Below are 230,686 nucleotides of genomic sequence, written 5' to 3'. Positions count from 1 at the left end.
GCCGTAACCACGGACCTCGCTGACCGTCATGCCCAGCACACCCAGCTGCTCAAGGGCGGCTTTGACGTCGTCAAGGGTGAATGGCTTGATGATCGCGGTTACGAGTTTCATGCTTTCGTCTCCTCAAGGGAAGCCGCGGAGTGTGCACCGGTGGGCTTGGCCGAGTTGCTCAGGCCACTACCACCGCCCAAGCCACCGAAGTCGTAGGCGCTCTCAGCGTGCAGCGCCTCGTCGACACCGGTGACCTCGTCCTCCTTGGACACCCGGAATCCGATGGTGACCTTGATCAGGAACCCGAGGATAAGGGTGATCACGAAGGAGTACGCCAGAACCGCGCCGGCCGCCACGGCCTGCTTGCCCAACTGGGCGAGCCCGCCGCCGTAGAACAGGCCGTCGGCGCCGGCCGAGTTCACCGAGGTGGTCGCGAAGAAGCCGATCAGCAGCGTGCCGGTCAGACCACCGACCAGGTGAACGCCGACCACGTCGAGCGAGTCGTCGAAGCCGAAGCGGAACTTCAGGCTCACCGCCAGTGCGCAGAGGATGCCGGCGATCACGCCGATGGCAAGCGCGCCAAGCGGGTTGACGAAGCCGGCGGCCGGAGTGATCGCGACCAGACCGGCCACCGCACCGGACGCGGCGCCCAGAGTCGTCGGCTTGCCGTACTTGATCTGCTCCACCAGCAGCCAGCCGAGCACCGCGGCGGCAGTGGCGACCGTGGTCGTCATGAACGCGACAGCAGCGGTCTGGTTGGCGCCCAGCGCGGAACCGGCGTTGAAGCCGTACCAGCCGAACCACAGCAGGCTCGCACCCAGCAGCACGAACGGCACGTTGTGCGGGCGACCGGTGTCCCGCGGCCAGCCCTTGCGCTTACCGAGCACAAACGCCAGCGCCAGGCCCGCGGCACCAGCGTTGATGTGCACCGCCGTACCGCCGGCGAAGTCCAGTGCCTTCAACTGGTTGGCGATCCAGCCGCCGATGACCGAGCCGTCCGACGAGGAGAACGCGAACACCCAGTGCGCCACCGGGAAGTAGACGATCGTGGACCACAGCACGGTGAACAGCGTCCACGCCCAGAACTTGGTCCGGTCGGCGATGGCGCCGGAGATCAGGGCGACGGTGATGATCGCGAACATCAGCTGGAACATCACGAACGCCAGCACCGGGTACTGGTGCCCAGCCGGATCCTCGGCGGTCGCCGCGGTGCCCGCGACGGCTCCGACCGTGCCCTTGAGCCCGACATTGTCGAAGTTGCCGAGCAGGCCGCCGAACGCGTCGTTGCCGAACGCGAGCGAGTAGCCGTAGAGAACCCAGAGAACCCCGACCACGCCGAGCGCGATGAAGTTCATCATGAGCATGTTCAGCACGCTCTTCGAGCGGACCATGCCGCCGTAGAAGAACGCGAGCCCTGGGGTCATCAGCATGACCAGGGCGGCACTAGCCAGGATCCAGGCTGTGTCTCCTGCGTTCACATCGTCCTCCCGTGCTGTGTTTTGCACGGGCAGCATCGGGAAGTGGTGTTTCCTGGGATCGCACGCCAGGTTTCGCCGCTGTGAACTGTGTGACATTCGTTGTTACGTCCGCGTTTCCTGCCTGGTCAATGTCGAATCGTTACCAATCGGACATCCCGCTTTGTCGCACCGGGCGGCGCTCGCTAGCGTCGTAGCGACATGAGCCGAGGTAGAAGCGACGAGAAGGCGACCCAGCAGGTGAGTTTTCCACCGGTGGCGCTGGGCGCTCTGCGCTGCCCGCACTGCCTTTCGCCGTTCACCCAGCCGGGTCGTTCGCTGAAATGCGAAACAGGTCACAGTTTCGACCTCGCCCGGCAGGGCTACGTGAACCTGCTCGGCTCCGGCGTGGGCGACACCAAGGAGATGGTCGCGGCCCGGTTCGACTTCCTGGCGGCCGGCCACTACGCCCCCTTGGCCCGTCTCGTCGCGCACGAGGCCGCCCGCGACCTACGCCGAGACGGCCTCGTCGTCGACGCAGGCACCGGTACGGGTTACTACCTTGGGGCGGTTCTCGCGCGTGCGCACGCGTCCACCGGCCTCGGCATGGACACATCCACCGCCGCCCTGCGCCGCGCCGCCCGCGCACACCCCGCGATCGGCGCCGTCGTGTGGGACCTATGGCGCCCCTGGCCCCTGCAGGACCAGTCCGCAGACGTGATCATGAACATCTTCGCGCCCAGGAACCTGGCGGAATCCCACCGCGTACTGCGCCCCGAAGGAACGCTGCTGGTGGTGACGCCCGACTCCACGCACCTGGCGGAACTACGCGACCACCTCGAGATGCTGAACGTGGACGCCGACAAACTGACCCGCCTGGACTCGTCCCTGCAATCCCAGTTCTCCCTGACCGGACGGCACGACTGCGAGATCGAGCTGACACTCACCCCGCAGGACGTGCACCGAATCGTCCACATGGGACCGAACGCGTACCACGTGCCGCCCACGGCGCTGGACGCGATCCAGTCCTCGCTCACGGTCACCGCGGCGTTCGTGGTTTCGGTGTACCGGAGGGAAGCGTGATCGAGGTTCCGGCGACGGCCGTGACGGATCCTTCGTGGCTTTCCGCGCAGCTCTCCTTGTCGTCCCGGCGGTATCCACTGGGTGACCAGGCCACGCTCGGGGTGCTGTGGTGGTACTCGGCCAGCACCGTGTTGCTTGGGCCGTTCGTGGACGGGAAAGATCCTTCGCTTGAGGCCATCACGCTGTTATTGGAGACCGATGGGCGTGTGCTGGATGCTCGGTCTCGCGCGTTCACCGGCTCCCCGGCTTCGAGCGTGCGGGAGATGTTGATCGCTGCGATCTCCTCCGTGGCGAAGGTGAGCGGGGCGCGGTCACGGCAGTTGTGGGCGATCACCACGGATTCCCTGGCCAACCGGCTGCTCTGGGCGGGCCGTACTTCCTCAGCCGTCGAGGTCGCCGCCGAAATCGGGCCTGAGCTGCCACAGCCCAGGTATGTCGAGGTCAACGGCCGGCAGTTCGTGCGGCGGGTGTCGTGCTGCCTGATCTACCAGGGCACGACAACCACCAAGTGCACAAGCTGCCCACGCCAGACCCCTGGGGCCCGCTTGGAACGACTCAAGGCTATTATCTGAAGGTCTGAATCAGATAGTATGAAGACATGAGAGAGATGAGTGCATCCGAGGCATCCCGCAACTTCTCCGCATTACTCGACGAAGCGGAGCACGGCGAGACCATCGTGGTGACCCGCAATGGTCGCCGGGTCGCACTCATCGTTCCCGCGCCGCGAGCCAACGGCCGCGCACTACGCGACGTCTTTCGCCGCTGGAACAAACACGAGGCATTCGACGACGCCTTCGCCGAGAACGTCGCCGGGGTCCGGGGCACTGCGACAGCGGAATTGGACACGGACCCATGGCGCGACTGATTCTCGATACCGGCGTGCTGGTCGAGGGCGTGCGCGGACGCCTGGACCTGGCCGACCTCACCGACGAGGACGATGTCTCGATACCCGCCGTGGTCATCGCCGAGTACCTGACAGGGGTATTGCTGGACAAGGACCACAGCCGCCGAGCCGCCCAGAAGGCATTCCTGGACGACATCCTTTCGATTGCCCCGGTTGAGAACTACGACCCCGCCATTGCAGAGCACCATGCCGAACTGCTGGCGTACGTCCGGCAGGCGGGCCAGGCTCGCGGTGCCCACGACTTGATCATCGCGGCGACCGCCCGGGCGACCGGACGGATCCTGGTCACCACGGACGCCGCGGCTGAGTTCGGCAAACTGCCGGATGTCGAAACAAGACTGATCGCGCCCGGCGAGTAAGCCGGCTCGGCTCAGGCTAATACCGGAGTGTCCGGTCCAGGCCTGCGTTGAGAGTGACGGTCGCACCGGTCAGTGCTCTGCTTACCGGGCAGGTCAGGGCGGCGAAGGTGGCCAGTTCGCGGAAGCGGGCGGCGCTGACCGCGGGCACGTCCGCGCGCAGCACGAGAGCGATGTCCCTGATCTCGATTCCACCGCCCTGGGCCCGGCCGAGGCTGACCCCGGCGCTGACGTCTATCGAGGTGGCGATCAGCTTTTTCGTCGCGAGCACCCGGGACATGTTCATCGCCAGGCATGCCGAGTGCGCGGCCGCGATGAGTTCCTCGGGACTGGTGGTAGCGCGCGAGTCGCCGATCCGGCTGCCGAAACTCATGTCGAAGTCGGCCGCACCGGATGTCTGGAGCACGACGTTTCCCTTGCCGCTCATCAGGTCGCCTTCCCAGTGCGTGGTGGCGTCGCGTTTCAGCATGGTGTCCTCCTACGCGGGACGTGAGTGACACGGTGTTTCTGATGGATGCCCGACGCTCGTCATCACCGGATGACGACACCAGAAGAGTAGCCCTCAATTAAGTTGTGCACAACATTATCTTTCCGTGACCTTCGGCTACGGTGAGCGTGTGAGTGAGCGGCGTTGGGGTTTTCGCACGCGGGCGTTGCATGCTGGTGGAGCGCCTGATCCGACGACGGGCGCGCGGGCCGTGCCGATCTATCAGTCGACGAGCTTTGTGTTCGAGGACAGCGCGGATGCCGCGAACCTGTTCGCGTTGCAGAAGTACGGCAACATCTACAGCCGGATCGGCAATCCGACGGTGGCCGCCTTCGAAGAGCGGATGGCCAGCCTTGAGGGTGGGATCGGCGCGGTGGCGACCGCGAGCGGGCAGGCCGCCGAGTTCCTCACGTTCGCTGCGCTGGCTGAGGCCGGAGAGCACATCGTGTCCGCGAGCGGGCTGTACGGCGGCACAGTCATGCAGATGGATAGCACGTTGAGGCGGCTCGGTGTGCAGACGACGTTCGTCGACGGCGATGTGGACGCGTATGCCGCGGCGATCACGGACAAGACGAAGCTGATCTGGCGGGGTTCGACACCGGCGTCATTTCCTCACGCCGCAACAAGTTCCGCTGATCAGCCCTTGTGGGCGCGGGCCGCGGCGAAGGAGTAGACGCCGTACGCGGCGAAGCCGAGCGCGACCAGGAACAGCAGGACCGAGCCGAATGTCTGCGCCTGCAACGTCTTCAGCGCACCGTCAAGTCCGGCTGCCTGACCAGGCTCGGCGTTGATGGCGGCAATACCGACAAGAATGCCGATGATTCCGTACGCCACGCCTTTCACGCTGTGCCCCGCAACGCCCAGTGGTTTGGCGGCGTTCGGCAGTTGTGCTTCGTTCAGGTCCTCAAGGAACTTCTTCTTGACGCCCCGGCGGATGGCCGCCACCGCGACCCCGAGGATCACCAGCGCGACAATTCCGACCAGCCACGGCCCGAACGGCTGAGCCATCAGTTTCGCGGTCCACTCCTGGGTGGCCTGGTTGCTGGAACCGCCACCGCCACTGCCTGTGGCGATCTGGATCGCGGTGATGCCGAGACCCGCGGCGACAAAAGCACGTGATCCGGCCCCGAACTTACGCAGGAACCGTTTCTTGCCTTTCTCGACCCACGTATAGCCATTGACGATCATCAGGATCTGCCATACGGCATAGGCCAGCAGCCCGATCGCCAATGCCCATAACAGGACCGGGCCCAACGGCGTCTCCGCGAGGGACCCGACCGCGCCCTTCTGGTCCGCCTGCTCCGATTCGCCGAAGACCACCTGCAGCGCCAGCCACGCGACAAGCAGATGCACGACCCCGTAACAGGTCATGCCGAACCGGCCGAGCCACTGAGTGGCCTTGTGGGTGCGAACGTCGGTCATCGTCATCAACTCCCTCGGCCAAGGGGGTTGCCGCCGACACCCGCCCGCAAACTAGGGCAGCCGGTCCTCCCAGCGGGAGACGAACAGTTCGCGGCCGCCCTCGGTCAGTTCGCCCCAGAGCCGGAGCCGGGCCATCCCGCCGTCCGGGTAGACGTCCAGCCGGGCCTGCGTAGCCTCGTGCGGCTCGGCGACGCGGAACAGATGCCTGGTGTCGGGCTGCAGGCGTTCGCGGCTGAGCAACTGCGACCAGTCACCTGACGGACCCGCGACGCTGACTGACGCCCAGCCGGGCGCGTTTCCCTTGAAATGACTGGTATCCAGCTCGATCAGATGCACGATTCCCTGCGCTGCCAGGCGGATCTGCACCCAGTCGTTGCCGTCGTCCCGGCGCCGCGCGGTTTCCCAGCCTTCGCCCATCACCGCGGCCGGGCCGGGCGCGATCAGGTTGTTGGGCGAGGAATAGAACATGTTGCTGCAGCCGGCGACTTCGGCGCCGTTCTCCAGCGCGGCGAGATCGAGGTGTTCGAGGTTGAGGAAACGCGGGTCGGCGACCGGCGATCCGTGCACCCGCAGCCGCGCGACACCGCCGTCCGGGTAGATCGTCAGCCGGACATGTGTGTAACGGCGCGTATCGGTGACTTCGAACGGGTTCTTCGTGTCGCCTTGGAGCGTGGACTTCGGCAACACCGTTACCCAGTCGGCCGCGACCAGTTCCCCGGCAGAGGGATAACCCTCGACGCTGCAGCCCTCGACCGAGGCGAACGGTGGGTAGTTGCCGGTGAAGAAGGCCGTGTCGACGACCACGCCCTTGATCACACCGGGCATCCCGAGCCGGATGATCGCCTGGTCGACGCCCTGTTCCCGGCGCCGCCGGGTCTCCCAGCCGTCGTAGACCTGTCCTTTGTGGCCGAAGGTGTACGTCTGGTAGACCGGCTCGGCCGGCTTGATCAGGTTCTCGCGTTCGGCGAAGAACTCGTCGTTTGCCCAGACCACGGCACCGCCGAACCGCCGCGAGGCCAGGTCAGGGCTTTGCTCGAAACTCACGCGTCCTCCCGGCCCAGCAGATCGCCGTGCAACTCTTCACCAGTGACCTTGATACCGCGCAGCCACGTCGACACGACCCGGCCCGCGAGCGGCAGGCCGTGATACGCGGTCACAGGGTTGCGGTGATGCAACTGCTCAGCCTGCACGACGAACGCCTCGTCCGGGGCGAACACGCAGAAGTCGGCGTCGAAACCGGGCGCGATCTGGCCCTTGTGCCGCATTCCGGCGAGCTTGGCCGGCCGGTGCGCCATCCACTCGGCCACGTCGAACATCTTGTGGCCCCGGCGGCGCGCCTGCGTCCACACCGCGGGCAGGCCGATCTGCAGACCGGCGATCCCGCCCCACGCGTCCCCGAAATCGCCGGTGTCGAAGCGCTTCAAGGCGATCGTGGACGGTGAGTGGTCGCTGACGATGAAGTCGATCAGGCCGTCGGCCAGGCCCTGCCAGAGCGCCTCCCGGTTGGCGGCCTCCCGGATCGGCGGGCAGCACTTGAACTGGGTCGCGCCGTCGGGGATCTCCTCGGCGACGAACGTCAGGTAGTGCGGGCACGTCTCCACAGTCAGCTCGACGCCCTCGGCCCGCGCCTCGGCGATCATCGGCAGCGCGTCCGAAGAGGACAGATGCAGGATGTGCGCCCGGGCCCCGGTCTTGCGGGCCAGCGCGATCACCCTGGAGATCGCGCCGTTCTCGGCCGCCCGTGGCCGGGAGGCCAGGAAGTCGGCGTAACGCCTGCCGCGCGACGACGTGATCGACTGCTCGTCCTCGGCGTGCACGATCATCAGGCCGTTGAAGCGGTTGAGCTCACGCAGCGCGGCCTCGAACTCGGCGAACGACAGGTGGCCGAACTCGTCGACGCCCGAGTGCAGCAGGAAGCTCTTGAAGCCGAACACCCCGGCCTCGTGCATCGGCCGCAACTGCTTGAGGTTGCCCGGCACAGCGCCGCCCCAGAACCCGACGTCGACGTGTAAACGGCCTTCGGCGGTCTTGCGCTTCACGTCGAGGGCGTCCACGTCGATGGTCGGTGGCAGGCTGTTGAGCGGCATGTCCAGCAGGGTCGTGATACCGCCCGCCGCGGCCGCGCGGGTGGCGGTCTTGAAGCCCTCCCACTCGGTCCGGCCGGGATCGTTGACGTGTACGTGGGTGTCCACAAGGCCCGGCAGCAGCACCTGGTTCGCACCGAGTTCGATCACCCGGTCCGCGTCCAGGGCGCTGTTCAACGGCTCGACGGCGACGATGCGCCCTTCCCGCACTCCGACTGTCCCCTCGACCTCACCGGCCGTGGTGATCATCCTGCGGGCCCGGAACACCAGGTCCAGCACCTGCCACCCTCTTTCCGCGTTTCTGGCTAGTGTGGGGAGTGCCCGCCGTCACCCTGAACCGATTCAATTCGGCACCGGCCGACGACCTGCGTCCCTTGCTGGGAGATTGTCTCTCGGTCCCCCGATGGGCCGACGAGGTGCTCGCCCTGCGGCCGTTCGCCGATCGTGCGACCTTACTGTCCGTGGCCACCTCCCGAGCGCGTGAACTGACCAACGACGAGCTTCACCTGGCCATGGCCGCTCATCCCCGGATCGGCGAGCGTAAGGACGGCGACGCTTGGTCACAAGCCGAGCAGTCCGGCGTCGATGGTTCCGTCGCCACGCGGCTGCTTGACGCCAACGTCCGTTACGAAGACCGTTTCGGCCACATCTACCTCGTGTTCGCCTCCGGGCGCAGCGGCGAGGAGCTGCTCACGATCCTGGAGTCGCGCCTGGGCAACGACCCCGCGACCGAGCTGCGGATCGTCAACGAGGAACTGGCCAAGATCGCCATCCGCCGCCTGGAACAGCTGGTGACGACATGACGAGCGCCGTGACCACCCATGTCCTGGACTCTGCCTCGGGTCGTCCGGCGGCAGGCGTGCCTGTCTCGCTTTCGGCGGCTGACGGCTCGTTGCTTGCCTCAGGCGTGACCGACAGTGACGGCCGTCTGCGTTCGCTGGGACCCGCGTCGCTGGAAGCCGGCGTCTACCGGCTTGTGTTCGACATCGAGGCGTACCACGGGCCGGACGCGTTCTACCCGAAGATCACTGTGGACTTCCGGATCTTCGAAGCCGGGGTGCACCATCATGTGCCGGTCCTGTTGAGCCCATTCGCCTATTCGACCTACCGAGGGAGCTGACGTTGTCGTACAGCCTGGGCCCGAACCAGTACGGCAAAGCCGAGGTCCGCCTCGTGACGGTGTCACGATCGTCCTCAGTGCACTCACTGCGCGATCTGACCGTCAGCACCTCACTGCGCGGCTCCCTCGCAGCGACCCACCTGACCGGCGACAACTCCGACGTCGTCGCCACGGACACGCAGAAGAACACGGTCTACGCCTTCGCCAAGGACGGTGGCGTCGACGAGATCGAGGACTTCGCGCTACGCCTCGGCAGGCACTTCGTCACGTCCTTCGAGCAGATCTCCGGCGCCCGGATCCTGATCGACGAACACAGCTGGGACCGGATTTCCGACCACGCCTTCTCCGGTGGCTCCCGCGAGGTCCGCACCACGGCGGTGACAGTGTCCGGTTCGGACCACTGGGTCGTGTCCGGCCTGCGTGACCTGGTGGTCCTGAAGACAACCGGCTCGGAGTTCCACGGCTACCCCAAGGACAAGTACACAACGCTGCCCGAGACATCCGACCGAATCCTGGCCACGGCAGTGACCGCCCGCTGGCGCTACCAGGGCACGGTCTCCTACACGGAGAGCTTCGCGGCAATCCGATCGCTGCTGGTCTCCACATTCGCCGCCAAGCACAGCTTGTCGCTGCAGCAGACGCTGTACGCGATGGGCTCAGCCGTGTTGGAGGCCCGGCCTGAGGTGGCGGAGATCCGGCTGTCCATGCCGAACAAGCACCACTTCGTGGTCGATTTGTCACCTTTTGGGCTGGAGAACAACAACGAGGTCTTCTACGCGGCCGACCGTCCATACGGGCTGATCGAGGGCAGTGTGGTCCGCGACGACGCCGAGGACGCCGGCCTGGCCTGGTATTCGCTCCCGGAGTTCTAACGCGGCCAGGTGGTCGACCCCGTCGATCACGGTGAGCAGGTTCGGTACAGGCGAAGTGATCTTCGCGCCTCTTGTTCTCCTTGCCGCCCAGGAACTTCACCGCGTCCGCGTAGCTGAGGATGCCCATCCGGCCATCCTGCCGGGCCAGGTACAGGATCTGGCGTCACACGGCTATGTCGTGGTGACGATCGATCACACCTACGAGACCGCTGTGGAATTTCCGGGCGGACGGGTCGAACCACCGATCGCGCAAACCCCGACGCCGGAATACCTGAAAGCCGCGATCGATGCCCGGGTCGCGGACACACGATTTGTTCTCGACCGCCTGCCGCAGGTCAACCGCGACCTCAACAACGTCATGAACCTCAGCAGAGTGGGGATGTTCGGCCATTCCTACGGTGGATTCACCGCAGGCGAGACGATGGTCGACGACCGGCGCATCAAAGCCGGCATCAACCTCGACGGGCAGATGGGCTGGGGATTCGGCCGCGACGGCGTTCCCTACCTTCCCGGCGAGGTGGTCAAACGCGGCCTGGACCGGCCGTTCAAACTGATGGGCAGCCAGATTCGGCTGCCCGACGGCACTATCGTCCACCATTCCCCGCGCAACGACTGGGACCGATCGTGGTTCGAGTTCTGGGCCAACCAACGCGGCTGGAAGCAGGACGTACTCATCAAGGGTTCCGCCCACAACAGCTACAGCGACCTGCAGGTGATCCTGCCCCAGCTCACCGGCCCGTTGGGCTTCCCAGCCGACAAGTGGATCCCGCTCATCGGAACCATTGACCCGGCACGCTCCATCGCCATCCAGAACACCAATATCCGGACCTTCTTCGACCGCTTTCTCGCGTAATCCACCCAATCCGGGTGTGACAGCCAGGTCCACGACAAGAGGCCCCCGGTCGCACCGGGGGCTTCTTGTCGACTAGTGGCCAAGCGATCGAAGTAACGAGACCACCGCTGCTTGGGGAACCACCAGCGTCACGCTGCGATTCTTCGAGTCGCGGATCTCGTCGAGCGTGTGTGGCAGCTCGACGCAGTTGTTCTCGCCTTCAGTTCGCGTCGACTTCTTCCAGCGTTTCGCCTCCATCGTGCTCCTCCGTTGTGTTGTGCCTACGGAGGATCGTCGCAGACTCCTCATCGGCGGCGGCCAACTCCCAGAGCTCCTCGAATCCACGCCTGTACGTCTCGGTCTCGTCTGGCTCGTGGATGTAGGTCGCGTCGGTCAGACCCTCGATGTACACGCGGGTGATCTTGGGGGAAGCGATCTCCAGGACCGTGAATCCAACACCCAACGCACGATGAGCGCCGACCGCGAACGGCAGGATCCGGATAGCGACGTTCGGCAACTGCGCCATGTCCAACAGGTGGGCGATCTGTTCCCTCATTACATCGGGCCCACCGACGGCCCGGTGCAGCATCGCTTCACCAAGCACCACCCTGATCAGCGGAGGGGTCTCTCTGGTGACGATCTTCCCGCGAGAAAGCCGGTCAGTCAGACGGTCCTCGACTGTGCCGGACCCATGTTCCAGTACCGCACGGGCATATGCCTTGGTCTGCAGAAACGACGGCAGCAGCTCCGCGTCGTAATACTGCACCACGGAAGCTTGTCTCAAAAGCGTGACGTAGGTCTGCGCGAAGTCCGCGACCCGAGCGGCTGATTCGCGTTTACGTGCGGCGTCCGCCAGCAGATGCAGGGTGCGCCGCTCCTCGTCATCGATCCCATAGATGGTTGCCAGCCGGTCCATCTCAGCGAACGTCGGGACTCGAGCGCCCGACTCGACCCGGCTCACCTTCCCGGCATACCAGCGCAAGTCCTGCTCGACCTCGGCAGGCTTCTTTTCAGCCCTCGTCCGGAGATTGCGGAGCGTTTCGCCGAGTTCGATCCTCTGTGGATTCCTGGTAGCCATATCCCCTTGTGTCCATCCATCTGTCTGTCGATTGGCACATCCTGCTACGTCTCTGCCGCTCCGGACATCCCTCGATCGAGGCATGGATAACTGGACATGTCTAGTTGTACTGTGCTGATAGACATCAAACAGGTGGGCGTATGACCGCGTTCGATCGAGGTACATCCCCATGACGCACGTTCTTGCCGCAGTCCTACGGGACGCGATGATCAATCGCTTGGCAAGCCTGGACAGCCTGTCCCGCAAAGCATCTGCCAGTACCGAACTTGGGAATCTGACCTCGGCGATGCGGGAGATTCTGGACTTGCATCAGCCTGACAGCAGCGGCCGGTGCCGTGGCTGCCCCGGATGGCGGCGCAACCGCAGGTTTCCCTGTCCTGTCTGGCTGATCGCGCACCGCCATCTGCTGGTCCCAGCCGACCCCCTCGGCAACTCGAACTGATCTTTCAACAATCATTGACTACACTAGGAGCTCAGCCATGTGTGATGCCACGGAACTCGACGACCACGCAGCCTCAATCGTCGCGGCGCAGGCACCTCGTCTGTTCGCCACTGTCATGACGAACCATCGCGACAACGACATCGAGATCATCGGGTGGGGTATGGAGTTCGCCGACAGTGCGTACATGATCACCGCCGATGGCAGGAACCAATACTTTCTTGCCGAAGCTGAGAACGCTCTGATGTACGTCCGCAGCGAGCCCGACACTACTTACGATCTCGTATGGGTTGCTCCTGCCAGCCCGTGCACCGACAGGTAGCCGCCGCACGGTCCTGTCACGAACCTTCGGGCGAACTACTCAGTAGTCGATGCGATCTGTGTTGGCGCTCCAGGCTTTGAATGGGGCGTCGTATGCGTCGGCGCGGATGCAGTGGACTGGGACTGGCCAGGTTTCCCGGGGTTGGGCGAAAAGGTCGTAGAAGGCTCTGTCGTCGAAGCCGGCGGCGGCAGCGTCGTGTCTGTCGGCGGCGTAGATGACGCGGTCGAGGCGTGCCCAGAGTGCTGCGGAAAGGCACAGTGGGCATGGCTCGCAGGATGAGACGAGTACGCAACCGGTCAGGCGGAAGTCGCCGATTGCCTGGCAGGCGTTGCGGATCGCCACGATTTCGGCGTGCGCGGTCGGGTCCAGGGTCGGCGTGACCTGGTTGGTGCCGGTCGCGATGACCGAACCATCCCGGACCACGATCGCGCCGAAGGGCCCGCCGCCTGCCGCGACATTCTCCGTGGCCAGGCGCAGGGCCTGGGCCAGCCATTCGTGCTCCATCAGCCTGTCCCTGTGATGTGTTCGGGCCGGACGGGTACGCGGGGCAACGCCAAGCCGGTCGCGGCGCGGATCGCGGCCACGATCGCCGGGGTCGCCGAGATTGTGGGCGGTTCGCCGACGCCGCGCAGGCCGTACGGGGCGTGTGGATCTGGTCGTTCGAGCACGTCGATGACCATCGGCGGCATGTCCAGCACTGTCGGGATCAGGTAGTCCGTGAAGGACGGGTTGCGGATCTTTCCGTCCTGCAGCTGGATCTCCTCCATCACGGCCAGGCCGAGGCCCTGCGCGGTGCCGCCCTGGATCTGGCCGAGGACCGCCTGCGGGTTGATCGACTTGCCGACGTCCTGCGCGCACGCCAGCTCGACCACCTTGATCAGGCCCAGCTCGGTGTCGACGTCCACGACCGCGCGGTGCGCCGCGAAGGCGTACTGCACGTGCGCGTTGCCTTGGCCTGTCTCGGGGTCGATCCGTTCGGTGGGCCTGTGCCGCCATTCGACGACTTCGTCGATCACGTCCGAGCCGAGCACCTCGGCGAGATCGAGCATGCCCCCGTCCTCGCCGATGATCTTCCCGCCCACCAGTGAGATGTCGTCACGGCCAAGGCGCTTGAACAGTTTCTCTTGCACGGCACGGCAAGCGGCCTGAACAGCGCCACCGGTGACGTACGTCTGGCGGGACGCGGAGGTCGAGCCGCCATCGCCAATGGATGTGTCCATCGGCTGGACGGTCACGACCTCGACCCCCAGCTCGGTGCGGACGATCTGCTGGAGGACCGTGACCAGGCCCTGCCCGACCTCGGCGGCAGCGGTGTGCACCAGCGCGACCGCTTCCCCGCCCACCACGGACAACCGGACCCGCGCGGTGGAGAAATCGTCGAAGCTGTCGGAGAAACAGACGTTCTTGATGCCGATGGCATAGCCGACACCGCGCACGACACCTTCACCGTGAGTGGTGTTGGAAACGCCACCGGGCATGTCTGTCAGGTGAGAACCCTGTGGGGGCAACAGTTTGTCACGGACCAGGGTCATCAGTTCGGCCACCGGCGCCGGTGAGTCGACGACCTGGCCGGTCGGCATGATGCTGCCTTCGCTCATCGCGTTGCGGATCCGGATCTCGACCGGGTCGATCCCCAACTCCAAAGCCAGCTTGTCCATCTGGGACTCGTAAGCGAAAGCCGCTTGCACAGCACCGAATCCACGCATCGCGCCGCATGGCGGGTTGTTCGTGTAGACGCCCCAGCAGTCCACAGTCACACCGGGAACGTCGTACGGGCCGAGCCCGAGCGTGGCCGCGTTGGCCACAACCGCACCCGTGCTGGACGCGTAAGCACCGCCGTCGAGGTAGATCCGCGCCTTGACGTAGACGAGCTTTCCGGAGCGGGTGGCGCCGTGTTCGTAGTACATCCGAGCCGGATGCCGGTGCACGTGCCCGTAGAACGACTCTTCACGGTTGTAGACCATCTTGACCGGTTTGCCGGTGTGCAGCGCGAGCATGCACGCGTGCACCTGCATCGACAGGTCCTCACGCCCACCGAACGCGCCACCGACGCCCGACAGCGTCAGGCGCACGTTCTCCAGCGGCAACCCCAGCGCGACCGCGATCTGCCGCTGGTCGACGTGCAGCCACTGCGTCGCCACATACAGATCGATCGACCCGTCGGGCGCGGGCACGGCCAAGCCGGACTCCGGCCCGAGAAAGGCCTGGTCCTGCATGCCGACCTCGTACTCGCCGGTCACCACGACGTCAGCCGTGGCGTCCTGCGGGCCACGCCGGATCTTCACATGTCGCACCACGTTGCCGTGCGGGTGCAGATCCGGGGCACGGCCGTGCGCGGCGTCCTCGGTGTTCACGACCGGCGGCAACACCTCGTAGGACACAGCGATCCGCTTGATCGCGCGGCGGGCGGTCTCCGGGTGATCGGCGGCCACCACGGCCACGGGTTCGCCCTCGTACCGGACCACGTCGACCGCAAGTACGGGCTGGTCGGAGTGTTCCAGGCCGTAGATGTTGGTGCCCGGGACGTCGTCGTGCGTCAGCACGGCGTAGACACCCGGAACCTTCAGCGCTCCGGTGATGTCGATCGACACGATCCGGGCATGCGGATGCGGGCTGCGCAAAGTCGCGCCCCACAGCATGTCCTCGTGCCAGAGGTCTGAGGCGTAGGCGAACTCGCCACGCACCTTCAACGCGCCGTCGGGGCGTTGCGCGCTGGCGCCGATTCCACCTTGTGTCGTAACAGCAACCGGGGAGGTCATGACTGCGCCGCCGATCGGACCGCGTCCAGGATCTTCTCGTAACCCGTGCAACGACACAGGTTTCCGGCCAGCGCCTCGCGGATCTCCGGATCGGACGGATTGGGCGTGCGGTTCAACAAGTCATGTGCGGCCACCACAAGCCCAGGAGTACAGAATCCACACTGGACCGCGCCAGCGTCCACAAAGGCCTGCTGGATCCGGTCAAGTCCTTCGCCCGGCGCCAGACCCTCGACCGTCTGGACGGTACGCCCTTCAGCCTGACCTGCGGCAACCAGGCACGCACACACCGGCGTGCCGTCCATGTAGACCGTGCAGGAGCCGCATTCGCCCTGTTCGCAGGCGTTCTTCGAGCCTGGCAGGCCGAGGCGTTCCCGCAAGACGTACAGCAGGCTCTCGCCTGGCCACACGTCGTCGACCTCGCGCGATTCACCGTTGACGTTCATGGTCACGCGCATGACCGCTCCCCTCCGCGATACGCATCCCACGCCCAGCCCAGCGTGCGTCTTGCCAGTACTGCCAAGGCGTGCTTGCGGTACGCCGCAGTGCCTCGGACATCATCGATCGGTGACGCCGCGGCGGCAACCAGCTCGCCGAAACGTTGCTTGACCGAGTCGGCCAACGGCCGCGGTGATTCCCAGTCCAGTTCCCTGGCGAGAAAATCCTCCGCCCCGGGAGCGTGCCGCGGCGTCGGCGCGGCAGAACCGATCGCCACGCCGGCCCGCTGCGTGTTCGGATGCAGGCTGATCGCGAACGAGCACACCGCGATCACCATCGCGTTGCGTGTGCCGACCTTGGCGAACTGCTGTGGACCCGTGGCGCTGGGCACGTGCACCGCGGTTATGAGCTCGTCCGGCGCGAGCGCGTTGCGTTTCACGCCAAGGTAGAACTCGCTGGCCGGGATCCGCCGGCTGCCTCGGACAGACGCCACCTCGACATGAGCGTCACACGCCAGCAGCACGGGATGCGTGTCCCCGGCCGGCGAGGCGGCGCCGAGATTGCCACCAACCGTGCCACGGTTACGAATCTGCGGCGACCCCACAGTCCGGGAGGCGATCGCCAGACCTGGCAGGGACGAACCCAGCTCGTCGATCACGCGCGTGTACGGCAGCCCCGCACCGAACGTCACCGTGCCATTGTCGGCTGACCACTCGCTCAGTGAATCGATCCGGGTCAAGTCCAGCAGTGCGGGCGGCCTGCGGTGGTCGAAGTTGAGCTCGACCATCACGTCCGTGCCACCCGCGATCGGCACAGCCTCCGGTACGGCCGCCTTCATCTCCAGAGCTTCGCTCAGGCTCCCGGGACGCAGAAACTCCACGTCTCACCTCCAAACCTCCAGCATGCCCTACTGGATGGCACGCTCGTAGAACGCTCGCAACACGTCCAAGTGAAGTCCAGTCGCCTGGGTGATCTCTTCGGCCGTCGCGGCGCCACAGTCGACGCTACGCAACAATGAGGCCGAAAGCGCTTGCGCGGTGGCCGGTTCATCCAGAAGACCACTCTCGGCCCGCGTGGCGTAGGCGGCCAGTCGCCGAGCGTCACCTGCCAGGCTCTCCCGGTAGTACCCGAAGACAGCGGCATATCGGGTGACCAGTTGGGCAGGATGCATGTCCCACCCCTGAAAGAAACCGTGCTCCAAGGACCGGCGCACCAGTCCGTAGTGGACGCGCCACGCGGCGAGCACAGCCGGGGTCTCCCCCACAGGCAGCACGTTGCTCGACCCGTCCGACAGCCGGATGCCGGTTCCGGCCGCCGACACCTGCATCACATGTCGCGCGAAGTCACACGCGTGATGCCCGAGATGCTGCTGACCGGCGCCGAGGCCACACGCCGCCGTGTAGTCGTACGTGCCGAAATGCAGGCCGGTCACGCGTGGACCACCGGCCGCGATGAACCGCGGGATCGCCAGCCGGCCGTCGCTGTCCACAATGGATTGGGTGGTCTCCACCTGGATCTCGAACTTCAGCGACCCGTCGGGCCGGCCCAGGCGCTGCTCGAAGACCGCCAGCAACTCGGCGAAGACCTCGACCTGCTCGGCCGCGGTGACCTTGGGAAACGTGATCACGAAGCCGGGCGGCGGGTCGCCGAGCGTCTCCAGGAAGATGTCCAGCGTCCGGATACCGCGATCACGCAGGCCAGGCGTGTCGAACGACTTGATCCGCAGGCCCGAGGTGAACGGCGCGATGCCTTCGGCGTGCCATCGGACCAGGCAGCCTGCCGCGTACCGGGCATCGTCGTCCTCCGAGACCGGCGCGCCATAGCCGTCCTCGAAGTCGATCCGCAGGTCCTCGACCGGCTCCCGGGCCAGTTTGGCCTTCACCCGTCCGGTGAGATCCTCCGAAAGGTCGAAACCGTGTTCGTCCATCGCGGCAAGGGCCTGCTCGCCCCAGTCCCGCGGCGTCGTCGGCCCGACCTTGGAGGCGGGCACGTAACAGGTGTGCACCGGCTGCCGGCCGCCCAGCCCGCCCGGATACCGCGCCACCCGCCGCTCGTCCACTTCGGACAATCGAGCGGTGAGCGACGCGATCGTCGGGCCGTCGATGATCATCAGTTCGCACCATTCTGGTAGAGGCCTCTCGCCCGCGACCGCCGAAGGGACGCGCGTCTGCACCTGGTTACAACGAGCAGGCCCGTCAGTTGACCGAAGCCAGAGCTGCATTCGCATGGCTGCGAGCGGGAAGCGTAACGGTTCAGCAGCAGGCGTTGCGAGACTTCGCCCAGGCAATGTCCAGCTTCTTTGGCGGCACGCATGGGCGACCTACGTGGCGTAAGGCAGGAAGGAACGAGGGGTTTCGGCAGGTCGCGGTCCGTCCGGACCATGTCCGGCGGGTCAACCGCCGTCACGGTCAAGTCTGGGTACCGAAGATCGGATGGGTTCGTTTTCGTTGGTCCCGCCAGGTTCCAGAGGGCGTGAAGTCCTATCGCGTCACGTGCGACCGAGCTGGCCGGTGGCATATTGCCTTTGCCGCGATCCCGCCTTCGATCCCCAGCCCTGGCAACGGGCAGACAGTGGGAGTGGACCGCGGCGTCGCCGTGTCCGCTGCACTGTCGACCGGGCAACTGTTGCGCGTGCCTGCATTGACACCTGGCGAGCAGCAACGTCTTCGGCGATTGCATCGTCGGTTGGCGCGAGGCAAGCGCGGGTCGAACCGGCGCGCCAAGGTCAAGAAGGCGATCGCGAGGCTGAAGGCAAGGGAAGGCGATAGGCGCAGAGACTGGGTTGAAAAGACGTCCACCGACCTCGCTCGCAGGTTCGACTTGATTCGAGTGGAGGATCTGAACATCCGTGGCATGACCCGTTCCGCCAAAGGAACCGTGGACCGACCAGGGCACAACGTGCGCCGGAAGGCTGTCTTGAACCGCGGCATCCTGGCCAATGGATGGGGTCGCCTGGTCGCCCGCCTTGAACACAAGGCTCCAGGAAGAGTGGAGAGAGTCAACGCCGCATATACATCGCAGCGATGCTCGGCTTGTGGGCACATCGCACCGGACAACCGCAAGAGCCAAGCGGGATTCCAGTGTGTCGTCTGCAGGTTCGTGGGCCACGCTGACGTCAACGCAGCATGCAACATCGCCGCCGGACGGGTGGTGACAGCCCGGGGAGCCCTCCAGCCACCAGGCGGGGCCGTGAGCCGGGAACCTCAACTCGCTACCTCCACTCCATAGTCGGTGGTCGTGGGCTGGAATCCCCGGGCTTCACCATGGGGAGGACGTCAACAGTCGATCTTCGCGTAGGCGGGCAGGGTCAGGAAGTCGACGAAGTCGTCGGCCAGGGCGACCTGGTCGAACAGTTCGGCGGCCTCGTCGAGGTGGGCCAGCCCGTCCAGTGCCGCACGAGTCTCGGCGAGCACAGAACGCACGAGTGAAGCCGTGACGGTCACGCCGTTGTCGAGCACGACCTCGTTGCGGACCCACTGCCAGACCTGGGCTCGGGAGATCTCGGCGGTTGCCGCGTCCTCCATCAGGTTGTGGATGGCTGCCGCGCCGTTGCCGCTCAGCCAGGACGCGATGTAGCGGACACCCACGTCGACGGCCGCACGAAGACCGGCTTCTGTTGCGCTGCCTGGGGTCGCGGCGACGTTGAGCAGTTCCTCGGCCGACACCTTGACCTCGTCGCGGGTCCGGTCGAGCTGGTTGGGTTTGGTGCCGAGCACGCCGTCGAAGATCTCCTGGCACACCGGTACCAGGTCCGGGTGGGCGACCCAGGAGCCGTCGAAACCGTCGCCGGCCTCCCGGCTCTTGTCGTCGCGCACCTTGTCCAGGGCCTTCGCGGTGACCTCGGGATCACGGCGGTTCGGGATGAACGCGGCCATCCCGCCCATCGCGAACGCGCCGCGTTTGTGGCACGTACGCACGAGAAGCTCGGTGTACGAACGCATGAACGGCGCGGTCATGGTGACGGCGTTGCGGTCCGGCAGCACGAAGTCCGAGCCGGCGTCGCGGAAGTACTTGATAACACTGAACAAGTAGTCCCACCGGCCCGCGTTGAGCCCCGAGGCGTGGTCACGCAGCTCGTAGAGGATCTCCTCCATCTCGAACGCGGCCGGGATGGTCTCGATCAGCACCGTCGCACGGACCGTGCCGTGCGGAATACCGAGTTCGGCCTGCGCGTGCGTGAACACGTCGTTCCACAGCCGTGCCTCGAGGTGGCTTTCCATCTTCGGCAGGTAGAAGTACGGCCCGCTGCCGCGATCCAGCAACGCCTGGGCGTTGTGGAAGAAGTACAGGCCGAAGTCCACCAGCGCGCCGACCGCGGGCTTGTCGTCGAAGGTGAGGTGCCGTTCGTCGAGGTGCCAGCCGCGCGGGCGCATCACGATCACCGCGGGCGTGACGTCGTCCTTCAGCCGGTACTGCTTGCCTTCCGGCGTGGTCAGCTCGATCGTGCCGCGCACCGCGTCATAGAGGTTGGCCTGGCCGCCGATCACGTTGTCCCAGTGCGGGGTGTTGGCGTCCTCCAGGTCGGCCAGCCAGACCTTGGCGCCCGAGTTCAGGGCGTTGATGGCCATCTTGCGCTCGGTCGGGCCGGTGATCTCCACGCGGCGGTCTCGCAGGTCGGCGGGTGCCTGCGCGACCTGCCAGATCGCCTCGCGGATCTCGAGCGTCTCGCCGAGGAAGTCCAGGCGTCCGGTTCTGGCGGCCTGAGCACGCCGATCGGCTCGCTTGGCCAGCAGTTCGTCTCGCCGGGCACCGAACGCGCGGTGCAGGCCGGCCAGGAACGCCACGGCCTCCGGCGTCAGGATCCGATCAACATCGGACAAGGGACGACTCCTTTCTTTCTGCGCTCCGGACTATAATTTTTGGATAGCGGAACTTCAACGTGACGGGAGACGGCAGTGGCGGCCACGGCCAACGGCGGCGTGCAGTCTCTGCAGCGCGCCTTCGACCTGCTTGAAGGGCTCGCGGACGCGGGCGGCGAGGCGAGCCTCTCGGAGCTCGCGGCCACCTCGGGCCTGCCGATGCCCACGATCCACCGGCTGATCCGGACCCTGGTGTCCCTGGGGTACGTCCGTCAGCACCCCAACCGGCGCTACGCGCTGGGCTCCCGGCTGATCCGGCTCGGCGAGAACGCCGGCCGCCAGTTCGGCACGTGGGCCCGGCCGTTGCTGGCCGAACTGGTCGACGAGGTCGGCGAGACGGCGAACCTGGCCGTGCTGGAGCACGACGAGGTCGTGTACGTCGCCCAGGCCCCGTCCCGGCACTCGATGCGGATGTTCACCGAGGTCGGTCGCAGGCTGCTGCCGCACGGCACCGGCGTGGGCAAGGCGATGCTGTCGCAGATGCCGCCCAACGACGTCCGCGAGTTGCTCAAGCGCACCGGTATGCCCGCCTACACGCCGAACACTTTCCGCGATCCGGATTTGTTGCTGGTGCACCTGGCCGAGATCGCGGCGCGCGGCTACGCGCTGGACGAAAGCGAGCAGGAGATCGGCGTGCGGTGTGTCGCGGTGCCTGTCAGGGGCACGCCGAGCCCGGCCGCGATCTCGATCTCGGGACCGGAGGGGCGGCTGACCGACGACATCGTCGGGCGGGTCGCGCCGATCGTGCGCCGTGTCGCGGAGGCCATTTCGGACACTCTGCGGACGCACACCACGGCGTGACCCCGGGGTGATTTTCGGCGGTGCTGTCAGCGGGCTGCGCCGATCAGCGTAATCACCAGGTAAAATCGGGATAAAGCACAATTTGCCCCGCAGCGAAAGACTTACGTGCCGGGCTTCTTCTCGTGTACCCAGGTTCTACAGGCATGGCAATCATTGTCGGATTGCCATGCCTAATTGGTGAACCATGCACGTTCTGGAGGGCTCTGCATGTTTCGAAGATCACAACGATGGCTGGGTGGGGCGATCGCGTTCGCGGTCGTCTCGACACTCGCCGTCGTCACCCCGGCCGAGGCCGGGGCCGATCCAGGCAAACCGTGGACAGCACAATCGGAGAAGTCCACACCTGTCCGCAACGCCACCGCGGAACCGGCCCCGCCGGACGCCGCGGAAGAGAAGGCTCTCAAAGGATCCCCGTCGGTCACCTGGCCCGCCGCGTCGGTGAGCGAGGTGTCGTCGTCCGGCACCCAGCAGCGCGCGGCCGCGCAAGGCCCGATCCGGGTCAAGCGAGCGGCAGGCGCCGCGGCCCGGGCGGCGGACGCCGCACCGATCCGGGTGGAGGTACTCGACCGCAGGCTCGACGGGCCGATGTTCCGGGTGGCCGGCGCGGCGAACGAGAAGCTCGCAGTCGAGGTGGACTATTCCGGTTTCCGCGACGCGTACGGCGGTGACTGGGCCGGCCGCCTCAAGCTGGCCGTCCTGCCGGAATGCTCGCTCAAGACCCCGGAACTCCAAGAATGCCAGGCAAAGCCGCTCAGCACCCGCAACGACGGTTCGGGCACACTGACCGCGGAAGTACAGCCTGAGCAGAACCAGTTGTTCGCGGTCACCGCGGCGGCCTCGTCGGGTGCCGGCGACTACCAGGCCACGTCGCTGTCACCCGGTTCGACCTGGACGAGCGGTACCTCGTCGGGTGACTTCAACTGGCAGTACGAGATGGACACCCCGCCCGCGCTGCAGGGTCCCGACCCTGATCTGCAGCTGTCCTACTCGTCCGGCAATGTCGACGCCCGCACCTCGGCGACGAACAACCAGCCGAGCTGGGTGGGTGAGGGCTTCGACTTCAACCCCGGCGGGTACATCGAACGCCGGTACGCCAGCTGTTCCACCGATACCAAGGACAGCACCAACACCAAGAAGACCGGTGACCTGTGCTGGCGCACGGACAACGCCACCCTGCAGCTCAACGGCAGCGGCGGTGAGCTGGTCCGCGATGACGCGAGCGGCGCGTGGAAGCTGCGCAACGACGACGGGTCGAAGATCGAGCGTGTGTCCGGAAAGGACAACGGCGACAACGACGGCGAGTCGTGGAAGATCACCAGCAAGGACGGCACGCAGTACTTCTTCGGCCTGCACAAGCTGCCCGGCTGGACCACGGGCAAGCAGGCGACGAACTCGGTGTGGACCGCTCCGGTGTTCGGCAACCACAAGGACGAACCGTGCTACAAGAGCACGTTCGACACCGCGTGGTGCCAGCAGGCGTGGCGCTGGAACCTCGACTACGTGGTCGACGTGCACGGCAACACGATGAGCTACTTCTACAAGACCGAGACCAACAACTACTCCCGCAACATGACCGCCACCAAGGTCAGCAACTACGTGCGGGACGGTTACCTGGAGCGCATCGACTACGGTCAGCGCGACGGCGAGGTCTACACCAAGCCGGCCGTGGCACAGGTCTTCATGACCGTGGCCGACCGGTGCATCCCGGGCACGGACTGTGTCACCAGCAAGCCGGCGAACTGGCCGGACACCCCGTTGGACCAGCAGTGCACCAGCACCACGAACTGCGGCACGAAGTACACGCCGACGTTCTGGACGCAGAAGCGGCTGGCCAAGGTCACCACGAAGGTGTGGAACTCCACCGCCTTCAAGGATGTCAACTCCTGGACGCTGACCCACAGCTTCCCCGCGCCCGGTGACGGCACGCGGGCGGGCATGTGGCTGGCATCCATCCAGCGCACCGGTCTGGTGGGCGGCAGCATGAGCCTGCCCGCGGTGAACTTCGACGGCATCCAGATGGCCAACCGGGTCGACGGGATCGACGGCATCCCGCCGATGAACTGGTGGCGGATGAAGGCGGTCCGCACCGAGACCGGCGGCGAGATCGCGGTCAACTACATGCCCAAGGACTGTGCGGCGCCGGCGAACCTCCCCGCGGAGGACACCAACGCCAAGCGGTGCCATCCGCTGAAGTGGACCCCGGACTCGCTCGACGACCTGGCCAAGGAGCGCAAGGACTGGTTCCACAAGTACGTCGTGGCCGACGTGACCGAGAAGGACCTGACCACCGGTCTGGTCCCCGAGGTCACGCAGATGAACTACGTCGGCACGCCGGCGTGGCACCACGACGACGAGGACGGCCTGATCCCGGCCGAGCGCAAGACCTGGTCGCAGTGGCGTGGTTTCGACCGCGTCCAGACGCGTTCCGGCGCTGCGGGCGGTGAGCAGGAGCAGACCGAGGTCCTCTACTACCGCGGCATGGACGAGGACAAGACGGCCACCGGCGGTGTGAAGGACGTCAAGGTCGTCGACTCCAACGGAGTCGCGGTCGAGGACAGCAACGACCTCGCAGGTGCCGAGCGCGAGCGGATCACCTTCGACAAGGCCGGCGGCAAGGTCACCGAACGGTCCATCACGGACCCGTGGGTGTCGGCGGCGACGGCCACACGCGTGCGCAGCTGGGGTACGACCAAGGCGTACAAGACCGGCGAGTCGGCGGTGCGGCAGACCGAGATCCACCCCGACGGCGGACAGCTGAAGTCGGGGTCGAACAACGTCTACGACGCCAACGGCCTGCTGCTGCGCACAGAGCAGCTACACGACCTCAACAACCCGAACGACGACACGTGCACCCGGTACAGCTACACGCACAACCCGACCACTCACGTCCTGGATGTGGAGTACCAGGAGGAGACGGTCCGGGTCGCGTGTGACAAGACGCCGAACCTTCCGGCGGACCTGGTCGACGTGGAGCGCACCTACTACGACGACAACGAAACCCTTGGCGCCGCACCGACAAAGGGTGACCCGACCCGCCGCGACGAGCTCAGCGGGTGGGCCGACGGCGCTCCGACGTTCAAGACGGTCGGCCGGTCGAAGTACGACGCCCTTGGCCGGCACACCGAGGCCTCCGACGTCTTCGGCGAGACCGCCACGACGAAGTACGAGTCCACTGTGGGCGGTCCGCTCACGAAGATCACGACGACGAACCCGCTGGGCCAGTCGTCGAGCACCGAGTTCGAACCCGCGTGGGGCGATCCGGTGGCGACGGTGGACACCAACGGCAAGCGGTCCGAGTCGGCTTACGACCCGCTCGGCCGCGTCACCAAGACGTGGCAGCCGGGCCGGGCCCGTGCGGAGAGCCCGACCACCGAGCACAGCTATCTGGTCCGCACGAACGGGCCGAACACCGTCACGAACCGCACGTTGCAGCCCGACGGCAGTTACGTCACGGACATCGACCTGTTCGACGGCCAGATGCGGCAGCGCCAGACCCAGGATCCCGCGCCGGGAGGCGGTCGTGTCGTCACCGACACGATCTACGACTCGCGTGGCCTGGAGATCAAGACGAACGGTCCTTACTACAACGATGCCCCGCCCGGCACGGATGTGGTGATCCCGGACGAGGCGATGCTGCCCGCGCAGACCGTGTTCGAGTACGACGGCAACGACCGCCTGACAGCCGAGATCTTCAAGGTCGAAGGGGTCGAGAAGTGGCGGACCACGCACGGCTACTCGGGCAACCGCGTCGACATCGATCCGCCGGCCGGGGCCACCCCGACCAGCAAGTTCATGGACGCGGAGGGCAGGCTGACCGAACTGCGCCAGTACAAGGGCGCAGGTCCCACCGGGGAGTACGACAGCACCAAGTACACGTACACCCCGCACGGTCAACTGGAGACTGTCACCGACCCGGCCGGGAACGTGTGGAAGCACCACTACGACCTGCTGGGCCGTGAGATCAAGACCGAGGACCCGGACCGCGGCACCACCGAGATCACCTACAACGACGGTGACCAGGTGGCGACGCGCAAGAACGCCAAGGGAGAGATCCTGGCGTTCGCCTACGACGCCATCGGCCGGCAGACCGCCGTGCACGAAGGGTCGCTCGCCGGGCCGAAGCGTCTCGAGTGGACGTTCGACAAGCTGCCGGACGGCACCCCGGTGCCCGGTGTGTCGGTTTCGTCCACCCGGTACATCAACGGCAACGCCTACACCCAGTCGATCACCGGTGTCGACGCGGGCAACCGGCCGACCGGGATGAGCATCACGATCCCGGCGTCCGAGGGCAAGCTGGCCGGCACGTACAAGTTCGCGTCCAGCTACCGGCCGGACGGTGACCTCGCTGAGGCGACCATGCCCGCCGCGGGTGGGCTGGCCGAGGAGAAGCTGACCTACGGCTACAACAGCCTTGGTCTGCCGACCACGTTGTCCGGCAAGACGTCCTACGTCACCAACACCACCTACACGCCGTACTCGGAACCGCAGCAGGTCACGCTGTCCGCGGGCGGCAAGTGGGTCAAGCGGGGCGCCGAGTACGAGATCGGCACGCGGCGGCTCGCCCGCACGGTCACCGAGCGGGAGACACCGGGCCGCATGGTGTCCAATGTGTCCTACGGCTACGACCAGGCCGGCAACATCACCCGGATCCACAACCAGCCGGGTGCCGACACTGGCGAGCAGGCCGACACGCAGTGTTTCCAGCAGGACTACCTGCGCCGGATGACCGCCGCGTGGACACCGCGCGACGGAAACTGTGCCACGGCCCCAAGTTCGGCAGGACTTGGCGGCCCGGCGCCGTACTGGAGTGGCTGGACCTACGACAAGGTCGGCAACCGGACCAGCGAGACCAAGATCGGGCCGGACGGCAAAACGACGTCCAGCACGTACAAGTACCCCGACACCGGCCAGGCCCGTCCGCACGCTGTGCAGTCGGTGACCACGACCGGCCCGGCGGGTACGAAGGTCGACGAGTTCGGCTACGACGCGACGGGCAACACCACCGGCCGCAAGCTCGGCACCGCGCCGGGCCAGGTGCTGGAGTGGGACCTCGAGGGTCAGCTGACCAAGGTCACCGAGGGCACGAAGGTCACGTCCTACGTCTACGACGGTGACGGAGAACGCCTGATGCGGCGTGATTCCACCGGAACGACGTTGTACCTCGGCACCACCGAGGTGCTGCTCACGCCGAACGGCGTCGCGCAGGGCACACGGCACTACGTGCACGACGACGAGACCATCGCCGTGCGGACCTCGGACGACAAGCTGCACTGGTTGGACCCCAACCACGTCGGCACGGCCGAACTGTCCATCGACGCGGAGACCCAGGAAGTCACGCGCCGCCGGACCGACCCGTTTGGCAACACCCGTGGTGCGGCACCGGCGTCATGGCCGGGCCAGCAGGGATTCGTCGGCGGCACGATCGACGGGGACACCGGCCTGACCCAGCTCGGTGAACGGGCGTACGACCCGGCCACCGGCCGGTTCATCTCGACCGACCCGGAGATCGACTTCACCGAGCCGCAGCAGATGAACGCCTACTCCTACGCCAACAACAACCCGATCACCTACTCCGACCCGGACGGCCGGTTCTGGGTGATCGTGGCGCGGGTCGTCGCGACCAAGGTCCTGGTACCGGTGGCCAAGAAGATCGTGGTGCCGGTGGCCAAGAAGGTCGGCAGCTGGGTCGGCAAGAAGATCTGGTCCGGGCTCGGCTGGCTGGGCAAAAAGCTCGGCATCGCCTGGACCTGGGTGGTCAAGACCGTCCGGACCCTGGTGGTCAAGACGATCCGGGTCTGGATCCCGAAACTGATCAAGAAGATCCAGAAGTCCAGGATCTGGAAGGAAGCCAAGAAAAAGATCGCCAAGATCATCGGCAAGAAGAATGTCGAGCGGATCAAGAAGGTGGTCAAGAAGGTCAAACAGATCTGGAAGAAGATCAAGGAGCGCAAGAAAGAGCAGAAGAAACCGCGCAAGAAGCAGAAAGAGCCGAAGAAAAAGGAGCCGACCCCGGAACTTGTCGCGATCGGCAAGGCCAAGACACCGCCGTCACCGAGATTCGGTAAACACGACGCCGAACACGACGGCGACGATGTCCTGCCGCAGAACGGGAAGAAGGAACCCGTCGGGATGTCCTCCTACGACACCGAGGAGAACCTGCGCAAGAATGTCAGTGGCCAGATGTGGCGACTGCCCAAGGGAACGAACCTGCCGGACGGCCTGGACTGGGTCAAGGACAACAAGCCCGAAGGCCACATCACGATCTACGCGACCCGGCGGATGCCTTTCAGCGAGTACCAGCGCCTGGTGGAAGGCCTGCCGTGGCAGTATGTGAAAAAGGTCAGCAGGACAGGGGGAGGCGACTGATGAGTGACGATGCGTGGCAGTCCCTGCAAGACGCCAACGACCAGTACCTCAGCGCGGGTGAAGCGGCGCTGGCGGACGACGCGGCTGGGACGCTGCGGGCCGTGTTCGCGTCGGGCCGGGGCCACTACGCCGCGCTGCGCCTGCTCGGCGATCGGGCCTCGGACTCGCCCGAGCTGGCGCAGGAACTGATGCCGGAGTTGTTCTCCGCAGCGCTCGGCATCAACCCGTACGCGGCCCGTGCGAGGTTCATCCTGGCCGGGCTGCCACCTCACCTGCGCGACTCGCGACTGGAAGCGCTGGCGAGACAGGAGATCGCCAACCCCGACCCGGACCCGGACCGGTGGGCCGACCTTCGGGGCCTGGCGATGCTGCTGGAGCATGTCGGCCGGCTGGACCTGCTGGAGGTGTTGAAGGACGCGGTCCGCGATTCCCCGGATGAAGATCTCAGGGATATCGCGGAGGACTTCCCCGAGTTCAGCTAGCCGGTAAGAACCCTTGACGGGAGTGGCCATCGCGGCCACTCCCCTCAAGCGTTTCTACGGTTCGATTCTCAATGTGTACCGCTGGTTCGCGGCTCCTGAGCAGGTCAGCTGCACGATGGCCGCGTTGTTGGCTGTGCTGGCGCCGGTCACGGTCACGCACTTGTCGCTGTGCACGATCCGCGGCTGGACCACCACGTCCATGCCGGTGCCGCTGACGTAATCCAGCCGGAACTGCTGGTTGGCCTGGGGCACACCGGACTGGTCACAGGTGAACTGGTGGATCGGCGTGTTGTCGTCGTGTTTGAACCCGCCGATGTCCAGGCACTTGGCCGAAGCCGCGTTCTTTATCTTGAAGTACGGCGTGCTGCCGATCCGCTCCAGCTCGAACTGCTGGTTGCTCCCACCCGAGACGCAATCCTGCTGCTGCATCGGGGCACTGTCGGCCACGTTGCCCGCCGGGACACCCGAACACTTGTCGGTGTGGGTGGGGTGCAGGCGGTACCGACGGCCGGGTTCGATGTAGACGGACTCCGCAGTGTCGGCCACCTTGCCCTGCCAGTCGACTCGCTTGTCGGTGAAGGCCGATCCCGTCGAGATGAAGGTGTACATCTGACGGTTGCCGCTGCCTGTGTCGTACAGCGTCGCGATGTCGCCCTTACCGTCACCGTTGAAGTCACCCGCAGCAAGCACGGTCTTCTTGGCGTCAAAGGTGTTCGCCGCACCGCTGTCCCAGCCGACGGAGGTCGTCCAGGTACCGGTCCCAGCAGTAAACACAGTCACCTGCGTGGACGCGTTGCCGCGGTCGTACTCGGCGATGATCTCGTCCTTGCCACTCGCGTCACCGTTGAGGTTCGTGGCCACGAAAGTCGCCTTCGCGCGGTCGAACGCGACCGTGCCGCTGTCCCACTGCATTACCGGGGCAGCGAAACTGGTTCGGTTGGACACGTGCATCCAGAGCTTGGTCTGGGTGGCGCCTGCCACGCCCCGGAATGCCGCGATGTCGTCGTCACCGTCGCCGTCGAAGTCGCCTGTGACCGGAGACAGCTGGTTGACGTCCAGACCGTTGGCTCCGCTGTCCCACTGCAGCACCGGCGCGGTGAACCTGCCCGCATTGGTGCTGTGCACGAACAGTTTGGTCTGCGCGCCGGTAAGGCCTTGGAACACAGCCAGATCGTCGTCACCGTCGCCGTCGAAGTCGCCTGCGACCGGCCTCAGGTGCGACAGACGGTAGTCGCCGACCCACGCCGGCTCGCTCTCGGCGTCGAACCGGTTGCTGTCCGAACGCAGCAGATACAGCCGGACTTTGCGGTCCGGGTCCTCGCGCAGGACCGCGATGTCGCTGCGGCCGTCGCCGTCGAAGTCCCCGTTCGCGCTCTTGATCCGGTACATCGGGAAACCGCCGCTGACATCGGTGTCCCAGCCGACGTAACCGGAGGAGAACCCGTTGCCGGTGGACAGGAAGTTCCACGCCGCTGTCCGGCCGTTGCCCTGGTCGAACAGGGTGGCGAAGTCCGCCTTACGGTCACCGTTGGTGTCGGCCCGCACTGCTGTTCCCGGCACTTGCCGGGAGTTCGCCGTCAATGTCCACACCGGACCTGCCGGGCTGATGTTGCCGGCCCGGTCGACCGCACGGACATAGAGCGGCCGGGTGGAGTTGTCGTCCCAGAGGGTGACCGGGACGGTCGCTGAGCCGTTCGCGTCCGCGGCCACCCACATCGTGGTCTTGTCCTGCTGGAATCCGTACCGGAACCCGGCGATGTCGGTATCCACCGCCGCGCGGGTGAACGTCACCGTGCCGAGCTCGCCGACCGACCGGACCGCTGAATAGTCCGGGAAATCAGCCGAGGTGATGACCGGCAGGCCCGGGCGCGTCCGGTCGACGGTGAAGTAGCAGCGTGCCGAATCCGGGCTGGCCAGGCCGTCGTCCCTGATCCGGGAGCGGTAGTTGAACACCTTCGCCGGCTGGTCCTCGGGCAGTACCCCGGTGGGCACCGGAGACCAGGAGAACGCTCCGCCGGACCGGATCGTCGGGCCGTCCATGGTCTTGATCACCGTGTTGCCGTCGAGAATCTCCAGCTGGCCACGCACGTTGTCGTTGTCGGGGTCAGAGGCGATCGACGAGAACGTCGGGTTCGCGGTGTTCAACGCCGTCGGTGCGGTCGCCGTGCCGCAGGGCGTCGGCGGCACGGTGTTGAAGTTCAGTGGCGCGCGTGGCGCGATGTTGTACTCGACCGTCAGCTTCGCGGTCGCCGGGTGGAACTTCTTCCACTGGCCGCCGTCGCTCTCGTTGGGCGCACGCAGGCCGAACGTGAGCGTCCCCGTCTTGTTGGTCGCGGTGGTCTGCACCAACGTCGTGAACGCCGTCGAGCCGAACTCCATCGGCTTGTCCGGCTGCGTGGTACCGCAACCGCCGCCCTCGTTGGCGTTGCCGGACCGGGTGTCCAGTTTGGTCAGCCAGTAGCTCGGTGTCGTGGTGTTCCACGTCGTGGTGACGGCCGGGTCGATCGCCTTGGTGTGCCAGAGATCCACCGGTGTGGCCCCGCAGGAACCGGAGTGATCCAGCGTGATCCCGAGGTAGGTCTTGAGGATCCGGCCGCCGGCGAACGGCGCCGTGTTGAACTGCATGAACGTCCGGTACCGCGAGGTCGGCGACTCGTAGGGCTGGTAGCCCACGCGCATGACGTCACGCTGCTTGGTCCAGTAGTCCTCGTTCGCGTCCAGCCCGTTCACCGAGGTCCAGCGGTACTGCGTGGCGGTGTAGGACGGGTCGATGTAGACCGGGAAGTTGGTGTCCGGGGACGCCAGCATCTGCGCGTCGGGAACGACTGTCAGCTCGTTCTCGCCGACCCGCAGGTCCATCGGCCGGTGGTCGATCTCCTGTTGCCACTCCTGCGAGGGCACAGCCGATCGCGCGGTCGCTTCCGGGCTCTGCCACATGGTCGGCCGGCCCGAGACGAACATCGCGGCGCCGTCCTTGTCGACGGCCGTTGTGGTCCCGCCTTCGCCCGCCTTGATCTGCAGGCCGGTGCCCGACGTCCGGTAGGTGATCTCCTTGAGTGCCGGGTTGGCCGCAGCTTCGGCGTTGTGCACCACCAGGACCTGGGCGAACCCGTCCACATCGGCCTTGACCCGCAGGTCCACTCCTGGCAGGACTTCCGGGTAGGTGGCCGTGTCACCGTCCAGTTCGGGCTGTGGCAACGCGTTGGGCCAGGCCAGGGACAGCTCCTTGCCGTCCCGTTTCAGCGTGGCCAGCGCGCCGGTGCCACCGCCGGACAACTGAACCGTCACCGGTGTGACGCGGGGCCGGACGGTGCCGTCCGCGTCCCGCACCAGCGTTGTGTCCACTGGTTTCCAGCCGTCCGCGGTCCGTGCCCGGAATGGCCGCGCGAATTCCTCGACCGTCCTGGTGCCGGACGGGTTCTGGAACACACGCGTGGTTTCCGAGCCCAATTCCGTCAACTCGACGGGCTGGGCGGGTTCGGCCTGCTCAGGCTCCGCGTGCGCCGGTAAACCCGGCAGCACGGAGACAAGCGTGATCGCGCACGCCCAAAAGCGTGCCGTTCTTCGTGATCGCATTTTCTCGTCCCCTCCAGAAGACGGCGAGGACAAGGCAGACGTGGTCACCCCCCAAAGGAACCGCTGCGGCCCCCACACCAAACCGTCCCCGCGCGGGAATTTTCGCACGATTCGGGCAAAGTCGGAATGCCTTCCATCCGGGTCAGGCCCGGGCGGGGTCAGCCCAGCAGAGCGTCCACAAAGGCACCCGGCTCGAACGGCGCCAGATCGTCCGGGCCCTCGCCAAGGCCGACCAGCTTGACCGGCACGCCGAGCTCACGCTGGACCTGGAAGACGATGCCGCCCTTGGCGGTGCCGTCGAGTTTCGTCAGCACGATGCCGGTGACGTCGACGACCTCACGGAAAACCCGGGCCTGCGTCAGGCCGTTCTGGCCCGTTGTGGCGTCGAGCACGAGCAGGACCTCGTCGATCTCGGCCTGCTTTTCCACGACGCGCTTGACCTTGCCCAGCTCGTCCATCAGGCCGGTCTTGGTGTGCAGGCGCCCGGCGGTGTCCACGAGCACGGCGTCAACGCTCGTCTCGGCACCACGCTTGACGGCGTCGAACGCGACAGCTGCGGGGTCGGCACCTTCCTTGCCACGGACGACCTCGGCGCCGACGCGGCTTGCCCACGTGGCGAGCTGCTCGGCTGCGGCGGCACGGAATGTGTCCGCGGCGCCCAGCAGGACCGTCCGGCCGTCAGCGACAAGGACACGCGCGAGCTTGCCTGTCGTCGTGGTCTTACCGGTGCCGTTGACGCCCGCGACAAGCACGACAGCAGGCTTCTTGGCGTCTCCGTTGACGTGCGGCAGTGCGCGCACCGCACGGTCCATCTCCGGGTGCAACGCGCCCACAAGGACCTCACGCAGCACCGCGCGGGCCTGTTCCGGCGTACGCACACCGCGGGCCGTCAGCTCGGAGCGCAGCTTCTCGATGATGTCGTTGGTGGTCGCCGAGCCCAGGTCCGCGAGCAGCAAGGTGTCCTCGACCTCGGTCCACGAGTCCTCGTCCAGGTCACCCGCGCCCAGCAGGCCCAGCAGCCCCTGGCCGAAGCCGGACCGCGACCGGGCCAGCTTGCCGCGCAACCGCTCCAGCCGTCCGCTGGTCGGCTCGATCTCGTCGAGCTCGGGCTCAGGTTCCGCGGCTGGTTCGGGCGCCGTTTCGACCGCGTCCGGCAGCGGGATGTCGACGATCTCGCGCTTCTCGGAGTCCCTCGGTACGGAGGCGTCATCGCCGACACCCGGCTGGCCGTCGACCTCTGTGCGGTCGGCGACCGGATGCTCGGGCAGGGCCGGTTTGGCCGGTGCCAGGCTGATTGCGCCGCCCGCCTGGTACTTCGGCCGGTCCTCGACGGCCTTCTTCTCCGTGTCGGTCAGGCTCACCCGGCGACGCTTGGCCAAGATCACCCCGGTGACCAGGGCCAAGGCGAGCAGGACCAGGACAACCGCGATGATCACGATGACTGTGGTGGACACTGCGTCATCCTCGCATCCATAGCGTTGACAACGTTCAACCGCATAAAACTCGGTTAGGTCAAGAATTAACCGCAAGGCTTGCGCGAAGCGTCAGTGTGGAATAGACCACACGGTCATGGACGCGTGCCGGGTCATCGGCCTGATCTCGGGCACGTCGGTGGACGCCATCGACGTCGCCCTGGCTGACCTGCGTCTTCGCGGTGACACCGTCGAGCTTGTGCCGGTCGGGCACATCGAGGCCGGCTATCCCGCGGACGTGCGCGAAGAGTTACTGGCCGCGTTGCCGCCCGCAGGGTGCACCGCGGAGCAGCTGTGCAAACTCGACACGAAGATCGGACAGGCATTCGCCCAGGCAGCAGGCCGCGCACTGGCCGAACTCGGCCAGGCCGACGTGATCGCCTCGCTGGGGCAGACCGTCTATCACTGGGTCGAGGACGGCGACTGCCTCGGCACTCTGCAACTGGGCCAACCGGCCTGGATTGCCGAGTCGACCGGCTTGCCCGTGATCGCCGACCTGCGCGCGCGGGACGTCGCCGCGGGCGGGCACGGCGCGCCGCTCGCCGGCCTGTTCGACCAGCTGTGGCTCAAGGACGAAATCGCGCTGAACATCGGCGGGATCGCCAACATCACGCGTGGGTCCGTCGCGTTCGACACGGGACCCGGCAACGCACTGCTTGATCTGGCCGCGCAGATGGTCGCCGGCCAGAGCTACGACAAGGACGGCGCCCTCGCGCCGGCAGGCAAGGTCCGCCACGACTTGCTGGACGTGCTGCTGGCCGACCCTTACTACCGGCTCGACCCGCCGAAGTCGACCGGCAAGGAGTACTTCCACCTGAGCTATCTGCAGGCGGCGCTGGACGAGGTCCCCGCCGTGGACGGCCCGGACCTGCTGGCGACGTTGGTCGAGCTGACCGCCGTCACGATTGCCGAGGCTTGCAAGGGACATCGTGTGGTCGCCTCTGGCGGCGGGGTGCGTAACCCGGCACTGATGGCCGCGCTGTCCGAGCGGCTCGACGTCGTGACAAGCGATTCCCTGGGGATACCGAGCGACGCCAAAGAGGCGTACCTGACCGCACTGCTGGGCTTCCTGACATGGCACGGCATCCCCGCTGACCCACCCACCGGCGCGGCCGGTCCACGACTGCTCGGCAGCATCACGCCGGGCCGTGGACCGCTGCGCATGCCCGCCCCGGCGGCCATTGATGTGAGGCAGTTGCGAGTTACACCACTGGGAGGGTCTCTTGCGTGTTCTTGACCTCGCCATCATCGTGATCTTCCTGGTCGGCATGCCGCTGTTGGGCGTGCTGATCGGCGGTAGACAGAAATCCTCCGACGACTACTTCGTCGGGGAGTCCAAGATCTCCTGGTGGGTGGTGTGCCTCTCGGTGGTCTCCGCCGAGACGTCCACACTCACCGTGCTCAGCATCCCGACGGTCGCGTACCTCGCCACACCCGGCGCGGGCGGGATGACCTTCCTGTCGCTCGCGTTGGGTTATCTGATCGGCCGCATCGTCGTGTCGTACGTGCTGCTGCCCAAGTACATCGCCGGTGATCTCGTGACCGCGTACGCCTTCCTGGGCAAGCGGTTCGGCACCGGTGTGCAGAGCACGGCATCGGTGACATTCCTGTTCACCCGGTTGCTCGCCGACGGTCTGCGGCTGTTCGCCACCGCCATCCCGGTGAAAGTGGTGCTCGCCAGCTTCGGCGTGACCGCGAACTACTGGGTGATCGTGATCGCGCTCGGCGTCGCGATGGTCGTGTACAGCTACTTCGGCGGTGTGCGCGCGGTGGTCTGGGTCGACGCGATCCAGATGCTCTGGTACATCCTGGGCGCGTTCGCCGTGATCATCGTCCTGGCCGGCAAGCTGCCCGACGGGTGGCTCGGCAAGGCCGCCGACGCCAACAAGTTCCAGCTCTTCGATGTGTCCTCGCCGGTGCTGACCAGCCCGTACGCGATCCTCACCGCGGTGCTCGGCGGCGCGGTGCTGTCGATGTCCTCGCACGGCGCCGACCAGCTGATCGTGCAGCGGCTGATGGCCACCCGGGACGTGAAGGCCAGCCAGAAGGCGCTGATCGGCAGCGGCATCGTGGTGTTCCTGCAGTTCGCGCTGTTCCTGTTCATCGGCACCATGCTGTGGGCGTTCTACAACGGCGCCGCGCCGGTGAAGGACCTGAAGCTGAACAACAACGACGAGCTGTTCGCGAGTTTCATCGTCAACGAACTGCCGAACGGGCTGTCCGGCTTCGTGATCGCGGGAATCCTGGCCGCGGCGCTGAGCTCGTCGCTGGGCGCGCTGGCGTCGTCGACAGTCACGGATGTCTATCAGAAGATCGTCCGCCGGAAGCTGACCGACAGCGAGATCTTCCGTCAGGGTCGCATTTGGACAGTGGTCTGGGCGGCCATCCTGGTGGTGTTCGCCGGACTGTTCGCCCAGTTCACCACCCGTGGCGACCCCATCGTGGAGCAGGGCCTGTCGATCGCGGGCTTCACCTCCGGCGCCCTGCTCGGCGCGTTCTTGCTCGGCCTGATCTTCCGCAAGGCCAGGCAGTTCGACGCGATCGTGGCGTTCGTGACGACAGTGGTCGTGATGGCGTTCGTCATCCTCGGCCTGAAGTTCAACAAGGCCGAAGGAAGCTTCCTCGCGGTGGACTTCTCCAAGGCCGCAGGCAACTCCGTGAGCCTGGCCTACCCGTGGTACCCGGTGATCGGCGTGCTGATCACGTTGCTCGTGGGAGGCCTGCTTTCGTTGCGCCACAAGACACCCGCGACCCCACCCGAAGAAGAGCCCGCCGCAGCCGCCAAGGCTGCTTGATGAAAAGGCGCCTCCAGACCCCCTCTGGAGGCGCCTTTCTCTAACGCCCGTCGACCTTTGTCGCGGCGTCACCGAACGCGAACGGGTGCGGCTCACATTCGGCGATGAAGTCTGCCGGGAATCCGAGCTCGAACTCCACCGCGCCCTCCAGCTGTTCGATCAGTTCGCCCGGCAGCGTGAGCTCTGCCAGATTCTCCGTCAGTTGCTCGACGCTGCTGACGCCGACCAACGGCAACACCTTTGTGGATTTGCTGCGCAACCACGCGAGCGCCACTTGCGCGGGCGTCGCCCCCAGTTCGTCCGCGACCTTCCTCACGGCTCTTGTCGCCGCGTGATCCCGCTCGGTGAGCGTCTTCGGGTCAACCCGCTTCGAACCTCCCGAGAGCACACCACCCGCCAACGGAGCCCAAGTGGCGACACTCATGCCGAGCCCTTCGGCCATCGGCAGCAACTCCCGCTCAATGTCCCGCTTGAGCAGGTTGTACGGCACCTGTAACCCGGCGAAAGGCGTCCATCCACGCCACTCCGCGAGCGTGTTCGCACGGGCAATCACCCAGGCCGGAGCGTCCGATATGCCTATATAGAGCACTTTTCCCGCACGGATCACGTCATCCAAGGCCCGCATCGTCTCTTCGACCGGGGTGTGCCGATCCCACAGGTGCACCCAGTAGATGTCGATGTAGTCGGTGCGCAGCCGTTTCAGACTCTGCTCCAACGACAGCACCAGATTCTTGCGATGATTACCCGCCGCATTGGGATCCTTGGCATCGCGTGACAATGTGTACTTCGTCGCGATGACAAACCGGTCACGCCGCTCGACAACCTCCCCCAGCACAGCTTCGCCGTTCCCATACGCCGACGCAGTGTCGAGCACATTCCCGCCCGCATCGGCATACGCGTCCACAACCCGCCGACACTGCCGGGCGTCCTCCCCCAGCCCCATCGTGCCCAGCAGAATCTCCGAAACCCTCAGCCCAGTCTGCCCAAACAGCCGATACCTCATGCCACAAAGCCTGACCTGCCCAATCACCCATAGGGAGACCGCGCCAGGGCCCCTCTGAGCAGGGCACAGTGGACGGTACGGCTGCCACCCCGTCCGGCAGGCCATCGGCTATGTGGGCTATTCACGTCCACATCCGGCCCGCGGAAGCCTATTGTGGGAACACCATTGGGAGGGGACGGCGATGACCGGCACCACGCGGGCGCCACGACGGCATTACGGCGGCAGGTCGGACGCGGAACGACGAGCTGAACGGCATGAGCGTCTGATGGAGGCCGGGCTGGAGTTGTTCGGGTCGGAGGGGTACGCGGGTACGTCAATCGAACGATTGTGTGCCACGGCGAGTGTGTCCACGCGCAACTTCTACGAGGAGTTTCCCAGCCGGGAGGCGTTGCTGGTCGCGTTGCACGACCGGATCACCCAGCGGGCCATGCAGAACGCGCTCACGGCGCTCACCGGATTCGAGGACGAGCCGCTGGCCGAGCGGGTCGGCCGGATGGTGCGGGCCTACATCACCACCACGTCGAGTGATCCGAAGTGGACCCGGCTGGCCTATGTCGAGGTGGTCGGGGTCAGCGCGGCGGTCGAGGAGCATCGGCTGATGTGGCGGGAACGTATTGTCAAGTTCCTTGTCGATGAGGCGAACCGGGCTGTGGAGCGCGGCGAGGCCGCGCCCCGGAACTTCCTGCTGACATCAGTCGCCTTCATCGGCGCGGTGAACGAACTCGTCTACTACTGGTCGATGCACGACCGGACGCCGCCGTTGGACGACCTGTGCGCCGAGCTCACGCGTCTGGCCGTCGCCGCGATCACGGCGTCTTCTTGAGCATCAGCAGTACTTCGACCACGCCGTGGTCCTCGGTGCTGATGCCGGGGATGCTGGGGTCGGGGATGCCGTAGTCGGCGAACGCCACCGGGATGCTGGTCTGTACCTGGATGGTGGCCGCGTTGCGCACCACGCTCAGTTCGACGTTCACGGGTTTCTGCTGGCCGCGCAAGGTGAGCTGGCCGGCCGCCTTGACGGTCGCCTTCTGACCGGCGGCGGGTACGGAACCGAAGTCGACCGGCGCGGTGAACGCGAAGGTCGCCGCCGGGAACTGGGATACCGACATGATCCGGTTGCGGAACTGCTCGTCCCGGCCGCTCTTGTCGGTCGCCACGGATCCCATGTCCACCGTGACCGTGCCGCTGGTGATCTTCGTGCCGGCGATCGCGACCGTGCCAGTCACCTTGCTTGTCCGGCCGACGGCAGTGGTGTCCTGGCCGAACAGGATCTCCTTGACCCGGTACCCCGCCTGTGATCCGTCCGACACGGTCCACGACCCGTCGACCGGTACGGCGTCCCCGCCGGCCTGTCCTTGCCCGAGGGCCAGTTCCTGGGCGGGAGGGTCACTGAAAACGTTGATGTAGAGCCACGGCCCGCCGACGAACCCCAGCAATGCCAAGGCGATCGCGCCGATCAGCCACGCTTTCCAGTGACGCCTGAATTTACCCATGCGGTTACTACGCCGCTGCCCGTGGATCGGTTCATTGTGTCCCGGCGACAGTGCGGGGCCGGGGTGTTGGCGGGCGCGACATTGGCCTCGATCTTCCATGAAAACAGACTTATCAGAAAAACATTAAAGAGTTTTCAGCGAGAGGAGACTCGATGAGCGCCAAGCGACTGGCAGGCATCGTCGCCGGCACGGTCGCCGCTCTCAGCCTCGTGGCCACACCGGCCGCGCAGGCGCAGCAGCTGCGAGACGTGGTCCTGATCGGCAACGCCCAAGCCGGCACCGTCAGTTTCCTGGACGGCCGCACCTTCCAGGTGCTGGGCACCCTCGATGCCATTCCCGATCTGGAACAGCGGCTGGCCGCGATGAACCCGATCGAGCGGATCGGGTACGAGATCGTGAACTCCATCCAGGGGTACAAGAAGTTCGTCGACGACATCGCGCTCTCCCCCGACGGCACGAAACTGTATGTCTCCCGCGGCAACCTGGCCGACGTCGTCGCCTACGACGTGGCGAGCAAACGCCAGCTTTGGCGGACCAAGGTCGAGGGCTTCAAGGCCGACCACGCCGCGATCTCACCGGACGGCAGCAAGTTCATCGTCTCGGCGCTGAGCGTGGAGAAGGCACACGTCTTCGACACCGCGACCGGCGCCATCCTCACCAGCTTCCCGACCGGCGCGTACCCGCACGGCAACGACTACTCGCCGGACAACCAGACCCTCTACAACTCCAGCATCGGCAACGTGTCACTGCTCAAGGCCTTCAATGGCATCAAGGGCAAGCGCCAGCTGACCGCGGTCGACCCGGACACGTGGACGGTCAAGCGGACCTACCAGTTCGAATACGGCATCCGCCCGGCGTTGTTCATGCCGGACAACAAGACGATGTATGCACAGCTGTCATACCTCAACGGCCTCGTCGAGTACGACTTGGCCGCGGGCCGGATCGTGCGGACCGTGCAACTGCCGTACAGCACGAAGGCCGCGGCGATGAGCCCGGACTCCTACCCGCAGAACTCCGCGCACCACGGCATGGCGTACTCCGGTGACCGGATCTGCGCGGCCGGCACGATCGACGACTACACCGTGATCCTGGACCGGCCTGGGCTTGCCGCGAAGGGATACGTCAACTACGCGACCGACAGCCTGCCGTACTGGACGACCACAAGTGTTGACGGAAAGTACTGCCTGGTGTCACTGAGTAAGCGCAACGCCATCTCGGTGATCGACTACGCGACAGCAAAAGAGGTGGCCACCGTCCCGGTCGGGAACTTCCCGCAGCGCGAACGGCTGGGCAAGCTGAGCGAGGCCGCTGTCCGGTCACTTGGTTAACGGCGACTGCTCGCAATACCGTCACAGCTGAAGGTATTGCGAGGAGGCGAAGATGCCGGGTCGGACGGGACTACGTCGGCTGCTGGAACAAATGCGTGCCGACCCGGGCACTGTCGAAGGCGCCACGGCGGCGGCCAGAGGGAAATCGGCTCTGGTCGCCGCCTTGCCCACACAGGATGTGCAGCGCCATATCGCCGCGCTGCTCGCCGCGGTCTCGGCGGCCTACATCGACGACGTGGACCTCGGCGAGAGTGTCCACGTGGCCGACCGGCTGGCCGAGGACCGTGCCCTGCAGGGCATCCCTCTCGCGGCATTGCTGGAGGGCTTCCAGGCCGGCCGGCACTTCGTGATGAGCCAGGTCTTCGAGCGCTCGGCCAAGGACGGCCTGGAAGGCGAGGAGGTCTTCACCGGTCTGATGGAACTGGACTGTCTGGCCAACGAGATGCAGAACCGGCTTGTCCACGTCTACCGGGAAACCGAGTTGAGCCTGACCCGCACGACCCACGCCGTCCGGCTGCAGGCATTGCGAACCTTGTTGCACAACAGGGAATCCCGTGTGCGGCCAGGCGGTCCCGCGGCGAGCGTCGCGGCGGCGGGGCTGGACACGCGCAAGCTCTACCACTGCGTGATCGCGGATGTCAGCGCACCGCGGGAAGCCCGGCAGTTCGAGGCCGCACTCACCACCTCGGATGGCTTGTGCGGCATGGTGGACGGTTATCTGTGCGCGGTCAGCCCACGGCTGCCCGAGGCACCGTTCGAGATCCTGCTCGTCGCCGCGCCCGCGGTGCCGGCCACGGAACTGGCTGGGGCGTACCGGCTTTGCCAGACCGCACTGGCCTCCGCACGGCGCCGCCGGTTACGTGGCCTGCAGCACCTGACTTCGCTCGCGTTGCCGCTGAGCGTGGACACGCATCCCGCGCTAGGGCGGATGCTCGCCTCGGAACACCTCACCGGGCTGGACCGGTCCGACGAGTTCCACCAGTTGCTCGCGCAGACCGCGTTGGCCTATCTGGAACATGGCGGCCGCACTGATCTGGTGGCCAGTGCACTGCATGTGCACCCGAACACTGTCAAACACCGCCTTCGCCGGATGGCCGAGCTGACGTCGTTCGATCCGGCGCCCAGCGGCAACGGATCGCTGGCGCATTCCTTGCGGTGGTGGTGGGCTTTGCAGTCATGGCTTTCGCCGGTAGCTCACGAGCTCTAGTTCGACGCCGAATCCCAGCCTGGTGAACATGCCGGCCGACGCCTGGTTGTCGACCGCGACCACCGCGGCGGCCTGCCTGCGCGCGCCGTTCTCGGCGTCGAGCCGGCTGATCAGGCCGCGGACGACCTGTCTGCCCACGCCGACACAGCGCATGTCGGGTTCGACCGCGACATAGTCGACGTAGTGTTCGATTTCCTGCGAATAGCCGGCGGCAAAGCCCGCCAGCCTGCCGTCGGCCTGCCTCAGTACGGCTATCGAATGCTTGCCGTTGAGCAGCTGCTCGGCGGTGCTGGTGCGGTTGGGAAAACATCGCTCCAGCAGGACAGTGAACTGTTCGTTGAGACTGCCGTCCGCGGGCAGCGCCTCGACTTTCTCGGTGTCCTGCGCGAGCAATGAACGCAACTGCGCGCCCGCGAGAGTGAATATCCGGGTCGGTTTGTCCTTGGTGAAGCCGTGCCGGTCGGCGAACTCACCGAGTTGCCGGTGCTCGACATGGCCGTAGAGGTTGAGATCTGTGATGCCGGTCATGTGCGGAAACTTCAAGGCGGCGTGGAAAAGCGCGTCGGCGGTCGTGTGCCATGCCTGTGGCGCGGCCGGGTGGCCGCTCGGAACATCCACATGTGGCCCGTACAGCCAGGCGCGGCCTAACTCGGGGTTCACGTCAGTACTCAGCACGCCACGCAGGCCGCCGCTGGACGCGACGGCCACGACGGCGCCTTCGTGCCAATCAGGTTCGACACCGGCCAGCTCGTCGGCGATTTCCTCCTCGGTGTACCCGAAGAAGCCGATGTGGTGCGCGGGGTCGGCCTGCAGGCGGGCGATGAGCGACACGACTGCCGGCAGATCGGCCCGCGTAGCCGGACGGATCTTTGTCATGTCCGAAATCCTGAACTTCCGGACGCCCGCGCGCACCTGGTTTAACCCCGGCCGACCCTGCCGGCCGGGGTTCGCCCAGCTAGAAGGCGATTTCAGGCGGTCAGCCCCAGGCGGACGTCCTCTTCCGGTTCGGCCTCAAGCGCGTGCCGGACGGTCTCGGCCGCTTCGTCCGGCAGCCGGCCCCGGGGCCACGACCTGAGCACGTGGACAGCGGCGGTCCGATGCCGAACCTTTCCACGCAGCGGATGCGGCCCCCACGCCCGCACACGTCGTGTCCGTTCGAATACCGCCATATCCCGATCGGACTGCATACGCACCACGGCATACAACGTGAGTTTTCCCGTGGAACCCGGTAGCAGCAACATATCCCGGTCACGCCCACCCAGGGCATCAGCGATCCTGAGCGCGTCACAGCCCGCGAACAGATCATGAAGCTGGTGCAGCGCTTGGGTTTCCGATGGCGACTCGGTGACGTGTCCAGCAGCTTGCGCGGCACTCAAGGCCAGCGCGTGAACAAAAAACGAAACCCGGTCATCGGCTGCCACTGGTAGCCCCCACGGGCTCATGCGATGGGGCGGAAGCCGCCCTTCAAGTTGGTCACGACACAGATGATGGCGCACATACGGACTCGACGTCAACCACACATCCGAGTCAGTCCACAAACGACTTGAACCCTGGACTACCGGACAGGCAGCGTGTACACGTCCTCGTAAACACCTTGCAGTTCAGTCGTTTCCACGATCCCGGCGAGCCGTTCAAGGGCGTCCGGGCGCGTCAGAACCGCCCGGCGTTCCTCGAACTGCGCCATCGACATGTCCAGCTCCAGGATCGTGATGACCTGCCGGTCGTCGGCGACATTGCGCGCGACGCTGACCTTGGCCGGGTAGTCACCGTCCAGGTCCTGCGGAACCCAGGCCTGCATGAACTGCTCGTAGGTCACGCCCGCTTTCAACGTCCGGGCGAACACTGCACGCAACATCGCACACCCCAGTGAGAAGATCGGCTGCCGCCAGCCTAGTCCTTCTTCTGGTTGAGGCGCTGGGAGATGACCTGGGTGACACCGTCGCCGCGCATGCTGACGCCGTAGAGGGCGTCGGCGATCTCCATGGTCGGTTTCTGGTGGGTGATGATGATCAGCTGGGAGGTGGCTTTCAGCTCTTTCATCAGGCCGATCAGGCGACGCATGTTGGTGTCGTCCAGTGCGGCCTCGACCTCGTCCATCACGTAGAAGGGCGAAGGGCGGGCGCGGAAGATCGCGACCAGCATGGCGACCGCGACCAGGGACTTCTCGCCACCGGACAGCAGCGACAGGCGCTTGATCTTCTTGCCGGGCGGGCGGGCCTCCACGTCCACGCCGGTGGTGAGCATGTCGTCGGGGTCGGTCAGGATCATCCGGCCCTCGCCACCCGGGAACAGGGTGTGGAAGACGATCTCGAACTCGCGGGCGACGTCCTCGTAGGCCGAGGCGAAGACCTCGAGGATCTTGTCGTCCACCTCTTTCACCACAGTCAGCAGGTCGCGGCGGGTGTCCTTGAGGTCTTCCAGCTGGGTGGAGAGGAACTTGTAGCGCTCCTCCAGCGCCGCGAACTCCTCCAGCGCCAACGGGTTCACCTTGCCCAGCAGGGAAAGGTCCCGCTCGGCCTTCTTGGCGCGGCGCTGCTGGGCGTCGCGGTCGTAGGCCGAGGACGGCGGGCGGGTCACGTCCTCGCCGCGTTCCTTCGCCGCCTCGTACTCGGCGATCTCGTTGGGCGGTGGCGGAACCGGGCGATCCGGGCCGTACTCGGCGACCAGGTCGTCCAGGCCCATGCCGAAGTCCTCGGCGATCTTGGTTTCCAGCTGTTCGATCCGCAGCCGCTGCTCGGCTCGGAGAACCTCGTCCCGGTGCACGGCGTCGGTCAGCTTCTCCAGCTGCGTCGACAGCTCACGCACGCGCATCCGGACCTCGGTCAACGCCGCCTCACGCTGGGTGCGCCGCGACGCGACCTGATCCCGCTGCTCGGCGGCGCGCTGCAACGACAAGTCGATGCGTTCGATGGCGAGCTCACCGCCGCGGACAACAGCATCGGCCACGCGCTTGCCGCGTTGACGCGCCTGCCGCGCACGCTCGTGCCGCTCGCGGGCCTCGCGCTCCTGACGGGCGGCACGGCGAAGACCTTCGGCCTTACCGGCGACGGCACGCGCACGTTCCTCAGCCGTGCGCAACGCCAACCGCGAGTCCATTTCCTGCTGGCGCGCGGTGTTCAGCGACGCGACGGCCTCGTCACGCACCCGCGAGTCGGGCTCGTCGTCGAGTGGCTGCTCCTGGGCACCGAGCAGGCGCTCCTCCAGCTCGGCCAGCTTGGTGAGCTGCTCCTCACGGGCCTGCTCGACCTTGGCACGCTGGTTGCGGACGCGCTCGACCTCGGCCATCGCGGTGTTCGCGGCCTGACGCATCCGCGCGATCCGCTCACCCGAGCGGGCCTTACGGACCTTCGCCTCGCCCAGCGCTTCCTTGGCCGCGTTGACCTCGTCACGCCGTGCGTCCTGCTCTGCACGAGCACCCTCAAGCGCCCCAACGGCTTCCGCGAGCCCACGCTCCACAGTGGCCAGTTTGTCGTTGGCCTCGTCAACGGCCGCCTGCACTTCGATAACGCTCTCGGCACGTCCGGAACCACCGACGGCCCAGTCCGCACCGAGCAGGTCGCCCTCGGTCGTGACCGCGCGCAGCGACGGCTGCGAAGCGACGACCTGCCTTGCGGTCACCAGATTCTCAACGACCACAACACGATCGAGCGCACGTTCCAAAGCGGGCCGCAGACCGTCCGGGCACCGCACAAGATCGATCGCCCACCGGGCCCCGCCCGGCAGCATCGGCCAGACCGATCGATCCACAGTGGACCCACCACCGCCGATGACGATCCCGGCGCGGCCGGCGTCGTTGTCCCGCAACAGAGACAACGCCGTCATCGCGTCTTCGCCACCGGCAACCGCGACCGCATCCGCGATCGGGCCCAGCGCCGCGGCCAGCGCGACCTCAGCACCAGGCTGCACCGTCAGCAAAGCGGCGATCGACCCGAGCAGACCCGGCAACCGGTGCCCGGCAGCAAGCAGCGCACCCGCGCCGTCTTTACGGCTCAGCCCCAGCGAAAGCGCGTCGACACGGGCACGCCACGAAGCGATCTCCCGCTCAGCCGCACGCTCGGCGGCGACCAGCTCGTTGACCCGGGCCTTGGCGTGTTCGGACGCCTCGACCGCTTGCTGGTGCCTGCGCTGCAGGCCTTCGTCGTCAGAGTCCTCGACGCCGGTCTCGAGCTCGGTCTCGGCCAGTTCGCCGGCGGCGACCTCGGCACGTTCCTCGGCTTCGGCGAGGGTGGTGGACAGCCGCTCGATCTCCTCGGCCGTCGCACTGTTCTTACTGCGCAGCGCCTCGACCTGACCGGCGAGCCGCGCCAGGCCTTCCCGCCGGTCGGCGATCGCCCGTACCGCGGCGATATGCGCCTTTTCGGCAGCCGCGACCGCGTTCTCCAGCTCGGACCGGCGCCCCAACGCCTCCGAGAGGGCCTCGCGGGCCACCTCGACGCCTTCGGCGAGCTCGACCTCCAGCTCAGCGGCCTCTTCGGCTTCGGCTTCAAGCACTTCGGGGTCGCGGCCCTGGTCCTGGCGTTCGCCGCCGTCCGCGAGATGCCGGGCACGCTCGGCGGCCAGCCGCACCGTGCCACGCAGCCTTTCAGCCAGCGCGGACAGCCGGTACCAGGCATCTTGCGCGGCCTGCAACGCCGGCGCGTCCTCAGCCAGCGAGGCTTCCAGCTCGTTCTGCTCGGCCTGCGCGAACTGCAGCGCACGCTCGACCTCACCGCGTTTGGCCCGCGCGCTGGCCTCGTCGGCCTCTTCCTTGGCCAGTTCGTAGCGCTGGGTCACCAAATCGTCCGCGATCAGGCGAAGCCTCGCGTCCCGCAGCTCCATCTGCACGACCTGGGCGCGGCGAGCGATCTCGGCCTGCTTGCCCAGCGGCTTGAGCTGACGGCGCAGCTCGGCGGTCAGGTCCGTCAGGCGGGTGAGGTTGGCCTGCATCGCGTCGAGCTTGCGCAGCGCCTTCTCTTTGCGCTTGCGGTGCTTGAGGACACCGGCCGCTTCCTCGATGAAGGCCCGGCGGCCCTCCGGCTTGGACTCCAGGATCGCGCCCAGCTGGCCCTGGCCGACGATGACGTGCATCTCCCGGCCGATACCGGAGTCCGACAGCAGTTCCTGCACGTCCATCAGCCGGCAGGACGAGCCGTTGATCTCGTACTCGCTCGCGCCGTCCCGGAAGATCCGGCGGGTGATCGAGACCTCGGTGTAGTCGATCGGCAGCGCGCCGTCGGTGTTGTCGATCGTGAGCGTCACCTCGGCGCGGCCGAGCGGCTGGCGCTGGCCTGCGCCCGCGAAGATGACGTCCTCCATCTTGCCGCCGCGCAGCGACTTGGCGCCCTGCTCACCCATCACCCAGCTCAGCGCGTCGAGCACGTTCGACTTGCCGGACCCGTTGGGGCCGACGACACAGGTGATCCCTGGTTCGAAGCGCAGCGTCGTCGCTGAGGCGAAGGACTTGAAGCCCTTCAGCGTCAGGCTCTTGAGGTGCACGAAACGGTTGACCTCTCCGGTGCGACTGGGACGTCGGGGCGCGATCCTGTTGATCAAGGACCGCGGTGGCTATCTCAGCGAGGGTACCCGGGCACGGTGAGCATCCGGTGGAGGCACGCTCCCCGCGTCGGCGGATACCCGCTCCTACGTGCGCCGACACGCCGCTCAGGGCGAATGCATGCCGACCAGGACGCCACCCGCCGCGATTACCTCCACCCGGTCGATGTCCTTGAGCCGGATGGAGCTGCTGCCGGGGATCGAACGGACCTCCCGGTAGTACCCCGCAGTCCACTTGCCCGCGACTTCCTGGGTCCCATCCCGGCCGTAGACGACAAGGTGACAGATCTTGCGCCCAGCCGGAACATCCTGCATGGAGACCTTCACCTCGGTCCCCCATCCCCGGCTGGTCAGCTCGACCCGCCCGTGAACACCGGTGGTCGGATCGACCGCAGTCCACGTAACCGGCGAGATCGCGGTATCGGTATTCCCCCCGACCGGCCGGAACATGACCAGCCCACCAATAGCCAGCAGAACAACCGCAGCAGCCGCGGCCACAGCCAGCCCTTGCCGCCGCCACCAGCCCCGACGGGCCGCCTTCGGCGAAATGTCCGTCACCGGCGAAAGCACCTCGACAACCGGAACATCACCCACCGGCTCCTGGCCGCCTGGAAGCTCCGCAACCAATTCGGCAGGCATTTGCGCGGACGAGTCCGGTGACTGTTCGGAAACAGGCTGCGAGGGCAACTCACCAGCCGGATCAGCGGGCAGGTTCGGCAGCGGGTCGGCGCCCTCCGGCGAGGCCGGGCCGGTGATTGTTTCTGCTGGTGGCGGGATCGGAGGCAGCGGGAAGGCCAGGTCGATGGGGATGTCGGCCGGGATGTCGGCCAGCGGGATGGCGGGCAGCAGGTCGGCCGGCAGTGGGGGTGGTGGCCAGTCGGGGGCGTCGCCGATCTCTATCTCGGCGTAGTCCTCGGGGGTCAGCCGTTGCAGGAGGCCGGGCAACGGGGCGAGCCGCAGCATCTCGGCCTTGCAGATCGGGCAGGTATCCAGGTGCCGGGAGAACGCCGACCGGTCGGCCGGGTCCAGTGCGCCAAGCAAGTAGGCGCCGAGCGAGACGGTGTGGCGGCAGGTCATGGCTCGGTCACCCCCCGTTCCTCAAGAGCGTCGCGCAACGCGCGGAGCGCGTAGAACGACCGCGATTTGACAGTGCCCGGCGGGATGCCGAGCACGGAGGCCGCCTCCGCCACGGTTCGCCTGCGGAAGAACAGCTCACCGATCACCGCGCGGTGCTCCTTGCTCAACGCGCGCATCGCCTCGGCGATCTGCCAGCTCTGCAGCACCCGGTCGAAGTCGTCATCGGTGCGCGGGATGTCCTGGGCGGGCATGGGCACTTCGGTGACTCGCGCGCCCTGCCGGCGGTATCCGGAGACGATCAGGTTCCGGGTCACCGTGTACAGCCACGGCCCGGCCTGATCCACACTCAAGGTGTGCGAGTTGCGCCACGCACGCAACAGCGTCTCCTGAACCACGTCCTCCGCCCGCTGAAGGTCGCCACCGACCGACCGAAGGGCGTAGGCCAGCAACGGTCGCCTGTACTTCTCGTAGAGCTCGCGAATCAGCTCGTCGCGCTGCTCGGGGGTGCTCCCCACGCCGACTACTACGCCCCCTCCTCCGATGTGGTTCACGCCGGACGGGTGAACCTGCGTCACCGATCGTACGTAGTTGATTTCGGACCGGAACACACCGGAAAAGGGAGGTCGACGTGGTGAAGTTCAACATAGCGGCGCGGGCCGTCGGAGCGGTGCTCGGCGCGCTGATGGTCGTCGTGTTCGCGGCCTGTACCCCGAACGACGGCCCGGCCAAGCAGGACGGCGGGTCTGTGCAGGGCGGCTACTAACGCTCGACGAACCCCCGGAGCCCGCCCCGGGCCTCCGACCAACGCTCCACCACCGTGTCCACACGACCGGGTGAATCTCCACCGCGCAGCATTACGAGCAGTCGCTCGCAATCCTCTCGGCCGCCCTCCGCGACGACCTCAACCCGGCCGTCCTGGAGGTTGCGCGCAGCGCCCACCAGGCCCAGCTCCAGTGCACGACTACGCGTCCACCAGCGAAAACCGACGCCCTGCACGCGTCCGTGCACCCACGCTGTCAGCCGGACCATAGGCCGCTCGGCCCTCGAAACCATGCTCCAAATGATCGCAGGCTCAACGATCGGGTGTCGTTCGGTAGTGGTATTTTGCCGAGCCGTGACGCCCGGTCCGGCCGACGACGGCCGGACGGGATCCCGACGGGGACAACCGAAGCGCCCGCGAGGAGGAGCCCCCGCATGGCCGATTCACCCGACCGGACCGAGCTGCAGCCACCCGCCGAAGGGCCGGTGTCCGGTGCCAGGCGCGCGCCGTACGCTCTGCTCGCGGCCGCCGGAGTCGGCGTTGCGACCGCCTGTGCCGCGCTGGCCAGCTTCGCCGTCGCGAGCGGTGACGAAGCGCGGACTGGCGACAATGTGCCACCGGTCGTCACCCAGGTGAACAACTCCCCCAAGGGTGCGACCCCGCTGTCGGGTGGCGTCAGTGAGACGCCGTCCAGCGCGGAGACGTCGCCGGCTCCAGGCTCGCCGCCGAGCACCTCGTCCTCCAGCAGGCCGCGCAGCAGCGGTACGCCGCAGCCGGGCCAGCCCAACGACCCTGGCCAGCAGAATCCACCGTTACCGCCACCTGGTGGCGGCGGTAACGGTGGCGGCGGCAACGAACCCCCGCCGGAGACAACCTCGAAGACGACGACGTCCTCGGGCGGCTCGAGCACGACCACCACGCAGCCGAGCGGGACCACCACCACGACGGCGAAGTAAGCGGCCAAACGTACTCACACGGGGTAAACCGGGCTGACTAGTAAAACCACCCGAAAGGCCGACAAGATCCCCTGTCGGTGGTACGTTACGCGACCGTGAGTGAAACGCGACCCCGACGCGCCACGATCATGGTAGGGCTGGCCGCGCTTGTCGCCGGATCGGCGATCGCCGGCGCCGCCACCATCATCAAGTTGTCCAACGGCGGGAGATCCCCCGAAGTGCCGGTGGCGATGGGTTACAACGGCGCCGGAAACGAGATCAGACAGACCGGCACCACCCCGCCCTCGCAGACCGCCACGGCGCTGTCCGGTCCTGCCTCAGCCGGTTCGTCCACCCCCACCAGCTCGACTCCGACGTCCACGACCGCCAGTCCGGCCACCAAATCGTCTTCGGCGTCGTCGAGCTCCCCCGAACCCCCGCCGCCACCGCCACCAGCCCCGCCACAGCCCACGCAGACGCCGGAGAACGACCAGCCGGGCTCCCCCAACCCGGCGCTGGCCGCCCAGGTCGTCACCCTGGTCAACCAGGTCCGTCCAGGCTGCCCGATTTCGGTCGACGACCGGCTGACCGCGTCGGCCCAGGAGCACAGCACGGATATGGCGAACCAGAACTATTTCTCCCACACGTCACTCGATCAGAGGACATTCGACCAGCGAATCAAGACAGCCGGTTACCCACGGCCGGGCGCGGAGAACATCGCCAAAGGCCAGCGCACGGCCGAAGCGGTTATGGACGCGTGGATGAACTCGCCAGGACACCGCACCAACATCGAGAACTGCGCGTACAAGAATATCGGTGTCGCGGTTGACACGAATGGGTTCTTGTGGACACAGAATTTCGGTTTCTAGCGAATATCAGTCCTTGAAGCCCCAGGCCTCGAGGGCCTGGCCGACGAACGCACCGCCCACGGCGTTGGCCTCGTCGGCCCGGCCCCTGGCCCGGACCGGCCGGTCGTCTTCCCCGTCACCCTCGATCACCTGGTCGTTCTCGGCCGCCGGGTGACGCCAGCCTGGTCCGCAGCCGTTGGGGCAGGGGTGCTCCAACTCGCGCAGCACCCCGTCGGGGCAGGGCTGCTGCCAGCGCAGCACGCCCTCCCCTTGACACATCGGGCACTCACTTGGGTACCTGGCCGACACCGCCACATGCACGACAATAGTCCTTGCGATTAGGCGCCATTCCCGACCCGAGACAGACTGGGCACTCATTCACACTGCTCACCTTCTTCGTCGTCGCTGGCGAACAGGCCCTCCACATATGAAAGAATCTCGGAATGGTCTGGTCCATAGCAACAAAGACCATCCGATCGAGTGAGTCCCCGTGACCGGGACGTTACGAAAGCAACGCCCTTCGGCCTAATAATTCGTCCAGTTTTCCCAGTGTCACGAAGTCTCGAAGCGGTAGCCCATGCCCGGCTCGGTGAGCAGGTGCCTGGGCTGGGAGGGCTGGGGTTCGAGCTTTCGGCGCAACTGGGCCAGGTAAACGCGCAGATAATGCGTCTCGGCGGCGTATGCGGGGCCCCAGACCTCCTGGAGCAGCTGTTTCTGGGCGACCAGGCGGCCTTTGTTGCGCACCAGCACCTCCAGCACGCCCCATTCGGTGGGCGTGAGGTGGACTTCGGTGCCTTCCTTGAGGACTTTCTTGGCGGCCAGGTCCACGATGAACGAGCCGGTGTCGATCACGGCCTGCTCCTCGCCGGGGCCGGCCACTGTGGAGCGGCGGACGGCGGCGCGCAGCCGGGCCAGCAGTTCGTCCATGCCAAAGGGTTTGGTCACGTAGTCGTCCGCACCCGCGTCCAGGGCCTCGACCTTGTCGCCGGAGTCGGTCCGGGCGGAGAGCACGATGATCGGCACGGTCGTCCAGCCGCGCAGACCGGCGATGACCTCGGTGCCGTCGATGTCGGGCAGGCCGAGGTCGAGGACGACCACGTCCGGTCTGCCTTCGGCGGCCGCGCGCAGGGCGGCGGACCCGTCGTGTGCGGTGATCACTTGGTAGCCGCGCGCCGAGAGGTTGATCCGCAGCGCGCGGACGATCTGCGGTTCGTCGTCGACCACAAGGACCTTGGTCATGACTTGGCCTCCGGAAGTGAGATCACGACGGTCAGCCCGCCGCCAGGCGTGTCCTCGGCTCTGATCGTGCCACCCATCGCGTCGGTGAACCCCTTGGCCACCGACAGGCCGAGCCCGACGCCCGTGCCGCGGTCGTTGAGCCGTTGGAACGGCTGGAAAACCGCGGCCGAAGCCCCCTTGGGCAGGCCTGGGCCGTGATCCACCACCCACAGCTCCACATGATCACCATAGGCGCTGGCGCGCACCGCGACCGCGGGCTCGTCCACGCTCACCTGCCCGTCACCGTCCACATCGACGTGCCGCCTCGGTACAAGTGTCCCGTGCCGCAACGCATTGTCCACCACATTGGCCACAACCCGTTCCAGCAGACCGACATCGGCCAGGACCAGTGGCAGCGTCTCGTCCACATCGACCGCGATGCCGTTGCGTCCGTCCAGTCCGGACAGCGCGCGGGCCACGACCTCGTAGTAGCCGACGGCTTTCATCCGCGGCTCGACGGCTCCGGTCGCCAGGCGTGACGAGTCCAGCAGGTTGTCCACGAGCCCGGCCAGCCGGTCGGCGGACTCCTCGGCGTCGGCCAGCAACTCCGCGGTGTCCTCCTCGGAAAGATCCAGGTCGGGCGCTCGCAGGCTGCCCACCGCGGCCTTGATGGACGTCAACGGCGTACGGAGGTCGTGTCCGACTGCCGACAACAATGCGGTTCGCAGCTCGGTGGTCTCGGCCCGGCGCTGCGCCTGTCGTGCCTGATCGGCCATTCGCTGCTGACGCAATGCAAGCAGCGCTTGCCCCGCTGCGGCCTCGAGCACTCGGCGGTCACCTGCGGGCAATGCACGTCCGCGCAGAGCCAGATGTACGTCATTGGTCACCGGAATGTCCACATCGGCCTCGTCGGGCTCGTCACATGGACTCTCCCCGACGCACGCGACCCGGCTCCATTCACCGTCGGTTTTCTCCAGCAGAGCGACCGAATGCAATCCGAAGTTCTCCCGGACCTTCTCCAGCAATCGGTCCAATGGCTGGTCATGGGTCAGTACAGTCCGCGAATAGGACGCGAGCAATGCCGCCTCAGTGCGCGCCCTTGCTGCGAGCTCCGCCCGTCGAGCGGCTCTGTCGACCACTACGGCGACCATCACGGCGACGACCACCATGACGACCAACGTCACCACGTTTTCCTGAGCGTTCACGGTCAGTGTGTAGAACGGCTCGGTGAAGAAGAAATTCAGCAGAGCCGCGCTGACCAGGGACGCGAACAGCGCCGGCCCGAGACCGCCGACCAGCGCCACGATCACGATCGACAGGAAGTAGTCGATCACATTCGTCGACAGGATCAGGTCGTCCCGCATCCAGACCCCGAACAGGGTCGCCAGCGCGGGCAGCACCACCGCCAGCGACCAGCCGGCAATCCGGCGCCGCCGCGACAACGGGCTCCTGGCGAGTTTCGCGCGCAGCCTGCCGCCGGATTCCTCGTGCGTGACCATGTGCACGTCAATCGGCCCGGATCTCTGCACGACAGCCGCGCCAATGCCCTCGTCGAAGACACGCGCCAGCCGAGTGCGCCGGGAGGTGCCCACGACAAGTTGAGTCGCATTGACCCCACGCGCGAAATCGAGCATTGCCGTCGGAACGTCGTCGCCGACAACGGTATGGAAGGTCGCACCGACGTCGTCAGTCAATTTGCGCAGCTTGCCGACGGCACCGGGACTGACGCCGGTCAGCCCGTCACCACGCAGAATGTGCAGAACCATCAGCTCGGCCCCGGCCCGCGCGGCGATCCGGGTGCCGCGACGGATCAGCGTCTCGCTCTCTTTGCCGCCCGTGATGGCCACGACCACACGTTCGCGGGCTTCCCACGTGTCCGTGATGTCCTTTTCCGCGCGATACCGGCGCAGCGCCACGTCCACCTGGTCGGCGACCCACAGCAGCGCCAGCTCACGCAGCGCGGTGAGGTTGCCGGGACGGAAGTAGTTGGCCAGCGCCGCGTCGATCTTGTGCGCCGGATAGACGTTGCCGTGCGCCAGCCTGCGGCGCAGGGCCTCGGGAGTGATGTCGATCAGCTCGATCTGCTCGGCCTTGCGGACCACCTCGTCGGGCACGGTCTCCAGCTGACGGGCGCCGGTGATCCGCTGCACGACGTCGTTGAGGCTCTCCAGGTGCTGCACGTTCACCGTGGACAGCACGTCGATCCCGGCCTCCAGCAGCTCCTCGACGTCCTGCCAGCGCTTGCCGTTGCGGCTGCCGGGGATGTTGGTGTGCGCCAGCTCGTCGATCACCGCGACTTCCGGTTTACGGGCCAGCACCGCGTCCACATCCAGTTCGTCGAACGCCTTGTCCCGGTGGTCCATGTGCCGCCGGGGCATCACCTCGAGACCTTCGAGCAGCTGCGCGGTCTTGGCCCGGTCGTGTGTCTCGACCAGGCCGACGACCACGTCGGTACCGCGCTCGCGGCGCCGGTGAGCCTCGCCGAGCATGGCGAAGGTCTTCCCGACACCGGGCGCCGCACCCAGGTAGATCCGCAGCTCACCGCGCCGACGCTTGTAATCCACGTCAACAGTGTGCGCTCTGGGCCTGCTCACCCGCGCTTCATGGCCACAACCGCCAGGTTGAGCTTGAGCACATTCACGCCGGGGTCACCGATGCCCTGCGTGGTGTTCTGCGCGACCAGTTGCCTGACCTGGTCCTCGGTCAGGCCGTTCTCCCGGGCCACCCGCGGCATCTGCAACTCGGCGTAGGCCAGGCTGATCTGCGGGTCGAGGCCGGACGCGGACGCCGTCACCGCGTCGGCCGGGACCTTGGAGGGGTCCACGCCTTCGCGCTTGGCGATCGCGTCCTGACGCTGCATCACCACAGCGATGTAGTCCTCGTTCGCCGCGCTCTTGTTCGAACCGCCCGAGGTGGACGGGTCGCCAGCGCCGAGCGGATCCTTCGCACCCGCGGACGGCCTGGTGTGGAACCACGGGTCATGGTTCGGATCTTGGGCGACCGGGTTGATCCCGATCAGTTCAGAGCCCACGGCCTGGCCGTTCTGGTTGACGATCGAGCCTTCCGCGTTGGCCTGGAGACCCGGGATCCGGGACACCGCCCAGACGCCCAGCGGGTAGAGGATGCCGGTGAGGACAGTCAGAACGATCAGGATCCGCAGCCCGGCAAGTATTTGCTTCGTCATGTCAGATTCCCGGGATGAGTCGGACGAGCAGATCGATGAGCCAGATGCCGGCGAACGGCGTGACGATCCCGCCCAGGCCGTACACCAACAGATTGCGCCGCAACAACGAGCGAGCGCTCGATGGCCGGTAGCGGACACCCCGCAGTGCCAACGGGATCAGCGCCACGATGATCAGGGCGTTGAAGATCACCGCCGAGAGGATCGCGGAGTTCGGCGAGTGCAATGCCATGATGTTGAGCTTGCCCAGCTGCGGGTAGATGCCCGCGAACATGGCAGGCAGGATCGCGAAGTACTTCGCCAGGTCGTTGGCGATCGAGAACGTGGTCAGCGCGCCCCGGGTGATCAGCAGCTGCTTGCCGATCTCGACGATCTCGATCAGCTTGGTGGGGTTGGAGTCCAGGTCGACCATGTTGCCGGCCTCCTTGGCCGCCATGGTTCCCGTGTTCATCGCCACGCCGACGTCCGCCTGCGCCAGGGCAGGCGCGTCGTTGGTGCCGTCGCCGGTCATCGCGACCAGCCGGCCACCCTCCTGCTCCTTGCGGATCAGGGCCATCTTGTCCTCGGGCTTGGCCTCGGCGAGATAGTCGTCCACACCGGCCTGCTCGGCGATGGCCTTGGCGGTCAACGGGTTGTCGCCCGTGATCATGACCGTCTTGATGCCCATCGCGCGCAGTTCGTCGAACCGCTCACGCATACCAGGCTTGACCACGTCCGAGAGCCGGATCACGCCGCGGATCGTGTCGCCTTCGGCTACCACCAGCGGTGTTCCGCCCTCGGCACTGATCTTGTCGACGATCTCGTCGACCTCGGCCGGGACGTCTCCGCCGACCCAGGCCTTCACCGCGCTCGCCGCGCCCTTGCGCACAGACGTGCCGTCCAGGTCGACGCCGCTCATCCGAGTCTGGGCGGTGAATTCCGCAAAGACACCGGTCATCTCGTGCTCGGTCGGCGACGCGGGCAGGCCGTGTTCCGTGGTGCAGAGCTCGACGATGCTACGGCCTTCGGGTGTGCCATCAGCCAGGCTGGAGAGCCTCGCCGCGCGGGCCAGATCGGCCACTGTGGACTGTCCGACCGGGATCAGCTCGGTCGCCCTGCGGTTGCCGAAGGTGATCGTTCCGGTCTTGTCCAGCAACAGCGTGCTCACGTCACCCGCAGCCTCGACCGCACGGCCCGAGGTCGCCAGGACGTTGCGCTGCACCAGCCGGTCCATCCCGGCGATGCCGATCGCCGAGAGCAACGCGCCGATGGTGGTCGGGATCAGGCAGACCAGCAGTGCGGTCAGCACGATCACCGACTGCAGGCTGCCGGCGAACCTGGCCATCGGCTGCAACGCCACGACCGCCAGCAGGAAGATGATCGTCAACGTCGACAGCAGGATCGTCAGCGCGATCTCGTTCGGCGTCTTCTGCCGCTGCGCGCCTTCGACCAGGGCGATCATCCGGTCCACGAACGACTCGCCGGGCTTGGTGGAGATCCGGACCACGATCCGGTCGGACAACACCGTCGTACCGCCCGTGACGGCCGAGCGGTCGCCGCCGGACTCCCGGATCACCGGCGCGGACTCACCCGTGATGGCCGACTCGTCAACCGTGGCAATGCCTTCGACGACGTCACCGTCGCCGGGGATGACCTCGCCCGCCTCCACGACGACCCGGTCACCGATCTTCAGCTCGATTCCGGGAACCCGTTCCTCGACATCATCGGAGACCAGCCTGCGCGCGACGGTCTCCTTCTTGGTCCGCCGCAGCGTCTCGGCCTGGGCCTTGCCCCTGCCCTCGGCGACGGCCTCGGCGAGGTTGGCGAACAGCACCGTGAACCACAGCCACAACGCCGTCCCGATCGTGAAGACGTTCGGGTCGCCGATCGCGAACACCGTCGAGAGCAGCGAACCCACCCACACCACGAACATCACGGGGTTACGGGCCTGGTGACGTGGGTCGAGCTTGCGCAGAGCATCGGGGAAACTCGCCACGAGCTGGCTGGGTTTGAAGACCCCGGCGCCCACCCGGCCCGCGTTCTCGACGTGGTGCCGGGTCTCCTCCTCAGGAGTCCGGGTCTGAACTGGGGTCATGCCGATGCCTCTGCAATCGGGCCCAGCGCGAGGGCCGGGATGAACGTGAGCGCCGCGACGAGGACGACCGTGCCGACGAGCATGGTCGCGAACAGCGGGCTGGTGGTCGGCAGGGTGCCCGCGGTCTCGGGAACTTTGCGTTGCGCGGCAAGGGAACCCGCCAGGCACAGGACAGCGATGATCGGGACGAACCGGCCGATCGCCATGCACACCGCGAGCGTCGACTGGAACCAGTCGTTGGTCACCGTGATACCGGCGAACGCGCTGCCGTTGTTGTTACTGGCCGAGGTGTAGGCGTAGAGCACCTCGGAGAATCCGTGCGCGCCAGGGTTGTTCAACGCGCCGGCGGTGTCCGGCAGCAGCAATGCGGCTCCAGTGCCGAGCAGCAACACAGTCGGCATCGCCAGGATCGCGATAGCGGCACAGGTGACTTCCCGTTTGCCCAGTTTCTTGCCTAGATACTCAGGCGTACGGCCGACCATCAATCCGGCTAGGAACATCGCGATAACTGCCATGACAAGGATGCTGTACAGACCAGTGCCCACACCGCCGGGCGACAGCTCGCCGAACATCATGTTGAGCAACGTCCCGCCACCGCCGAGGCCGCTGAAGCTGTCGTGCATGGCGTTCACCGCACCCGTCGAGGTGCTGGTGGTGGCGTTGGCGAACAGCGAAGACGCCGCGACACCGAACCGGACTTCCTTGCCCTCCATACCGCCACCGGCCAGCAGCGCCAACGGACCGTTCGGGTGCGCCTCGGCCCACCAGATCACCGCGAGCATCCCTGTCCAGAGCACGCCCATCACACTCAGCAGGACCGTGCCCTGCCGCTTGTTGCCGACCATCACACCGAAGGTGCGGGTCAGGCTGACCGGGATCACCAGCAGCAGGAAGATCTCGATCAGGTTCGACCACGAACTGGGGTTCTCAAAGGGATGCGCGGAGTTGGCGTTGAAGATGCCGCCGCCGTTCGTACCCAGTTCCTTGATCGCCTCCTGGGAGGCGGCGGGCGCGAGCGCGATCCGGCTCGCCGATCCGTCCGGGTTCGTCACGTCCACACCGGACTTGAGGCTCTGCACGACACCGAACCCGATCAGCACGATCGCGAAGACGAATGCCATCGGCAACAGGATCCGGACCGTGCCGCGGGTCAGGTCCACCCAGAAGTTGCCCAGCCGATCAGTCTTCGACCTGGTGAAACCCCGGATCAGCGCGATCGCGACCGCCAGGCCGACCGCGGCGGACAGGAAGTTCTGCACGGTCAGGCCCAGCATCTGAACCGTGTGCCCCATCACCGCTTCGGGGATGTAGGACTGCCAGTTCGTGTTCGTGACAAAGCTGATCGCGGTGTTGAACGCGACACCCGGCTCGACCACACGACCGAAGTTGAACGGCAGCAACGGTTGCAGCCGTTGGATGAGATACAGCAACACCACCGAGACGAACGAGAACGCCAGCACGCTGGACGCGTACGTCTTCCAGTGCTGCTGCGAGCCGGGGTCGACGCGGCCGACCTTGTAGACGGCCCGTTCCAGCCTGAGGTGCCGCTCGCTGGTGAAGACCTTGGCCATGTAGTCGCCCAGCGGTTTGTACGCCAGGCCCAGGGCCAGCAGAAGGAGACCGGCCTGCACCAGGCCGGCCCAGGTGGGCGACATCAGAACTTCTCCGGTCGAATCAGCGCGACGAACAGGTACACAAGCAGCGCGAGGGCCAGAACCGCGGCGACGATGTTGGCCAGGTCTCCTGTCCCGCTCACAACCGCTCCAGGCCACGCAAGGCGAGTGCCAGCACGGCGAAGATGCCGATCAGCAGCACCGCATAGGCCAAGTCGGCCATGTACGCGCTCCCATCTCATGCCACAGGGTCGCCCCGATGGTGACCCGGCTGGTGAGAGCGTGCATCCCCGAGCCGCTCGATCGGGGCTCACCTGATGGGGTCTTTATGCGGCCGACCACCGCGTTTACGCGATCCTGAGGTCGCCGGTCACCCACCGTCCCCGGCTAGGCCGAACAGGCGATAGCTATCTGGTGACGAAGCTGACATCGACCACCAGCAGTGCACATCTCCGCCGTTTTTACGGAGAAATGCCGTTTTGCCCGAATGAAACAAACTCGCAGCGGTTTCAGGCCGAACAACCTTGCGCGACTTAGTTGTATTAGCTAACAATGTAAATACACGGAGGGTACTGAGGAGGTAACACATGTGTGGGATCACCGGGTGGGTCTCGTACCGCCGGAATCTGACCCATGAGCAGGCAACACTCGACGCGATGACCGAGACCATGTCCTGTCGTGGCCCCGACGCGGCGGGGACGTGGACAACGCCACAAGCCGCCCTGGGCCACCGCCGGCTGGCGGTCATCGACCTGCCTGGCGGCGCACAGCCGATGCAGATCGGTGACGTGGTCATGGTCTACAGCGGCGAGGCGTACAACTTCACCGAACTACGCGAGGAGCTGATCGGCAAAGGCGAGCGCTTCACCACCGACAGCGACACCGAGGTCGTCCTGCGTGGCTACCTGACCTGGGGCGCAGCCGTCGCCGACCGTCTGAACGGGATGTACGCGTTCGCGATCTGGGACGGGCGCACGCGTGAGCTGGTGATGATCCGCGACCGGATGGGCATCAAGCCGTTCTACTTCTACCCCACGGCCGACGGCGTGCTGTTCGGCTCCGAGCCGAAGGCGATCTTCGCGAACCCGCTGGCCAAGCGGGTTGTCGGCGTCGACGGGTTCCGTGAGCTGTTCGGGTTCGTCAAGACACCGCGCAACGCGTTCTGGGAGGGTATGCAGGAGGTTGAGCCGGGCACGATCGTGACAGTGTCCGAGGACGGCATCCGCACGCGGACCTACTGGCGGCTGGAATCCAAGCCGCACAACGATTCCCTGGAAGACACCGTCGGGCATGTCCGGGAACTGCTCGACGACATCGTGCGCAGGCAGCTGGTCGCCGACGTGCCGCGGTGCGTGCTGCTGTCCGGCGGCCTTGACTCCAGCGCGATCACCGCCTTGGCGGCCGCCCAGCTCGACGAGCCGGTCCGGTCGTTCGCGGTCGATTTCGTCGGCCAGGCCGAGAACTTCCAGCCCGACGAGTTGCGGTCCACACCGGACACGCCCTACGTGCACGACGTCGCCGACCACGTGAAGACCGACCACAGCGACATCGTTTTGGACCACGGCGCGCTCTCCGACCCCGAACTACGGCGCAAAGTCGTTGGAGCCCGGGACATCCCGGCCGGCTTGGGCGACATGGACGCCTCGCTGTACCTGCTGTTCAAGGCGATCCGCGGGCAGTCGACCGTCGCGCTGTCCGGCGAGTCCGCCGACGAGATCTTCGGCGGGTACCGGCAGTTCCACGACCCGGAGATCCAGCGGGCGAACTTCTACCCCTGGCTGCTGCTCATGCGGAACATGCACCGCGAGTCGTCGCTCGCGCCGGGCCTGGAGAAGGCCCTGGACATGCGGACCTTCCTCATCGACAACTACAACTCGGCCGTGGCCGAAGTGGACAGGGCCGACGGTGAGGACGACTTCACCCACCGGATGCGGGTCATGTCGTACCTGCACCTGACCCGGTTCGTGCGAATCCTGCTGGACCGCAAGGACCGGATGTCGATGGCCGTCGGGCTGGAGGTCCGGGTGCCGTTCTGCGACCACCGGCTGGTGGAGTACGTCTACAACACCCCATGGTCCATGAAGACCTACGACGGCCGCGAGAAGAGCCTGCTACGCGGCGCCACCAAGGACGTACTGCCTCAATCGGTGGTGCAGCGCGTGAAGAGCCCCTATCCGTCCACACAGGACCCGCAGTACGTCGCGGACGTCACCCGGCAGGCCAGGGCCCTGCCCGCGACCCACCCGGTCTTCACCCTGATCAAGCGATCCGCCCTGGACGCCGGCGAGCGGCACAGCATGGAACGGATCCTGAACCTGGCGACCTGGCTGGACATGTACCAGCCGGAAATGATGTTCTAACGTCCATGAAGGGCGAATTTTGACAACCGAGCAGCAGGCCTTCGACATCGTCGTCGCGCTGCACCGGTTGCTCAGATCACTGCGGCACGCGGTGCGCGACAGCAACAGCTTGCAGCCGACTCAGATCCTCGTACTGACCCAGTTGGTCAGCGCCGGGCCCATGCGTATCGGTGAGCTGGCGCTACGCGTGCCGTGCTCCCAGCCGACCGCGACCGTCGCGGTCACCGGCCTGGAGGCAGTCGGCTACGTCCGCCGGGAACCCGACCCGGCGGACGGCCGCGCCATCCGTGTCGTGGTCACCGACGCGGGCCGCGAAACCCTGCTCTCCCTGGCCCACGGCGAAGCCGAGGAACTGGTCACCCGCATCAGCCAACTGGACCCCGCCGATCAGGAACAACTCCAGCACATCGCCCCTATCCTCAACAAACTCGCAACTCAGCCGTAGCTGGGGTTCAGCACGCATTACCGTGTTTCTCCGTGAGAGTGCAACGGTTGGTGCCGGACGACTGGCGGATCTGGCGGGACGTGCGCTTGGCCTCGCTCGCGGATGCGCCGTATGCGTTTGGGTCTTCGCTTGCCTTGGAGCAGCAGTTCGACGAGGCGGCCTGGCGTGCGCGACTGTCGAACGGGATGGCGGCGGTGGCGTTCGTGGGCGAGGACGCGGTCGGCACGATCGCCGGGTATGTGCCGGAGGATGGCAACGATCCGACGCTGGTCGCGGCCTGGGTGCATGCAGGTGCCCGCGGCAGGGGCGTGGGGGACGCGCTGGTGGCCGAGATGCTCCGCTGGTCACGTGAGCGCGGGCATGAACGGGTGTACTTGCGGGTGGCCGACGGCAACCACGCGGCGAGGAAGCTCTTCCTGCGCAACGGTTTCACTCCGACCGGGGTCCGCATGCCGCTGGAGAGCGACCCCAGCGCCGGTACGGAGTTCCTGGTCCACGAACTCGTCTACTAGGACCTCACGCGGTTGCGGCCGGGCGGGGCTGGCATTTGGGGCAGGAGAAGGACGAGCGGTTCATGAACGGCTCTCGGCGGATCGGGCGGCCGCATCGGCCGCACGGCTTGCCTTCCTGGCCGTAGACGTTCAATGACCTGTCGAAGTATCCGGACTGGCCGTTGACGTTGACGTACAAGGCATCGAAGGACGTCCCGCCGACTGCGAGGGCCTCGTTCATCACGTCCGAAGCCGCCGACAACAAGGCGGCGCATTTCGGGGCGGTCAGCTGGTCGGTCGGCCGGGCCCAGTGGAGTTTCACGCGCCAAAGGGCTTCGTCGGCGTAGATATTGCCGATCCCGGAGACCAGAGTCTGGTCGAGCAATGCCCGTTTGACGTCGGTGCGTTTGCGGCGCATTGCACGGACCACAGCGGCTTGATCGAACGCGGGGTCCATGGGGTCGCGAGCAATGTGCGCGACCGGCTCGGGCAGGCGCGTGCCGTCGACTTCGACCACGTCGGACAGGGCGAGACCGCCGAATGTCCGTTGGTCGACGAATCGCAGCTCCGGGCCGCCGTCGGCGAACCGTAACCGGACCCGCAGGTGCTTCTCGTCCGGGGAACCGAGCGGGCGGACCAGCATCTGGCCGCTCATGCCCAGGTGCGCGATCATCGCGTCGCCGCCGGACAGCTCGACCCAGAGATACTTGCCCCGGCGGCGGGCCGCGTCGATGCGCTGACCGGCCAGCCGGGCCTCGAAATCCAGCGAACCAGGCAGGTGCCTGCGCACCGCACGCGGGTGCATGACCTCGGCCTGGGTGATCACGCGACCGGCGGCATGATCCGCCAGGCCGCGCCGGACGACTTCGACCTCGGGAAGCTCAGGCACCGCTGCCCGAATCGGACCCGTTCTCGGGCAGGTGGATCTCCGACAGCTCACGGTAGGCAGCCTCGGCCGCCTTCTGCTCGGCTTCCTTCTTGGTCCGCCCGTCACCGCTGCCGTAGCTCTGCCCGGCGACGACCACCGTGGCCTTGAACTCCTTGCGGTGGTCCGGGCCTTCCTCTTCCACCCGGTACTCGGGCACGCCGAGACCGGCCGACGCGCACAGCTCCTGCAGGCTGGTCTTCCAGTCCAGGCCGGCACCGCGCCGGGGCGCCTCGTCCAGCAGCTGGTCGAAGAGCTTGTGCACCACTGTGCGGGCGACGTCGATGCCCTCCTGCAGGTACACCGCGCCGATCACAGCTTCGAGCGTGTCGGCGAGAATGCTCGCCTTGTCACGGCCGCCGGTGAGCTCCTCACCGCGGCCCAGCAGCAGATGCGCGCCCAGACCGCCGGCCCCGAGAGCCCTGGCCACTCTGGCGAGCGCGTGCATGTTCACCACGCTCGCCCGCAGCCTTGCCAGCTGTCCCTCAGGCAACTGGCTGTGCGTCCGGTACAGGTGATCGGTGATCACCATGCCGAGCACCGAGTCGCCGAGGAACTCCAGCCGCTCGTTGGGCGGCAGCCCACCGTTCTCGTACGCGTACGAACGGTGGGTGAGGGCAAGTTGAAGCAAATCGGAGTCCAATTGGACACCGAGCGCTGCCATCAGCGAATTGGGATCTCCCGCGCCGTTACGGCCGCCCCTGCCTCCCATTGCCCTCTGTGCCTCCGCCTTTTCGATCAAGCAGGCTGGGTGACCTGGCGGCCGTTGTACTGGCCGCAGTTCGGGCAGGCGACATGCTGGGGCTTGGGCTGGCGGCACGCGCGGTTGCTGCACGGCTCCAGTGGAATCGCGGTGGTCTTCCACTGTGCGCGGCGCGCGCGGGTGTTCGAGCGCGACATCTTCCGCTTGGGAACGGCCACGGCTACTTCTCCTCAGGTCGGTCACTGGAATCGCCGAGCCGCTCCTGCAACGCGGCCCAGCGTGGATCGATTTTCTCATGCCCGTGGTCCGGACCGAGATCCGCCCACTTCACTCCGCAACCGGAGCACAGTCCGGCGCAGTCGGGCGAGCACAACGGGACCTGCGGCAACGCGAGCACGACGGCGTCGCGCACTACGGGCTCCAGGTCGATCCGGTCGTCGACGAGGCGTGGGACCTCGTCTTCGTCCGTGGTCTCGTCGGTGGCGCTGAACGGGTATGCGAACAACTCGGTCAGCTCCACCTCGACCCGGTCGGAGATCGGGTCGAGACACCGCGAGCAGGTGCCCTCCAGGGGCGCCGACGCGGTACCGGAGACCAGTACGCCTTCGACCACCGATTCGAGCAGGACGTCCACGTCGACATCGGCGCCGACAGGTGCGGCGATGACGTCCTCGACGCCGAGCGGGGACTCGAGAGCCACCACCCGGTGCACGGCACGGCTGCTACCCGGACGACGGCCGAGCTCACGGGTGTCTATCGCCCATGGGCTGGCAGCGGCGTTCCGGGTGGTGGCCTGCCGGTTTTCGGACATGTTCCTACTCGGGTAGGTAGTTGGTCGGGAAAGGTCAACCCGACAAGAGTACGCGACGAGGCCGGGCGAGGAAAAATCGGGGCGAGGTCAGCCGTCGTAGTCGAAGGGCGCGGCGCCGTTCTTCTGCGGCAAAGCGCCTTGAACGTGCGGATTCGGTACGTGGATCCCGGTCGCCTGAGTGGCCCGCAAATGCGTGCGGCCCTTGCCCACGGTCCGCAGCGTGTGCGCGAGCAGGTCTTCGAACTCCGCGAGCTTGCCGTCCACATAGGCGTCGCACTCGGCGCGCTGCCGGTCGGCCTCCTGAGCGGTGGCGTCGAGGATCCGGTTGGACTCGACGTGCGCCGCTTGGACGACCTCGGTCTGCGAGACCATCCGCGACTGCTCGATCCGGCCGTCCTCGACGGCATGCTCATAGGACTCACGGCCGGCCTGCAGCATCCGCTCGGCCTCCGCGTGAGCCCGGCCGACGAGCTCCTCGTACTCGGCGTGGCCCTTGGCGACCTCCCGGTCGGCGGCCTGCTCGGCCTCGCTGACCAGCCGGTGTGCACGGGCCTGCGCGTCGGCCAGGATCCGCTCGGCCTCGGCATGCGCGTTGGCCAGGGCGGTCTCGGCCTCCGAGGTGGCCTTGCTGAGCTTGGTGTTGGCCTCGTGCTCGGCCTTGCCGACGATCTCGTCCTTGCGGTCCAGGACGTCCTGGGCGTCGTCGAGCTCGCCGGGGATGGCGTCCCGGATCTCGTCGAGCAGTTCGAGCGAATCACCGCGGGGCACGATGCAGTTGGAGGTCATCGGGACGCCACGGGCCTCCTCGAGGATCGTGACCAGCTCGTCAAGAGCCTCGAAAACCCGGTACACCCTGCGCCTCCCTCTCACATTTTCCGCCGGCCCCAGTCTGCCGGTAAGTCGGCGGACTGGGGTGGACGTCGGCAGGTGTGTCAGGCGCGAATGTTGACGAGACGGAAACTGGCGTAGTGGTCTGCGGTGTAGAAGTACTCGCCGGCGCTGCCGGTCACGATTCGCCGCGCACCGCGCGTGGAGCTACCGGGCGTCTTGACGGTGTACTCGTGGTAGTAGCCGTTCGAGCAGATCGGGAGGATGCGCTCCCGGTTCTGGAAGACGGAACCGTCCTGCGGGTACGGGAACGGGCCGCCGCGCTGGATGAGCCGCACGGTGTCGGTCGCCTGGGTGGGCAGGGACGAGAGGTTGACCTTGGTGAAGCCGGACGTGTTGCCGCACGCGGCCTGGACCTGCAGGTCCGCGGCCCCGGCAGGGACGGCGACGCCCACCAGACCGATCACGAGCGCGAACAGGACCTGCACTGCACGTAATGTGATGTTGGTCATTGTCCGAACGTAACCCGTTCGAGTGACGGTTCCGTGAATCCCGAATGGCACTGTTACGGCGTGACAGTGGAGATCCGCCGAGCTCAAGCCGCCGACGTCGCCGAAATCGTGGCCATGATCGCCAACGACCAGCTCGCAGCCAAGCGCGAAAGCCCCGGCGACCCCCGCTACCTGGCGGCCTTCGCCGAGATCGACGCCGACCCGAACCAGTTGCTCGCGGTACTGGACGACAACGGAGAAGTCGTCGGCACGCTGCAGCTGACCTTCACTCCCGGGCTGTCCCGCCTCGGCATGAAACGCGCGACCATCGAGGCCGTCCGCGTCCGTGACGATCAACGCGGGTCCGGCCTCGGCCGGCGCTTCATCGAGTGGGCAATCGCTGAGGCCCGTGCCCGCGGCTGCGGCCTCGTCCAGCTCACCACCGACGCCAGCCGCGCGGACGCTCACAGGTTCTACGAACGCCTGGGCTTCAAGGCGAGCCACGTCGGCATGAAACTCCCGCTGTAGAGAAATCGGGCGCAGCGTTCCGGGTGCCTGACCGCGTGTAGGGAACCACCACACACCGGGGAGGCACCGATTTGACGTTCGACGAGTTCATGACGGCGCGATTACCGGCGCTGCTGCGCTACGCGGCGGTCCTGACCGGCGACGTGCACCTGGCCGAGGACATCGTGCAGGAGGTCCTGGTCCGTACACACCGCAAGTGGCGCCGGATCGGCACGCTCGACCTGCCGGAGCGCTACGTCCGCCGAATGATCACCAACGAGTTCCTGTCGTGGCGGCGGCGTAAATCCTCACAGGACATGCCGGTGGCGCCCGCCGACATGGCCGAATTCGGTTTCGAGGCGACGGACATGGCCGGCCGGTACGCCGAGCGCGACGCGTTGTCGGCCCAGATCGACCGGTTGCCTCGCGCCCAGCAGGCCGTGCTGGTGCTGCGTTACATCTGCGATCTGCCGGACGCCGAAATCGCCAGTCTGATGGGTTGCCGGCCGAGTTCTGTGCGCTCGTACGCCTCTCGTGCGCTCGCGACTCTACGAACTGTGGTGCCGTTGGAAGGGAAGGGGAGCCGGTGAACCTGGAAGAGTCAGTCAAGGACGCGTTGCAACGGCGAACCGATCTCCAGCCGGACACCGACAGAGTGCGCGAGGCAGTGAACGCCCGGACAGCACGGACACACAAGGGCATGCCGCGGTTGGCGTTGCTCGCAGCAGGTGCGGCGATCGTGGCCGCCGTATCCGTGGTGATCTCGGTGTCGGTGTTCAGCCCGCCACCCGCGAACCACCAGATGGGTCCCCCGCCTTCGCCTACGACGTCAGCGAAACCGACCGTGCCCGGACCAGTGATGAAATACGCACCGACATGGCTGCCACCCGGGATGACCGAGTTCAAGCGTGGGCATCGGCCTGCCCATCCCACTGCCAACTCCAACGCCATGATGTCCCGGTCATGGAGGCTCAACTCCGAGTGGGAGCGGGTCCTGATGACCGTGCGCCAGACGACCGCGCTCACTCCGGTCCAGAACTCCACACCAACCGAGGTCAACGGCATTCCGGCCGTTCTGATCTCGATGGGCCCCGACAAGGTGAGTGTCCAGTGGATGGCGACGCCGACCGAGGAGGTGAGCGTCAACGTTGAATTACTGCCGGATGTGACCGGTACCGCGATGCGGGTGGCCCGTTCAGTCCGGTCGGACGCAGCCGTCCCGATGTCACCCGCGATGACCTTCGGCTGGCTGCCGGACGGCATGCAACCGCAAGGCTACGAGTCCAGTGGCCCCACCCGGGCCGAAATCTTCACAACAGTGTCCGCCGCCAGGGGATATGGCATTGACAGAGTCAGCTTGTACGTGGCGGCCGCCCGGCCGCCCGGCTTCCCGCCCGAGCAGATGAAACCGGTGACCGTACTCGGCAAACAGGGGTCCTACGCCGATTCGAAGTTCTATGCGGAGTTCGCGGTCAAACTCGACGACACCTACTGGCTGCGGGCGGTCTGGGACACCACCCAGTCCGGCCTGCCGTTGAAGGACGACCTGCTGAGGATCGTCGACTCCCTGACGATCACCGACCTGACCTACCAGTGGTACGGGCAGACCGGCATTCCGCGTTGACCGGTGACCTGGCCCGCCGGTCGGCGGGCCAGGTCAGCCCTCCGCGGCGCGTTGTTCGGCGAGGCGGTCGAGGACTCGTTGGTGGACCTGAGCCGGCAGCAGGTGTGAGACGTCGCCGCCGTACTTGGCGACTTCCTTGACCAGCGAGCTGGACAGGAAGCTGTAGACCGGGCTGGTCGGCATGAACAGCGTGTCGATCCCGGACAGCTGCTGGTTCATCTGCGCCATCTGCAGCTCGTAGTCGAAGTCGCTGACCGCGCGCAGACCCTTCAAGATCGCCTTGATGCCGTGCTTCTCGCAGTACTGCACCAGTAACCCGTGCCACGAGTCGACTCGCACGTGCGGCAGGTGCGTGGTGACGTCACGGAGCATGTCCGTGCGTTCCTGCACTGTGAACAGTGTCTTCTTGCTCTTGTTGATCATAACGGCGATGACGACCTCGTCGAAGAGCTCGGCGGCTCGTTCGATGATGTCTAGGTGCCCGTTGGTGACCGGGTCATAAGAGCCTGGGTAGAGCGCCCTCCGCATGGGCCGAACCTAGCAGCCTGATCACTCTTCGGCCGCGTGATGTTCAGCCCAATGCAGGGCTGTGTCGCCGTACTTGCGGACCTTCAGCGGCGCCAGGGACGCCGGCCAGGCCGGTGCGGGCGAGCGGGCCGAGCGTTCGAGGATGACGAGCCCGTCGGGCGCCGTCCAACCAGCGAGAGCCGCGACCACCGCGTCGATGTCGGTGTCCGCGTAGGGCGGGTCGGCCAGGATCAGGTCGTACGGCGACGGTTCACCGGCCAGAAAGCTCAGGACACGGCCGGAAACGACTGAGGTGCCAGGCAAGGACACGGCTGCGATGTTCGATCGGAGCACGGTCAGGGCATCGCGGTCGGACTCGACGAAGGTCACGGCCGAAGCGCCACGAGACAGGGCTTCCAGGCCCAGCGCCCCGGATCCGGCGTAGAGGTCCAGCACGCGAGCGCCGTCCAGATCCAGCGCGGCTTCGATTGCACTGAACATTGCTTCGCGGACCCGGTCGGATGTCGGACGGGTGCCTCGCGGGGGTACGGCCAACCGGCGGCCGCCGGCCGTACCTGCCACGATCCGAGTCACCGCGTCATGATCTCACCGGCCGTTGTGGCCGCCTCCGTTGACGTGCAGCACCTGACCGGTGACGTGCCGGGCGCCGGGTGAGGCCAGGTAGGACACGGCCGCGGCCACGTCGGAGGGCACGCCGGGCTTTCCCGACGGGATCTCCTTGATCAGCTGGTCGCGGCGTTCGTCGCTGAGGGTGTTGTTGAAGAAATCGGTCTCCACGGTCATGCCCGGTGCCACGACGTTCGCCGTCGCACGGCCGGCCAGTTTCTTGGCCAGTTCCACGTTCCAGGTCACGATCGCGGCTTTGGCGGGCCCGTACGAGCCGCTGCCGCGCACGCCCGCGATGGAGCCGATGCTGATGATCCGGCCGTTCTCGGCCAGCCGGGGCAGCAACGCCTCGGTCACCAGGACAGTCGAGATCACGTTCGACTCGTAGTCGCCGAGCCAGAGCTTCTTCAACGCCGCCAGGTCGCCCGCGGTCGCGGCCAGGCCCTGGCGCGCCATGTTCGCGCCGGCGTTGTTCACAAGGATGTCCACGGTCGCGGGCAGTTCGTCGAGGGCCGCTTGGACCGCAGCGGGGTCGGTCGCGTCGAAAGTCACGTACTTGGCGCCGATCTCCGCGGCGGTTGTGGCGAGCACGTCCGGCCTCCGGCCGGTGATCACCACGCTTACACCGTCGCTGACCAGCTGCGCAGCAATCGCGCGGCCGATGCCGGTCCCTCCGCCAGTGACAACAGCAGTCAAGGTCATAGGGGCATAATCTTGGCGAGGCGGTGGATTTGGTCAAGCTTTCACATCCGTGGAAAGTGATCTGGACCAACATCCACTGGACAACTGGTTTGTCAACCGCTGAGAGAGCGTAATGTGGCTCTTCCGTCCCATTTCGAGCACCGGGGGTCGTGGGTGTCGCAAGCCGCAGTCCGACAGGCCGAGATCGCGATCGAGCAGAAGCATGTAGACGTTGTCTACGCGCGGCTGGCCGACATGCGGGTCGAGGCGGCAGAGATGCGCGATCGCGGTGACCGGCTCGCGCACGGGGCCGGCCGGGAAGCTGTTTTCGAGCAGGCGTCGATGCTCTACGAGCGCGACGTGATGGTCCGGTACGCCAACCGGATCCTGCAGACGCTCGACTCGGAGCACGAAGGCCTGGTGTTCGGCCGCCTGGACGACAAGACCGGCGAGGTGCTGTACGTCGGCCGGCTCGGCATCCGGGACGCCGAGTTCGAGAACCTGGTCACCGACTGGCGCGCCCCGGCGGCCGCGGCCTTCTACCAGGCCACGGCCGAACAGCCGATGGACGTGGTGCGGCGGCGGGTGATCCGGTCGACCGGCCAGCAGGTCGTGGAGATCGACGACGACCTGCTGATGCCCGACGCGCAGCCGGAGAGCATGCAGGTCGTCGGCGAGGGCGCGCTGATGGCGACATTGAACCGAGCCCGCGGCGACGCAATGCGCGACATTGTCGCGACAATCCAGAAGGAGCAGGACGAGGCAATCCGCGCACCGTGGCGCGGGGTCACCGAGATCACCGGCGGCCCGGGCACCGGCAAGACCGCCGTGGCCCTGCACCGCGTCGCGTACCTGCTGTACCGCGACCGCAAGCGACTGGGCAGCGCGGGTGTCCTGGTGCTCGGACCGTCCACCGCATTCACCTCATACATCTCCCGCGTCCTGCCGTCGATGGGTGAGGACAGCGTCGAATTGCGCTCATTGGGCGGATTGCTCGACGGCATCGAAGCCACGCGCATCGACCCTGCTCCGATCGCGGCAATCAAGGGTTCACTGAGGATGCGCCGAGTGTTGAAGAAAGCGCTCCGAGACACGCCCCCGGACGCACCGACCGAAATGCGGATCACCTATCAGGGCGAAGTGCTCAAGCTCAACGAGCAGGAGCTGGTGAAAGTCCGCCGCCAGGTGCACAGCCTGGGCCGGCTGCCCAACCGGTCCCGCGTGGACGCGGCCGAGGCATTGCTCGAGGCTTTGTGGCGCAAAGCGGAGTCCTACGAGGGCTACCACGTCAAGAAGAAGGACCTGCTGATCGACCTCGGCGAGCGGATCGACTTCCACCGGTTCGTCGTCGTGTTCTGGCCGGTGCTGTCGCCGGCCTCGGTGCTGCGCTCGCTCGGCGACCGCGCCCGCCTCGCCCGCGCCGCGGGATCGACGTTGTCAGCGCGTGAACTCGACCAGCTCGCGGCCTCATGGCGGACAGACGACTGGTCGGTCGCCGACGTCGCCCTGCTCGACGAGTTGCGTACCCTGATCGGCCCGCCTCCCAGGCGCCGCAACCGTCGCGCGGTCGAAGAGGAACACGAGCCAGGCCGCCGTCGCCCCGAGAACTACGAGGACTACTCGCACATCGTGGTCGACGAATCCCAGGACCTCTCCCCCATGCAGTGGCGCATGATCGCGCGCCGCGGCCAGTACGCGAGCTGGACCCTCGTCGGCGACCCGGTCCAAAGCACCTGGCCGGACGTTGCCGAGGCAACCCAGGCCCGCGACACGGCCCTGGGCAAACGAACCACCCGGCGCCGATTCACCCTGCGCACGAATTACCGGAACTCAGCCGAGATCTTCAACCTGGCGGCGAAAGTGGTCCGCGGCAAAGTCGCCACCGACGACGAATTGCCCCGGGCAGTGCGCGACACAGGCATCGAACCCTCGGTCGAACTGGTCGCCGAAGCCTCCCTGCCCGGTGCCGTGCGCGACGCGGCCCGCGAACTGCTCGACCAGGTCGACGGCACAGTAGGCATCATCGGCTCGATGACCAGCATCGCCAAGGTCCACTCCTGGATGTCCGGCATGGACGACGACCGGCTGAAAATCGTCGACGCGATCGAGGCCAAAGGCCTCGAGTACGACGCGGTTGTCCTCGTCGAGCCCACCGAGATGGTCACCGAATCGATGACCGGCCCCCGCGCCCTCTACGTCGCCCTCACCCGCGCCACCCAGCGCCTGACCGTGCTCACCACCGACCCGTCCTGGCCTTCCTGACACCCACGGCACAATGCACCGAGTGAACGACGATCTCCTGGCCCAAGTACGGGAAATGCGTGAGCGGGGCAATGCGCCCAAGCAGATCGCCAAAGCACTCGGATTGCGTCCAGCCGAGGTCACTCCCCTGATCCGCCAGGCCGCGGCCCTGGCGCAGTCGAAGGCCGATCCCGCCGACCGCGCCCTGCTCGGCTGCTGGATCAATCAGGGCTGGAGCACCGGCCTCGGCTTGGACGACGCCCCCGAATGGGCCGCGGCCGACCCTCTCACGGACCCAGAGCCCGGCACCGGCGGCCTCGCCGCGATCCTGATGGCCCGCCAGGAACGCGGCAGCCGCGCCACCGTCTGCGGCTTCCTGCTCGACGTGTATTGCCTCGGCGTCAAGAACGCCATCGGCCCGGTGTCCATGCCGTCGAGCGCAGTCGACGACTTCCGCCGCAAATTCTTCAGCGGCCACTCGGAGCCACCCGTCACCATCCCCATCGACCTCGCCCAGAACCTGGTCCACGGCGCCGCGGCCTACGCTCGCGACCTCGGCTTCGAGCCCCACCCCGACTTCACCGACACAGCCCCGCACCTCGGCACCCCAGCCACCCTCACACCCATCCGTTTCGGCCGCGACGGCAAGCCGTTCTACGTCTCCGGCCCCTACGACAACCCACAATCCGTCGTCCGAACCCTCGAAGCCACCGCCGGCCCCGGCAACTACGACTACATCGCCCACGTCTGATTGCTTCCATGCTACGAGGAGCCGGGCAGGAGCACCCACACATGGATCCGGTTCTGCCTGCGCGCGCATCACATGCAGGCCCAACTCGTTCAGCGGCGACTCGGTCGGGCCGCTCAGACGTGGCACGAAGTGGCTGAGATCGTGTCCGGCACTGGCATGGACGAGCGTGTCGTCTCCGCGTTGTACGCCGCCGCAGTCGGGCAGTTGCGGCGCACGACCTACCAGCAGGATGAGGGCCTGACCCGGGACCAAGCCGTCCGCGACATCCAGGCATTGCGCCGTTTTGGTTTCGTGGAACCGCTAGGACACGGCCGGACACAGCGTTACGTCGCGGCGGGCGGTGCGCGTGACCGCGCTCTCGAAGTGGTCAAGCGGCTTGGCCGCACGCCGTTGCGTGATCCGTACGACTAGACCGAAGGTGCCAGGTCCACCCAGCCGCCGGTGCGCCAGTATTCGCCGTCGGAGCGGCTGAGGAGTTCTTCGTCGATGAGGTAGCGGCGGAGGGTCACGTGGTCGGTTTCGCTGCCGGCGCACCAGGCGCGTAGGACGACGTCGACTTCCTTCTCGGGGAAACGGCGGCCGGGCTCGAATGAGGACGCGATGTGTTCGAGCAGGATGCGTCTGCGGGCGCGTTTGGCTGGGAAGCGGGTGAGGTGACCGTCCTGGATGAACGTCCGGAACACCTTTTCCACCTGAGTGTCGGGCATGGGCATTGATAACGTCCTGCCGGGCCTTGCCACAAACGGTTATAGTCGGGGCGGCTCGCTCGCGGGCCGGACCTCCTGACCGGGCGCCCACGCCGCCTGGCGGTGCGGAGGCAAAGGTGGCGCTCATGTCATCGCGAGTGAGCGGAGCCGGATCGCGAACGACGGACAGTACCGGTGCGGGCGTGGGGTACAGCAGCGGAAGGCTGTCCTGGGAGAGCGATGACCGAGCACAAGAAGCTCAAGAAGCTGGTGCGGGACCGGATGGCGGCCACCGGCGAGAGCTACACCACCGCCCGTATGCGGATCACCGGCCGGGCGAAGCCGCGGCACAGGGTGTCCACACTGGTGGCGAGCGCGCTGGAGGACGGCTACAGCGAGGCGATGATCACCGGCCTGGCCGGTGGGATCGGGTTCATGTACGCGGTCTTCGAGTACAAGGGCATGCATCCGCTGATGACGATTGTCGCCCAGCACCACCCCGATCCGTGGATCCCGGCCGTGCTCAACCGGCTGAACGTGTCGTTCACCGAGCAGCACAGCGGCAAAGCCGAAGCGGGGATCAAGAAGCTGCGCGGGAAACTGGCATTCGCCCAAGTGGACCGCAGCGCGTTGCCGTGGCACGAGACGTCGCCCTGGGCGGGCTACGACCCGTACACCGTTCTGGTCACCGGCATCGACGACGACACTGTGTCGCTTGTGGACGTCAAACAGCACCAGATGTCCATTGAGGACTTCAACAAGGCGTGGTCTGCCTACCCCAAAGGGAAACATCACGCGATCGTCGTCGGCGAGGCCGGACCGGTCGATCTACCGGCCGCGATCAAGGATGCGGTCTCCACGACCGTCGCGCATCTGACCGGTCCTGTCCTGGGCAACAACTTCGACGTGAACTTCGGGTTCTCCGGGATGGCCAAGCTCGCCACCCAGCTACGCGACGGCAAGACGAAAACCGGCTGGGCCAAGCGGTTCGGCGACACCGATCACGGCACCAAACGGCTCTACGAATGCCTTGAGCTGGAGTACACCGCGCCCGGCGCCACCCGTCCGCTGTATGCCGAGTTCCTGACCGAAGCGGGCATGCCCGAACCGGCGAGGATCTTCCGGGAGTCCGGCGCCAAGTGGTCCGAGCTGGCCACACTCGCCAGGACCTCGCACGACTACCCCGCCATGGCGAACATTGTCGACGAGTGCCTCAACTTGGAACGCCACGCTGCAGAGCTGTTGTCACAGCTTCCAGAATCGGCGCCAGCTTAAGGATTTCGGCCCGGTCGGTGGTGCTGCACTCGGTGATCCCGGCGCCCACCACCGGCACTGGGAGCGCATCGATCGCGGCGGCCACTGCGTCGATACTCAGCCCACCCGGCTCAGGAAAGGTCGCGCCACTGAACTCGGCCGGGTCCAGCACATCCAAGTCGATATGCAGATAAACACGGTCTCCGGGAACCCCTTCCCGGGCAACGAGCCCACGGTCGATGGCGGCCTGCTCTCCCGGATCGATCGACCGCGCACCGACCAGAACGGCGTTGCCCACAGCCGGACTCGCCGCGAACTCAGGATCACCTTCCCCGAGCAGAGCCCGCAGAGCCATCCCGTGAAACGCCCCCGAAGGCGAAGTCGAGGGCGTGTTCAGGTCGGGATGCGCGTCGAACCACATCACCCCAAGACCTTCGCCGTACCGGAAGCGAGCGACCCCGATCGGCGCGACATCCGAACCACAGTCGCCGCCAATCGTCAGCACAGGCCCTTCAGGCGCCTCCAAAGCCGCCAGCTGCGCGGTCCGATTGGCGATCAACACAGCCCGATTGGCCACGCCATCAACAGTCGGCGAGTCCTCCCGTGACACCGGCACGACATAAGGCCGCACATAGGCGATATCGCCGGCCAGCCGGCTCAACTCCAGACAGCCGGCAGGGAGTGTCCTGGCCCGTTCCACAACGGCGCCCTGCCGTTGTGGAACGGCGTGTATCCGCATCAGGACAGCACTAGCAGCAGGTCGCCGCCTTCCACCTGCTGTACGGACCCGATCGCGAGCCGCTGCACACGACCGGACTTGGCCGCGGTGATCGCGGCCTCCATCTTCATGGCCTCGATCGTGGCGACGGTCGCACCGGCTTCGACCTCGTCGCCCTCGGCGACGGCAAGCGTGACCACGCCTGCGAACGGGGCCGGGACGTGGTTGGCGTTGCCCTTCTCGGCCTTCTCCGCGACTGGGAGGTTGGACGCGATCGACCGGTCCCGTACGGGAATCGGCCGCAACTGGCCGTTGAGCGTGGCCATCACGGTCCGCATGCCGCGGTCGTCGGCCTCGCCGACGGCCTCCAGTTCGATCAGCAGCCGGACGCCCTGCTCAAGGTCGACGGGGTACTCCACCGCCGGTCGCAGGCCGTAGAAGAAGTCCTTGCTCGCCAGTACGGATGTGTCGCCGTACTGCTCACGGTGAGCGAGGAACTCCTTGGTGGGCCCGGGGAACAGCAGCCGGTTGAGGGTGCCGCGTGGGTTCTGCTCCAGCGCCTGCTTGTCCTCATCGGTGAGCTCGGTGATGCCCTTGGGCGCCGCCCGTCCGCGCAAAGCCTTGGTACGGAACGGTTCCGGCCAGCCACCGGCCGGGTCGCCGAGCTCGCCGTGCAGGAAGCCGATCACCGAGTCCGGGATGTCGAAGCGGCCCGGGTCGGCCTCGAACTCCTTGGGGTCCACGCCCGCCCCGACCAGGTGCAGGGCCAGATCGCCGACGACCTTCGACGACGGCGTGACCTTGATCAGGTGGCCGAGCATCCGGTCGGCGGCCGCGTACATCGTCTCGATGTCCTCGAACCGGTCGCCCAGCCCGAGCGCCTTGGCCTGGGTCCGCAGGTTGGAGAGCTGGCCGCCGGGGATCTCGTGCAGGTAGACGCGGCCGGTCGGGCCGGGCAGCCCGGCCTCGAACGGGTAGTACACCCGCCGGACGATCTCCCAGTAGGGCTCCATGTCGGACACTGCCTGCAGGCTGAGCCCGGTCTCCCGCTCGCTGTGGTCGGTCGCGGCCACGATCGCCGAGAGTGACGGCTGCGAGGTCGTGCCCGACATCGACGCCGCCGCGCCGTCCACCGCGTCCACACCGGACTGGATGGCGGCCAGGTACGTCGCGAGCTGGCCGCCTGCGGTGTCGTGCGTGTGCAGGTGGACCGGGAGGTCGAACTCCTTGCGCAGCGCGGTGATCAGCTTCGCGGCCGCGGGCGGGCGCAGCAGGCCGGCCATGTCCTTGACCGCCAGGATGTGCGCACCCGCACCGACGATCTGCTCGGCCAGCTTGAGGTAGTAGTCCAGTGTGTACAGCTGCTCGCCCGGGTCGGACAGGTCCGAGGTGTAGCACAGCGAGACCTCGGCGACGGCCGTGCCGGTCTCCCGGACCGCCTCGATCGCCGGCCGCATCTGCTCGACGTCGTTGAGCGCGTCGAAGATCCGGAAGATGTCCACGCCGGTCTTGGTCGCCTCCTGGACGAACGCCTGCGTCACGGCCTCCGGATACGGTGTGTAGCCGACGGTGTTGCGGCCGCGCAGGAGCATCTGCAGGCAAATGTTGGGTATTGCGGCACGCAATTTGGCCAATCGCTCCCAGGGGTCCTCGGCCAGGAAGCGCAATGCGACGTCATACGTGGCACCGCCCCAGCATTCGACCGAGAGCAATTCAGGCATTGTCTGCGCTACGTACGGTGCAATCGCGAGCAGGTCCTTCGAGCGCACTCGGGTCGCCAGCAGCGATTGATGTGCGTCGCGGAAGGTCGTATCGGTGACACCGACCAGCTTTGCTTCCCGCAGCCACCGTGCGAAGCCCTCCGGGCCCAGCTCGGTGAGCTTCTGCTTCGATCCGGCCGGCGGCTCGCCGTTGAGTTCGATGTCCGGCAGTTTCTCCACCGGGTCGACGAACTTCGGGCGCTCACCGTGCGGCTTGTTGACCGTGACGTCCGCGAGGTAGGACAACAGCTTCGTGCCGCGGTCCGCCGACGAGCGCGCCGTCAGCAGGTACGGACGCTGTTCGATGAAGCTCGTGGTGATCCGGCCGGCCCGGAAGTCCGGGTCGTCCAGCACGGCCTGCAGGAACGGGATGTTCGTGGCGACACCGCGGATCCGGAACTCCGCCACCGCCCGCCTCGCCCGGCCGACCGCGGTGGCCAGGTCCCGGCCCCGGCAGGTCAGCTTGACCAGCATGGAGTCGAAGTGCGCGCTGATCTCGGTCCCGGCGAAGGCCGTGCCGCCGTCCAGCCGGATGCCCGCGCCACCCGGCGACCGGTAGGCGCTGATCATGCCGATGTCCGGCCGGAAGCCGTTGGCCGGATCCTCGGTGGTGATCCGGCACTGCATCGCGAACCCGCGCAGCCGTACGGTGTCCTGGCTCAGCCCGAGGTCGGCGAGCGTCTCGCCGGAGGCGATCCGTAGCTGCGACTGGACCAGGTCCACATCGGTCACCTCTTCGGTGACCGTGTGCTCGACCTGGATGCGTGGGTTCATCTCGATGAAGACGTGCTTGCCGGCCGGGTCGAGCAGGAACTCGACCGTGCCCGCGTTGCGGTACCCGATGTGCTTGGCGAATTTGACCGCGTCACCGCAAATGCGCTCACGCAATTCCTCGGAGAGATTCGGTGCGGGTGCGAGTTCAATCACCTTCTGGTGCCGGCGTTGCATCGAGCAATCCCGCTCGAACAGGTGCATCACCTCGCCGGTGCCGTCGGCGAGGATCTGGACCTCGATGTGCCGAGGGTCGACCACAGCCTGCTCGAGGAACACCGTCGGGTCGCCGAATGCCGACTCGGCCTCACGCATGGCCGCTTCGATCGACTCACGCAGCGCGGAGGACTGCTCCACGCGACGCATACCGCGACCACCACCACCGGCGACGGCCTTGACGAACACCGGGAAACCGATCTGCTCCGAGGCCGCGACCAGCTCGTCCACATCGGACGATGGGGCCGAGGACTGCAGTACCGGCAGCCCGGCGGCCTTGGCCGCGGCGACCGCCCTGGCCTTGTTCCCGGTCAGCTCGAGCACCTCGGTGGTCGGGCCGACGAAGGTGATTCCGGCTTCCGCGCAGGCCCGTGCCAGGTCGGGATTTTCCGACAGGAAGCCGTAACCGGGATACACCGCGTCCGCGCCGGAACGGCGGGCGGCCTTCACGATCTCGTCCACCGACAAGTACGCGCGTACCGGATGGCCCGGCGTACCGATCTGGTACGACTCGTCGGCCTTCAGACGGTGCAACGAATTGCGGTCCTCGTAAGGAAAGACGGCGACCGTTCCGGCGCCGAGCTCGTAGCCGGCACGGAACGCCCTGATGGCGATCTCGCCGCGGTTGGCGACGAGTACCTTTCGGAACATGGCCCGGATACCTCCTGGTCGCTCAGGGACGTCCGGGAAACGCTACCGGTCGCGAGGCCTGTCAGCACGGTCCCGGGTGATCGATGTCATGCGCGGGCGTCCATCAGTTGGAATCGACCAGGCCGTAGCCGCGTGCGTTGGTCAGCGCCTGCGGCCGGTTTCTGGCGCTGAGCTTGGAGAAAAGCTGCCGCTGTTCGCTTTGTACGGTCTTGATCGCGATGCCGAGTGCCTGTGCGGTCTGCCGGACCGATTCACCGCGCGCGATCGAGTCCAGAATGTCGCGCTCCCGCTTGGTCAGGTTCCGGGGCGCGTCACCGGTTGGACGCCGCAGCGGGCCCGGCAGCGACATGCCCAGCCGGCCGACCTCGGCGGTGGCCTGGGTCCGGCTCTGCACGTCGAGCTTGCTGAAGATGTGGCGTTTGTGGTTGGTGACTGTGTGTGGACTGATCCCCAGCTCACCCGCGATCTCCATGGCCGAACAGCCCGCACAGATCAACGCAAGGATCTCCAGCTCCCGCACGCTCAGGCCGTGTCCCGGCGCGGCCGGATGCAGCCCCTCTTCGGCCTCGCGAAGCGCGTCACGCAGGCCGGTGACGCCGAATCTGGTGCTGACCAGGCGATGCACGCCCGCGTGATGCAGGAATGAGAGGCTTCGCGCGTCCAAAGCCCGGTGCAGGCCGACTATGTGTGGTGCGCACCGTGTCGTGCGTAACTTGCTGACGAACTCGAGCTCATCCTGGTCGGCCGAGCGCAGCTCGACCACCGCCATGTCAGGCGAACGCAACACGCACAGCCGCAGCAGACCGTCCCCGGTCGCCGCCGCGCCCGCCACGAGGTATCCAGGTAGCGACGCTATCCAGTTCGCGAGCGCATCTCTCAACAAGCCGTCCACACATCGCAGGACGACAGTGTGCCGGGTGTCCGACATGGTGCGGCCCAACTTCCCGCCACGTCGCAGGGTGTGGACACAGGGTAAATCACACCCAGCGCACGGGTCTGAACCATAAGGCTAATTCACCGGTTCGGCCGGTATCACAGGGAGCACGCCGCACCCTCGATGTGGTGAGAGCCCGTGACTCGACCGGCCGACAAGGTCGCTGCCACTCCTCCACCATATGTACGGCGTACCTCACAGGTTGCGCGATCGGGCGATTCACTAAAGTGGTGGAATGGCTGTCGCCGACGAGTCGCAGAAGAACCAGTCCGCCCACTTCGACATCGTCCTGCGCGGGTACAACCAGCGGCAGGTCAACGAGCGGGTCACCCGGCTCGGCTACGACCTCAAGAACGCGGCCAAGAGCCGCGACGAGGCAGTCGCCCAGGTCGCCGAGCTGACCAAGGCACTCAACTACGCGCAGCAGGAACTCAGCGACACCAAGGCACGCCTTGAACGCATGGCGACCAACCCCAGCAGCGCCACGGCCATGACCGAACGCGTCCGCGAGATGATGCGCCTCGCCGACGAGGAGGTCACCGACCTCAGGCGCACAGCCGAGGAAGGCGTCGCGGCCCTCAAGGCCGACGCGGACAAGTACTCGACAGACACCCGCTTCGCCGCGGACAAGTACGCGATCAGCATCCGTGAGGACGCCGACAAGTACGGCGCCAAGACCCGTGCGAAAGCCGACGCGTACCTGGCCGACTTGACACAGAAGGCCGATCAGCTCGCGACCGAGCTCCAGACGGCCCATGAGAACCGGATCGCCGAGCTGGACCGCCGCCGGGCGGAGCTGGAAGAGAAGTACACCAAACACCACGACGAGCTCGACGCCGAGTACGACCAGCTCCGCACGAAGCTGACCGCCGAACACACCCAGCTGATGACCGAGGCCCGCGGCCAGGCCGCCAAGATCCTCTCCGACGCCAAGGACTCGGCGGCCGCGCTGGAGGAGAAGTCGGCAGGCGAGCGTGCCAAGCGAGACGCGGACGCCGAGGCCAAGCGGGTCTCGTTGGAGCAGGCATCGCACTCCGCCATCGCGGCTCAGCAGGCCAAGGCCGAGATGGTGGCCGCTCAGACGAAGGGCGACGCCGAGGAAATCGCCACCGAGATCCTCACCAACGCCGAGCAGAAGCAGACCGAGGCCGACGCCGCCACCAAGCGGCTGATCGAGTTGCGCAACCAGGTCGCCGAGCGGCTGGCCGCCACCAATGCGGCTGTCAAGGAAGCCATCCGGCACTTCGACGCAGCCGAATCGGCTTAGTTTCCCGGCGTTTCTGTGGCTGGATTCCAGCCACAGAAACTACGCCTTCTGCAAATACTCGGCCCGCTCGGAATCGACCAAAGTGGCGGCCATCAAAGCCAGTCCCGGGTACTGGGAAAGCTGGGGATCTTCTTCCACCAACCGCCGGGCCTCATCCCGCGCGCTCTCGATGACATCAGTATCCCGGAGCAGGGAAAGCATCTTCAACTGTGAGCGCCGCCCGGACTGAGTAGCACCGAGAATGTCCCCCTCACGCCGGATCTCCAGATCAAGCTGAGCCAGCTCGAATCCGTCCAGAGTAGAAGCCACGGCGTCGAGCCGCTCCCGGGTGGTGGTTCCTTCCAGAGCCTCACTCACCAGCAAACACAATCCAGGCGCGCTGCCTCGCCCCACACGTCCTCGCAACTGGTGAAGCTGACTGACGCCGAATCGGTCGGCATCCATGATCACCATCGCGGTCGCGTTGGGAACGTTGACACCGACCTCGACAACTGTCGTGGCGACCAGAACATCAACCTCACCGGCAGCGAAGGCTCGCATGGTCAGGTCTTTCTCGTCAGCCGGCATTTTCCCGTGCAGAACGGCAATACGAAGCCCGGACAAAGGACCGGCTGCCAGCAAAGGCGCGACTTCCTCAACCGCGACCGGGGGACGGCGCCCGTTGTCGTCTTCGGGCGGCGGCTCATCCCCGTCCTCAGCACCCGCCTCGCCGATCCGGGGACACACCACATAGGCCTGATGCCCGTTCGCGACCTCTTCCCGGACACGCTGCCAGACCCGGTCAAGCCACTGCGGCTTCTCGGCGACAGGAACCACGTTCGTGGCGATCGGCGACCGCCCCTGTGGCAGTTCCCGAAGCGCGGAAACCTCCAGATCACCGTAAACCGTCATCGCCACAGTCCGCGGAATAGGAGTCGCGGTCATCACCAGAACATGCGGACTCGATCCGTCAGCGGCCCGGGTCCGCAAAGCATCCCGTTGCTCCACACCAAACCTGTGCTGTTCGTCCACGACCACAAAACCCAGGTCGGCGAAAGAAACCTTGTCCTGAATCAACGCGTGCGTGCCCACCACAATCCCGGCCGCACCAGAAGCAGCGTCAAGCAAAGCCTGTTTACGCGCTGCCGCGGGCAAAGAACCGGTCAGCAAAGTCAGCCGAGTCGCCTGCTCGGCCGCCCCCAGTTCACCCGCCATCGCCAAGTCGCCCAGCATTTCCTGCAAAGAACGCGCATGCTGAGCGGCCAGCACCTCAGTGGGGGCAAGCATCGCGGCCTGCCGGCCAGAATCGACAACCTGCAGCATCGCACGCAGTGCCACAATTGTCTTTCCGCTACCGACCTCACCCTGCAGCAGCCTGTTCATCGGATGCTGCCCGGACAAATCATCCGCGACCGCAGCACCCACTTCCTGTTGCCCGGCCGTCAGCTGGAAAGGCAGGCGCTGGTCGAAAGCATCGAGAATTCCACCGGATTTACGCGGGCAAGCCGGAGCAGGCCGCGCAGCGGAGGCGCTCCGACGCTGGGCGAGCACCAGCTGAACCGCGATCGCCTCGTCCCATTTCAGCCTTTTGCGCGCCGCGCCGATCTGGTCCCAGCCCCCCGGATTGTGGATCGCGCGCAGGGACGCCTCCAGGCTGAGCATGCCGCGGCCGTTGACCAGTTCCGGCGGCAGCGGGTCCTCAGCGCCCTCCCACACCGACAGCAACTGCTTCACACAGTTGGCGATCTTCCAGGTCGGCAGCTTCTGCGCGGCCGGGTAGACCGGCATCATCTTGCGCAGCGAGCCGTCCTCGTCGTCGTCGAAGATCTGCGCGTCCGGGTTCTGCAGCTGCAGCTTCTTGTTGAACATGCCGACCTTGCCGGCGAAGAAGCCGCGCGCGCCGACCTTCAGCTTGTCCTTGTACTTCCCGAGCTGGTTGAAGAACGCCATGCTCAGCTCGCGCTGCCCGTCGGTGATCACGACCTCGGTCCGGGTGCCCGAGCGCGACCGCATCCGGTGCTGGGTGACCTTGCGGATCTCGGCCTGGATGGTGACGTGCTCGCCGATCTCCAGGCCGGCGATGCTGGTCAGCTCACCGAACTCGACATACCGGCGCGGATAGTGCCGCAGCAGGTCGCCGACGGTGTGCAGGCTCAGCGAGACGGCCAACGCGTCGGCCGACTTCTTGCCCAGAACGGGCTGCAGGCTTTCCTCGAACGCGTTCATCGAGGCCCAGACTATCGAGCCACACCGACACTTTTACCGCACACCTTTACTCCACACCGAGCATCAGCACCGAGTCGCGCTGGCCGCCGCGGTAGGCCACGAACTCGGCCGCCGGGTACGCCGACCGCAAGTGTTTCTCCAGCTCATCAGCCAGGTGTTCCGGGGCGTCCGCGCCGAGCATGGCGGTGACCAGCTCGCCACCTGCCCCCAGCATCCGGTCCACGACCGCGCACGCACCACGGATCACCATGGCGGCGTCGACCGGACCGTGCTCGATCCGCATCACGTCACCGTCGGCGAATCCCAGCAGGTCACCGGCCTGACATGGCCCGATCCAGGTGATCGCGTCCTGGCTGGTCACCACGAGCTCGCCACGCCTTGTCGCTGCCGACGCCTCGGCCATGGACACCACGTCGTCGCCAGAACGCCGCGCCGGGTCGTGCACCGCCAAGGCCGCAAGCGCTTGCACCGGCGATGCGCACGGGATCACCACCACGTCCTGACCGCCGGCGACCGCCCTGGTCGCAGCCTCATCGGCGATCCCCACCAGGCCTTCGTCACCAGGCAGGACTGTGACGTGCGACGCACCTGTCGATGTGATCAGGTTCAGCAGGTCCCATACGTCCGGCTCGTCGTTGGGACCGATCTCCAGCACTAACGCACCCTCGCCCCGGAACAGTGCCGCTATGCCCGCGCCACGGGCCGGGATGACCACGACACGAGCCCTCCCAAAGCGCGTGGGCGCGCCCTCGGCGTCGGCGAACCGAGCGACCATGATCCGATGCGGACGCCCGGTCTCAACGCCTGCCTCGATCGCCGCACCGATGTCATTGCAGTGCACATGCACCGTCCACAGCCCGGCGCCGTCACCCACGACCGACACGCAATCGCCGAGTTGTCCGAGCTTGTCCCTCAGTTCAATCGCAGCTTTGTCGGTCGTCGAGTCGAGCAGGTACATCACCTCGTAGCCGAACTCGGCCGACCCGGCCTCCCGGGCCGCGACCGGCGACTGCACAGACGTCGAATAGGGCACAACCGGCTCGTCTCGCTCGTTCACGACCGTGACCAGGGACTCCAGCAACACGAGTACCCCACGTCCACCAGCGTCCACCACACCGGCCTCAGCCAGCACGTCGAGCTGCTGGGGCGTCAACACCAGCGCCTCTCCCGCAGCACGCGCCGCAGCCGCTGTGACCTCGTGCAACACACCTGAACGGACCCGCCGCGCGGCCGCAGCCGAAGCCGTCAGGACCGTCAGCATCGTGCCCGCTCGCGGCTCGGCAACCGCGCCCGCCGCCAGCTCCGCCGCCCTGACCAGCGCTTTTCCAAGGTCGACGGCCCCGGCCTGGTCGATGTCACGCAATGCCTCGGCCAACCCTCGGAGCATCTGCGAAACAATCACACCCGAATTCCCGCGGGCGCCCGCCAACGCCCCCTTGGCCAGCACAGTCAACGCGGCGCCCACCTCGGACCGCTCATCAACAGGAGCTCGGAGCAATGCCTCGAGCGCGGCGCGCATTGTGCCGAGCAGATTGGACCCAGTGTCACCATCGGCCACCGGGAACACGTTGATACCGTCGATGGCATCGCGTTGCGCGTCCAACGACCGCACACACACCGCGGCCCAACGGCGGATCGCGGCGGCGTCCAGGGCCTGCAACACGGTCGGTTCCTCTCGTGGTTCGGCGGCTCGCGCGAGAGTAACCAGGAACACGTCACAAGGGCGGAGAACGGGGCCGGTTTGTAACCGCCGGAGGCCACCGGTTACCCTGTCGTAGTTGCCCGGCCGGCCCGGGCTGGACTGTTCGTCGGCTGAATCCCGCCGGCAACCCAGAGGAAAGGACACTGACGTGGCTGCTGTGTGCGACGTCTGCGGTAAGGGGCCGGGCTTCGGCAAGTCGGTCTCCCACTCCCACCGGCGTACCAACCGTCGGTGGAACCCGAACATCCAAACCGTGCACGCCAAGATCGGCATCTCGCAGCGCAAGCGGCTGAACGTGTGCACCTCCTGCCTGAAGGCGGGCAAGGTCGTCCGGGGCTGAAGTCCTAGGTTTTCGCCAACCGGCCCGGGTGGTCCCGACCACCCGGGCCGGTTCGTGTTCACCACCGGCCGACGATCTCCGGCAACGTTCGGTCCGAGGCGCTGGCCAGCACCAGATCCGCAGACTCGAACCGCCCAGGATCAGCAAACGGGTTGGGAATCGCCACACACCTCAACCCGGCCGCCTTGGCCGCGGCAACGCCATGAGGCGTGTCCTCAAACGCAACCGCCTTCTCGGCCCGCACCCCAAGACGCCGCAACGCAAGCTCGTACACCGCTGGGTCCGGCTTCGGCGCGGCCACCTCATCCCCGCACGCCACCACCTCAAACCGGTCCAGGTACCCAGACTGCCGAAGCAACGGCTGTACCCAGGACCGTGGTGAGCTGCTCGCCACCGCCACCCTCAGCCCATCCGCCTGCCCAAGCCACTTCTCGATGCCGGCCGGAAACCTGAGGACAGCGTTCAGCTCATCCCGATAGGCAGTCCTGCGGGCGTGACTCGCGATCTGGTCATACCCAGGCCCCACCGCCTGAGCCAGCGCGGCATACCGATGCCCACTGACATCCCCGCCGTGATCAGCGAAGAATCCCGCCACATCGAGCTCAAGCCCAAACTGCCGCCACTCATACTGCCAACTGGCCAACTGCGTGCTCTCGGTATCCATCAGCAGGCCGTCAAAGTCAAAAATCAGCGCACAGATCCCCACTGGCCCCAGTATGCCCGCTCACGCCCACCAGACCGAAGCTCACAACCAGCACAGACACCCACCGCGCAGGACTCCGTCCAAGTCGGTGCTGGCCGGGTCGGGATTGCGAACAGCACGAGTGGCAGATCCACAGCACGCTCAGGCCGCGGCTCGCTCACGATCACGGGACTTCGAAACCCTCATTCCCAACCAGAGCCGTGCCCGCCCTCACCCCGTGATCAACTTTGCCGAAACCCCGCCCCTACATAAGAAAACAGCCCCCACCCTCACCGGGGGCGTCCCTGGTCCAGTCTACCGGGAATGGGTTCTGAGCAGGGGTTTTCGAAGGGCGAGCCGGTGCGAATGGGCCGTTCGCACCGGGATCACCTGAATGGCTGCGGCTAGGGCAGTTTCCAGTCGACGGGGGTGGCACCCTGCTGGGTCAGCAGTTCGTTGGCGCGGCTGAAGGGCTTGGAGCCGAAGAAGCCCATGTGGGCCGACATCGGGCTGGGGTGCGCGCTTTCGATGCAGGGCAACGGGTCGAGCAGCGGTTTGAGGTTGCGGGCGTTGCGGCCCCAGAGGATTGAGACCAGCGGCTTGTCGCGGGCGGCGAGTGCGCGAATCGCCTGCTCGGTGACTTCTTCCCAGCCTTTGCCCTGATGGGAGTTGGGTTTGCCGGGCGCGACTGTCAAAGCCCTGTTCAGCAACAGGATTCCGTTCTCGGTCCACGGCGTCAGGTCGCCGTTGGCCGGCCGCGGGTGACCGAGGTCCTCGCAGTACTCCTTGTAGATGTTGATCAGGCTTTTCGGGATCGGGCGCACGTCCGGGGCCACAGAGAAGGAGAGGCCGACCGCGTGTCCCGGGGTGGGGTACGGGTCCTGGCCGACGATGAGCACACGGACATCGTCGAACGGCTGCTTGAAGGCGCGCAGCACGTTCTCCCCCGCGGGCAGGTATGTCCTGCCCGCGGCGATCTCGGCGCGCAGGAACTCGCCCATCTCGGCGATCCGGCCGGCGACCGGCTCGAGGGCCGCGGCCCAGCCTGGGTCCATGACTTCGTTCAAGGGACGTGCCATGCCGCCGTAGGATAGTGCACCGCGAAAATGGGCCTAGTCCAGGCGCCGGAGGCCCGCCTTGTAGATCTTGATGTTGGCGACGTACCGGTCGACGATCATCGCCCACGCCATCGGCGGTACCTCGTAGCCCTCGCGAATCTTGGCGGGCACGCCGAGAGCCATTCGCCGCGCTGGGATGTGCCCGTTGAACGACATCACGCCGCCTGCACCGAGCACCGCGCCTTCCTCGACGACGGAACCGTTCAGCAGTACGGAGCCCGACGCGATCAGACAGTTGTCGGCTACTGTCGCGCCTTCGATGTGCACGTTGTGGCCGATCACGCAATTGGAACCAATCACCGCCGGATGAAACTCGGTGCAATGCACGATTGTTCCGTCCTGCACGCTGGTCCGTTCACCGACCTGGATGCTGCCGGAGTCACCGCGCAGCACGGCCTGCGGCCAGACCGAGGCGTAGGCGCGCAGCGTCACGTCACCGATGACTGTGGCGTCCGGATGGACGTATGCATCGGGGTGGATGATCGGCTCGCGGTCACCGAGCGCGTAGATCGGCACATTTCCTCCAATATGGACAGACTCACCGCCAGTGCTGCCAGCCAGCGGGTTTCTCGTACGAACGGCCGTCCACGGTCACGCCGCCACCCCGCCGGACCGTGCCGATGGTCACCCAGCCTTCCGGAACCGCCGCCGGTCCCGGGAAAGTCGCGGCCAGCGCGTGGTCCTCGCCGCCGGTCAGCACCCAGTGCCGCGGGTCGGCGCCGAGCGCGGTGCCGACGTCGACCAGCCGCTGGTGCACTTCCAGCAAGTCGGTCCGTACGTCGATGGCCACCCCGGAAGACTCTGCGATGTGTGCCAGATCCGCCAACAGGCCGTCGGATACGTCGATCATCGCGGTGGCGCCCGCATCCGCGGCCTGCGCACCCGCACCATATGGCGGCTCTGGCGCCCGATGCGCGCTGACGACAGTCACCGGTGAGCGGAACCCGCGCCCCAGCACCGCAAGGCCGGCCGCGGACCAACCAAGACGGCCACACACCGCGACCACGTCGCCGACCAACGCGCCGGACCTCGTGACCGGCTCGCGTCCTTGCATATCCCCCAACGCAGTGACAGAGATCACCAAAGTCTCGGAGCTGACCACATCCCCGCCGACCACGCCCGCCCGGGCCCGGGTCGCTTCCTTCCACATCCCTGTGGTGATCCCGTCGAGGAGTTCCACTGTGGTCTCCGGCGGGCAGGCCAGCCCGACGAGCACCGCCGTCGGTGCCGCGCCCATGGCGGCGACATCGGCGAGATTCACCGCCACCGCCTTGTGTCCAACCTGTTCCGGTGTGGACCAGTCCAACCGAAAATGCACGCCCGCAACGAGAACGTCGGTGCTGGCCACCACGCGCCCGTCGGAGGCCACCACGACCGCGGCGTCGTCCCCCGGTCCGAGCAGCGTGCTCGGCGGTTGGGCGCGCCCGCCCGTGAGCCGCTGAATCAGGGAGAACTCACCCAACTCGGCGACGGTGCCGGGCTCGGCCGGCGTGTCCGATCGCACAAAAGCCTCCGATACCGAATGTTCGGATCACCAAACATTCCCCGCTTGGGGTACGTTGCTGACCACGTTCCTACCTTGAGCATTCTTGTCCAGAACGAAGGGGGCACACCGGTGGTCCACGCATACATCCTGATCCAGACCGAGGTCGGCAAAGCGGCCGCGGTCGCGGCAGAGATCGCCGAGATACAGGGAGTGACCACCGCGGAGGACGTCACCGGTCCCTATGACGTGATCGTCAAGGCCGAGGCGGACAACGTCGATCTGCTCGGCCAACTGGTGGTCGCCCGGATCCAGAATGTGGACGGGATCACTCGAACCCTCACCTGCCCGGTGGTCCATCTTTGACCCGTGCTGTAGTTGGGGCGTGGACAGGCCAAGGGTTCTCATCGCGGCCGGTCTGGCCGTGCTACTGCTCGCCGGGGTGATCATCGCCAGTCTCGTGTTCGGCTCGCGCGAGCAGACCGCCGAGCCGCCGCCCCCCACGCGCACCGGCCCGGTCGCGCTGGTTCCGGTGCCCGCGCCCGCAGCCGGTTCGGCTGACTGCGGCACTTTGCTGAAGAACCTGCCCGCGTCACTGCAATCGGGTTCCACGGTACTGGCGAAGGCACAGCTCGCCGAACCGGCCCCACCGGCGTCCGCCGCCTGGACAGATCAGCGCTCGGACCCGGTGGTGCTGCGCTGTGGTCTGGACAAGCCGGCCGAATACACCGCGACCGCCAACACCCGGGCGATCGACGGGGTGCAATGGCTGCCGATCGACGGCGAGCAATCAAGCACTTGGTATCTCGTGGATCGAACGGTCTACGTCGCGGTGACGGTTCCGGCGACAGCCGGAACCGGCCCGCTGCAGGACCTCTCCGCCCTGATCGGCAAAACCCTGCCCCGCAAGTCCTAGCGAAGGCCGGTTCCCTTCGCGATGGCGGTGTCGATCAGGGTGGTCACCAGGGTCTGATAGTCCACTCCGGTCACTGCCCACATCTTGGGATACGCCGAGCTGGGCGTGAAGCCTGGCATCGTGTTCAGCTCGTTGACCAGCACCTCGCCGTCCTCAAGGACGAAGAAGTCGACCCGGGCCAGGCCCGCGCAGTCCACCGCCCGGAAAACACGCTTGGCCAAGGCTCGGATCTTCTCGATCACGGCGTCGTCGAACTTGGCGGGGATGTCGAGTTCCAGCGACTCGTCGAGGTACTTGGTCTCGAAGTCGTACCACTCCGCGCTGGAGCGGATCTCGGCCGGCAGCGAAGCCTCGATCCGGCCGTCCGGGAACTCCAGCACACCGCACTCGACCTCACGCGCGACCACACCGGCCTCGATGATCACCTTGGGGTCGACCGCACGGGCGAACGCAATCGCGTCCTCAAGGTCGGTCCAATCGGTGACCTTGGTGATGCCGTGCGATGAGCCCGCGCGCGCGGGTTTGACGAACACCGGCAGGCCCAGACGCTCGCGCTCGGACTCCGGCAGGGTCGCTTCGTCTCGGTGCAATACGGCGTACTGCCCGACCGGCAGGCCTTCGGCTATCAGGAGCTTCTTGGTGAACTCCTTGTCCATCGACACCGCACTGGCCAGTACGCCCGCACCGACGTAGGGCACCCCGGCCAGTTCGAGCAGACCCTGGATAGTGCCGTCCTCGCCGTAGGCGCCGTGCAGCATCGGCAGGACCACGTCCACGTTCGCGAGAACTTCGCCTTTGTCCAGCGCCACGACGTTGGACGCGGCCAGGACCAGCTCAGTCCCGCCGGTCACGCTGGGCAGCGCGCTGCCCTCGATCGCCAGAGTGGCCGCACCCGGCGCGAGGACCCAGCTGCCTTCGGGCGTGATACCGATCGGCAGGACCTCGAAACGCCCGGGATCCACATTGGCGAGCACACTGGCTGCCGAGACGCAGCTGATGGCGTGCTCGGTGCTTCGGCCGCCGAACACGACGGCGACTCGGGTTTTCGGCTCGCTCATGACGCCCGACCCTACCTGTCGTGATTTGCCTGCTTGAGCAGGTCCACGAGCTGGGGCAACACGCCGAGGAGCTCTTCGCGGGAACACGCCGCATATCCGAGCGCGATGCCATGCCAGCGGGCGCGGCCGGCGTGGTGCCTGGTGAGCCCGTCGATCCGGACACCGATCTCTTCGCCACGCGTCCTGACATCCCGTTCGGCACGTCCTGAACCCAACGGCACCACCACATGCGCTCCCGCGTCGTCTCCGAGCACCGCCAACCCTGCCTCGCGCAATGCATCGACCACGAGCGACCGGCGCTCGGAGAGCTCTCGGCGCAATCGCCGCAAGTGCCGTCCGAGATCTCCGTGCCGCGCAAGTTCAATCAGTACGCGTTGCCCCGCAACAGCCGGACCAATTCCCGTTCGATCCCGGAGCTCCAGGATCGCCGACACGACAGCTGGCGGTGCAACCATCCAGCCAGTACCGAGTGTCGGGGTCAGGATCTTGCTCGTGGTTCCCAAATGCACCACGACGTCCGGAGCAAGCGCGGCGAGCAATGGCAATGGCGCCACGTCGTAGCGCAGCTCACCGTCATAGTCGTCCTCTATTACAAGGAAGCCGTCACGACGTGCGCGCTCGACAAGCTCCACGCGGCGTCCGGCAGGCATGCGGCCGCCCAACGGATATTGGTGCGCGGGCGAGCAGTACACCGCTTTGACGCCGTCCGGAACGGAGTCGACGCGGAACCCTTCGACATCCACCGGCGCTTGGACAACATTGAGCCCTGCCGCCGTCATCGCCGCGGCGGCCCGCTGGTAGCCAGGTTCTTCGATCGCGACAGTCGTGCCACGGCCAAGCACCGCGGACGCGAGTTCGGACACAGCCGCGGACGTGCCACCCGTCGCGAGGACCGTCTCGTCCTCGGCGCCGACACGCAATCCGCGGTGCCGCAACAGGTGCTCAGCGACAACTTCGCGGTATTCAGGCAGGCCCGCGCGTTCCGGGCGCATGAGCGGGGGCGCGTCTGCCGCCGCGCGCCACGCGCGTCTCCATGCGGCACGGTCAATTCCTCCTGCCCACGGCGAACCTGGTGTCAGGTCGATGAGCGTTCTGGCCGTCGTGCCGCGCTTGGGCCGTGGCGGCGTCTCGGGGAGGCTGCCGGGCGGGGCTGTCGTTATATATGTGCCGGAACCGTGCTTGCCTGCGATCCATCCCTCGGCGTGCAATTGTTCGTATGCTGCGGAGGTGACGGTACGGCTGACCTGCAGTCTCGTTGCGAGCGCGCGGGTCGACGGCAGACGGTCGCCGCTGCGCAGCCGTCCGTCCGCGGCAGCGGACCGCAACGCGTCGGCGAGCTGAACCGCGAGCGGCATCTCGGACTCGCGGTCGAGTGCGACCGGTGGGGCGGGCGGGTCGGCGGACACCAATTGGCCTTTCCATTTTCGGTCTTTTTGGCCCTTTGATGATGCCACTTCGCTGCCGACACTGGTAGTCGTGACCCGACCTCAGCTGTCCCCCACACCGCGAAGCACAATCAAACGCGGAAAGGAACGCGCCGTCGCCGACCGGGCCGCGCTCGACGCCGTCCTCGACGCCGGACTCATCTGCCACCTCTCGGTCGTCATCGACGGCTCCCCGCTCGTGCTGCCAACCGGATACGGCCGCGACGGAGACACCTTGTATTTGCACGGCTCGTCAGGCGCCCTCACCCTGCGGACCGCCGCGCTCGACAACGACATCTGCGTCGCCGTCACCCACCTCGACGGTGTCGTGTACGCGCGGTCGATGTTCCACTTTTCGGTGAACTACCGATCAGCTGTCGTGCACGGCCGCGCTCGTCTCGTGACTGACGAAGCAGAGAAAATGCACGGCCTCCAGGTGCTGACCGAGCACCTCGCACCCGGCTCGTGGGAGCACTCCCGCAAACCGAACGCGAAGGAGATGGCCAAGACATCAGTGCTCGCGATGTCCCTCGCCGAGGCTTCGGTGAAGATGCGGGGCGGCCCGCCGGCCGACGAAGACGAGGACATCGACGCCAACACCGCCTGGGCAGGCGTACTCCCGATCGCGCAACGGTGGGCGGCACCCGTACCCAGCCCGGACCTGGCACCCGGCTGGGAGATCCCGGCTCACGTCACGGATAGGTACGCATCTCGCGGGTAGTGCGGTACACGTGAATGCTCACCGCCGGGTCCACCCCGTTGTTCACGACCTGGTGCACGTAGTTGGGTGCGAACACCCTGGACTGGCCGGGACGCAAGTCGTGCGTGACGCCCGCGCGCATCACAGTCTCGGTCAGCACACCGGACACAATCGTGAACGCCCCGGTTGCGCTGCCGTGGTCGTGCAGATCCGTCGACTGGCCAGGAAGCCAGCTCATCAACCAGACCTCGTGGTCATCAGTGCGCTCGACAAGCGCGGCGAAGCGCTCGACCGGGTCATACCTCAGCAGGCCCTTCCACCGATCACGGTCAAGCGCGACCTCGGCGGCGATCCGCGACGGATGCTTGGCGGTGAGCGAACCAGCACGAGCAACAGTGTTCTCAGGAACGGCGAACATGGAACTTCCTCGGAAAAATGGGCGCGAAAGAGAGGGCAGCGGGCCGATCACCGAGAAAGACACAGCGCGCTCGCGACGAACCCGAGGTCGATGTGACCCCGTCCGTCAGCCATAGCGCGCATCATGCGAATAGGAAAGCAGCCGAACCCAAGGTCGTCAAATCACGCCCACCAAGTGGACCGCAGTTGTCCACAGGCACCCCATCCATCCACAGTCACCCCTGCTCACCCCCTGTCGCACCCCCACCCCCGATAGACTGGCAGCGGGGCCGCCCCCGGGACTGGGTGGGGGGATGTCTTTTCCATATGAGGGGCCGGAAAAGGCTTACATGGCGGTCGAAAGTCTTGCGGGCGTAGCCGAAGATCCTGTCGGCGGCAGGGGCGCTGCGGCTTCGGCGGTCGAAAGTCGGTGGCTGGGGCTTGGTTCTGGGCTCTGGCCTCGCGAAGTGCCAGGTCCCGCCCGGATGTCAGACCCCGCCGCTACTTTGGCTTAACGGGGGAGCCATCGATGTCGGTTTTTGCCGTGCGGGTCCGGCATCGATGGCCATGCGGCAACTTGCCCCTGTCGTTGAGGTGCGGCCAGTGGGACATCAGAGGCGGTGCACCGCAAAGCAGAAACCTCACGCGCAGCGATGCGGTCAGGTGGTGTTCAGGGCTGCCTGGATGTCTGTGAGCAGGTCGTCGGTGTCCTCGCAGCCGGCTGAGAGGCGGACCAGGCCTGGGGGGACTGGGTCGCCCCATTGGGCGCGGCGGTCGGCGGTCGTGTGCAGGCCGCCGAAACTTGTTGCGGCGGTCACCAGTTTGCTGGCGGCCAGGAAACGGTCGACTACTTCTATGGATGGCAGCGTGAATGTGAGTACGCCGCCGAACCTGCGCATCTGGCGGGACGCCACCGGGTAGGCCGGATCTGCCGGGGCCCCAGGCCATCGGAGGCCCGAGACCAGCGGATGGTCCTGCAATGCCGAATAAAGCGCTGCGGCGTTGGTGGCTTGCCTGGCCAGGCGGAGGTCCAGCGTGCCGAGACCACGGTGTGCGAGCCAGGTTTCGAAGGGGCCCGGGATGCTTCCGTGGACTGTTCGGTGCTGACGGATGCGGGCAGCCAGATCCGCGGACGCGCATGTCACGTGTCCCAGCAGGATGTCGCTGTGGCCGGACAGGGCTTTTGTGTCGCTGGAGACCACTATGTCCGCGCCCAGTTCGAGGGGGCGTTGGCCGAGCGGGGTCGCGGTCGTGTTGTCCACAGCCAAAAGGGCGCCTTCGGCGTGGGCCGCTGAGGCCAATGCGGTGATATCGCACACGTCCAGGCCTGGGTTCGAGGGGGTTTCCAGGAGAACCAGGCCCGCGCCGGCGAACGAGGGCCACGGTCCGGCTGTCGGCACTGCCACCGCGTCGAACGATTGCGCCAGGGTCCGGGTCAGGTAGTAACCGTCCGAAGGCAACACGAGTTTGCCTGTGCACAGCTCCAGTACGGCCGAGATCGCGGCCATCCCGGAGGAGAAAACCACGCATTCGCCGCCGTCGAGGTCTCCTATCGCGGATTCCAGGGCACGCCAGGTCGGGTTGTCGGCACGGCCGTACCCATAGGACGGATGTCCGAGGTGGTAGGCCGTGGCGAACACGGGCGAGGCGAGCAATGGGGTCCCGGGCACGGGATCGGCCATCCCGCCGTGCACGCACCGAGTGCCGTCTCCCAGTGCGGTCACCGTTCCGGCCTGACCTTGCGGCCGATCAGTTCCGCGCCCGCTTCACGCGGGTCCAGGCCGTCGTGGCAGACGCGGTGCACCACTTCGGTGATCGGCATGTCCACTCCGTGCCGCACGGCCAGCGCCCGGATGGACGAACACGATTTCACGCCTTCGGCCACCTGTCCGTGGGTCGCCTTCTGGGCTTCGGCCAGCGACTGACCGCTGCCCAGGCGCTCGCCGAAGGTCCGGTTGCGCGACAACGGCGACGAGCACGTCGCGACCAGATCTCCCAGCCCGGCAAGGCCGGCGAAGGTCATCGGGTCGGCCCCGAGCGCCATGCCCAGCCGCGCGGTCTCGGCCAGTCCCCTGGTGATCAGGGTCGCCAACGTGTTGCTGCCGAAGCCAAGCCCGGACGCCATCCCGCAGGACAGTGCGATCACGTTCTTGCACGCGCCGCCGAGTTCGCAGCCGACCACGTCCGTGTTCGTGTACGGCCGGAAGTAGCCGGTTGTGCTCGCGTGTTGCAGTGCGACCGCACGATCGTGGTCCTCGCAGGCGATCACGGTCGCGGTCGGCTGCTCGTTGGCGATCTCCATGGCCAGGTTCGGCCCGGAAACCACAGCGACATGATTCGACGGCACGCCCGCGACTTCCGCGACGACCTCGCTCATCCGCTTGAGAGTTCCCAATTCCACGCCCTTGGCCAGGCTGACCAGGGTCGCACCGGCCGGTAGCCGCCACTGCGACAGGTTGGCCCGCAGACTCTGGCTAGGCACTGCCAAGATGACTGCCTCGGCGCCCTTCAGTGCCTCCTGCGGGTCCGATGTGGACGTGAGGTTGCCCGGCAGCCGCACGCCCGGCAGGTACTCCGGGTTCTCGTGGCGCTGTGCCACGGCCTCGGCCACATCCGGGCGGCGCGACCACAGCACGACGTCCCGGCCCGCGTCGGCCATCACTTTCGCGTAGGTCGTGCCCCACGAACCCGCGCCCAGTACCGCGATCCGCCTCAGTTCCATGTCAGGAGGCCTTCTTCGGGTTGAAGAAGCCCGCCGGTGCCTGCTCGGCACGGATCTCCGCGAGCAGTGTCTTGACCTCGTTCATGATCACGTCGGTGACCCGCATCAGGGTCGTGTTGGTCGGCGGATCCTCGCCACGGAACTGGGAGAGATCGACCGGTTCGCCGACGTACGTCGTGATTGTCTTGCGGGGGAACGGCCGGAAGGTCTTGGTGTACCCGTTGAGAATGTGGTTGGTGCCCCAGCGCGCGATCGGCAGCACCGGCACGTCGTTGGCCAGCGCGAGCCGGGCCACACCGGGGAACGGCCGCATCGGCCAGGCATCCGGGTCCTTGGTGATCGTGCCTTCCGGATAGATCACCACGATCTTGCCTTCCGCCAGCGCCTCGTTGGCCGCGCGCAGGCTGTCGGCGGCATTGCTCGTGCCGCGGTAGACCGGGATCGTGCCGGCCCCGCCGATGATCTTGCCGGCCACCGGGATGCGGAACAGGCTGTCCTTGGCCAGAAACCGCGGCACCCGCTTGTTGCGGTGCACGAACACGGCGTCGACCACCGGATCGAGGTGCGAGATGTGGTTGAGAACCAAGATCGCACCGCCCTGGCGGGGAATCCGCTCGGCACCCCGTGTCACCCGCTTGCCCAACCAGGTGATCGGGTAGAACACCGCCGCGGCGGTCTTCACCCAGAACCCGTCCTTCTCACGACGCGCCAAGGCTCCTCCTAACGCACAGATGAACGGCCTGAGTCTAGGACTCCGCCACTCCCGCGCTGGGCAACCGGGTTTTCAGGCACTATTAGACGGTGCAGACAGATCTCGTCGTCCCGGTGAAGGCGCTGCCCGACGCCAAGTCGCGGCTGCGTGGCGCTGTCCAGCCGGGCGAGCACACCCGTTTGGTGCTGGCCGTGCTTTTGGACACAGTCACCGCGGCGATCCAGACCGACGGCGTGCGGCGTGTCCTGGTCGTGAGCTCGGATCCCACGGTCGCGAGCGTTCTTGCGGCCGAAGGCTTCGAGTGTGTGCCCGAAGGCCCGGCACGTGGTCTCAACCAAGCGCTGCGGCACGGGGCGGCGATTCTGCGCGAGTCGGATCCAACCGGTCAAATCGGTGCGCTTCAGGCGGATCTGCCCGCGTTGCGGCCGCATGAGCTGGCGGCGGCGATCAAAACCGCCGATGGCAGGCGGGCGTTCTGCGCCGATCGGCAGACCACCGGCACGACTCTGCTGCTGTCGGCTCCCGGCGCGCCTTTGGATCCACGATTCGGCGCGGGCTCGGCGCAGGCGCACGCGGCCTCCGGAGCGTTGCCGCTGACAGACAGTTGGCCTTCGTTGCGGTGTGACGTGGACACGGTGGATGATCTCGCGGTTGCCCGTGATCTGGGTCTCGGCCAGCAGACTTCGGCGCTACTTTGCGCAGTGGCCTGTGGGCCGATCGAGTGTTAACCACGTTGTCCGCCCGCAGATGCGCATCTTGACGAAAAGTGCTGGACAATGCCTGCTGTGAGTACCGACAGCAGCGACCTGAACCCACCGGCCCCATCGCCACCGCCCGCCGCGAGCAAGCCCGAACGGAGCGTCCCCTCGGCACCCCCTGCGGCCACGAGCGCTGCGGTGGCCGCCGACAGCCTGCCCGACGACCGGTACTTCAACCGGGAACTGTCCTGGTTGGACTTCAACGCCCGCGTCCTGGCACTGGCCGAGGACGAGTCCCAGCCCCTGCTGGAGCGGGCCAAGTTCCTGGCCATCTTCGCCTCGAACCTCGACGAGTTCTACATGGTGCGGGTCGCCGGGCTCAAACGCCGCCGGGAGACCGGCCTTTCGGTGCGCAGCGCGGACGGCCTGACCCCGCGCGAGCAGCTGGCGTACATCGCCAAGCGCAACCAGGAACTCGTCGAGCAGCACGCCGCGGCCTTCGAGCAGCGCATCCGGCGTGAGCTGGCCGAGCGCGGGATCCGGATCGTGCGCTGGAACGAGCTGGCCGAGGACGACAAGAAGCGGCTGCACAACTACTTCACCGACCAGGTCTTCCCGGTGCTCACGCCACTCGCGGTGGACCCGGCGCACCCGTTCCCCTATATCTCCGGGCTGTCGATGAACCTCGCGGTGACCGTGCGGGACCCGGATGCCGGCACCGAGCGGTTCGCCAGGGTCAAAGTGCCCGACAACGTTCCCAGGCTGCTGAATGTCGAGTCCAATGGGGACGAATGGAGTGCCACCTTCCTGCCATTGGAGGACCTGATCGCGGCCCATCTCGGTGAACTGTTCACCGGAATGGAAGTCACCGAGGTGCACGAGTTCCGGGTGACCCGCAACGCGGACCTGGAGGTCGAGGAGGACCGCGACGAGGACCTGTTGCTGGCGCTGGAACGCGAGCTCGCGCAGCGCCGCTTCGGCCCGCCGGTGCGGCTGGAGATCGCCAGCGACATGAGTGAGCACATGCAGGAACTGCTGCTGCGTGAGCTGGAAGTCGCCCCCAACGACGTGGTCGTCATCAACGGCCTGCTGGATCTCTCGTGCCTCTGGCAGCTGCATGCCGTTGACCGCAAGGACCTCAAGGACGCGCCGTTCGTGCCCGCGACGCACCCGGCATTCGCCGAGCACGAGACGCCCAAGAGCGTCTTCGCAACGCTGCGGGAAGGCGATGTGCTCGTCCACCACCCGTACGACTCGTTCTCCACAAGTGTGCAACGTTTCATCGAGCAGGCGGCGAGCGACCCGCACGTCCTGGCGATCAAACAGACGCTGTACCGAACATCGGGTGATTCGCCCATTGTGGACGCCCTCATCGACGCGGCTGAAGCGGGTAAGCAGGTCGTGGCCCTGGTGGAGATCAAGGCCCGGTTCGACGAGCAGGCGAACATCAAGTGGGCCAGGGCTCTGGAGAAGGCCGGCGTGCACGTGGTCTACGGCCTGGTGGGGCTCAAGACGCACTGCAAGACCTCGCTCGTGGTGCGCCAGGAGGGTTCCACGATCCGCCGCTACTGCCACATCGGAACGGGCAACTACAACCCCAAGACAGCGCGGCTGTACGAGGACATCGGCCTGCTCACAGCCGAACCGTCGATCGGCGCGGACCTCACCGACCTGTTCAACGTCCTGACCGGATACGCACGTCAGGACACCTATCGAAGCCTTCTGGTGGCACCACACGGAATCCGCCGCGGCATCGTGGACCGAATCGAACAGGAGATCGAACACGCCCGCGCGGGCCGTCCGGCGGGCATCCGGTTCAAGGCCAATTCGTTGGTGGACGAGCAGGTCATCGACGCGTTGTACCGGGCGTCGCAGGCCGGTGTCCGGGTTGATGTGGTGGTGCGGGGAATCTGCGCGCTCAAGCCAGGGATCCCCGGCTTGAGCGAGAACATCTCGGTCCGCTCGATCCTCGGCCGGTTCCTGGAACACTCCCGGGTGTTCCACTTCGCCGGGTCGGGCGAGTTCTGGATCGGCAGCGCGGACATGATGCACCGCAACCTCGACCGGCGCGTGGAAGTGCAGGTCCCGGTACGTAACCCGCGCCTGGTCAAGCAGTTGGACGCGATGTTCGACTCCGCTCTGGACCCGGCCACCCGGTGCTGGGTACTACAGTCCGGCGGCGAATGGGAACCGTCGCCGACCGAACACGAGCAGGTCCGCGACCACCAACGGGAAATGATCGCACTGCACGGGGCACAGGGTTAAAGAGATCGTGGCGCAAAGCTCTATCGCGGCGGCGGGCGCAGTCGTTTGGCGGGACGGGACGGTCGCAGTGGCGCACCGTCCCCGCTATGACGACTGGTCCCTGCCGAAAGGAAAACTCGATCGTGGCGAAACGGTGCCACAGGCGGCGGTCCGGGAAGTGGCCGAGGAGACCGGCTTCGACGTTGTTCTCGGTAGGCACCTGAACACTGTTCGCTATTGCGTGGGCGAGGCGGCCAAACAAGTCGACTACTTCGCAGCACGGGCGATCGGCGGACACTTCGAACCCAACGACGAAGTCGACGAACTGCGTTGGCTGCCGCCGGCACAGGCGGCCGCAATCCTGACTTATCCACAGGATGTGGCGGTGCTGGCCGAGTTCACCCGGCTGCCGGCCGAAACCAGATCTGTGCTGCTCGTCCGGCATGCGAAGGCGGGTAAACGGGAAGACTGGCACGGCCCGGATTCGCTGCGCCCGCTGTCGGCGGCCGGGAAGCGGCAGGCCGACGCACTGCGGGATTTGTTGCCACTGTTCGGTGCCGAACGTATGCATTCCGCGCCGCCTGAGCGCTGCGTGCAGACGATTGCAGGCCTCGCCGGGGATCTGGGTAGGACGGTCGCCGAGGAGCCTTTGCTGGGCGAGCTGGACTATTCGGGCGACCCGGAGGCGGGCCGGCGCAGGCTGCTGGAGCTGGTGGCCGCCGAGGGAACGCCGGTGATCTGCAGCCAGGGCGGGGTGATCCCCGGCCTGATCTGCGCGCTGGCCAAGCAATCAGGCCTTGACCTGCCCGAAGTCCGCGCGAAGAAGGGCAGCCTGTGGGTGCTGTCGTTCGTCCACCCTGGACCTGAGCTGGTCGCCGCGGACTACTACCCGAGCCCGCTGCCCAAGCCCTGACGTGCCGCGAAAGGGCTGCTGAATGCCCTGCTGCGGCGTCAGAGCCGCCCCGCCGCCCAAACATATACACGACAAAGCCGTGAGGGCCACCCAGGCGTCCCCGGGTGGCCCTCACGGCTTTTGAGCTACTGCTTACTTCTTGCGGGTCGCCGGCTTCTTGGCGGCCGCGGCCGAGGTCTTCTTGGCCGTGGCAGCCTTGGCGGCGGGCTTCGCAGCGGCGCGACGAGTCGTCGTCGTCTTTGCTGCTGCGGGCTTCGCGGCGGCCGTCTTGGCAGCAGTCTTGGCTGCCGGCTTGGCGGCGGTCGTCTTCGCCGCGGCGGTGCTCTTACGCGCCGTCGAAGCCGTGGTGCGAGCGGCAGCGGCACGCGTGGTGGTGCCGGTGCTGCGGGTGGTCGCCGACTTGGCGGCAGCCACCTTCGGCAGCTTCTTCGCGCCGCTCACAACCTCTTTGAAGCCCGTGCCGGGGCGGAATGCGGGCACGTTGGTCTTCTTGACCTTCACGGTCTCACCGGTGCGCGGGTTACGCGCGGTACGAGCTGCGCGGGCGCGCTTCTCGAAAACACCGAAGCCGGTGATGTTGACCTTCTCGCCCTTGTTGACCGTCCGAACGATCACGTCGACGAGACCGTCGACCGCAGCGCCTGCGGTCTTCTTGTCGCCCAGGCGTTCCGTGAGCGCCTCGATGAGCTGGGCCTTGTTCACCCTTCTGTCCTCCACTATGACCACATGACGGTTACGGCCTTTTGCGGCCGACTTCTCGCCACCATATGCCGAAAAGCGCGCGACCACCACGCGCCACGCCATATTTTTCCTTAAGAGGTTTGTGATCCGCCCATCGGGGTGACATTTGGCCCCGGAATCAGCCCGTCAGGCAAGGGTTGTGACGGGCTTGAAGGCCGGGCGCGAAGCTTCGAACGAATCGATGGCTCCGGCGTGTCGAAGTGTCAGCGCGATGTCGTCCAGCCCTTCCAAGAGGCGCCAACGGGTGTAGTCGTCGATGGTGAACCCGGCCGTGAACTCCTTCGCTGTGACAAGCCTTTCTCGCAGGTCGACGGTCACTTCCGTACCCGGCTCGGCCTCCAGGAGCTTCCACAGCTGCTCGATGTCGTGCTGTTCGCACTGTGCCGCCAGCAGACCCTGTTTGCCCGCGTTGCCGCGGAAGATGTCGGCGAACCGGGAGGAGATGACCGCCCGGAACCCGTAGTTGGACAGCGCCCAGACGGCGTGCTCCCGCGACGAGCCGGTCCCGAAGTCCGGTCCGGCCACCAGCACGCTGCCCCGGGAGTACGGCTCGACGTTGAGCACGAACTGCTCGTCCTGCCGCCAGGCGGCGAACAGGCCGTCCTCGAACCCCGTCTTGCTGACCCGCTTCAGGTAGACCGCCGGGATGATCTGGTCCGTGTCCACGTTGGACCGGCGCAGGGGTACTCCGACCCCGGTGTGAGTAGTGAACGGCTCCATGACGTGCTCTTCCTTCAGTCCAGGTCTTCGGGGGAGGAGAGGGTGCCGCGAACGGCTGTGGCAGCCGCTACCAGCGGAGAAACCAGGTGCGTGCGGCCGCCCTTGCCCTGCCTGCCCTCAAAGTTGCGGTTGGATGTCGATGCGCTGCGCTCGCCCGGCTTGAGCTGGTCGGGGTTCATGCCAAGGCACATGGAGCATCCGGCGGAACGCCACTCGGCCCCGGCGGTGAGGAAAACCTCGTGCAGACCCTCGGACTCGGCGGCCTGACGGACCCGCATTGAACCGGGGACGACCAGCATCCGTACTCCGGTTGCGACCTTGTGCCCGCGCAGCACGTCCGCGGCGGCCCGCAGGTCCTCGATCCGGCCGTTGGTGCAGGAACCGAGGAAGACGGTGTCGACCGGGATGTCCCGCAGCGGCGTGCCCGGCTTGAGGTCCATGTAGGACAGGGCCTTCTCGGCAGCGGTGCGCTCGTTCTCGTCGGCGATCTGCTCCGGGTCAGGAACGTTTTCGGACAAGGGCAGGCCCTGACCGGGGTTCGTGCCCCACGTCACGAAGGGGGTGAGCTCGTCGGCGTCGAGGTGGACCTCGTGATCGAAGACAGCGTCATCATCGGTGCGCAGCTGCTTCCAAGCGGCCACAGCCTCATCCCACTGCTCGCCCTGAGGGGCGTGCTCGCGGCCCTTCAGATACGCGAACGTGGTTTCGTCCGGCGCGATGAGCCCGGCGCGGGCGCCGGCCTCGATGGACATGTTGCACACGGTCATCCGGGCTTCCATCGACAGCTCCTCGATGGCACTGCCGCGGTACTCCAGGACGTAACCCTGGCCGCCGCCGGTACCGATCTTGGCGATGACGGCGAGGATGATGTCCTTGGCCGTCACGCCGGGGCGCAGCGAGCCCGAGACGTTGATCGCCATCGTCTTGAACGGCCGCAACGGAAGCGTCTGGGTGGCCAGCACGTGCTCGACCTCGGACGTGCCGATGCCGAACGCCATCGCGCCGAACGCGCCGTGCGTGGATGTGTGGCTGTCGCCGCAGACCACGGTCATTCCCGGCTGGGTCAGACCGAGCTGCGGGCCGATGACATGCACGATGCCCTGCTCGTCGTGGCCCATCTGATACAGCGGGACGCCGAACTCGGCGCAGTTGCGGCGAAGAGTCTCGACCTGGGTACGGGAGACCGGATCGGCGATCGGCAGCTGGATGTCGACCGTCGGCACATTGTGATCCTCGGTCGCCACAGTGAGATCGGTGCGGCGAACCGGGCGGCCGGCCTGACGCAGGCCGTCGAACGCCTGCGGGCTGGTCACTTCGTGCACGAGGTGCAGATCGATGTAGAGGAGATCCGGCTCGTCGCCGTCGCCTCGACGTACTACGTGTGAGTTCCACACTTTCTCAGCGAGCGTGTGGCCCATCGCTCCTCCAACTGATTGCTTGGAAATGTGGTGGTTCCCGCATACTGGACATCTCAGATATCGGGAAGTTAGTATCGGTGTGTGGGACAGCATAGCGGAATCGGGGTACTGGACAAAGCAATGGCCGTGTTGCAGGCCGTTGCCAAGGAACCCTGTGGCCTGGCGGAACTTTGCACGAAAACCGGTCTGCCGCGGGCGACCGCGCACCGGCTCGCCGTCGGCCTGGAAGTACATCGGTTGCTACGCCGAGGTTCTGACGGCAGGTGGCGCCCAGGCGCGGCCCTCTCGGAACTGGCGGGCGGCGCGACCGACCCACTGCTGGACGCCGCGAACGCAGTCCTGCCAAGACTGCGGGACATCACCGGCGAAAGCGTGCAGCTCTACCGCCGTGACGGGATGCACAGAATCTGCGTCTGCGCCGCCGAACCCCCAAGCGGTCTACGCGACACAGTGCCAGTGGGAGCCCGTCTCCCGATGACCGCGGGCTCCGGTGCGAAGGTCCTTGCCGCTTGGGCAGATCCCGGCACCCAGCGAGCACTGCTGAACGACGCGGTCTTCGGAGAGCGTGCCCTGCTTGAGGTCCGCCGCCGGGGCTGGGCACAATCCGTTGCGGAACGTGAGCCAGGAGTGGCCAGTGTGTCGGCACCGGTGCGTGATGGACAAGGGAACGTTGTGGCTGCTGTGTCGGTTTCCGGCCCCATCGACCGAATGGGCCGCAGACCAGGCTCCCGCTGGGCAGCCGACCTCCTCGCCGCCGCCGACGCCCTCCACAACCGACTCTGACCCCCACCCCCGGGCCCCCACCCGGGGGTGTCTCCATTGGACATCCACTTCGGACATCACCGCGATCGCGACACTCCACCTGAGAAGGCATCTACCCCGCTGCTGTGATTGCGGCTCCTCATCTGTTGAGAGATATGCCCTGCCGGGCAGGCAAACCTCCCTCAGATGAGGACGGAAGAGCGGTTCGCGCCCCCACCCTCGATCGGCCTGCCCAGGGTAACCACACAAGCCCAGGGCACCGCACGCTTCCGACCGCCGGCGCCATCCAGTGTCAATGCATGTCGCTGAAAGGCGGCTCGGGTCTGAGGTTGGGTTTCGTTGCTGGGCGCCGGGCTTGGGCTGGTCGCCGCTGCTCTGCGGTGCCCTGAGCTTGTGTGATCAGGCTTCGCCCAGGCCGACCGAGGGTGAGGACACTCAGGGGCGAACCTTGGTGCGCTAACGCGCTTTCGAAGCTTCCTCGGGCGCCAACCGACGCTCTTTGAGTCCGGGCCCGCCAGAACCTCTCCGCCGTTGCACGCCACCCCTCAGCACACCACGCAGTTGGAGCGAGCCCCTTGTGATTGCGCATGCTTCACGATGTGAGCCCTCACGCTGGAACAGATCCCCAAGCTGCCCTGGCTGGAGCGCAACCCAAAGCCGCGACCCCTGCGAAAGCAGGCCCCAAGCCAAAATTTGAGGAGGAGACGAAAGCCAAACAATGTCCCGCAGCAAAAACCCAACCCAAGCAAAAACACGTGCGCCCGGGGGTTTGGCGGCTGGGCCCCCAAAATAATAGCGAAGCGAGCTATGGAAAGGTGCGAAACACCGACCATAGCTCGCCCACTCGCGTAGCCCCGACGGGATTTGAACCCGCGCTACCGCCTTGAGAGGGCGGCGTCCTAGGCCGCTAGACGACGGGGCCAGGAACTTTCTTGTTCTTTTTTACTGAGGGAATCCTAGCACGTGGTGCTGGGGACTCTCTCGCTGGGGTACCAGGACTCGAACCTAGACTAACTGAACCAGAATCAGTCGTGCTGCCAATTACACCATACCCCACCGGCGTCACTGACTGCTGTCCTTGGCGCCGGAACAGATAGTAGACCACCGCCCGGGGGCCCGAAAATCGGGGGTCAGGCTCGGGGCGATGGGACCGTCAGCGAGGGGGTGACGTACTCGCTGACGAGCAGGGACGGCAGCTCGGAAAGGTCTGGGATGACGTGCACACCCTGGGGGACGCGGCTGGTCGGGAGGTCGTCGCGGTCGAGCCAGATCGCGTGCAGGCCGGCTTCGTGGGCGCCGATGGCGTCCAGGTCGAGGCGGTCGCCGACGTGCACTGTCTGCTCTGGGGGGACCTGAAGTTGCTGGCAGGCGGCGTGGAAGATCTCCGGGCGGGGTTTGGAGACGCCGAGCTCGCCGGCGATGACCACGGCGTCGAAGAAGCGGGTGAGGCCGAGGCAGGCCAGTTTGTCGCGCTGGGCCGGGCCCGAGGCGTTCGTCACAGCGGCGAGTTTGAGGCCGGCCGCGCGCAGCCAGTCGAGGCAGGCCAAGGTGTCGGGGTAGAGCTGCCAGCCGCTGCACATCTGGGTCTGCCGGCGATCTTCGAGCATGGCCACGGTCTCGTCGTCGAGCAGCACTCCCAGGTCGGTCAGGAATGCCTTGGTCCGCTGCATACGCATCGTGCGGGGATCAAGTTCGCCGGATACCGCACGAGCGACGTACTCGTCTGTCGTGTGCTGCCAAGCGGGCCACATGTCATCTCGGCCGATCAGCGCGAATAATGCGGATCTGGCGGCCGAGGTGAAATCGACGAGGGTGTCGTCGATGTCCAGACAGACCGCCGCGATTACCGGTGGATTGGCCACCGATCCGAGAAGGTCGGACCGCAACTCCAGCGCTGATGCCATCCAGGAACGATAGGCGTGTCACCCCTGTTTGCGATTCGGCTAACGAGGTGATTGTTGGGTCACTGACACGGTTAAGCCCCCTTGTCGCCAAGGGGGCCAAACTGCCTGTATCGGATCGACGACCCTCAGGCGTTACGTGCCTGCCTCATGCGGGTGAGAGTTCTCTCACGACCCAGCAACTCGAGCGACTCGTACAGCGGCGGCGACACCGTGCGGCCGGTCACCGCGACCCGGACCGGAGCGAACGCCTTGCGGGGTTTGAGCCCCAGACCGTCGATCAGGGCCGCCTTCAACGCTTCCTCGATGGCCGGTGTAGTCCAGTCGGACACCGCTTCAAGGGCCGCGATCGCCGCGTCGAGCACGGGGTGTGCGTCCTGGCCAAGGGCTTTGGCCGCCGAGTCGGGCTCGGGGGCGAAGTCCTCTTCGGACTGGAACAGGAACCGCACCATTCCCACCGCGTCCGACAGCACGATCAGGCGTTCCTGAATCAGCGGCGCGGCCGCGGTGAACAGCGTTCGCTGCTCGTCGGTCGGTTTCTCGGCGATGAGTCCCGCGGCCGCCAGGTAAGGCAGGGTCCGCTCGACGAAATCGTCCTGGCCGAGCGCACGCAGGTGGGTGGCGTTGATGGCCTCGGCCTTTTTCAGGTCGAAACGCGCCGGGTTGGAGCTGACCTTGCCGATGTCGAAGGCCTGCACCATTTCGGACATGCTGAAAATGTCCCGGTCCTCGGCAATCGCCCAGCCCAGCAGCGCCAGGTAGTTCAGCATGCCTTCGGGCAGGAACCCGCGCTCCCGGTAGGCGAACAGGTTCGATTCGGGGTCCCGCTTGGACAGCTTGCGGTTGCCCTCGCCACGCACCAGCGGCAGATGCGCATAGTCCGGGATGGACTCCGCCACGCCGATCCGCTGCAACGCCGCGAAAAGCGCGATCTGCCGCGGCGTGGACGGCAACAGGTCCTCGCCGCGCAGGATGTGGGTAATACGCATCAACGCGTCGTCGACCGGGTTGGTCAACGTGTACAGCGGCGCGCCGTTGGCCCGTACCAGAACAGGGTCAGGCACGCTGCCAGCCTTGAAGGTCACCTCGCCACGGATCAGGTCCTGGAAGGTGATGTCCTCGTCGGGCATCCGCAGCCGCAGCACCGGTTCACGGCCTTGCGCGCGGAATTCGGCCTTCTGCTCGTCGGTCGTGTGCCGGTCGGCGTTGTCGTAGCCCAGTTTTGTGTCCTGGCCCGCGGCCCTGCGCCGCTCGTCGACCTCGTCGGGACTCGAGAAGGACTCGTAGAGCTCGCCGGCTTCCAGGAGCCTGCGGGCGACGTCGGTGTAGATCTCACCGCGCTGGCTCTGGCGGTACGGCCCGTGGTCGCCGCCGACCTCGGGGCCTTCGTCCCAGTCGATTCCCAGCCAGGTCAACGCGTCCAGCAGAGCGTTGTAGCTCTCCTCGGAGTCCCGCGAGGCGTCGGTGTCCTCGATCCGGAAGACCAGCTCACCACCGTGATGCCGGGCGAAGGCCCAGTTGAACAGGGCGGTACGGATCAGACCGACATGCGGGGTGCCGGTCGGTGAAGGGCAGAAGCGGACTCGTACGCCCGCGAGAGGTGGCGTGTTGTTCATAACAGGGGTGAGCCTAACCGGGTGACGGCGACTTGACGTCACAGCCCGACAAGAGCACCCTGAAGTTATTCAACTGCTGTTGAAAATTGGAAGGGGTTCGAGATGGAGCGCACGACCTGCGCGATCGTCGGGGGCGGACCGGCCGGCATGGTTCTCGGGCTGTTGCTGGCGCGCGCCGGTGTGGAGGTCACCGTGCTGGAGAAGCATTCCGACTTCCTGCGGGACTTCCGCGGCGACACGGTGCACGCCTCGACGATCCGCATGATCGACGAACTGGGGCTGGGCAAGCAGTTCCGGCAGTTGCCGCAGTCGAAGGTGGAGACCATCGGTTTTCCCGCAGGCGACCGGGTCCAGGTGCTCGGGGACATCAGGCGGCTACGCGCGCCGTACAACTACATCGCGATCGTGCCGCAGTGGGACTTCCTCGATCTGCTGGCGGACGCGGGCAAGCAGGAGGCCACGTACACACTGCGGATGAACACCGAGGTCACCGGCCTGCTCAAGGACGGCGCCAAAGTCACCGGCGTGCGGTATCGCACAACCGACGGCACCGAAGGCGAACTGCACGCCGACCTGACTGTCGCGTGTGACGGACGATCGTCGGTGCTGCGCGAGGAAGCCGGGCTGGTGCCGGAGGAATTCCCGGTGCCGCTGGACGCGTGGTGGTTCCGGCTGCCACGCGACGAGCGCGACACCGGTGGACTGGGTGACATCCAGTTCCGGATCGGCGACCGCGAACTGCTGCTGATGATCAACCGGGACCACTACTTCCAGATTGCCTACCTGGCCCGCAAGGGCAATGACCCGCAATTGCGTGCGGAAGGACTGCAGGCGTTCCGAGATCGCGTGGTGCGCATCGAGCCCGATCTGGCCGACAAGGTCGGTGCAATCCAGAGCATGGACGAGGTCAAAGTGCTGGACGTCAAGCTCAATCGCCTGCACCAATGGCACCGGGACGGCCTGCTTTGCATCGGGGATGCCGCGCACGCGATGTCGCCGGTCGGTGGTATCGGCATCAACCTCGCGGTGCAAGATGCCGCAGCCGCAGCGGCATTGCTGGCGAAACCATTGCTGGAGCGGAAGGTGCAATCCGAGGATTTGGCGAAAGTACGCCGACGCAGGTGGCTGCCAATGGTCGTGGCCCAGGGACTGCAACGCTTCCTGCACGCGAAGGTGCTCACCCCGGTGCTGGCGGGTAAGCGCACCACGTACCCGAAGACGCCGACAATCCTGACGAGGCTCCTGCCGCCACTTCGAGCAGTTCCGGCATACATCGTGGCGATCGGGGTGCGTCCGGAGCATGCCCCCGACTTCGCCCGCCGCTAAGAGAAAAACCTGTGCCCCCAATGCCACATTGGTGGCATCGGATGCCACCAATGTGGCATTGGGGGCACAGGAAAGCTGCTACTTGGTGACCACCGGGTTGGTGAGCGTGCCGATGCCCTCGACAGTCACCGACACGGACTGGCCGTCCTTCATCGGGCCGACGCCTGCGGGAGTGCCGGTCAGGATCACGTCACCGGGCAGCAATGTCATCACCCGCGTGATCCATTCGATCAATTCGGGGATGTCGTGCAGGAGCAATGAGGTCCGGGAGTCCTGCTTGACCTCGCCGTCCAGCTCGGTGCGGATGGCCAGGTCCTCGGCCTTCAGCTGGGTCTCCACCCACGGGCCGAGCGGGCAGAAGGAGTCGTGGCCCTTGCCACGCGTCCACTGTCCGTCGGCCTTCTGCTGATCGCGGGCGGTCACGTCGTTGCCGATCGTGTAGCCGAAGATGACCGACGCGGCCTTCTCGGCGGGCACGTCCTTGCACGGCTGGCCGATCACGACCGCCAGCTCGCCCTCGAAGTCCACTCTGGACGAGTCGGCGGGCAGCTTGATGGCCGCGTTCGGGCCGATCACGCTCGTCGACGGCTTGATGAACATCACAGGGTCGGCAGGCGGCTCGCCACCCATCTCGCGGGCGTGGTCGGCGTAGTTCTTGCCGATGCAGACGACCTTGGTCGGCAGCACCGGAGCCAGCAGCCGGACGTCGGCGAGCGGCCACTTCCGCCCACTGAACGTGGGCTTCACGAACGGCTGTTCGGCGATCTCCAGCGCGACTTCCTGGCCATCCGCGTCGCCAAGCGCCGCGTAGGCGAACCCTTCGGAGTGGGCAATACGAGCAATACGCACGGCTCACTTTAACGTCCGCGATGCCGGCCTACCGGTCGACGGGGTGAGTTCACGAAGCTGAATGGTGGATTGTGCCCGCCGAGCACCGCGCCGATGCTGAGACGATGCGCAAAACCTTGACCACACTGGCTTTCGCCGGTCTGTTCGTGCTCGGCGCCACTCCGGCCACCGCCGCGGGGCCACCCTATTGGAACGGCCCCTACGACACTCAGCCCGGCTGCATCGAGGCCCGCGACGGCTGGCGAGAGGCCGGCGGCGTCGCCGGTGGTTGCACCTACAAGGAAGTCCCGTCCAGAGGCAACGGCTACTACTTCTCCTACTGGCCCATGCCTTAGGAAAGATCCGCAGAGCCGTGACCAAGCCAGATCAGGCGTGCGTCGGCCCCGATCTGATGTGAGCGCAACGCCTGACTGGCTGAATCGGACCCGAAGGTCGTGCCGTCGCAGTACCAGAGGACCGCGCCGGGCGGATCGTCGAACTCGATGCCCCACGCGATGAAAGTGTCGCCGTCGCAGATCTTGTCGTGCCGCACGCCACAGATGGCGAAAAGGCGCGGAGCGGTGGCCTTCGCCTCATCAGCAAGTCCCTGCAGTACAACTTCCGCCAGAGTCACCTGACTGACGTTAGGCTAGACGTTCTATCCACTCAACTACTCGATCGAGTGACGACAAGTCGAGCCCGACTCAGGGAAACTTGAGTCATGGCAAGGAATGACCCCTCTGCGTTGCGCTGGCTGGTGGGCATCGAGCTGGCGCACCACCGCCGGCAAGCGGGCTTGTCCCTGTCTGAGGCGGCCGAGAAGTCGGGCGTGGGCAGACCCAAGATCGGCCATATGGAGACCAGCAAGTACATCCAGTGGCCAGCGGATGTCGCCACCCTCATGTCCACATATGGCGCTGCGAAGCACGACGCGGACCGCCTGGCATCGCTGGCGGGAACCACAGCTGGAAAGTCCTGGGTGGCCCCTTGGTCGAATATTGTGCCGGACTGGTTCAGAACTTTCGTGGGGCTGGAGGGACTGGCGGAAAACGAGTTCGTGTTCGAGCCGATCCTGCTACCAGGGTTGCTTCAGACTGCGGACTATGCCGAAGCGGTGACTGAGGCCACCGGCTTTGTCCGGCGTGACCATAGCGAACGGTTTGTGTCGTTTCGCTTGGCCCGGGCCAAGCGGCTCACCGACGATGATCCATTGAACCTGCACGCAGTGATAGCGGAAGGCGCTCTGCGGCTGGCAGTAGGTACTCCCGAAATCCGGCGGGCTCAGCTCAAACACCTGCTCGCGTTGGCCAAACTGCCCAACGTGACTATCCAGGTGGTGCGACCTGAAGATGGTCCGCATGCCGCGAACACCGGTCATCTCGTCGTGCTGGATTTCGCCCAAGCACAGTCCATCGCCTACGCCGAACGAGTGGATGGCGCCGTCTACATACAGGATCCGGCCGATGTCCGGACCTATAAAATGGCAGTCGAGAATCTCAAATCGGTCGCTCTCTCGCCTGCGAAGTCACTGAGCCGGATCAGAGAGTTGATCGACTGAGCCAGGCCTGGAGGGCGCCATGCGCTGGAGGAAGAGCAGCTTCAGTGGCAACAACGGATCTTGCGTTGAAGTCGCGTGGGCCAAGAGCAGTTTCAGCGCCAACAACGGAGAGTGCGTCGAGGTTGCTGCTCTCGCTGACCTCGTCCTGACCCGGGACTCCAAGAACTCGGGCGGCCCAGTCCTCGCGTTCGAACGCTCGGCTTGGGCCGCCTTGCTCTCTGCCTTGGCTCAGGCCGGCTGATTCTCCCGTAGCGCCTTGTGCACCAGGGCGTCACACATGGCCAGCCAGCTGGCCTCGACGATGTTGCCGTGCACGCCGACGGTAGTCCACTCCTGCTTGCCGTCGGTCGATTCCACGAGCACGCGTGTCACCGCATCGGTGCCGTGCTGGTCGGTGAGGATGCGGACCTTGTAGTCCGCCAGCTCGACCTGGTCCAGCCACGACAAGTGCGGCAGCAACGCCTTGCGGAGTGCTGCGTCCAGTGCGTGCACCGGGCCGTTTCCTTCTGCCGTCGCGATCACACGCTCCCCCGCGACATGCACCTTCACCGTTGCCTCAGAGACCACCGTTCCGTCCACGTGGTGGTCCAGGATCACTCGGTACGACTCGAGCACGAACGGCGGCGAGTCCACAACGGACTTCTCCGCCTCCGCCACCTCACCGCGCAGCAACAGTTCCAGTGACGCGTCCGCAGCCTCGAAGGACCAGCCGCGGGCTTCCATCTCCTTGACCTTGCGCACCGCGCTGGTCAGTGCGGCAGGCCGGCCGGCCAGGTCAACCCCGAGCTCACGTCCCTTGAGCTCCAGGCTGGCCCGACCGGCCATCTCGGTGACCAGTACCCGCATGTCATTGCCGACGACGTCCGGATCGATGTGGTTGTAGAGCTCCGGATCGACTTTGATCGCGCTCGCGTGCAGGCCCGCCTTGTGGGCGAACGCTGAGGACCCGACGTAGGCCTGGTGGGTGTCGGGTGCGAGATTCGCGATCTCGGCAAGGGCATGGGAGACACGGGTGAGCTCGGCCACGCTTGCGGTGGGTAGCACCGGCATGTCGAGCTTGGTCACGAGGTTCCCTACAACGGCGAACAAGTCGGCATTGCCGGCCCGCTCGCCGTAACCATTCGCGGTGCATTGCACGTGACTTGCACCGGCTTGAACCGCCGCGACGCTGTTGGCCACGGCGCAAGATGTGTCGTCCTGACAGTGGATGCCGACCCGGAAACCGGTCCGGGCGATCACTTCGCGGACGGTGTCGGCCAATTGCAACGGCAATTGCCCCCCATTGGTGTCGCAAAGCACCGAGACATCCGCGCCCCCGTCCATGGCAGCGGTGAGCACCCGCAGCGCGCAATCCGGATCAAAGGCGTAGCCATCGAAGAAATGCTCCGCGTCCAGGAAGACGCGCCGTCCCTCCCCGGTCAGGAACGCGACCGTGTCGCGAACCATCTCGCACGCCTCGTCCACATCGGTCTTCAGCGCCAGCTCGATGTGCCTGCGGTCCGACTTCGCCACAAGCGTGATGACCGGGGCCTGCGAGTCGAGAAGGGCACGTACCTGCGGATCTTCCGCTGCCGTCGTCCCCGCCCGGCGCGTGGAACCGAACGCGACGAGCGCCGCGTGCCTGAGCTCCAGCTCTCCCCCGGCAGCACGTGCAAAGAACTCGGTGTCCTTGGGCAACGCACCGGGCCAGCCACCCTCGATGAAACCGACCCCAAGCTCATCCAGCAGGCGCGCGACCGCGAGCTTGTCGGCCACGGAGTAGGAAATGCCCTCCCGCTGAGCCCCGTCGCGCAACGTCGTGTCGTACACGTGGAAGTCGTCGCCGAGCGGAGTGCCGGCTGGGGTCTTGCGGGTCACGGGTCTCTCCTGGTGTCTATGCCGGGTGGGTTATGCCGGACAAACAAAAAACCTCCCGCAAGATGCGAGAGGTCGGCGCGCCGGGGATGAGTGCTGGCTATCCGGCGCGCTGGTCGATAATGATCACGGCATACGCGGTCATGCCCGGCATCAAATCACACCCCGCCCCGCCATACCAACCCACGGGCGCAAATTCCCACTTTCTGGGAGGCCGTCAGCCCCGCAAACAGGCAAAGCCGCCTTCACAACCTGTGAAGGCGGCCTTGAGCTGCGGAGACTAAGCCGTGGTGCGCGTAGAGGTGTTGGAGGACACCAGGGCGGCCAGGCGGTCACCGATGGCGTACGTGCCGCCGGGTGAGGCGTGGTCGCGGGTCGCCAGGTCGAAGGCCACGGAGGCCTCGATCCGGCGGGCGGCCTCGCGCTCACCGAGGTGGTCCAGCAGCAGGGCGACCGAGAGCACGGCGGCTGTCGGGTCGGCGATGCCCTGGCCGGCGATGTCCGGGGCGCTGCCGTGTACCGGCTCGAACATGCTCGGGTTGCGGCGGGTGATGTCCAGGTTGCCGGACGCCGCCAGGCCGATGCCGCCGGTCACGGCCGCCGCGAGGTCGGTGAGGATGTCGCCGAACAGGTTGTCGGTGACGATCACGTCGAAGCGGCTGGGGTCGGTCACCATGTGGATCGTGGTCGCGTCCACATGCTGGTACGCCACCGTGACGTCCGGGTGCTCGAGTGAGACCTCCTCGACGACCCGCGACCACAAGGACCCGGCGTGCGCGAGCACGTTGGTCTTGTGCACCAGGGTCAGGTGCTTGCGGGGGCGGGCCGAGGCGCGGGCGAACGCGTCACGGACCACACGTGCCACACCGAACGACGTGTTGACGCTGACCTCGGTCGCGATCTCGTGCGGAGTGTCCTTACGCAGCAGGCCGCCGTTGCCCGCGTAGAGACCTTCCGTGCCTTCCCGCACGACGATCATGTCGATGTCGCCTGGGTCGGCGATCGGGCTACGTACGCCCGGGTACAGCCGCGCCGGGCGCAGGTTCACATGATGGTCGAGCTCGAACCGCAGCCTCAGCAGCAGTCCGCGCTCGAGGATTCCGCTTGGCACAGAAGGATCGCCGACCGCGCCGAGCAAAATGGCGTCGTGTTCCCGCAGTTCGCCGAGAACCGACTCAGGCAGCAGCTCCCCCGTCGCGTGCCACCGAGCGGCGCCGAGGTCATACCGCGTGATCTCAGCACTCGGAACGACCTCGCCGAGCACCTTGAGAGCCTCGGCGATCACTTCCGGCCCGATCCCGTCACCGGGGATCACCGCGAGCCGCATGCAGACACCTCCGTGGATACAGGCCCTGACATCGGGCCGCACAGTTCAGGGAAGGCTACCCGCACCCTCCGGATCATCCGTACCTCGACCACGCTTACGGGGTCCCCCTTTCGGATCACGAAATCTCAGCTGACGGGAATCCGCACCACCAAGGCACGATTTCCACTGGCGTTGTGGTGGTTGAGGACAAGCAATCCAGCAGAATTACCTGTCGCCAACGCCGACTTCTCCCGCTTCACCGAGAGCGCGGTGCCGGGCTGGGCGAGGTACACGAGCGCGTCCTCACCCTGTCCGGTCGCCCGCAGACCGGGCTTGAGCGGGTCGAACGACAACGAGTCCACACTGTCGATCAAACCTGACTCGTCACCCGGCGCGGTGTAGTACCCCGCCACACCGACCGCGTACGAGATCCGCGCCGAGCCCTTGGCCGGGTCGATGCCGAGCGCTTTGAGCGGGACCGGGAGCACGGCGACGTTCGTGTCGAACACCTCGGTGTCGACGTCGCCGAGCAACCCGTTCAACGGGGTACGGGCCACCGAGGGGTTCCCCGGCCTGGCCAAGTCCACTGTGTTCACCACCCACACGTCCGAGCCGGTGAGCTTGGTCACGAACGACTCGAAGTCTGCCTTGCCGTCACCGGTCGTGTCGATGTCCACATACGGGACCGTGTTGCTTCCGAGGTTGTACCAGTTGCCCCAAGTCACTATGCCGAACGCGAGGATCGCCTTGTCGGGCTTGCCTTGTTCGACGGCGTACGGCGCAGTGGACGCTACTCCGACGTATCTGAGATCACCGCCACGAGCGGTGTCGTTGACAGTGCAGGCCTTTGTCAGGTTCTTGCGGCACGACGGCAGCTGCGGGGAGCTCGCCTGCAGCTCAAGCACACTGATCAACGACCGGTAGGCCTCGCTGCCTTTGCCCTGGTCCAGCCCTTTGCCGCGGATGGCCAGCAGGCCCTGTTCCCGGCTGTCGAACGTGACCTGCGGCTCGGTGCTGATCTTGGCGACCGGTTTGGGCGCCGCGTACACCGGGACGCGCAGCTGCGGGCCGGTTTTCGGGGTCAGCAGGAGCCGGCCGGACGCGTCGGCCAGGAACTGGCGGGCGAGGTCGCTCTGGGTCGGCGAGACGGTCGGGTCCATGGTTCTGCGCAACGCCAGCGGGTCGTCGATGCGCAACGTGACCGAGACCGATGCCGCGCCCCGGGGCTGGACCCGGATCGGGCCGCGGGTGACCTCGTAGTGCACGCCCGGGGTCGTGGTGACCGGCTCGTACGCGACTGTGAACTCGGCCGGTCTGGCGCCCTTGTTGACCAGCCGGACGGTCCTGGTCATCGACATCTTCGTGATGGCCTCGACTGTCCCGAACGAGACACTCACCGCGCCCGGCATGTCGATCACCATCGCCAGCACGGAGTTGTCCACGGCTGCCTTGGCGTTCACCCGGCCCGCCCCGACTCGTTGCGGGGCAAGGACAATCCCGTCCGGCCCGGTGCGCACGTCGGCGCCCGCGGTGTTCATGATCGCGGCCTTGATCTCTTCCGGCGTCCAGTCCGGGTGGGTCTGGCGCACCAGCGCGGCCACACCGCTGACGTGCGGCGCGGCCATCGAGGTCCCGCTGATCACCAGGGTCTGGCTGCCGCTGCCGGCCAGTGCCGAGGCGATGGTGTCGCCGGGCGCGGCCACGTCCGGTTTCACGACCGGCGCACGCACTCCGCGTGAGGTGAAACTGCTTGGTGTGTCCGCGATCTCCGGCGACATCGTCTTGAGGCTCGCCCGCTTGGACCCGAGCATGCGCACACTCAACGTGCCTGCCTGCAGCGCCGGCCGCAGCGGATTGGCCGCGGTGGCGGTGAACTGGAACATCGGCAGGCTGTCGATACCCGCGATACCGGCCGGGAACTGGTCGGTCGCCGAGGACAACAACACACCGGCCGCGCCCGCGTTCTTCGCGTTGGCAGCCCGGCCCGAGGAACCGCACCGGCGGGAGGAGTCGGCCTCGTCCCATTCCAGCCAGACGAACTTGTCCTTGACCTTGGCCTTGTCGTCTTCGCCGAACGGGCGGCAACCGTCCATGTTGGATGAATCCGACATCGCCACGATCGGCCTGGTGAGATCCAGCGAGTCGATGCCGGTGAACGCCTGGCTGTACTGGCCACCCGCGCTGGCCGGGGTCGGCGCTGTCACTTCGACAGCGTCCCGCAGCACGAAAGGATCGCGCGTGCTGGCGACGGTCAGCGCTTCGACCGTGTTGCCGGGAGCGCCGCCGACGTCGTACCGGTCGCCGCCGTTTCCGGCTGAGATCACCGAAAGCACGTCGTTGCGGGCGAGTTTGCGGACGAACAGGCTGTCCGGGTCGTCCGGCGCGCCGAAGTCGCTGCCCAGGGACATGTTCACGATGTCCAGGTGGTCGGCGAAGTCGCTGTCGCCGTTGGGATCCAGCGCCCAGTCCAGCGCCTGCGCGGTGAGGTTCGTCGAGCCGCTGCAGCCGAAGATCTTGATGGCGTAGATCAACGCCTTCGGCGCGGTGCCCGGACCGATCCGCATCTCGTTGAGCGCCTGGGAGTCGAGCTTGGTGTAGTCGCCACGGAAGGTCGTGCCGTCGGCGTTCACACCGAATCCGGCGGCCGTTCCGGCCACGTGCGTGCCGTGCTCGCCGCACGCGATCGGGTTCGGATCCGGCGCCGGTGTGGCCGAGCCGAGCACTCCGGCCGAGTCGAACTGGTCACCTGCCAGGTCCGTGCCGCCGACGACCTTGGCGGTCGGGAAGTAGCCGGGTTCCACCTTGGTCCGGTCGATCGCGTCGTAGGCCTCCGGCTTGCCCGGGCCGCCGAATGTCGCGTGGGTGTAGTCGACGCCGTCGTCGATCACGCCGATCCGGACGCGGTCGCCGAGTTTCCCGGACTCCTGCCAGGTGTTGAGCGCCTGCGTGACCTGAACCGCGTTCGCGTTCGTCCGCGTCTTGGGCACGATCGGGCGAACCGACTGGACTTCGGGGCGTGCGGACAGTTCACGGATCGCGGCTGCGTCACCCGTCACCGCCATGCCCGCGACGGCGTTGACGGTGCTGTACAGGACCTGCGCGCTCGCGTCCCTCTCCCGCAACGCGCCGGACAGCTCGTCCACTGCCTTGCCGACACTTTGGGAGGCCTCACGGGCGGCTTGCTGGGCCTTCTCGCGCCCCGCACCCTGGCCGGACTGTTCGTTGTAGACATCGACTGCGGGACGTCTTGCCAGCTCGATGAACGCTGTCGCGCGGCCGGTCGGCGCCATCCGCGCCGAGACCTTATCCGCAGTGGACGGTGGCAGTCGCGGCGTGAGCGCCAGACCCGTGGCCAACGGGTAGTCGGCCGGTTTGCTGATCGCGGTACCCGCACTGCTTACGCTCGCGACAACCGCGAGCGTGACCGTGGCGATTACAGACCGTCGCCTCCACCCGGTTGCACGGGTCCGCCCCACTTGACTGCCTCACTCTCCGCGTCTGATCGACGTCGGAAAGCAACCTATCGGCGAGGTGGCGCAATTGCCTAGTCCATCGGCACGAACATCAACTCTTCGGGTTTGCCCCCAAAGTGGCTTTCGGAGCATCCAGCGCTCCGAAAGCCACTTTGGGGACACAACTCACGCGTCGAACTGGACGGCGCGGATGTTGGTGGCGGCGATGCTCAGGCCGATCGAGTCGAGCACCGAGCTGTCCACCTGGCGGTCGACACGCAGCAGCATGATCGCGTCGTTGCCGGACGTGGTCTGGCTGATCTGGGCGGCCTCGATGTTGATGCCGGCCTCACCGAGCAGCGTGCCGACCGTGCCCATCACACCCGGACGGTCCTGGTACGCGGCCAGCACCACGGTGCCCTCCGCGCGCAGGTCGAAGCTGCGGCCGTTGAAGCCGACCAGCTTCTCGACCTGAGCGAGGCCCGAGACCGTGCCGGACACCGTGATCGTCCCGCCGTCCGGGTAGACCGCGCGCAAGGTCACCAGACTGCGGTGTGCCGCGCTCTCCGACTCCTTGACGATGTCGACCTCGACGCCCAGCTCCTCGGCCAGCCGCGGCGCGTTCACGAACGTCACCGGGGAGTCCACCAGGCCGTGGAAGGCTCCGCGCTCGGCGGCCAGCGCGAGGATCGAGACGTCCTCATTGGACAGCTCACCGCGGACCTCGACCGAGAGCGACGTCGGCGTGCCGTTGCCGGTCGCGGCCAGCACCAGGCCCAGCTTGTGGGTCAGCGGCAGGTACGGGCGGACCTCGTCGCCGACTGCACCACCGACGACGTTCACCCCATCGGGTACGAAATCGCCGCGCAGCGCCAGCAGCACGCTGCGGGCCACGTCCGTGCCCGCGCGGTCCTGTGCCTCTTCGGTGGACGCGCCCAGGTGCGGCGTGACCACCACGTTCGGCAGGCCGAACAGCGGGCTCGACGTGGTCGGCTCGGTGGCGAACACGTCGATGCCCGCCCCGCCGACCTGGCCCGACGCGATCGCGTCGGCCAGCGCCTGCTCGTCGATCAGGCCACCGCGGGCGGCGTTGACGATCAGCACACCCGGCTTGGTCTTGGCCAGCTGCGCGGCGCCGATCAGGCCCTTGGTCTCCGGGGTCTTGGGCAGGTGCACCGAGATGAAGTCGGCCCTGGCCAGCAGCTCGTCCAGCTCGACGAGCTCGATGCCCAGCTGCGCGGCCCGGGCAGGCGAGATGTACGGGTCGTACGCGATCACGTTCGTGTCGAAGGCCTGCAGCCGGGCCGCGAACAGCTGCCCGATCTTGCCGAGGCCCACCACGCCGACGGTCTTGCCGTTGATCTCGACACCCGAGAAGGAGCTGCGCTTCCAGGCACCGGCCTGCAGGCTCTGGTCGGCCGCGGGAATCCGGCGGGCGACCGACAGCAGCAGGCCGACGGCATGCTCGGCGGCCGAGACGATGTTGGAAGTCGGGGCGTTCACCACCAGCACGCCGCGTTCGGTCGCGGCCGGTACCTCCACGTTGTCCAGGCCGACCCCGGCCCGGGCGACGACCTTGAGCCGGTCGGTCGCGGCCAGCACCTCGGCGTCCACTTTGGTCGCCGAACGGACCAGCAGCGCGTCCGCCCCAGCGACCTCGGACAGCAACGCGGGCCGGTCGGTCCCGTCGACGTGACGGACCTCGACCTCCTCGCCGAACACGTCCAGCACGGATGGCGCCAGCTTCTCGGCGATCAGAACAACAGGTCGGCTTGTTGCAGTCACGGCAACGGCTCCAAGTTCATTTCACTGGGTGGGAAAGCGCGGAGCCGTGCGGCCCAGATCGCCGGAACCGCGCTGACCGGGTACGGCAGCGGGCCCGGACGCACAGGAGTCTAGAGCCTCACAGGCGAGTTACAGTTGGGTTATGCCGCAGCTCTCGTGACTCACCAGGGCTCGTCGAACTCCCCGGCCCGGACACCCTGCACGAACGCGTCCCACTCGCTGGGAGTGAACACCAGAATCGTGCCATCCGGATACTTGGAATTGCGCATCGCGGTATAGGTCACGCCGTCCGTGTGCTCGACAAACGCGATCTCGACGTACTCACCGTCGGGGTCCGCACCCGGCTCGGCCGCCCGCTGCCATTCGGCGTCCTTGAGGTCCAGTTTGCCCCTCACATGCGCCTTGTTGTCATAGATGGGCGCGCTGTCACCATTCATAACGCTAGGTATACCCGACCCTCACCGGCACGGGGATGGCCGGTCGTCGTGATCTCGTCGAAGAAGATCTGACATGGGCGCGACCCTGCTATGTTGCGATGTCATGAGCATGATCAACAAACGAGTGATCGGGGCCGCCCTTCTCGTGGCCGCCTGCTCCCTCCCATTAACCGTTCCGGCGGCCGGCGCCACCCCTGCCACCGCCGCGGAATCAGCGTCCTACAAAGGCCATTTCGACCCGAAACTGCTCAAACGCATCGTCCAGGCGAACGCCTATGCCGAAAGCCGCCCCGGTTTCGCCGGAATTGTCGTCCGGGACCGCAAAACCGGCGCGGTCTGGCGCAGCACCCATTCGGACACACTTGTCTGGGCGTGTTCCACCCCCAAACTCGCCATGGTGGTGGATCTGCTGCTGCGTAACGACGCCGGTGTCATCACGCTGACGGCCGAGGACCGCAACCTGATGCACCTGATGCTGAACTCCAGCGACAACAACGCGGCCCACACGCTGTGGAATCGCTACGGCGGCGAGGACTTCGCGACCCGCTTTCCCGCTTACGGGATGACCGACATGCGATTCACCGACGAGCATCCACATCACTGGGGCTGGATTCTCACCACGGCCGACGACCTCGACCGGCTGATGAACTTCGTGCTGACCAAACTCCCGGCCGCGCACCGCGACTACATCGTCAACGAGATGCGTTCGGTCGACGTCAACCAGCAGTGGGGCGTCTGGGGAGCCGGTCCCGCCGCCCGGCCGGGCAACAAGAACGGCTGGGCCGACGACAACGAAGACGGCTCGTGGCTGGTGAACTCGGTGGGCTTTGTCGGCCCCGGCGAGCGCTACACCCTCGCCATCATGAACAACACCCAGGTGGTCGACAACGGCGACATCGTGGGTATGGAAACCACGACCGGGATAAGCCGGATCATGTTCGACGGCTACTTCCGCTGAGAAATCGAATGCCCCCTCAGGAGTGATCTCCCGAGGGGGCATTCCAGGGAAAGAGATCAGGCGGTGTCGGTCAACGGCCGGTCGACCCAGGACATCAGGCCACGCAGTTTGCGGCCCACTTCCTCGATCGGGTGCTGCTCGCCCTCGGCCTGCAGCTTCTGGAAGTTCGCACGGCCAGAAGCGTCCTCGGCCACCCATTCCTTGGCGAACGTGCCGTCCTGGATCTCGCCCAGGATCTTGCGCATTTCTTCCTTCACGGCCGGGTTGATCACGCGCGGGCCGCGGGTGACGTCGCCGTACTCAGCCGTGTCGGAGACCGAGTAACGCATCCGGGCGATGCCGCCCTCGTACATCAGGTCCACGATCAGCTTGAGCTCGTGCAGGACCTCGAAGTACGCGATCTCCGGCGCGTAGCCGGCCTCGGTCAGCACCTCGAAACCGTTCTGCACCAACGCGGACGCGCCACCGCAGAGCACGGCCTGCTCGCCGAAGAGGTCCGTCTCGGTCTCTTCCTTGAAGGTCGTCTTGATGACGCCGGCCCGGCTGCCGCCGATGCCCTTGGCGTACGCCAGCGCGAGGGCCTGCGCGTTGCCACTGGCGTCCTGCTCGATCGCGATCAGGCAGGGCACGCCTTTGCCGTCGACGAACTGGCGGCGGACCAGGTGACCCGGGCCCTTCGGCGCGATCATGAACACGTCGATGTCGGCCGACGGCTGGATCAGGCCGTAGCGGATGTTGAAGCCGTGCCCGAAGGCGATCGCGTTGCCTGCCTGCAGGTTCGGCGCGATCTCCTCGTCGTAGATCTTCTTCTGCTTGGTGTCCGGCGCCAGCAGCATCACGATGTCCGCCTCGGCCGAGGCCTCGGCCGGGGTCAGCACGCGCAGGCCCTGCTCCTCGGCCTTCGCCCGGGACTTCGAGCCCGGCTGCAGGCCGATGCGCACGTCCACGCCCGAGTCGCGCAGGCTCAGCGCGTGCGCGTGGCCCTGGCTGCCGTATCCGATGACCGCGACCTTCTTGTCCTGCAGTACACCGAGGTCGGCGTCATCGTCGTAAAAGATCTCGACACTCATGTAATTCTTCCTTGTCAGCCTGTCGGAAATCAGCGCACCGCGGTCGCGGTGATCGAACGGGGCCCGCGGCCGATGGCGACCATGCCGGACTGCACCATCTCACGCACCCCGTAGGGCTCGAGCATCCGGCGCAGTGCCTCGATCTTGTCCGCGGTGCCGGTCGCCTCGATGGTCAGCGCCTCCGGTGAGACGTCGACCACCTTGGCGCGGAACAGCTGCACGGTCTCCAGGACCTGGCTGCGCACGGTGGCGTCGGCCCGGACCTTGACCAGCAGCAGTTCCCGCTGGACCGCCGAACTCGGCTCGAGCTCGACGATCTTGATGACGTTCACCAGTTTGTTGAGCTGTTTTGTCACCTGTTCGAGTGGCAGCTCGTCGACCGCGACCACGATCGTCATCCTGGACACGTCCGGATGCTCGGTCGGGCCGACCGCGAGCGACTCGATGTTGAAGCCACGCCGGGAGAACAGCCCGGCGACCCGGGCAAGGACACCGGGCTTGTTCTCGACTAGAACGCTCAGAGTGTGCGTGGACATCAGATCTCATCCTCGTCGTTGCGATCCTCGCGGCTCCGGCCGCCAACGCTAGATTTCATCTTCGTCGAACAGTGGGCGGATGCCGCGGGCGGCCATGATCTCGTCGTTGCCGGTGCCCGCCGCGACCATCGGCCACACCTGCGCGTCCTTGCCGACCACGAAGTCGATCACGACCGGCCGGTCGTTGATCTCCAGTGCCCGCTGGATGACCGCGTCCACACCGTCCTTTGTGTCACATCGCAGGCCCGCGCAGCCCAGCGCCTCGGCCAGCAGTGTGAAGTCCGGGATGCGGTGCTTGTGGGTGCCCAGGTCGGTGTTGGAGTACCGCTCGGAGTAGAACAGGTTCTGCCATTGCCGGACCATGCCCAGGTTGCCGTTGTTGATCACCGCGACCTTGATCGGCGCGCCCTCGATGGCGCAGGTCGCCAGCTCCTGGTTGGTCATCTGGAAGCAGCCGTCGCCGTCGATGGCCCAGACTTCCTTGTCCGGCATGCCGAACTTGGCGCCCATCGCGGCGGGCACGGCGAAGCCCATCGTGCCGAGGCCACCGGAGTTGATCCAGCTCATCGGCTTCTCGTACTTCACGAACTGCGCGGCCCACATCTGGTGCTGGCCGACACCCGCGGTGTAGATCGCGTCCGGGCCGACGAGCTGGCCGATCCGCTCGATGACGTACTGCGGCGACAACGTGCCGTCCGAGGGCCACTCGTACCCGGCCGGGAACGTCTCGCGCCAGCTGTTGACCTGCGCCCACCACGGCGTCAGGTCGGCCTTGGCGCGCTCCAGCTCGGCCTGCACCGCGGTGATCAGCTCGGTGATGATCTCCTTGCAGTCCCCGACGATCGGCACGTCGGCCTTGCGGTTCTTGGAGATCTCCGCCGGGTCGATGTCCGCGTGCACGATCGAGGCGTCCGGCGCGAACGACTCGAGCTTGCCCGTCACCCGGTCGTCGAACCGGGCGCCGAGCGCGATGATCAGGTCGGATCGCTGCAGGCAGCCCACTGCCGCCACCGATCCGTGCATACCGGGCATGCCGAGGTGCTGCGGGTGCGAGTCCGGGAACGCACCCCGCGCCATCAGCGTGGTGACCACCGGGATGTTGGTCAGCTCGGCCAGCCTGAGCAGCTCGGCCGAGGCCTGTGCCTTGATCACGCCGCCACCGACGTAGAGCACCGGACGGCGGGCCGCCGCGATCAGCTTCGCGGCCTCGCGCACCTGCTTGCCGTGCGGCCGGGTCGTCGGCCGGTAGCCAGGCAGGTGGATCTCGGGCGGCCAGGAGAAGGAGGTGGTCTCCTGCAGCACGTCCTTGGGGATGTCCACCAGCACCGGGCCGGGTCGGCCGGTGGCGGCGAGGTGGAACGCCTCGGCGATCGTCCGCGGGATCTCCGCCGGATCGGTGACGAGGAAGTTGTGCTTGGTGATCGGCAGCGTGATGCCGCAGATGTCCGCCTCCTGGAAGGCGTCCGTACCGATCAGGGCCCGGGTCTGCTGGCCGGTGATGGCCACGACCGGGACCGAGTCCATGTTGGCGTCGGCCAAGGGGGTGACAAGGTTCGTCGCGCCCGGGCCACTGGTGGCCATGCAGACGCCGACCTTGCCCGTGGCCTGCGCGTATCCGGTGGCCGCGTGGCCTGCGCCCTGCTCATGACGGACCAGGACGTGACGCACCTTGGTCGAGTCGAGCAGCGGGTCGTACGCCGGCAGGATGGTTCCCCCGGGAATGCCGAAGACCACCTCGCAACCGACTGCCTCGAGCGAACGGACCAGCGACTGGGCGCCGGTGACACGCACCGGGGCACCGGAGGGCGGCGCTGGTTTCGGACGGTTGGCCGGGGATGGTCCTGGCGCCCCGGGTTTCGCGGCGGGTCGCGATGTAGCGCTGGTCATCGGTTTCTGCCTCGTGGGTCTGGTGGTCGGGTAGGGGTCCGGACACGAAAAAACCCCCGCCGACCGGATGGGTCGCACGAGGGTCGCGCGTCGACGAGTCTGTTGCTCCTAAGCGTCGACGCGCTTGGGAAGTACGAGACCAATCGGGTTGAACATACAGCCGACCGTAGTGCGGGTTGTGCGCGTGCGTCAAATCTACGGGACGCTGTTCCCGGATAGTGGACCCATCCGGGGGACCCGGCTCCGCGCTGTCACCGCCGAAGGTGCACCATCGATGCGTGACCGTAAGCAAGGTCGTCTTCCGGACTCCGCCGACCGCCCTCCTCGCGCCGCTGCTGCTCGCGGTGGCCGCGACACCGTTCGCCTTCGCCGCACCCGGGTTGTACGCGATCTACTTGGTACCGATCGTGATCGTGGTGTGGGTGGTGCGCCACCGGACGACAGCGGACGCGACGGGCCTGACCGCGCGCACCTGGTTCACCAGCCGGTCACTGCAGTGGGACCAGTTGGCGTCCCTGAAACTTGATCACGGACGAGTGTCCGCAGTGGGCACGGACGAGACCGTGACCCGGCTGCCCGGTGTCCGGCTGCGACACTTGTCCTTGCTTTCCAGCGTCAGCAACGGGCGTATCCCCGACCCGGCCGAAACCGCCGACGCGAACGCCTCCGAGGAACCTCCGGCCACACCGGACGACTCCGGGCAGGCCCCTGAACGCGGGTAATCTCGCGTTGTTCCCACTGAGAGTGACTTGATCTGGAGGGGCGATGCCCCAGTTGCGCTCGCGCACGACCACCCACGGCCGTAACGCGGCCGGAGCACGCGCACTCTGGCGTGCGACCGGCATGACGGATTCCGACTTCGGCAAGCCGATTGTGGCGATTGCCAACTCCTACACCCAGTTCGTTCCCGGTCACGTGCACCTGCGTGATCTCGGCGACATCGTGGCCTCCTCGATTCGCGAAGCCGGTGGTGTGGCGCGGGAGTTCCACACGATCGCGGTGGACGACGGTATCGCGATGGGACACAGCGGGATGCTGTACTCGCTGCCGTCCCGCGAGATCATCGCCGATTCGGTGGAGTACATGGTGAATGCCCACCAGGCGGACGCGCTGGTGTGCATCTCCAACTGCGACAAGATCACGCCGGGGATGCTCAACGCGGCGATGCGGCTGAACATCCCGACCGTGTTCGTGTCCGGCGGGCCGATGGAAGCGGGTAAGGCGGTCATCGTGGACGGCGTCGCCCAGGCGCCGACGGATCTGATCACCGCGATCGCCGCGTCGGCCAACCCGGCCGTCGACGAGGACGGGCTGTCCATTGTGGAGCGTTCGGCGTGCCCGACGTGCGGCTCGTGCTCCGGGATGTTCACGGCCAACTCGATGAACTGCCTGACCGAGGCGCTCGGCCTGGCGCTGCCGGGCAACGGCTCCACCCTTGCCACACACGCCGCCCGCCGCGACCTTTTCTCCGCCGCGGGTACGACTGTCGTCGAGCTCTGCCGCCGTTGGTACGGCTCGGACGACGATTCCGTGCTGCCTCGCTCGATTGCCTCCCGTAAGGCCTTCGAGAACGCGATGGCGCTGGACATGGCCATGGGCGGCTCGACGAACACGGTGTTGCACATCCTGGCGGCGGCCCAGGAAGGCGAGGTCGGCTTCACCCTGTCGGACATCGACGAGATCAGCCGGCGCGTGCCCTGCCTGTCGAAGGTCTCGCCGAACTCCGACTACCACATGGAGGACGTGCACCGGGCCGGTGGAATCCCGGCCATCCTCGGCGAATTGGACCGAGCAGGACTGCTCAATCGGGACGTCCACTCGGTGCATTCCCCGGATCTGTCCTCGTGGCTCGCCGAGTGGGACATCCGATCAGGCTCGACTTCGGACGCGGCGATCGAACTGTTCCACGCCGCACCGGGCGGAGTGCGCACCACTGAGGCCTTCTCGACGACCAACCGCTGGTCCTCCTTGGACACCGACGCCTCCGAAGGCTGCATCCGCGACGCCGCACACGCCTACACAGCCGACGGCGGCCTCGCCGTGCTGCGCGGCAACTTGGCTGAGAACGGCGCGGTCATCAAGTCCGCGGGCATCGACCCGTCGCTGTTCCGTTTCCAGGGCCCGGCGCGTGTGGTGGAAAGCCAGGAGCAGGCGGTCTCGGTGATCCTGACCAAGCAGATCCAGCCCGGCGACGTGCTCGTGGTGCGCTACGAAGGGCCGGCAGGCGGCCCGGGAATGCAGGAAATGCTGCACCCCACGGCGTTCCTGAAAGGTGCGGGCCTGGGCAAGAAGTGCGCCCTGATCACCGACGGCCGCTTCTCCGGTGGCTCGTCAGGCCTCTCGGTCGGCCACATCTCCCCCGAAGCGGCGGGCGGCGGCACGATCGGCCTGGTGCAGGACGGCGACCAGATCCTGATCGACGTCACCACCCGAACCCTTGAACTGCTGGTCTCAGACGAGATCCTGGCGGAGCGACGCGCCAAAATGGAGTCCAGCGAACGCCCCTGGCAACCGGCGGACCGCGACCGCCCCGTCACCACAGCCCTGCGAGCCTACGCCCACATGGCAACCGACGCCTCAACCGGTGCGGTCCGCCGCATCCCGTAACAGCGTCCGCCTACCCCTGCTCTCGTGCAGGGGTAGGCGGAGTCTGGGTTATCGTCGTCGGCGTGCCTGCCGTCCTAGTCACCCGCGCGATGGTCGACGAAGCAATGAACGCGCTGCAGGGTCATTGCGATCTCGACGTGTACACCGGTCCGCCCGAGGCCATCGGCCGCGACGAATTCCTCAAGCGCGCCAAGGACAAGGACGGTCTGCTGACCATGGTGTCCGACCGGGTGGACGCCGAACTGCTCGACGCGGCCGGCCCTCAACTGAAAATCGTGGCCAACCACGCCGTCGGCTACGACAACATCGACGTGGCCGAGTGCACTCGCCGCGGCATCCTCGTCGCCAACACACCGGACGTCCTGACCGAGGCGACCGCGGACCTCGCCTGGTCTCTGATCCTGGCGTGCGTGCGCCGAGTCGCCGAAGGTGACCGGTTCCTGCGCACCGGCACGCCATGGATCTGGGGCCCGAAGATGATGCTCGGCCACGACCTGTACGGCAGAACACTCGGCATAGTCGGCCACGGCCGGATCGGCCAGGCAACCGCACGCCGCGCCACCGGTTTCGGCATGCGCGTGATCCACAATTCACGATCCGGCGGCGTATCGTTCGACACATTGATCGCGGAGTCGGACGTGGTCTCGATCCACGCGCCCCTGACCCCGGAGACCCGGCATCTGTTCAACGCCAACGTATTCCGTCAGATGAAGCCCACTGCAGTACTCGTCAACACCGCGCGTGGACCACTGGTGGACGAGGCGGCCCTGGCTTCAGCTCTGCGCGCCGGCGAGATCTTCGCTGCCGGGCTCGACGTCTTCGAACGCGAACCCGAAGTGGAAAAGTCCCTGCTGGACCTGGACAACGTGACCCTGCTCCCCCACCTGGGCAGCGCGACCGCCGAAACCCGCGCGGCCATGGGCCTTTTCGCCGTGGAGAACCTGCTTAACGGAGTGACGGGCAAGCGTCCCCGCGGCCTGGTCAACCCCGAGGTCATCGATTCCTGAGACGGGGTCCGGCCTCCGGAATCCAGCCTACGGTCAGGCTGTGACAGAAAGGCGCCGCCGAGATCCCTGGTGTGGACAACCCAATGCCTGTGGACAACCTCCCTGAAGCTGCCCGCCGTCATCACTTTCTGTCAGACCCCAGCGATAGGCTGGAAACCGGGGGCCAAGGCCCATGCCCGATACATGGAAAGGGGCGACGGAACTGTTCGTTCCATCGCCCCTGTTCTGTCGCTGGGTCAGCGGAACACGACGAGGGTGACCACGCTTAGGCCGGCGGCGACGATGAGCATGAAGAGGCCGAGGGGGACCGGGCGGCGGCCCCAAGGGGTCGGGCGGTCCAGGGAGATTCGGCCTGGACCGGTGAACAGCAGGGCGAAGGCGCCGGTCGCCACCGCTGCTTCCCATTCGAAGCCCTGGGGCGGGTTGAAGAAGCCGTTGCCCCACTTCAGATAGATCACGTTCGCCATCACGCCGAGCACCGCGGCCGCGCCGATCGGGGTGAAGAGGCCGATCACGAGCAGGGTGCCGCCGACAAGCTCGGAGATCCCGGTCACCCAGCTGAGCAGAGTTCCCTGGGAGAAACCCTGTGTTCCCAGGAAACGGGCGAACCCGTCGATGCCGGGCCCGCCCCACAGGCCGAAGAGTTTCTGCAGGCTGTGCACAACGAAGGTGCCACCGATGACCAAGCGCATCACCAGCAGGGCGAAGTCGAGCCCGCCGTGCCAGGCGTAGGCCGGCCGCGTGCGGCCGGTGTCCTCGGCATCCGGTCTGGACAGCACCGTTGTCGTGGACGAACTCGAGTAACCGGAATCGTCGTACCGGTCGGAGTCGTCATACCGGCCGTAGTCGCTGTCCGACGGCTCGGCCATCCGGTGCGAGCCGGAGTAGCTGTCGCCGCCCGTGGAATACATCCCTGGGTAGCCGCCCGCGGTGGTCGAGCGGTCGTCGTCGGTACTCACGGTGCGTAGGCTAGGCGATGGCGCTTCGAAACGCTCTAAAAACTTTTACTCAATACGCTCCGCCCACCAGATTCTCCGGTTTCCCGCCCGCGGCGAACAACGCGATCTCTCTGGCCGCAACGCCGTAAGCGCGGTCGAAGTTGCCGCGGCACGTTCCGGCGACGTGCGGGGTGAGCAGCAGGCCAGGGGCCGTCCACAATGGATGATCCGGGGGCAGCGGCTCGGGGTCGGTGACGTCGAGCGCGGCTCGCAACCGGCCGGAGTTCAGTTCTGCGAGCAACGCGTCAGTGTCGACGATTGATCCACGTGCCGCGTTCACCAGCACGGCCCCGTCCCGCATGCGGGACAAGAAATTCGGATCCACCATTCCGGTGGTTTTCGCGGTAACGGGCACCATCAGAACGACCGCGTCGTAGTGACCTAGTAGTTCCGGCAGTTCGTCCACACCGCGAACGTCTTCCCGGGCCGTGGTGCCGACCAGTGTGACATTTGTGCCGAACGGTTCCAGCCTGCGCTTGAGCTGATTTCCGAGATCACCCGCGCCGATCACAAGGACGTTCTTGCCCTGCAGTGTGTCGGTCAGGTGCAATGCCCAGCGGCGCTCGGCCTGCGCCTGGTCGAACTCCCGCATCTCCCGGTAGATCGACAGCAGCGCGGCGACGACCCACTCGGCCGTGCTGCCGCCGTGCGCACCGCGGCAGTTGGCCAGCATGACCCCGTCCGGCAGTTTGCCGATCCAGCTCTCCGCGCCGGCCGACAGCAGTTGGACCAGCCGCAGTTTCGGCAGTTGCGCCACCAACGGGAGGGCCCGGCTGCCCGCCTGGAATCCAGGGATCAGCACCTCGGCTTCCTCGGCGCCCGGTGGCAGAGGTTCGCCAACGTCGAAACGCACCAGCCGCACGCCCTCGAGCCTGCCGAGGACCGACATTCCGTGATCGTCAGGTACCAGAACGGTGATCGGCACGCAAACAACAGTAGGTGGTGTCGATCTGCTGTGCCTGACTAGGGCAGACTCAGCGGCGATGCACGAACACGACGTGACCTCGGCCGACGGCACGAGGATTCGTGGCTGGCGCACGGACAACGCGGGCCCGACGGTCCTGCTGTGCCCGGGTCTCGGCACGACGCCGGAAGTGTGGCCCGCGCTGTTGTTGCCCTCGGCAGGCGTACGGGTGTTGTCCTGGTATCACCGCGGCACGATGGGCTCGGCGAGACCGGAGGACGAAAGCCGGATCGAGCTGGCCGATCACGTCGCCGACGCACTGGCGGTGCTGGACGCGGCCGGGGTGCGCCGCTGTGTGGTGATGGGCTGGTCTGTCGGCGTGATGGTGGCCGCGGAGCTCGCGCGCCGTCATCCCGAACGGGTGTCCGGACTGCTGTTCGCCGCAGGTGTGCCCGGTGATCTGTTCGGTGCGATGTTCAGTGCGTTTGGCATCCCTGCCGTGGTTCGTCGCGCGATTGCACTGACCGGAACTCACGCACTGCGCGCGATTGCACCGGTGGTCGACGCAGTACTGCACCACGTGCCGGTGAACACATTCACGGCGACGCTGGCGCAGCACAGTGGGCTCATGCTCCCCGGTGCGGACGTCAAAACCGTCGTGGCGACACTGCGACGGTTCACACAGCACGACTGGCGCTGGTACTTCACCCTCGCCCTGGCTGTCGGCTCGATCCCAGCACGTGAACTTCGCGGCCTGACCTGCCCGATCACCGTCCTGGCCGGTCAGTACGACCTGCTGGCGTCGCCGGAGCGAGCCACGAAGCCCGTATCGATGCTGCCGCAGGCCCGCGTGCGGATCCTGCCGACAAGCCACTTCCTGCCGCTGGAGGCCCCGGATGTGATCGTGCAGGAGCTGACGCTGCTGATCCGCCGGGTCAAGGCCGTGGAAAGGGCCCGTGAACTGGCCAGACCGCCCGCCCGGGATCCGATCGACGCACTGATCCCGCCTGCGCTTACCTACGGTTCACGGCTTCGTTCCTAACCTGGCAAGCGTGTCTCGTTCTGGTTGGCGGCTGGCCGCGTGTTGCGTGGCGGCCGGCCTCGCACTCAGCGGCTGCGTCTCGTTCGCCGAGCAGCCACCGCCCGCGAGCTGGACCTCACAGCCTCAGCTCGAGCCGGAGTCCGGCCCGAACTCGGGTGGTGGCGGTACTGGCAGCGGCAACGGTGGTGGCGGAAGCGACCAGGGCGGCAGTGGCCGTCCACAGGGCGACATCCCGCCACCGCAGGGGTGCAAGGACTTCAACCCGGCCGTTGTCGGCACGTGCATGGACACCATCGACGCCGTAGCGCCCTTCGCCGGCAGCGATCCGCCTGCGGGCCTGGCGGGCGAACGCAAGTCCGGCATTGTGTGGCAGGTCAAGCACGGTGCCGACCCGGTCAAAGTGACGCAACTCCCGGTCGACGCGAGCACCGGCGCCGGGCTGACCGGACTCGCCCTGTCGCCCAGCTACGCCGAGGACCAGCTGGTCTACGCGTACATCACGACCCCGACCGACAACCGGCTCGTCCGTTTCACCGCAGGTGACACACCGAAGCCTGTACTGACTGGAATCCCGCGCGGCACGTCCGGCAACCGGGGCGCGCTGACCCGGGATCGCGGCGGCGCCTTGCTGCTGGCCACTGGCGACGCCGGCAACCCGGCTCTCGCGGCCGACCCGAAGTCGTTGGCGGGCAAGCTTTTGCGCATCGACGTGACCGGGAAACCGGCCAAGGACAACCCCGACCCGAGCTCGCCCGTCATCGCCGCCGGTTTCAGCACGCCCGCCGGCGTATGCCTGGGCATCGACGGCCGGCCCTGGGTGACCGACCGGACGCCGACGCGGGACGTGATCTACCGCGTGGCCCCCGGCAAGCCTCTTGGCAATCCGGCGTGGACCTGGCCCGACAAACCCGGCGTGGCCGGCTGTGTGCTGGTGTCCTCCCTGCTGATGGTGGCCACGTCCACCGCGGGCAACCTGCAGAACCTGCCGTTGAACCCGGAAGGCGTGATCACCGCCAAGCCCACGATCACCATGGAGAACAAGGACGGGTTCGGCCGGCTGGGCGCGATGGCCGTGCTGAACCCGAACTACGCCCTGGCCGGGACGGTGAACAAGGACGGCGGCAAGCCGGTCTCCAGCGACGACCGGGCCGTGCTGATCACGATCGTCCCGTCGGGCTCACTGGGCACCAAGGACTGACCCGCCCAACTGGTCGAGCAGGCCGAGGCTGACTTCCAGCGCGGCGGCCTGCTTCTCGTCCTGGGTCGCGTCGGCCTCCTTCAGCGCGAACATGCCCATGTGCAGGACCATGAACGAAAGCCGGGCGCGCAACTGGTCGGCCAGGGGCGCGCCGGGTTCGACGAGGAACTCGAAGAAGACCTTCAACCGCTCCTGGCCCCGCATTCCGGCGGCGAGCTCGCGCAGGGCGGGCTGGTTCTCCTGCATCAGCCGCATCAGCCGGAAGTGCCTGCCGCTGTCGGAGACCACCGCCGCGGCGTAGCGGCGCAGCAGCTCGGCCCGGGTCTCCGGGGTGGGCTGCTTGTCGGCCAGCCAGGCCGCGACCACGTCCATCCGCTCGCCGGTGGCCTGCAGCAGGCTGGAGATGATCTCCTCCTTGGTCTTGAAGTGGTAGTAGAGCGCCGCCTTGGTCACGCCGAGATGCTCGGCGATCTCCCGCAACGAGGTCTTGTCGTAGCCCTGCTCGCCGAACAGTTCCAAGGCCACGTCCTGGATCTTTTCCCTGGTGTCCGACCGCGTGCCCATGACTTTCTCCCACTTACTTGACGACCGGCTAGCGTTAGCTTACCGTACGGCTAGCAAGTTACCTAGCCGGACGGCAAGTAAGCCCACTGGGGAGGATACCGTGACCAGCACAGAACCGCAGAAGAAACGCAAGCAGTACACAATCTTCGCAGGCCTGATGATCGGGATCCTGCTAGCCATGCTCGACAACATGATCGTGGGCACGGCCATGCCCACGATCGTCGGAGACCTGGGCGGGCTGAACCACTTCACCTGGGTGATCACCGCCTACACCCTGGCCTCCGCGGTCTCCACCCCGATCTGGGGCAAGCTCAGCGACCTCTACGGCCGCAAAGGCATGTTCATGGCCTCGATCGTGGTCTTCCTCGCGGGCTCCGCCCTCGCCGGCACATCGAGCACAATGACCGAATTGATCGCGTACCGCGGCCTGCAAGGCCTCGGTGCAGGCGGTCTGATGGTCGGTGCAATGGCCATCATGGCCGAGATGGTCGCCCCCAAGGATCGGGGCAAGATGCAGGGCATGTTCGCGGCGGTCATGCCGATCGCCATGGTCGGCGGCCCCTTCCTCGGCGGGTTCATCACCGACAATCTCGACTGGCGCTGGGCGTTCTACGTCAACCTGCCCCTCGGTGCAATCGCACTATTGGTCGTCGGTTTGACGCTGCATTTGCCGAAGCGCACCGGCAAAGCCGTGATCGACTACTGGGGTGCGGCCCTGCTGACCGTCGGCATCGCCAGCCTGGTCCTGATGACCACCTGGGGCGGCACGGAATACGCATGGGATTCGTGGCAGATCATCGGACTCGGTGCACTGACCGTGCTCGCACTCGCGGTGTTCGTCTGGGTCGAGCGCCGCGTCGAGGAACCGATCCTGCCGCTGCATCTGTTCAAGATCCGGAACTTCACGCTGGCGTCGGTGCTCGCGTTCATGTCCGGCTTCGCGATGTTCGGCGCGGTCAGCTTCCTGCCGCAGTACCAGCAGATCGTGCAAGGAGCCTCGGCGACCAACAGCGGACTGCTGCTGTTGCCGATGATGGCCGGAGTCCTGGTCTTCTCGACCATCTCGGGCCAGCTCACCAGCCGCACGGGGCACTACCGCACATTCCCGATCATCGGCATGGGCGTGATGGCAGTAGGCGCCTTCCTGCTCACCCAGCTGGGCATGACCACCAGCTCGTTCACCTCAAGCCTCTACATCGTCGTGGTCGGCGCCGGGCTCGGTTTCCTGATGGGCACAACGAACCTGATCGCCCAGAACAGCGTCGGACTGCGCGACCTGGGCGTGGCCACCAGCACGGCGACCTTCGCCCGCAGCATCGGCGGCTCCCTCGGCGTGGCCATCCTCGGCTCCATCTTCACCAACCGCATCCACGACAGCCTGACCACCGCACTCGGCCCGTCAGGCGCCTCGCTGACCAGCACCGGCGGCCAGCTGAGCCCCAAGATGATCGAGGCTCTGCCCACCCCGGTCCGGGACGCCTACCTCGGCGGCATGGTCGACGGAATCCAGGGCGTCTTCACCCTGGCCGCCGTCTTCCTGGCCCTGGGCTTCGCGATCTCGTGGTTCGTCAAGTCCGAGCCACTGCGCGATTTCACCGTCGCCTCCAGCGACACCAAGGACACCAAACCAGTCCCAGTCCTGGCCGACTGAAAGAAGAAAACGGCTGTGCGGGCCACCTTCGGGAGGTGGCCCGCACAGCCGTCTCAGTTTCTGTCAGCCCTTTGCGCTGTCAGGCGTTGGAGCGTTCCAGGATCAGTTCGCGGACGCGTTTGGCGTCGGCCTGGCCCTTGGTGGCCTTCATGACGGCGCCGACGATGGCGCCGGCCGCGGCGACCTTGCCGCTGCGGATCTTTTCCAGCACGTCGGGCTGGGAGGCCAGGGCCTCGTCGACCGCGGCGATCAGGGCGGAGTCGTCGGAGACCACCTTGAGGCCGTGCTTTTCCACGACGTCAGCGGGTTCGCCCTCGCCGGCGAGTACGCCCTCGACGACCTTGCGGGCCATCTTGTTGGTCAGGGCGCCGGAGTTCACCAGCTTGATGACCTCGGCGACCTGGACCGGGGTGATCGGCAGGTCGCCCAGCTCGACACCGCGGGTGTTGGCTTCCTGGGCGAGGTGGCTGACCCACCAGGCACGGGCCTCGGCTGGGGTCGCGCCTGCGTCGACGGTTGCCGCGATGACGTCCACCGCGCCCACGTTCAGCAGGTCGCGGAGCTCCAAATCGGACAGATTCCACTCGGTCTGGATTCGCTTGCGCCGCGCGGAAGGCATCTCCGGCAACGTCTTGCGCAGCTCTTCGACCCACTCGCGGGAGGGGGCGATCGGCACCAGGTCGGGCTCCGGGAAGTACCGGTAGTCCTCGGAAGTCTCCTTCGCGCGCCCCGCCGAGGTCGATCCGCTCGACTCGTCGAAGTGGCGGGTTTCCTGGCGGATTTTGCCGCCGTCGGCCAGGATCGCGGCCTGACGGGTCATCTCGTAGCGCACTGCCCGTTCGACCGAGCGCAGTGAGTTGACGTTTTTCGTCTCGGTGCGGGTGCCGAGTTCCGAGGAGCCCTTGGGCATCAGGGACACGTTGGCGTCACAGCGAAGCGAGCCCTGATCCATCCGGACGTCGGAAACATCCAAGGCGCGCAACAGGTCCCGCAGGGTGGACACGTACGCACGGGCCACCTCGGGCGCGCGGCCGCCAGTGTCGGGGATCATCTTGGTGACGATCTCGATCAGCGGCACGCCGGCGCGGTTGTAGTCCAGCAGCGAGTGCTCGGCGCCATGGATTCGGCCGGTCGCGCCGCCCACGTGCAGGGACTTGCCGGTGTCCTCTTCCATGTGCGCGCGCTCGATCTCCACGCGCACAACGGTTCCGTCTTCCAGCTCGACGTCCAGCCAGCCGTTGAAGGCGATCGGCTCGTCGTACTGCGAGGTCTGGAAGTTCTTGGGCATGTCCGGATAGAAGTAGTTCTTGCGGGCGAAGCGGCACCACTCGGCGATCTCGCAGTTGAGCGCCAGGCCGATGCGCATCGCCGAGGCCACCGCGATCTCGTTGACCACCGGCAGTGAGCCCGGCAGGCCCAGGCAGGTGGGGCAGACCTGGGTGTTGGGCTCCGCGCCGAACGCCACCGGGCAGCCGCAGAACATCTTGGTGTTGGTCGAGAGCTCCACGTGGACTTCGAGCCCCAGCACCGGGTCGAACCGCGAGATGACCTCGTCGTAGTCCATCAGCTCGGCGTCAGCCGTCACTTCAGCTCGTCCTTACGTACAGCGCGGATGGTCAGCAGCACACCGGTGATCGCAACGAGAATGCTGGCACTGGCGTTGACCAGAAGCAGCTTGTCCTTGTCCTTGCGCGCGTTGCGGAAGCCCTGCACGGCACTCACCGCGCCGAAGACCGAACCCGCAAGGCCGAGGACACCACGGATCTTCTTCATCGTCCAACCTCCAGTTCGGGCACCCGGTTGATCAGCGGGCCGCCGTCGGCATCGTTGCGCGCCATCTCGTAGGCCGCCGCGACCCGGTACATCCTGGTCTCCTGCAGGGCCGGGGCCATGATCTGCAGGCCGACCGGGAGGCCGTCGGTCGCCGACAACCTGCTCGGCACGCTCATAGCAGGATGCCCGGCCAGGCTCGCCGGAATCGTGCACAGGTCGGCGAGATACATCGCCATCGGGTTGTCGGTGCGCTCGCCGATGGGGAACGCCGTGGTCGGCGTCGTCGGCGAGACGAGCACGTCCACCTTCTCGTACGCGGCCTCGAAGTCCTGCTTGATCAGCGTGCGGACCTTCTGCGCCGAGCCGTAGTAGGCGTCGTAGTAACCCGAGGACAGGGCGTATGTGCCGATCATGATGCGGCGCTTGACCTCGGGGCCGAAGCCGATCTCCCGGGTCAGTGACATGACCTCTTCGGCGCTGCGCTCCCCGTCGTCACCGATCCGGATGCCATAGCGCATCGCGTCGAATCGGGCGAGGTTCGAAGAGCATTCACTCGGTGCAATCAGGTAGTACGCCGAGAGGGCGTACGTGAAATGCGGGCAGGAGACCTCGATGATCTCCGCGCCCAATGCACGCAATTGCTCGACGGCCTCGTTGAACGAGACCATCACACCGGCGTCATAGCCCTTGCCGGAGAACTCCTTGACCACACCGACCTTGAGGCCGCGCAGATCACCGAGCGAGCCCTCACGAACCGCCTGCACGACAGCCGGGACCGGCTGATTGATGGAGGTCGCGTCCAGCAGGTCGTGCCCGCCGATGACCTCGTGCAGCATCGCCGCGTCCATCACGGTCCGAGCGCACGGCCCGGCCTGGTCGAGAGACGACGAGAACGCAACAAGGCCGTAACGCGAAACACCGCCGTAAGTCGGTTTGACACCGACAGTGCCCGTCACCGCGCCGGGCTGACGGATCGAACCGCCCGTGTCGGTGCCGATCGCCAACGGCGCCTCGAACGCGGCGAGCGCTGCCGACGAACCGCCGCCGGAACCGCCCGGGATCCGGCCGAGGTCCCACGGGTTGTGGGTCACGCCGTACGCGGAGTTCTCGGTCGACGAGCCCATCGCGAACTCGTCCATGTTGGTCTTGCCGAGAATCACGATGCCGGCTTCGAGCATCTTCGTGGTGATCGTCGCGTCGTACGGCGGCTGCCAGCCCTCGAGCATCTTGGAGCCGACGGTCGTGGGCGCGCCCTGCATGGTGACGACGTCCTTGAGCGCCAGAGGCACACCGGCCAGCGCCGACGCGGGCTGGTTGCCCGCCGCGATGTCCTCGTCCACCGCGCGTGCCTGCGACAACGCGCTCTCGGTGCTGACGTGCAGGAAGGCGTGCACGGCCGGGTCGACATCGGCGATCCGGTCCAGATGGGCCTGGGTGACCTCGACCGCCGAGACTTCCTTGGCCTGGATCTTCGCGGCCAGCTCGGCCGCGGTCATCCGGGTGAGGTCGCTCACTGTTCCTCCCCGAGAATGCGCGGGACGCGGAACCGGCCGTCCTCGGCCGCGGGAGCTGCTGCCAGCGCCTGCTGCTGGGTCAGTCCCGGGCGGACGACGTCTTCACGGAAGACGTTGGTCAACGGCACGGCATGCGAGGTCGGCGGCACATTCTCGCTGGCGACCTCGGTCACCTTGGCCACGGCTTCAAGGATGACATCGAGCTGGCCGGCGAACTTGTCCAGCTCTTGCTCCGTCACCGCCAGCCTGGCCAGCCGAGCCAGATGCGCGACCTCGTCGCGGGAGATGGTTGGCACTCCACGTACCCCCGGGGGATTACATTTCGTCTGGGACCTGGTGAGTCTATGGCGAGGGTTGACCGGGGCCCGAACGGGTTATCCGCCGATGCGTAGTTCTTAACCCTCGCGACTCGGACGCGTGCTGCTCGTGCCCACTCGGGTCTGCGAGAATCGGCGCCCGGCAACACGGTGCGGACGGCAGGGTTCCGCGCACGACGCAGGAGGCGTTCGCCTTGTCCTTCCTGATCCGGGTGCAACTCCCGGACAGCCCGGGAACACTGGGCGCGGTCGCGACCGCGCTCGGCAAGATCGGCGCCGACATCCTCAGCGTGGACGTGGTCGAGCGTGGTGCCGGCATCGCGGTGGACGACCTCGTGGTCGAACTGCCCTCCGGCAGGCTGCCGGACATGCTGATCACCGCCGCCGAGTCGATCGACGGCGTGGAAGTCGACGCCGTGCGGCCGTACGCCGGGGTCCTGGACACCCACCGCGAGCTCGAGCTGGTCGAAGAGGTCGCCGCCGAACCCAACGAAGGCCTGCGCACCTTCACCGAGGGCGTCCCCAAGATCATCCGCGCGGGCTGGGCAGTAGTCGTCCAGCACGACGCGAGCGGCACCCAGCCGCTGGCCGCCAGCGCGGCCGCCCCGCAGGTCCTGACCATCGAGCTGCCCTTCATGCCGCTGGCCAAGGCCACCGTGCTGGACGGCGAAGAAGCCTGGGTCCCGGAGACCTGGCGCGAACTCGGCACCGAACTCGCCGCCACCCCACTGGGCAAGCCCGACCGAGTCCTGCTGGTCGGCCGTCCAGGTGGCCCGATGTTCCGCGCCGCCGAGGTCGCCCGCCTGGCCCACCTGGCGGGCATCATCGCCGTCGTCCTCGACGGCTGACCCCGCCTATCCCGCGCCATCCCGCCCAGTCAATCCCCGCATTGGGGACGCAACGGGCATCTCGGTCGGGAGGCCTTGACGCGAGTCGCCGCAAGCTCCTACCTTCAATCAAGCCGCCCTTGTAAACGTTTACATTCCGGTTCCGAGGACGGAGGAGATGTGCGTCTACTTTGGATGGCCGCGGCGATGCTGGTCGCGTTGGCGGTGCCGGCGAGCGCCGATCCCAATCCTTACGGTGATCCCAACCTGGTGTCGATGTTCGACGGGAAGACGCTGACCGATTGGACTCAGGCCAAGTCGGGGCAATTCGTGGTCAAGGACGGTGCGATTCACAGCACTGGGACCGCGCGCGGGTGGATCTACTACAACAAGCAGCAGGCTGGCACGTTCCGCTGGATTTTCCAGGTCCGCCAGGTCAAAGGGAACCACAAGCCGACCGTGTTGATCTGGGGCTCGACCGAGCCGATCCGGGACGCTCTGAGTGCAATCCAGTTCCAGCCGCCCAACGGCGGGCACTGGGACTACCGTCCTGGCCACAACAACGGCGGTGGCAGCCTGTTCAAGCAGTACCCGCATCCCAGCTGGGATGTGAAGAAGTGGGCTCAGTGCGAGCTCATTGCGAACCAGAGCACCGGTATCGCACGGATGGCGTGCTGCCCATTGCCTTCGGGTGCTACGACGTGCAAAGCGACTGAGGTGCTGCGGTTCACCGACAAGACCGCCGGCCGCGTCGGCCCGATCGCGATCCAGATTCACAACAGCAAGATCAACGATCAGTATCGCGGGCTGTATCTCGAATCACCCGTGGTCATGAAGCCGGACGAGTTCATCACGACCTGACCGGCCGTGTGCCCCCAAAGTGGCTTTCGGGGCACCACCAACATGTCCCCAATGTGGCGTTGGTGGCGTCCCATGCCACCAACGCCACATTGGGGGCACATCAGCTGAGGTGTTTGGCGAGCTCTCGGCGGGCCATGGAGCGCTTGTGCACTTCGTCGGGTCCGTCGGCCAGGCGCAATGTCCGGGCGTGCGCCCAGAGACCGGCCAGTGGGGTGTCCTGGCTGACGCCGCCGGCGCCGTGGGCCTGGATCGCCTTGTCGATGATCCATTCCACGGACAGGGGTGTGGCGATCTTGATGGCCTGGATCTCGGTGTGGGCACCCTGGTTGCCGACTGTGTCCATCAGCCAGGCGGTCTTGAGGACCAGCAGCCTGAGCTGTTCGACACGGACACGGGACTCCGCGATCCAGTCCTGCACCACGCCCTGCTGAGCGATCGGCTTGCCGAAGGCTGTGCGGGAGACGGTTCGCTTGCACATCAGCTCGATCGCGCGTTCGGCCATGCCGATCAGGCGCATGCAGTGGTGGATACGGCCGGGGCCGAGGCGGGCCTGGGCGACCGCGAAACCGCCGCCTTCCTCGCCGATCAGGTTCTCCGCGGGGACACGGACATCGGTGAACTCGATCTCCGCGTGGCCGCCGTGGTCGCCGTCGGTGTAGCCGAAGACGTGCATACCGCGCTTGATGTCCATGCCGGGTGTGTCCCGCGGCACGAGGATCATGCTCTGCTGGCGATGGGGTTCACCGGACGGATCGGTCTTGCCCATCACGATGAAGATCTGGCAGCGCGGGTTCATCGCACCGGAGATGAACCACTTGCTGCCGTTGATCACGTAGTCGCTGCCGTCGCGTTCGATCCGGGTGGCGATGTTGCGGGCGTCCGAGGAGGCCACGTCCGGCTCGGTCATCGCGAACGCCGAGCGGATCTCGCCGTCCAGCAACGGCTCCAGCCACTGCTTGCGCTGCTGCTCGTTGCCGAACATGGCCAGCACTTCCATGTTGCCGGTGTCCGGCGCGGCACAGTTCAGCGCGGCAGGCGCCAGGTGCGGGCTGCGGCCGGTGATCTCCGCGAGCGGCGCGTACTGCAGGTTGGTCAGGCCGGCGCCGTGCTCACCGGGCAGGAAGAAGTTCCACAGCCCACGCTTTCGGGCTTCCTTCTTCAGGTCCTCGAGTACCGGCGGCGGGCTCCAGGGATCGTCCTGTTCGGACAGCTGCTGTTCGAACACCGCCTCGGCGGGGTAGACGAACTCGTCCATGAAAGCGGTGAGCTGCTCGCGTAGTTCCTGGGTGCGGGCGTCGTAGCCGAAATCCATCAGTTCTCCTTGAGCGTGGCGTTGCCCTGCGCGACAACGGGTTCGACGAGCGCGCCGACCTGTTCGAAGCCCTCCCCCACGGTCTTGCCCTGGCTGAAGCGGTAGTAGATCCCCTCGGTGATCACCGCGAGCTTGAAGAAGTTGAACGCGATGTACCAGTCCAGTTCGGACACATCACGGCCGGACCGCTGGGCGTAGTGCGCGATCACCTCGTCGGTACTCGGGTAGCCCGGCGCGCCGCTGACGTTCGCGATCACAGAGTCGTCCGGCGCCTCGCGCGTCGCGTAGGCGACCATCAGGCCCAGGTCTGCCAGCGGGTCGCCGAGAGTCGACATCTCCCAGTCCAGGACCGCGTTGATCTTGTCGTCGAGCACCAGTGTGTTGTCCAGCCGGTAGTCGCCGTGCAGGATCGTGGCGTCCTTGGACTTGGGCAAGCGCTCGGCCAAACGCGAGTGCAGCCGGTCGATACCAGGCAGGTCACGGCTGCGGGAAGCGTCCAACTGCTTGCCCCACCGCCGCAACTGGCGCTCCAGATAGCCCTCCGGACGGCCGAAATCGGCAAGCCCGACCGAAGCCGGGTCCACTGCGTGCAGATCGACCAGTGTGTCCACCAGCGACAGAGCGATCGACCGGGTTCGCCCGGCGCCGAGTGCGCCGAGTTCTTCCCTGTTACGGTAGGGAATTCCGGGCATGAACTCCATGACGTAGAACGGCGCACCGAGTACTTCGGTGTCCTCACAGAGAAACAGTGTGCCCGGAACCGGAACGTCGGTGTCCTTCAGAGCCGAGATCACCCGGTACTCACGGGCCATGTCGTGCGCGGTCGGCAGCACGTGCCCCAGCGGCGGCCGGCGGACGACCCACTTCGATGTCCCGTCCGTGACGATGTAGGTCAGGTTGGAACGGCCGCCTTCGACGCGTTCGGCCTGCAACGGCCCGTCGCCCAGTCGGCCGGCGAGTTTCTCCAGGTCGAGTCCGGGCAGGCTCATGCGATGACCCTGCTGACGATCTCTGCGACGCAGGCGGGCTTGTCCGCGCCCTCGATCTCGATGGTGACCTTGGTGACCGCCTGCTTGCCGCCCGGGACGTCGGTGATGTCGAGCAGTTCCGACGTGGCCCGGACGCGGGAGCCGACCCGCACCGGCGACGGGAACCGGACCTTGTTCGAGCCGTAGTTGACCACCATGGTCACGTTCTCGACCCGGTAGATGTCCTTGACCAGCACCGGAACCAGCGACAGGGTCATGTACCCGTGCGCGATCGGGCCGCCGAACGGACCGGCCTCAGCCCGCTCGACATCCACGTGGATCCACTGGTGGTCGCCGGTCGCGTCGGCGAAAAGATTCACCGCGTCCTGAGTGACCTCACGCCACTCGCCGGTGCCGAGCACCTCGCCCTTGGCCGCGGCCAACTCCTCGATGTCCTTGAAGACTCGCATGTCCAAGCGCCTTTCAGTCCGTGGGTCCACCGGCGGCGTACACGACCTGGCCGGAAATGAATCCGGCTCCCTCACTGACGAAGAACGACGCCAGGTGGGCGATGTCCTCCGGCTCGCCGACCCGGCGGACCGGGATCTGCGACGCCGCACCGGCTTTGAAGTCCTCAAAGGACACCCCGACCCGCTCGGCGGTGGCCGCGGTCATGTCGGTGGCGATGAAACCGGGTGCGATCGCGTTGACCGTCACGCCGAACTTGCCGAGTTCGATCGCCAGTGTCTTGGTGAAGCCCTGCAGGCCCGCCTTGGCCGCGGAGTAGTTGGCCTGGCCGCGGTTGCCCAGCGCGGACGTGCTGGACAGGTTCACGATCCGGCCCCAGCCCTGCTCGGTCATGTGCTTCTGGACCGCCCGGCTCATCACGAACGAGCCGCGCAGGTGCACACCGATCACCGAGTCCCAGTCCGCGTCGGTCATCTTGAACAGCAGGTTGTCCCTGGTGATACCGGCGTTGTTGATCAGCACTGTCGGTGCACCGAGCTCTTCGGCGACCTGCGCGACCACGGCCTCGACGTTCTCGGTGTCGCTCACGTCGACACTCAGACCGATCGCCTTGCCACCCTCGGCCACGATCGCGGCGGCGCCTTCCTTGACACCGGCGTCGTCGAGGTCGAGCAGCGCGACCGCGAATCCGTCGGTGGCGAGCCGCCGCGCCACGGCTGCTCCGATGCCGCGCGCGGCACCCGTGACGATCGCGACCTTCGAGTGGCTCATTCGGCTGTCTCCTTGTCGTTCAGTGATGTCAGCAAGAGATCGGCGTAGTGCTCGGCGACCTGGCCGGGCGACAACTTGCCGTTGCGGCGGTACCAGACGCCCAAGTGGTGCACGGAGCCGAAGAAGTAGTCGACGACCAGGTCGGCTGGGACATCCGTGCGGAAGTCCCCGTCGCGCTGGCCTTCTTCGATCAGTGCGCGGAACTGCTCGTGGTATTTGCGGCGCTCGGCCCGCACGGCGCGCTGTTTGCCCGGGGCGAGCAGGTGCATGGACTGGCCGAAGATCTTGACGTCGTCCATGTTCTCGATGGTCGTGATGACCACGTCCGCGGCGGCGGCCTTCAGCCGCCGGGGCGCGGGAGCCTCACTGGCCGCGAACTTCTCCAGCCGCGCGGTCTGTTCACGCAGGACACGGCCGTAGATCTCGTGCAGCAGGTCGTCCTTGGAGCCGAAGTAGTGGTACATCGCGCCCTTGGTGACACCGGCCGCCTCGACGATGTCCTGGACGGACGTGCGGTCGAAGCCCCGCTTGGCGAACAGCCTGGTCGCCTCGGCCAGCAGCCGCTCGTCCACACCAGACGCCGCACTGACCGGCCTGCGTGCCATCGTCGGCTTCCCTTCGCTATCCCAGACGCAGCAACCATACTGCTTGGTATGTCGCAGGGAAACCTCGACGTGATCTAAGCAACCGCTTAGCATGTCGGCATGACACTCCAGGACGGCGTGCGCTGCACGGTGGCCGCCGGCGTCGCCACGGTGACGTTCGAGCGACCGGATCGAAACAACGCGATGGACCTCGCCATGGAGCGCCGCTACGGCACGCTGCTCAGGCAACTCGAGGCGGACCCGGCGGTGCGCGCGATCGTCGTGACCGGCGCCGGACGGTCGTTCTGCCCCGGCGCCGACCTGGACCTGCTGTCCGGGATCACCGGTGAGAACGCAGGCGATGCCGAGGGCGACGCGATGGTCTCGCACGTGCAGGCCGCGGCGTTCATCGGCAAGCCTGTCATCGCGGCCATCAACGGCGGCTGCGCCGGGCTGGGTTTCGTGATCGCGTGCACGGCCGATGTCCGGTTCGCCGTGGAAGGCGCCAAGTTCACCACGGCGTTCGCCCGGCGCGGCCTGATCGCCGAGTACGGCCTCGCACACCTGTTGCCGCGGCTTATCGGGCGTGGACGGGCGATGGACCTGCTGCTTTCCGGCCGGACATTCATCGCCGAGGCCGCCCTGGAGTACGGCCTGGTGGAGGAGGTACACCTCGCTGAGGATCTGGTGCCGGCCGCCCAGGCGTACGCCGCCGAACTGGCCACCTACAGCGCGCCGCGGTCGATGGCCGTGATGAAGCGTCAGATCCGCGAGGAAGCCGACCTCACGCTGGAGGAATCCGGCGCGCGGGCGGCCCGGCTGATGATCGAGTCCTTCGGGCATCCGGAACTGAAGGAAGGCCTCACGAGCTGGGCCGAACGTCGTGCGCCGGAGTTCCCGCCGTACACACCGCTGGTGTGAGGTAAGCAACCGCTTAGTATGCAGACCTGGGCACCGACTGGTAGGTATGCCGGTAACTGCCTACTCCGCAGAGGAGCCGAGCATGCGCAGCACCAGCGTGGCGTACTCGCGGCCAAGGGCCCGGGGCGTCTTGCGGGTGCGTTCGCTGTACCACCGGGCCACGTCGATACCCAGGGACAGCACAGCGCGAGCGGCGGTCTTCTCGTCCGGCACGGTGAACGCGCCGGTGCGCACGCCCTCGGCGATCAGCGACCGGAAGGCCTGCTCGATCCGCCTGCGCAGGCCGGCGACGACCGAGAACTCCTGTTCAGGCAAGGCCTCCAGCTCGTATTGGACGACCCGGGCGACGGTGTGGCGCCGCGCGTGCCACTCCACGAAGTCCTCCACGAGCGCGCGCATCTTGTCCGGGGGCGTGCCGTCGCCGCTGGTCAGGTCCTGCACCAGAGCAAGCGTCTGCTCGTGCCCGGACCGGCTGATCTCGAACAGCAGGGCCGACTTGGACGGGAAGTGCACGTACAACGCGGCCGGGCTCATCCCGGCGGCGGTGGCGATGTCCCTGGTCGTGGTGGCGTGGAAGCCGACCGTGGCGAAGGACTCGACAGCCGCGTACATCAGCCGGCGGGCGGCTTCCGGCTTGACGTCCGGCCACAGGTCCGCGGGCAGCGACATCGTCATGGTTCGACAGTATCGTCACGCTAAGCGGACGCTTAGGTCGTGTAGGAAAGGACGGCAGTTGTGACCTCGTTCAAGGATCGCGTGGCGATCGTCACCGGCGCGAGCCGGGGCATCGGGCTGGGGATCGCCAAGGAGCTGACCGAGCGGGGCGCCAAGGTGTGCATCACCGCGCGCAAGCCCGAGGCCCTCGAAGAGGCGGCCGGCCAGCTCGGCGGGCCGCAGAACGCGATCTTCGTGCCCGGCAAGGCCGACGACTCCGACCACCAGGACGAGGCCATCGCGCGCACCGTCGAGGCGTTCGGCAAGGTCGACATGCTGGTCAACAACACCGGCATCAACCCGGTGTTCGGCCCGGTCGTCGACGTCGACCCGGCCGCCGCGGCCAAGATCTTCGGCGTGAACGTGCTCGCGCCGCTGGCCTGGACCCGCAAGGTCCGCGACGCCTGGATGGGTGAGCACGGCGGCTCGATCGTGAACGTGTCGTCCGTCGCCGGCCTGCGCGCGTCGTCCGGCATCGGCATGTACGGCGTCAGCAAGGCCGCCCTGATCAGGCTGACCATGGAACTCGCCGTCGACCTGAGCCCGAAGATCCGGGTCAACGCGGTCGCCCCGGCCATCGTGAAGACCAAGTTCGCCGACGCGTTGATCGGTGAGCACGAGGAGGCGGTGGCGCAGCACTACCCGCTCAAGCGGCTCGGTGTGCCCGCCGACATCGCCGGCGCGGTCGCGTTCCTGCTGTCCGACGAGGCAGGCTGGATCACCGGCCAGACGATCGTGCTCGACGGCGGCATAACGCTAGGCGGCGGCCTGTGAGCGTCGATCTGAAGGACGCCGGCGTCGTCATCACCGGCGCCGGCCGTGGCATCGGTGAGGCCCTGGCCCGCCGGTTCGCCGCCGAAGGCGCCCGGCTGGTCCTGGCCGATGTGGACAGCTCGGTGGAAGCCGTGGCTTCTTCGCTTGGCGCGCAAGCAGTTGTGGGCGACGCGGCCAGCGAGGACGGTGTCGAGGCGCTGATCGCCGCCGCCCGCGCATCGCTGGGCGAGATCGACATGTACTGCGCCAACGCCGGAATCGCACCGATGGGCGGCGCCGAAGCGACCGAGGACGTCTGGGCGCGTACCTGGGACGTGAACGTGATGTCGCACGTGCGCGCTGCGCGTGCCCTGCTGCCAGCCTGGCTCGAGCGCGGCCGGGGCCACTTCCTCGCCACCGTGTCAGCGGCAGGCCTGCTCACCAGCCTCGGCTCAGCGCCGTACTCGGTCACCAAGCACGGCGCCTTGGCCTTCGCCGAGTGGCTGCTCGCCACGTACAAGCACCGCGGCATCAGCGTGCAAGCCCTGTGCCCACAGGGCGTCCGCACCAAGATGTACGAGGACACCGGCGCAGGCGGCAAACTCCTGATGGGCGACAGCCTCATCGAAGCCGAGCAGGTCGCCGACCTCGTCGTGGAGGCCTTGCGCGGCGAGAAGTTCCTGATCCTGCCGCACCCCGAGGTCGCCGACTACTACGCCGCCCGCGCGACCCAGAACGACCGCTGGATCGCCGGCATGAACAAACTGCAGCGAAAAGTCGAAGACCTGGACTGAGAGCCATGGCTGGAAACCGCCAGCTTCGCAGCGGTGGGCTGAGCAGGCTTGCGGTATGGAGATTCGATACACGGCGATTCCCGCCGAGCGGCTTGAGGCGATGCGCTCGGCGGGGCACGACGAGCTCGGTAACAAGTGGCAGTTGCGGGTGGCCGAAGGCTGGGAGCCGTTGCGGTGCTGCCTGCGGAAAGCCGATGTAGACGAAGATATCGCGTTGATCTGTTACACGCCTTGGGAATCGCCCAGTCCGTGGATGGAGGCTGGGCCGGTTTTCGTGCACCACGACGCGTGCGACGGGTATGCCGAGATTGATCGCTATCCTGCGGTTTTCCTGAACAACAAGGCGATTCTGAACCCGTTCGACCACAGTGGGGCGCGGGCGTACGACCACATCACGTTCCTTGAGCCCGAGGACGACCACGAACAAGCGGTTGGGGATGTCCTCGGTCAGCCGGACGTGGCCTACCTGCACGCCCGCAGCGGGACGGCAGGCTGTTTCCACTTCCTGGTGCGCCAGGCCTAGGGCTTGAATCGAGATCCGCCTGAGCCTCGGCCTCCCCGTGCGCGACTTCAACTACGGAACGAACGCGACCCCGACAACAGTTCCACTCAGGCAAGACGAACCCGTGCGAACGGACCGTTCGCACGGATTCACCCCGCCGACTTCGATTCACGGCCTAGGCCTCTTCCTCGGCTTCGGCTTCGCCGATGGTGGCTACTTCGGTGGCGGCTTCGGGGCCCTGGGCGAGCAGGATCCGGAAGCCGTCCTCGTCGAGGACGGGGACCTTGAGCTGGATGGCCTTGTCGTACTTCGAGCCGGGTGAGTCGCCGACGACCACGAACGAGGTCTTCTTGGAGACCGACCCGACTGCTTTGCCGCCGCGGGCGATGATGGCTTCTTTGGCTTCGTCACGGGACAGTGTCGGCAGGGTTCCGGTGACCACAATGGACATGCCCTGCAGGTTGCGCGGGATGGAATCGTCGCGCTCGTCCTGCATGTTCACGCCCGCGTCACGCCAGCGCTCGACGAGCTCCTTGTGCCAGTCGACCTCCCACCATTCGCGCAGCGCGGTGATGATCGTGGGGCCGACGCCTTCGGCGGCGGCGAGCTCCTCCTCGGTCGCGTCGAAGATCCGCTCCAGCGAGCCGAACTCCATCGCCAGGGCACGGGCCGCGGTCGGGCCCACGTGCCGGATCGACAGTGAGACCAGGACTCTCCACAGCGGACGTTCTTTGGCCGCTTCGAGGTTCTGCACGAGCTTGGCGCCGTTGGCCGACAGCTCGCCGGCGATGGTCCGGAACAGCTCGACCCGCTTGAGCTTCTCGGCGTCCAGGTCGAACAGGTCGGCCTCGTAGTCGTAGACATCCGAATTGATCAGCGCGTTCGCGCTCTCGTAGCCGAGGACCTCGATGTCGAGCGCGTTGCGGCTGCCGATGTAGTCCAGGCGCTCACGCAACTGGCCTGGGCAGTTGCGCGAGTTCGGGCACCGGATGTCGACGTCGGCCTCCTTGGCCGGCCGCAGGATGGTGCCGCACTCGGGACACGTGGTCGGCATGACGAACTCGCGCTCCTCGCCGGTGCGCGCGTCCACCACCGGCCCGAGGACCTCGGGGATCACGTCGCCGGCCTTGCGCAGCACGATCCGGTCGCCGATCAGCACGCCCTTGCGCTTGACTTCGCTGGCGTTGTGCAGCGTCGCCCGGGTCACGGTCGAGCCCGCGACGGAGACCGGCTCGGTGACCGCGTAAGGCGTCACCCGGCCGGTGCGGCCGACGTTCACCCGGATGTCGATCAGCTTGGTGGTGACCTCTTCCGGCGGGTACTTGAACGCGATCGCCCAGCGCGGGGCCCGGGACGTGGCACCGAGCCTGCGCTGCAGCTGGACCTCGTCGACCTTGATGACGATGCCGTCGATCTCGTGCTCGGCGTCGTGCCGGTGCTCACGCCAGTACTCGATGAACTCATTCACCTCGGTCTGGGTGGAGAGGACCTTGGTGTGTGCGGAGACCGGGAGCCCCCACGCCTGCAGGGCCGCGTAGGACTCCGACTGGCGGGCCGGTTCGAACCCGTCGCGTTTGCCCAGGCCATGGCAGATCAGCCGGAGTTTGCGGCTGGCGGTGATGCTCGGATCCTTCTGCCGCAGCGACCCGGCCGCGGTGTTGCGCGGGTTGGCGTACGCGGGTTTGCCCGCCTCGACCTGTTTGGCGTTGAGCTCCAGGAAGTCCTCGACCCGGAAGAACACCTCGCCGCGGATCTCGACCAGCTTCGGCACGGGGAACTCGTCCGTACCGGTCAGCACTTCCGGCACGCCTTGCAGCGTGCGCACGTTCAACGTGACGTCCTCGCCCGTGCGCCCGTCACCGCGGGTCAGGGCCCTGGTCAGGCGGCCGTTCTCGTAAAGCAGGTTGATCGCGAGGCCGTCGATCTTGAGTTCGCTGAGGTAGTGCGCGGCGTCACCGACCTCCTTGGCCACGCGGTCGAACCAGGAGCCCAGCTCCTCGGCGTCGAACGCGTTGTCCAGGCTGAGCATGCGCTCCAGGTGGTCGACCGCGGTGAACTCGGTCGAGAACGTGCCGCCGACCTGCTGGGTCGGCGAGTCGGGCGTGGCCAGGCCGGGGTGCTGCTCCTCGAGGGCCTGCAGCTCGCCGAGCAGCTTGTCGAACTCGCCGTCGGTGATCGTCGGCGAATCCAGCACGTAGTAACGGAACTGGTGGCCGCGGACTTCCTCGGCCAGCTCCGCGTGCCTTGTGCGCGCGTCGGCCGGTACTTGCTCGAGGCTCTCCACCTTGGCTGTCTGGGCGGCGGAGTTTTCGTTCGTGCTGGTCACGTTGGGGAGACTAGCTGAGCCCTCCGACAATCTCGCGAAGCTCCAAGAGGCTGACGGCCCCCTGCGGCTCGGTGTCGGCGGTCTCCACCCGGCGGAGTCGTTCGGCCGCGACCCGCTCACCGAGAGTGGCGTCCAGCGGGAGGTAGGTCAGGGCCTCACGCGCAGCGGGCTCCAACTCGGCCAACTTCGGATGATGCACGGCGACGTCCACCACGCCCGCGGTCTGGTCGACTTGGACCGCGACCCGGACACCGGCCAGCGGGATCTGGTGAACTCCCAGGTTGACGGTCACTTTGGTCGGGTCGGGCACCGGTGGGACAGAGTCGTGGTACTCCCAGATGGCGTCCTCGGGCGGCGCGGCGGCCTTCCACGCGTCGGTGAACGGCCTCAGCCGTGGATCCTCCTGGCCGGAGACGACCAGGGCGTAGATGGCGCGCTGCCCACGTTCGAGGGAAAAATGCAGGTCGGGGTGGACGATGGCGACCAGGTCGCAGAGCTCGTTCTCCACCCGGTGCGGCTCGGCATCACCCAGCGCGGCGCTCACGACAGGCAGAAATTCGAACCACCGCTGCCAGAACTCCACTGCCGCCTCGGCCGGATCACGCTCCGGCTGTCGCCTGAACCACTTCATCGTGACTCCAATCGGCGGGGATTCCCGCTTTCAGGTGTGGGGAGGACGTCAATCCGGCAACCTATCGGGCGGCGGCGGCACTGGCGCCTGAGCCGCCGTCCCGGTCGACTCCGGACGCCCGCAGCGCCACAGCCAGCAATTCTGCGGCCGAACCAAGCAAACGACGACCCCCAGGCCAAACGGCACGCAACTGCCGTCGAAGGTCCAGACCTTCCACGGCGACCTCGACGAGGCGCCCTTCGGAAAGGTCGGCATCCACCGCGAGAACACTGAGGACAGCCGGTCCTGCGCCATCGACCACCGCGCTGCGGACTGCCGTGGTCGACCCCAGCTCGGCGACAGGTCGCAGCTCACCGACTTTGGCTCTCCGAAACGCGGTTTCCAGGGTTTCGCGTGTTCCAGAACCGTGTTCCCTGACAACCAACGGTGTTGTGGCCAGTTCCACGGCGGTTAGCGGACGCCTGCGCCTTGCCCACGGATGGTTGGGCGGGACAACGACTGCGAGCCTGTCGGTCGCGACTCGTCTGGCCGAGAGCTCGCTCGGGACCGTCGGCGACTCCACGAAGCCGAGGTCGACCTCCCCGCCCCGGACCAGGTCGCACACCAGGCTGGAGTTGGTCACGACGAGGCCGACGTACAGTTCGTTGCGGGCCCGGCGCAACTCCCCGATCCAACCGGCGGCAAGATGTTCCGCCACAGTCAGGCTGGCGGCGACACGCAGTTCCGCGGCACGTTGCGACCGCAGGGCTTCAGCGCCGGTGACCAGGACGTTCAGTTCGTCAAGCACTCGCCGCGCCCAGTCGATGACAACCCGGCCGTCAGGCGTCAGGGCGGAGCCGCGGCGCGTGCGGTCCACCAACGCGAGCCCCAGTTTGCGCTCCAGGCTGGCCAGCCGCTTGCTCGCCGACGGCTGGGCGATGCCGAGCTTGGCCGCCGCCCTGCCGATGCTGCCCAGTTCACCGACCAGCACCAGCAGACGCAACGACTCCACATCAGGAGTCATAGCTGCAGGGTATGACTGTTAGTCCGGTGTGGACAAGTCGGCCCGGCCGGCCCGTGATCATCGCGCCGGCCGGGCGTGCGGGGATCAGGCAGGGGTGTCGAAGGTCCAGACGGCGCGAGCAGCCGGGCCGACGGTCAGGGTAGAGCGGCCGATGCGCACCTCGTCCTGGTACGTGATGGTCCGGTTGAGCGAGAACTCGATGCGCCGCAGGCCAACCTGCTCAAGCGGAACGGAGTCGAACCGGATCGTGGTGCCGCCACCGGTAGCGATGACACCGTTGGGCACGGTCTGGATGCTGAATCCACCGGCACGCAACAACGGCAGGTTGTTCGCGAGGTCGTTCGCGGTGACCGCCATGCGAATGCCAGTCACATTGCGCATCAGGTGGTTCTGGTAGGCGTCCGACTGGTAGCGCTCCCGGCTGACGTCACCGGGACCGCTGGCCGGCTCGGTCTTGCTGCGCGGGTCAGCGAAGTACTCGTCCCGGTACTCCATCCCCCAGCCACTGAAGGCGTCGTAGTTCTCAACGGTGTTGACGCCGTCGAACCACGGCACCCGCACGCCGTCACCGAAGTCGCGGGTCTGCAGGAACGGCAACGGGTTGGGCAGACCCGCAGCCGGTAACCGGTCGATGACCGTGGCCAGGTCACCGTCACGGTCGGCCGACACCGCCAGGCCAGTGGCACCGGCGTTGGCATCCGGGCCAGGCAGTTCACCCTCCTTGAAGAACTCCAGGTAGGTCTCACGGCCGTAGAGGTAGCGGCCGGTCCAGGTCAGGTTCCCACTCGACGTGGTGCGGACCTCGAAGTTGGCGAACTCTCTCAGATACTCGGAGTTCTTGATGGCCTCAGCGGTCTCACTGTCAAGCACCCCATAAGCGTGGTTGTAGTACAGCAACTGGCCGGCACTTTCCTCAGCCTGCGCCCCTGCACTGCCCACAAGAGTCATGGGAAGAGCCGCGGCAAGGACCATGATCATCCGTCGAATCGACATGATCGTGATCATAGTACGAACAGCATGACATGATCTGTGAATCATTCACAGTGATCATCAGGCGAGGTCCCGGCACCGACATCGCTTACACGCCAGATGGTTGGCCGGGATCCGAGTCGGGGAGACGGTTGATGTATTCGTCGGGGGTGAGGGTGGGTGGGGCGATGGTTCTGTGGAGGTGGCGTACGGTCCAGGCGCGGGAGTGGCGGCGGGCTGGGTGCCAGCGGCGCGGGGTGCGGCGGCGTAGGCAGCGGGGTTCCTCGACGAGGACACGGAAGTAGGGACAGTCGCAGTCGCATCGACAGCCCTCGCGTTGCAGTCTGCAGTGTTCGGTCTGCCAGGTGTCGACGCCGAGATTGTGCTCGCCGGAAACGCACTTGCCGCAGTAGCGCATCCGTTCGCCGGGTAACGCGGTCATCGAGCACCCTCTCGGACGTCGGGCAACGAAACTCCTACGGTGACGTAGGACGGCGGCAAAAAGTACCGCCCTTAGCGTGATTCAGCGGCCGCGGTCGCACCTCGAGTAGTAACGAATCCGAGCAGAAGTGGGCCCGCGGGCAGCTTTGTGACACCTGGGGACACTTGTAGGACATGGCGTTGTCCGCCGGCGAAGACGTAGGCGGTGCCTTTTTCGCTGGTCAGAAGGAATCCGTGGCTGACGCGGATCGGCCGGGCCGCGGGGGCGGCGCCCGGCGGGAGTCCAAGCCGTACTGATTGGGCGATGGACTGAGGTGAATCCACGGAAGCCAGGGCCTCCAACGGGAGTACAGGCGCGGGCGGGTCGATCGGACGGTCCGGCGGCGGGGTGTACCCGGTGAACTGGACGCGGCCCCAGCGGTAGGGATCGCCTTGGACGCCGCCCCAAGTGGACCATCCGATCCGGGTCTGGCCGGTCTTGTCCTGCGTGTCCGAGTCGTAGACCAGCACGTTCAAGGCCGCGTTGGCCGGGTCGACCGCGCCTGGCACTTGGGAAAGCGGAACTGCGAACTCGACTGTATAGCCCGATTCGGTGATCTTTGAGGCGACGCGTACTCCGGGCGCGGCGCCCTGATGGTTGTCCGCATCACGCAGCGCACAGGGCGGTCCCTCCGCGGTCACGGGAAGGACGGCGAGTTTGTACGTTGTGGATGTGTTCTCTGAACGGCCACGTGGGTCGATGGTCAGTTCGACCGAGTCGGTTCGCCAGTGCCGCTTGCAATCCGCTGTGGCCAGACGGGCTCCGAGGACGTCATCGGTCACCGTGACCAATGCGAACAGGGTGTCGTCGCGCCACGAGATCTTCGCGGTGGCGGAGCAGTCCGCGGGCGAAGCACAGTTGTCGCCTTCCCATCTGGGCGAGATGTCCAGCTCGGGCCCGGTGTACTCGCCCGCACCGGAAACTCCGTCCACAACAGGCGAAGCAGACGCCTGCGGGATGGCAGTGGCCGGCACAAGCTCCAGAGCGGCGCGTGCCGTGGCACCGGGCAAGTTGATCGAATACTGGTAGTCGCCACCCTGTTGACCGGTTTTGAGCGTGGAGTCGGTGTTACGAACCGAAAAACGCACGACCGCGCTCGCACCCGGCGCCAGGCTGGGGAAAGGCTGTTGCGGACTGGCGGTGAACCCGGCGGGCATGGTGAGGGAAACCGTGCCGTCCCTGGCCACATCACCCTGGTTGCGAATCGTGATGTCGATATCGCGACCTCCGCCGGAGGGCAGTGTCAACACCGGTGCCACAGAGCCGGCCAGTTCGGGATACCCGATCTCGCGCGTCCATTGTTGATACTGCGCGACTTGTGGCAATGGCTGTTGAGCTGCGGAAAGCGCCGGGACAACCTCCACAAGCGCCTCGGTGAACCCGGTTCTGCCATGGCTTTCGACCTGTACACCGATCCGTGCTTTGCCCTGTGACGCAGTGGTGGGCACAGTCACAGTGTCGCCTTGGACTGTCCAACCGGGCGGTGGGATCAGTGTGGTCCTGCCACGGATCGACGAGGTCACCGCGATCTTCACACTCGAGCCCGTGGTCACCGCGTAGCGCGAGGCCGACGCTGACAATGTGGTCCCGACCGGGAACTCACCGGGGATGACGGCACCTTCGAGCAGGCCGCGCGCACCACGACTCGCCGGGCGATAAGGCACCCGGCTGGCCAGCTGGGTGAAATAGTCACACCCGATCTGCGCCGGATCTGTTGGCACATCAGGGAAACCAGCCCAGCCCTGGCTGGCGTACTCGCGCTGGGCAGCCCGCTCCACCTGCGCCCAGGTCTGCCCGCCGTACGCGGGCTCGCCGGCCCACGCACCCCAGACCCGGTCGGTCGGCTCGCTCGGGGTGAACGCGCTGACGCAGTTCGGGCCCGCAGTGGAGCTTCCACGCAGACCGCTGGTGAACAGCCTGGACACCGCCCACGGCCGCAAACCCTGGTCGCGGAACGCCTTCGGGTCCGCCGCCACCTGGTACGCCTCGATGGCCAGCCGGGCGGCGTACTGGTGGTTGCCATGGTTGCCCGGGGACGGCGCCGGGTTCATCGTCATGATGATCTTGGGCTTGGTCTGCCGGATGACCCGCACCAGCTTGCCCAGCGTGTCTTCGCGGCCCCATGCCTGCTCGGTCAGCGGTGAGCTGACGGTGTAGTAGAAGTCGGCCTTGTCGAGGTTGAAGACATCCGTGATGCCGGCCTTGCCGACCGCGCGCCGCTCCTCGGCCTCGCGCAGCCTGCCCAGCTCAGGGCCTTCCTCCGTACCGACCGCGTTCCCGCCGCCTTCGCCACGGGTCACCGTGACCACGCCGGAACGCACCTTGAACTGCCCTAAGGTCGACAACGCACCGGCCTCGTCATCCGGGTGCGCACCCACGAACAGGACATCCAGCTCAGCGCGGTCTCGCTGCGACGCGGCAACCTGCACCGGAACCGCGGTACCTACGACAAGAACCAGGGACAACAGGCCCACCCAGCGCACTGTCCTCGCCTCCTAGCCTTTCACGGAACCATCCACCATTCCGCGGATGAAGTGTCTTTGCAGGAACAGATAGAGCACCACCACAGGTAACGCGACCAGCACGGACGCCGCCGCCAGCAGCGGCACACTGGTCGTCGACCGGCCCGAGAAGAACTGCAGCCCCAGCGGGGCCGTCCGCAGCGCCTCACTGGTGATCATCACCCGGGCCAGCAGGAACTCGTTCCACGTCCACATGAACACCAGCACGATCAAGGTCACCAGTGCCGGACGTCCCATCGGCACAAGCACACGCCACAGCGTCTGCCAGTGCCCGGCACCATCCAGCCGCGCGGCCTCGACGACACCCCGCGAAGCCGATCGGAAGTACGTCCGCATCCAGAACGCTCCGAATGCCACCGACTGCGCGACCTGCGGGAAGATCAGCGAGGCGTACGTGTCTGTCAGCCCCAGGTCACGCAGATCGAAGTACAACGGCACCACAACGGCCTCGCCCGGCACCGTCAACCCCAGCAACATCAGGTAGAACAACGCATCCCGGCCGCGGAAACGCATAGTCCCGAACGCGTACGCGGCCATCACCGACAGCAGGACCGTCAACGCCACCACACTCACGCTGACGATCAGACTGGAGACCAGGTAGCTGCCGAACCTGGCCTCAGTCCACGCTTTGCCGAAGTTCTCCCAGTGGATCCCGCCCTGGCCGGCGACCTCGGACCGCAACGCGGTCACGATGATCGCCAGCATCGGATACAGGGCGAAGATCGTGAACACGCCGAGCACAAGGTACGTACCCGCGCGCTCAAACCGGGAGACAGTCATGATTGCTCCCTCCCGGCGATGCGGGTGATCAGATAGGTCACGGCGAAGGCGAGGACGGTGATCGTGACGCCGATCGCCGCGGCGGAGCCTACCTGTCCACTGTGGAAGGCGCGTTGGTAGATCTCGTAGGCGGGCACGGTCGTCGAGCCGCCTGGGCCGCCCAACGGGGTCATCATGTAGACCAGGTCGAACGTGCGCAGGGCGGCGATCACGGTCAGCGTCAGAGCCACCCCGATCTCCCCTCGCAGCGCCGGCAGGATGACCGACCGGAACTCGCCGGCCGGTCCGGCGCCGTCCAGTCTGGCCGCGTCGAACAGGTCCGCCGAGACCTTTCCGATCCCGCCGAGGAACAACACCATTGCCAGCCCAGTCTGCACCCAGGTACCGACAATTCCGACCGCGAGCAGTGCGGTGGAGGCGTCTCCGAGCCAGGCTTTCCCTGGTGAGCCCAGCAAAATATTGAGTACGCCGTCCGGCGCGAAGATCCTTTGCCAGGCCACGGCGACCACCACCATAGCCACGACCTGAGGTAGGAACAGTGCTGTCCGAAAGAAGGGCAACCCCCGAACGCGCACTCTATGCAGTGCCGTCGCGAGTACGAGTCCTATGCAGACAGGCAGCACAGCAAAGAAGATGAGCAGCACGGCCACGTGCCCGAAGGCCGCGACCGCACCCTCCTCGGCGAACATCGATGTGTAGTTCGACAGGCCGGTCCACTTGCCTACCGACAGCCCGTCCCATTCGAACAGCGACAGCCATCCGCTGTGCAGCAACGGAAACAGCAGGAAGACGGCATAGACCAGCAGCGCGGGCAGGGCATAGAGGTAGCCGACGCGCCGTGGTTCACCGACCGCCACGGCTCGACTCCAGGTCCGCCTGGAGCTTGCCGAGGAACGCCTGCACGTCCAGTTGCTTGGCCATCAACTGTTCGACCGATCCGCTCACCACTTCGTACGCGTTCGGCGTCGCATAGTCCAGGTACGGCACCAATCCAGGTGACGCGGATGCCTTCGAGAACGCGTCGAACACCTCGCGTACGGGCCCTGCCGCGGACTGCTTCGCGGCGTCCAGGACCGGCAGGTTTCCGTTGTCCGCCAGGATCTTCATCGCCTCCGGGGTGGTGATGAAGTTGATGTACGCCGCCGCCGCGTCCGGATTCTTGGACTTGGCGCTGATCGCCCACGGAATCCCGGTTCCGCCGGTCACTGTCCCACCGGGCGGCAACTGGAATCCGGCGTTGTCGCCCATGGCCGCCTTGAGATCCGGCAGGATCCACGTGCCGTTGATGTGGAACACACCGTCGCCCTTGGCGAAGTTCGCCCACGCGTCGTCGCTCTTCAACCCGGCGAAACCAGTGGTCAGGTAGCCCTTGTCGACCCAGTCGACGACTTGCCGGGCAGCCTGGCGGTTCGGTTCGGTCAGCCAGTTAGCGTCGGCCCGGCCGGTGGCGAGTTCGGTCTCGTCGTCTGGCTTGCCGAACCGGTGCATGGCCAGCGCGTACAGGTACGGCCCGGAGCTCTTCTCCAGGTTTCCCAGCTGGATCGGCAGCTGGCCGGCGCTCTTCGCCTTGGCCAGCGCCGCGTCGAACTCCTCCCAGGTCTTGGGCGGCTGCAGGCCGAGTTCGGTGAGTTTGGCCTTGTTGTACCAGATGCCGACCAGCTCGCCGGTCTGCGGCAGGCCCCAGAGTTTGCCTTCTCCCAGGGAATCCCCGGCGTCCGGGTAGCTGGCGAGCCGCCGGATCGAGTCGGGGAACCGTTGTGTCCATTGGTAAGCACCGGCATACGGGTCCAACGGCCGGAGCAGACCGGCCTTCACGAACGCGCCCATGTCCTGCTTGCCGTTGTTGACCTGGGCCACGTCCGGCGCGTCGGTCCCGGACAGGCCGAGCTTGATGGTGCTGCGCAGATCGTCGAACGACCGGGCCACCCGGTTGATCCTGATATTCGGGTACTTGGCCTGGAACTGCGTGTTGAGGGCGGTGATCTGGGCTTCCTGGCCACCACGGGTCTCCTGGTCCCAGACCGTCAGCGTGACCTGGCCCATCGCGGCGACATCCGTCTTCACGTCAGCCGCGGGTTGTTGTGGAGCGGGCTGGTTGTTCGAACCCGGCGTACACGCCGCCAGCACGACGGCCAGCGCCGCAAGAACGGGCAGTTTCATTACGAGATTCCTCGCAATCCGATGGTCGCGCTCGCTCGCCGGACCTGGGTGTCTCCATGGCTGGGCAGCAGGTCGTGGAGGAACGTGTAGCCACGCAGCTCGTTTGCGTCCCGGCGGCCGACCAGCCGCCACCACGCCGCGATGTCACCCCAGCCCGGCGCGGACTGCGAGCCGCCGAAATGCTGCACGGACAAGGCCGCGCAAAGGTTTGCGAAATGCACCCGGTCCGACAGCGACCAGCCGGCCAGGGTGCCCAGGACGAATCCGGCGCCGAACACATCGCCCGCCCCGGTCGGGTCGAGCGCGGCGACGTTCAGGCCGCGGACCTCCGCTTGCTCGCCTGTGTTGCCGTCGATGGCGATGGCGCCGTTGCCACCTCGGGTCACCACGACGACGGGCACGATCTCAGCCAACGCCGACGCGGCCGCTTTCACGTCGTCCGATCGGGTGTAACTGATCGCTTCGACACTGTTGGGCAGGAACACGTCGTAACCGTCGAGCAGTTCCCGCAGCATGGACGGCTCCCAGCGCTGGGTCGGGTCCCAGCCGACGTCGGCGAACAGCAGGGCGCCTTGCTGCTTGGCCGTTTTCACCCACTGGTCGGCGTGCATGTCCACGTGCACGAAACACGCCTTGGTCGGCGGTGGCGGGTCGAGCAGTTCGTCCGCGCTGATCGGCGCGGGGTGCCCATGCGTGATCATGCTGCGGTCGCGGTTGATCGCCATCGACACCGTCAACGGCGAGTGCCAGCCGTAGAACCGCCTGGAATGGCTGAGATCCACGGCTTCCTGGTTGGCGAGCACGTCCCAGCAGAAGTCACCGTACGCGTCCTCGCCGAACGCGGCGGCCAGCCCGGTCCGCAACTGCAGCCGGGACAACGCGACCGCGAGATTGGCGATGCCGCCCGGACTGGACCCCAGCCCGGTCGCCCACACCTCGGTGCCCGGGTCGGGCAGATGGTCCAGCCCGGTGAAGATGATGTCGAGAAAAACCGTGCCGGACAAGAGAATGTCCAGTTCAGGGCACCCGTCCGCAGGCTGCGTCGACACGCGCGCCTCCTCTCCCAGTCTCTCCACTCTGCACCCATCTGCAGAGAAATGACAAGTTGAATGATGGAATCTGGCTGATACTGACTGATACTGTTCAGCCGTGCTTCCGCAACGGCGGCACGCAGAGATCCTGCGCTGCCTTACCCAGGATGGGTCGGCGTCGGTCACCACGCTGTGCGAACAGCTGGCGGCCAGCGCGGCGACCATCCGACGTGACCTGATCTGGCTTGAGCGCGAGGGTGTACTCGTACGTGTGCACGGCGGCGCAGTGCTCGGCCCGTCACCCGAGCGTCCGTTCGACCGCGTTGCGAGCGAGGACATCAGCGCGAAGGACGCGGTCGCCAAAGCCGCCGCGGCGCTTGTCGACGACGGCGATGCGTTGCTGCTCGACATAGGTACGACCACGCATAGGCTCGCGGCACACCTGCACGGCCGTGCGGTGACCGTCCTGACAAGCAATCTCGCTGTGTACGAGGAGCTCGCCGACGACAACGCGGTCGAGCTGATTCTGTTGGGCGGCGTGGTGCGGCGCAATTACCGTTCCATGGTCGGGTTTCTGACCGAGGACGCGCTCCGCCAGGTTCACGCGGACCGGGTTTTCCTTGGCGCGGCAGGTATCCGGGCCGACGGGTCGGTCATGGACGACACAGTGGTCGAAGTTCCGTTGAAACGCGCCATGCTGGCCGCGGCCGACCAGGTCGTGCTGCTGGCGGACGCGGGCAAGTTCCCCGGCGGCGGGCTCGCGCGGGTGTGCGGTGCCGAGGAGATCGACATGGTCGTGACCAACGCGGGCGAGCCCGGTCCGGGCCTGGCCGCCATGCGCGAGGCGGGAGTCGAGGTGATCGAGGCATGAGGCTGGTCATCCTGGGTGGCGGCGGGTTCCGGGTGCCGCTGGTGCACGCGAGCCTGCTGGCCGATCCGGATCGGCTGGTGGACGAGATCGTCCTGCAGGACGTGCTGGTGGACCGGTTGCGGGCGATCGGTGCCGTGCTCGACCAGCAGGCGCAGGGCGCGGCCTGGCGGCCGAGGATCCGGATGGCGACCAGCCTGGCGGACGCGTTGCAGGGCGCCGACATGGTGTTCTCCGCGATCCGCGTCGGCGGTCTGGACGGACGCAGCCTGGACGAGCGCGTCCCGTTGCGACACGGCCTGATCGGGCAGGAAACCGTTGGGCCAGGCGGGATCTGCTACGCGCTGCGGACCGTGCCGGTGGCCATGGAGATCGCCCGGCAGGTCGCCGAGCACGCACCGGACGCGTGGGTCATCAACTTCACCAACCCGGCCGGCATCGTGACCGAGGCGATGTCGTCGGTGCTGGGCGACCGGGTGATCGGGATCTGCGACTCCCCTGTCGGCCTGTGCCGCCGGGTCGCCGCCGCGCTGGGAATCGACGGCGATTCGGCAACCTTCGACTACGTGGGCCTGAATCATCTGGGCTGGCTGCGCCGGGTCATGGTCGGCGGCCGGGACCGGTTGCCCGAGCTGTTCGACGACGAGACCGCGCTGACTTCCTTCGAGGAAGGGAAGTTGTTCGGCGCGCAGTGGCTGCGGACGTTGCGCGCGGTGCCCAACGAGTACCTGCATTACTACTACTACACGCGCGAAACCCTCGCGGAAATCCAGAATCAGGAGTCCACCCGGGGCGAGTTCCTGCGTGGCCAGCAGAAGTCGTTCTACGAACTGATCGGTGGCAATCCCGCGGAGGCGTTGCACGCGTGGCTGGCGACGCGCTCCGAGCGCGAGACCACGTACGGCGCCGAAGGCCGGGCAGCGGCCGGAATGGGTGAGCGTGCAGCGTGCGACATGGACGGCGGAGGCTACGAGCAGGTCGCGTTGCGGCTGATGAACTCGATCGCCCGAAACCGCCCTGACCAGCTGATTCTCAATGTGCGAAACCAGGGTGTGGTGGCCGGGCTGGCGGATTCGGTCGTCGAGGTGCCCTGTTTCGTGGACGGCAACGGCCCCCGGCCGATCGCGACCGGACCGGTGGCGCCGCACAGCCTCGGCCTGATGCTGCAGGTCAAGGCGTGCGAGCAGGCAGCGATACGCGCCGCCACAACGCAGAACCGTGAGGACGCGCTGTTCGCCATGGCCGCGCACCCGCTTGTCGATTCGGTCCCCGCCGCGATCGCCACGCTGGACGGCTATGTGGAGGCGTTTCCCGAGCTCAACGCGTTCCGTACACCATGAACTGCCCAAAGGTGCAGGTCCGTGCGCGAGTCCCGTGAGACGCTGCTGGAGTGCCGAGCGATTTCATCATCAAGACCGGGGACATGATCAAGATCACGATCCCGCCCCCGGTGATCGTGCCGGCCATCCAGGCCCCGGTCCCGCTCAAGGGCACAAGCACGGATGTGCAGGTCAACAACCAGTTCGTCTGCCTGCAGGGCGACGAACTGCCGATGTCGCTGCGCGGCCCGCTGCCCTACACCGCGCCGCCTTTCGTCACGCCGGGCACCGGCACGCTGAAGCTCACGCTGCTGCCGTCGAACATGACGTTGCAGACGTCGAACGGCAAGAAGATCCTGATCAAAGGCCAGACGTTCACGGCGACATTCACCGTCCAGTCGCCCGCCATGCAGCCCACACCAGGTGGTCCCGTGCCTGACCCGGTCGCGGTCAAGCCGGGCACGGCTCAGTTCATCACCACGAACGCCACCGTCTACGCGGGCTAGGCCCTCACGCGAGCCGAAATTGTCGGATGCCATCGATATGGTGCGCGGCGAGCTCGGACAGTGAGGAGAAAACGTTGGTAGAGGTGGCACTACGACCGATCGAGGACGCTGACCTAGACGGTTTGTTCGATCAGATGCGTGATCCCGAGTCGGTTCGGATGGCCGCGTTCACCGCCAAGGATCCCGATGACCGCGCTGCGTTCGACGCCCACATGGCGAAGATAAGGACCACGCACGGCACCACCCTGCGTGCGGTGATCGGCGATGGAAAGCTCGTGGGCAGCATCTCCAGCTTCATCATGGAGGGCGACACCGAGATCACCTACTGGATCGACCGTTCGGTGTGGGGGCAAGGAATCGCCAGCCGGGCGCTCGCGCTGTTACTCGACGCGGTCGAGGTCCGGCCGCTGTATGCGCGTGCCGCGAGCGACAACGTGGGGTCGCTCAGGGTTCTGCAGAAGGCGGGTTTCACGATCATCGGCACCGAGGTCGCCTACGCGAACGCCCGGGACGCGGAGATCGAGGAAACCATCCTGCGCCTGACCTAGGCCTGGAGGCTCGCCAGGTACTCCAGCAGCACAGTTCGGAATGCCTGGGCGGCGTTGGTGGGCGGGACATCCGTTCGGTGTGCCAGGGCGACACTGCGGCGGAGTCCAGGTGGCGCAATGGGAATCCCGCGCAGGCCGGGCCGCCCGGCGAGCACCATGCTGGGCACGATCGCGAAGCCCAGTCCGGCTTGGACGAACCGCAGGACGGCGTCCATCTCGCCGCCTTCCACCGCGAGTTTGGGTTCGTAGCCCACCGCGCGGCAGGCCTCGAACGTGGTTTCGCGCAGGTCGTAGCCCTGGCGGAACATCACCAGGGGCCGGTCGCGCAGGTCGATCAGGCGGATCGTCGGGCGGTTGACCGGGGGCGGCCGGTCGGCGGCACAGGCCACCATGAGGTCTTCCTGGAGCACGACCCTGCTGGTCAGCGCCGGGTCTGGGCCTGACGGCGGGACGATGACCAATGCCAGGTCGAGGTCGCCGCGCAGCAGCGAACGGGACAGGTCCCGCGAGCCGCTTTCCTCGACGAGAAGCCGGATTCCGGGGTACTGCGCGTGATATCTGGCCAGGACGTCGGCGAAGACCGAGACGCACAGGCTGGGAGTCGCGCCGACCCGGACCCGGCCGCGCCTGAGCCCGACGAGCTCGCCCACCTCGTGCTTCGCGGTGTCGACGTCGGCCAGGATACGGCGCGCGATCGGCATCAGCGTCTCACCTGCGGGAGTGAGCGTCACGTTGCCGCGGACGCGGATGAACAGGGGTGTTCCGAGCTCGGCTTCCAGGCTCTGGATCTGCTTGGACAGTGAGGGCTGCGCCACACGGGTCTGCTCCGCGGCCTTCGTGAAGTGCCGGGTCTCGGCCACCGCCAGGAAGTACCTGAGCTGCTGCAAGGTGAACCGATCGGGCCTTTCCATAGCTTGAGTCTATCAAGTTGAGTGATTCGATATATTGGACGACTCGTCAACCGAGGTGCTTACTGAAGTGCGTGGCAGTGCTCGAGGTGGCGCGGCGCAGTACGCCGGGACGGATCTGGTCGTCGACGATCGGCAAGAAGGCCGTGATGGGTGTGACCGGACTGGCGATGCTGCTGTTCGTCATCGCGCACATGGTGGGCAACCTGAAGATCTTCCTGGGCCGCGAGAGCATCGACCACTACGCGGTCTGGCTGCGCGAGATCCTCGGCGGCCTGCTGGGCAACGAGGGACTGCTGTGGGTTCTGCGGCTTGGGCTCGTTGCCTGTGTGGCACTGCACATGACAGCTGCCATCCAGCTGGCTCGGCGGGCGCGTCGCGCCCGCCCGGCCGGCTACCAGCACCGGCGCAGGATCCAGGGTAGTTACGCGGCGCGGACAATGCGTTGGGGCGGCGTGATTCTGGCGCTGTTCATCGTCTACCACATCCTGGATCTCACGGCGGGTGTGCTGAATCCGAACGGCGTGCACATGGCGGTGTACGACAACATGGTCGCCGACTTCAAGCTCTGGTACGTGGTCCTGTTCTACAGCGCGGCGGTCATCGCGCTGGGATTCCATATCCGGCACGGGATGTGGAGCGCGATGCAAAGCCTGGGGGCGTCCAGCGCCGCGCGCCAGAAGGCCGTTCAAAGCTTCTCGTTCGGGGTCGCGCTCGTGATCACCCTCGGGTATCTGTCCGTGCCGTTCGCCGTACTGACCGGATTGGTGGGTTGATGATGTACACCGAGGGCACGCCGATCGCGGACCGCAAAGCACCGGACGGCCCGATCGACAAACGTTGGCAGCAAAGGCGTTTCTCGGCGCGGCTGGTCAACCCGGCGAACAAGCGCAAGCTGACGGTGATCGTGGTCGGTACCGGGCTCGCCGGTGGCGCGGCCGCGGCGACGCTGGGTGAGCTGGGCTACAACGTGTTGTCGTTCTGCTATCAGGACAGTCCGCGTCGTGCGCACAGCATTGCCGCGCAGGGCGGGATCAACGCGGCGAAGAACTACCGCAACGACGGTGACAGCGTTCACAGGTTGTTCTACGACACGGTCAAAGGCGGCGACTTCCGGTCCCGGGAGTCCAATGTGCACCGGCTGGCCGAGGTCAGCGTCGAGATCATCGACCAGTGCGTCGCCCAGGGTGTGCCGTTCGCCCGTGAATACGGCGGCCTGTTGGATACACGTTCTTTCGGTGGCGCACAGGTAGCCCGTACTTTTTACGCCCGAGGGCAGACCGGGCAGCAATTGCTGCTGGGCGCCTACCAGGCGTTGGCCCGCCAGATCCACGCCGGTCAAGTGAAGATGCATCCGCGCACCGAGATGCTGGACCTGATCGTCGACGACGGCCGGGCACGCGGAATCGTCACCCGGGACCTGGTGACCGGCGAGGTCAGCTCACACCTCGCAGACGCCGTGGTCCTGGCGACCGGTGGCTACGGGAACGCGTTTTACCTGTCCACCAACGCAAAAGGCTGCAACACGACCGCGATCTGGCGGGCACACCGGCGAGGCGCGTTGTTCGCCAACCCGTGCTTCACCCAGATCCATCCGACGTGCATTCCGGTCAGCGGCGCGCACCAGTCGAAACTCACTCTGATGAGTGAATCGCTTCGCAACGACGGCCGGGTATGGGTGCCGAGCGCGCCCGGCGATTCCCGGCCGCCGCACATGATCCCTGAACAGGAACGGGACTACTACCTCGAACGGCTTTACCCGAGTTTCGGCAACCTGGTCCCCCGCGATATCGCGTCCCGTGCCGCGAAGAACATCTGTGACACGGGCCATGGCGTCGGTCCGGGCGGGCTCGGGGTCTACCTGGATTTCGCCGATGCCATCAAGCGGCTCGGCAAACCCGCGGTCGCGGCGAAATACGGGAACCTGTTCCAGATGTACGAACAGATCACCGGCGAGGACCCGTACCAGGTGCCGATGCGGATCTACCCGGCCGTGCACTACACGATGGGTGGCCTGTGGGTGGACTACGACCTGCAGAGCACAATCCCCGGTCTGTTCGTCATCGGTGAGGCCAATTTCTCCGATCACGGCGCCAACCGGCTGGGCGCGTCCGCCCTGATGCAGGGCCTCGCGGACGGTTATTTCGTCCTGCCCAACACAATCGGCGACTACCTCGCCGACGGGCCGTTCGCCGCGGTGAACCAGGACACAGTGACTTCCGTCGAGCAGGAAGTCCAGGGCCGGGTGGAAAAGCTGCTGTCGGTGGACGGCGACCGTTCCCCGGACGATTTCCACCGCGAACTGGGCCAGCTGATGTGGGATCACTGCGGGATGGAACGTTCCGAAGCCGGGTTGCGCAAAGCCCTGGAACGGATTCCCGCACTGCGTGAGGAGTTCTGGCGGCGAGTGCGGGTGCTGGGCACCGGCGAAGGGCTCAACCAGTCGCTGGAGAAGGCCGGGCGGGTCGCGGACTTCCTGGAGCTCACCGAGCTGATGTGCCTGGACGCCTTGCACCGCACGGAATCCTGCGGCGGTCATTTCCGGTCGGAAAGCCAGACCGAGGACGGCGAAGCGCTGCGGGACGACGAGAACTTCTCCTATGCCGCCGCGTGGGAATACGCGTCGCCACCCGTGCTGCACCGCGAAGAGCTGCGGTTCGACCACATCACACCGAGTCAACGGAGTTACAAGTGAGGTTCACCCTGCGCGTCTGGCGCCAGGACAACCAGTTCGACAAGGGCAGGCTGGTGATGTACGTCGTCGACGACATCTCACCGGACATGTCCTTCCTGGAAATGCTGGACGTTCTCAACGAACGGCTGATCGCCGAGGGCGAGGAGCCGATCGCGTTCGACCACGACTGCCGCGAGGGCATCTGCGGCATGTGCGGCTTGATGATCAACGGCAACGCGCACGGCCCGAACAAGGCGACCACCACATGCCAGCTGCACATGCGCAGCTTCGAGGAGAACGTGCCGATCACCATCGAGCCGTGGCGCGCCAAACCGTTCCCGGTCGTCAAGGACCTGGTGGTGGACCGCTCCGCGTTCGACCGGATCATCGAAGCCGGTGGTTACGTCAGCGCCCCCACCGGCAGCGCGCCCGACGCACACGCTGTGCCAGTCCCGAAAGCCGACGCCGACCAGGCTTTCGAAGCCGCTGCATGCATTGGTTGCGGCGCTTGTGTCGCCGCCTGCCCGAACGGCTCCGGCATGCTGTTCACCGCGGCCAAGACCACGCATCTCGGCCTGTTGCCGCAGGGCCAGCCCGAGCGGTATTCACGCGCCGTGGAGATGGTGGCCACGCACGATGACCTGGGCTTCGGCGGGTGTACGAACACCGGTGAATGCACCGCGGTGTGTCCCAAGGGGATCCCCCTCGGTGCGATCGCCCGATTGAACCGTGACGTGCTCCACGCCTCGCTGTCCCCTGTTCGCGATTGACCTGGTGCATGCTGAAGGTATGCGTCCGCACGATGTCGAGGTCGGCCAGACATACCGGGTGCACATCACCCAGCGGGACAACCCTGCGCAATATCTGACCGGTGACCCCGATCGCACCGAGGCGGACCTGCTCATCTTCAGTTTCCTGCTGGATTCGGTACACGAGTTCGACCTGACCGTCACGGCCATCGGCCAGACGCTGGGCGACGAGCCCGCGGTGACCGGGGTCCGCGTTTCGGAAACGTCCCGGGTGAGCCTGCCGTTGCCGCCGGAGATGGCCGCCCGGATGGGTTTGCCGTCGAATGTCGGCTACATCGTTGAAGGCGTGCTGAAAGACGCCGTGACCGGCCGGATCGTCAGCCGTCCGACGGATCAGACGATGACCATCCCGTGCGCCTGGCTGCGGCCTCTCACGTAAGCCAGGCCTGCAGCCGGATCGATCCGGAACCGCTCGTCCGCCGTACTTCGACAGCGATCTCCGCGACGCGGTCGATGAAAACCGTGTGCCGCGCAAGATCCGATGCGATGAATATCTCGTCACCGACAACATTCCCGTCGACAGTGACCCGAGCTGTTCCGGTTGTGTCCTGGTCTGCGACCGTGCGAATAACCAGCGTGTTGCCAGCTGTCGCCGAACCATCCAGGGCCACTTCCCAGTCCGCCGAGTCGGTTGACGGCCAGTCCGACGGCCGGGCGGGCAGCAGCGGTGTGCCCTCTACGGCTCTCATCGCAGCGGCAGGAGCCGCCGCACGCATCCGTGAGCTCTCTAACAGCCGTAGCCTGCGCCGCAGCTCACGCAGCTCGGTCAGCAACGTGTCCGGGCGGTTCACGCGGGTCATTCCGGCTCCAGGATGGACGTGACGGTGAGCTTGACTTCCTCCTGGCCGGCGTCGTCGCCGGGGGTGACCTCGTAGCCGACCAGCCGCATGGTCACGTCCAGCTGCTCTTCGGCGAAGAACGGATCGTCGATGATGATCCGCACGTCGTCGCCGACCGAGTACGTGCCCACCACAGGGTCCAGGTCGGCGCGCACGGTCAGCTCGGGCAGGACGACCGGGCGGCGGCGGGCCGCGAGCTCGCCCCGGGCATGCGCGGCGACCTCGGCGAGGGTCTTGGAGTCCACTTGGGACGTGTCCTCCAGCAGGGGCCAACCGGCCTGGTGCGCCGCGTTGTCCGAGGCGATGCTGGTCAGCGGCGCGTTGTCGTCGGCCGTGCCCTGGGCGATGAGCCTGGTGACCATCGAGGCCGCGTCGCGGGGCCAGGTGAAGTCGATCAGGTTCGCGCCGTGTTCCCACACGTGCGGAGCACCCGGCTGGCCGATCCGTGGGTAGCCGAACCGCACCACACGCTCCGGCTCGCCACTGCCGTCGTAGCGGACGTCGAAGGTGAAGTCGAGGCCGTCTTCCGCGTTGGCCAAGTCCCGCAACAGATCCGCGACCGGCTTGAGTTCGTTCGGGCCGTAGCTGACGGTCCGGGTGATCGGGGACGACTGCGTGCCGATGAAGGTCAGGTCCATGTTGCCGCCGGTGTGCGACTGGGCGATCTCCAGGACCCGGCGGGCGATCACGATCTGGTCGACGTCGGTGTACGTCATCGTGCTGGTCAGGTCCGGGTGCAGGACGAAGCGGTGTTCGAAGTAGGACAGAAAATCCGACGCGCCGATCTCCAGCACGCCGCTCGACGCGCCGTAGCGGGTGGCCCAGATGATCCCGCCCCACAACAGTTCGCCGTCCCGGTTGACATAGATCGCGGTCCGGCCCGGCTCGGTCAGCAGCCGTGGCTCGCGGTCGCGGATCATCGGGTCCGTCACCGGCAACTGGCCGCGGAAACTCCCGGTGTCGTTGAGTTTCTTGTCGAACGACACACCGGTCAACGGCAGCTCGTCGACGATGGTCCCGGTCCGCAGATCCGCGACCAGATACGTGTACGTGGTCCCCATGATCAGTACGTCGCGAACGAGATGCCGTCCAGCGAAAGCCAGCCGTTGTTGCCTTTCAGGCACACCACCGCGCCGCTGGTCATGACGTCCACCCTGGCATTCTCGTTGGGAGCCGTCTCGACGGAGAACAGATGCCGCATCGGTGGCCGGTAGCCGACCGGCAACGTGAAGATCGACCGGGAGCCGTTCGGGTCGATCAACCCGCTGCGGATCAGGCCACGCAGCCTGACCCAGCCGTCGTCGGTCCTGGTGTACGCGGCAGTCGCATAGCCCTGGCCGTAGTTCACCCAGCTGTTCTCCAACGGGGGTGTCGTCCAGCCCTCCCCCCGCGATGGCCGGTACACCGTCCACCCACTGCCCCGCTGGACCTCGATGTTCCCGGTGTCGAGCCGGTAGATGAACGTACTGCCCGCCGCGATGGCCGGCCGGTCACCTGCACCGCGTACCGGCAACAGCCCGCCCAGGCCGCCGGTGAACCGGCGTTTGTCCTGCAGTGTGGCCGAAGTACCCGCGGGCCGGACCGTGATCTCGGCCAGCTCAAGGTAAGTCGTGCTGGTCACGGTCGGCCGCTGTGGCGTCGCACTGTTCTGGCCTTGCAGGATCGACACCTCGAACCCGATCCCGGCGTCCGGCGTGACCACGGCGAGCACCAGGTCGATCCGGGACAGGGACGGGTCGGCGCCTTGCAGCGGCAGTGTTTTGAGCGTGTCCAGGGTGACCAGGAAGGCGCCGTCACCCGGCCGTGCGGGGTCGGCGATCACTGCCTGGAACGGGTTGACCGTGACCTGGTTGGTGCCGAGCGTGACCTGGCCCGGATTCATCGGGCTGTCACGGATTCCGGACCGCACCCTGATCGGGTCCAACGCGTCGCCCTTGCCTTCGGTCATGAACGGCATACCCGCGCCGAGCCGCGCTTCGAACGCGTCGATCCCGTTGATCCACGCCGGATGACGTTCCGCCATCTTCTGCCCCCTACCTAGATCCAAGCGTCTCGCCAGGACACCGTGAGCGTCCCGGCCTCGGTGGTGTCCTGTGCGTCGAAGTCGATGCTCGTGCTGCCGGGCGCGAGACCGAACCAGGTGGAATAACGCTGCATGGCGGCGCGCCGGGAGGCCCCGCCGAGCCGCACGGTGCGCGCGGCGACGTCAATGACCAGCCGATCGCCGTTGACGAGCCGCAAGTTGAAGCCCAGCCACTGGCCGGTGGAGTTGTTGCGGATCACCGGCCGGTTGCACGGGCCCAGGATCGTCCAGACCGGCCACGCGGTGGCAGTGCCCGCGTTGCGCAGACCGAGCGTGCCGCCGAGCGGATCGCCGAACTGCGCCGGAAAGGTCATCGGGAAAGTGACACCAGCTGCGGGCTGCGGCAGGATCGTGGTCTCGGTGTGCACGTCGACGCTGTGCCGCAAGGGATCCGGCGCGGTGAACTGCACCGACCAGTCGAACGTGTCCGGCGTCCGGTCCGAGATCTTGGTCGCCGCGGACAGCCGGACCATGGCCCGGCGGGTCACAGTCCGCTCCCGCACAGCCAGCTCGGCGAGCTTGGAACCGTCGCTCAACAGCGCGGCGATGCGGTCACGGGCTCGTTCCAGCACGTCCGGGTGTGGCGCGATCGCCGTGCCCTCCAACGTGATCACCCGGGCCGACCGGAACGACGGCGCGTCGAAGGTGCCGTCGCGCTGGGGCCGTTCGGCCAGTTCAAGCCGCACGTCCGGCCCGCTGGACCAGCCCTCCTCCTTGGTCACCCACCATTCGACGCCGTCCTCGTCGACCGTGTTGCCGGCCCATCCGTCTACTGTGTACACCGGAGTCAGCAGGTCCATCAGTGCTTCGCCGCCCATGCGATCTCACGGGCCGCGACGCGCCCGATCTCGTACTCGGACTGTCCCGGCCTGGGGTACACGTTCACAGTGACCGGTTTCGCCCCGGCACCGAGCACAGGATTCAAGCGGGACAACGGAATCACGACCTCGTCCTCGTTGCCCTCACCGAGCAGCGCCAGCACGCCACCCGGGCGCTGGGGCACCAGGCCGCCCTCGGCCAGCCGGGGGATGTCGGGGATGAGGTCGTCGATGTGCAGGCCCTTGCCGCCGATGATCGGCACCCAGTCCGGGATCGAGATGTGGATGCCCAGGTCAAGCCGGTTCCACGCGTCGATCAGGAAGTTGATCGCCCCACGGACGGCGTCCTTGAAGCCCTCCCACATCTGCTTGGCGATCGCGGCTATCCGGCCGGGCAGGCTGCCCAGGAAGCCCACCACGTCGTTGAACCGCGCGACGATCCAGTCCTTCACGGCCGTGACCGCGGCTTTGATGTTGTCCCAGTTGCGGATGATCGCCAGCACGGCCAGGCCGATCGGCCCGGTCAGGATGGCCAGCAGCAACGGCCAGTTCGCCTTGACCCAGTTGAACACCGCTTTCGCGGCGTTGACCACCCAGTTGATCGCGGCCGCGACGCCACGCATCGCGGCATCCACGATCGCCCGGAACGTCGCACTGCGCTGATAGGCCAGCACGATCAGGCCGACCAGCAGGGTGATCCCGGTGATGATCAACCCCAGTGGGTTGAGCCGCATCGCGATGTTCAGCAGGGCCTGCGCCGCCGCCCACAATCGCGTCGCGATGGCGATCGCCTTCTGGGCGACCGTCATCGCAATGGTCCGGACTGTCGCAATGGCCGTCTGCACGGCAGCGCGCGCGTAGGCAGCCGCGAGCTGGATCAGCGACCTCACCGCGCCGGCTGCGGCAACAGCCGTGCTGCGGGCGTTTGTGGCGAAGCGGCCTACCGCTGCGGCCGCGTTGGTCGCGCCTGTCCGCGCGGCAGCGAAGGCCCTGTTCAGGTTCGTACTGATCGTGCTGCCCAGATTGCGGATCGCCGCGGGCGCGTTGGCCACCATTCCCTTCAGGTCACGGCCGAACTTGCCCGCTTCGGTCGCCGCGTCCCGCAGTCCCGTGCGGATGTCACGGATGCTGCCCGGCAACGTCTTGATCGCGGTGGCCGTGTCGCTGATCTGGGTCGCCGCGCCCTGGATCGCCGCGCCCGTGGTGGAGATCGCCTCGGCGTAGCCGACCACGTCGGTGACCGCCTGGGTGACGGCCGGGTGCGTCTCCTTGAACTTCTTGGTCATCTCGGTGAGCTCGGTCTTCACGTGCTCGGTGAAGTCCTGCGAGATCTGCTGCGCGGCATCGGAGACCGCGCCGGTCACCGAGTTCTTCACACTCGTGATCAGGTCGCGGATGGCCGCGTCCGCCTCGGCGGTGATCGAGGCGATGGGCTGCGTCACGGCTGTCCTCCTGGTTGCGGCACCCCGAAGAACGCCGCTATCTGGGCCGGCGTCGCCGAAGCCGGCTCCGCTTGCGTCTCGTCCTCGACCCCTGGACGGGGAATCCGCCTCGGCCGCTGCGGCGGATCGGCGTTCTCGGCGGCGTGGGCCGTGGCGAACAGCCAGTTGCTGACGGCGAGTTCGTCGACGGCCGCCGCCAGCAGGTGGTCGCCCAGCCCCCACTCCGCCGACTCGCCACGCAGGGCGCGCACCAGCGCGGAGTCGGCCGGCAGGTGCTGGATCAGCACCCGCAGCCGGCGCGCCGTCAGCCGGTCCCGGTGGTAGTCGAGGACATCCACCCCGTAGTAGCGGAGCAGATCGGCCTCGATGGCCTCGGCGTGCTCGCTCAGGAGCGCGTCGAGGCCGCGGATTCCCCCAGCGTCATACCGGTGTCTTTGCCGTACGCCTCCAGCAGGCCCTGCACGTCCTGCACGCTCATCGCGTGCTCGTCGAGCCGCTTGAACTGCTCGTCACCGAGCAGCAGGGTCAGCAGCCCGTCCAAGTCGGACGGATCCAGGACCGCCAGTTTGCCGACGATCGCGCGGGGCAGCTCGGTGGGCAGCGAGAACAGCTCACCGTCCACTTCGAACTCCCAGCGCTCGCCGAGCGCCTCCAGCCGCTGCGCGCGAGCGGCGTTCACGTTGTACTTGGCCATGTCCCGACCCCTCACTCAGCTGATTCGGCGGCCGCAGCGACCGTGGTAGCCGGGCTGGTCTTGTTCATCGACCACACCGCGAGCGGTTCGAAGCGGGCGTTGATCGGGGTGAGCGCGCTGAACGTGACGCCGAGCTTGATCGCCGAGGTCCGCGTGATCGCGGTCTCGTCTGTCTCGGTCACCACACCCCGCGGGATCACGAAGCGGTGCACGATGTCCGGGCCGTCGGTGAACTCGATGCCCAGCGAGTACTCCTCCACCCGCGGCGCGGCGGCGATCTCGTACGTGTTGGCGGCAGGCGTTGTGGTGGTGCCCTTGCCGAGCACGAACGGCAACGTGTCCGCGTTCACCTGCAGCAGCGAGAACTTCACTGAGAAGTCGCGATCGCTGAAGACGTAACGGATCGCGGCGACCGTCTGCCACGTGTCCACCGGGTCCAGCTTGTCCTTTTTGATGAACTTCACGCCGTCCGCGGAGGTGTAGCCGAGGTTGACCCACGGCGCCTCGAACTTCGCGGCGAAGTTGGCGGGCGCGGGCGTGTTCACGGGCGCCAAGAAGATCTGCCCGTTTCCCGCGACCCGAATCTCACTGGCGTTCAAGCCTGGCATGAGAAAGCTCCATCCCCTGCGATCTAGGTGGCACGAACCGCCACCGCGAACCGGTGGCGCATGTAGTAGCGGCTCGCGTTCGCGTTCCTCGAGTCCGGAAACCAGTACGGCCCTTCGGTTTCCGTCACGTCACTGATCACGGCACCATCGGCCAGCCGCTGCTGGACGACCAGCGGAAGCACGCCGCGCACCAGCGATGCGACCGAATGGGCCGCTGTCTTGTCCGGACCGTAGGCGTCGATACGCGTCAACGCGTTGTCCCGTAAGTCATCCTCGATGAACACGCCACCGACTCTGCTCACCCTGACGGCCCGTTGGGTGCCGTCGAACCCTGGCGGTAGGTCGATTCCGACGGCGACGCCGTCGAGTTCCGGGCGCGCGTCAAGGAAAGCGACGATCACACGTTCGACGTTCGGGAAAACCAATGGCTGCCCCATGCGACCCCCCAAGGTCTTATGGGACCAACCTAGCAACGGCCGGACGGGGGTGCACTGCTCCGATCAGGCAGGCCAGTTGGGCGGGAAGATCACCCGCGCCAGTCGACGTTCTCCAGCGAGACCACCCATGGATCGTTCATGAGCTTGTCGGTGTTGCGAATGTCCACAAGCGACATACGCACGATATCGTCGCCGTCACGCCAGCCGTGCCAGCAGTTGAACATGGTCACCTGCTGGTATTTGTCGCGGATCCGCTCGATGATGCCCGCGGCGTCCCAGCTTCCGTCGTACGGCTCGAGCGACCCGACTTCCAGCAATGCCATCGGGCGGCCGGCCTCGAGCATGTCGCTGATGTCGTCGCTCTGACCGTCCAGACCGAACCGGATGGAGTTCTGATAGATCGTCGGGCCCATGATGTCGATGACGTCGTCGCCCGGGTAGTAACGCATTCGCGGTGCGTTCCACGCCTTGCCCGGCGAGTATCCCCAAAGGATGTTGTGCAGCTTGCGGGTCTGCGTCAGGTAGGCGTGCAGGTCACGGTAGAGGTCGATGGACGCGCTCTTCTGCGTCTTGTAATCGTGCCCCCACCAGAACCAGAGGCCGTTGGCCTCGTGCAGCGGCCGGAAGATCACGGTCACGCCCGCCTCCGACAGCTCCTGCATCGTGTCGCCGAGCCGCTCGAGGTCCGTGCGCCAGCGGGTCCGGGCCGCACTCGGTTTGGCATCGGCCAGCAGTGCGCTGAGGTCCGGCTTCGGTGCAAGCGACTCGACCCGGTAGGACTCCGGGTCGACCTTGTTCAGGAACGGGTTCGGCCGGTGCAGATCCAACGCCACAAGGCCGCCTGCGCGCCAATGGTCCACAAGCACGCGCACGATCCGGTTGTTCCAGTACCCGTCGTAACTCACGCCGATCAACGCCGGGCTGTGACCGACGCTACGTTTCATCGCCCGGAAGAGCCGCTCATAGTCGGGCTGGGCATCGGCGGTGATCTGTTGACCAGAGACCACCCGGCGTTCAGAACGGTTGGGCAGCGCCGTCAGCCACGCGAGCAGTTTGCGCGCGTCGGCCGTGGCGGCCGGGTCAGCGGGGCCCGAAGCCGTCCGCGGACTGCGTGTGCTGGACACGCTCGGAGCCATGGTCGGCTTGCCGCTGGGCGGTGTCGGCGCAGGTGGAGCCGAACATCCGGCCAGCAAAGCACCGGCTGCGAGCAGCAGAGAACGACGGTCGACCCGGGGCACGCCGACTATGAAACCACCTACCAGCTCTCCGGTGGTTCCACGAATGCCTTTCCGACATCTCTGACTAGTTCAAGTGCCCGCCGGGCCCACGCGCCGGTTGCGCCCGCGAGGCCGCAAGTGGGTGTCGGAATAGCACGGTCTGCGAGGATCGAACGCGCGAACCCAAGCCGGTCCACCAGGTCCAACGCCGGTTTCGCGATCTGAGCGAGCGTCGGCGCGCGACCCGGCGCCGTGCTCGGCACAACGCCTAGGAGCATGGTCACACCCGTGTCCCACGCCTCACCGAATTGATCGGACAATGCCGCGGGAATGCCCTCAAGCAATGTGGCGTCAACAGCCAACGCCTCAGCACCGGCCGACCGCAAAAGACCAACCGGCGGCTTCGGAGCACAGCAATGCACAATCACAGGCTGCCCCGTCGCCGTTTTCGCGGCATCGATCACGCTCGCCAGGATGTCGCGTGCGTCCGGCTCGGCGACCGAAGGAACGGTCCCGTAGCCAGAGGCCGTCGGCAGCCCACCGGAAAGGACAGTCGGCAGGCTCGGCTCGTCAAGCTGGACCACGACCGGCGCACCGATCCGGCGGCCGACTTCGACGGCGTGCAACGAGATACCTTCACTCAGGGACTCCGCGAACTCACGCAGAGCTCCCTGGTCGGTCAGCACCCGATGGCCCCGAGCCAGCTCAATCCCGGCGGTGAGCGTCCACGGCCCAGCAGCCTGGATCTTCACCGCAGGCGGCCGCACACCGGTCCGCTCAACGACCTCCTCCAGCGCGTCGATGTCCCACCTCAGCAGGTCCACCGCACGCCGATGCTCATGACCGGGCCGAGCCGCTGTCCGATATCCGGACGGCACCACCTCGACCGGAAGGTCGACCAGCAGAGCCGCGGTCCGGCCGATCATGTCGGCGCCGAGTCCACGGCCAGGCAGCTCCGCCAGATGCGGCAAACCCGGAAGTTCGCCGACGACAACGTTTGCGGCCTCAGCCGGATCAGTTCCCGGCATAGAGCCGACACCGGTGGCAGTTCCCGGAGACCAGGGCACATTCGACACAGGCACAAGTGTGGCCGATGGCCCGGCACACGATCGCACCGCACCGCTATGCAGCATGGAGGTCTAGACCCATTGACTCTATGGTCTAGGCCACATACCGTCGTCTCACTTGCGCGACAACGCGCACACGACCGGCTCCGGACGGTGAGATTGGGGCCCTGCAGACGTGGTGTGGGGGGCGTGTCGCGCCCGCGCCTCCCACACCACACCCCCAGCCCTTGGCGTCTCTGGCCAGGCGGCCCCGCCGTAGGCTGGCGGGGTGAACGTTGTTGAGCTCGCCGCCGCTCGGATCGCGCCGTATGCCCGTCGGACTCCGCTGATGCGGACCGAGATCGACGGGAAGCCGCTGGTCCTCAAGTTGGAGATGCTGCAGCGGACGGGATCGTTCAAGTTCCGGGGTGCGCTGAACGCTTTGCTGGCGGGCGGGAAGCCGGAGCGGGTTGTGACTGCGTCCGGTGGGAATCATGGGGCGGCGGTGGCTGCCGCGGCGGCTGTGCTCGGGGTTCCGGCGACTGTGTACGCACCGGAGTCCATTCCCGACAACAAGGCGCGCCGGATCGTGGCAGCTGGGGCTGAGTTGGTGCGGGTCGGCGACACCTATGCGGAGGCTGCGAAGCTCGCGCAGGAGCAGCCCGGAATGTACCTGCCTGCGTATGACAACCCGGATGTTGTTGCTGGGCAAGGGACTGTTGCTGCTGAAGTTGTGGCTGACGCGCCTGATGTCGATTCCATTGTGGTCGCGGTCGGTGGTGGCGGGCTCGCGGCGGGGACTTCGTTGGGGGCGGGCGGGCGCAAGGTTGTGCTTGTCGAGCCGACTAATTGCCGGGCCATGCATGACGCTCTGGCTGCTGGGGCGCCGGTCGACTCGCCGGTTGACTCTGTTGCGGCGGATGCGTTGGGGGCGACGCGGGTGGGTGAGGTTCCGTTCGGGATTCTGTCCGCGAGTGATCCGTTGTCCGTTCTGGTGGATGACTCGGACATCATCTCCGCGCGGGATCGGCTGTGGGATGAGTTCCGGCTGGCTGTGGAGCTTGCGGCCGCGGCTCCGTTGGCTGCGTGGCTGAACGGAGCGGTTCCGGGCGAGCTGCCGTGCCTGATTGTGTGTGGGGCGAATGCTGCTTGGACGCCGAGTACGTAGTTCGACGTACGCGCGGACGCGCTTCTGACACGACGACTCGACGACACTACCCGGCGAGCATTGCAGGTATGCGGACCATTGATCGAGTCGGGTATGTCGTCGGGTTCTTGCTCTTCCTGAGTGGGCTGGGGCATCTGGTTGTGCTGCTGGTCAGTGGTGGCACGTGGCTTGGGCCGTTGTCGATGCGCAAGCCGATGACGTTCGGGCTTTCGTTCGGGCTCACGGTCGGCGCCGCTGTTTGGGCGACTTCATTCCTCAAAACGAGGTTCCGGGGCCTTCTGCTCAGCGTCTTCTCTGTGGCCAGCATTGTCGAAGTCGGGCTCATCACGATGCAGGCGTGGCGGGGGCGGCCGTCGCATTTCAACTTCGAGACCGGGTTCGACTCGGCCATCTCGATGACGCTGGCCGGCGGCGGGCTTGTGATCATTCTGGTGACGATCGGGTTCACGGTGGCCGCCTTCCGGACGGTCCAGACGCGGAGTATGCAGCTGGCTTTGCGGTTCGGCTTCGTGGCTTTGCTGGTGGCGCTGGCTGTCGGTGCCGTGATGATCGCGACTGGGATCATTGCTGTGCGGTCGGGCAATGCGGAGCTTGCGTACACGACTGCGGGTGCGTTGAAACCCGCGCACGCTGTGCCGATGCACGCGATCCTGATCATGCCGGGACTGGCGTGGCTGCTGGGCAAGTCGCCATGGCCTGAGCCGACGCAGTACCTGCTCGTCAAGATCGCGGCGATCGGCTACGGCGTGCTCATCGTCGGCACGGTCCTGTTCTACGCGATTCCTTGAGGGCGCAGATATCTGCTGACGTACCACGGGTTCGCGGCAGTGACGACGTTGCCGAGAGCGAAGACTGTGGCGTCGTCATAGGGACGGCCGACGACCTGGAGGCCGATCGGGACGCGGTTCTGCGCGAGCCCGGACGGCACGCTCAGCACCGGGCATCGGCTGGCCACATTGAACGGGACGGTCAGCGGGGCTTCGAGGTGGTGCGCGAGCTCGACCCCGTTGACCACCAGCGGAGTGTCCACATAGTCCTCACCCGCGAGCAGGGCCGGGACGCCCGAGGCCGGGCAGATCAACGCGTCGGCCCGGGTGAAGACCTTGGCCAGGTCCTCCTGGATCTTTCCCTCGATCATCATCGCGTCGAAGAACGTGCCCGCCGCGTTGGCCCGCTCCACGAAATCGCGCGTGTAGCGGAGGACTTCCCGGCCCGCGGCGGCCGTTTCGATCATCGGCGCGAAGATGGCACCGTAGTGGGCCCACGCGGCCGCCATGATCTCCTCGCGGGTCCAGGGCAGCTCGATCTCCTCGACCTTGACCCCGGCGTCCCGCAGGATGTCGGCGGCGGTCTGCGTGGCCGACACTACTTCCGGCTCGACCGGATAGTCACCGAGATTCATGCACAGCGCGACTTTCAGACCCGTGATGCCACCGATCGTGATGGGTGGCTGGGCGGGCAACGACGCCGGGTCCATCGGGTGCGGCCCGGCGATGACGTTCTGCAGCAACGCACAATCCGGCACAGTTCGCGCCAGCGGGCCGTCGTGACAGTAGGTGTCCAGGTTGACCGGCGGCATGCTCGGGACACGGCCGTACGGCGGTTTGAATCCGACCACTCCGTTGAAGGACGCGGGAATCCTGATCGACCCGCCGATGTCCGAACCGGTGGCCAGCATCGCCGAACCGGCGGCCAGGGCGGCGCCCGAGCCACCTGAGGATCCGCCCGACGAGTAATCCGGATTCCATGGTGTGCGGGTGATTCCCCACAGGTCGCTGTGGGTGAAACCGGCGCAGCAGAACTCCGGCGTGGTCGTCCGGGCGTGCACGATCCCGCCCGCGGCCATGATCCGCTCCACGATCGGGTGAGTCTCGGTGGCGATGTTGTCCCGCAGCAGCGTCGAGCCCTCCCGCCACGGCAGACCCGCGATCGGCTGCTCCTCCTTGATCGCCACCGGCAGGCCTTCCAGCGGACGCGCCTCGCCCCGGGCGTAGCGGTCGCCGGCTTCCCTGGCCTGGTCCAGGGCATCTTCGAAGTACCGGTCGGTGAAGGCGTTGACCGTGTGCTCCGTCTGCTGAGCACGTTCCACCACGGCCGCCATCAGCTCGACCGGGGCCAGTTCGCCGGACCGGAACAGCGCCAGCGCCTCGGTCGCGGGCAGGTACACCAGATCAGCCACGAACCGCAGCGTAGCTGGTCACTGGCCCAACATCTGCGGGAAGAACAACCGGGCGGCGGCGTCCCGGGCGATCAGGAACCCGGCGATGCCCAGAATCCAGCTGGTGGCGTTGGCGCCGTTCTTCATGATCCAGGTGTTGAGCCGCTGCAACAGCGGCTCGACCAACGACCGCGCGGCGACCCGGCCGGCGAGCAGGAAACCCGCGGGCAGAATCATCACCACGCAGTAGCCCGCGAGCAGGCCGAACACGACCAGTGCGCTCAGGTTCGACGTGGTGAGAATGCCGATCGCGGCGAGATACGGCACCATTGTCGCGATTTCGGTCAGGCCTGCCAGCAGGGCGAGACCGATCAGCCATCGCACGGAAGTGTCCTCGGCTGTCGCCCGATCGCGCCAACGGTGAATCGCCCCGCCACCGTTGTTCTTACGCCGTTTGGGGTCGAACCGGAAACTCAGAATGAACAGGCCGACACCGATCACGAGCTGCACCCACAACGCGGGTGTGCTGCGCAATGCGTCGCCGACAGCGCCGATCACCGAGCCCGCACCCAACGCGATGAGCAGGCCGATGCCGAAGTAGAAAACCGCGATCGCCGCGAGGTACAACAGAATTCTGGCCACTCTGACCCGGCCCGGTGTCAGCAGCAGCCAGATCGGGATGAACAACGTCCCGATGCTGGTGCTGTCCAGCAAAGCCAGGCCGGCCAATGACAGTGCGAGTCCGACGCTCAACCTTCCCCCTTGAATATCAAGATCGAAGGTAGGCGACCGTGCGGCTGTCGCGCGTCCTACTTTGGAAGGAGCACCCTCGCTCCACAGTAGACAACATCGCCAGTCCGGACATGCCAAAACGTTTTGGCGCTCGATCCCGTAGGCTCACCCCATGGCACGCAGGCAGTCGCGGCCCAGCATCCGCGAGGTCGCGAAGGAGGCTGGAGTCTCCGTAACCACGGTCTCGCACGCCCTGAACGGCAAGGGAAGGCTGGATACCGTGACCCGGGAGCGGGTCATCGAGGTCGCCAACCGGATGGGCTACCACCCCAACCGCAACGCACGCGGCCTGCGGTCCGGCCGGACCGACACCATCGCGTTGCTGTTGCCGCTGGCCCCAGGCAGGCGGCGCCAGCCAATCGAGATCGACTTCTACCTCGAGCTGCTGACCGCGTCGGTGGATGCGGCCTTCCAGCACGACCAGGCACTCGTCCAGCTGCCGCCGCTGGAATCAGCGGGCGACCTGCACCGCTTCGCGCTCGACGGCGGGATCGTGGTCGACCCGGTCCGCGACGATCCGCGCGTGGCGATGTTCCACGACCTCGAACTCCCCCTGGTCACAGTGGGAAACCACGATGCCCGGCCGCACGAGCGGTGGACCGTGATCGCCGACAGCGCCGGGACGACTCGCACGATGTGCGATCACATGGCCGCCAAAGGCGCCCAGCGGATCGGGATGCTGACCGTGGACATCGACTGGTCGTGGTTCACCGACGGCATCGCGGCCTATCAAGGCTGGTGCGCCGACCACGGCCAGGAGCCGATACTCAGCCTGGCCCGCCGGGACAAGCAGGAGACCAGCATGCGCGACGCCGTCGCCCGGCTGCTGGACCGGCCGGACCCGCCGGACGCTGTTTTCGTTCCACCGCAATGGCTTGCCAGCGGACTGCTGACCGTGGCCGGGGAACGCGGGATCACCGTGCCCGGCGACATGATCATCGGCGTGGGCGTCGACAGCGGCCTGGCCCGCGGCACTCAGCCGCCGCTGACCGCCGTCGACCTGAACGCGCCCGTGATGGCCCAGCAGGCCGTGGACCTGTTGATGAAACAGATCGCGGGCGAACCCGCGGCACCGCGGTTCCGGGTGGTGCCCACGACTCTGCTGCCACGGGAGTCCACGTCCCGCGTCGGCGTCAGGCCCAGGGGACCTGGCTTGACCGGTAGAAGTTGACGCCCATCGCCTGCCAGCGCGGGCCCTGCGCGCCCAGGCGTTGCCGGAAGGCGTCCCAGTTGTGCTTGGACCACGGCGACCAGCCGATCTCCGCGATCGCGGGCAGCCTCGGGAAGGCCATGTACTCGATATCCTGGCGTGTACGGATCGTCTCCGACCACAGTGGAGCCTCGACACCGCGGACCGCGGATTCGCCGACACCGCTGAGGTACGAACCCGGGTTCCAGTCGTACGCCGTGCGCACCTCGATGTACCCGGCCCAGTTCAGGCCCAGCGAAGTGCTGGAGTTGTACTTCATGTCCAGGTAGGCCTTGTTGGCCGGCGACATCAGGATCTTGTTGCCCCGGCCGGCCGCGGCCGCCACCGACGAGTTGGACGTGGTGGTTCCCCAGTACTGCGGGATGACCGACGTCGGCGGGTTGACCTTGGCCACGTCGTGCCAGCCCATGTTCTGCTTGCCGTACTTGGTGACGATCGGCAGGATCTTGTTCATGAACGTGCGATAGTCCGCGTCCGATGTGGACTGCGCCTCGTCGCCGCCGATGTGAATGAACGGGCCGGGAGTGATCGCTGCCAGCTCGCGGACGACGTCGTCGACGAACTGGTAGGTCACGTCTTTCGGGACGCACAACGAGCTGAAGCCGACATTCGTCCCGGTGTACAGCGGCGGCGCGGTGTTGTTGCAGTTCAATTGGGCGTACGAGGCGAGCGCCGCGTTGGTGTGGCCCGGCATGTCGATCTCCGGGACGATCGTGATCCCGCGCTCGCCGGCGTAGTTCACGATGTCGGTGTACTGCGCCTTGGTGTAGTACCCGCCCGCGCCGCCGCCGACCTGGGTACTGCCGCCGTACGTGGCCAGCCGCGGCCAGCTGTCGATCACGATCCGCCAGCCCTGGTCGTCCGCCAGATGCAGGTGCAGATAGTTGATCTTGTAGAGGGCGATCTCGTCGATGTACCGCTTGACGACGTCCGGCGTGAAGAAATGCCTTGCCACGTCAAGCATCGCGCCTCGGTGACCGAACCGTGGATAGTCCAGGATCCGGGCGCCCGGCACCGGCCAGGGTCCGTTCTGGACAGTCGACGCCTCGATCTTGGGCGGCAGCAACTGCCGGAGGGTCTGCGTACCGTTGATCAGGCCCGCCGGTGCCGTCGCCTTGATCGTCACACCGGTCGTGGCCACGTCCAGCTGATATCCCTGGGCACCGACCTGCGGATCGGCGCCGGACAGCTGCAACGTGATGCCGTCACCGGTGCTTTGCGACACGGGCAAGGCGAACCCGGTCGAGCGCCGGAGCGTTGTGGCGAGCAGGTTCGCGGGCCCGGTCGCGTCTGCCTGTGCCCTGATCTGGGTACTGGATGTGAGGTTGTAGGTCACGTTCGCGATCGACTGCACCGAAACCGGGACAGGCACGACACTGTCGATCGGGGCCGCCGCGGCCTGCGCCTCGCCGGAGGCCAGCGTCGAGCCGGTCACCAGCGAGAACGCGATCAGAATTCGGCCGAACCACGGGGATCTGCGCACGACGAGGTCCCTTCATCACAGGGTGCGGCGGCAGCACCAGACTGAGTGCCCTACGCCGGCCCTGTCAAGGTCTGGACCATTACGGCCTTGATCACCACCGTTCCCCTGGTCGGGTCCAGCTCGGCAGCCTGATCCACACCAGCAGGCGTGATCACGTCGAACGCCTTCGGCACAGACGTGGGCGCGACCGCGCAGACCCGGCTCGTCCCGCCGGGCACGCAGACTCCGAACACGTACTGCTCCGGGTTCGCGGCGAACCTGCGGGCCCGGTCCGGACTGTCACCTTCCTGTCCCGTCAGCACAACCGTGAACTCAGTCGGATTGCCCAGCGCGGACTTCGGCACACTGACCGTGATGAACCTCGACGTCTCGCTCGCCTGAACCGTGGCGTCCCCGAGCGGAACACCGTCGGCGTCGACGAAGACCGGATCGGCGAAGCCCTGCACCTCGATCATCCGGTTCCACGGGTCGACCTGGTAGTTCCTCGACGGATACGGGGCGGCTGTGGATGTCTTGGCTATCGCCGGGTCGCGGGCGTAGATGTTGAGCAGCTGGGCGCCCAACGGCGAGCCGAACGTCGGCGAGAGGTTGCGCAGCTTGGCCCGCAGCACGAAGCGGTCGCCGGTGTCGATCACCTGGAACTGCTGGATGTCGAAAGCGCCCGGGTGGAAGTCCGCGGACAGCGGGTAGGCATACGTGCCAGGGCCGTTGTCGTCGTTGTCCGGGTCGGTGTGGTTCAGCAACACCGTTCCTTCAACGAAGTCCGAGCCGACGTTCTTCTGCGCGTAGCCGGTTTTGTTTCCTTGCGTCGCCGCGGCCGTGATCACGTTGGTGCCCAGTTTTGCCGGCAGCTCGGCGGTGAACGTCCCGTTCGACCTTGTAGTCACTGCTGTTGTGGTTCCGCCCGCATCGGTTGCCGTGGCAGTGATGTCGATCCTGGTTCCGGCTGGGGCGGTTCCGGTGACGGTCACGGTCGGCGCGTTGACCTGCGCGGGCGCGTTCAACGTGATCGAGAGGGTTCCGGGCGGGCCGTGATCCACATACCTGGCTCGCACTTCAGCGGGCTGCTCAACCGGCCGGCCAGCCGCGATCCCCTGCGTCAGGCGGACCGCCTGGGCTTGTGCCCAGGTCAGCGGGGACGCCGACCCAACCGACTCGCCCGGCTTGAATCCGATACTCGCCGTCGTGGGATCGGTGCCGAACGGAGACTCCGGCACGGCCGGGTTCTCCCAGATCTGCTCGGGAATCAGGCCGACGCCGGACGCCTGGGTATGCATCGCGTCGAGCAGCTGCTTGGCAGTCCTTCTGTTACCAAGCTCCAGGTAGTGTTCGGCCCGCTCACCCGCCAGGACCGGCCAGAGGTGACCGCTGCCCACATTGCCTGTGGGCCAAGGCTTTCCGGTCGGGCTACACGTCGTGGGGTCAGGCTCGTAGCAGTCCCCGTAGCCGTCTTCCGAGCCTGGTGTGGATGTTCCGTATCGGTACCAGCCCGGGCCTTTGGGCGTTTCCTTCTTGATGACCTGATCGACTTTCTGCAGGCTCCGCGTGACTTCAGGGTCGTTGGGCGGCAGGATGCCCAGGCGCGTGAGCTCCAGGAACCCGGCGTCCACAACAGACCGCTGATCCACGGTGACCGACCCGTTGCCGAGGTTGTACTCAATCGGGGCATTCGGATCGCCGGTCTTGGAAAGCCGGATGAAGGTGCCGTCGTTGACTGTCCAGCTCTTGATGCTCCGCTGGAAATGGTCGGCGGTCGCCTGGTAGACGTTCGCTCTTTGCTGGTCGCCATTCCTCGCCGCAATGACGCTTGCGGCCGTCAGACCAGCGATTTCGGCGGCGATCGTCGAGGGCGAGTAACCGCCTTGCTCCTCCCAGCGTTCACTCCCGAACGAAGGCCCATGCGCCACAACAAAGTCCGCGGCTTTCCGGATGTGGTTCGTGTACAGGTCTTTGTCCCTGTCAAACCCAGCCTGCAGCGCCATCAGAATCGGGTACGCCGTCTCGTCAAGCTGGTCACCACCCGAGTCAGGCGCCTTCTTGCCGTTGACCATGGAGTTACGCGGGAACCTGCCATCCGGCTGCTGCTGTTTCTTGAAAAGCCAGGTAACGGTCGCCCTCGCGGTCTGCATGTCGCCCGCCGCGTAGAACCCACTGAAACTCTCGTACAGATCGCGGGCAAAGATCTCCCGGTACGAACCGAAGTACACCGGCTTTCCACCCGGCATGTCGCCCGCGCTCACGGCCTGTCCCCAGGGACTGCCCAGAGATGCGACGACCGCACCCGGGAATGTCTTGTCCTCACTGGCTTTCAGGACGTTGACCGAAAGCCAGTCGTTCGTGGGCTTGAGCTTGCGCTCGTAGTCGCGCCAGCCTTGGATGTAGCGCTCCTGCGTCTTGTGGAACGGCGTGTTCAGGCTCGCCCAGGCCGTGTTGACGGCTTGCCTGGCGGTTTGCCCGAAGCCCAGGGCAAGCGTCGCCTCCTGGCCGTCGATCTGGGCTGTCTGCACGACATTCCCGTTGGCAGTGGCGGTGTTCGGCGTCAGCTTCCGGTTCTTGTCCAGCTGTACCAGGCCATCCGACTCAGTGCCGACGTACCCGCTGTTGGCCATCTTGAATGGCCGATCCGCTTTGAGCGCCCCATGCAACGGAACGCCGTAGTCCCGGTTCGGCGCATTGGTAACGGTGTTGGTGTCACTGCTGATCAGCGCCTGGTCGACAGTCGCGCTGTCCGCGCCCCCGTTCTGCGGCCCGCCCCCACCATTGCCGTTGATACTCGCGTCGTACCTGACATAGAGCTTCAGGTCCCTCGGCCCATCGAGCCTGGCCTTGATCAGAACGCTGTCTCGGGCCGGATCCGTGATGAAGTCCGTGGTCAGCCGGTAGTTCCTCGCTTGGGACCGAACCTGGCACGCCATCCCGGTCCGGTCAGCGCTGACCGTGTACGCCATGTCCCTCGACTGCAGATCGGTGAAACTCTTACCGTCCGTCACGATGAACTGCAGTGTCTCAACGTTGGTGTTGTCGATCGTCGGCGAGTAGACGTCGGACAACACCCCATCAGCAACCGTGAACCACACCTTGCTGCCGGTATTTCGCGCCGTCCCAACACAGTCCTTGCGCGCCAGCCCAAAGTGCGACACCGCCCCAGGCCCCGTCTGCGCCTCCGCCACCGGAGCCAGAAACATAACGCTGAGTAGCCCGACCAGTACGACGCTGTATCGACGCATGCCGGGCATCACACCACCCCACGCCGCCCCTCACAACGGACGAACGGGTGAGGCGCACCTACTCAACCAAGTCCCGGACCTTCTTGGTCAGCTCACGTTCCTCGATCGAGCCGTAGTGCACGTCGGTCTTTCCATCCGCGCTGAAGAACACGAGTGTCGGCGTACCACTGACCCGCGACCTTTTGAACAGCTCTCCGTCCAGATCCGCGAGATGCGGGAAGCCATCCATTTTGTGGTCGGCCACGAACTTCTTCATCGGCTCCAGATCGTCCTTGCCCGCCACGCCGACGAACGTCACCTTGCCCACGCTGGCCTTCGCCACTTTGGCCACCAGTTCAGCGTCACCTTTGCAGTACTCGCACCACGGCGCCCAGAACCACAACACCGCAGGCTTCCCAGCCAGGCTCTCACCCGCGAAGTCAGCCCCATCCAACGTCTTCGCTGTGAACCTCAGCTTGAACGGCACTTCCGGCTTCGCGGAAGTCACCACACTGGCCGACTCCCGCACCACACTTTCCTGCGGACTCGCACACCCCACCACCAGCCCAACCACAATCGGCACAAGCAACAGCTGTCTCAGCCTCATCGAACTCTCGATTCCCCCAACTGGACGTTCGCCCAGGTATCACCCTTGACATGCGGACCACGACGATAGGCACTTCACTCAGTGAAAGATTTCCAATATCGGATGGCGGCGCGGTGAGCCACAGTAGACTCGATTCATAGTCGGCCATCACCTTTATTTCCACATCACCCTCCACCTTTAGGGTTCGCGCCCACAACGTATCCGTTGTCTCCAACCGTGACGGCCAGCTTCATGTTCCGCCTTTCGAATTCCATTTCATAGATAGGCCACCCAGCCCCTGATATCCGACAATCCCCCTTCCGTTGCGCCTTCATTGCGATATCAGGAATCTTCACTCCTCAGGGACGCTCACACCATTGACAAGGGTTCGAAATTTCGCATCCATCACACGTCAGGTGAATTCGATATCGCCAAATAGGATTCCTTTGACCAGTACACAAAGCGCTTTTTCCGGCCAGGCCATCCATCGTCAACCAATCCCACGTAAATATCGGTCTCTACCGTCGGTGACGGACCGTCAAACCCGGACTCGTAGCCGGTTACCAGCTCATCTGCGATCTCAGTAACATCCTCTTCGATCTCTACAGTTCGCTCCGTCGCCGCAAAATAGAGCACAACACGCCCTGGAAGAACTTCAAGGGATATCGCTTGCACTCCGCGTGACACATACCCGATCATCGCACTGACCAACAAGAGCACGGCAACGTTCTCCGCATGAATGTCCATCGTCATCTCACTAGATTCGCTCCAGTCAATCACAGAACTGCGGACGCAGCCAGATCGAACTAAGTTCCGCCTCAGACAGACCGAGCAATATACCGGGAGAGATTTCGATCACCTCCTCGCTCTGCGAGTCAGCACAAAAAATTCGAAACCATCCCGAATCGCGATCGTAAGTGATTGACCAAGGCAACTTCGAGATCGAGACAGAAACCGCTTCTTCCAATGGAAGATCGACTTCAGCCACAACCTTCCCTATAGCGGAACCCGGAGGTCGAACCGAACCTGAGGACCACGCCGTCTCAGGACAGTAACCCCAAACATACAAAACCTCACCGGTTTCAACCGAGACTTCAAGCTGAAGGGAATCGACAACAAGGCTCGTTCGACCCCGATCCCCCACCCGCGCAGCCAGTTCCGACCGACTGGACACTTCAAAGAAGAAGCCCATGTCAGAACGGCTGTACTTCAGCACCCCCGCAAGGGAATGCCCAGACACGACATCGAACTTGATCACCCTACTACCTCACGAAGTTGAAGTGAAGAATCGTATTCGTATTTGTATCAATCACCAGCTCCCACGTTCCCGCCGACCCTTTGAACGCGCCGGGAGTGTCCCAACGAACAGCGCCAGGCGTACCACGCGGATCGGCAACCGGCTTGCTTCCAGCCATGATCTCGCGCACCACCTGCGTTGAGTTCATGTAAGGACGAGCAGGCTCTCCCTTCCGGTTGATGTCGCCAAAATGGTTCTCGACCGTTTTTGTCATGTTCAGCTTGTCAGGGTCGATCTTCGCAGCAAGCTCTGACACGTCAGGCGGCTCTGGCGCCTTGTTGGCTGCGCCAGGTCCCGGTCCGCCGCTCGACGGTCCGTTGCCACCGAAGAGATTGTCCATGCTCTGGTAGAACTGGTCGGCGCCAGCGGCCAGCACGCCGCCACCAAGCAGGAATCCGCCTGCGCCAAGAGCAATAGCCCCACCACCGACAGGGCAGAGGACACCTGTTCCACACGTGACCACGCCACCAGCGACCACCGTTGCGCTGCCAACCATCAGCAGACCGCCACCCAGCATGCCGCCGACGCCCAGCAACGCGCCGCCGATGTCGTCGGCCTTGTCGGCAACGAAGTCGGCTGCGTCTGAAGCGGCATCACCGACCGCGTCTCCGGTATCGCAGATCCAACTCCAGAGCGGGCAGTCGTCGCCACCTACCTGGATAACGACGCCTTCGGATGGGGCTGAGGCTGAACTCTTGACATGGCCGAGCAGGACGTCGTTGTCGACGAGCAATGAGTCGTGCAGCCGTTGGTAGCTGCGGTTGACGTCCTCGACCGGTGCCCGGTAGTCGCTCGCTGTCTTCGATGGCATGTCCGGTGCCGCAGACACAGGCGCAGTGAACGAAGAACCGTACAGCGGCACGAACATCGCCTGCGGGATCGGCATCGGGTTGTTGCGGGCGGCCTGGTGGGCCGCCTCGCGAGCGGCGACGGCCGGGTCGGGACGGGGACGCGCGGGTTGGCCTGAGCCAGAGCCTGGCTTACACGCCTTGCGGCAGCGGCCACCTCCACCGCCACCACCGCCTCCTCCACCGCCGCCGGACCCAGTACCGGTGCCATCGCCGTTGCTGTTGCCGCAGGTGTTGTAGCCGACGAGTTGGGCGTCACCCTTCTTGCCGCCGCTGTTGCAGCACGGCGAGCCGCCCCAAGCCAGGATCTCAGGACCGAGTTTGGAACAAGGTCCCGCCGAACCAGAACCGCCGCCTCCGCCGGCACCGCCTCCGCCTGGGCAGAAGCCGAACCAGTCAGAAAGACCTGGGACGTACAGTGCGCACTTCCAGTCGAAGTTGTCCCACCAGTCACCCCAGATCGAGTGGCCGCTGGGGTCGGAGTAGTTCGTCGGGGAGCCGATGGCGTAGCTGTAGCGATTGGATTCGCGGGATGACAGCGTCGCGGAGTCGCGGCTGAGGAACGCGCCGTTGGCTGGGTCGTACCAGCGGGCGGTCATGTTCACGTTGCCTGTGTCCGGGTCGGTGTAGTCGCCCTGATAGCCGATTGGACGTTTGACCCCCGCGGTGGCAAGAGGCTTGCCGAACGGGTCGAAGGTGACCGAGTCGGCCAGCGTGGTCAAGCCGCCTGCCGGGTCGAAACCGCCGACAAGGTCGCCGTGCTGGTCTGCGACGGCCAAACGCTTGTCCGAGCCGGCGGATGTGGCGAGGAGTTCGGAGGACGGGCCCCGGCTGAACCTGGAGGCGCCGTCGGAAGCCAACTCGTTGGTACCGCCGCTGTACTTGAACGATGTCGCGCCACGGGTGACAACGCGGTCGAGGCTGTCGTACGAGTAGCCGACAACGCCTTGTTTGGTCAGGCGGTCGAAAGCGTCGAAGGTGAACGAATCGGTGGTGCCGCCAGTTGTCTTGGTGGACAGGGTTCCGCGCGGCGTGTAGGCGAAGCTGCTTGTCCCGTCGGACTGCAGGCGGTTGCGTTCGTCAAAGGACGATGTCTTGTTGCCTGCCCGGATCCGGTTTCCGGCTGGGTCCCAGCCGTAGTCGGTGGTCGAGCCGTTGCCGGTCCACGACGTCAGCCGGCCGAGGAAGTCGTAGGAGTAGGTGTTCGCGCCAGCGCCCGCAACACCCTGGGTCGTTTTTGAAGTCAACCTGTCGGCCAAGTCGTAGGAGTACGTCATCGACGCGGCTGATCCGACAGTGTCGGTCTTGAGGCGCCCAAGGTTGTCGTAGTCGAACGTACGAGTCCGGCCGTTGCCGTAGTTGACGCTCGAAACCGCGCCGGTGTCGTCGTAGGCCAACGTTTGCGCAGTGCCGGTGATCCCGTCTGTGATCGAGTTCAGCCGGCCGTTGGCATATCCATATGTCGACGTGCCTGAGGCGTCCGTCCGGCTGGTGACGTTGCCGTCCGCGTCGTAGCCGAAGCCTGAGTCGCCGGAAGGCCCGGCAGTGCTGAGCAGACCGCCGCGGTCGTTGTAGGCGAATGTGTTCTCGCCACCTGGCGCGTTGACCCGCGTCACCTGACCGAGTTCGTTGTAGGCGGCCACCCGGTCTGCCGTGTTGGGACCGGTTTCCTTGGTCAATCGGCCGAGCAGGTCGAAAGTCCGATCACGCCGGACCCCACCGGGAGCTGTTGTGCTGACCGGGTTGGCAGTGGCGTCGTACGCGGTTGTCCACGTCCGGTCAGCCAATGCGGGATGGGCTTGAGTGGCTGGCTCGACGACAGATTCCTGCAGGCCCCAGGGATTGACTGTGTACCGAGTCGTGTTGCCGCGGCCGTCGGTGAATCGCGAAACATTGCCGACGACGTCATAGCCGAACGACGTCTTGACGGACTCGGTGGGCGAGACAGGTTCTGTCTGTTCGGTGACACGGCCGAGAGCGTCAACGGTGAACCGCGCAGTGTTCTGCAATGGGTCGATGACTGAGGTGACGTTGCCAGCACGGTCATACCCAAGCTTGGTCTGCTTGATGAGGCTGCCGTCCGGCGCGAGATCCATCGCCTTGCTCAACCGGCCTGCGGGGTCGTATGCCATGCGCTGCGCACGACCCAGACCGTCGACGGCTTTGGCACTGCGCCCGGCAAGGTCGTAACCCAGCTGGGTTTTGACACCTGATGGGCTCGTTGCCGTGATCAATGCACCGACGGTGTCATAGGCCAAGCGGCTTGTCGCACCGGTCGGTGACGTGCTCGCGATGAGGTCGTTGGAATCGTTGTAGGTGAACGAACTCGTAAACGTCCCTGGAGTGGGCCTACGTTCCAGCACACTGCTCGTGACACGACGTCCAAGGTCGTCGTACGTGCTCTCGGTGCGCGCACCCGACGGATCAGTTACCGACAGCAGTTCACCGACCCGCGTGTACGTGTACTGCCATGTACCACCGGCCTCACCTGGCACGTCCGGTTTCGGCTCTGTGCGCGTGACAAGGCGATTCATCTGGTCGTACGCGAACCTGCTGACCGCCCCTCGCGGATCGGTCACCGCGACGGCGTTGCCCAGGCTGTCGTATTCGCTGCGGACACTTGCCTTGATCGGTTGCGTCGCACCGGGAGGGGTGTAGTCAGGCAGCGAAACATCTACCGCCCGCCCTACCTTGTCGTACGTCGTCCGGGTTGTGTGCCCAGCAGCGTTCTTGACATGTGTCGGCGCGTTGAAGGTGTCGTAGCCAGTCTTGGTCTCAGCACGCTTGATCTCGGGCGCAACACCGTTTTGCTCTACCGACACCGGTGGGGCCGTGACGACCACCGGCCGACCGAGCTCGTCATAGGTGATGTTCGCCGTGTACGCCGCACGGTCGGCGCCTTCTTCGGTACCTCGCGGATCCGTCTGTGCTGTCAGCAGGCCCCGCTGATCGTAAGCCCGGGACGTGACGAGACGGTCTGCTCCAACGTGGACGCTCTCACTGGTCTGCCGACCGGCCTCGTCATACCCGAAGTCGACGATCTCAGCCGAGGCGTCGTTGAAGGCGCCCGTGTTGGATTCGTTGCCGGTCCGGGCCACCTGGGTCACGTTCCCGTTGGCGTCGTACTGGAACCCTGTACGCCGTTTGAGTCCGTCCGGATCGGCTGTGCTGCTGACAATCCGGCCGACACCGTCGTACTCGAACGCTGCCTTCCGGCCACCCGCAGTGGTCTGCCGAGTCAAGTGCCCGGCACCGTTGTAGGTGTTGTCCGACAGGACGATGTCCCGCGTGGAACCGTCCGGATTGTGCACTCCAGCGGCGATCACCTGGCGCAGCAGGCCATCGGTGTAGTAACGGTAACGCGTGGTGCGTCCCATGGCGTCGGTCTGCCGCACAAGCTGACCGGCGAGGTCGTAGGCGTAGGACCGGACCACGAGATAGTCCGCCGGTCCCGGAGGCGCCTGCCCCGGATCGCCGTTCCAGCCACGGAGCCGGATCTCGGCGATCTTGTTGCGAGCGGTGTAGGCGAACTCGTACCTCACACCGGCCGCGTTGACCTGCCAAGTGCGGTTGCCGAACACGTCGTAGCCGTAGCTGGTCTCATGGCCTTCAGCGTCGGTGACGCGCGCGAGACGACCTCGGTCGTCGTAGGCCATTGTGGACGTTCGAGCCGGATCACCGCCGGTCGTGTCGACGGCCTCCACGCGCTCGGGCCGTCCATCCGCGTCGTAGGTCGTCGTCGCTTTGAGAGTGTGCTTCACGCCGGTGATCGAGTTCGTTGTCGGCGGCGCGGTTGTCGCAGTTGGCCTGGACAGCTTGTCGTACTCGTACGTCGTGGTCAGGCCGGCTGGGAAGGATTCGGAGATCTGCTTCGACGAGATCCGCCGGCCCAGCACGTCGTAGGTGAAGCGGGTGACCAGTCCGGACGGGCTTGTCACCTCGGCGAGGTCACCGCTGCGGTAATAGGAATATCGCGTGATCGCGCCTCGGGCATCCGTGCTGGTCTTGACCAGCCCGTTCGGCGCGCCCCCGCCGTCGTACGCAGGCTCCCTGTCCTCGTTGTAGACGTGCCGCACGACCGCGCCATCCGCGGTCGTCTGTGTCGCGAGTTCACCTCGGGACGTGTACGTGTAACTGGTCCGGTACGCGGGGTCTGTGGCGTTGGCTGACCGCGCGTCCCGGGACGCGACGATCTTGTCCAGCCGTGGATCGGTCAGATTGTCGGTCATGAAGTACTCGAAATAGGCCGTCTGGCAGTCAGCCGGTCCGGTCCGGCACGTCTTGCGGGAACGGACGTTGCCTCGATCGTCATGCGTGAGCGTGACGCCACTGCCGTTCTCGTCGATGATCGTGCTCTGGAAGCCGTTTTCGTCATAATCAAAGGTGCGCGCGCCCTGCACGTCGACAGGCGGGAACGAGCCCGGACCACCTTCGATCGGCACATCACAGAAAACCGGCTCGCCAGGCGGAGGCGTGGTGCATGTGGGCGGCGGGCGCGTGGTCGTCGAGGTCGGCGGCCGGTCCTCCGGCCGAGTGTCCATACCAAGTGGTGCCAGGTAACGGAGGATCCGCCCACGGACGGGGTCGTAGTCGTAGTAATGCGGCCGGTTGGCAGGATCCGCCACCCGGACGGTACGGACGATGTTGTTGGTCGTCCCGGAGACCGTCGGCACATCGATCTTCCATGTGCCGCCGTCGCGGTCGACATACTCACGCAGCCGGGCGTTCGCATTGTCGTACTTGAGCTGCGCGGTCACGCGGCCTGACGGGAGCTTCACTGCCGCGATCTGATCACCACCGGCACGGGCCTGATGATGTGCCCGCACCGCCGTCAGGCCGACTGGATGCTGATAGACCGCGACCTCATCGATCGTTCCACTGAAGAAACCACGTGTCTGCGGCAGCGACGGCCAAGTCGAGATGTTCTTGGTCTGAGCAGCACCGATCTGGCTGTATGTGAAGGTGCTGTGGTTGATGACGCCCTGACGGGTCCCTATCTCCTGCCCGTCAAGATACAGCGTCTGCGCGACGAGCGAACTGGACAGCACGACATGATGCCATTGGTTGTCGTTCACCGGGTTCGGCGTGGTGATCGGGTTGGCCGTGCCTGTCCAGAACTGTCCGCGAAGCTTCCCGTCCATGCCAACGTAGAGCATTGGCACCGCACCGGTGTCGTCTTGCTCCCATGGCTTGCTTTGCGCACCGAACAGCATTCCGCCGTTGGTGGTCTTGAACCACATCTCGACAGTCAGCTCACGGCTCTTCTTCACCAAGCCGCTCGGCAGCGTCGCCAAGGAGGACCCGCCGTTGAATGTCGCGGCCGAGTTGTCTGTCGCCCCCAGCACGCCCGGAGTGCCAAGCGTGACATCGCGATACTGCGCTTTGTCAGTGCCCAGGTTGACCGCGATCTCGCTGGCCGCAGTGGTCCCGTCAGACTCGCCGAACCGCCAGTAGGAGTCCGGTTTGGAGTCGAGGACGGCGCCCCGGTAGTGCGATCCAGGTGTGTAGTCGTAGCGAGTGCACCCTGCGTTGGGGTCGCACACCGCTGTGAGGCGATCGCCCTCGTACGTGTAGGTCCATGTCAACGGCGATCCGTTGACAGGATCAGTCGTCACGGCTCCAACGTGAGTACCTGACCAGGTGAAAGTCAGTTTGCGTTGGCTTGCCGGGTTGGTGACTGTGGCGAGTTTCCCATCGGTGCCGTAGGTGAACACCACCGATCGCTTGGCATTGTCGTAGACCTCGGCGAGCTTGCCGTCGGCCCGGAACACATGCAGTGCTGCGTTCTTGTCAAGAAGCGTCCAGCCACCACCGGGGACGGATGCCAAAGTCGCGTACCGGCCGGGCGGTGGGATGAGCCTGCCACCGTTCGGGTTTCCATTCGTGTCAAGATTCGCGCCATAACGCACTTGTTGACCGTCCGGATAAGTCACCACGACGTTGCCTGTGCCGTCCCCGTCCGGGACGATGCGCATGTCGTACCTCGTCGACCAGCCGGTGCCGAACGCGTTGCCAGGCCGGGGGTCGAGGCTGTTGTACGTCCGGACGACGTTGAGCTCCGGGCCGACGCTGCCGACCGAGACATCCACCGCGCTGGTGGTGAAGTTGCCGACCTGCGGGTTGAAGTCGTTGGTGTTGCCGCCATACGGGGCGTTGCCCAGATTCGAGGTGATCTCCGGCTGGGGCACGGCCGTGAGCAGGTTGCTGAATTGCGTCTTCGGACTCTCCGACGTGCCGTCGAAGGCGAACACCCGCCATTTGTAGTTCTTGCTCCACACCAGCCGTCCGGCCGGAACCGTCCACGTCGCCGACGGTTGCCTGCCTGAGTCGAAGCAGTTGCGTTCGTCCTTGTCGCAGATCTCGAACCGGAACTGCAACGAAGAGTTCGGCGGGGCGTCTATGTCGATCGCCTGCGCCCATAGACTGGGCGTCAAGGTGGGTGCGGAGTGACCGTTGGGCGGGTACTGCGCGGTGACCGCAGGCGGGACGTCCACCACCTGGAAGGCAAGCACAGCCGGTGGGATCTGCTCGTCGGTGAAGAAGGCCATACCGCGTTTGATCATCGTGAACTCGAACCGGTAGCTGCCCGGTGGTGTCTGCCAGATGTTGGCATCCAGCGTCACTGACGCCCCGCGGCCTATCTCCTGCGGCAGGTCAGCGGACTCATGCCAGCCCCGGTACTGGCCGTCCGCGCTGAAGTACCGGTACGCCAAGGCATAGCGCCCGGGAACCCAATTCTCCGCGCCGAGGTTGGTGACCTGGATCTTGATCTTGCCGCCCTGAAGCCTCGTGACCGGCGGTTCGGGCACCGTCGAGATGAACTTGTATGAGGCGTCGTACGGCGTGTGCGTGACAGAAAGGCGAGGTGGATTGGCTGTGCCCGCGCCAGTGAACTTCTTCCAGCCATACGCGTCCGTCTCGGACGCCCGTACTGTCAGGCCATGGTTGGGCTGCTGGCCCTTGACCCAGCGTTGGACGAGATCACGACCGGCGTCCCCGAGCACAATCGCCTCGGTCGCGGCCGGGCAGGGGGACTTCGTCGTTCCCCGGGGAATGTGGCCATAGGCGAAACTCGGACTGGCCAGTGCATCGCCGTAAGCCGGCCCAGGAAACCGGTTCTGGTTGTTGGCCTGCCATCCTTCGAGCACAGGGTGCACCGTGACCGGCCGGGCGCTGCACGACCACGAGTGGTAATTGGTGAGCGCGAGCTGTGCACCGAAGATCCTGTGGTTGGCCAGAGTGGCTTCGACACCCGGGAACGCCAGGTAGCTGGCGGCGGTGTAGTTGCCACCGCTGTCGAAGGAGTGCCCGGCTTTCAGATCGCCGTCGACCCGGCTGAAATTCTGGCCATCGCTGTTGCGCTGCACGTACATGCTCGAAGCCGCGTCACGCATATCGATGGGTGGATCCACGGTGACAGGAAAGACGCGGCCCGGTGCATTGAGCCACTTCGAGTCCAGGTCCATCCGCAGCGCCTGCTGTCCAGCGTGCTGTACCAGTTGGTATTTCACGCCGTACGAAGTCGGGGGTTCACCGGTGTGGTCGTCCACTGGGGACGCATCGAACATGAACCCGCTGGGAATGGTCGCCTTGACAGTGCCCAGCTCGTCGCGCAGCAGCACCTGGCCATCGACCACCGCTGCGGTCAGGCCGGTCAGGGTAAGCGGGAAGACCCAGCTCTGCGGCGCCTTCGCCGACCGCAGGATCAGGCTCTCCTTCACCAGGCCGGGCTGTGTCTCCAGCACAAGGTCCGAGTCCGGCCGCACGCCCTTGTAGGTGACTGTGCTTCCAGCGGCCTCACCGGCTACCGGGTTCGCTTCAGCGACACCGAAAGCCAGCGAGTGGTCCTTTTCCAAGTCCACTTTGGCCAGATCGTTCTCGGTCGCCTTGGGACCGAACGAAACACCGGCCTGGTCAGCGCGGTTCCGCCAGCCCGCACCGGTGGGCACCAGCGTGGTGTCCACCGGCTGCCAGGAGCCGTCTGGCAGCCGGTAGTTGATCGGATCCTTGGTGAACTCGGTCGTTTCTGTGCCGTCGGCGTTCTCGAACGTGCGCTCGTTCCGCTTGCGGCGATCGGGCAGTTCGCGGCTCGTGGCGGCGTCAAAACCACGAACCGCCTTCGGCTCGGTGTTCAGGACCTGTGTCTTGTTGGCCTGGACTGCCGGGCTCGGCTGAGCCTGGATCGGCGGGTACTTCGACTGCAGCGATTTAGCCTGCGCCGTATTGCCTTTACCATCACCGGCCTCATGGGCCAGCCCGTCTGCGGTACCCCACCGCTGACCGGGCCCCGAAGCCGGTCCCGCGACCGGAACGGTTCGTTCGAACATGTCGCTGAATGCCGGCCCGTAGAGAGCCGCGCTCACAGCGACTACCAGGAAAGCCGCGAACCAACGGCGTATCCGGTGATCCGGGCCGGGCAGAAACCTGTCTCGAGGCATGCGTGTACCCATTGCGGCTCAGTCCCCCTTGGAATCGCCGACGGTTACTGGGCTGGCTGAACAGGCAGATCCACAAAAACCGGTTCATGATCACCGGAGGCCACCCGGGCTGTGGGCGGCAGAGCCTTGCGCAGTTTGGGCACGTCGTCCCCATCACGGAAGGCGACAACCCAAATGTTCTGATCGGGCACGGACACCGCCGTGGGATCAGTCGACGACTGTTGCGTGTGGTCGGTGATATCGCGCCAAGCCCGGAACGCCGAGGATCCAGGTGCCACCTGACCGGTGTTGTACACGTAGCCGTCGGCACCGCGCGCCACGATCTCGATCGTCCCGTTAGGTGCGACGATCGCGGACGGCGAACCTGCGGCGATCAGCCCGGGTATAGCAGTCCATACCTGGGGGAAACCGGTAGCGGTCTCGGTCTGGGAATAGATCTGACGATCCGCGCCACGGGCGAAGACGCGTAATCTTCCGGCGCCGTCCACGACTGTGGCTGCCGCGCCGGAAAACCCGCTACCGCCAAGCAATGACGATGGGCAGCAAACGCCGTCGCGCGACACGATGGTCCGATAGTCCCCAGATCGGCGCAGCAGCGTGACAAATGTCGTCGTTCCTGTGCCCCTGACGAACGTCGGCTGAACTGGAGCGTAATTGTCACAACCGAAAAGGCGCCATGGCCGCAACTCAGCGTTCTGGGCACGCTCCGCAGTCCACCACAGGCAGCCTTCACCGTCCACCACGTAACCGAACAACGTGCTGTCATGTAGACGAAGCAGTGACGCAGGGCCCGTGCCGAAACCACCGACTTTGGTAGTCGGCGACCAGGCACCTGTGGGAGATGCCTGTGTGCTACTGCGTACTTCGGCGTCCGTTCCCAGTCCGAGCAACTGCACACGGCCATTCGCTGCCTCGGCCGCGGTGGGAACGCCGGTCACCCCGAGAAACGACGGAATGACTGAGAAGCCGATCGGAGTGTTGCCTGAGAGATCCGCGGCCTGCGCGTTGACCATCCGGCCATCGCCGACCACATAGGAGTAATGCAGGCGTCCGGTCGATGTGTACAGCAGCGACGCGGCCGCGTTCGGCTGAGCGGGGACCTGAGGGCGCACCGGGTTCCCGTCCGGCGTCACCTTGCAGCCATCCGGGGAGATCTCCAACTGCCAGTCAGCTGGAATGCCCCCGCCGATGCTCTTTCCACTGCCCGCGGCCCACTGGCCATCCCCGGCGTACCTGTACCACCGGAAGGCCCCGCTGTTGTCCGACACGTAAAGCAGGTCGCCGCCAGGCGAGGTTACGTCCGCGGCGGTCTGCCAGCCGACGCCGACTTTTCCGAAGTCGACCAGCCGTTGGCTGGCCGTGTCGTACTGGTAGCGGAACAGATCACCATTGGTCTGTCTCGCGTAAAGGACACCTGCGCCTGCGGACGCCACGAGGTTGAAGCGGTCGCCCCAGCCGTAGTCCAGCAGCCGCTCGGTCCACGCCTGGGTTGCGTTGTCATACCGCCACCAATGCAAGGCGTTGTCCGGTGCGATCCCGTAGAAGTCACCCCGGTTGTCGATGGTCAGCCGATTGCGATAACTCGAGGTCCCCCATACATTCCAACCCGTTGCGATCGTGGCGAACGCACCGTTGTTCTCCCAGCGGTCACCGAGCCACTTCAGCCGTCGAACCTCGCCGTCCGGGCGAAACGAATAGACGTACCCGCTCGGCCCTGCCTTCGTGGTGCCCGACCAGCCACTGCCGATGCTCCGGCGCCCCGACCAGGCTCCGCCCCCGGCCTCCGGCTCGCTGTCGACATCCAGGTCGAGGACCTGATCGGACCGGATCACGAAGTTCGACACACCCGGCTGGCACTCCAGGGCCCCCACGGGAACTGCGGCAGTCGTCGGGGCCTGGGACAACGAAGCAAAGATCACCAATGCGGCCACCGCAGCCGACCCGCGTATGAAACGCGCAGGACGAGGCCGCGCCATGAACCGGCGCTTCATCTAAAGGTGCCCCCTTAGTAGAGGTTGCCCATGCGTGCCCCCCGGCGACGCGCAACCAACTTGAACCATGAAGAGCTTGGCTTATTGATCATGGCTGGAGAATCGGCTGTCCGGGTGAACAATTTCGCTGTGTGTATTGACAAACGCCGTTCGGCGCAAGGGGTGTTGGGCCGGTGAGGCGTGGTGACGGCGGGCACAGTGTGGAACAAACCAGTGTCACAGTCCCTTGAGTGAGACAAAGTGTTATTCTGTCTCACGACGATAAGGAGGCGTTCGACGTGCGTGCTGTGCAGATCACTGAGTTCGGCGGGCCGGAGGTGCTCAGGGTCACCGAGGTGCCGGACCCGGTGCCTGGTGATGATGAGCTGCTTGTCGATGTGTCCAGGGCCGGGGTGAACTTCGCGGATACTCACCAGACGGACGACTCCTATCTGGCGCCTGCCAAGCTGCCGTTGATTCCGGGTGGTGAGGTTGTCGGCACCACGGCTGATGGGCGGCGGGTCGCGGCGATCGTCGGTAGTGGCGGGTATGCCGAGAAGGCTGTTGTGAAGAAGGCCCTCGCGTTCGATGTGCCGGAGGGCGTCGACGACGTTTCCGCGGTCGCGCTGCTTGTGCAGGGGATGACGGCTTGGTTCCTGCTCAAGAAGATCACGCACTTGCAGAAGGGCGAGACTGTCGTGGTCCATGCTGCCGCCGGTGGGGTGGGCAGCCTGGCCATCCAGTTGGCGAAGGCGATGGGCGCCGGGCGGGTCATCGCCACGGCGAGCACGCAGCAGAAGCGTGATCTTGCGCTTGAGCTGGGCGCCGATGTCGCGCTTGACCCCGCGACCGAGGACCTGAAGGCCGCTCTGATCGAGGCCAACGGTGGCAAGCGTGTTGACGTCGTGCTGGAGATGACTGGCGGGCGCGTCACGAATGAGAGCCTCGCGGCGTTGGCGCCGTTCGGCAGGCTCGCGTTCTACGGCATGGCCAGCCGTGAGCAGCCGGAGCCGGTCGCAATGACTTCTTTGATGGCGCACACCAGCACGGTGAGCGGTTTCTGGCTGGCGCACGCCTTTGGCAACCCGCCTCTGCTGCACCAGGCGTTCCGGGAGCTGGCCGACGAGGTTGTGGCCGGCAACTTGAAGATCATCGGTGGCGGCGACTACGCGCTTTCCGATGTCCGGCAGGCGCATGAGGACCTGCGGGGCCGCCGCACCGCGGGCAAGCTGGTCGTCAACCCCGGCAAGTAGGTTCAGCCTGTGGGATGCGTTGACACTCCTGGTGACCAGCCGGTCCCATGGTGCACATGTCCACGGCCCAGCTGACTGTCATCGTGCAGCTCACCGTCGACACCGAGCAGGCTCCCAGCCTCACCGCTCGGCTGGTCGACACCCTGCGCACCGCCGTTGACCTGCCGATCGACCGGATGGTCGTCGACGGTGCGCAGGTGCCGGAGCAGCGTGCCCTGCCATCGGCACAGCTGCGTATCCAGCCGGACGCGCGTCGCGTCACTGTGCGTGACACGCCTGTCGAGCTGACACGGCTTGAGTTCGATCTGCTGTTGTTCCTGTGCCGCAACCCTGGCCGGGTGCACCGCCGTTCGACGATCCTCGCCGAGGTGTGGGGCGTCGCGGATCACCTTGGTACCCGGACTGTGGACGTGCATGTCCGCCGGCTACGCGGGAAAATCGGGTTCGACCCGATCACCACTGTTCGCGGCGTCGGCTACCTGGTCGACCAGAACGCCGGGTTCGCTATCGAGCGTGTGTGATCGTGGCGCTGCCGAGCACCAGGTCGCCGCGGTACAGAACTGCGGCCTGACCAGGCGCGACGCCACGCAGCGGCTCGGCCAGCCGGATCACCAGCTCACCGTCGGCCATCTCGGCGACCGCTGGGGCCGTGCCGCCGTGCGCACGGACCTGCACGACACACTCGGTCAGCCCGTCCAACGGCTCACCGGACGGCCAAATCAGCCGCTCACCAGCGATTTCCCGGACCTCGAGACGCTCGGCCGTGCCGACCCGGACGTTGCCGGACACCGGCTCCAGCGACAGCACGTACCGCGGACGTCCGTCCGCTGCGGGCGCGTCGATGCCGAGACCCTTGCGCTGTCCGACGGTGAAACCGTGCACGCCCGTATGCATGCCAAGCACCGCACCGGTTTCGTCGTCCACGAGCATGCCGGGACGCTCACCGAGCTTGTTGGTCAGGAACTTCTGGGTGTCGCCATCCGGGATGAAGCAGATGTCGTGACTGTCGGGCTTCTCGGCCACGGACAGGCCGCGCTCGGCCGCCTCCGCACGGACTTCGGTCTTGGTGTTGCCACCGAGCGGGAACATGGCGTGCCGCAACTGCTCCGCGGTCAGCGAAGCGAGCACATAGGACTGATCCTTCTCGTCGTCCACACTGCGCCGCAGCTCCGGCTTTCCGTCCACTGTGGTCAAACGGGCGTAGTGGCCGGTGCAGACCGCGTCGAACCCGAGCGCCAAAGCCTTGTCCAGCAACGCCTCGAACTTGATCCGCTCGTTGCAGCGCAAGCACGGGTTGGGCGTGCGGCCTGCGGCGTACTCCTCGACGAAGTCCTCGATCACGTCCTCGGTGAACCGCTCGGCGAAATCCCAGATGTAGAACGGGATTCCGAGCACGTCAGCGGCCCGGCGGGCATCGTGGGAGTCCTCGATCGTGCAGCAGCCACGGGCGCCGGTACGCAGCGTGCCCGGCTTCGCCGACAGGGCCAAGTGCACGCCGACGACGTCGTGCCCGGCGGCGACCGCCCTGGCCGCGGCCACGGCCGAGTCGACACCACCACTCATTGCGGCGAGCACGCGCATGCTCACGCCTCCTTCGCTGCGGATCGGCGCATCCCGGAAAGTCCCGCGCTACGGGCCCGTTCCACGGCCGGTCCGATTGCCTTGGCGAGTGCGTCGACATCGGCTTTGGTCGACGTATGCCCGAGCGAGAACCGGAGCGAACCGCGGGCGGCCGCCGGATCCATGCCCATGGCCAGCAGGACATGGCTCGGCTGAGCCACTCCCGCCGTGCACGCCGAGCCAGTCGAGCACTCGATTCCCTTGGCGTCCAACAACATCAGCAAGCTGTCACCGGCACAGCCGGGGAACGTGAAGTGTGCGTGACCCGGCAGCCCTGGATCGCCGTTGAGTATCGCGTCCGGAACAGCCGCACGCACTGCATTTACCAGCTCGTCGCGCAGCGCCGCGATCTCGGCAGCACGCTGCTCACGGTTCGCGACGACTGAACGTACAGCTGTGGCCAAAGCATGAATCGCAGGCACGTCAACGGTTCCCGAGCGGACGTCACGCTCCTGCCCGCCGCCGTGCAGCAACGGCGAACACGGCACGTCCCGCCCGAGCAACAAGGCGCCGACACCGATCGGGCCGCCAAGCTTGTGGCCAGTCATGGTCAACGCGCTCGCGCGTGACTCCGCGAAGTCGACCGGCAACGAGCCCACGGCCTGGACCGCGTCAGTGTGGAACGGGATGCCGCGCTCAGCGCAGGCCTCGGCCAGCTCACGCACCGGGTTGACGGTCCCGACCTCGTTGTTCGCCCACATGGCCGTGACCAGCGCCACATCGTCGGAGAGCTCTTCGGAAAGCGCGTCGGCGTTCAGCCGGCCACTGCGGTCCACGGGCAGCCAGGTCACATCGGCGCCGTCGTAGTTCTCCAGCCACTCGGCGGCGTCGAGCACCGCATGGTGCTCCACGGACGAGACCAGCACACGGCGCCGGCCCTCCTGGCGGCGCGCCCAGTAGATGCCTTTGACGGCGAGATTGTCACTCTCCGTGCCGCCAGCGGTGAAAATGACCTCGGAGGGTCGCGCACCGAGGGCGTCCGCGATCGACTCGCGCGCCTCCTCAGCCACCCGCCTGGCCCGGCGACCAGAAGAATGCAGCGAAGAGGCGTTGCCCGGAACGGACATCGCCTCGGTCATGGCCGCGACTGCCTCTGGCAGCATCGGTGTGGTCGCCGCGTGGTCTAGATAGGTCATCGCATATGAGTGTATGCGGCGATGTACGTCACGCCGGGCGCGGACTCGACGATGGTGTCGCCCGGCGAGGCCAGCGGGCGTCAAACACGTCCCGCGCGTCCGACAGCGAGCAGACTACGGCCTCACAAGTGTCCAGCGCGGCAGCGAGACGTCGGTGCGCCTCAGCAGCACGCTCGGAACGCGGCACGGAACGCTCCAACGCGTCCACTACCTCCTCAAGTTCGATGTGCCAGCTATGGAACTCGACGAGCACACCGCCGAGAACATCGGCCGCCGCCCGCGCCTTGCACTCGTCGACATCGAGATCCTCCTGAGTCAGCTCCGGAAAGTGCCCGGTCAGCGGCTTGTCAGTCACATCTCCTCCTCAGCCCGACGGCGTGTCCACATGACACAGCACCGCTCATACGAGACTATTCGAAACCACCCATAGATGACTAAGCACGAACGAGTGAATTCATGGGATGCACCCTTTCTGGAAGGAGCGAGATGACCGAGCAGCGCCGGACAGTGGCCAGGGTCGGCCTGGCCGCGGTGGTCAAGCGGCTCCGGATCGAAGCCGACCTGACCCAGAAGGAACTCGCCGACATGATCGGCCTGTCCAACCAGCAGATCGCCAACATCGAGATGGGCCGCACCGGTGTCAAACCCGAGTACATCGAGCGCATCCTGGACGGCCTCAAGATCGAGGACACTGACGAGATCAACCGCACGGACCTGTTGGAGCGTGCCCGCGCTTCCCGGCAACGAACGGGAAAGGTCCGGCGCAGGGCCACTTCACAAACATTCGTCGCACCGGTCGTGCGGCGTTTCAACGACTTCGAGGAGGAAGCCACGGAGCGGTGGGACTACTCACTGAACCTCATCCCCTCCATGCTTCAAACACCGGACTACGCAAAAGCGGTCAACCGATGGTTCGCGCGGTTGGAACCGCGTTTGTCTGACAGGCACGTGAAGTTGCGACTCGCTCGGCAGAAGCTGCTGCGGCGCGAGGATCCAGGTCCCTTGAGCCTCTGGGAAATCATCGGCGAAGCCGCCTTGAACACCATGGTCGGAAGTCCGGCGATCATGCTTGAGCAACTTGAGCACATCCGGCACACCGTCGCCGAACTGAGCCACGTCGCCTTCCAGATTCTGACCTTTGAGGCGGGTAACGGTCCGCTGGGCAACGGCAATGTGATGGTGGTGCGACACCCCATGGCACCGACGGACATGGTCTATCTGGAGGGGGCCGACGATGCTGGCAGAATCGAGGACCGAGAGGAGGAGATCGAGCGAATCCTGTGGTCGTTCGAGCAAACCCGCGCTCTCGCGGAGCCCGAACATCGCTCACTCACCCTCCTCAATCGCCGGATCAAGAGCCTCAAGGAGATGTTGCGGTGAGCGTCATCAAGCCCTGGTTCACCCCGAGCCTGTCCGGCAGCGGCGTGAACTGCGTCGAAGTGAGGTTCGTCGAGTTATCCGACCTCGTCGAGGATGTCCAGCCACACGGCGGTGACCAGGTCGTCGCCGAAGTCCGCAACAGCAAACGCCCCGGCGAGGGCTCGGTCTGGTTCACCGAAGCCGAGTGGAACGCCTTCCTCGGCAGCACCACCGAATTCGCCTGGCCGGAATCATGAACCTCAAGGACCTTCGTAGGTGATCTTGCCGGTGCCGTCGTAGAGGCGGAGTGTGCGTTTGAACGAGCCGGGTGGCAGGACGGCGGCGAATGTCGAGTCGGCGACATCGGCCTCGACGGTCACGTCGCTGGAGACGACCTGGACTCGCCGGGTTTCCTGGGGCACCACGCCTGCGACGAAGACCTGGCCCACGTTCGGGTCGGTGGAGATGGGGAAGGTTTTCGGGGCCGGGCCCTGGTTCGCGGCCTTGTCGGCCTGGTAGTAGCCCCGGCCGGTGATGGAGCCGAACGTCCCGAACTGGTTCTCCGTCGAGTACGAGCAGGACGAGTAGCCGTACGCGTTGCGGGCGACGATCATCACGAAGTTGCCTGCCTGGACCATCGCGCCTGGTTCCCAGCTGTCCTGGTCGATCACGGCTCTGTACAACTCGGTGGCTTTGATGCAGTCGCCGAGGATTCGGCCGCGGCCGGACGAGCGGTCGGGTGCGGGCCCCGGGCGGGCGTCGACAACGGTGATCGGGGGTTGTTCGAGTACCGGCAGGGTGATCCATTCGGCCGGTCGTTCGGTGTTGGCCACTTCGACCGTGTCGCCTGTCCGGAAGCCGCCGACGAACATGCCGTCGACCATGCTGGCCGGCCGGACCGAGTCGCCGGTCTTGATCCAGACCTGCTTCCAGGACGGGTCGGCCACGCCTGCGATCGTGCCCAGCGGGGTGGTCATCACCAGGCCCGCGCCAGTGCCGGGAACGTAGCGCGGTTCGGCCGTGGAGACGGTCGCAGTCGTGTGCGTCAGCTCGCAGAAAACCGGTTTGCCGCCTGCGCGGGCGGCGATGACCTTGTAGTCCTGGAAAGGCGACTCGAATACCTGCTCCCATTCGCTTCGGGGGGCCAACTGACCTGAGTCACGCGCGGCCGCGGCGCAACGGTCCAGGCCCGGGTTCGCGTCATTCGAGGGGCCTGCGCCGCCGGTGGCCTGGATGGTGAAGACAGCCCCGATCGCCAGGGCGGCGACACTCGCGGCGATCGGGGCAAGGACAGAGCGGCGCCGTACCGCCGGTTCGTCTAATGTGGACTGCATGATGCGGTCCTGGACATCGGCGGGGATCTGGCGCCACGGAGGCGGCGCGAGCGGATCAGTCATGGCTGACCTCCACAAGCGTACGAAGGCGCGCTCGAGCGCGGGAGATACGGGATCGAACGGTCACTTCCGCCACGCCGAGCAGCTCCGCGGCAGCCGGCACACTGAGTTCGCCGAGCAGGCACAGCTCGACGGCCTCGCGTTCGGCGCGCGGCAGTTTCTGCACAGCGCGCAACACCACGCGAAGCCGTTGGTCGTGGTCGAGACGGTCGGCGACAGCGTCCGCGTGGTCTTCGACCATGTGTTCCGGCGGGAGACGGCGTATCGCGCGTAGGAACCGTTTGGAGCTGCGGTATTCGTTGCGCGCGAGGTTGGCGACAACCGTGTACAGCCAGGGTAGGGCGCTGCCGTCGACTGTGCGCATGTCGGCGCGTCGGCGCCAGGCCGTCAGGAAGGTGGCGGATGCGAGGTCCTCTGCTTTGCTCCACGAGCCCGTGAGGCGGTACGCGTGGTTCCACACCGCCTCGACGTGCCGCGCGAACATCGCGGTGAACTCGGCGCGTTCACCGACGGCTTCCTGCGTGGAGGGCCTCACACCTTGGATATGTTCACAGCCGGTCGCTTGTTGCAGGCTCCTCGCTGAAACATTTCGGTGCGGGTCCGCTGGACGAAACGTTCTGGAAACGTTTACATTGATCGAGCCTCAGCCGCCGCGGGCACCCGAAGTCCCTATCGATCACTCGGAGGACCCTGTGGTACCCCTGTCCCGATGGCGGGCGGGCGCGGCCGGCGTTGCCGCCGTCGCCATGGTCTTCGCCGTCGCACCTGCAGTCAGCGCGGCGCCCGTCCTGCTCTCCCAGAACAAGCCGGTCACCGTCTCCACGACCGGCGGTGACAACTACGCGGGCCGCAACGCCGTCGATGGCAGCACATCCACGAGATGGGCGAGCCAGAAGAACATCGACCCGGCGTGGATCTATGTCGACTTGGGCGCGGTCGCGGCCGTCAGCCAGGTCAAGCTGACGTGGGACCAGTCCTGCGCCAAGTCGTACCGGGTCGAGCTGTCGACCAACGCGACCAACTGGAGCAGCATCTACGAGACGACAACCGGGGACGGCAGCGTCGACGATCTCGCGGTCGGCGGAAACGCCCGCTATGTCCGTGTATACGGCACAGTCCGGTGCCGGACCGGTTCGGCGTACGGCTATTCGTTGCAGGAGTTCCAGGTCTACGGCACGACAGGGCCTGACACCGAGTCGCCGACCACACCAGGCAACGTCCGTGCCAGCGACATCAAGTCGACGAGCGCGACGCTGTCCTGGGACGCATCGACCGACAATGTCGGCGTCACGGCGTACGACATCTTCAACACCGGTCAGCTCGTGAAGACCGTCAGCGGCACGACGCTCTCGACCACGCTCACCGGCCTGACGCCGAACACGAACTACGGTTTCTACGTCAACGCGCGTGACGGCGCCGGAAACGTCTCCCAGGCCAGCGACACGGTCCCAGTCAAGACGCCCCCGCAGGTCATCGACAACGACCCGCCAACAGCGCCGGGCAATCTGCGTTCAACCGGGACCACAGCCAACAGTGTCGCCCTGACGTGGAACGCGTCCACCGACAACATCGGCGTCACCGGGTATCAGGTGTTCTCCGGTGGCACGCAGGTCGGCTCGGCGACCGGGACAACAGCCACGATCAGCGGCCTGAAGGCGAACACCGCGTACACCTTCACCGCCAAGGCCACTGACGACGCCGGAAACGTCTCTCCGGCAAGCAATGCGGTCACTGTCACCACCAAGTCCGGCGGCGACGCGATCGGCGAGGTCAAGCAGATCACCACAAGCACAGACGTGCCCTGGGGCTTGGTGAACCTGCCGGACGGCTCGGCGCTCTACAACGAACGGGACACCCACAAGATCACCCGCGTGACCCAGTCCGGCACCAAGACCACGGTTGGCACGATCTCAAACGTGTCCGGAACGGACGGTGAAGGCGGCCTGCTCGGGCTGGAAATCTCGCCGGACTTCGCGACCGACCACTGGCTGTACGTCTACCACACCAGCCCGAACGACAACCGGATCATCCGGGTCAAGTACGAGAACGGCTCGCTCGGCGCCTCGCAGGTCCTGCTGACCGGCATTGTGCGTAACAAGTTCCACAACGGCGGCCGGCTGCGGTTCGGCCCGGACGGCAAGCTGTACGCCGGTGTCGGCGACGGCCAGAGCGGCGACCGGGCGCAGGATCTCAACTCCCTCAACGGAAAGATCCTGCGGCTGAACCCCGACGGATCAGTCCCGTCGGACAACCCGTTCGCCGGCAAGTACGTCTGGAGCTACGGCCACCGCAACATCGAAGGCCTGGCCTTCGACTCCCAGGGCCGGCTCTGGGAGGCCGAACTGGGCAACTCCGTGATGGACGAACTGAACCTGATCAAGAAGGGCGGCAACTACGGCTGGCCGTCCTGCGAGGGCACATCCGGCTCGGGTTGCAGCAACTCCGGCTACACCAAGCCAGTCCGGACCTGGGGTGTGTCCAGCGCCTCACCTGGCGGCCTGGCGATCGTCAACGACACACTGTTCATGTCGTGCCTGCGTGGCGAGCGCCTCTACCGAATGAAGATCAACGGCAACGGCACCGACAGTCCCGTGGCCTACTTCCAGGGCACGTACGGTCGCCTTAGGACAGTCGAACCGACCTCGACCGGCGGTCTCTGGCTGACCACGTCCAACGGCGACAAGGACAGCACCGGCAACAACAGCAACACCAAGATCATGCAGGTGGCGCTGAACTAGCCGCCCGGTGGTGGGGGCGCGTGGCACCCCCACCACCCACAGCCTGGCCTGCTCAGCAACCGAGCACGCTCATCAGCATGATGGTGTCGACTTTGCCGTCCTTGGCCATCCGGAACACGACGAGCTGATCCGATTTGCCCGCGACGGGCATCGTGTAGTCGCCGGACTCACCGAGCTTCGCCTCCGGATAGGCCTTCTTCACGTCGCCGACCGACGAACCCGCCGTGATTCCCGCGGGCGTCTTAGCTCCGGGAGGTGCGGCCACCAGCCGTAACTTGCCCACACCGTCGAACGACACCCCCGCCTGCCGCCAGGAACTTCACGTTGCGAGCCGAGCTCTTCTGCGAAAGCTGCCGGGTGGCTTCGAGCGACTCCTGCATGATCTGGGCGATCACGCCCAATTCGTCCGCGGACTTGCGCAGTTCGTCCAGCGTCGGGTTGTCCGCCAGCGGCTTGTGGGCCAGCTTCGCCGCGTCCAGGCGGCTCTTGACCTCGTTCGCCTTCCGCTCGGCTGCCTGCTCGTCGGCCATCTGCGCGGGATCCGGCTTCGGCCCGCCCGTGAAGCTGTAGTCCTCGCAGCCGTACAACGTCGACGTCGGCGCTTTGCCCAGCCGTCCCGTGCCCAGCGCCTCCTGCTTCGACATGCCTACGGTCAGGCCCCGGAACGCGTCCGGCCCGAAGAAGTCCGGCGCGGACAACGCCACCCCAGACTGCTTGGACGTGCACCCCGCGACCAGCAGTACCAGCGCACCGACTGTGAGCAGGACTTTCCTCATCCTCGGCGACCCCCTTGATTCACCGAAGACAGTAACCGACGGCTACGACACTTTTCCGCCGGATTTCGTGAAGGTTCAGTGTCGCCCCTGACTTCCTGCTGAACGCGTACATTATGGACATGGCAGAACGGCGCGGGCGCATGGCGAAAACAGGCGTGGTTTCCCGGGTGGAGCAACTCACGCCGAACATGATGCGAGTGGTCATCGGTGGTGACGGGCTGGCAGAGCTGGCCGCGGGCGAGTACACCGACCACTACATCAAGATCCTCTTTCCGCCGGCGGGCGTGACCTACCCGGACCCCGTCGACCTCGGTGTCATCCGGGAGACCATGCCCGCGGAAACCTGGCCCGCCGTACGCACGTACACGATCCGCCGCTGGCTGCCGGAGATCCCGGAGATCTGGGTGGATTTCGTGGTCCACGGCGACAGCGGCGTGGCGGGACCATGGGCGGTGGCCGCCAAACCCGGTGACGTCGTCCGATTCATGGGACCAGGCGGGGGTTACGCGCCGGACCCGCAGGCGGCGTGGCATCTTCTCGCCGGTGATGAGAGCGCCCTGCCCGCCATCGCGGCGGCCCTGGAACGTATGCCGTCCGGCGCGCAGGCGAAGGCGTTCATCGAGGTCACCGACGCGAACGAAGTGCAGAAGCTGCAGACACCGGCTGACGCCGAGGTCAAATGGCTGTACCGCGGCGACCAGCCTGTCGGACAGTCGCTGGTGACCGCGGTACGCGACCTGGACTTCCCGTCGGGTCAGGTGCACGCGTTCGTGCACGGCGAGGCGACGTTCGTCAAGGAACTCCGCCGCCACCTCCGGATCGAGCGCGAAATCCCGATGTCCCAGCTGTCCATCTCAGGCTACTGGCGACGCGGCATGAACGAAGACGGCTGGCAGTCCAGCAAACGCGAATGGAACCAGCAAATCGAAGCCGAACAAGGCGCCTGACCGCTCAGCCCTGGAACCCGTCCCGGCAGAGGACACCCCCGGTGGGCGAATGTCGGAGCGGAGATTCGCCCACCGGGGGTGAGTTTTCCCGATCAGGTAGTCGTACCCCCAGGAACGGCTACCCGGGCCGGTCGCACCAGAAATGCGCCGAGGATCGCGACGCCGGCCATGCCGCTGTCCAGAATGGCCATCGCGGTGGTGGGTTGTTGCGGGGATGCCAGCAGGGAGAGCAGGACGCCGCCGATTCCGACCAGGAGTGCGCTGAACACCCGCTCGGAGACCTGCAGTGAGGCTGCGTTCGCGCCTTGTTCGTGTGGCAGGGAGAAGCGCATGGTGAGCACGCTCATGCTGGAGTAGGCAAGGCCCATTCCAATGCTTGCCAAGGACCAGGCGGCGAACGAGAACCAGCCCCAGCCCCATGTCGGGGCCACTATGAGCATGCCGAGTGCGCCTGCGGCCAGGAAACCGAATCCCCAGCGCACGAAGATCCATCGAGAAAGATCGGGTTTACGCGCGGGCAGAACCGCCGCTGCGGACCAAGCCAAGGCGCCCAGGGTCAGCGGAAGCCCGGCGAGTATTGGGGAGTAACCGTGCACTGCCGTGAGTGTCAGTGTCACGTACACCTCAATGGCGGTATACGCGCCGGCAAGCAGGCCACGGGCCAGAACTGTGACCGGCAGTCCAGGCCGGGCAGCCAGCGTTCCCTTGGGAAACAGGCGGAACAACGATGGAAGCAGCACGACCAGTCCGGCGACTCCGAGCAGAAGTGTTGCCAGCGAAGGATGTTCGGCCGCCCAGGTCAGTGCCGCGATGCCCACGGCCGCCGCGACCGCGGCGAGCGCCAGGCCGGGCCGTACCGGCTGAGGTTCCGGCGCCCGGGACGGCAGCGTCCGCACAGCCGGCAGCAACAACAAGGCCCCGAGCACGGCAAGCGGCACCAGCCCGAGGAACACCCAGCGCCAACTGGCGTGCTCGGTCAGGAATCCGGCCACTGCGGGACCGACCAGCGACGGCAGGACCCAGGCCGCGCTGAGCAATCCGAACGCCGCGGGCTGCGAACGTTCCGGATAGACAAAGGCGATCATCACGTAGATCGCCACGGCTATCGTGCCGCCGCCAAAGCCTTGCAGCGCACGGCCGACGAGCAGCATCTGCATCGAACCGGCCATCCCGGCCACCAGCAGCCCAGCCAGGAACAGCACAACTCCTGTGTAGAGCCCGAAAGCCGGTCCTCGCTGGTCGCAGAGACGACCGGCGAGAACGTTGGCTATCAGGCTCGTCACCAGGAACACCGTGAACGGCCACGAGTACAGCGCGCCGCCCTGCAGATCGGCGACCATCCGCGGCATCGCCGTGTTCACACCGAGATTCTCGAACGCCACCAGCGTGACCAGCAGGGTCATCCCGATCGAGACAGCACGGTACTGGACTGTCCAGAGTGAACTCTTCGGCGCTTGTTCGGCAATGGTCACGCAAAGGAGTCTGCAACCTCAAGTACGCTGTAGGTCAAGACCGCATGAGTGTGGCCGCCATCCCTCCCAGACCACACACTCACCTCGCACCCCGCCCACATCCGGCCAAGCCCCACCGCATGAACAATTCCCCAAGGGGAACCCTTGATTTCACGGTAGCGGCAGGGTCCGACAGTTTTGATGTTTGCGCAGGTCAGAACCACTATATGGGTGCCGTGCCAAGCAAGCGACGGGCTGACCCGCGTGCACGGATCAGCCCGTCGTTCTGGTCAGCTGACTGCGAGCTTGGGGTGTTCGAACTCGGGCAGTGTCTGTGTCCGGCTCAGGACGTCGCGCACGGCAGTCTGCGTGATCGCCGCCAGTTCGCGCCGGTTGCGCGCGGTGCTGGGCTCGATCGGTTCGAGCACGTGCACCTCCAGTACCAAGCCGCGGGTACGGGCAGTCCGGCGCAGCGAGGTGACCAGGGTCTCGTCACCGATGAACGCGGGTGCGGTCGTGTCCCGGCCGTCCTCCAGCCTGTAGCGCAGGACAAACGGGATCACCGGAACGTCCGCGTCGATCGCGGCCTGGAACATCGCCGGGCGGAACCGGCCGTTGGCCAGGCCGCACCAGGTTGTTCCCTCCGGCGAGACGTTCACCAGCGAGCCGCCGCGCATGGCCTTCATCAGCTCGTCCACCGCGCCGGGCAACGAACGCAGATTCTCGCGGTCCAAGTAGACAGTGCGGGCCGAAGTGGCGAGCTTGCCGATGATCGGCCAGCCGGCGAGTTCCTTCTTGGCCTGTGCGCGCATCGGCTGTACGGCGTTGACGGCGACGATGTCCAGCCACGAGATGTGGTTGGAGGCGACCAGCGCGCCGCGGTCGGCCTCGGCGTACTCACGCAGGATCTCGCCGCCGTGCACCTCGATCCGGACGCCGAACGCCCGCGCGATGCGACGAAACCACCAGCGGACCGCGCCTTCCCGGCCTTTCTTGCTGTACAACGGCATGCACAGCGCCAGGAACGGTCCTGTCAGCAGTACGGCGACCGCTGTCACCAGTCGCCAGACGCGCCTGAACCGGCCGACAGTAGGTGTCTTGCCGGCCATGCAGCTGGGCCCACACGGGGCTTCCGGCTGCCAAAGATGTCCCCTCACCCTTGCTCCCCCAGGAAGAACTTCACGTATCGCGGATCGACCTTCGCGATGTCCAGCAGCACGAACAGGTCTGCCACGTTGAAATCAGCATCCAGCGCGGGCGTCCCGCAAACCCACGCGCCCAGCCGCAGATACCCTTTGAGCAGCGGCGGGACCACTGTGCGCGGGGCCGGCCGGACCCCGTCGGGCTGCCACGGGCGCAGCGGGCGCACCCGGTACTCAGGCGGTGACATGTGGTTGTCCCGCACCATGTTCCACACCGCGGCGGCCAGATGCCCGCCGTCGGCCAGCGGCACGGACGCGCACCCGGCGAGCATGGTCCGCCCGGTGAGCAGCATGTATCGGGCGATACCGGCCCACATCAGGCTTACCACGGAACCTGTGCGGTGGTCGGGGTGCACACACGAGCGGCCCGTCTCCACGACATCCGGCAGCAGTGACCTGATTCCCGTGAGGTCGAACTCGGTCTCCGAGTAGAGCTTGCCCGCATCGGCCACACGGTCGGGCGGCAACATGCGATAGGTGCTGACGATCTCGCCCGTCCGGTCCTCACGGACCACGAGGTGGTCGCAGAACTCGTCGAACTCGTCGATGTCCAGCCCGGTGTCCCCGGACTTCAGGTTCGCGCCCATCTCACCGGCGAAAACCTGGTGGCGAAGCCGCTGCGCCGCGGTGACCTCCTCGGAGTCCCGGGCCAGCAACAGCGAGTAACGAGGTGCGTCCTCCGGCAGTTCGGTCCCAGCGGTGGCAGTACTGACGAGCACCTGCGCCTGAGTCATGACAATCGTTCTACTCGCGCGAGATGACCTTCGACAAGCCGACTTTCTGACTCATCAGTGGAAAATAGGTGAATACCCTGAGACGGGGTCACCCTGTAGGACGACGCTGTCTACAAGATCACTTTCTGCTATGACCAGGAATAAAACGGGGCCCCGTGGGTAGTCGCCCACGAGGCCCCGAAGTGCATACAGAAGTCGATCAGCCCTTGCGCTTGCCGATCTGTTCGGTCAGCTGCGGCGCGACCTGGAAAAGGTCACCCACGACACCGTAGTCGGCGATTTCGAAGATCGGCGCCTCGGCGTCCTTGTTCACCGCGATGATCGTCTTGGAGGTCTGCATTCCGGCGCGGTGCTGGATCGCGCCCGAGATTCCGAGAGCGATGTACAACTGCGGCGAAACGGTCTTCCCGGTCTGCCCGACCTGGAACTGGTGCGGGTAGTAGCCGGAGTCGACCGCGGCACGGGACGCGCCCACGGCGCCGCCCAGCACATCGGCCAGCTGCTCGACCACGCCGAAGCTCTCGGCGCTGCCCACACCACGGCCACCGGACACGACCACCGAGGCCTCGGTGAGCTCCGGGCGGTCACCGCCGACGATCGGCTCGTTGCCGGTGATCTTGGTGGCCTTGGCCGCGTCGACCGCGGGCACCTCGACCGCGACCTCGGCTGCCGCACCGTCGGCCTGCTCGGGCTCGACACTGCCGGCTCGCACCGAGACGACCGGAACACCCTTGGTGGACTTGGCCTTCGCGGTGTAGGCGCCACCGAACACCGAGTGCGTGGTGACACCTTCGCTGTCGATGTCGACCGCGTCGTAGAGCAGGCCGGAGTCGAGCCGGATCGCCAGGCGCCCGGACACCTCCTTGCCCTCGGCGGTCGCGGCTACGAGCACCGCGGCCGGGGACGCCTGCGCCACCAGGGCGGCCAGGACGTCGACCTTCGGCGTGACCAGGTAGCCAGCCGCGTCGTCGGACTCGGCGACGTAGACCTTCGCGGCGCCGTAGGAGGCGAGCGCGTCCTTGATCTTGCCTGCGGTGCCCGGCGTGCCCACCACGACAGCCGACGGCTCACCGAGCCGACGGGCCGCGGTCAGCAGCTCGAACGTGACCTTCTTGACCTCACCGTCGATTTCGTCGACGAGGACCAGAACCTCTGCCATGACTAGTTCTCCTCCTCGCGGTTGATCAGATGAGTTTCTGGGAGACGAGGTACTCGGCGATCTTGGTGCCGCCGTCGCCCTCGTCGGTGATCTGCTGGCCGGCCGCGCGCGGCGGCTTCGGGGCCGACTCGAGCACGCTGGTGGCCGCGTTGCCGAGGCCCACCTCGCCCGCGTCGATGCCCAGATCGGCGATGGTCAGCGTGGTGACCGGCTTCTTCTTGGCCGCCATGATGCCCTTGAAGGACGGGTAACGCGGCTCGTTGATCTTCTCCCCGACGCTGATCACGGCGGGCAGGCTCGCCTCGAGGAACGTGCGGCCGGTGTCGGTCTCGCGCTCCACCTTGACGCTCGTGCCGTCGATCTCGACCTTGCGGGCGTGCGTGAGCTGCGGCAGACCGAGCAGTTCGGCGAGCATGGCCGGGATGGCGCCACCGACACCGTCGGTCGACTCGTTGCCGGCGACGATCAGGTCGTAGCCCTCGACCGTGCCGACGGCCTTTGCGAGCACCTTGGCGGTCTGGATGATGTCGGCGCCGTGCAGCGACTCGTCACTGACGTGCACCGCCTTGTCGGCGCCCATCGACAGGGCCTTGCGGATGGCGTCAGTGGCCCGCTCCGGACCGGCGGTCAAGACCGTCACCTCGCCACCCTGCGCCTCCTTGATGAGCAGGGCCTCCTCGACGGCGCGCTCGTTGATCTCGTCGAGCACGGCGTCCGCCGACGCACGGTCCAAAGTGTGGTCTGCACTCGAGAGCTTGCGCTCCGAGTAGGTGTCAGGCACCTGCTTGACCAGGACAACGATGTTAGGCATGGGTCTTCTTCGACCTCCCGGCTACTGACGTCATGTTGTTGTGCAGACCATCCCACGCCTACCGACTGCCAGCGCGGTGGCATACGACACTAATAGGCATGTTACCGGCCGGTAGCATCGCGGCATGACATCGCCACCGTGACAGTACTCACTACCCCTCTGACGTGCGACGGAAACGGTTGGGCGGGCCAGCCGGACCGCTACGATTTGCGTCCATCCGGGTGATAACCGTTAATCTGGCTTCCCATGCACGGCCGCGTAGTTGTAGTGACCGATTCCACCGCTTGCCTCCCCGCCGACCTGGCGAGGCAGTGGGGGGTGCACATTGCCCAGATCCAGATCCGGATCGGCGAGCAGGTGTCCGAGGAACAGCACGTTCCCAGCGCGCACCTGATCGAGGCGCTGCGCAACCGCACCCCGGTGCAGACCGCGCCGCCGGAGCCTGCCGCGTTCTACCGGCTCTACCAGCAGGTCGCCCAGAGCGCCGACGCGATCGTGTCGATCCACGTCTCCTCGCGGCTGTCGGAGACGTGCAAAGCCGCCAGCCGGGCCGCCGCCCAGATGCGCCTGCCCGTCCATATCGTGGACTCCGGGACCTGCGGGATGAGCCTCGGATACGCCGTGCTGGCAGCGGCCCGGGTCGCGGGTGCGGGCGGCAACCCGCGCCGCGTGATCGACGCGGCCGTGAAGCGGTGCCGTGCCAGCTCGGAATTGATCTATGTCGACACTCTCGAATACCTGCGCCGCGGCGGACGGATAGGCGCGGCCGCGGCATTGGTCGGCAGTGCGTTGTCGCTCAAACCCGTACTCACGGTTCAAGAAGGCCAAATCGCTCCGCAGGACAAGGGCTTCGGTTCCGACCGGGCATTGCGCAAGATGGTCGAGACCGCCGTTTCCCGGGCGGGCGAGGGCATGGTCGACATAGCTGTCGAGCATTTCGGCAACATGCCGAGGGCGACGACGATTCTCGAGGAACTCAAGCCCCGCCTGCCGCAGGCCCGCGACGCGGTCATCACCGAGGTCAGTTCGGCGATAGGCGTGCACGTCGGACCGGGCGCGGTCGGTATCACCGTTTCGCGCGCGGAATAGCCGTGACGAACCTCACCGGCCGACACGATCGGGTCGGCCCGGCGCACTTTCGCCATTTTCCTACCGCTGCGCAGGAAAAACGTTGTGCACCGCGATGATCAGGCGGGATGTGCGGGCGTACCGCCGTTTGTCCGAACCGCACCGTAGGTAGAACGCTATTCACCCGATCGAGGGAACAGCGGATACGCGTGGCCGATCAAGGACAACAATCGGTACGCTCTTCGCCACGGGGTACGCGCTATTCCCACGTATCCCGGGCATCCCGGCAAAACATCTGGGTAGAGGGACATGACCTCACCGCTCCACGACAGCTCACGAGTACCCGCCGGACCCGCCCGTACACCGGCCGACCACGCCAGGGCACGGGTGAAGGTGGCGCGCAAGTGGGCGTACCTGATCAGCTCGAGCACGTACCTGCCGCTCTCCCAGCAGGAGATCGACCAGGCGATGCACGAGATGGTCGACGTCGTGTTCAACGCGGCACTGCGTGACCCATTCAATCCCGAGGAGATCATCGGCGTCGGCGCCCGGTTGGTCGACATGCGTTGCACCGGGCCGACGAGCTTGCGCCGAACCATTGACGTGCTTGGCAAAGCGCTGCTGACCGAGCCCGAGCTCTACCGGATCGACGGCAAACAGGACGAGCGCGCGGTGCAATTGCTCGGTGTGCTCGCCTCCGATTACCTGGAATCGACCCGGCAGTTCGTCTTCACGCAACAGGAGGACATCAAAGAAGCGCTTGTCAGGGCCGGGTCGGACGCGCAGCGCCAGATGCGGGCCACCGAGGCCAGGTTCGACGCGGTGTTCACCTCGTCGCCGACCGGTATCGCGATAGTCGATCTGGCCGGGGGTTTCGTGCGTACCAACACCTCCCTCGACGACATGCTCGACCGGCAGGACTATGCCGGGCTCACCCTGTTCGACGTGGTCGACCCGGACGAAGTGCCGTTCCTCAAGGCGGCCTGCAAGGACCTGGCCGACGGCTGGGCCGAACGGCTGCACCAGCAGCGCCGGCTGCTCAGGTCCGACGGCGAGGCCGTGCGCGCGTCACTCTCGGTGACAGTGTTGCGGGACAACGGTTCCACGCCGACACACTTCCTGGTGACAGTCCAGGACGTCACCGAGATGTCGCTGCTGCAGGGCCAGCTCAGCCACCAGTCGCTACACGACGTGCTGACCGGGCTACCGAACCGGCAGTACTTCAGCACCCGTCTGGAAAGCGTGCTGCGGCAAGCGAATCCGGAGACCGGCGCGACCCTCTACCACCTGGACCTCGACGCCTTCTCGATGATCACCGACGGGCTGGGCCGCCAGGTCGGCGACCGCGTGCTGATGAACGCGGCGCAGCGGCTGAAAGCCGTGCTGGCAGGCGAGAACGCGATGGTCGCCCGGTTCGACGGCGACGAGTTCGCCATCATCGTGGAGAACTCGGACACAACGCCGGACGTGGTGAGCATGGTCGCCTCCATCAACGAGGAACTGGCCGAGCCGATCTACTTCGAAGGCCGCGGGGTGGCCGCGTCGGTCAGCATCGGCATCGTGCACCGGCCACCGGCCGACTCGGACATCACCGAACTGCTGCGAACCGCGGACATGACCCTGCGCCGCGCCAAAGCCAACGGCAGACGCCAGTGGGGCCTGTTCGACGCCTCGGCGGACGCACTCGACCGGTCCCGGTTCAGTCTCTCCGCCCAGATGCCCGGCGCGCTGGAGATGGGCGAGATCACCGTGGTGTGCCGTCCGCTGGTGCGGCTGGCCGATTCGTCGGTCGCGGGCTTCGAAGGCCTGCTGCACTGGGAGCACGACGGCGAAGTCATCTCGCACGCCGACTGCCTCGAACTGGCCGAGCAGACCGGCCTGATCCTGCCGTTGCGCGACACCCTGCTCGAGGATGCCTGCAAGCAGATCCACTCGTGGAACACCGCGTCCGGGGCGGACCTGCCGATCGTCATCGACCTGACCGCGAACCAGGCGTGCGACCCCGACCTCGTCGGCGTGGTCCTGCTCTACCTGGAGCAGATCGGCCTGCGGCCCGGACTGCTGCAGATCGGCGTGCCGGTCTCTGTGCTGCTCGCCGACCGCGGCGAATCCGTCGACAACTTCCGGATGCTGGCGGAGAACGGCATCGGCACAGCTGTCCACGGCTTCGGCAGCGCGGCGGGGGACATCGAGTGCATCGAGGACCTGCCAACCGGCTCCGCCCGGATCGCGCCCCGGCTGGTGGAGCGGCAGCGTTCGAGCAAGTCAACGCTGATCGCCCGGACGCTGACCGACTTGGTCGAGGTCGCCAAACTGGCCGGGGCGAGCGTGACCGTGGACGGCATCGAAACCGCCGAACAGGCCGACTGGTGGCGTGAGATCGGCGCGGACACCGCCCTCGGCCGGTACTTCGCCCCCGAACCCGCCGACCTGCGCGAACTGGCCCCCTCCAGCTGGAACATCCCCGGGACCGGGAGTACTCGCCGCTAGCCAGGTCGCTCTGGCTTGCATGGCGGCATACTTGTCCACCAGCCCGGTGACGGTGTCGATGATGCCGGCGGGCGCGATGTCCTCTCCGGCGTAGACCGCTTCTGCCGCGATCAGGTCAAAGCTACTGGCGAACACCGAAAGCAGCGCCAGAGCTACCCACTCGGCCGGCCGTGCGGAACACCCGGTTAGCCTGCCTGGGTGATGGCTGATTCTGCTCCGCTGCCGCTGACCGGTGAGCGCACTGTGCCCGGCATCGCTGAGGAGAACTACTGGTTCCGGCGCCACGAGGCGGCGTATCTGAAGCTGCTCCCGTACTGCCAGGACGCGGTGGTACTGGAAGCGGGCTGCGGCGAGGGCTACGGCGCCGACGTGCTCGCGGAGCGGGCGAAGGCCGTGATCGGCCTGGACTACGACGAGCTCACCACGAAGCACGTCGCCAAGAAGTATCCCCGGGTCAGCATGCTGCGAGGCAATCTCGTGACGCTGCCGGTCGGCGAGGAGTGCATCGACATCGTGGCGAATCTGCAGGTCATCGAGCACCTGTGGGAGCAGGAGCGGTTCCTGACCGAGTGTGCCCGAGTGCTCAAGCCGGGTGGGCGGCTGCTGATCACGACGCCGAACCGGATCACGTTCTCGCCCGGCCGGGACACGCCGCTCAACCCGTTCCACACCCGCGAACTGTCCGCCGCTGAGCTGACTGAACTGCTGGTCGAGGCCGGTTTTCAGGTCGAGCTGATGGCAGGGCTGAACCACGGACCGCGGCTGAGGGAAGCCGACGAGCGGTTCGGCGGGTCGGTCATTCAGGCACAGGTCGAGGTCGCGGTCCGCGGCGGCACGTGGCCCGCAGATCTGCTCGCCGAGGTCACGGCGGTCACCGCGGCGGACTTCGAGATCAGTGAGTCCGATGTGGACGCCAGCCTCGATCTGGTCGGGGTGGCGACCAAGCCTTGAGCGCACCCATTGGCACGTTCTGTATCGTCCTGCACAGCCATCTGCCCTGGCTTGCGCATCACGGCTCGTGGCCGGTCGGTGAGGAATGGCTCTACCAAGCCTGGGCGCACTCGTACCTGCCGGTCGTGGACCTGCTGCAACGGTTTGCCGACGAGGGTCGTGAGGACGTCCTGACGCTCGGTGTCACGCCAGTGCTCGCGGCACAGCTCGATGACCCGTACTGCCTGCGCGGTTTCCATGATTGGCTGGGCAATTGGCAGTTGCGTGCGCGATATGCCGGCGTGCGCTGGCAACGAGACGATCCACTGCTGCGGGACCTGGCCGCGGCTGAGCACCAAGCCTCGGAAAAGGCGCTGACAGCGTTCGAAACCCAATGGCGGCACGGGTTTTCGCCGGTGCTCAGGACGCTCGTCGACGCCAATGTGATCGAGCTGCTCGGCGGCCCGGCAACACACCCGTTCCAGCCGTTGCTGGAGCCCGGCATTCGTGACTACGTCCTGCGATTCGGGCTTGAGGACACGCGATTGCGCGTCGGGCAAAAACCGGAAGGAATCTGGGCGCCCGAATGTGGCTACGCGCCTGGCATGGAATGGGGCTATGCGAAAGCGGGCGTGCAGCGGTTCCTCGTGGACGGCCCGTCGTTGCGCGGAAACACAGCGGCAGCACGCACGGTCGGAGACTCGGACGTGGTGTGTTTCGGCCGGGACCTCGAAGTCACATATCGCGTCTGGTCCCCCAAAGCCGGGTACCCCGGCCACGCCGACTACCGGGATTTCCACACCTACGACCATCCGTCGGGACTCAAGCCGTCAAGGGTGACCGGCAAGCACATCGAGCCCTGGGACAAGCATCCGTACGATCCGGCACGCGCAGCCGTCGCAGTACAACAACACGCCGACGACTTCGTAGCCACAGTGGTCGACCGGCTGCACAAGCTGCCAGAGAATTCCCTTGTGGTGGCAGCCTACGACACCGAGCTCTTCGGACACTGGTGGCATGAAGGCCCGGCCTGGCTGGAATCCGTGCTGCGCAGGCTTCCCGAGGCGGGCGTCCGGGTGACGACTTTGCGGGGCGCCCTCGAAGCTGGACATCTCGGCCCGAAAGTGGATCTGCCCGCGTCATCCTGGGGTTCCGGGAAGGACTGGCGGGTCTGGGACGGCGAGCAGGTCGCCGATCTGGTCGCGGCCGGCGCCGACCTGCAAAGAGACCTTCTATCCATAGTGGACACATTTGGCCGGGCGGCCCGGAATCCCGCCGCCGATCAGCTCGTCCGGGAGGCGTTGCTTGCGTTGTCGAGCGACTGGGCGTTCATGGTCACCAAGGATTCCGCCGCCGACTACGCGCGGCGCCGGGCCAAGGTGCACGCCGAGCGGTTCAGCGAACTGGCCGGGCTGCTCCGGCTCGGACACCACGATCGCGCCCTGACCAGGGCCGAGGAGCTGCACGCCGAGGACCATCCCTTCGGCCGGCTCGACGCCCGCGGCCTCATCCCCTGATCCTCAGTTCTCTTGCTGGTGAGCGATCCAAGCGGCGACCCGGGTACGCGACCGGAAGCCGAGCTTGGCGAGAATCCGGTCCACATGCCCCTCCGCGGTGCGTTGTGAGATCACCAACTCGGCCGCGATGTCCTTGTTCGACAGCCCGCGGGCGACCAACTCGGCGACCTGGCGTTCCCGCTTGGTCAGCTGCGGCTCGTTCTTGGCCGCCGGCTGCTCGCAAGGGGCGCCGGATGACGAAGTCCGCTCGCCCAACGCGTAGGCGATGACCTCGTCCCGGCTCAGCCGCGCGCCCTCCTGACGGGCGTCGTCGTACGCTCGATCGCCGAGAGCCTCACGGCTTCGCGCCTGGCTTTCCCCGCTCCACTTGAGCAGGGTCTCGGATCCGAGCAGCGGCCTGCCGATCGGCTCCCACATCTTCTCCGCCGCGCCGAACAGCACGACTGACCGGCGCGGGTCACCCAGACAGGCCGCCACCCACGACAGCAGCTCGACACAACACGGAGTACCCACCTGATCATTCAGCTCGCTCTTGCTCCGCAAGGCGTCACGTGCATGCTCGTACGCCTTCGCTGGATCGCCGATCGCCCACCAGGTGACGCCGATGTTCCACGCTATCCATGACAAAGCCCAGCGCTCACCCATCTGCTCGCACAGAGCACGGCACTCGCCGTAAACCTCCATGGCATCGTCGATCTCTCCGGGCAGTCCCGCGACCGGGGCGCCCAGGGCACATGTGAGCAAGGCAAGAGCGGCCCCATAGCCCTGCGCATGGCGTCGCCGGCGCACCTGATCCAGACCAGTCAGCGCACGCAGGAGACTGTCGGCCCACAACTGCTCATCACCGAGAAATGCCGCGCGGGTCAGCATGTTCCTGTCTTTCATGCGCCACGCCAGATCACGGCTTTGACTGTGCAGCGTCAGGCTGGCGGCCGAATCGCCCTGCAGATGGGCGATCCATCCCGCGACCCACAGTGCCGTGACCCGCTCGGGGCTTGGCGCGGTCTCGAGGTCGAGCGCCTGGTTCAGCCAGTGCCGTCCCTTGTCGAGACGGCCGCACACGATCCAGTAGAACCACAGCGCGGCGGCCATCCGCAGGCCGGTCCTGACCTCGCCAGGCTCGGTGAGACAGTAGTCCAGCGCCGCGGCGAAGTTGACATCCTCAGCATGGAACCGACGCACCAGTTCGTCCTGCCGCGGGCCGCAGGAGTCCGCATCGCACTCCTCGGCGACACCGAGGTAGTAGTCCCGATGCCGGCGGCGGAGCTGGGCCTGTCCGCCTGTTTCAGCCAGCCGCTGCCTGCCGTACTCACGGACGGTCTCCAGTATCCGATACCGGGCAAGACCACAGCCTTCCTCCCGGAACAGCACGGACTTGTCCACCAACCCGGCCACGCCCTCGAACACGTCGGACTCAGTCAGTCCCTCCCCTGAACACACACTCTTCGCCGCCTGGAGATCGAACTCCCCAGCAAACACCGCGCACCTTGCCCACAGGGCACGTTCGACCGTCGAGCACAGCTCGAAACTCCAGTCCATTGTGGCCTGAAGCGTCCGATGCCTCGGTGAGGCACCGCGGTAACCCGTGGTGAGCAGCCGGAACCCGTCGTCCAACCGGTCCAGGATCTGCTCGACCGACAACGCCCGCAAGCGCATCGCGGCGAGCTCGATAGCCAGCGGGACACCGTCCAGCCGTCGGCACAACCGCGCCGCCGCCACCCTGGTGTCGTCATTGAGTGTGAATCCCGGTATCAAGGCAGCCGCGCGCTCCTCGAACAACATCAACGCCTCGCTCTGGCGCGGCGAGGTGTCCGCATCTGGCCCGTCCACGGCGGAAACCGGCAACGGAGGCACCGGCCAAACGTGTTCGGCGGTGCTACGCAACGGCTCCTGACTGGTCGCCAGGATCCGCAAGCCAGACGCAGTGGACAACAACTTGTCTGCCAGCCGGCAGCAACCGGCCAGCACATGCTCACAGTTGTCGAGCAGCAACAACGCCTGCCGGTCTGCCAGGTAGTCCGCCAGCGCGGTCTGGAGATCGCGTCCTGACCGGTCACACAGGCCCACGGCAGCCGCCACCGCGTGTGCCACGAGCGATGGATCCTGGACCGTCGCCAGCTCGACCAGCCACACGCCGTCAGGGAACGCCCGCTGCATGTCCTTCGCCACGCGCAGCGCCAACCGTGACTTGCCGACCCCACCCATACCAGTCAGCGTCACCAACTGCGCCGCAGACAGCGCGTGCTTCACCGCGTCCACCGCCTGCCGACGCCCTACGAAACTTGTCATCTCATTGGGAAGCCGGACCGCCTCGCGGCGCCTCGCCTCGGGCGTGACGGAATGACCGCCGGTTGCCGAAACAAGAGAGCGGCGTGGACGTTGTCGGCCAACGCCGTCTGGAGTCATGTGATCCTCCTGAACTGCGCCTGGATGGAGCGTACGTCTCGCGGCAGGCCGTTTTCGCCGTGCTTCCGGCCGCTGTGCCCCCTATTCGATCGGACAGGTAGCGCCTGGCCAGTCGTACGGACTTCCTCGCCACGCGACCGGGATCGGCCGACGATGGATTGGTTGACGCAGCGGCGCGGATTACCTTCGTGATGTTCCGATCTGGACGGGGATGAGCGCGGCGCATCAGGCGGCCGCGGGCGCAGACCGGACAACGACCATCGCCGGGAAAGCAGGGCTACCAATGCACACCATTGACATCGACCCGTTGGCCCCCGGCCCGTATCAGGATGACCTGGTCGAGGTGGTCCGGGAGGACCCGGCGACAGGGCCACGGCGGGTCCCGCCGATCGTGCGCACTGAGCATTTCTGTCTGCGCCGGTGCGACCGCCGGCTGGAGGTGAGCCATTGGCTCAAGCCGGAGCAGCTCGACGCCGACCTCGGCGGGTTGCTCGCCGAAGAGCTGTTCGCCCCAGGCTGGCTGACTGGCGCCTCGGTGTTCGAGCGGGTGTACATCGGCGTCGCCCGCTCGATCGGGAACGACCCGCTACAGTCCTGGATCACGTTCTACGACAACACGTTGACGCGTATTCACGACCACTGGCGGGTGTCTGAGCGGGATCCACGGCATTCCTGGATCGCCGAGCACGCCGTGGTGTGGCGGCGGGCGTTGCAGCTCGTGCCGGCCGGTGAGGTACTCGATCTCGGCTCATGCTGGGGATTCCTGCCCTTGCTGCTGGCCGAGCGCGCACGTAACACAGTGACCGCCGCGGACATCTCCTCCGGCGCCATGCGGCTGCTGGCGGCAGCGGCCGCCCGGCGCGAGACCCCGCTACGGACATTGGTGTGCGACGCCGCCTCTGTCCCGCTGCCTGACGACGCGGTGGATACGGTGACGGTGATCCACTTGCTCGAGCACCTGGATGACAAGGAAGCCCACGACGTACTGCGTGAGGCTGTCCGCCTGGCTCGTCGCCGGGTGGTCGTCGCGGTCGGCTTCGATGAAGAGCCCACCGCGGCCTGCGGACAGGTCCGTAGCTTCTCTCACGACAAGCTGACAGAGATGGGCTTGCGCACTGGAAAACGCTTCGACGCCGAGGCGTACCACTGCGGCTGGCTGGTCATCCATGCCGACTGAAAACGTGGTACTAAAGCACACCGAGCTTGCTGGCCTCGTAGACCACCTCGGCACGAGTGTTCACGTCCAGCTTGCGCATGATGTTGCGAACGTGGAACTTCACCGTGGTCTCCGAGATGTACAGCCGCGCGCCGATGTCCTTATTGGACAGTCCACGGGCGAGCAGCCCCACCACCTTCAATTCCCGTCCGGTGAGCACGGGTTGCTCACTCCCGGCACGCATCGAGCGGACTATCGCCGCCGCCGTGCGGGAGTCGAACGTGCTCTCATCGCGAGCCACCGCCCGGATCGACCGGACCAGCTCGGTGGTGTCCACATCCTTGACCACGTACCCCCGCGCACCACGCTGGACCGCTTCCACGACGAGCGCGTCATCCAGGAAGGTGGTCAGCACCAGTACACCGACCTCCGGATGACGGCTGGTGAGCTGTTCGCACAGGTCCAGCCCCTCGGTGTCCGCCCCGGTGGACAGCTTCAGGTCGAGCAGCACGACGGTCGGACACTCACGCAGCACAACGGCCAGTGCCTCCCCTGCCGTGCACGCCTCACCCACGACCCGCAGGTCCTGTTCCCGATCGAGAATCGAGCGAAGACCCTGCCGGACGATCTCGTGATCGTCCACCAGCACGATCCGCACCTTGCCTGGCGGTGCGTCACGGATGACCATCTGTCCCACCCCCCGTTACGGCCACCGGGAGCGGAATCGCCACGCGCAGCATGACCCCGCCGGCACGCGCACGCAGGATCGTCATGGTGCCCCCGAGTTCGTCCGCTCTGGCAAGCATGTTCGCCAGACCCCGATGCCGCCCATCCGGGTTGGCCACCTGCGACAGCCGCATTCTCCGCCTCAGCTGCGCCGGGTCGCCGGTCCCGTCGTCGGAGATCGTGAGCATGATCCCGTCAGGCGCATACACCAACCGGACGACGGCCCGGGAGGCGTGTGCGTGCGACGCGGCGTTGAAAAGGGCCTCACCGGTGATCCGCACGATGGAGTGCTCGGCCTCAGGCGGCAATGGCATGGGCGTGCCGCGTACCTGCACGTCCACGGTGAGGTCGCTGGGCAGGTGCACAGTGGACAGACGTTCCAGCATGACCGGCAATGGGGCCGGCGGTTCGTCCGATGAATGGTGCAGCGCGTAGATCGCCGCGCGCAGCCGTTCCACCGCACATCGGGTGAGGTCCTTGGCCGGGGCCAACTTGTCCGCGATTTCGGCGGTCTGGGGTCCCATCGTGGCCAACTCGGCGCGGCACACTTCTATCGTCATGCCGGCGGACAGGACGGACTGGGTGACGCTGTCGTGCAGTTCCCGGGCGATCCGGCGGCGCTCGTCGTCGAGTGCCTGCCGCTGCATCGCGGCGAACAGACGCTGCTGGGTCTCTGCCAGCTGGGCATTGCGGGCCGCGAGGTCACGGGCCTGTTTCGCGGCCGCCTCGGACAGTTGCTCGGTGCGGCCGCGCAACTGGGTCGTGGCGTGAAACAGGTACGAGTTGTACAGCGCGACTGCGGCTTGGTTGGCGAGCACCCGCATAACAGCCAGGTCGGTGGTGGCCACCTCAAGAGCCGGGCACGGCCGGGCCACGATTGCGCCGACCGGCTCGCCGTCGAGAGTCATCGGCGCACGCACCAGGCCCGGCACCTGAGGCTGCGTCGCGATCTCCCACGGCCGCATGCGCGCCATGTCCAACTGCTCGCGCATCTCGATCGACAGGTGTGCGACGTCGTCGATCAGCCGGTCGTCGGTCAGCAACAGGAACCGCGGGCGGGCTGCCCGCAGCGTGCCGTCGGCGATGGCGAGCAGCAGCCATCTCGCCTGCAGGTGTTCCGCGGCCGCACGTACGACCGCCTCGACCAGTGCCCGCGGGCCCTCAGCGCCACGCACGAGCGCGCGGGAAATCCCGTCCAATGCCTCGACCGCTCGTTCCAGCCGTTCGTTCGACCGGACGTAGGCCGGGTAGAACGAGCGTTTCCCCGTGCGCAGCCCGGTCAGCGCCCCCAGATCAACCGGGTCACCGGCCTCGTCATAGTCGCGTGGTGACACTGGACGACTCACAGCGCCGCGTAGAACAACGCTTCGATATCGTCGGCGGTGGCGTCCCGGGGATTCGTCGTCATGTTGGCGTCCTTGAGCGTGGTGCGCGCCAGCGTTGACACGTGCTGCTTGGTCACACCCAGCGCGGCTAGTCCTCTGGGCATGCCGACCGAGTCGGCCAGCTGCCGAGTCCACTCCGCGAACTCCAACGCCACCTCGTCCGGCGGAACCGACTCGGTGTCCAGCCCGGCCGCCGCGGCCAACGGCACGAACCGCGTTGGATCGACTTCGGCGTTGAACCGGATCACGTGCGGCAGCAGGACACCGTTGAGCACCCCGTGCGGGGCGTCGAGCAGCCCGCCGACCTGGTGACTCATCGCGTGAGTGGCGCCCAGGATGGTGTTGCTGAAGGCCATCCCGGCCTCCAGCGAGGCCTGTGCCATGGCCAGCCGGGGCCCGGCCCGCTTCGGCTGCTCGATCGAGCGCAGCAGGGCTCCGCCAGCGACCAACCGCACCGCGTGCAGGGCGTGGAGGTCCGTCAACTCGTTGTGCGCCCGCGAAACGAACGACTCGATGGCATGGGTGAGCGCGTCCAGGCCGGTGGCCGCGGCCAATTCGTCCGGCATGGTGATGAGCAGCCGCGGGTCGGTCACCGAGATCTCGGGTACGAGGGTGCGGCTGAGGATCGCGACCTTCACCAGGTTGGCGGTATCGGTGATCACACACACCTGCGTCACGTCGGCACCGGTACCCCCAGTGGACGGCGCCATCACCATGGGCGGGATCGGGTTGGGCACCTGATCGATCCCCCCGTAGTCAAGAATCCGGCCGCCATTGCCGGACAAGATGGCCACCCCCTTGGCCGCGTCGATGCACGACCCGCCCCCGACCGCGATGATCACATCACTGCCGGCCTCCGCGTAACACTCGTATGCCGCCTCAACCTCGTGATCCTTGGGGTTGGGCGTGATGTCCTCCCAGATCACCGGCTGGATCCCGGCCAAGCGGAGATAGCCGATGGCTTCGTCCACCCATCCCGCCTCGATCAGCCCCGGATCGGTCACCAGGAACGGCTGGCGCGCACCCAGGCGCAGCGCGCAATGACCCAACTCGGCCAGCGCACCCGGGCCGAACAGCACCTCCGACGTATGGAACTTGGCCAGACTCGGCGAGGGCTGGACCTTCCCCGGACACACGACCTGCGGCCCAGCCAGCTCCTCCTGCCTCTCTTCCCTCTCTTCGAGAGACGAATACGAGGCCGGAACCTCCTGCTCCACCATATCCACACCTTCCAGGTGATGGATTCGGTCATCTCCTGAAACCGCGCCGCACCAGAAATTCAACATACGCACGTCGCGGAGATTTCAGGGGACATGTCATGGCGCATATCGGTCAGCGTCATACATGGGCCTCCCTGGCCGGCCTCGTTGCCGGCCTTGCCGAGCGCGACCCGGTCAACTGTTGCACAAGCACTTGTTAGGGGTACCGGCGAGTAGCTCCGCTGCCGGGGATGCGAGGATCAACGTCTCATGCGCGTGTTGATGTTGTCCTGGGAGTACCCACCGGTGGTGGTCGGCGGGCTGGGCCGGCATGTGCACGCGCTGGCCACCCACCTCACCGGGCAGGGGCACGAGGTGGTCGTGTTATGCCGTCACCAAGCCGGCACGGACGCTTCGACCCATCCTGCGACCGACGAGGTTCTCGAGGGTGTCCGGGTGATCAGGGTGGCGGAGGACCCTCCGCATCTGGTGTTCGAGCGTGACCTGGTGGCCTGGACGCTGGCGATGGGGCACGCCATGGTGCGCGCCGGCCTCTCTCTGCTGGACGGCTGGCGCCCGGATGTGATCCACGCGCACGACTGGCTGGTCACTCACCCCGCCGTCACCCTCGCCGAGTACACAGGCAAGCCATTGGTGGCCACGCTGCATGCCACCGAGGCAGGCCGGCACAGCGGCTGGCTCTCGCAACCATTGAACCAGCAGGTGCACTCCGTGGAATGGTGGCTCGCCAACCGGGCGGACGCGCTGGTGACGTGCTCGGCGGCGATGCGGGCCGAGACGGCGCACTTGTTCGACCTCAACCTGGACGGCATCACCGTCATCCACAATGGCATCGCCCCACGTTCCTGGCGTGTGCCCGCGGCCACCGTCCGTGCCACGCATCAGCGGCACAACCCGGAGGGCGGACCGATGTTGCTGTTCTTCGGCCGCCTGGAATGGGAGAAGGGCGTCCAGGACCTGATCGCCGCGCTCCCGCGGGTGCGGCGCTCGCACCCCGGCACCCGCCTTGTGGTCGCCGGAAAGGGCCGACACGGACCGGAGCTTGTCGAGGACGCTCGGAGGGCCCGGGTGCGGCGCTCCGTGGACTTCGTCGGCCACCTCACCGACCGCCAACTGGTCGCCGCCCTCGCGGCCGCGGATGTGGTGGTCCTTCCCAGTCGCTACGAGCCCTTCGGGATCGTAGCGCTGGAGGCGGCCGCAGCCGGAGCACCACTGGTCGCGTCAACCGCAGGCGGCCTCGGCGAGGTCGTGATCGACGGTGAAACCGGGCTGTCCTTCGCCCCGGGCGACATAGACGGTCTGACAGCCTCGGTCAGGTCCGTCCTCGACGACCCGGCCGCCGCCCGCCGCCGAGCACGAGCGGCAAAGGCACGGCTGTCCTCCGACTTCGACTGGGCCCGCATAGCCGCCGCGACCGCCGAGGTCTACCGCGCGGCGCGGGCAGGCGATCGAGGTCCCCTCGGCCGCCCCAAAATCGCCACGGGCAACGCCTTCAGCTGACGGGTCGCGGCCAACGGTCATGACCGGAGTCCTCGAGGATCTTCCGGACCGCTTCACACGCGCACCTTTTCGATCACGCCGCATGCCACTCGGCCACCGGAATCTCCGGTTGCCAAGGTCTCGGCGTCCGGGCCGGTCACCGAGTAGCGAGTGGGGATATTGGCGAAGTTGTCCGGCAGTGCGTGAATGATGATCGCGCTGCCGTCGGCGTCGAAGAGCGCTGCCGCGGTGAGTTTGTCGTTCTGGGTGATGCTTGTGCTTGTGCCGTCGGCGGAAACATTGAGCAATGGCAGATCGCCGGTGTGCTGGGGGTGGCCGGCGCCTTCGAGGTCGAGGTGCTTACCGGCCGACAGATACGGCACGACCACGCCGTCGGGGTCGGTGGTGTTCGGGTCGCAGATGCCCACAGCGTGCACATGGAACCCATGGAATCCAGGAGAAAGCCCGATCAGTCTGCCGCTGACGAAGGTCTTCCGGTGGATCATGTAAAACCTGACGGTGCCGAGCACTTCGCCGCTGACGTTGCGGACGGTGGCGCTGGCGACGGTGCTGTTCGAGACCTCGGCAGTACCCGCCGCGGAGGCCGCCGCGGGGACGACGGCGGCGAAAATGGCAAGCATGGCAAGGATTCGCGAAGCTGATGGTGGGCGCATTCTGCCTCCCTGAGGAAATCAGTCTTCACGTTCTATCAAATCAATGGCCAGACAGGGGACAGCCAGCCAGAAAGCCCCTGAGCCGCGCTCTCGTCAGTGGCCACCGGCAGCCGGCGGACACCTCACGTTCGCGACGTTCGCGCCTGGGCAAGTTG

Annotated in this window: 214 protein-coding genes, 2 tRNA genes and 1 pseudogene (1 of these 217 running past the window's edge); 82 read left to right on the top strand and 135 right to left on the bottom strand. The window is 66.4% G+C overall.

Annotated elements, in window-relative coordinates:
* On the bottom strand, positions 1–111 hold the beginning of the coding sequence (locus tag JOF56_RS20600) for a P-II family nitrogen regulator (protein WP_033392613.1). It extends 228 nt beyond the left edge of the window; 111 of the gene's 339 nt are visible here — the first part of the coding sequence; its start codon is at positions 109–111; the stop codon falls past the left edge of the window.
* The gene (locus JOF56_RS20595; RefSeq protein WP_245378325.1) at positions 108–1,505 is read right to left on the bottom strand and encodes an ammonium transporter; all 1,398 of its coding nucleotides are present in this window, start codon (positions 1,503–1,505) and stop codon (positions 108–110) included. Before JOF56_RS20595 ends, JOF56_RS20600 begins: the two co-directional genes overlap by 4 nt.
* A gap of 162 nt (positions 1,506–1,667) precedes the next feature.
* Between JOF56_RS20595 and JOF56_RS20590 the strand changes: the two genes are divergently transcribed.
* From JOF56_RS20590 to JOF56_RS20575, 4 genes are read left to right on the top strand one after another with little or no spacing between them, the layout of a single operon-like run.
* On the top strand, positions 1,668–2,528 hold the full coding sequence (locus JOF56_RS20590) for a putative RNA methyltransferase (protein ID WP_209640636.1): 861 nt from the start codon (positions 1,668–1,670) through the stop codon (positions 2,526–2,528).
* Entirely contained in the window at positions 2,525–3,100 is a 576-nt protein-coding gene (locus JOF56_RS20585) for a (2Fe-2S)-binding protein (RefSeq protein WP_209640634.1), read from the top strand. The genes JOF56_RS20590 and JOF56_RS20585 overlap by 4 nt, the downstream gene beginning before the upstream one ends.
* Before the next feature lie 26 nt (positions 3,101–3,126).
* Positions 3,127–3,393 (top strand): type II toxin-antitoxin system Phd/YefM family antitoxin, encoded by a 267-nt coding sequence (locus JOF56_RS20580; RefSeq protein WP_209640632.1) that lies wholly within the window; start codon positions 3,127–3,129, stop codon positions 3,391–3,393.
* Positions 3,381–3,791 carry a PIN domain-containing protein gene (locus JOF56_RS20575; RefSeq protein ID WP_209640630.1) on the top strand — a complete coding sequence of 137 codons (411 nt, stop codon included), beginning with the start codon at positions 3,381–3,383 and terminating at the stop codon, positions 3,789–3,791. The genes JOF56_RS20580 and JOF56_RS20575 overlap by 13 nt, the downstream gene beginning before the upstream one ends.
* 16 nt (positions 3,792–3,807) lie before the next feature.
* On the opposite strand, the gene JOF56_RS20570 is transcribed toward JOF56_RS20575, so the two are convergent.
* Complete coding sequence (locus JOF56_RS20570; protein WP_209640628.1) at positions 3,808–4,257, bottom strand: OsmC family peroxiredoxin; 450 nt, start codon at positions 4,255–4,257, stop codon at positions 3,808–3,810.
* 148 nt (positions 4,258–4,405) lie between these two features.
* Here JOF56_RS20570 and JOF56_RS20565 point away from each other — a divergent pair.
* Positions 4,406–4,861 (top strand): annotated as a pseudogene (locus JOF56_RS20565) (PLP-dependent transferase); the annotation flags it as partial.
* Positions 4,862–4,911: 50 nt separating this feature from the next.
* Here JOF56_RS20565 and JOF56_RS20560 read toward each other — a convergent pair.
* The 3 genes from JOF56_RS20560 to allB are packed head-to-tail and all read right to left on the bottom strand — an operon-like array spanning position 4,912 to position 8,057.
* Positions 4,912–5,697, bottom strand: coding sequence for a DUF1206 domain-containing protein (locus JOF56_RS20560; protein WP_307855176.1), 786 nt, complete (start codon positions 5,695–5,697; stop codon positions 4,912–4,914).
* Between the two features lie 51 nt (positions 5,698–5,748).
* Positions 5,749–6,741, bottom strand: a complete 993-nt coding sequence (gene alc / locus JOF56_RS20555) for an allantoicase (RefSeq protein ID WP_209640625.1) — start codon at positions 6,739–6,741, stop codon at positions 5,749–5,751.
* On the bottom strand, positions 6,738–8,057 hold the full coding sequence (gene allB, locus JOF56_RS20550) for an allantoinase AllB (protein ID WP_209648363.1): 1,320 nt from the start codon (positions 8,055–8,057) through the stop codon (positions 6,738–6,740). Before allB ends, alc begins: the two co-directional genes overlap by 4 nt.
* A 41-nt stretch (positions 8,058–8,098) precedes the next feature.
* Between allB and uraD the strand changes: the two genes are divergently transcribed.
* From uraD to JOF56_RS20530, 4 genes are read left to right on the top strand one after another with little or no spacing between them, the layout of a single operon-like run.
* On the top strand, positions 8,099–8,584 hold the full coding sequence (gene uraD, locus JOF56_RS20545; protein WP_209640622.1) for a 2-oxo-4-hydroxy-4-carboxy-5-ureidoimidazoline decarboxylase: 486 nt from the start codon (positions 8,099–8,101) through the stop codon (positions 8,582–8,584).
* Positions 8,581–8,901, top strand: a complete 321-nt coding sequence (gene uraH / locus JOF56_RS20540; RefSeq protein WP_209640619.1) for a hydroxyisourate hydrolase — start codon at positions 8,581–8,583, stop codon at positions 8,899–8,901. The genes uraD and uraH overlap by 4 nt, the downstream gene beginning before the upstream one ends.
* A 2-nt stretch (positions 8,902–8,903) precedes the next feature.
* Positions 8,904–9,773 (top strand): factor-independent urate hydroxylase, encoded by an 870-nt coding sequence (gene pucL / locus JOF56_RS20535; RefSeq protein ID WP_209640617.1) that lies wholly within the window; start codon positions 8,904–8,906, stop codon positions 9,771–9,773.
* Positions 9,774–9,804: 31 nt separating this feature from the next.
* Positions 9,805–10,626, top strand: coding sequence for an alpha/beta hydrolase family protein (locus tag JOF56_RS20530; RefSeq protein ID WP_209640614.1), 822 nt, complete (start codon positions 9,805–9,807; stop codon positions 10,624–10,626).
* 72 nt (positions 10,627–10,698) lie between these two features.
* Here the strand turns inward: JOF56_RS20530 and JOF56_RS60715 are convergent, their stop codons facing one another.
* Both JOF56_RS60715 and JOF56_RS20520 read right to left on the bottom strand, forming a co-directional pair.
* Positions 10,699–10,863 carry a DUF397 domain-containing protein gene (locus JOF56_RS60715; RefSeq protein ID WP_209640610.1) on the bottom strand — a complete coding sequence of 55 codons (165 nt, stop codon included), beginning with the start codon at positions 10,861–10,863 and terminating at the stop codon, positions 10,699–10,701.
* Positions 10,826–11,854 (bottom strand): helix-turn-helix domain-containing protein, encoded by a 1,029-nt coding sequence (locus JOF56_RS20520; protein ID WP_209640607.1) that lies wholly within the window; start codon positions 11,852–11,854, stop codon positions 10,826–10,828. Before JOF56_RS20520 ends, JOF56_RS60715 begins: the two co-directional genes overlap by 38 nt.
* On the opposite strand from JOF56_RS20520, the gene JOF56_RS20515 reads away from it, so the two are divergent.
* Positions 11,853–12,125 carry a hypothetical protein gene (locus JOF56_RS20515; RefSeq protein ID WP_209640604.1) on the top strand — a complete coding sequence of 91 codons (273 nt, stop codon included), beginning with the start codon at positions 11,853–11,855 and terminating at the stop codon, positions 12,123–12,125. The two genes, JOF56_RS20520 and JOF56_RS20515, sit on opposite strands and share 2 nt — an antisense overlap.
* Positions 12,126–12,162: 37 nt before the next feature.
* Positions 12,163–12,444 (top strand): hypothetical protein, encoded by a 282-nt coding sequence (locus JOF56_RS20510; RefSeq protein WP_209640601.1) that lies wholly within the window; start codon positions 12,163–12,165, stop codon positions 12,442–12,444.
* A gap of 39 nt (positions 12,445–12,483) precedes the next feature.
* Here JOF56_RS20510 and JOF56_RS20505 read toward each other — a convergent pair whose 3' ends face one another.
* Genes JOF56_RS20505 through JOF56_RS20485 form a run of 5 tightly spaced genes read right to left on the bottom strand, consistent with a single transcriptional unit; the run spans position 12,484 to position 17,748 of the window.
* Entirely contained in the window at positions 12,484–12,948 is a 465-nt protein-coding gene (locus JOF56_RS20505) for a nucleoside deaminase (protein ID WP_209640597.1), read from the bottom strand.
* Positions 12,948–15,203 carry a xanthine dehydrogenase subunit D gene (gene pucD / locus JOF56_RS20500; protein WP_209640594.1) on the bottom strand — a complete coding sequence of 752 codons (2,256 nt, stop codon included), beginning with the start codon at positions 15,201–15,203 and terminating at the stop codon, positions 12,948–12,950. The genes JOF56_RS20505 and pucD overlap by 1 nt, the downstream gene beginning before the upstream one ends.
* Positions 15,200–15,658 (bottom strand): (2Fe-2S)-binding protein, encoded by a 459-nt coding sequence (locus tag JOF56_RS20495; protein ID WP_209640592.1) that lies wholly within the window; start codon positions 15,656–15,658, stop codon positions 15,200–15,202. Before JOF56_RS20495 ends, pucD begins: the two co-directional genes overlap by 4 nt.
* On the bottom strand, positions 15,649–16,518 hold the full coding sequence (locus JOF56_RS20490; RefSeq protein ID WP_209640589.1) for an FAD binding domain-containing protein: 870 nt from the start codon (positions 16,516–16,518) through the stop codon (positions 15,649–15,651). Before JOF56_RS20490 ends, JOF56_RS20495 begins: the two co-directional genes overlap by 10 nt.
* 27 nt (positions 16,519–16,545) lie before the next feature.
* Positions 16,546–17,748, bottom strand: coding sequence for a DUF6986 family protein (locus tag JOF56_RS20485; RefSeq protein WP_209640586.1), 1,203 nt, complete (start codon positions 17,746–17,748; stop codon positions 16,546–16,548).
* A gap of 11 nt (positions 17,749–17,759) precedes the next feature.
* Here JOF56_RS20485 and JOF56_RS60710 point away from each other — a divergent pair, with 11 nt between their 5' ends.
* Complete coding sequence (locus JOF56_RS60710; protein WP_372448385.1) at positions 17,760–18,866, top strand: RNA-guided endonuclease InsQ/TnpB family protein; 1,107 nt, start codon at positions 17,760–17,762, stop codon at positions 18,864–18,866.
* 47 nt (positions 18,867–18,913) lie between these two features.
* On the opposite strand, the gene aceB is transcribed toward JOF56_RS60710, so the two are convergent.
* Positions 18,914–20,458 (bottom strand): malate synthase A, encoded by a 1,545-nt coding sequence (aceB, locus tag JOF56_RS20475; RefSeq protein WP_209640579.1) that lies wholly within the window; start codon positions 20,456–20,458, stop codon positions 18,914–18,916.
* A gap of 75 nt (positions 20,459–20,533) precedes the next feature.
* Between aceB and JOF56_RS20470 the strand changes: the two genes are divergently transcribed.
* The 3 genes from JOF56_RS20470 to JOF56_RS20460 all read left to right on the top strand — a co-directional run bounded on the left by JOF56_RS20470 (position 20,534) and on the right by JOF56_RS20460 (position 28,146).
* Positions 20,534–21,298: an IclR family transcriptional regulator gene (locus JOF56_RS20470; RefSeq protein ID WP_209640576.1), complete on the top strand. Its 765-nt coding sequence runs from the start codon at positions 20,534–20,536 to the stop codon at positions 21,296–21,298.
* Between the two features lie 207 nt (positions 21,299–21,505).
* Positions 21,506–27,664, top strand: a complete 6,159-nt coding sequence (locus tag JOF56_RS20465; RefSeq protein ID WP_209640573.1) for an RHS repeat domain-containing protein — start codon at positions 21,506–21,508, stop codon at positions 27,662–27,664.
* On the top strand, positions 27,664–28,146 hold the full coding sequence (locus JOF56_RS20460) for a hypothetical protein (RefSeq protein ID WP_209640571.1): 483 nt from the start codon (positions 27,664–27,666) through the stop codon (positions 28,144–28,146). The genes JOF56_RS20465 and JOF56_RS20460 overlap by 1 nt, the downstream gene beginning before the upstream one ends.
* A gap of 54 nt (positions 28,147–28,200) precedes the next feature.
* Here JOF56_RS20460 and JOF56_RS20455 read toward each other — a convergent pair whose 3' ends face one another.
* Positions 28,201–31,668 (bottom strand): RICIN domain-containing protein, encoded by a 3,468-nt coding sequence (locus tag JOF56_RS20455; RefSeq protein WP_209640569.1) that lies wholly within the window; start codon positions 31,666–31,668, stop codon positions 28,201–28,203.
* A gap of 212 nt (positions 31,669–31,880) precedes the next feature.
* Positions 31,881–33,176, bottom strand: a complete 1,296-nt coding sequence (ftsY, locus tag JOF56_RS20450) for a signal recognition particle-docking protein FtsY (protein ID WP_209640566.1) — start codon at positions 33,174–33,176, stop codon at positions 31,881–31,883.
* A gap of 115 nt (positions 33,177–33,291) precedes the next feature.
* On the opposite strand from ftsY, the gene JOF56_RS20445 reads away from it, so the two are divergent.
* On the top strand, positions 33,292–34,431 hold the full coding sequence (locus JOF56_RS20445) for an anhydro-N-acetylmuramic acid kinase (protein WP_209640563.1): 1,140 nt from the start codon (positions 33,292–33,294) through the stop codon (positions 34,429–34,431).
* On the top strand, positions 34,418–35,989 hold the full coding sequence (locus JOF56_RS20440) for a sodium:solute symporter (RefSeq protein WP_209640560.1): 1,572 nt from the start codon (positions 34,418–34,420) through the stop codon (positions 35,987–35,989). The genes JOF56_RS20445 and JOF56_RS20440 overlap by 14 nt, the downstream gene beginning before the upstream one ends.
* 40 nt (positions 35,990–36,029) lie before the next feature.
* Here JOF56_RS20440 and JOF56_RS20435 read toward each other — a convergent pair whose 3' ends face one another.
* Positions 36,030–36,992 carry an aldo/keto reductase gene (locus JOF56_RS20435; protein WP_209640557.1) on the bottom strand — a complete coding sequence of 321 codons (963 nt, stop codon included), beginning with the start codon at positions 36,990–36,992 and terminating at the stop codon, positions 36,030–36,032.
* Between the two features lie 181 nt (positions 36,993–37,173).
* On the opposite strand from JOF56_RS20435, the gene JOF56_RS20430 reads away from it, so the two are divergent.
* Entirely contained in the window at positions 37,174–37,815 is a 642-nt protein-coding gene (locus JOF56_RS20430) for a TetR/AcrR family transcriptional regulator (RefSeq protein ID WP_209640554.1), read from the top strand.
* Here the strand turns inward: JOF56_RS20430 and JOF56_RS20425 are convergent.
* Positions 37,799–38,485 (bottom strand): YceI family protein, encoded by a 687-nt coding sequence (locus tag JOF56_RS20425; RefSeq protein ID WP_209640551.1) that lies wholly within the window; start codon positions 38,483–38,485, stop codon positions 37,799–37,801. The two genes, JOF56_RS20430 and JOF56_RS20425, sit on opposite strands and share 17 nt — an antisense overlap.
* A gap of 152 nt (positions 38,486–38,637) precedes the next feature.
* Between JOF56_RS20425 and JOF56_RS20420 the strand changes: the two genes are divergently transcribed.
* Entirely contained in the window at positions 38,638–39,813 is a 1,176-nt protein-coding gene (locus JOF56_RS20420) for a serine/threonine protein kinase (protein ID WP_209640549.1), read from the top strand.
* A 52-nt stretch (positions 39,814–39,865) separates the two neighbouring features.
* A complete protein-coding gene (locus tag JOF56_RS20415; protein WP_209640546.1) occupies positions 39,866–41,020 on the top strand; it encodes a helix-turn-helix domain-containing protein in 1,155 nt (384 codons plus the stop codon).
* Here JOF56_RS20415 and JOF56_RS20410 read toward each other — a convergent pair.
* The 6 genes from JOF56_RS20410 to JOF56_RS20385 form a co-directional block, all read right to left on the bottom strand.
* Positions 40,988–41,896, bottom strand: coding sequence for a GNAT family N-acetyltransferase (locus JOF56_RS20410; protein WP_209640543.1), 909 nt, complete (start codon positions 41,894–41,896; stop codon positions 40,988–40,990). The two genes, JOF56_RS20415 and JOF56_RS20410, sit on opposite strands and share 33 nt — an antisense overlap.
* A gap of 92 nt (positions 41,897–41,988) precedes the next feature.
* The gene (locus tag JOF56_RS20405; RefSeq protein WP_209640540.1) at positions 41,989–42,441 is read right to left on the bottom strand and encodes a hypothetical protein; all 453 of its coding nucleotides are present in this window, start codon (positions 42,439–42,441) and stop codon (positions 41,989–41,991) included.
* Between the two features lie 134 nt (positions 42,442–42,575).
* Complete coding sequence (locus JOF56_RS20400) at positions 42,576–42,875, bottom strand: hypothetical protein (protein ID WP_209640537.1); 300 nt, start codon at positions 42,873–42,875, stop codon at positions 42,576–42,578.
* 35 nt (positions 42,876–42,910) lie between these two features.
* Positions 42,911–46,495 carry a chromosome segregation protein SMC gene (gene smc / locus JOF56_RS20395; RefSeq protein WP_209640534.1) on the bottom strand — a complete coding sequence of 1,195 codons (3,585 nt, stop codon included), beginning with the start codon at positions 46,493–46,495 and terminating at the stop codon, positions 42,911–42,913.
* 165 nt (positions 46,496–46,660) lie between these two features.
* Positions 46,661–47,629 carry an anti-sigma factor family protein gene (locus JOF56_RS58065; RefSeq protein WP_245378323.1) on the bottom strand — a complete coding sequence of 323 codons (969 nt, stop codon included), beginning with the start codon at positions 47,627–47,629 and terminating at the stop codon, positions 46,661–46,663.
* Positions 47,626–48,144: a sigma-70 family RNA polymerase sigma factor gene (locus JOF56_RS20385; RefSeq protein ID WP_307855175.1), complete on the bottom strand. Its 519-nt coding sequence runs from the start codon at positions 48,142–48,144 to the stop codon at positions 47,626–47,628. The genes JOF56_RS58065 and JOF56_RS20385 overlap by 4 nt, the downstream gene beginning before the upstream one ends.
* A 113-nt stretch (positions 48,145–48,257) precedes the next feature.
* On the opposite strand from JOF56_RS20385, the gene JOF56_RS59520 reads away from it, so the two are divergent.
* The gene (locus JOF56_RS59520) at positions 48,258–48,392 is read left to right on the top strand and encodes a hypothetical protein (protein WP_281065459.1); all 135 of its coding nucleotides are present in this window, start codon (positions 48,258–48,260) and stop codon (positions 48,390–48,392) included.
* Here the strand turns inward: JOF56_RS59520 and JOF56_RS20380 are convergent.
* On the bottom strand, positions 48,389–48,682 hold the full coding sequence (locus JOF56_RS20380; RefSeq protein WP_209640531.1) for an acylphosphatase: 294 nt from the start codon (positions 48,680–48,682) through the stop codon (positions 48,389–48,391). The two genes, JOF56_RS59520 and JOF56_RS20380, sit on opposite strands and share 4 nt — an antisense overlap.
* 141 nt (positions 48,683–48,823) lie before the next feature.
* On the opposite strand from JOF56_RS20380, the gene JOF56_RS20375 reads away from it, so the two are divergent.
* Entirely contained in the window at positions 48,824–49,345 is a 522-nt protein-coding gene (locus JOF56_RS20375; RefSeq protein ID WP_209640528.1) for a hypothetical protein, read from the top strand.
* 95 nt (positions 49,346–49,440) lie between these two features.
* Positions 49,441–50,193: a CAP domain-containing protein gene (locus JOF56_RS20370; RefSeq protein ID WP_307855174.1), complete on the top strand. Its 753-nt coding sequence runs from the start codon at positions 49,441–49,443 to the stop codon at positions 50,191–50,193.
* Positions 50,194–50,199: 6 nt separating this feature from the next.
* Here JOF56_RS20370 and JOF56_RS20365 read toward each other — a convergent pair whose 3' ends face one another.
* From JOF56_RS20365 to kdpF, 7 genes are all read right to left on the bottom strand, one after another.
* Positions 50,200–50,451: a hypothetical protein gene (locus JOF56_RS20365; RefSeq protein WP_209640525.1), complete on the bottom strand. Its 252-nt coding sequence runs from the start codon at positions 50,449–50,451 to the stop codon at positions 50,200–50,202.
* Positions 50,452–50,724: 273 nt separating this feature from the next.
* On the bottom strand, positions 50,725–51,411 hold the full coding sequence (locus JOF56_RS20360; RefSeq protein WP_209640522.1) for a response regulator: 687 nt from the start codon (positions 51,409–51,411) through the stop codon (positions 50,725–50,727).
* The gene (locus JOF56_RS20355) at positions 51,408–53,954 is read right to left on the bottom strand and encodes a DUF4118 domain-containing protein (RefSeq protein WP_209640519.1); all 2,547 of its coding nucleotides are present in this window, start codon (positions 53,952–53,954) and stop codon (positions 51,408–51,410) included. The genes JOF56_RS20360 and JOF56_RS20355 overlap by 4 nt, the downstream gene beginning before the upstream one ends.
* A 26-nt stretch (positions 53,955–53,980) precedes the next feature.
* Positions 53,981–54,574 (bottom strand): potassium-transporting ATPase subunit C, encoded by a 594-nt coding sequence (locus JOF56_RS20350; RefSeq protein WP_209640516.1) that lies wholly within the window; start codon positions 54,572–54,574, stop codon positions 53,981–53,983.
* A gap of 1 nt (position 54,575) precedes the next feature.
* Positions 54,576–56,645: a potassium-transporting ATPase subunit KdpB gene (gene kdpB, locus JOF56_RS20345; protein WP_209640513.1), complete on the bottom strand. Its 2,070-nt coding sequence runs from the start codon at positions 56,643–56,645 to the stop codon at positions 54,576–54,578.
* Positions 56,642–58,300, bottom strand: a complete 1,659-nt coding sequence (gene kdpA / locus JOF56_RS20340; RefSeq protein ID WP_209640510.1) for a potassium-transporting ATPase subunit KdpA — start codon at positions 58,298–58,300, stop codon at positions 56,642–56,644. The genes kdpB and kdpA overlap by 4 nt, the downstream gene beginning before the upstream one ends.
* A complete protein-coding gene (kdpF, locus tag JOF56_RS20335; RefSeq protein ID WP_209640507.1) occupies positions 58,300–58,401 on the bottom strand; it encodes a K(+)-transporting ATPase subunit F in 102 nt (33 codons plus the stop codon). Before kdpF ends, kdpA begins: the two co-directional genes overlap by 1 nt.
* Before the next feature lie 444 nt (positions 58,402–58,845).
* Between kdpF and asnB the strand changes: the two genes are divergently transcribed.
* The 3 genes from asnB to JOF56_RS20320 are packed head-to-tail and all read left to right on the top strand — an operon-like array spanning position 58,846 to position 61,575.
* Complete coding sequence (gene asnB, locus JOF56_RS20330) at positions 58,846–60,618, top strand: asparagine synthase (glutamine-hydrolyzing) (protein WP_209640504.1); 1,773 nt, start codon at positions 58,846–58,848, stop codon at positions 60,616–60,618.
* 19 nt (positions 60,619–60,637) lie between these two features.
* Positions 60,638–61,063 (top strand): MarR family winged helix-turn-helix transcriptional regulator, encoded by a 426-nt coding sequence (locus JOF56_RS20325; protein ID WP_245378322.1) that lies wholly within the window; start codon positions 60,638–60,640, stop codon positions 61,061–61,063.
* 32 nt (positions 61,064–61,095) lie between these two features.
* A complete protein-coding gene (locus JOF56_RS20320; protein ID WP_209640501.1) occupies positions 61,096–61,575 on the top strand; it encodes a GNAT family N-acetyltransferase in 480 nt (159 codons plus the stop codon).
* Positions 61,576–61,579: 4 nt separating this feature from the next.
* On the opposite strand, the gene mutM is transcribed toward JOF56_RS20320, so the two are convergent.
* From mutM to JOF56_RS20290, 6 genes are all read right to left on the bottom strand, one after another.
* Positions 61,580–62,443: a bifunctional DNA-formamidopyrimidine glycosylase/DNA-(apurinic or apyrimidinic site) lyase gene (gene mutM / locus JOF56_RS20315; protein ID WP_209640498.1), complete on the bottom strand. Its 864-nt coding sequence runs from the start codon at positions 62,441–62,443 to the stop codon at positions 61,580–61,582.
* Entirely contained in the window at positions 62,436–63,191 is a 756-nt protein-coding gene (gene rnc / locus JOF56_RS20310) for a ribonuclease III (RefSeq protein ID WP_209640495.1), read from the bottom strand. Before rnc ends, mutM begins: the two co-directional genes overlap by 8 nt.
* 26 nt (positions 63,192–63,217) lie before the next feature.
* On the bottom strand, positions 63,218–63,400 hold the full coding sequence (gene rpmF, locus JOF56_RS20305; protein ID WP_209640492.1) for a 50S ribosomal protein L32: 183 nt from the start codon (positions 63,398–63,400) through the stop codon (positions 63,218–63,220).
* Positions 63,401–63,402: 2 nt separating this feature from the next.
* Positions 63,403–63,993 (bottom strand): YceD family protein, encoded by a 591-nt coding sequence (locus tag JOF56_RS20300; protein WP_209640489.1) that lies wholly within the window; start codon positions 63,991–63,993, stop codon positions 63,403–63,405.
* An 87-nt stretch (positions 63,994–64,080) separates the two neighbouring features.
* Positions 64,081–64,845: a DivIVA domain-containing protein gene (locus tag JOF56_RS20295; protein WP_307855173.1), complete on the bottom strand. Its 765-nt coding sequence runs from the start codon at positions 64,843–64,845 to the stop codon at positions 64,081–64,083.
* An 80-nt stretch (positions 64,846–64,925) separates the two neighbouring features.
* A complete protein-coding gene (locus tag JOF56_RS20290; RefSeq protein ID WP_209640486.1) occupies positions 64,926–65,333 on the bottom strand; it encodes a guanyl-specific ribonuclease in 408 nt (135 codons plus the stop codon).
* A 66-nt stretch (positions 65,334–65,399) separates the two neighbouring features.
* Between JOF56_RS20290 and JOF56_RS20285 the strand changes: the two genes are divergently transcribed.
* From JOF56_RS20285 to JOF56_RS20275, 3 genes are all read left to right on the top strand, one after another.
* Positions 65,400–65,840 carry a GNAT family N-acetyltransferase gene (locus JOF56_RS20285; RefSeq protein WP_307855793.1) on the top strand — a complete coding sequence of 147 codons (441 nt, stop codon included), beginning with the start codon at positions 65,400–65,402 and terminating at the stop codon, positions 65,838–65,840.
* A gap of 71 nt (positions 65,841–65,911) precedes the next feature.
* Positions 65,912–66,409, top strand: a complete 498-nt coding sequence (locus JOF56_RS20280) for a SigE family RNA polymerase sigma factor (RefSeq protein ID WP_209640483.1) — start codon at positions 65,912–65,914, stop codon at positions 66,407–66,409.
* The gene (locus tag JOF56_RS20275) at positions 66,406–67,443 is read left to right on the top strand and encodes a hypothetical protein (protein WP_209640480.1); all 1,038 of its coding nucleotides are present in this window, start codon (positions 66,406–66,408) and stop codon (positions 67,441–67,443) included. The genes JOF56_RS20280 and JOF56_RS20275 overlap by 4 nt, the downstream gene beginning before the upstream one ends.
* 33 nt (positions 67,444–67,476) lie before the next feature.
* Here the strand turns inward: JOF56_RS20275 and coaD are convergent, their stop codons facing one another.
* The 3 genes from coaD to JOF56_RS20260 are packed head-to-tail and all read right to left on the bottom strand — an operon-like array spanning position 67,477 to position 69,279.
* Positions 67,477–67,971 (bottom strand): pantetheine-phosphate adenylyltransferase, encoded by a 495-nt coding sequence (gene coaD / locus JOF56_RS20270; protein ID WP_209640477.1) that lies wholly within the window; start codon positions 67,969–67,971, stop codon positions 67,477–67,479.
* Positions 67,972–67,992: 21 nt separating this feature from the next.
* Positions 67,993–68,544, bottom strand: coding sequence for a 16S rRNA (guanine(966)-N(2))-methyltransferase RsmD (rsmD, locus tag JOF56_RS20265; protein WP_209640473.1), 552 nt, complete (start codon positions 68,542–68,544; stop codon positions 67,993–67,995).
* A 12-nt stretch (positions 68,545–68,556) separates the two neighbouring features.
* Positions 68,557–69,279, bottom strand: a complete 723-nt coding sequence (locus JOF56_RS20260) for an SDR family NAD(P)-dependent oxidoreductase (RefSeq protein ID WP_209640470.1) — start codon at positions 69,277–69,279, stop codon at positions 68,557–68,559.
* A gap of 153 nt (positions 69,280–69,432) precedes the next feature.
* Here JOF56_RS20260 and JOF56_RS20255 point away from each other — a divergent pair, with 153 nt between their 5' ends.
* From JOF56_RS20255 to JOF56_RS20245, 3 genes are all read left to right on the top strand, one after another.
* Positions 69,433–71,520 carry a HelD family protein gene (locus tag JOF56_RS20255; RefSeq protein ID WP_209648358.1) on the top strand — a complete coding sequence of 696 codons (2,088 nt, stop codon included), beginning with the start codon at positions 69,433–69,435 and terminating at the stop codon, positions 71,518–71,520.
* A gap of 22 nt (positions 71,521–71,542) precedes the next feature.
* Positions 71,543–72,250: a type I phosphoribosyltransferase gene (locus tag JOF56_RS20250; protein ID WP_209640467.1), complete on the top strand. Its 708-nt coding sequence runs from the start codon at positions 71,543–71,545 to the stop codon at positions 72,248–72,250.
* 129 nt (positions 72,251–72,379) lie between these two features.
* Entirely contained in the window at positions 72,380–72,661 is a 282-nt protein-coding gene (locus tag JOF56_RS20245; protein WP_209640464.1) for a hypothetical protein, read from the top strand.
* Here JOF56_RS20245 and JOF56_RS20240 read toward each other — a convergent pair.
* Positions 72,658–72,963, bottom strand: a complete 306-nt coding sequence (locus tag JOF56_RS20240; RefSeq protein WP_209640461.1) for a DUF2087 domain-containing protein — start codon at positions 72,961–72,963, stop codon at positions 72,658–72,660. The two genes, JOF56_RS20245 and JOF56_RS20240, sit on opposite strands and share 4 nt — an antisense overlap.
* A gap of 213 nt (positions 72,964–73,176) precedes the next feature.
* Between JOF56_RS20240 and JOF56_RS20235 the strand changes: the two genes are divergently transcribed.
* Complete coding sequence (locus JOF56_RS20235) at positions 73,177–74,211, top strand: BtrH N-terminal domain-containing protein (protein ID WP_209640458.1); 1,035 nt, start codon at positions 73,177–73,179, stop codon at positions 74,209–74,211.
* Here JOF56_RS20235 and JOF56_RS20230 read toward each other — a convergent pair.
* From JOF56_RS20230 to JOF56_RS20220, 3 genes are all read right to left on the bottom strand, one after another.
* The gene (locus JOF56_RS20230; protein ID WP_209640456.1) at positions 74,150–74,929 is read right to left on the bottom strand and encodes an arginase family protein; all 780 of its coding nucleotides are present in this window, start codon (positions 74,927–74,929) and stop codon (positions 74,150–74,152) included. The two genes, JOF56_RS20235 and JOF56_RS20230, sit on opposite strands and share 62 nt — an antisense overlap.
* A complete protein-coding gene (locus JOF56_RS20225; RefSeq protein ID WP_209640453.1) occupies positions 74,929–78,306 on the bottom strand; it encodes a pyruvate carboxylase in 3,378 nt (1,125 codons plus the stop codon). Before JOF56_RS20225 ends, JOF56_RS20230 begins: the two co-directional genes overlap by 1 nt.
* Before the next feature lie 103 nt (positions 78,307–78,409).
* Positions 78,410–79,186 (bottom strand): response regulator transcription factor, encoded by a 777-nt coding sequence (locus JOF56_RS20220; protein WP_209640450.1) that lies wholly within the window; start codon positions 79,184–79,186, stop codon positions 78,410–78,412.
* A 289-nt stretch (positions 79,187–79,475) separates the two neighbouring features.
* Between JOF56_RS20220 and JOF56_RS20215 the strand changes: the two genes are divergently transcribed.
* The gene (locus JOF56_RS20215; RefSeq protein ID WP_209640447.1) at positions 79,476–80,507 is read left to right on the top strand and encodes a coiled-coil domain-containing protein; all 1,032 of its coding nucleotides are present in this window, start codon (positions 79,476–79,478) and stop codon (positions 80,505–80,507) included.
* 39 nt (positions 80,508–80,546) lie between these two features.
* On the opposite strand, the gene recG is transcribed toward JOF56_RS20215, so the two are convergent.
* The gene (recG, locus tag JOF56_RS20210) at positions 80,547–82,712 is read right to left on the bottom strand and encodes an ATP-dependent DNA helicase RecG (protein ID WP_209640444.1); all 2,166 of its coding nucleotides are present in this window, start codon (positions 82,710–82,712) and stop codon (positions 80,547–80,549) included.
* A 46-nt stretch (positions 82,713–82,758) separates the two neighbouring features.
* Positions 82,759–84,426, bottom strand: a complete 1,668-nt coding sequence (locus JOF56_RS20205) for a DAK2 domain-containing protein (RefSeq protein ID WP_372448052.1) — start codon at positions 84,424–84,426, stop codon at positions 82,759–82,761.
* Between the two features lie 136 nt (positions 84,427–84,562).
* Between JOF56_RS20205 and rpmB the strand changes: the two genes are divergently transcribed.
* The gene (gene rpmB, locus JOF56_RS20200) at positions 84,563–84,754 is read left to right on the top strand and encodes a 50S ribosomal protein L28 (protein WP_091672226.1); all 192 of its coding nucleotides are present in this window, start codon (positions 84,563–84,565) and stop codon (positions 84,752–84,754) included.
* A gap of 58 nt (positions 84,755–84,812) precedes the next feature.
* Here rpmB and JOF56_RS20195 read toward each other — a convergent pair whose 3' ends face one another.
* From JOF56_RS20195 to JOF56_RS20180, 4 genes are all read right to left on the bottom strand, one after another.
* The gene (locus JOF56_RS20195) at positions 84,813–85,460 is read right to left on the bottom strand and encodes an HAD family hydrolase (protein ID WP_307855172.1); all 648 of its coding nucleotides are present in this window, start codon (positions 85,458–85,460) and stop codon (positions 84,813–84,815) included.
* Between the two features lie 380 nt (positions 85,461–85,840).
* Positions 85,841–86,515 (bottom strand): uracil-DNA glycosylase, encoded by a 675-nt coding sequence (locus tag JOF56_RS20190; protein ID WP_209640439.1) that lies wholly within the window; start codon positions 86,513–86,515, stop codon positions 85,841–85,843.
* Positions 86,516–86,548: 33 nt separating this feature from the next.
* Positions 86,549–87,070, bottom strand: a complete 522-nt coding sequence (locus tag JOF56_RS20185) for a gamma carbonic anhydrase family protein (protein ID WP_209640436.1) — start codon at positions 87,068–87,070, stop codon at positions 86,549–86,551.
* Positions 87,071–87,092: 22 nt separating this feature from the next.
* Positions 87,093–88,058: a thiamine-phosphate kinase gene (locus tag JOF56_RS20180; protein WP_209640433.1), complete on the bottom strand. Its 966-nt coding sequence runs from the start codon at positions 88,056–88,058 to the stop codon at positions 87,093–87,095.
* Positions 88,059–88,169: 111 nt separating this feature from the next.
* Between JOF56_RS20180 and JOF56_RS20175 the strand changes: the two genes are divergently transcribed.
* Both JOF56_RS20175 and JOF56_RS20170 read left to right on the top strand, forming a co-directional pair.
* The gene (locus JOF56_RS20175; RefSeq protein ID WP_209648355.1) at positions 88,170–88,403 is read left to right on the top strand and encodes an Lrp/AsnC ligand binding domain-containing protein; all 234 of its coding nucleotides are present in this window, start codon (positions 88,170–88,172) and stop codon (positions 88,401–88,403) included.
* Between the two features lie 19 nt (positions 88,404–88,422).
* Positions 88,423–88,953 (top strand): DUF3515 domain-containing protein, encoded by a 531-nt coding sequence (locus JOF56_RS20170; protein WP_307855171.1) that lies wholly within the window; start codon positions 88,423–88,425, stop codon positions 88,951–88,953.
* Here the strand turns inward: JOF56_RS20170 and JOF56_RS20165 are convergent.
* Positions 88,950–90,011: a D-alanine--D-alanine ligase family protein gene (locus tag JOF56_RS20165; protein ID WP_209640427.1), complete on the bottom strand. Its 1,062-nt coding sequence runs from the start codon at positions 90,009–90,011 to the stop codon at positions 88,950–88,952. The genes JOF56_RS20170 and JOF56_RS20165 overlap by 4 nt on opposite strands.
* An 11-nt stretch (positions 90,012–90,022) precedes the next feature.
* On the bottom strand, positions 90,023–91,417 hold the full coding sequence (gene pdxR / locus JOF56_RS20160) for a MocR-like pyridoxine biosynthesis transcription factor PdxR (RefSeq protein ID WP_372448051.1): 1,395 nt from the start codon (positions 91,415–91,417) through the stop codon (positions 90,023–90,025).
* Positions 91,418–91,487: 70 nt separating this feature from the next.
* Here pdxR and JOF56_RS20155 point away from each other — a divergent pair, with 70 nt between their 5' ends.
* Positions 91,488–92,156 (top strand): pyridoxamine 5'-phosphate oxidase family protein, encoded by a 669-nt coding sequence (locus JOF56_RS20155; protein WP_209640426.1) that lies wholly within the window; start codon positions 91,488–91,490, stop codon positions 92,154–92,156.
* On the opposite strand, the gene JOF56_RS20150 is transcribed toward JOF56_RS20155, so the two are convergent.
* From JOF56_RS20150 to JOF56_RS20135, 4 genes are all read right to left on the bottom strand, one after another.
* Entirely contained in the window at positions 92,128–92,553 is a 426-nt protein-coding gene (locus JOF56_RS20150; protein ID WP_209640424.1) for a cysteine dioxygenase, read from the bottom strand. The two genes, JOF56_RS20155 and JOF56_RS20150, sit on opposite strands and share 29 nt — an antisense overlap.
* Before the next feature lie 637 nt (positions 92,554–93,190).
* Positions 93,191–94,255 carry a cystathionine gamma-lyase gene (locus tag JOF56_RS20145; protein ID WP_209640421.1) on the bottom strand — a complete coding sequence of 355 codons (1,065 nt, stop codon included), beginning with the start codon at positions 94,253–94,255 and terminating at the stop codon, positions 93,191–93,193.
* Positions 94,252–95,253, bottom strand: a complete 1,002-nt coding sequence (locus JOF56_RS20140; RefSeq protein WP_209640419.1) for an NAD(P)H-dependent glycerol-3-phosphate dehydrogenase — start codon at positions 95,251–95,253, stop codon at positions 94,252–94,254. The genes JOF56_RS20145 and JOF56_RS20140 overlap by 4 nt, the downstream gene beginning before the upstream one ends.
* A 1-nt stretch (position 95,254) precedes the next feature.
* Positions 95,255–95,965, bottom strand: a complete 711-nt coding sequence (locus tag JOF56_RS20135; RefSeq protein ID WP_209640416.1) for a lysophospholipid acyltransferase family protein — start codon at positions 95,963–95,965, stop codon at positions 95,255–95,257.
* An 89-nt stretch (positions 95,966–96,054) separates the two neighbouring features.
* Between JOF56_RS20135 and cofC the strand changes: the two genes are divergently transcribed.
* Genes cofC through JOF56_RS20120 form a run of 3 tightly spaced genes read left to right on the top strand, consistent with a single transcriptional unit; the run spans position 96,055 to position 99,820 of the window.
* Positions 96,055–96,693 (top strand): 2-phospho-L-lactate guanylyltransferase, encoded by a 639-nt coding sequence (gene cofC, locus JOF56_RS20130; RefSeq protein WP_209640413.1) that lies wholly within the window; start codon positions 96,055–96,057, stop codon positions 96,691–96,693.
* 48 nt (positions 96,694–96,741) lie between these two features.
* Positions 96,742–98,928 carry an RNA degradosome polyphosphate kinase gene (locus JOF56_RS20125; protein WP_209640410.1) on the top strand — a complete coding sequence of 729 codons (2,187 nt, stop codon included), beginning with the start codon at positions 96,742–96,744 and terminating at the stop codon, positions 98,926–98,928.
* Positions 98,929–98,935: 7 nt separating this feature from the next.
* Positions 98,936–99,820, top strand: coding sequence for an NUDIX hydrolase (locus tag JOF56_RS20120; protein ID WP_307855170.1), 885 nt, complete (start codon positions 98,936–98,938; stop codon positions 99,818–99,820).
* A 132-nt stretch (positions 99,821–99,952) separates the two neighbouring features.
* Here JOF56_RS20120 and JOF56_RS20115 read toward each other — a convergent pair whose 3' ends face one another.
* The 3 genes from JOF56_RS20115 to leuC all read right to left on the bottom strand — a co-directional run bounded on the left by JOF56_RS20115 (position 99,953) and on the right by leuC (position 102,699).
* Positions 99,953–100,522, bottom strand: coding sequence for an HU family DNA-binding protein (locus JOF56_RS20115; RefSeq protein WP_504739854.1), 570 nt, complete (start codon positions 100,520–100,522; stop codon positions 99,953–99,955).
* 165 nt (positions 100,523–100,687) lie between these two features.
* Positions 100,688–101,281, bottom strand: coding sequence for a 3-isopropylmalate dehydratase small subunit (gene leuD / locus JOF56_RS20110; protein ID WP_209640404.1), 594 nt, complete (start codon positions 101,279–101,281; stop codon positions 100,688–100,690).
* Between the two features lie 14 nt (positions 101,282–101,295).
* Complete coding sequence (gene leuC, locus JOF56_RS20105; RefSeq protein ID WP_209640401.1) at positions 101,296–102,699, bottom strand: 3-isopropylmalate dehydratase large subunit; 1,404 nt, start codon at positions 102,697–102,699, stop codon at positions 101,296–101,298.
* Between the two features lie 81 nt (positions 102,700–102,780).
* Here leuC and JOF56_RS20100 point away from each other — a divergent pair, with 81 nt between their 5' ends.
* Entirely contained in the window at positions 102,781–103,482 is a 702-nt protein-coding gene (locus tag JOF56_RS20100) for an IclR family transcriptional regulator (RefSeq protein WP_209640386.1), read from the top strand.
* 828 nt (positions 103,483–104,310) lie between these two features.
* On the opposite strand, the gene JOF56_RS20095 is transcribed toward JOF56_RS20100, so the two are convergent.
* The 4 genes from JOF56_RS20095 to gltX form a co-directional block, all read right to left on the bottom strand.
* Positions 104,311–104,383, bottom strand: a tRNA-Glu gene (locus JOF56_RS20095).
* A 62-nt stretch (positions 104,384–104,445) separates the two neighbouring features.
* Positions 104,446–104,517, bottom strand: a tRNA-Gln gene (locus JOF56_RS20090).
* 74 nt (positions 104,518–104,591) lie between these two features.
* The gene (locus tag JOF56_RS20085) at positions 104,592–105,365 is read right to left on the bottom strand and encodes an HAD family hydrolase (protein WP_209640383.1); all 774 of its coding nucleotides are present in this window, start codon (positions 105,363–105,365) and stop codon (positions 104,592–104,594) included.
* A 125-nt stretch (positions 105,366–105,490) separates the two neighbouring features.
* Positions 105,491–106,978: a glutamate--tRNA ligase gene (gltX, locus tag JOF56_RS20080; protein ID WP_209640380.1), complete on the bottom strand. Its 1,488-nt coding sequence runs from the start codon at positions 106,976–106,978 to the stop codon at positions 105,491–105,493.
* A gap of 102 nt (positions 106,979–107,080) precedes the next feature.
* Between gltX and JOF56_RS20075 the strand changes: the two genes are divergently transcribed.
* Positions 107,081–108,304 carry an FAD-dependent oxidoreductase gene (locus tag JOF56_RS20075; protein WP_209640376.1) on the top strand — a complete coding sequence of 408 codons (1,224 nt, stop codon included), beginning with the start codon at positions 107,081–107,083 and terminating at the stop codon, positions 108,302–108,304.
* Positions 108,305–108,382: 78 nt separating this feature from the next.
* Here JOF56_RS20075 and JOF56_RS20070 read toward each other — a convergent pair whose 3' ends face one another.
* Positions 108,383–109,153: a fumarylacetoacetate hydrolase family protein gene (locus tag JOF56_RS20070; RefSeq protein ID WP_209640373.1), complete on the bottom strand. Its 771-nt coding sequence runs from the start codon at positions 109,151–109,153 to the stop codon at positions 108,383–108,385.
* A 104-nt stretch (positions 109,154–109,257) separates the two neighbouring features.
* Here JOF56_RS20070 and JOF56_RS20065 point away from each other — a divergent pair, with 104 nt between their 5' ends.
* Complete coding sequence (locus JOF56_RS20065; protein ID WP_209640369.1) at positions 109,258–109,488, top strand: hypothetical protein; 231 nt, start codon at positions 109,258–109,260, stop codon at positions 109,486–109,488.
* Here JOF56_RS20065 and JOF56_RS20060 read toward each other — a convergent pair.
* The gene (locus tag JOF56_RS20060) at positions 109,485–109,766 is read right to left on the bottom strand and encodes a hypothetical protein (RefSeq protein WP_209640366.1); all 282 of its coding nucleotides are present in this window, start codon (positions 109,764–109,766) and stop codon (positions 109,485–109,487) included. The genes JOF56_RS20065 and JOF56_RS20060 overlap by 4 nt on opposite strands.
* A gap of 111 nt (positions 109,767–109,877) precedes the next feature.
* Between JOF56_RS20060 and JOF56_RS20055 the strand changes: the two genes are divergently transcribed.
* Positions 109,878–110,690, top strand: coding sequence for a helix-turn-helix domain-containing protein (locus JOF56_RS20055; RefSeq protein ID WP_245378319.1), 813 nt, complete (start codon positions 109,878–109,880; stop codon positions 110,688–110,690).
* Positions 110,691–110,709: 19 nt separating this feature from the next.
* On the top strand, positions 110,710–110,931 hold the full coding sequence (locus JOF56_RS20050) for a DUF397 domain-containing protein (protein WP_209640360.1): 222 nt from the start codon (positions 110,710–110,712) through the stop codon (positions 110,929–110,931).
* On the opposite strand, the gene cimA is transcribed toward JOF56_RS20050, so the two are convergent.
* From cimA to JOF56_RS20025, 5 genes are all read right to left on the bottom strand, one after another.
* Positions 110,919–112,547, bottom strand: a complete 1,629-nt coding sequence (gene cimA / locus JOF56_RS20045) for a citramalate synthase (protein WP_209640357.1) — start codon at positions 112,545–112,547, stop codon at positions 110,919–110,921. The genes JOF56_RS20050 and cimA overlap by 13 nt on opposite strands.
* Positions 112,548–112,824: 277 nt before the next feature.
* Positions 112,825–113,871, bottom strand: coding sequence for a 3-isopropylmalate dehydrogenase (locus tag JOF56_RS20040; protein WP_209640353.1), 1,047 nt, complete (start codon positions 113,869–113,871; stop codon positions 112,825–112,827).
* A 125-nt stretch (positions 113,872–113,996) separates the two neighbouring features.
* The gene (locus JOF56_RS20035) at positions 113,997–117,326 is read right to left on the bottom strand and encodes a S8 family peptidase (RefSeq protein WP_307855169.1); all 3,330 of its coding nucleotides are present in this window, start codon (positions 117,324–117,326) and stop codon (positions 113,997–113,999) included.
* Positions 117,327–117,488: 162 nt separating this feature from the next.
* Positions 117,489–119,087, bottom strand: coding sequence for a phosphoglycerate dehydrogenase (gene serA / locus JOF56_RS20030; RefSeq protein ID WP_209640350.1), 1,599 nt, complete (start codon positions 119,085–119,087; stop codon positions 117,489–117,491).
* A gap of 161 nt (positions 119,088–119,248) precedes the next feature.
* Positions 119,249–119,524 (bottom strand): DUF397 domain-containing protein, encoded by a 276-nt coding sequence (locus tag JOF56_RS20025; protein WP_209640347.1) that lies wholly within the window; start codon positions 119,522–119,524, stop codon positions 119,249–119,251.
* Between the two features lie 103 nt (positions 119,525–119,627).
* Here JOF56_RS20025 and JOF56_RS20020 point away from each other — a divergent pair, with 103 nt between their 5' ends.
* The gene (locus JOF56_RS20020; protein ID WP_245378318.1) at positions 119,628–120,482 is read left to right on the top strand and encodes a serine hydrolase; all 855 of its coding nucleotides are present in this window, start codon (positions 119,628–119,630) and stop codon (positions 120,480–120,482) included.
* A 56-nt stretch (positions 120,483–120,538) separates the two neighbouring features.
* Here the strand turns inward: JOF56_RS20020 and ilvC are convergent, their stop codons facing one another.
* The 3 genes from ilvC to JOF56_RS20005 are packed head-to-tail and all read right to left on the bottom strand — an operon-like array spanning position 120,539 to position 123,975.
* Positions 120,539–121,552, bottom strand: coding sequence for a ketol-acid reductoisomerase (gene ilvC, locus JOF56_RS20015; RefSeq protein WP_209640344.1), 1,014 nt, complete (start codon positions 121,550–121,552; stop codon positions 120,539–120,541).
* A 29-nt stretch (positions 121,553–121,581) separates the two neighbouring features.
* Positions 121,582–122,088 carry an acetolactate synthase small subunit gene (gene ilvN, locus JOF56_RS20010; RefSeq protein WP_033380362.1) on the bottom strand — a complete coding sequence of 169 codons (507 nt, stop codon included), beginning with the start codon at positions 122,086–122,088 and terminating at the stop codon, positions 121,582–121,584.
* Positions 122,089–122,136: 48 nt separating this feature from the next.
* Positions 122,137–123,975, bottom strand: coding sequence for an acetolactate synthase large subunit (locus JOF56_RS20005; protein WP_209640342.1), 1,839 nt, complete (start codon positions 123,973–123,975; stop codon positions 122,137–122,139).
* A 278-nt stretch (positions 123,976–124,253) separates the two neighbouring features.
* Here JOF56_RS20005 and JOF56_RS20000 point away from each other — a divergent pair, with 278 nt between their 5' ends.
* From JOF56_RS20000 to JOF56_RS19990, 3 genes are all read left to right on the top strand, one after another.
* Complete coding sequence (locus JOF56_RS20000; RefSeq protein ID WP_209640338.1) at positions 124,254–124,697, top strand: PH domain-containing protein; 444 nt, start codon at positions 124,254–124,256, stop codon at positions 124,695–124,697.
* 43 nt (positions 124,698–124,740) lie between these two features.
* Positions 124,741–126,582 (top strand): dihydroxy-acid dehydratase, encoded by a 1,842-nt coding sequence (gene ilvD / locus JOF56_RS19995; RefSeq protein ID WP_209640335.1) that lies wholly within the window; start codon positions 124,741–124,743, stop codon positions 126,580–126,582.
* Positions 126,583–126,644: 62 nt separating this feature from the next.
* Positions 126,645–127,589 carry a 2-hydroxyacid dehydrogenase gene (locus JOF56_RS19990; protein WP_209640332.1) on the top strand — a complete coding sequence of 315 codons (945 nt, stop codon included), beginning with the start codon at positions 126,645–126,647 and terminating at the stop codon, positions 127,587–127,589.
* Positions 127,590–127,825: 236 nt separating this feature from the next.
* On the opposite strand, the gene JOF56_RS19985 is transcribed toward JOF56_RS19990, so the two are convergent.
* Together JOF56_RS19985 and JOF56_RS19980 are read right to left on the bottom strand one after the other, a co-directional pair.
* Positions 127,826–128,548, bottom strand: coding sequence for a DoxX family protein (locus JOF56_RS19985; RefSeq protein ID WP_307855168.1), 723 nt, complete (start codon positions 128,546–128,548; stop codon positions 127,826–127,828).
* A gap of 49 nt (positions 128,549–128,597) precedes the next feature.
* Positions 128,598–129,512 (bottom strand): 2-hydroxyacid dehydrogenase, encoded by a 915-nt coding sequence (locus JOF56_RS19980; RefSeq protein ID WP_307855167.1) that lies wholly within the window; start codon positions 129,510–129,512, stop codon positions 128,598–128,600.
* Between the two features lie 58 nt (positions 129,513–129,570).
* On the opposite strand from JOF56_RS19980, the gene JOF56_RS19975 reads away from it, so the two are divergent.
* Both JOF56_RS19975 and JOF56_RS19970 read left to right on the top strand, forming a co-directional pair.
* The gene (locus tag JOF56_RS19975) at positions 129,571–130,533 is read left to right on the top strand and encodes an alpha/beta fold hydrolase (RefSeq protein WP_209640329.1); all 963 of its coding nucleotides are present in this window, start codon (positions 129,571–129,573) and stop codon (positions 130,531–130,533) included.
* A gap of 10 nt (positions 130,534–130,543) precedes the next feature.
* Complete coding sequence (locus JOF56_RS19970) at positions 130,544–131,731, top strand: PQQ-dependent sugar dehydrogenase (RefSeq protein WP_307855166.1); 1,188 nt, start codon at positions 130,544–130,546, stop codon at positions 131,729–131,731.
* On the opposite strand, the gene JOF56_RS19965 is transcribed toward JOF56_RS19970, so the two are convergent.
* A complete protein-coding gene (locus JOF56_RS19965; RefSeq protein WP_209640326.1) occupies positions 131,711–132,295 on the bottom strand; it encodes a TetR/AcrR family transcriptional regulator in 585 nt (194 codons plus the stop codon). The genes JOF56_RS19970 and JOF56_RS19965 overlap by 21 nt on opposite strands.
* A gap of 100 nt (positions 132,296–132,395) precedes the next feature.
* Between JOF56_RS19965 and JOF56_RS19960 the strand changes: the two genes are divergently transcribed.
* A complete protein-coding gene (locus tag JOF56_RS19960) occupies positions 132,396–133,946 on the top strand; it encodes an MDR family MFS transporter (RefSeq protein ID WP_307855165.1) in 1,551 nt (516 codons plus the stop codon).
* 79 nt (positions 133,947–134,025) lie between these two features.
* On the opposite strand, the gene gatB is transcribed toward JOF56_RS19960, so the two are convergent.
* From gatB to gatC, 4 genes are read right to left on the bottom strand one after another with little or no spacing between them, the layout of a single operon-like run.
* Positions 134,026–135,531 carry an Asp-tRNA(Asn)/Glu-tRNA(Gln) amidotransferase subunit GatB gene (gene gatB / locus JOF56_RS19955; RefSeq protein WP_209640320.1) on the bottom strand — a complete coding sequence of 502 codons (1,506 nt, stop codon included), beginning with the start codon at positions 135,529–135,531 and terminating at the stop codon, positions 134,026–134,028.
* The gene (locus JOF56_RS19950; RefSeq protein WP_209640317.1) at positions 135,528–135,719 is read right to left on the bottom strand and encodes a hypothetical protein; all 192 of its coding nucleotides are present in this window, start codon (positions 135,717–135,719) and stop codon (positions 135,528–135,530) included. Before JOF56_RS19950 ends, gatB begins: the two co-directional genes overlap by 4 nt.
* The gene (gene gatA, locus JOF56_RS19945; RefSeq protein ID WP_245379766.1) at positions 135,716–137,215 is read right to left on the bottom strand and encodes an Asp-tRNA(Asn)/Glu-tRNA(Gln) amidotransferase subunit GatA; all 1,500 of its coding nucleotides are present in this window, start codon (positions 137,213–137,215) and stop codon (positions 135,716–135,718) included. Before gatA ends, JOF56_RS19950 begins: the two co-directional genes overlap by 4 nt.
* Positions 137,216–137,229: 14 nt before the next feature.
* The gene (gene gatC, locus JOF56_RS19940; protein ID WP_209640311.1) at positions 137,230–137,529 is read right to left on the bottom strand and encodes an Asp-tRNA(Asn)/Glu-tRNA(Gln) amidotransferase subunit GatC; all 300 of its coding nucleotides are present in this window, start codon (positions 137,527–137,529) and stop codon (positions 137,230–137,232) included.
* Between the two features lie 215 nt (positions 137,530–137,744).
* Here gatC and JOF56_RS19935 point away from each other — a divergent pair, with 215 nt between their 5' ends.
* Both JOF56_RS19935 and JOF56_RS19930 read left to right on the top strand, forming a co-directional pair.
* Positions 137,745–138,398: an ACT domain-containing protein gene (locus tag JOF56_RS19935; RefSeq protein ID WP_209640308.1), complete on the top strand. Its 654-nt coding sequence runs from the start codon at positions 137,745–137,747 to the stop codon at positions 138,396–138,398.
* A gap of 75 nt (positions 138,399–138,473) precedes the next feature.
* Positions 138,474–139,238 (top strand): 3-keto-alpha-glucoside-1,2-lyase-like domain-containing protein, encoded by a 765-nt coding sequence (locus JOF56_RS19930; protein ID WP_245378317.1) that lies wholly within the window; start codon positions 138,474–138,476, stop codon positions 139,236–139,238.
* Positions 139,239–139,338: 100 nt separating this feature from the next.
* On the opposite strand, the gene JOF56_RS19925 is transcribed toward JOF56_RS19930, so the two are convergent.
* The 5 genes from JOF56_RS19925 to JOF56_RS19905 are packed head-to-tail and all read right to left on the bottom strand — an operon-like array spanning position 139,339 to position 143,362.
* Positions 139,339–140,550 carry an acyl-CoA dehydrogenase family protein gene (locus tag JOF56_RS19925; RefSeq protein WP_209640306.1) on the bottom strand — a complete coding sequence of 404 codons (1,212 nt, stop codon included), beginning with the start codon at positions 140,548–140,550 and terminating at the stop codon, positions 139,339–139,341.
* Complete coding sequence (locus JOF56_RS19920; protein WP_209640303.1) at positions 140,550–141,539, bottom strand: phosphotransferase family protein; 990 nt, start codon at positions 141,537–141,539, stop codon at positions 140,550–140,552. Before JOF56_RS19920 ends, JOF56_RS19925 begins: the two co-directional genes overlap by 1 nt.
* A complete protein-coding gene (locus tag JOF56_RS19915) occupies positions 141,536–141,988 on the bottom strand; it encodes a MaoC family dehydratase (protein ID WP_209640300.1) in 453 nt (150 codons plus the stop codon). The genes JOF56_RS19920 and JOF56_RS19915 overlap by 4 nt, the downstream gene beginning before the upstream one ends.
* A gap of 13 nt (positions 141,989–142,001) precedes the next feature.
* Positions 142,002–142,757, bottom strand: a complete 756-nt coding sequence (gene fabG, locus JOF56_RS19910) for a 3-oxoacyl-ACP reductase FabG (protein WP_209640297.1) — start codon at positions 142,755–142,757, stop codon at positions 142,002–142,004.
* Positions 142,754–143,362 (bottom strand): TetR/AcrR family transcriptional regulator, encoded by a 609-nt coding sequence (locus tag JOF56_RS19905; RefSeq protein WP_209640294.1) that lies wholly within the window; start codon positions 143,360–143,362, stop codon positions 142,754–142,756. Before JOF56_RS19905 ends, fabG begins: the two co-directional genes overlap by 4 nt.
* Positions 143,363–143,461: 99 nt before the next feature.
* On the opposite strand from JOF56_RS19905, the gene JOF56_RS19900 reads away from it, so the two are divergent.
* Positions 143,462–144,262 carry an enoyl-CoA hydratase-related protein gene (locus JOF56_RS19900; RefSeq protein ID WP_209640292.1) on the top strand — a complete coding sequence of 267 codons (801 nt, stop codon included), beginning with the start codon at positions 143,462–143,464 and terminating at the stop codon, positions 144,260–144,262.
* Between the two features lie 60 nt (positions 144,263–144,322).
* Here JOF56_RS19900 and JOF56_RS19895 read toward each other — a convergent pair whose 3' ends face one another.
* Entirely contained in the window at positions 144,323–144,937 is a 615-nt protein-coding gene (locus tag JOF56_RS19895; RefSeq protein WP_209640289.1) for a TetR/AcrR family transcriptional regulator, read from the bottom strand.
* 60 nt (positions 144,938–144,997) lie between these two features.
* Between JOF56_RS19895 and JOF56_RS19890 the strand changes: the two genes are divergently transcribed.
* Genes JOF56_RS19890 through JOF56_RS19880 form a run of 3 tightly spaced genes read left to right on the top strand, consistent with a single transcriptional unit; the run spans position 144,998 to position 147,046 of the window.
* A complete protein-coding gene (locus JOF56_RS19890) occupies positions 144,998–145,750 on the top strand; it encodes an SDR family oxidoreductase (protein WP_209640286.1) in 753 nt (250 codons plus the stop codon).
* Complete coding sequence (locus JOF56_RS19885) at positions 145,747–146,523, top strand: SDR family oxidoreductase (protein WP_209640283.1); 777 nt, start codon at positions 145,747–145,749, stop codon at positions 146,521–146,523. The genes JOF56_RS19890 and JOF56_RS19885 overlap by 4 nt, the downstream gene beginning before the upstream one ends.
* Positions 146,524–146,578: 55 nt before the next feature.
* The gene (locus tag JOF56_RS19880; protein ID WP_209640281.1) at positions 146,579–147,046 is read left to right on the top strand and encodes a DUF1203 domain-containing protein; all 468 of its coding nucleotides are present in this window, start codon (positions 146,579–146,581) and stop codon (positions 147,044–147,046) included.
* Positions 147,047–147,200: 154 nt separating this feature from the next.
* Here the strand turns inward: JOF56_RS19880 and ligA are convergent, their stop codons facing one another.
* The 10 genes from ligA to JOF56_RS19830 all read right to left on the bottom strand — a co-directional run bounded on the left by ligA (position 147,201) and on the right by JOF56_RS19830 (position 158,946).
* Entirely contained in the window at positions 147,201–149,351 is a 2,151-nt protein-coding gene (gene ligA / locus JOF56_RS19875; protein WP_209640278.1) for an NAD-dependent DNA ligase LigA, read from the bottom strand.
* 10 nt (positions 149,352–149,361) lie between these two features.
* Positions 149,362–149,982: a hypothetical protein gene (locus JOF56_RS19870; protein WP_209640275.1), complete on the bottom strand. Its 621-nt coding sequence runs from the start codon at positions 149,980–149,982 to the stop codon at positions 149,362–149,364.
* Positions 149,983–150,043: 61 nt separating this feature from the next.
* Entirely contained in the window at positions 150,044–150,985 is a 942-nt protein-coding gene (locus tag JOF56_RS19865) for a LysR family transcriptional regulator (RefSeq protein ID WP_209640271.1), read from the bottom strand.
* An 84-nt stretch (positions 150,986–151,069) separates the two neighbouring features.
* Entirely contained in the window at positions 151,070–151,978 is a 909-nt protein-coding gene (locus JOF56_RS19860; protein WP_245378316.1) for a DUF5829 family protein, read from the bottom strand.
* 85 nt (positions 151,979–152,063) lie between these two features.
* Entirely contained in the window at positions 152,064–152,396 is a 333-nt protein-coding gene (locus tag JOF56_RS19855; protein ID WP_209640268.1) for a hypothetical protein, read from the bottom strand.
* 71 nt (positions 152,397–152,467) lie between these two features.
* Positions 152,468–154,918 carry a sugar-binding protein gene (locus JOF56_RS19850; protein WP_209640265.1) on the bottom strand — a complete coding sequence of 817 codons (2,451 nt, stop codon included), beginning with the start codon at positions 154,916–154,918 and terminating at the stop codon, positions 152,468–152,470.
* 12 nt (positions 154,919–154,930) lie between these two features.
* On the bottom strand, positions 154,931–155,737 hold the full coding sequence (locus tag JOF56_RS19845) for a carbohydrate ABC transporter permease (RefSeq protein WP_209640263.1): 807 nt from the start codon (positions 155,735–155,737) through the stop codon (positions 154,931–154,933).
* Positions 155,734–156,594 (bottom strand): carbohydrate ABC transporter permease, encoded by an 861-nt coding sequence (locus JOF56_RS19840; protein ID WP_209640260.1) that lies wholly within the window; start codon positions 156,592–156,594, stop codon positions 155,734–155,736. Before JOF56_RS19840 ends, JOF56_RS19845 begins: the two co-directional genes overlap by 4 nt.
* Complete coding sequence (locus JOF56_RS19835) at positions 156,581–157,897, bottom strand: extracellular solute-binding protein (RefSeq protein ID WP_209640257.1); 1,317 nt, start codon at positions 157,895–157,897, stop codon at positions 156,581–156,583. Before JOF56_RS19835 ends, JOF56_RS19840 begins: the two co-directional genes overlap by 14 nt.
* On the bottom strand, positions 157,897–158,946 hold the full coding sequence (locus tag JOF56_RS19830) for a carbohydrate kinase family protein (protein WP_307855164.1): 1,050 nt from the start codon (positions 158,944–158,946) through the stop codon (positions 157,897–157,899). The genes JOF56_RS19835 and JOF56_RS19830 overlap by 1 nt, the downstream gene beginning before the upstream one ends.
* A gap of 100 nt (positions 158,947–159,046) precedes the next feature.
* Here JOF56_RS19830 and JOF56_RS19825 point away from each other — a divergent pair, with 100 nt between their 5' ends.
* Genes JOF56_RS19825 through JOF56_RS19810 form a run of 4 tightly spaced genes read left to right on the top strand, consistent with a single transcriptional unit; the run spans position 159,047 to position 162,169 of the window.
* Positions 159,047–159,799: a DeoR/GlpR family DNA-binding transcription regulator gene (locus tag JOF56_RS19825; protein WP_209640250.1), complete on the top strand. Its 753-nt coding sequence runs from the start codon at positions 159,047–159,049 to the stop codon at positions 159,797–159,799.
* On the top strand, positions 159,796–161,136 hold the full coding sequence (locus tag JOF56_RS19820) for a 6-phospho-beta-glucosidase (protein ID WP_209640247.1): 1,341 nt from the start codon (positions 159,796–159,798) through the stop codon (positions 161,134–161,136). The genes JOF56_RS19825 and JOF56_RS19820 overlap by 4 nt, the downstream gene beginning before the upstream one ends.
* A gap of 50 nt (positions 161,137–161,186) precedes the next feature.
* Positions 161,187–161,621 carry a contractile injection system spike tip protein gene (locus JOF56_RS19815; protein ID WP_209640243.1) on the top strand — a complete coding sequence of 145 codons (435 nt, stop codon included), beginning with the start codon at positions 161,187–161,189 and terminating at the stop codon, positions 161,619–161,621.
* Between the two features lie 26 nt (positions 161,622–161,647).
* Positions 161,648–162,169 (top strand): GNAT family N-acetyltransferase, encoded by a 522-nt coding sequence (locus JOF56_RS19810; protein ID WP_281065456.1) that lies wholly within the window; start codon positions 161,648–161,650, stop codon positions 162,167–162,169.
* On the opposite strand, the gene JOF56_RS19805 is transcribed toward JOF56_RS19810, so the two are convergent.
* The gene (locus tag JOF56_RS19805) at positions 162,166–163,080 is read right to left on the bottom strand and encodes a LysR family transcriptional regulator (protein WP_209640237.1); all 915 of its coding nucleotides are present in this window, start codon (positions 163,078–163,080) and stop codon (positions 162,166–162,168) included. The genes JOF56_RS19810 and JOF56_RS19805 overlap by 4 nt on opposite strands.
* A gap of 71 nt (positions 163,081–163,151) precedes the next feature.
* On the opposite strand from JOF56_RS19805, the gene JOF56_RS19800 reads away from it, so the two are divergent.
* The 4 genes from JOF56_RS19800 to JOF56_RS19785 are packed head-to-tail and all read left to right on the top strand — an operon-like array spanning position 163,152 to position 166,939.
* A complete protein-coding gene (locus JOF56_RS19800; protein WP_209640234.1) occupies positions 163,152–163,853 on the top strand; it encodes a succinate dehydrogenase cytochrome b subunit in 702 nt (233 codons plus the stop codon).
* Positions 163,853–165,772, top strand: coding sequence for a fumarate reductase/succinate dehydrogenase flavoprotein subunit (locus tag JOF56_RS19795; RefSeq protein ID WP_209640230.1), 1,920 nt, complete (start codon positions 163,853–163,855; stop codon positions 165,770–165,772). The genes JOF56_RS19800 and JOF56_RS19795 overlap by 1 nt, the downstream gene beginning before the upstream one ends.
* Positions 165,769–166,521, top strand: coding sequence for a succinate dehydrogenase/fumarate reductase iron-sulfur subunit (locus JOF56_RS19790; protein WP_209640227.1), 753 nt, complete (start codon positions 165,769–165,771; stop codon positions 166,519–166,521). The genes JOF56_RS19795 and JOF56_RS19790 overlap by 4 nt, the downstream gene beginning before the upstream one ends.
* Positions 166,522–166,540: 19 nt before the next feature.
* On the top strand, positions 166,541–166,939 hold the full coding sequence (locus tag JOF56_RS19785) for a hypothetical protein (protein WP_209640224.1): 399 nt from the start codon (positions 166,541–166,543) through the stop codon (positions 166,937–166,939).
* Here JOF56_RS19785 and JOF56_RS19780 read toward each other — a convergent pair.
* From JOF56_RS19780 to JOF56_RS19730, 11 genes are all read right to left on the bottom strand, one after another.
* Entirely contained in the window at positions 166,932–167,360 is a 429-nt protein-coding gene (locus tag JOF56_RS19780; protein ID WP_209640221.1) for a hypothetical protein, read from the bottom strand. The genes JOF56_RS19785 and JOF56_RS19780 overlap by 8 nt on opposite strands.
* On the bottom strand, positions 167,357–168,460 hold the full coding sequence (locus tag JOF56_RS19775; RefSeq protein WP_209640219.1) for a hypothetical protein: 1,104 nt from the start codon (positions 168,458–168,460) through the stop codon (positions 167,357–167,359). The genes JOF56_RS19780 and JOF56_RS19775 overlap by 4 nt, the downstream gene beginning before the upstream one ends.
* A gap of 2 nt (positions 168,461–168,462) precedes the next feature.
* The gene (locus JOF56_RS19770) at positions 168,463–169,422 is read right to left on the bottom strand and encodes a hypothetical protein (protein WP_209640216.1); all 960 of its coding nucleotides are present in this window, start codon (positions 169,420–169,422) and stop codon (positions 168,463–168,465) included.
* A gap of 14 nt (positions 169,423–169,436) precedes the next feature.
* Positions 169,437–170,300, bottom strand: coding sequence for a phage distal tail protein (locus JOF56_RS19765; protein WP_209640213.1), 864 nt, complete (start codon positions 170,298–170,300; stop codon positions 169,437–169,439).
* On the bottom strand, positions 170,282–171,742 hold the full coding sequence (locus tag JOF56_RS19760; protein ID WP_209640210.1) for a phage tail tape measure protein: 1,461 nt from the start codon (positions 171,740–171,742) through the stop codon (positions 170,282–170,284). Before JOF56_RS19760 ends, JOF56_RS19765 begins: the two co-directional genes overlap by 19 nt.
* Positions 171,739–172,080: a hypothetical protein gene (locus JOF56_RS19755; RefSeq protein WP_307855163.1), complete on the bottom strand. Its 342-nt coding sequence runs from the start codon at positions 172,078–172,080 to the stop codon at positions 171,739–171,741. Before JOF56_RS19755 ends, JOF56_RS19760 begins: the two co-directional genes overlap by 4 nt.
* A 47-nt stretch (positions 172,081–172,127) precedes the next feature.
* Positions 172,128–172,436 (bottom strand): hypothetical protein, encoded by a 309-nt coding sequence (locus tag JOF56_RS19750; protein ID WP_209640207.1) that lies wholly within the window; start codon positions 172,434–172,436, stop codon positions 172,128–172,130.
* An 11-nt stretch (positions 172,437–172,447) separates the two neighbouring features.
* Complete coding sequence (locus JOF56_RS19745; protein ID WP_209640204.1) at positions 172,448–173,044, bottom strand: phage tail tube protein; 597 nt, start codon at positions 173,042–173,044, stop codon at positions 172,448–172,450.
* A 23-nt stretch (positions 173,045–173,067) separates the two neighbouring features.
* Positions 173,068–173,481: a phage tail termination protein gene (locus tag JOF56_RS19740; protein ID WP_209640201.1), complete on the bottom strand. Its 414-nt coding sequence runs from the start codon at positions 173,479–173,481 to the stop codon at positions 173,068–173,070.
* A gap of 89 nt (positions 173,482–173,570) precedes the next feature.
* A complete protein-coding gene (locus JOF56_RS19735) occupies positions 173,571–174,719 on the bottom strand; it encodes a glycosyl hydrolase (protein ID WP_209640198.1) in 1,149 nt (382 codons plus the stop codon).
* Positions 174,720–174,736: 17 nt separating this feature from the next.
* A complete protein-coding gene (locus tag JOF56_RS19730) occupies positions 174,737–175,774 on the bottom strand; it encodes a methionine synthase (RefSeq protein WP_209640195.1) in 1,038 nt (345 codons plus the stop codon).
* A gap of 259 nt (positions 175,775–176,033) precedes the next feature.
* Here JOF56_RS19730 and JOF56_RS19725 point away from each other — a divergent pair, with 259 nt between their 5' ends.
* The gene (locus tag JOF56_RS19725; protein WP_209640192.1) at positions 176,034–176,912 is read left to right on the top strand and encodes a serine/threonine dehydratase; all 879 of its coding nucleotides are present in this window, start codon (positions 176,034–176,036) and stop codon (positions 176,910–176,912) included.
* A gap of 68 nt (positions 176,913–176,980) precedes the next feature.
* On the top strand, positions 176,981–177,700 hold the full coding sequence (locus JOF56_RS19720; protein WP_209640190.1) for a hypothetical protein: 720 nt from the start codon (positions 176,981–176,983) through the stop codon (positions 177,698–177,700).
* On the opposite strand, the gene JOF56_RS19715 is transcribed toward JOF56_RS19720, so the two are convergent.
* Both JOF56_RS19715 and JOF56_RS19710 read right to left on the bottom strand, forming a co-directional pair.
* Positions 177,685–179,091 carry an amidase gene (locus JOF56_RS19715; protein WP_307855162.1) on the bottom strand — a complete coding sequence of 469 codons (1,407 nt, stop codon included), beginning with the start codon at positions 179,089–179,091 and terminating at the stop codon, positions 177,685–177,687. The two genes, JOF56_RS19720 and JOF56_RS19715, sit on opposite strands and share 16 nt — an antisense overlap.
* An 18-nt stretch (positions 179,092–179,109) precedes the next feature.
* On the bottom strand, positions 179,110–179,823 hold the full coding sequence (locus JOF56_RS19710) for a GAP family protein (RefSeq protein WP_209640187.1): 714 nt from the start codon (positions 179,821–179,823) through the stop codon (positions 179,110–179,112).
* Between the two features lie 151 nt (positions 179,824–179,974).
* Here JOF56_RS19710 and JOF56_RS19705 point away from each other — a divergent pair, with 151 nt between their 5' ends.
* Positions 179,975–181,033 (top strand): LacI family DNA-binding transcriptional regulator, encoded by a 1,059-nt coding sequence (locus JOF56_RS19705; RefSeq protein WP_209640184.1) that lies wholly within the window; start codon positions 179,975–179,977, stop codon positions 181,031–181,033.
* On the opposite strand, the gene JOF56_RS19700 is transcribed toward JOF56_RS19705, so the two are convergent.
* The 7 genes from JOF56_RS19700 to JOF56_RS19625 form a co-directional block, all read right to left on the bottom strand.
* Positions 180,996–182,555, bottom strand: coding sequence for a beta-N-acetylhexosaminidase (locus JOF56_RS19700; RefSeq protein ID WP_209640181.1), 1,560 nt, complete (start codon positions 182,553–182,555; stop codon positions 180,996–180,998). The two genes, JOF56_RS19705 and JOF56_RS19700, sit on opposite strands and share 38 nt — an antisense overlap.
* A gap of 50 nt (positions 182,556–182,605) precedes the next feature.
* The gene (locus JOF56_RS19695) at positions 182,606–185,740 is read right to left on the bottom strand and encodes a glucodextranase DOMON-like domain-containing protein (protein WP_245379750.1); all 3,135 of its coding nucleotides are present in this window, start codon (positions 185,738–185,740) and stop codon (positions 182,606–182,608) included.
* Positions 185,741–185,840: 100 nt separating this feature from the next.
* The gene (locus JOF56_RS19690) at positions 185,841–186,368 is read right to left on the bottom strand and encodes a redoxin domain-containing protein (protein ID WP_209640174.1); all 528 of its coding nucleotides are present in this window, start codon (positions 186,366–186,368) and stop codon (positions 185,841–185,843) included.
* A gap of 384 nt (positions 186,369–186,752) precedes the next feature.
* Positions 186,753–187,100, bottom strand: a complete 348-nt coding sequence (locus tag JOF56_RS19685) for a hypothetical protein (RefSeq protein WP_209640172.1) — start codon at positions 187,098–187,100, stop codon at positions 186,753–186,755.
* A 19-nt stretch (positions 187,101–187,119) separates the two neighbouring features.
* Positions 187,120–187,605, bottom strand: a complete 486-nt coding sequence (locus tag JOF56_RS19680; protein WP_209640169.1) for a hypothetical protein — start codon at positions 187,603–187,605, stop codon at positions 187,120–187,122.
* A gap of 4 nt (positions 187,606–187,609) precedes the next feature.
* Complete coding sequence (locus tag JOF56_RS58060; RefSeq protein ID WP_281065454.1) at positions 187,610–196,930, bottom strand: LamG-like jellyroll fold domain-containing protein; 9,321 nt, start codon at positions 196,928–196,930, stop codon at positions 187,610–187,612.
* Positions 196,931–196,974: 44 nt separating this feature from the next.
* The gene (locus JOF56_RS19625) at positions 196,975–198,774 is read right to left on the bottom strand and encodes a tachylectin-related carbohydrate-binding protein (protein ID WP_209640166.1); all 1,800 of its coding nucleotides are present in this window, start codon (positions 198,772–198,774) and stop codon (positions 196,975–196,977) included.
* Between the two features lie 425 nt (positions 198,775–199,199).
* Between JOF56_RS19625 and JOF56_RS19620 the strand changes: the two genes are divergently transcribed.
* A complete protein-coding gene (locus JOF56_RS19620; protein WP_209640164.1) occupies positions 199,200–200,153 on the top strand; it encodes a quinone oxidoreductase family protein in 954 nt (317 codons plus the stop codon).
* A gap of 56 nt (positions 200,154–200,209) precedes the next feature.
* Positions 200,210–200,674, top strand: a complete 465-nt coding sequence (locus JOF56_RS19615) for a winged helix-turn-helix domain-containing protein (protein ID WP_245378313.1) — start codon at positions 200,210–200,212, stop codon at positions 200,672–200,674.
* Here the strand turns inward: JOF56_RS19615 and mnmA are convergent.
* The 3 genes from mnmA to JOF56_RS19600 are packed head-to-tail and all read right to left on the bottom strand — an operon-like array spanning position 200,658 to position 203,264.
* On the bottom strand, positions 200,658–201,734 hold the full coding sequence (gene mnmA, locus JOF56_RS19610; RefSeq protein ID WP_209640158.1) for a tRNA 2-thiouridine(34) synthase MnmA: 1,077 nt from the start codon (positions 201,732–201,734) through the stop codon (positions 200,658–200,660). The two genes, JOF56_RS19615 and mnmA, sit on opposite strands and share 17 nt — an antisense overlap.
* Before the next feature lie 2 nt (positions 201,735–201,736).
* Entirely contained in the window at positions 201,737–202,909 is a 1,173-nt protein-coding gene (locus JOF56_RS19605) for a cysteine desulfurase family protein (protein ID WP_209640155.1), read from the bottom strand.
* A 28-nt stretch (positions 202,910–202,937) separates the two neighbouring features.
* On the bottom strand, positions 202,938–203,264 hold the full coding sequence (locus JOF56_RS19600) for a hypothetical protein (protein ID WP_209640152.1): 327 nt from the start codon (positions 203,262–203,264) through the stop codon (positions 202,938–202,940).
* Between the two features lie 131 nt (positions 203,265–203,395).
* Between JOF56_RS19600 and JOF56_RS19595 the strand changes: the two genes are divergently transcribed.
* Complete coding sequence (locus JOF56_RS19595) at positions 203,396–204,289, top strand: helix-turn-helix domain-containing protein (RefSeq protein WP_209640149.1); 894 nt, start codon at positions 203,396–203,398, stop codon at positions 204,287–204,289.
* Positions 204,286–204,525: a DUF397 domain-containing protein gene (locus JOF56_RS19590; RefSeq protein WP_209640146.1), complete on the top strand. Its 240-nt coding sequence runs from the start codon at positions 204,286–204,288 to the stop codon at positions 204,523–204,525. The genes JOF56_RS19595 and JOF56_RS19590 overlap by 4 nt, the downstream gene beginning before the upstream one ends.
* Positions 204,526–204,528: 3 nt before the next feature.
* On the opposite strand, the gene JOF56_RS19585 is transcribed toward JOF56_RS19590, so the two are convergent.
* Together JOF56_RS19585 and JOF56_RS19580 are read right to left on the bottom strand one after the other, a co-directional pair.
* Positions 204,529–205,665 (bottom strand): hypothetical protein, encoded by a 1,137-nt coding sequence (locus JOF56_RS19585; protein WP_209640143.1) that lies wholly within the window; start codon positions 205,663–205,665, stop codon positions 204,529–204,531.
* Positions 205,658–206,146: an RNA polymerase sigma factor gene (locus JOF56_RS19580; protein ID WP_209648343.1), complete on the bottom strand. Its 489-nt coding sequence runs from the start codon at positions 206,144–206,146 to the stop codon at positions 205,658–205,660. The genes JOF56_RS19585 and JOF56_RS19580 overlap by 8 nt, the downstream gene beginning before the upstream one ends.
* A gap of 208 nt (positions 206,147–206,354) precedes the next feature.
* On the opposite strand from JOF56_RS19580, the gene JOF56_RS19575 reads away from it, so the two are divergent.
* A complete protein-coding gene (locus tag JOF56_RS19575; RefSeq protein ID WP_307855161.1) occupies positions 206,355–208,400 on the top strand; it encodes a PQQ-dependent sugar dehydrogenase in 2,046 nt (681 codons plus the stop codon).
* A gap of 52 nt (positions 208,401–208,452) precedes the next feature.
* On the opposite strand, the gene JOF56_RS19570 is transcribed toward JOF56_RS19575, so the two are convergent.
* Positions 208,453–208,665 carry a hypothetical protein gene (locus tag JOF56_RS19570; protein WP_209640140.1) on the bottom strand — a complete coding sequence of 71 codons (213 nt, stop codon included), beginning with the start codon at positions 208,663–208,665 and terminating at the stop codon, positions 208,453–208,455.
* Positions 208,643–209,176, bottom strand: a complete 534-nt coding sequence (locus JOF56_RS19565; protein WP_209640137.1) for a hypothetical protein — start codon at positions 209,174–209,176, stop codon at positions 208,643–208,645. Before JOF56_RS19565 ends, JOF56_RS19570 begins: the two co-directional genes overlap by 23 nt.
* A gap of 119 nt (positions 209,177–209,295) precedes the next feature.
* Here JOF56_RS19565 and JOF56_RS19560 point away from each other — a divergent pair, with 119 nt between their 5' ends.
* Positions 209,296–210,123 (top strand): siderophore-interacting protein, encoded by an 828-nt coding sequence (locus tag JOF56_RS19560; protein ID WP_209640134.1) that lies wholly within the window; start codon positions 209,296–209,298, stop codon positions 210,121–210,123.
* Positions 210,124–210,215: 92 nt separating this feature from the next.
* On the opposite strand, the gene JOF56_RS19555 is transcribed toward JOF56_RS19560, so the two are convergent.
* The 5 genes from JOF56_RS19555 to JOF56_RS19535 form a co-directional block, all read right to left on the bottom strand.
* Entirely contained in the window at positions 210,216–211,595 is a 1,380-nt protein-coding gene (locus tag JOF56_RS19555) for an MFS transporter (protein ID WP_307855160.1), read from the bottom strand.
* Positions 211,596–211,864: 269 nt separating this feature from the next.
* The gene (locus JOF56_RS19550) at positions 211,865–212,683 is read right to left on the bottom strand and encodes a lysophospholipid acyltransferase family protein (RefSeq protein ID WP_209640131.1); all 819 of its coding nucleotides are present in this window, start codon (positions 212,681–212,683) and stop codon (positions 211,865–211,867) included.
* Positions 212,684–212,727: 44 nt separating this feature from the next.
* Positions 212,728–213,510: a GNAT family N-acetyltransferase gene (locus JOF56_RS19545; RefSeq protein WP_209640128.1), complete on the bottom strand. Its 783-nt coding sequence runs from the start codon at positions 213,508–213,510 to the stop codon at positions 212,728–212,730.
* Between the two features lie 199 nt (positions 213,511–213,709).
* Complete coding sequence (locus JOF56_RS19540; RefSeq protein WP_209640125.1) at positions 213,710–214,669, bottom strand: electron transfer flavoprotein subunit alpha/FixB family protein; 960 nt, start codon at positions 214,667–214,669, stop codon at positions 213,710–213,712.
* Between the two features lie 25 nt (positions 214,670–214,694).
* Entirely contained in the window at positions 214,695–215,480 is a 786-nt protein-coding gene (locus JOF56_RS19535) for an electron transfer flavoprotein subunit beta/FixA family protein (RefSeq protein WP_209640122.1), read from the bottom strand.
* Between the two features lie 246 nt (positions 215,481–215,726).
* Between JOF56_RS19535 and JOF56_RS19530 the strand changes: the two genes are divergently transcribed.
* The 4 genes from JOF56_RS19530 (at position 215,727) to JOF56_RS19515 (ending at position 221,485) form a co-directional block, all read left to right on the top strand.
* A complete protein-coding gene (locus JOF56_RS19530) occupies positions 215,727–216,569 on the top strand; it encodes a DegV family protein (RefSeq protein ID WP_209640119.1) in 843 nt (280 codons plus the stop codon).
* Between the two features lie 288 nt (positions 216,570–216,857).
* Positions 216,858–219,038, top strand: coding sequence for a putative bifunctional diguanylate cyclase/phosphodiesterase (locus JOF56_RS19525; protein WP_209640116.1), 2,181 nt, complete (start codon positions 216,858–216,860; stop codon positions 219,036–219,038).
* Positions 219,039–219,239: 201 nt separating this feature from the next.
* Positions 219,240–219,989, top strand: coding sequence for a class I SAM-dependent methyltransferase (locus tag JOF56_RS19520; RefSeq protein ID WP_209640115.1), 750 nt, complete (start codon positions 219,240–219,242; stop codon positions 219,987–219,989).
* Positions 219,986–221,485, top strand: a complete 1,500-nt coding sequence (locus JOF56_RS19515) for a 1,4-alpha-glucan branching protein domain-containing protein (protein WP_209640112.1) — start codon at positions 219,986–219,988, stop codon at positions 221,483–221,485. The genes JOF56_RS19520 and JOF56_RS19515 overlap by 4 nt, the downstream gene beginning before the upstream one ends.
* Before the next feature lie 3 nt (positions 221,486–221,488).
* On the opposite strand, the gene JOF56_RS19510 is transcribed toward JOF56_RS19515, so the two are convergent.
* Positions 221,489–223,774, bottom strand: a complete 2,286-nt coding sequence (locus tag JOF56_RS19510; RefSeq protein WP_209640109.1) for an ATP-binding protein — start codon at positions 223,772–223,774, stop codon at positions 221,489–221,491.
* 400 nt (positions 223,775–224,174) lie between these two features.
* Between JOF56_RS19510 and mftM the strand changes: the two genes are divergently transcribed.
* The gene (gene mftM, locus JOF56_RS19505; RefSeq protein WP_209640106.1) at positions 224,175–225,068 is read left to right on the top strand and encodes a mycofactocin oligosaccharide methyltransferase MftM; all 894 of its coding nucleotides are present in this window, start codon (positions 224,175–224,177) and stop codon (positions 225,066–225,068) included.
* A gap of 10 nt (positions 225,069–225,078) precedes the next feature.
* Here the strand turns inward: mftM and JOF56_RS19500 are convergent, their stop codons facing one another.
* The 3 genes from JOF56_RS19500 to JOF56_RS19490 are packed head-to-tail and all read right to left on the bottom strand — an operon-like array spanning position 225,079 to position 228,378.
* Entirely contained in the window at positions 225,079–225,735 is a 657-nt protein-coding gene (locus JOF56_RS19500; RefSeq protein WP_209640103.1) for a MadR family response regulator transcription factor, read from the bottom strand.
* Positions 225,722–227,107 carry a MadS family sensor histidine kinase gene (locus JOF56_RS19495; protein ID WP_307855159.1) on the bottom strand — a complete coding sequence of 462 codons (1,386 nt, stop codon included), beginning with the start codon at positions 227,105–227,107 and terminating at the stop codon, positions 225,722–225,724. Before JOF56_RS19495 ends, JOF56_RS19500 begins: the two co-directional genes overlap by 14 nt.
* A gap of 8 nt (positions 227,108–227,115) precedes the next feature.
* Positions 227,116–228,378 (bottom strand): iron-containing alcohol dehydrogenase, encoded by a 1,263-nt coding sequence (locus tag JOF56_RS19490; RefSeq protein ID WP_209640100.1) that lies wholly within the window; start codon positions 228,376–228,378, stop codon positions 227,116–227,118.
* A gap of 249 nt (positions 228,379–228,627) precedes the next feature.
* On the opposite strand from JOF56_RS19490, the gene JOF56_RS19485 reads away from it, so the two are divergent.
* Positions 228,628–229,878 (top strand): glycosyltransferase family 4 protein, encoded by a 1,251-nt coding sequence (locus JOF56_RS19485; RefSeq protein WP_209640097.1) that lies wholly within the window; start codon positions 228,628–228,630, stop codon positions 229,876–229,878.
* A 53-nt stretch (positions 229,879–229,931) separates the two neighbouring features.
* Here JOF56_RS19485 and JOF56_RS19480 read toward each other — a convergent pair whose 3' ends face one another.
* On the bottom strand, positions 229,932–230,531 hold the full coding sequence (locus JOF56_RS19480) for a superoxide dismutase family protein (protein WP_209640094.1): 600 nt from the start codon (positions 230,529–230,531) through the stop codon (positions 229,932–229,934).
* Positions 230,532–230,686: the final 155 nt, after the last annotated feature.

Source organism: Kibdelosporangium banguiense (genome assembly GCF_017876405.1).
Classification (GTDB): domain Bacteria; phylum Actinomycetota; class Actinomycetes; order Mycobacteriales; family Pseudonocardiaceae; genus Kibdelosporangium; species Kibdelosporangium banguiense.
Note: the sequence above shows the minus strand (reverse complement) of the source record. Positions and strands in the feature narration are given on the sequence as shown.

Excerpts from the sequence above, each read along its gene's own strand:
- JOF56_RS20375 (WP_209640528.1), top strand. The coding sequence starts at position 48,824 with ATGGCCGATTCACCCGACCGGACCGAGCTGCAGCCACCCGCCGAAGGG.
- JOF56_RS19860 (WP_245378316.1), bottom strand. The coding sequence starts at position 151,978 with ATGTCGATTCGACGGATGATCATGGTCCTTGCCGCGGCTCTTCCCATG.
- JOF56_RS19750 (WP_209640207.1), bottom strand. The coding sequence starts at position 172,436 with ATGGCCAAGTACAACGTGAACGCCGCTCGCGCGCAGCGGCTGGAGGCG.
- JOF56_RS19605 (WP_209640155.1), bottom strand. The coding sequence starts at position 202,909 with ATGACCTATCTAGACCACGCGGCGACCACACCGATGCTGCCAGAGGCA.
- kdpB (WP_209640513.1), bottom strand. The coding sequence starts at position 56,645 with ATGACCCCAGTTCAGACCCGGACTCCTGAGGAGGAGACCCGGCACCAC.
- JOF56_RS19880 (WP_209640281.1), top strand. The coding sequence starts at position 146,579 with ATGGAGATTCGATACACGGCGATTCCCGCCGAGCGGCTTGAGGCGATG.
- JOF56_RS20420 (WP_209640549.1), top strand. The coding sequence starts at position 38,638 with ATGAGCGCCAAGCGACTGGCAGGCATCGTCGCCGGCACGGTCGCCGCT.
- recG (WP_209640444.1), bottom strand. The coding sequence starts at position 82,712 with ATGAACGCGTTCGAGGAAAGCCTGCAGCCCGTTCTGGGCAAGAAGTCG.
- JOF56_RS19775 (WP_209640219.1), bottom strand. The coding sequence starts at position 168,460 with ATGGGGACCACGTACACGTATCTGGTCGCGGATCTGCGGACCGGGACC.
- JOF56_RS20140 (WP_209640419.1), bottom strand. The coding sequence starts at position 95,253 with ATGGAACTGAGGCGGATCGCGGTACTGGGCGCGGGTTCGTGGGGCACG.
- JOF56_RS19580 (WP_209648343.1), bottom strand. The coding sequence starts at position 206,146 with ATGTTCGCGCGGCACGTCGAGGCGGTGTGGAACCACGCGTACCGCCTC.
- JOF56_RS19765 (WP_209640213.1), bottom strand. The coding sequence starts at position 170,300 with ATGGGCGGCGAAGCACTGATGGACCTGCTGACTCCGGTGTACACAGTA.
- JOF56_RS20460 (WP_209640571.1), top strand. The coding sequence starts at position 27,664 with ATGAGTGACGATGCGTGGCAGTCCCTGCAAGACGCCAACGACCAGTAC.
- JOF56_RS20230 (WP_209640456.1), bottom strand. The coding sequence starts at position 74,929 with ATGCGGATACACGCCGTTCCACAACGGCAGGGCGCCGTTGTGGAACGG.
- JOF56_RS20580 (WP_209640632.1), top strand. The coding sequence starts at position 3,127 with ATGAGAGAGATGAGTGCATCCGAGGCATCCCGCAACTTCTCCGCATTA.
- ilvD (WP_209640335.1), top strand. The coding sequence starts at position 124,741 with ATGCCCCAGTTGCGCTCGCGCACGACCACCCACGGCCGTAACGCGGCC.
- JOF56_RS20570 (WP_209640628.1), bottom strand. The coding sequence starts at position 4,257 with ATGCTGAAACGCGACGCCACCACGCACTGGGAAGGCGACCTGATGAGC.
- JOF56_RS19705 (WP_209640184.1), top strand. The coding sequence starts at position 179,975 with ATGGCACGCAGGCAGTCGCGGCCCAGCATCCGCGAGGTCGCGAAGGAG.
- JOF56_RS19550 (WP_209640131.1), bottom strand. The coding sequence starts at position 212,683 with ATGGCCGGCAAGACACCTACTGTCGGCCGGTTCAGGCGCGTCTGGCGA.
- JOF56_RS19595 (WP_209640149.1), top strand. The coding sequence starts at position 203,396 with ATGACCGAGCAGCGCCGGACAGTGGCCAGGGTCGGCCTGGCCGCGGTG.
- uraH (WP_209640619.1), top strand. The coding sequence starts at position 8,581 with ATGACGAGCGCCGTGACCACCCATGTCCTGGACTCTGCCTCGGGTCGT.
- JOF56_RS19770 (WP_209640216.1), bottom strand. The coding sequence starts at position 169,422 with ATGGCGGAACGTCATCCGGCGTGGATCAACGGGATCGACGCGTTCGAA.
- ilvN (WP_033380362.1), bottom strand. The coding sequence starts at position 122,088 with ATGTCCACGCACACTCTGAGCGTTCTAGTCGAGAACAAGCCCGGTGTC.
- JOF56_RS19685 (WP_209640172.1), bottom strand. The coding sequence starts at position 187,100 with ATGACGATGGACATTCATGCGGAGAACGTTGCCGTGCTCTTGTTGGTC.
- JOF56_RS19845 (WP_209640263.1), bottom strand. The coding sequence starts at position 155,737 with ATGACTGTCTCCCGGTTTGAGCGCGCGGGTACGTACCTTGTGCTCGGC.
- JOF56_RS20485 (WP_209640586.1), bottom strand. The coding sequence starts at position 17,748 with ATGATCATCGACGGCCCGACGATCGCGTCGCTCACCGCTCGATTGTCC.
- JOF56_RS19925 (WP_209640306.1), bottom strand. The coding sequence starts at position 140,550 with ATGGATTTCGGCTACGACGCCCGCACCCAGGAACTACGCGAGCAGCTC.
- JOF56_RS19540 (WP_209640125.1), bottom strand. The coding sequence starts at position 214,669 with ATGGCAGAGGTTCTGGTCCTCGTCGACGAAATCGACGGTGAGGTCAAG.
- JOF56_RS19720 (WP_209640190.1), top strand. The coding sequence starts at position 176,981 with ATGCGGACCATTGATCGAGTCGGGTATGTCGTCGGGTTCTTGCTCTTC.
- JOF56_RS19855 (WP_209640268.1), bottom strand. The coding sequence starts at position 152,396 with ATGACCGCGTTACCCGGCGAACGGATGCGCTACTGCGGCAAGTGCGTT.
- JOF56_RS20595 (WP_245378325.1), bottom strand. The coding sequence starts at position 1,505 with ATGCTGCCCGTGCAAAACACAGCACGGGAGGACGATGTGAACGCAGGA.
- JOF56_RS20225 (WP_209640453.1), bottom strand. The coding sequence starts at position 78,306 with ATGTTCCGAAAGGTACTCGTCGCCAACCGCGGCGAGATCGCCATCAGG.
- ilvC (WP_209640344.1), bottom strand. The coding sequence starts at position 121,552 with ATGAGTGTCGAGATCTTTTACGACGATGACGCCGACCTCGGTGTACTG.
- JOF56_RS20085 (WP_209640383.1), bottom strand. The coding sequence starts at position 105,365 with ATGGCATCAGCGCTGGAGTTGCGGTCCGACCTTCTCGGATCGGTGGCC.
- JOF56_RS19510 (WP_209640109.1), bottom strand. The coding sequence starts at position 223,774 with ATGACAAGTTTCGTAGGGCGTCGGCAGGCGGTGGACGCGGTGAAGCAC.
- asnB (WP_209640504.1), top strand. The coding sequence starts at position 58,846 with ATGTGTGGGATCACCGGGTGGGTCTCGTACCGCCGGAATCTGACCCAT.
- coaD (WP_209640477.1), bottom strand. The coding sequence starts at position 67,971 with ATGCGGAGGGCGCTCTACCCAGGCTCTTATGACCCGGTCACCAACGGG.
- JOF56_RS20150 (WP_209640424.1), bottom strand. The coding sequence starts at position 92,553 with ATGTTCGCCGTTCCTGAGAACACTGTTGCTCGTGCTGGTTCGCTCACC.
- JOF56_RS19965 (WP_209640326.1), bottom strand. The coding sequence starts at position 132,295 with ATGGGCACGCGGTCGGACACCAGGGAAAAGATCCAGGACGTGGCCTTG.
- JOF56_RS19745 (WP_209640204.1), bottom strand. The coding sequence starts at position 173,044 with ATGCCAGGCTTGAACGCCAGTGAGATTCGGGTCGCGGGAAACGGGCAG.
- JOF56_RS19900 (WP_209640292.1), top strand. The coding sequence starts at position 143,462 with ATGACACTCCAGGACGGCGTGCGCTGCACGGTGGCCGCCGGCGTCGCC.
- JOF56_RS20425 (WP_209640551.1), bottom strand. The coding sequence starts at position 38,485 with ATGGGTAAATTCAGGCGTCACTGGAAAGCGTGGCTGATCGGCGCGATC.
- JOF56_RS20235 (WP_209640458.1), top strand. The coding sequence starts at position 73,177 with ATGACCGAGCACAAGAAGCTCAAGAAGCTGGTGCGGGACCGGATGGCG.
- JOF56_RS19695 (WP_245379750.1), bottom strand. The coding sequence starts at position 185,740 with ATGTTTCTGGCTCCGGTGGCGGAGGCGCAGACGGGGCCTGGGGCGGTG.
- JOF56_RS20065 (WP_209640369.1), top strand. The coding sequence starts at position 109,258 with ATGCGCAAAACCTTGACCACACTGGCTTTCGCCGGTCTGTTCGTGCTC.
- JOF56_RS19895 (WP_209640289.1), bottom strand. The coding sequence starts at position 144,937 with ATGACGATGTCGCTGCCCGCGGACCTGTGGCCGGACGTCAAGCCGGAA.
- JOF56_RS20360 (WP_209640522.1), bottom strand. The coding sequence starts at position 51,411 with ATGACCAAGGTCCTTGTGGTCGACGACGAACCGCAGATCGTCCGCGCG.
- JOF56_RS19780 (WP_209640221.1), bottom strand. The coding sequence starts at position 167,360 with ATGACCCGCGTGAACCGCCCGGACACGTTGCTGACCGAGCTGCGTGAG.
- JOF56_RS20415 (WP_209640546.1), top strand. The coding sequence starts at position 39,866 with ATGCCGGGTCGGACGGGACTACGTCGGCTGCTGGAACAAATGCGTGCC.
- JOF56_RS19795 (WP_209640230.1), top strand. The coding sequence starts at position 163,853 with ATGATGTACACCGAGGGCACGCCGATCGCGGACCGCAAAGCACCGGAC.
- JOF56_RS19615 (WP_245378313.1), top strand. The coding sequence starts at position 200,210 with ATGTCCACGGCCCAGCTGACTGTCATCGTGCAGCTCACCGTCGACACC.
- JOF56_RS20040 (WP_209640353.1), bottom strand. The coding sequence starts at position 113,871 with ATGCGGCTCGCGGTGATCCCCGGTGACGGGATCGGGCCGGAAGTGATC.
- JOF56_RS20575 (WP_209640630.1), top strand. The coding sequence starts at position 3,381 with ATGGCGCGACTGATTCTCGATACCGGCGTGCTGGTCGAGGGCGTGCGC.
- JOF56_RS20515 (WP_209640604.1), top strand. The coding sequence starts at position 11,853 with ATGACGCACGTTCTTGCCGCAGTCCTACGGGACGCGATGATCAATCGC.
- JOF56_RS20300 (WP_209640489.1), bottom strand. The coding sequence starts at position 63,993 with ATGTCCGAAAACCGGCAGGCCACCACCCGGAACGCCGCTGCCAGCCCA.
- JOF56_RS20400 (WP_209640537.1), bottom strand. The coding sequence starts at position 42,875 with ATGTTGCGTGCAGTGTTCGCCCGGACGTTGAAAGCGGGCGTGACCTAC.
- fabG (WP_209640297.1), bottom strand. The coding sequence starts at position 142,757 with ATGAGCCACTCGAAGGTCGCGATCGTCACGGGTGCCGCGCGCGGCATC.
- JOF56_RS19950 (WP_209640317.1), bottom strand. The coding sequence starts at position 135,719 with ATGAAGAAGATCCGTGGTGTCCTCGGCCTTGCGGGTTCGGTCTTCGGC.
- leuD (WP_209640404.1), bottom strand. The coding sequence starts at position 101,281 with ATGGAGCCGTTCACTACTCACACCGGGGTCGGAGTACCCCTGCGCCGG.
- JOF56_RS20435 (WP_209640557.1), bottom strand. The coding sequence starts at position 36,992 with ATGAGGTATCGGCTGTTTGGGCAGACTGGGCTGAGGGTTTCGGAGATT.
- JOF56_RS20495 (WP_209640592.1), bottom strand. The coding sequence starts at position 15,658 with ATGCGCGTGACCATGAACGTCAACGGTGAATCGCGCGAGGTCGACGAC.
- JOF56_RS20590 (WP_209640636.1), top strand. The coding sequence starts at position 1,668 with ATGAGCCGAGGTAGAAGCGACGAGAAGGCGACCCAGCAGGTGAGTTTT.
- JOF56_RS19810 (WP_281065456.1), top strand. The coding sequence starts at position 161,648 with ATGCCATCGATATGGTGCGCGGCGAGCTCGGACAGTGAGGAGAAAACG.
- JOF56_RS19520 (WP_209640115.1), top strand. The coding sequence starts at position 219,240 with ATGGCTGATTCTGCTCCGCTGCCGCTGACCGGTGAGCGCACTGTGCCC.
- JOF56_RS19820 (WP_209640247.1), top strand. The coding sequence starts at position 159,796 with ATGAGGCTGGTCATCCTGGGTGGCGGCGGGTTCCGGGTGCCGCTGGTG.
- JOF56_RS20050 (WP_209640360.1), top strand. The coding sequence starts at position 110,710 with ATGCGCTGGAGGAAGAGCAGCTTCAGTGGCAACAACGGATCTTGCGTT.
- JOF56_RS19565 (WP_209640137.1), bottom strand. The coding sequence starts at position 209,176 with ATGAGGAAAGTCCTGCTCACAGTCGGTGCGCTGGTACTGCTGGTCGCG.
- JOF56_RS19480 (WP_209640094.1), bottom strand. The coding sequence starts at position 230,531 with ATGCGCCCACCATCAGCTTCGCGAATCCTTGCCATGCTTGCCATTTTC.
- JOF56_RS20005 (WP_209640342.1), bottom strand. The coding sequence starts at position 123,975 with ATGACCAGCGCTACATCGCGACCCGCCGCGAAACCCGGGGCGCCAGGA.
- JOF56_RS19690 (WP_209640174.1), bottom strand. The coding sequence starts at position 186,368 with ATGAGGCTGAGACAGCTGTTGCTTGTGCCGATTGTGGTTGGGCTGGTG.
- JOF56_RS19535 (WP_209640122.1), bottom strand. The coding sequence starts at position 215,480 with ATGCCTAACATCGTTGTCCTGGTCAAGCAGGTGCCTGACACCTACTCG.
- JOF56_RS20020 (WP_245378318.1), top strand. The coding sequence starts at position 119,628 with ATGAGCATGATCAACAAACGAGTGATCGGGGCCGCCCTTCTCGTGGCC.
- kdpA (WP_209640510.1), bottom strand. The coding sequence starts at position 58,300 with ATGTCGCCCACCTGGGCCGGCCTGGTGCAGGCCGGTCTCCTTCTGCTG.
- JOF56_RS20365 (WP_209640525.1), bottom strand. The coding sequence starts at position 50,451 with ATGTGTCAAGGGGAGGGCGTGCTGCGCTGGCAGCAGCCCTGCCCCGAC.
- JOF56_RS20380 (WP_209640531.1), bottom strand. The coding sequence starts at position 48,682 with ATGGTTTCGAGGGCCGAGCGGCCTATGGTCCGGCTGACAGCGTGGGTG.
- JOF56_RS20410 (WP_209640543.1), bottom strand. The coding sequence starts at position 41,896 with ATGACAAAGATCCGTCCGGCTACGCGGGCCGATCTGCCGGCAGTCGTG.
- mftM (WP_209640106.1), top strand. The coding sequence starts at position 224,175 with ATGCACACCATTGACATCGACCCGTTGGCCCCCGGCCCGTATCAGGAT.
- JOF56_RS20510 (WP_209640601.1), top strand. The coding sequence starts at position 12,163 with ATGTGTGATGCCACGGAACTCGACGACCACGCAGCCTCAATCGTCGCG.
- JOF56_RS19525 (WP_209640116.1), top strand. The coding sequence starts at position 216,858 with ATGACCTCACCGCTCCACGACAGCTCACGAGTACCCGCCGGACCCGCC.
- JOF56_RS20350 (WP_209640516.1), bottom strand. The coding sequence starts at position 54,574 with ATGACGAAGCAAATACTTGCCGGGCTGCGGATCCTGATCGTTCTGACT.
- mnmA (WP_209640158.1), bottom strand. The coding sequence starts at position 201,734 with ATGCGCGTGCTCGCCGCAATGAGTGGTGGTGTCGACTCGGCCGTGGCC.
- JOF56_RS58060 (WP_281065454.1), bottom strand. The coding sequence starts at position 196,930 with ATGCCTCGAGACAGGTTTCTGCCCGGCCCGGATCACCGGATACGCCGT.
- JOF56_RS19560 (WP_209640134.1), top strand. The coding sequence starts at position 209,296 with ATGGCAGAACGGCGCGGGCGCATGGCGAAAACAGGCGTGGTTTCCCGG.
- gatA (WP_245379766.1), bottom strand. The coding sequence starts at position 137,215 with ATGACCGCGGCCGAGCTGGCCGCGAAGATCCAGGCCAAGGAAGTCTCG.
- JOF56_RS19805 (WP_209640237.1), bottom strand. The coding sequence starts at position 163,080 with ATGGAAAGGCCCGATCGGTTCACCTTGCAGCAGCTCAGGTACTTCCTG.
- JOF56_RS20025 (WP_209640347.1), bottom strand. The coding sequence starts at position 119,524 with ATGAATGGTGACAGCGCGCCCATCTATGACAACAAGGCGCATGTGAGG.
- JOF56_RS20260 (WP_209640470.1), bottom strand. The coding sequence starts at position 69,279 with ATGACCTTGACTGCTGTTGTCACTGGCGGAGGGACCGGCATCGGCCGC.
- JOF56_RS19545 (WP_209640128.1), bottom strand. The coding sequence starts at position 213,510 with ATGACTCAGGCGCAGGTGCTCGTCAGTACTGCCACCGCTGGGACCGAA.
- JOF56_RS19915 (WP_209640300.1), bottom strand. The coding sequence starts at position 141,988 with ATGCGAGTCTTCAAGGACATCGAGGAGTTGGCCGCGGCCAAGGGCGAG.
- JOF56_RS20240 (WP_209640461.1), bottom strand. The coding sequence starts at position 72,963 with ATGCCCATGCCCGACACTCAGGTGGAAAAGGTGTTCCGGACGTTCATC.
- JOF56_RS19905 (WP_209640294.1), bottom strand. The coding sequence starts at position 143,362 with ATGGCACGCAGGCCGGTCAGTGCGGCGTCTGGTGTGGACGAGCGGCTG.
- JOF56_RS19500 (WP_209640103.1), bottom strand. The coding sequence starts at position 225,735 with ATGGTCATCCGTGACGCACCGCCAGGCAAGGTGCGGATCGTGCTGGTG.
- JOF56_RS20505 (WP_209640597.1), bottom strand. The coding sequence starts at position 12,948 with ATGGAGCACGAATGGCTGGCCCAGGCCCTGCGCCTGGCCACGGAGAAT.
- JOF56_RS19490 (WP_209640100.1), bottom strand. The coding sequence starts at position 228,378 with ATGGTGGAGCAGGAGGTTCCGGCCTCGTATTCGTCTCTCGAAGAGAGG.
- gltX (WP_209640380.1), bottom strand. The coding sequence starts at position 106,978 with ATGAACAACACGCCACCTCTCGCGGGCGTACGAGTCCGCTTCTGCCCT.
- JOF56_RS19740 (WP_209640201.1), bottom strand. The coding sequence starts at position 173,481 with ATGGGGCAGCCATTGGTTTTCCCGAACGTCGAACGTGTGATCGTCGCT.
- JOF56_RS20465 (WP_209640573.1), top strand. The coding sequence starts at position 21,506 with ATGTTTCGAAGATCACAACGATGGCTGGGTGGGGCGATCGCGTTCGCG.
- JOF56_RS20125 (WP_209640410.1), top strand. The coding sequence starts at position 96,742 with ATGCCTGCTGTGAGTACCGACAGCAGCGACCTGAACCCACCGGCCCCA.
- JOF56_RS20290 (WP_209640486.1), bottom strand. The coding sequence starts at position 65,333 with ATGACCAACATCACATTACGTGCAGTGCAGGTCCTGTTCGCGCTCGTG.
- JOF56_RS19785 (WP_209640224.1), top strand. The coding sequence starts at position 166,541 with ATGCGTCCGCACGATGTCGAGGTCGGCCAGACATACCGGGTGCACATC.
- JOF56_RS20215 (WP_209640447.1), top strand. The coding sequence starts at position 79,476 with ATGGCTGTCGCCGACGAGTCGCAGAAGAACCAGTCCGCCCACTTCGAC.
- JOF56_RS19530 (WP_209640119.1), top strand. The coding sequence starts at position 215,727 with ATGCACGGCCGCGTAGTTGTAGTGACCGATTCCACCGCTTGCCTCCCC.
- JOF56_RS20560 (WP_307855176.1), bottom strand. The coding sequence starts at position 5,697 with ATGACCGACGTTCGCACCCACAAGGCCACTCAGTGGCTCGGCCGGTTC.
- JOF56_RS58065 (WP_245378323.1), bottom strand. The coding sequence starts at position 47,629 with ATGACCTGCCGCCACACCGTCTCGCTCGGCGCCTACTTGCTTGGCGCA.
- JOF56_RS19870 (WP_209640275.1), bottom strand. The coding sequence starts at position 149,982 with ATGAAGTGGTTCAGGCGACAGCCGGAGCGTGATCCGGCCGAGGCGGCA.
- JOF56_RS19865 (WP_209640271.1), bottom strand. The coding sequence starts at position 150,985 with ATGACTCCTGATGTGGAGTCGTTGCGTCTGCTGGTGCTGGTCGGTGAA.
- JOF56_RS20520 (WP_209640607.1), bottom strand. The coding sequence starts at position 11,854 with ATGGGGATGTACCTCGATCGAACGCGGTCATACGCCCACCTGTTTGAT.
- JOF56_RS19585 (WP_209640143.1), bottom strand. The coding sequence starts at position 205,665 with ATGACTGATCCGCTCGCGCCGCCTCCGTGGCGCCAGATCCCCGCCGAT.
- pucD (WP_209640594.1), bottom strand. The coding sequence starts at position 15,203 with ATGACCTCCCCGGTTGCTGTTACGACACAAGGTGGAATCGGCGCCAGC.
- JOF56_RS20430 (WP_209640554.1), top strand. The coding sequence starts at position 37,174 with ATGACCGGCACCACGCGGGCGCCACGACGGCATTACGGCGGCAGGTCG.
- rnc (WP_209640495.1), bottom strand. The coding sequence starts at position 63,191 with ATGGGAGGCAGGGGCGGCCGTAACGGCGCGGGAGATCCCAATTCGCTG.
- JOF56_RS19485 (WP_209640097.1), top strand. The coding sequence starts at position 228,628 with ATGCGCGTGTTGATGTTGTCCTGGGAGTACCCACCGGTGGTGGTCGGC.
- leuC (WP_209640401.1), bottom strand. The coding sequence starts at position 102,699 with ATGGGCCACACGCTCGCTGAGAAAGTGTGGAACTCACACGTAGTACGT.
- JOF56_RS20075 (WP_209640376.1), top strand. The coding sequence starts at position 107,081 with ATGGAGCGCACGACCTGCGCGATCGTCGGGGGCGGACCGGCCGGCATG.
- JOF56_RS20190 (WP_209640439.1), bottom strand. The coding sequence starts at position 86,515 with ATGGCACGTCCCTTGAACGAAGTCATGGACCCAGGCTGGGCCGCGGCC.
- JOF56_RS19975 (WP_209640329.1), top strand. The coding sequence starts at position 129,571 with ATGCACGAACACGACGTGACCTCGGCCGACGGCACGAGGATTCGTGGC.
- JOF56_RS20445 (WP_209640563.1), top strand. The coding sequence starts at position 33,292 with ATGGACGCGTGCCGGGTCATCGGCCTGATCTCGGGCACGTCGGTGGAC.
- JOF56_RS20165 (WP_209640427.1), bottom strand. The coding sequence starts at position 90,011 with ATGAGCGAGCCGAAAACCCGAGTCGCCGTCGTGTTCGGCGGCCGAAGC.
- JOF56_RS19835 (WP_209640257.1), bottom strand. The coding sequence starts at position 157,897 with ATGAAACTGCCCGTTCTTGCGGCGCTGGCCGTCGTGCTGGCGGCGTGT.
- JOF56_RS60715 (WP_209640610.1), bottom strand. The coding sequence starts at position 10,863 with ATGGAGGCGAAACGCTGGAAGAAGTCGACGCGAACTGAAGGCGAGAAC.
- JOF56_RS19920 (WP_209640303.1), bottom strand. The coding sequence starts at position 141,539 with ATGAGCCTGCCCGGACTCGACCTGGAGAAACTCGCCGGCCGACTGGGC.